Genomic DNA, 224,151 nt, shown 5'->3' on the forward strand with positions numbered 1-224,151 from the left:
TACGGCGATATCGGTACCAGCCCGTTGTATACCCTCAAGGAAGTCTTCACCGGCGGTTACGGGGTGCCGGTCAATCATGATGGTGTGCTGGGGATCCTGTCGCTGATCCTCTGGTCGCTGCTGTGGGTGGTGTCGTTCAAGTACGTGATGTTCATCCTGCGCGCCGACAACCAGGGTGAGGGCGGTACCATGGCCCTGACCGCGCTGGCGCGGCGGGCCACGGCGGCCTACCCGCGCCTGCGCACGCTGATGGTCATCTGTGGCCTGATCGGCGCCTCGCTGTTCTACGGCGACAGCATGATCACCCCGGCGGTGTCGGTGCTGTCGGCAGTAGAGGGCATGGGCCTGGCATTCGACGGTATCGACCATTGGGTGGTGCCGATTTCGCTGGTGGTGCTGGTGGCGCTGTTCCTGGTGCAAAAGCATGGCACCGAGAAGATCGGCAAGCTGTTCGGCCCGATCATGGTCACCTGGTTCGTGGTGCTGGCGGCGCTGGGGGTGCATGGCATCTCGCAGAGCCCCGAGGTGCTCAAGGCGTTCAACCCGGGCTGGGCGGTGAACTTCTTCATTGTGCACCCGGGCATGGGCGTGGCCATTCTCGGTGCTGTGGTGCTGGCCCTGACCGGTGCCGAGGCGCTGTACGCCGACATGGGCCATTTCGGTCGCAAGCCGATTGCCCGTGCCTGGTTCGCCCTGGTGCTGCCAGCATTGGTGCTCAACTATTTCGGCCAGGGCGCGATGCTGCTGCAAAACCCTGACGCTGCGCGCAACCCGTTCTACCTGCTGGCGCCGGCGTGGGCGTTGCTGCCGCTGGTGGGGCTGGCGACCATGGCCACGGTAATTGCTTCGCAGGCGGTGATCTCGGGTGCTTTCTCCCTGACCCGCCAGGCTATCCAGCTGGGTTATATCCCGCGTATGCATATCCAGCACACCTCCAGCGACGAGCAGGGGCAGATCTACATCGCAGCGGTGAACTGGACGCTGATGGCAGGCGTTGTGCTGCTGGTGATCGGCTTCGAATCATCCGGTGCGCTGGCGGCCGCTTACGGCGTGGCGGTGACCGGCACGATGCTGATGACCACCATCCTGGTGTCGGCGGTGATGCTGTTGTTGTGGAAGTGGCCGCCGGTGCTGGCGGTACCGATTCTGATTGGTTTCCTGCTGGTCGACGGGCTGTTCTTCGCCGCCAACGTGCCGAAGATTGTCCAGGGCGGCGCCTTCCCGTTACTGGCCGGGGGTGTGCTGTTCCTGCTGATGAGCACCTGGAAGCGCGGCAAGCAGATTCTGGTCGAGCGAATTGATGAGGGTGGGCTGCCGTTGCCGGTATTCATCAGCAGCATTCGCGTACAGCCACCGCACCGCGTCGAAGGTACTGCCGTGTTCCTCACTGCGCGGCCGGATGCGGTGCCGCATGCGCTGTTGCACAACATGTTGCATAACCAGGTGCTGCACACCCAGGTGGTACTGCTGACGGTTGTGAGTGAAGACCGGCCACGGGTGCCCGAGCAGGAGCGCTTTGAAGTGGAGGCCTATGGTGATGGCTTCTTCCGGGTGCTGTTGCACTTCGGTTTCATGGATGAGCCGGATGTGCCGGCGGCACTGAAGCTATGCCACCTGGACGGCCTGGACTTCAGCCCCATGCGTACGACTTATTTCCTAAGCCGCGAAACGGTGATCGCGTCGCGTCTTGAGGGGATGTCGCGCTGGCGGGGCAACCTGTTTGCGTTTCTGCTCAAGAACGCCAACGGTAACCTGCGTTTCTTCAACCTGCCGCTCAACCGGGTGATCGAGTTGGGTACACAGGTCGAGATCTGATCAAGGCGAGGGGCCGCAACGCGGCCCCTCGCTACGCCTCAGTTCTGTTCTGCCACGCTGGACTTGCCCTGGCGTATTTCAATTTCATCGATCAAGCGCTTGGCCAGTGCCGGATAGTTCTCGTCGAAGTGATGCCCACCGGGCAGCTTAATGCGCTCGCCCACTGCAGTCTTGTCGGTGCAACCGCTTTCATCGGCCTCTTCCACACCGTATATGCATACCACTTTGGGCGCCGGCAGTTTGGCCATCTCCGGCCCGGTAGGCGCCTCCTGACCTTCCTTGCCCAACCAGCCCTCGACCTCGATCTCAAAGCTGCCACTGCGGGCGAAGGCCAGCAGCATCACCGCATCGATACGTTGCTGGTCCTCGGCAGGCAGGCGGTTGTAGATCGCCGGCAGCACGTCGGCACCGAACGAATAGCCGGTCAGCACAAAACGCTTGGTACCCCATTTCTGACGATAGTGCTGCATCAGTTCCGACAGGTCGGCAGCGCTTTGCTCGGGTGTCTTGTGCTGCCAGTAGTAACGCAGGGTGTCTATGCCGACCACCGGGTAACCAAGCTTGGCCATTTCACCGGCCACATCGCGGTCCAGGTCGCGCCAGCCACCATCGCCTGAGAGGAACAGGGTAACGGTGTCGGTGGTTTGCCCGGCAGGCACTTCCACTACCGGGATTGCCAGCGCGTTGCCATCGTGGCCGACCAAGGCCTGGGTCAGTTGCGCCTTGAGTAGTTGTGGCAGGTGGATGTCGTAGTCGCTGATGCTGGTGTCGGCATTGCGCTGTTCGCGCACGAAGGCGGCGCTGGCGTCATCCGGGTTGTCGTTCCAGGCGACGCTCCAGTGACCATGAGGGGCGGACTTGGGCAAGGCTGCAGCGCAGCTGGGCTGTTCCATGTTGAAATTCACGGAGATGGCGCGGGCCTTGTCGTCATTCTGTGTGGCCAGCCAACGCCAGGCCTGGCTTGCACCAGGGCCGATACCGGCTACCAGGGTCGGTTTTTCGGCCAGAAGGGTCATGGCCTTATCCATCGATTGCTGCTGGTTACTGCAGGCCCCCGGCGGCAGGATGACTTGCGCCAGCTGAGCCTCACCGGCCTGGCTCAAGTCAAGCAACTGTTTATCGGTCAGCGCCTGGTCCTGGGGCACGCCGATGGCCACCCAGGCTTTGGCATGCACGCCCGGGATGACGCGGGTGATGCGGGTGTCATTGACGGTCAGTTGCTCAAGGCGTGCTTCTGGGGCCGGTCGGGCCCCCAACCAGAAGGCAGTGGCCCCAGCCAATGCGGCCAAGAGCAGGGGTATCAGTAGGTACAGCCAGTAGCGTCGGATCATCAACGTTTCACCAATCCAGTCAGGCCGCCCGCAATCAGGGCGGCAGTGTCGGCCAGTGCCACCAGCGGGTCGAGCCCGGCCGGCACGGCCATATAGCGGGGTTCCCAGTCCGGTTGGAACTTGTCCTTGAAGCGGCGTAGCCCCTGGAAGTTGTAAAGCTGTTCGCCGCGACGGAACACCATCGAGCCCAGGCGCTGGGCCAACGGGGCGCCGCGCCGTGGCTGCAAGCCGGAAAGCGGTACCATGCCCAGGCTGAAACGGCCGTAACCATGGCTTTTGTAGTGCAGGATCAGGCCGATCATCATGAATTCCATGGTCAGCTTCGGCGCCTGGGGGTGGGCACGCATCAGATCGAGGCTGGCCAGTTCGTTACTGTGAGTTTCAAGCAGGTTGGCAAACGCCACTGGCCGGCCCTGGTAGCGAATCAGGGCGATGCGAAAATGCTGCAGGTACTCAGGGCTGAAGCGCCCGAGCGAGAAGCCTTTTTCGCGCACGTTCTTGCCGCCGAGCCAGGCATCCGAGATCTCTTTGAGTTCAACCATGGGGGCCTGGCCCGGTTCATGGATCTCCAGGCTCAGGCCATCGCGGCCGCCGCGGTTCCAGGTGTAGCGCAGGTCTTTCATTTCCTTGCCTTTGGCTTCGATGTCGAAGCGGCGCAAGTCGACTCGGGCTTCTTCGCCGAGCTTGAGCGCGGTCAGGCCGATGTCCATGTAGAACGGCAGATTCTCGGCACGCACCTGGTAGAACACCGGGCGGGCGTGGTGCAGGTCGCACAGATCGCGGAATTGCCAGATCATCTCGGCACGTTCCTGGGCCGGGCCGATCGGGTCGTACAGGGCCACCAGGCTGCGGCCCCGGCGCGCGTACATCAAGAAAGCGTTGCCATTGGGGTGGAACAGCAGGGCTTTGTCACCGGTCAACGCCAGGCCGCCGTCAGGTTGGTCGGAAACCTGCAGGATACGGTTGGCGCGCTGTATCTCCTCGTCGTCTGGCAGGTGGATGACTGGCCGGGCAGTGCGCAGCAGCCAGGTCAGGGCCACGACCAGCAACAGTACTGCGCTGCCCATGGCGGCGCGCAGGCCGCGTGGGGCATCGGCGTCAAGGGTGAATTGCCACCACAGCTGATGGCTGTAGGGCACGTCTTGATAGGCAAACAGCAGTAACCACACTGAAGCACCGACCACGCAGGCACTCGCTGCCAGGTACACCGGGGAAAACGGCAGCTCCAGCAGCCTGCTTGGGCGGTAGAACGAACGGCGGAACAACGCGAGCAGGGCAGCGGTGAAGGTCAGCAGGCAGGCCTCTTCCCAGTCGAAGCCTTTGAGCAGCGACAGCAGTGCGCCAACCAGGAGCAGTACGGTAGTCAGTAGCCAGGCGGCAGACAGGCGTCGGCGCAAGCCCTGGGCCAGCAACAGGCACAGCACGCCAATCAGGCTGGCACCGAAATGCGAGGCATCGATGAGGCGGTGCGGTACCAGAAAGCCCATGTGTTCCAGGCGGGTGTCGATTTCCGGTGTTGCGCCGGAGAACAACAGCACCACACCGGAGAGAAACACGAGTATCGCCAGCACCGGTGCAGCCAGCCCGGAGGCGGCCTTGAGCGCCTGCTGCGCAAACAGCAGGCGCCTGGCTTCATTGGCCAGCAGCAGCCCACAGGCCAGCAGCAATGGCAGTACCACATAGATCAAGCGGTACAGCAGCAGTGCGGCGGCCAGTGGCGCGGCGCCGAGCTGATTGGCGAAGGCTGCGAGCAGAATCGCCTCGAACACCCCGACGCCGCCAGGCACATGGCTAAGTACACCGGCTGCAAGTGCCAGCAGGTAGACCAGGACGAATGTGCCAAACGGAGGGGCTTGCGGGAGCAGCAGGTAAAGGACGGTCGCGGCGGCGGCTATATCCAGCGCGGTGATTGCCAGTTGCAGTGCAGCCAGCCGTGCGCCGGGCAGGCGCAGCGTCCGGCGCCCCAGTTGCACCAGCAGGCTGTCTGGTAGCGGCTGCTCTGCCAGGCGTCGGCGATACAGGCCAGTCACCAGGACGGCGGTCAGTGCAAGCACGCCGATAGCGACTGTGGCCAGTACAGGGGTGGGCAGGTGCAGGGCGGTAGCCGCAGCTGGCAAGTTGCTCAACGTGGCCAGTGCCGCCAGAGGGGGCAGGGCGCAGCCCAAAGAAAGGCTGGCAAACACTGTCATGCGCGCGACTTCGGCAGCGCCCAGGCCTTCTCGAGCATACAGGCGATAGCGTACCGAACCGCCCGAGAGCATCGACAAGCCAATGGCGTTACCAATGGCAAATGCGCTGAAACCGCCTAACAGAAGCGTACGCCCAGGCAACTTCACGGCGGCATAACGGCAGGCCGACCATTCATATCCCAGCAGGATCAAGAACCCGATAACCGCAGCGAGTAGCGCGCCGGCCAACGAGCGGGTGGGCACGCTGAGCATCGCATCGTGCAGAGCATGGATATCCAGTTCACTGAGCAAGTGGCGGCAGGCTATCAGTGCCATTGCGAACAGCGCCAAGGTAACTGCCAGGGTGATGGGCTGGCGATAGCGGCTCACCCGCTCCAGCCACGGCAAGCGCTGGGCAGCTATGGGCAGGGTTGAGGCTATGGGTGCCTGGTGTTCTGGGTTACGGTCGGTCATGAGTTACCCCGGGCAAGCAGCGCGAGGTAGGGGGAGGGGGCGGCCAAGTGAAAGTCCCTATGGAAACGTATCCAGATATTACTCCGGGCAACGTGACTTTCAGTCCTTTGGCAGGGTTAAAGATAGTTCATCCAGAAAGCGGCCTCACAAGGCCGGGGCTTGGCTGAATGAATCCAGATTTTCAGGCGGGGAAAAACAACAAACCCCGCGCTGCTGTTACACAGGCGGGGTTTGTTCTGACGAATATGGTTGCGGGAGCCGGATTTGAACCGACGACCTTCGGGTTATGAGCCCGACGAGCTACCAGACTGCTCCATCCCGCGTCAGAGGTGCGCATTCTACAGCTTTGAAGGGGGTGGTCAAGCATTACTTTTGATTGACCAGTAATTAACGCGTTGCCCGCTTTTCGAGGGCAAAAGAAAAAGGCCACTGCGTTAACAGTGGCCTTTTCTCGAATCTGGTTGCGGGAGCCGGATTTGAACCGACGACCTTCGGGTTATGAGCCCGACGAGCTACCAGGCTGCTCCATCCCGCGCCTGTGGAAACGAATTCTACAGTGAAAGCGCGGAGTGTCAAGCGTTACTTATTGATTTTCTTGAGTTTTCAATCGCCGACTATTTTTCAGGCAAAAGAAAAAGGCCACTGCGTTAACAGTGGCCTTTTCTCGAATCTGGTTGCGGGAGCCGGATTTGAACCGACGACCTTCGGGTTATGAGCCCGACGAGCTACCAGGCTGCTCCATCCCGCGCCTGTGAGATCGAATTCTACGGATTTAACCGCCCCTGTCAAGCATTTAGTTAAAAAAACCGTTTTCGTTCAAACCCTTAGCCTTTCAATAAGGCAGGCAGCTCAGGAGCACCGGGGCTTTCAGGCCAATTGTCGCGCGCGCTCCTGCGCCGGCTGTCTCGCTGACAGAGCATGCGGTACTATCTGTATGAATTTACAGTGCTGACGGTCATCCATGTCTTTGCGCAAGATCATTCACATCGACTGCGATTGTTTCTACGCCGCGATCGAGATGCGTGATGACCCGCGCCTGGTCGGCCGCCCCATGGCTGTGGGTGGTTCGCCGGATCATCGAGGGGTGATTGCCACCTGCAATTATGAAGCGCGTGCCTATGGGGTGCGCTCGGCCATGTCCTCCCGCCATGCACTGAAGCTTTGCCCTGACTTGCTGATCGTCAAACCGCGTTTCGAGGCCTACCGCGAAGCATCGCGCGAGATCCACGGCATCTTCCGCGACTACACCGAACTGATCGAGCCATTGTCACTGGATGAGGCCTATCTGGATGTGAGCGACAGCCAATGGTTCGCCGGCAGCGCCACGCGCATCGCCGAAGATATTCGCAGGCGTGTTGCGCGCACCCTGCACATTACTGTCTCGGCTGGGGTGGCGCCCAACAAGTTCCTGGCCAAGATCGCCAGTGACTGGCGCAAGCCCAACGGTCTTTTCGTGATTACGCCTGATCAGGTGGAGGCCTTTGTCGCCGCATTGCCTGTCGCCAGGCTGCATGGTGTCGGAAAGGTTACCGCAGACAAGCTTGCCCGGCTGGGTATCGACACCTGCCTGGACATGCGTGACTGGTCGCGGCTGGCGCTGGTGCGTGAATTCGGCAGTTTCGGTGAACGCCTCTGGGGGTTGGCGCGGGGTATCGATGATCGCGCCGTGCACAACGATAGCCGTAGGCAGTCTGTAAGCGTGGAGAATACGTACGATACGGATCTGCCGGATCTGGCCAGTTGTCTGGAGCGCTTGCCTGAACTGCTGAACAGCCTGAATGAGCGGATCGCTCGTATGGACAGTAGCTATCGGCCGGACAAACCTTTCGTCAAGGTCAAATTCCATGACTTCAGCCAGACCACCCTGGAGCAGGCAGGGGCGGGTAGGGATCTGGACAGCTACCGGCAGTTGCTACGGCAAGCATTCGCCCGGGGTGGCAAGCCGGTGAGATTGCTAGGGGTAGGGGTGAGGTTGCGCGACTTGCGTGGGGCTCACGAGCAATTAGAGTTGTTCGCGGACAAATGAAAGAGGGGCTGCATTGCAGCCCCTCTTTCATTAATGTGCGCCTGGGTCAGCCACCAACCGGCCGGTAGCCTTGGTCAGTGCCTGCAGAAACTCCTGCTGCAGCTCCGGATCGTTGCGGGTCAGCTCGATCAGGCTCTGCTCCATCTCGCTGGCTTCCTCTTCCAGGCCTAGCTCCGATAGGCGCTTGACCCGGTGAACCCACTGGCCGACATCGTCGTCTTCCAGGTCATCGAAAATCAACTCATGGGCTTCACGCAGCTTGTTGCGCAGGGTGGCGCTGACCAGCAGGCTGGCGTCGCCCCGCACTGCGTTGTCTTCATCGACCACTTGCAGGTGCAGGGTGCCGACGTGGTTCAGGTGCTGCTCCGAGAATGGGCTGTCCAGCAGGTTCAGGCGTAGCACGCCGTTTCTGTCGGTGGTCAGCGCGTGGGTCATCTTGCCGGCCTTTACCTCGACCAGGCGTTCGCTCCAGGGCAGGCTGGTGAACTCCTCGCGCTTGTCCTTTTGCAGCTCACTGATCCCTGCCAGGTTCTGCTGGGCGCGACCGTTGGACTGCACGTTCATGAACGGGTTGAGCCCGGCCACGCCATAACTGAGCCAGTCGTGCGTGATGCTCTGCGGCAGGTTGCCCAATGCAAACACGTTGACCACGTTGGCGCCTACGCCGGCCACCACCGCCACCGCGCCCAGCGGGATTTCGTAGACTTCCCGCCAGGGTTGGTAGGGCGTATACCGGTCATAGCGGCGGGTAACTTCGAACTCGGTGACCTCGAAGCGCCTCTGTTCATTGACGCGTACACGTCGCTGCGGAAGCTCCATCACCTTGGGCTCGCCGACATCAATCTGCAGTGTGTGTTCGAGCAGCTTGCGCTCGACGCGCTCTTCGTGCTCGCTGCGCTGGGACATCTGGTTGGCGCAGCCGCTGAGGAGCAGGGCGCCGCACAGTGCGGCGCCCCCCAGGGTAAAGGTACTTCGCTTGGACATGATCACTCGTGCATTGATTATCAGCGGCGAACGCGGGCCTGCAGGAAGGTCAGCACTTCATTGAGTGGCAGCGCTTGAGCATCCTGTTCGGTGCGGTGCTTGTATTCCAGGTTGCCGTCGGCCAGGCCGCGGTCGCTGACGACGATGCGGTGCGGAATACCGATCAGCTCCATATCGGCGAACTTGATGCCTGGGCTGGTCTTCTTGTCACGGTCGTCCAGCAGCACTTCGAAGCCTGCGGCCGTCAGTTCGGCGTAGAGCTTGTCGGTGGCCTCGCGAACCACGTCGGTTTCGTAGCGCAGCGGTACCAGGGCGATCTGGAACGGGGCCAGGGCGTCATTCCAGATGATGCCTTTGTCGTCATAACTCTGCTCGATGGCGGCGGCGACCACGCGGGATACGCCAATGCCGTAGCAACCCATGGACAGCACCACTGGCTTGCCGTTCTCGCCCAGTACCTGGCACTTGAGTGCCTCGCTGTACTTGGTGCCGAGCTGGAAGATGTGGCCGACTTCGATGCCGCGCTTGATCACCAGGGTACCTTGGCCATCCGGGCTCGGGTCGCCCTCGACGACGTTACGCAGGTCGGCAACCTGTGGGACCGGCAGGTCGCGTTCCCAGTTGACGCCGAAGTAGTGCTTGTCATCGATGTTCGCACCGATGCCGAAGTCGCTCATCAGGGCAACCGAGCGGTCGATGATGCATTCCAGCGGCAGGTTCAGCGGGCCGAGGGAGCCGGCGCCGGCACCAATGGCTTCGCGCAGCTCGGCATCGGTGGCCATGACCAGCGGGTCGGCGACCTGTTCCAGCTTGGCGGCCTTGATCTCGTTGAGCTCGTGGTCGCCGCGGACGATCAGGGCGACCAGCTTGCCTTCCTCGGCACCGCGCACGATCAGGGTCTTGACGGTCTTTTCGATCGGCAGGCCGAAGTTCTCGACCAGTTGGGCGATGGTCTTGGCGTCCGGGGTATCGACCAGGCGCAGTTCTTCGGTTGGGGCCGGGCGCGCGGTTTCGCGGGGGATGGCTTCGGCCTTCTCGATGTTGGCGGCATAATCGGAGCTGTCGCTGAAGATCACGTCGTCTTCGCCAGACTCGGCCAATACGTGGAATTCATGCGAGTAGCTGCCGCCGATGGAGCCGGTGTCGGCCTGCACTGGGCGGAAGTCCAGGCCCAGGCGGGTGAAGATGTTGCTGTACGCCTGGTGCATGCGGTCGTAGGTTTCCTGCAGGGAAGCCTGGTCGGCATGGAAGGAATAGGCGTCCTTCATGATGAATTCGCGGCCGCGCATCAGGCCGAAACGTGGGCGGATCTCATCACGGAATTTGGTCTGGATCTGGTACATGTTGAGCGGCAGCTGTTTATAGCTGGACAGCTCATTGCGGGCCAGGTCGGTGATGACCTCTTCGTGGGTCGGGCCGACGCAGAAGTCGCGCTGGTGGCGGTCTTTCAGGCGCAGCAGCTCAGGGCCGTACTGTTCCCAGCGGCCGGACTCCTGCCACAGCTCGGCGGGCTGGATGCTGGGCATCAGCACTTCCAGGGCGCCGGCGGCGTTCATTTCCTCGCGCACCACGGCTTCGACCTTGCGCATTACCCGCAAGCCCATCGGCAGCCAGGTGTACAGGCCGGAAGCCAGCTTGCGGATCATGCCGGCACGCAGCATGAGCTGATGGCTGATGACCACTGCGTCGGCAGGGGTTTCTTTCTGGGTGGCGAGCAAATATTGACTGGTGCGCATGGTTAGCCGTGTCGATTGCCTAAGACATTGAAATGACCCCGCATTGTACGGGGGCGAAACGAAGGCGTACAGGATGCCCCAGGGCGTGGCAAATGTCAGCCAAGAAAAAGCCCGGCAAGCGTGCCGGGCTTTTTCAGGTGCGGGGCACTATAAGCGTGGCTTACAGGATGCTCAGCGGGTACTCGACGATCAGGCGCAGTTCGTCCAGCGACGGGGAGCCGTAGTAGACGCCGTCGGAGGAGCGGTAGGTGGCCTGACGGACGCGGAAGCTGAGGTCCTTGGCGGGGCCTTCCTGCATCACGTACTTGATGTCGATGTCGCGTTCCCATTCTTTGCCGTTGGTGGTGCCTTCGACATTGGCGTCGGTACCGCGCACGTAACGGGTCATGAAGGTCAGGCCGGGTACGCCGAACTCAGCGAAGTTCAGGTCGTAGCGTGCTTGCCAGGACTTCTCGTCTTCAGCGTTGAAGTCGGAACGTGCAACGGAGTTACCCAGGAAGACCGTGCCGCCGCCGTCGACGCCATAACCGTAGTCACCATCACCGTGAACGCGCTGATGCACGATGGTGAAGGTATGAGCGCCGATATTCCACGCAGCCGACAGGCTGAAAGCGGTGTTGTCGAGCTTGTCGCCGTCGTACGCTTTGTACAGGGCGCTGCCTTCGCTCTTGGTGTCATAGATGTTGAAGTCGAACACCAGGCCTTGCTTGTCCGAAATCGGCAGTGCCCAGTTGACATTGCCGTAGTACTTGCGCCAGTAGTCTTCGACCTTGGAGTAGTACAGGCTGGTGCTGAGGCTGTCGGTCAGGGCATAGGTACCACCGACGATGTTGGCTTCAGTCAGGCGCAGGCTGTCGCGGTAGGTCTGGGCCTGGGCGTTCATGCCGGTGAAGTGGCCGGCGTGCAGGGTCAGGCCTTCGATCTCGTCGCTGGTGATCAAGGTGCCTTCGGCAACTTCCGGCAGCAGTCGGCTGTCGTCGGTAGCGAATACCGGCAGGGCGGTGAACTGGTTACCGTACTTCAGCACAGTGTTGGAGAAGCGCATTTTCACAGCGCCGCCGGCTTCGGAGTAGTCGTCTTGCGAGCGGCCGTCGGAGCCTTCCGGGAACAGGCCGGTACCGGCACGGCCTTTGCCGCTGTCCAGTTTCAGGCCGAGCATGCCGATGGCATCGACGCCGAAGCCTACAGCGCCTTGGGTGAAGCCCGATTCAAAGGTGCCGAGGAAGCCGAGGCCGGTTTCTTCCGTGCGGCTCTGGCGATCGCCGGTAATAGGATCCCGATCATTGTTGCGAGCGTCACGGCTGAAGTACAGCATGCGAGTCTTGACGTTCAGCTGGCTGTCTTCGATGAAACCCTTGGATTCGTCCTGTGCAGAGGCAAAGGCCAGCTGCGAGGTCCCTGCCGAAACGGCCAGGGCGATCATGCTCCACTTCATCACGCGCATCGTGATTTGCTCCTTTGGTTTTTAGGAAGAGTACCGCTGCGCCCAAGTCTTTTAGTTATATGGGGCAGCTCTTTCTTGTTATGTCGGCGGAAATGTATAGCACGCAGACTGTTGTTGGCGATATGGGCATATACAACGTTTCGAGAAGTTTACGGCCATGTCGCTTTCAGGTAGTTCCATGTCGCAAATCACGCCCCGATTAATCGGTTCGTACAACGCCAGCGCTGTTCCTGTCACCGTAACGATTCTGTAACTATCGATTCCGGTTGGGGAAACTCCCTGGTGGATCCAAAGCGGCTGTTGTTATTTGTTGCGTCCATCGCTTTATGCAGATGTCGTGCCGACTTGGTGTGGGGAGAATGCAACAAGCGTGCTCAAAATTAACAACGGTTCATGAAATTTTCACAAATTCCGCCGGCGCAGCTCGAAAGTGCCCGTAAATACAGGCCGGCCCCCGTCTGGCGGTGTGCCGGGCCGCAGTCCGGTTGCAAACTAAAAAGCTGCCTTGCAAGTCAAGGTGTTACCGCCCACTGTTCAAGTTGAGTCTTTTATGTGTGTCGAAGCGTAGTGGTGTACTCGTTTGCGGCCTCATTTTGGTGCGAAAAGTAGCGATGTGTTACCGCGCCTGTGCAGCCTGGATCAATTACTGAGCTATAAGGGTGCAGCCAGAGGGCGTGCAGCATGCTTGCGCAGACGAAGCAGGGTATCCTTGCGGCATTGACCCGCACGCCGGGGCCCTTTCGTTGGTGGAGGTTTTCAGTGTTTGAGATGGATTCGCGTTTGCAGCAGGACTCTTTGATTCTTGGGGATTTTCCGCTGTGCCGTCTGCTGCTTAGCAAGGATGCCAATTACCCTTGGTTCATCCTGGTGCCCAAGCGTGCCGGCGTGAGCGAACTGTTCGACCTGAGCCAGGACGATCAGGCGCAGCTGTGGAAAGAAACAACCTGCCTGGCCGAAGCGCTCAAGGGCGAGTTCGCGGCGGATAAGATGAACGTTGCCACGCTGGGGAATGTGGTCGGCCAGCTGCACATGCACGTGATTGTCCGTCGCCATGGGGATGCCGCCTGGCCGGCGCCGGTCTGGGGCAAGGTGCCCCCTGTCGAATACGGGCCGGGGCAGGTCGATGCCATTCGCCAGCGCCTGCGCGCCCTGCTCAATGATGCATATGAGGAGGCCTGACATGTCGCCGGAATCGCGCATTGTCGAACTGGAAACCCGTCAGGCGTTTCAGGACGATACCATTCAAGAGTTGAACGACGTGGTGGTCGAGCAGGGGCGGGTGATTCAGCGTCTGCAGTTGCAGATGGCCGAGTTGATCAAGCGTTACGAGGAAATGGTCGGCCAGTATGGCAGTGAGGGTGAGGAAGCGCCGCCACCTCATTACTGATTGGTGCCAGCCCTGGGCTTGCCCCAGGGCTGCAAAGGGTCAGCGGCGGGTTACCGCGACCACATCTTCGGCCTGCAGGCCCTTGTCGCGGTGCATTACCGAAAACTCCACGCGCTGGCCTTCGACCAGGATGCGATGGCCTTCGCCGCGAATGGCGCGAAAGTGGACGAAGATATCGTCACCCGAATCGCGGGAAATGAATCCAAAGCCTTTAGAGGTGTTGAACCACTTCACAGTGCCGGTATCGCGCATGCCGGTCTCCAGCGGCGCGCCCTGGCTTGGCCGGTTTTTTCTGGGGCTGCGGGCCAAGCCTGCGGCCAGGTGCAGAATGACGGCGAGGCCTGCGCAGACCAATGCCGCCAGGTTGCCCATTTCGGGGCGGGCCAGCAAGGTCAGGGTTTGCAGGACCACGGCCACCACCAGCAAGGCGCAGGCCAGGTGCTGCAATTGCTGGCGGGCGCCGCGGTAGTACAGCGGCACGACAGGTGCCAGCAGCAGGTTGAGCAGGCCGAGCAGGGCCAGGTAGACCGCCTCCGGTTGCTGCAGGAAGGGTGTTGCGTCGTATTTCAGGCTGGGTATGAGCGATAGCAGCAAAGCTGCAGCGCCCGTCAACAGATGGACGATCTTGAACATGGGTTGGCTCGCAATTGATAAGGCCGATCACAGGAAGAGCTGGCGACACGGTGCGCATGAGGTGTAGGGCGCGAACACATGTTGGGCCAGCCTATGCACCCGGCAATGACAGCACGCACGGGTGGCACGGTGCCTATTTAACAGCAAACGCGGGGCCTTCTCAAACCGCAGGTGGCTGTCGGCGATGAGTTGCCCTGCGTCATGGGCGCGTGGCGCCAAGTATTGATACAGTGTGTGGGGCCCGCTTGATCATCATCAAGCCATATGAAAAAGGGGAACTTCATGGCAATCGATATCGGTATCAGTGAAGAAGATCGCAAGTCCATCGTCGAAGGGCTGTCCCGCCTGTTGTCGGATACCTACGTGCTGTATCTGAAAACCCACAACTTTCACTGGAACGTCACCGGTCCTTCGTTCCGTACCCTGCACCTGATGTTCGAAGAGCAATACAATGAACTGGCGCTGGCGGTCGATTCCATCGCCGAGCGGATTCGCGCCCTGGGCTTCCCCGCGCCGGGTTCCTATGCTTTTTATGCGCGGCATTCGTCCATCAAGGAAGAGGAAGGGGTGCCCGCAGCGGACGAGATGATCCATCAGCTTGTCCAGGGGCAGGAGGCGGTCGTGCGTACCGCCCGCAGTATTTTTCCGGTAGTGGACAAGGTCAGTGACGAGCCGACTGCAGACCTGCTGACCCAGCGTATGCAGGTACACGAGAAAACTGCCTGGATGCTGCGAGTGCTGCTTGACGGTAAATGATCGGTCGCTTGTATAAATAGCGGCCTGCCAAGCCCGGTCGAGTGACGCTCACCGGGCTTTTCCGTTTGTGCGGGAAGGCTTTGCCGCTGCTTTGCGTCCGGCTGTACGCGCTTCATTGAGCCTCTGGTTCCTGCGCCCGTGCCTGTCTTGCGGTGCAGGGAAAAATACCTGTGGCGAGGATGTGGGCGCATGATGCAAGCGAGCAAGCGTGTAGTAGGCAAAGGGCGCTGCCTGGGCAAGCAGTGCATTGATCCGTTCAAGGCGGATTTCGACATGATGCAGATTCAGCCGGTATCGCGCTCGGTCCGGCTCAACGGTTTTTCCACCTGTTTGCGCCTGGAAGCGGTCTATTGGCGCATCCTCGAGCGCATCGCCGAGGCCAATGAGTGCTCCGTCAGTGCCGTGCTTTCCTATGTGGATCGCGAGGTGCACCTGCGCCAGGGTGGGGTGCGCAACTTCAGCGGCCTGATCCGGGTGATCTGTGTTGCCTGGCTGCAGGAGCCGCCCAGTGTGCGCTGATCGCCAGGCGGGCTGCGCAGTGCCTGTTAACCATATATAATCCCGCTTTTTGCTGCCCCGGGCAGCCTGCGTAATGGTTGACGAGAGACACCCATGCCCCTTTATGACTATCAATGTGCATCCTGCGATCACCGGATGGAAGCGTTGCAGAAGATCAGCGCAGCGCCGCTGACCGACTGTCCGGCCTGCCAGGCGCCGGCATTGAAGAAGCTGTTGTCGGTCCCTGGCTTTCGCCTGAGCGGTAGCGGCTGGTACGAAACCGACTTCAAGACCGGGGCGAAAAAGAATCTGGCAGGCGGCGACAAGGCCGACTGAGTTGAATTGCAGTAGCCGGGTCTTGCAGTATTAGCCCCCTGGGGCGGCCAAGGCCTCCATCGAATACACGAATCACGAGAAGCGAAACCACCATCATGATGCGCAGCCATTATTGCGGCCAACTGAACGAGAGCCTGGACGGCCAGGAAGTCACCCTTTGCGGCTGGGTCCATCGTCGCCGCGACCACGGCGGGGTGATCTTCCTCGACATCCGTGACCGCGAGGGCATGGCCCAGGTCGTCTTCGATCCCGATCGCGCCGAAACCTTCGCAGCGGCCGACCGCGTGCGCAGCGAGTACGTGGTGCAGATCACCGGCAAGGTGCGCAAGCGCCCTGACGGTGCGGTGAATGCCAACATGGCTTCCGGTGCCATCGAAATTCTCGGTTATCAGTTGAACGTGCTCAACGAAGCTGAAACCCCGCCGTTCCCGCTGAACGAGTACTCTGACGTCGGCGAGGAAACCCGCCTGCGCTACCGCTTCATCGACCTGCGTCGCCCGGAAATGGCCGACAAGCTGCGCCTGCGTTCGCGCATCACCAGCAGCATCCGTCGCTTCCTGGACGAGAACGGCTTCCTCGACGTCGAAACGCCGATCCTCACCCGCGCAACGCCGGAAGGCGCGCGCGACTACCTGGTGCCCAGCCGTACCCACGCCGGTAGCTTCTTCGCGCTGCCGCAGTCGCCTCAGCTGTTCAAGCAGCTGCTGATGGTCGCTGGCTTTGACCGTTACTACCAGATCGCCAAATGCTTCCGTGACGAAGACCTGCGCGCTGACCGTCAGCCGGAGTTCACCCAGATCGACATCGAGACCAGCTTCCTCGATGAGTCCGAGATCATGGGCCTGACCGAAAGCATGATCCGCAAGCTGTTCAAGGAAGTCCTGGACCTGGAGTTCGGCGAATTCCCGCACATGACCTTCGAAGAAGCCATGCGCCGCTACGGTTCCGACAAGCCAGACCTGCGTAACCCGCTGGAACTGGTAGACGTTGCCGACCAGCTCAAAGATGTCGACTTCAAGGTCTTCGCAGGCCCGGCTAACGATCCGAAGTGCCGCGTTACCGCGCTGCGCCTGCCAGGTGGCGCCAGCATGCCGCGCAGCAAGATCGACGAGTACACCAAGTTCGTCGGCATCTACGGCGCCCGCGGCCTGGCGTACATCAAGGTCAACGAGCGCGCCAAGGGCGTTGAAGGCCTGCAGTCGCCGATCGTCAAGAACATCCCTGAAGCCAACCTCAACGTGATCCTCGATCGCGTAGGTGCGGTAGACGGCGACATCGTGTTCTTCGGTGCTGACAAGTTCAAAGTCGTCAGCGAGGCCCTGGGCGCGCTGCGTATCCGTCTGGGCCACGACTTCGAGCTGCTGACCTGCGAGTGGGCGCCGATGTGGGTCGTCGACTTCCCGATGTTCGAAGAGAACGAAGACGGCAGCTTCACTGCGTTGCACCACCCGTTCACCGCGCCCAAGTGCACCCCCGAAGAGCTCGAGGCCAACCCGGCCACCGCGCTGTCGCGTGCCTACGACATGGTGCTGAACGGCACCGAACTGGGTGGCGGTTCGATCCGTATCCACCGCAAAGAGATGCAACAGGCGGTGTTCCGCCTGCTGGGTATCGAAGCGGCAGAACAGGAAGAGAAGTTCGGCTTCCTGCTCGACGCCCTGAAGTTCGGCGCACCGCCTCACGGTGGCCTGGCCTTCGGCCTGGACCGCCTGGTCATGCTGATGACCGGCGCCCAGTCGATCCGTGAAGTGATTGCCTTCCCGAAAACCCAGAGCGCCGCGTGCGTCATGACTCAGGCTCCGGGCTTGGTCGATGCCAAGGCCCTGCGCGAGCTGCATATCCGCCTGCGCGAACAGACCAAGGTCGAGTAAGCGGGCCCCGGGCGCATCCAGATGGATGCGCCTTTGCGTTTCGGCGCAGGTATTTGTCGTTTCGCCCCTCTCGGGGCGCAATTGTTTGTGTTTCAAGAGTTTGGAGTCGTTATGGCTGGTCATTCCAAGTGGGCGAACATCAAGCACCGCAAAGAGCGCCAGGATGCCAAGAGAGGCAAGATCTTCACCAAGTGGATCCGTGAGCTGACCGTCGCTGCCAAGCAAGGTGGTGGCGATCCGGCCTCCAATCCGCGCTTGCGCCTGGCGCTGGACAAGGCCCTGGGTGCCAACATGAGCCGCGATATCATCGATCGCGCCGTGGCCCGAGGTGCCGGCACCAACGAAAGCGATAACGTTGAAGAGCTGAGTTACGAGGGCTACGGCCCGGGCGGCGTGGCGATCATGGTCGAGGCCATGACCGACAACCGCAACCGTACCGCAGCCGCCGTGCGGCATGCCTTCACCAAGTGTGGCGGCAACCTCGGTACCGATGGCTCGGTGGCCTACCTGTTCGAGCGCAAGGGGCAGATCAGCTTCGCCCCGGGTGTGGACGAAGATGCCCTGATGGAAGCCGCCATGGAAGCCGACGCCGACGATGTCGTGGCCAACGAAGACGGTTCGTTCGAGGTGTTCACCTCGTTCAACAGCTTCTATGCCGTGCGTAATGCCCTGGAGGAGGCCGGCTTCAAGGCTGCGGATGCGGAAATCGTCATGCAGCCGACCACCAGTGCCGAGCTGGATCAGGAGGGGGCGGAGAAAGTGCTCAAGCTGATCGACATGCTCGAAGACCTGGATGACGTGCAGAACGTCTATTCCAATGCGCAGATTTCCGAAGAGATCATGGAAAAACTCGGCTAAGGTGTCGCCAGCAAGGTTGTAATTGGGGCCGCTGCGCGGCCCATCGCCGGCAAGCCGGCTCCCACAGGTAAGCGCACCCGCCGAGAGTTGCGCTGTGCCTGCGGGAGCCGGCTTGCCGGCGATGGGTTGCGCAGCGGCCCCAATAGCCTTGAATTGAGCTCAGGCTTTCAAGCATCCCCCCTACACGACAGGCGTTATGACTCTGATTCTTGGTATCGACCCCGGCTCGCGCATCACCGGTTATGGCGTTGTGCGCCAGACTGCCCGTGGTTGCGAGTACGTGGCGTCGGGTTGTATCCGTACCGGCAGCGGCGAGCTGCACGAGCGCTTGCAGATCGTTTTTCGCGGTGTCAGTGAAATCATTGCCCAGCATGGCCCTGTGACCATGGGCATCGAGCGCGTGTTCATGGCGCGCAACCCCGACTCGGCGCTCAAGCTCGGCCAGGCTCGCGGCGCGGCCATCGTCGCCGCCGCCGAGGCCGGCCTGGAAATCGCCGAATACAGTGCGACTCAGGTCAAGCAGGCCGTGGCCGGCACCGGTGGGGCTAACAAGGAGCAGGTGATGCTGATGGTCATGCACCTGCTCAAGCTGACCCAGAAGCCACAGATCGATGCCTCTGATGCCCTGGCGATCGCCTTGTGCCATGCCCATACCCGTTCCAGCCTGGTGCCGCACGGCCTAGCCACGGCGCGGCGGCGCGGTGGGCGCTTGCGTCTGTAGCTGCTTCATGAGCTGATACACATTTTGTCCGGGTGGCACGTTCACCCGACGTATTTGCTGATAGGGTTGAGCGGTCTTTGATCGGCTCCCCGAGAGGAAGGATCGAAACGTGATTGGACGTTTGCGCGGCACCCTGGCGGAAAAGCAACCGCCGCACCTGATTATCGACGTCAACGGCGTGGGCTATGAGCTTGAAGTGCCCATGACCACCCTGTACCGCCTGCCGAAAGTTGGCGAAACGGTAATCGTGCATACCCATCTGGTGGTTCGCGAAGATGCCCACCTGCTGTATGGCTTCCATGAGAAGCGCGAGCGCGAGCTGTTCCGCGAGCTTATCCGCCTCAATGGCGTGGGCCCGAAGCTGGCGCTGGCCTTGATGTCGAGCCTTGAGGCCGACGAATTGGTGCGTTGCGTACAGGCGCAGGACACATCGGCGCTGGTGCGTGTGCCTGGCGTCGGCAAGAAGACTGCCGAGCGCCTGCTGGTCGAGCTCAAGGACCGCTTCAAGGCCTGGGAAACCTCGCCCGCCATGTTCACGCTTGTATCGGATGGTCCGGTACCGGTCAGCAGCGCCTCCACAGCCGAGGCCGATGCCGTCAGTGCCTTGATTTCCCTGGGCTACAAGCCGCAGGAAGCCAGCAAGGCAGTATCCGCTATCAAGGACAAGGCGGGCCTTGGCAGTGAGGAGCTGATCCGTCGCAGCCTCAAAGGGATGATTACCAAGTGATCGAAGCCGACCGCCTGATTGCCGCCAGTGGCCGCGACCGCGAAGAAGTCCAGGACCGTGCCATCCGCCCGCTGCGCCTGGACGAATACATCGGCCAGCCGGTGGTGCGCGAGCAGATGGCGCTGTTCATCCAGGCTGCGCGGGGGCGCAATGAATCGCTCGACCACACCCTGATCTTCGGCCCGCCAGGGTTGGGTAAAACCACCCTGGCCAATATCATCGCCCAGGAAATGGGCGTATCGGTCAAGAGTACCTCGGGGCCGATTCTCGAGCGCCCGGGCGACCTGGCAGCCATGCTGACCAACCTCGAACCGCATGACGTGCTGTTCATCGACGAGATTCACCGGTTGTCACCGGTTGTCGAGGAGGTGCTGTACCCGGCCATGGAGGACTTCCAGCTCGACATCATGATTGGCGAAGGCCCGGCTGCCCGCTCGATCAAGCTCGACCTGCCGCCCTTCACCCTGGTGGGGGCCACAACCCGCGCCGGTATGCTCACCAACCCGCTGCGCGACCGCTTCGGTATCGTCCAGCGCCTTGAGTTCTACAGCGACAAGGACCTGGCGACCATCGTCAGCCGGTCGGCCAACATTCTGGGGCTGGTCATCGAGGACCAGGGGGCTTACGAAATCGCCCGCCGTGCCCGCGGCACGCCGCGTATCGCCAACCGCTTGCTGCGCCGCGTGCGTGACTACGCCGAGGTGCGCGGCAAAGGGCAGATCACCAAGGCAGTGGCTGATTTGGCGCTCAACCTGCTGGACGTCGATGAGCGTGGTTTCGACCATTCCGACCGCCGCCTGCTGCTGACCATGATCGAGAAGTTCGATGGTGGCCCGGTGGGGGTGGATAACCTGGCGGCAGCGATCAGCGAGGAGCGTCATACCATCGAGGATGTGCTCGAACCCTACCTGATTCAGCAGGGCTATATCATGCGTACGCCCCGTGGTCGTGTGGTCACTCGGCACGCCTACCTGCACTTTGGCCTAAATGTTCCCGGGCGCCTGGGTGAGGGGGCAGATTTTTCCGAAGCAGGCGATGAATGACAGATCGAAACCCGCTTTTCGTGGTCCTACCGCTGGCATGCCTCAGGTGCGCTGGCAATACGACATTAATGAAGAAAAAACAGTTGCCGCAGCGGATTGGCAAGCTGAGGAGTAAGCACTAGAGTATGCGCGCGCAAAATGGCCTGGAACCTTTCGCACACCGTTGTCGCGTCTATTACGAAGATACCGATGCCGGTGGCGTGGTGTATTACGTCAACTACCTGAAATTCATGGAGCGCGCGCGGACCGAGCGCCTGCGGCACCTGGGGTTTTCCCAGCAGCAACTGGCCGGGGAGAACCTGTTGTTCGTGGTCCACTCGAGCGAAGCGCGCTATCACGCGCCGGCGCGCCTGGACGATGAACTTCGGGTGACCGCGCAAGTACTTGAACTCAATCGCGCCAGCCTGCGTTTCGTGCAGCAGGTCTGGCGGGAAAAGGATGAAACGCTGCTCTGCGAAGGGCAGTTCCTGGTGGCCGCCGTACGCGCCGACACTTTCAAACCCCGAGCCATACCCCCCAAGCTGCGCGACGCCTTTGTGGCGGACGGCTCGGGTACTCAATCGAATGCAGGAGAATAAGCGTGGAAGCTAACGTCGTCGACCATACCTCCATGTGGAGTCTGGTCAGCAATGCCAGCGTGGTGGTACAGCTGGTAATGCTGACCCTGGTGGCCGCCTCGGTCACCTCATGGATCATGATCTTCCAGCGCAGCACCATGCTGCGCGCCGGTCGTCGTGCGCTGGATGCCTTCGAGGAACGCTTCTGGTCGGGTATCGACCTGTCCAAGCTGTACCGTCAGGCAGGCAGCAACCCGGACCCGGATTCGGGCGTGGAGCAGGTCTTCCGGGCCGGTTTCAAGGAGTTCTCGCGTCTGCGCCAGCAGCCGGGTGTGGACCCCGACGCGGTCATGGAAGGCGTTGGCCGGGCCATGCGCGTAGCCATCTCGCGTGAGGAAGAAAAACTCGAGCAGAGCCTGCCGTTCCTCGCCACCGTCGGTTCGACCAGCCCGTACATCGGCCTGTTCGGTACCGTGTGGGGCATCATGAACTCCTTCCGCGGCCTGGCCAGCGCCCAGCAGGCGACCTTGGCCACCGTGGCCCCGGGTATCGCCGAAGCGCTGATCGCCACCGCCATCGGCCTGTTCGCGGCAATCCCGGCGGTTATCGCCTACAACCGTTTCGCCGCGCGCAGCGAAGTGCTGATCGGTCGTTACTACACCTTCGCCGACGAGTTCCAGGCGATCCTGCACCGCAAAGTGCACACCAGCGAAGAGTAATCAGGTACAAACCCATGGCCCGAGTTCGCCACAAACGCAAGCCGGTCGCCGAGATGAACGTGGTGCCCTACATCGACGTGATGCTGGTGCTGCTGGTCATCTTCATGGTGACCGCTCCCATGCTCAATCAGGGCGTGAAGGTCGACCTGCCCAAGGTTTCCAGCGAAGCCTTGCCGCAGGACAACAATGTCCAGATCCTCACCATCTCCATCAAGGCCGACAAGACCTATTACTGGAACCTGGGCAGCGAAGTCGACACCGACAAGCAGATGGACAAGGCCATGACCTTGCCCGAAATGACCGGTGCAGTGACCAAGATCATTGCCGCCGGTCGCGACCAGGGCAAGCAGACCCAGGTCTTCATTCGTGGCGACAAGGCTGTCGACTACGGCGCGGTCATGGGTGCCATGGGCGGGTTGCAGAAGGCCGGTGTCGGTAACGTTGGCCTGATTACCGAGGCGCCCTGATGCAACAGCGAGAGCCATCCGCCTCGGAAAGCTACTTCTGGCCCAGTGTCTGGGCCATCGGCCTGCATGTGCTTGTGTTCGCATTGCTGTTCGTCAGTTTTGCCATGACGCCAGAATTGCCGCCTTCCAAGCCGATCGTTCAGGCTACGCTGTATCAGCTCAAGTCCAAGAGTCAGGCGACCACCCAGACCAATCAGAAGATTGCCGGGGAAGCGAAAAAAACCGCGTCGCGTCAGACCGAAGTCGAGCAGCTGGAACAGAAGAAGGTCGAGCAGGAGGCCGTAAAGGCTGCGGAACAAAAGAAAGCCGATGCCGCTCAAAAGGCCGAGGAGGCTCGCGAAGCCGCCGAGGCGAAGAAGGCAGAAGACGCTGCCAAGGCCGCCGAGGCCAAGAAAGCCGCTGAAGCCAAGAAGGCCGACGAAGCGAAGAAAGCCGCTGAAAAGCAGCAGGCCGACATCGCCAAGAAAAAGGCTGAGGAAGAGGCCAAGAAGCAGGCGGCCGAAGAGGCCAAGAAACAAGCCGCCGAGGATGCCAAGAAGAAGGCAGCCGAGGAGGCCAAGAAGAAAGCGGCCGAGGACGCCAAGAAGAAAGCGGCGGCCGAGGACGCGAAGAAGAAGGCAGCTGAAGAGGCCAAGAAAAAGGCCGCTGCAGATGCCCAGAAGAAAAAGGCACAGGAGGCGGCCCGCAAGGCGGCAGAAGACAAGAAAGCCCAGGCCCTGGCCGAGCTGTTGTCCGATACCACCGAGCGGCAGCAGGCGCTGGCCGACGAGCAGGGTGACCAAGTGGCCGGCGACTTCGACGACCTGATCCGCATGCGCGCGGCCGAAGGCTGGGCGCGTCCACCTTCTGCGCGCAAGGGCATGACGGTAGTCCTGCAGATCAACATGTTGCCCGATGGCACCATCACCAGTGTCAGCGTGTCGCGCTCCAGTGGCGACGGTCCGTTCGACAGTTCTGCGGTGGCAGCAGTGAAGAACATCGGTCGTCTGACCGAAATGCAGGGCTTGAAGCCGAGCGAGTTCAATCCGTACCGTTCGTTCAAGATGACATTTACACCTGAGGATCTAGCGTTGTGATTAAACTCCTTCGAGGACTGCTGGTCATGCTGTGCTGCGTGGCAGGCATGGCCATGGCAGAGGAAAAGAACATCCTGGTCACCAGCGGCAGCGATCGGGCAACGCCCATCGCGGTAGTGCCGTTCGGTCTGCAGGGTGGCAGTGTGCTGCCGGAAGACATGGCCGATATCATCGGCAATGACCTGCGCAACTCTGGCTACTACGCGCCCATCCCACGGCAGAACATGATCAGCCAGCCTACCCAGGCCAGCGAAGTGATCTTCCGTGACTGGAAAGCCCTGGGCGCCCAGTACGTGATGGTCGGCAGCATCGTGCCGTCGGGCGCTCGCCTGCAGGTGCAGTACGCACTGTTCAACGTCGCCACCGAGCAGCAAGTGCTGACCGGCAGCGTTGCCGGCAGCGTCGACCAGTTGCGCGACATGTCGCACTACATCGCCGACCAGTCGTTCGAGAAGCTCACCGGCATCAAGGGTGCGTTTTCCACCCGCATGCTGTACGTGACCGCCGAGCGCTTCTCGACCAACAATACCCGCTACACCCTGCAGCGTTCGGACTACGATGGTGCGCGTGCAGTGACCTTGCTGCAGTCGCGTGAGCCTATCCTGTCGCCGCGTTTCGCGCCGGATGGCAAGCGTATCGCCTATGTCTCGTTCGAGCAGAAGCGGCCGCGCATTTTCATCCAGCACATCGACACCGGCCGCCGCGAACAGGTCACCAACTTCGAAGGCCTCAATGGTGCTCCGGCCTGGTCGCCGGATGGTTCGCGCCTGGCATTCGTGCTGTCCAAGGACGGTAACCCGGACATCTACGTGATGAATGTGGCTTCGCGCCAGATCAGCCGTGTCACTGCCGGCCCGGGTATCAATACCGAGCCGTTCTGGGGCAAGGATGGCAACACCCTGTACTTCACCTCCGACCGTGGCGGCAAGCCGCAGATCTACAAACAGTCGGTCAGTGGTGGTAGCGCCGAGCGTGTGACGTTCGTAGGTAACTACAACGCCAACCCGAAACTTTCGGCGGACGAAAAGACGCTGGTAATGATCCATCGTCAGCAGGGTTTCACCAACTTCAAAGTGGCGGCACAGGACTTGCAAAGAGGAAGTGTAAAGATTCTCTCGGAAACAAGTCTTGATGAGTCTCCCACTGTTGCGCCAAACGGCACCATGCTAATCTACGCCACCCGCCAGCAGGGCCGGGGAGTCTTGATGCTCGTGTCGCTTAATGGCCGCGTGAGGCTCCCACTTCCTACCGCTCAAGGCGAAGTCAGAGAACCGTCCTGGTCCCCTTACCTGAACTGATTGCGGCGTAATACGTTTTGCTTAACACACTGGGGTTTCATTAGGAGTTTCACGATGGAAATGCTGAAGTTTGGTAAATTTGCTGCGCTGGCTCTGGCCATGGCTGTAGCTGTAGGTTGCTCCTCGAAGGGCGGTGACAACGCTGGCGAAGGCGCTGTTGACCCTAACGCTGGCTACGGTGCCAACACTGGCGCTGTTGACGGTTCCCTGAGCGAAGAAGCCGCCCTGCGCGCAATCACCACCTTCTACTTCGAATACGACAGCTCGGACCTGAAGCCAGAAGCCATGCGCGCTCTGGACGTTCACGCCAAGGACCTGAAGTCCAACGGCAGCCGTGTTGTTCTGGAAGGCAACACCGACGAGCGCGGTACTCGCGAGTACAACATGGCTCTGGGCGAGCGTCGTGCCAAAGCCGTTCAGCGCTACCTGGTTCTGCAGGGTGTTTCCCCTGCTCAGCTGGAACTGGTCTCCTACGGCGAAGAGCGTCCAGTTGCCACCGGCAACGACGAGCAGTCCTGGGCTCAGAACCGCCGCGTAGAACTGCGTAAGTAAGTTCTTATGCGTATGTGCCGTCGTGCTGTAACCGTCCTCGCACTCAGCCTTCCGCTTTCGGCGTGGGCTGCGGTTCCTGTAGTAGATGACAACGCAGGTGCTTACCCACCTTCGGGTTATGGCACGAGCGGCGCCTATGCCGGGGCAGGGGCTTCGACCCCTGCCTCAGCACAGGGCCAGCTGTTCATGCAGCTGCAACAGATGCAGGACCAGATATCCCGCCAGCAAGGCATCATCGAAGAGCTGCAAAACGATGTCGCCCGCATGAAGCAGGAAAGCCTGGAGCGTTACCAGGATCTGGATCGCCGCATCAACAGTGGTGGCGCGCCTGCCGCGACCCCCGATAATTCCTCCACCGGTGGTGCACCCGATGCCGCCGCCGGTGCAGCAGCAGGCGCCGCTGGCGCTGCTGCACAGCAACCGGCCGCCAACAGCGAGCCGGCTGATCCTGCGAAAGAGAAGCTCTATTACGATGCGGCTTTCGACCTGATCAAGCAGAAGGACTTCGACAAGGCCAGCCAGGCGTTCGGCGCCTTCCTGCGCAAGTACCCGAACAGCCAGTACGCAGGCAACGCCCAGTACTGGCTGGGTGAGGTGAACCTGGCCAAGGGTGACCTGCAAAGTGCCAGCCAGGCTTTTGCCCAGGTCAGCCAGAAGTACCCCAAGCACAGCAAGGTACCGGACTCCCTGTACAAGCTGGCCGACGTCGAGCGCCGCATGGGCCATACCGACAAGGTCAAGGGCATCCTGCAGCAAGTCATCACCCAGTACCCCGGCACATCCGCCGCTCAGCTGGCGCAGCGTGACCTGCAGAAGCTCTAAGTAGCACCGTTCAAAAGAAACCCGCGCCAGGCGCGGGTTTTTTCGTTAGAATCATTGCCCTTTTTCTTAAACACGCTGCTGCGGATAACGCCATGTCGAGTCCGCGACAGTGCCTGACGGAGGCGGACAGCCTGTTTAGCTGTCACGCCCGTGGCGATCATGCAAGACACATTACGTATCACCGAAGTCTTTTACTCTTTGCAGGGTGAAACACGCACGGCTGGGCTGCCCACGGTATTCGTGCGCCTGACCGGTTGCCCCCTGCGCTGCCAATACTGCGACAGTGCCTACGCCTTCAGTGGCGGTACTGTGCGTAGCCTGGATTCGATCATGGAACAGGTGGCCGGCTTCAAGCCACGCTATGTGTGCGTGACTGGCGGCGAGCCACTGGCCCAGCCGAATGCCTTGCCACTGTTGCAGCGCCTGTGCGATGCCGGCTATGAGGTTTCGCTCGAAACCAGTGGTGCCCTGGATATCTCGGCTACCGATATTCGCGTCAGCCGCGTGGTCGACCTCAAGACCCCGGGCTCTGAAGAGTCCCACCGCAACCTCTACCAGAACATTGAGCACTTGACCGGCAATGATCAGGTCAAGTTCGTCATCTGTTCACGCGAGGACTATGACTGGGCGGTTTCCAAGCTGATTCAGTACAACCTTGCCGAGCGCGCCGGTGAAGTGCTGTTTTCGCCAAGCCATCACCAGGTGAAGGCCAGTGACCTGGCCGACTGGATCGTTGCCGACAACTTGCCTGTGCGTTTCCAGCTGCAGCTGCACAAGCTGCTGTGGAACGACGAGCCCGGACGTTGATTAGGAGCAAAAGTACATGACTGAGAAACGCGCAGTAATCCTGCTGTCCGGCGGCCTCGACTCGGCCACTGTCGTCGCCATGGCCAAGGCCGAAGGCTACAGTTGCTACACCATGAGCTTCGACTATGGCCAGCGCCATCGTGCTGAATTGAACGCTGCTGCGCGGGTCGCTCGTGACCTGGGCGTCGTGGAGCACAAGGTCATCGGCTTGAACCTCGATGGCATCGGGGGGTCGGCACTGACCGACAGCAGCATCGATGTGCCGGAAACCCCGGGCGAGGGTATTCCGGTGACCTATGTGCCGGCACGCAATACCGTATTCCTGTCGTTGGCTCTGGGCTGGGCAGAAGTGCTGCAGGCGCGCGACATCTTCATCGGCGTCAATGCCGTGGACTACTCGGGCTACCCCGATTGCCGCCCTGAGTTCGTCGAAGCGTTCGAACGCATGGCCAACCTCGCGACCAAGGCCGGTGTCGAGGGGCAGGGCTTCCGGATCCAGGCGCCGCTGCAGAACATGAGCAAGGCGCAGATCGTACAGGCCGGTATGGCCCGTGGCGTGGACTACAGCCTGACGGTCTCCTGCTACCAGGCCGACGATGAGGGCCGCGCCTGTGGCAAGTGCGACAGCTGCCGCCTGCGCGCCGACGGCTTCAAGGCCGCCGGGGTAGACGACCCAACCCGTTATTTTTGAAAAAAGTTTTGATGGGGTGTTGATTTCCCGTTAGAAATCAGTATTATACGCGCCATCCAACGGGTCGTTAGCTCAGTTGGTAGAGCAGTTGGCTTTTAACCAATTGGTCGTAGGTTCGAATCCTACACGACCCACCATACGCTGTAAGTCAAAGCCCGCTACCGGAAACGGTGGCGGGCTTTGTCGTTTTTGCCCCTCCTTATTCAGCCCACTCAGGGTCTGCGGTAAACACTACCGTCAACCAGCGATCCGGTCCTTCACCGCCAATCGCATCACCGACTTCGCAGCGCAGCGCATCCCACTCTTCAATGCTTTTGGCTGGAAGGTGCTTGGGCACGATGAAATACAGCTCGATTTCCCGAGAGCGGCCGACCTTGGCCACGTAAGCCCGATAGGATTCCAGTCCGTGGCGTGCCACGAACGCACCGGCCACCTCATCCACGTGCAGCATCAGGTCGCCAGGTGTCACCAAAAAGATATCCGCCATGGCTTGGCGCACCACCGACAGCGGCAAGGGGATGATGACCAGGCACACCAGCGCCAGCACCGCCGGGTCGATGTACGGCGATACCCACTCCCACTGCGTGCCCTGCACGGCAAAGCCAAAGCAGAAGGCGATGAGCAACGCTGCGGTGATGCTGGCCGACATCACCCAGCCCTTGACGTCCATGCGCACGAAATCCGAGTTCAGCTCGCGGTTGGCCCGCGCTTCGACTGCAGCGATGGTCGCGCAGGCGATCACGGTCAGCGCCGCATAAACCATGGCGATGCCGAACTCCAGGTGGCGTCCGCCTTCGAGCAGGCTGCTGACGGCGTTGATCAGGGCGTAGAGCGCCACACCGCTGAGCAGGATGCCATTGAGCGCCAGCACCATCGGCTCCAGGTGCCAGAAGCCCATGGTGAAGCGCTCGCGCAGCTTGCGTGACACGTGCCGGCTGGTGGCGTGCGTAGTGATCAGCTTGACCACCACCAGCGACAGGCCGCTCATGCCGGCGTCGGCCAGCGAGTAGACACCGTCGAAAATGATCGAGAACGAGCCGGACGCCAGGCCGAAGGCAATGCCGATGGTGGCGATGAACAGGGTGACGGCGATCGAAGTGCGTAGCAGGCCCTGTTCGCTGGCAAGGTCGAAGAAGGGGGATTTGTTGGGTGTTTCCATGGGTAAAACTCTTTCAAAAGGTGGGTGCCTGTACGGGCCCAATCGCCGGTAGCCGGTAATTGGGCCCGTACGGGCTAAACGCGAAACTGCTCCATCAAAGCCTGCTGCTGATTGGCCAGGCGGTTCAGCGCTTGGCTGATGCGCGCCGACTCATCAGCCTGGCCCGATAGCGATTCAGTCACATCGCGGATACCGGCCACGTTACGGTTCACTTCCTCGGCCACAGCGCTCTGTTCTTCAGCGGCCGAAGCGATCTGCAGGTTCATGTCGCTGATCACCGCCACCGCTTCACCGATCCGCTGCAGCGTCGGCAGTGCCTGTTCCATCTGCAAGGCGCTGGCCTGCGCCTGTTTCTGCCCAACATGCATGGCGCCGACCACATCCTGGGTGCCTTGCTGCAGGCCCTCGATGACCTGGCGGATTTCTTCCACCGACACCTGGGTGCGCTGCGCCAGGCTGCGTACCTCGTCAGCCACCACGGCAAAACCCCGCCCGGCCTCGCCAGCGCGGGCCGCTTCGATGGCGGCGTTTAGGGCCAATAGGTTGGTCTGCTCGGCAATGGCGCGGATCACCTCCAGTACCGAGCCGATCTGCTCGCTGCGCTGCTCCAGTGCGCGGGCCTCGTCCATGGCGGCATCCATCCCGACTGCCAGGTTGTCAATCGCCTGGCGGGTGCTGGCGATCAGTTGCAGGCCTTCGCGGCTCGCCTGATCGGCGCCACGTGCTGCCTGGGCGGCTTGCGCCGCGTTGTGGGCGACATCCTGGGCAGTTGCGCTCATCTCGTTGGCGGCGGTGGCCACCTGCTCGATCTCGCGCTGTTGCTGCTGCATGCCGCTGCTGGTCTGGCTGGCGATGGCAGCGGACTGATCGGCGGTACCGCGGGCTTCGAGCAGCGAGCCTTTGACCTGGGCAATCACCGGTTGCAGCTTGTCGAGGAAGCGGTTGAACCAGCCGCTCAACTGGCCCAGTTCGTCCTGGCGCGCGTAGTCCAGGCGCCGGGTCAGGTCGCCCTCACCGCTGGCGATATCCTCGAGGCGTGCGGCTACGGCCAGAATCGGCCGGGTCACGCCACGTGCGGTCAGCCAAACCAGCAGCAGGCCGACGATCGCGGCACCCAGGCCGATCAGCAGGCTGGTCAGATTGGCGCTTTGGTTGTGTTCGCTCAGCCTCTGATTGAGAGCGACGGCGGGTGCTTGAAGCACAGCTTCGGGCAGCTCCAGCAGTACCTGCCAGGGAGCGGCGCCGGGGATCGGGGCGAACGGGCGGCCGACGCGCAACAGGCCCTGCGCCACGTCGTTGTCCAGGACAGTGCCCAGCTTGCTGGCGTCGCGGCTGTGCCCGGCCAGCAAGCCGGTAGTGCTGACGATGCTCACCTGGCCCTGGCCATCGAACAGCTCCTGGCGGCCGTCCAGGCTCAACTGCTGCAGGTTGTCTAGGCCGATGTCCAGGCCCACTACGCCTACTACCTTGCCGCCCTCCAGCAGGGGCAGGGCGATGCTCGTCATCAGTACCTGGCGGCCATTGACCTCGTCGAGGTAGGGCTCGACCACACAGGCCTTGGCCGTTTCCTGAGGGCAGGTCAACCAGCGGTTCTGTGCCGCCCCGTTGGCGCCAACCGTGCTGTCGGCCAGCATCGCTTCAGGCATGGCCTCCCGCTCAAGGTTGCCCGGGCTGGGCTGCGACCAGTACAGCGAAAAGCGCCCGCTGTCGTTGCTGCCGACTGCCTCCTGGGCGACGAACTGGCTGTCCTGGTGGTCCAGGGCGTTGGGCTGGAACACCACATAAAGCCCGATCAGGTCCGGGTTGCCCGCCAGGCTGGCGCGTGCCTGGTGGGTCAGTTCGGCGCGCAGGTCGCTGCCACCGTGGGCTTTGAGTACCTGAACCAGGCGTGTAAAACCGTTCGCGTACTGGTAGGCGTCCATGAAGTAGCGCTGAATGCGCAGGGTCTGGGTTTCGGCGAGGGCCTGCAGGCGCAGGCGCGCGCTGTGGTCGAGCATTTCACTGTTGGCCTGGCTGACCAAGGCTGCACTGCGCTGTGCCTGGGTCAGCGAGGTGGCCACCAGTAGCGCGACGATGGCCAGCAGGCACAGGCCGGCGAGCAAGGTGATCTTCCACTGGATAGAAAGGCGACGCAGCGGCATGAGAGCTTTCCTTTTCGTGCAAGGACAACGCCCGCGTTCAGGCGCGGGCGGTGTAGAGGGCAAGTGTCATTCGGCAACGTAGTTCGGGGGGGCGGCAGTGAAGGCCTTGGTCAGCCAGGCCAGGTACACCAGGCCAAGTAGCGCCCATACCCCGCCGAACATCAGCGAGTGTTCGTTAAGGTCTAGCCACAGCGACACGATGATGCAGAAACCGATGGTCGGCAGTACCAGGTACATGAGCTTGTTCGCCAGCCCTTGGCGATTGCCTTCACGCACATAGCAGTGGTTGATCACCGACAGGTTGACGAAGCTGAACGCCACCAGTGCTCCGAAGTTGATGATTGAGGTGGCGGTAACCAGATCGAAGAAGATCGCCGACAGGGAAATCAGCCCGACCACTGCGATGTTCAGCACCGGTGTTTTGTAGCGTGGGTGCAGGCGAGCAAAGATGCCGGCCGGGATCACCTTGTCACGCCCCATCACATACAACAGGCGCGAGACGCTGGTCTGCGAGGCCAGGCCCGAAGCGATGGTGTTGATCACCGTGCAGGCGATGAAGATCGACTGGAACAGCTTGCCACCCACGTACAGGGCAATTTCCGGCAGGGCCGCTTCCTGGTCATGGAAGCGTGCCATGGTCGGGAAGTAGGCCTGGATGAAGTACGACACGGTTATGAACACCAGGCCGCCGATCAGTGCGGTCAGGAAGATCGCCCGTGGGATGGTCTTGGCAGGGTCGCGGGTTTCCTCGGACAGGCACGTCACGGCGTCGAAGCCCAGGAACGAGAAGCACAGGATGGTCGCACCGGCCGCCAGGGCGCTGAACTGGGTCTGGCTGTCGGCGAACGGCAGCAGGCTCCACGCGGTACCCAGGCCTTCACCCTGGTCCAGGCCACGCACGCACAGGTAGATGAACACAGCGATGATCGCCACCTGCACGGCCACGAACAGCAGGTTGAAGTGTGCCACCAGGTTGACGCTGCGCATGTTGATCAGGCTGATCAGGGTGACGAAGCCCGCTACCCAGATCCACTCCGGCACCTCGGGGAACATGGCCGACAGGTAGAGCTTGGCCAACAAGGCATTGACCATCGGCAGCAGCAGGTAATCGAGCAGCGACGACCAGCCGACCAGAAAGCCCACATGCGGGTTGATGGCGCGCTGTGTGTAGGTGTAGGCCGAACCCGATTGAGGGAAGCGGCGCACCAGGGTGCCGTAGCTCACGGCAGTGAACAGGATGCCGGTCAGCGCCAGGATGTAGGCGCTGGGCACATGCCCTGCGGTAATCCCCGAGACAATGCCGAAAGTGTCGAACACGGTCATCGGCGTCAGGTAAGCCAGGCCGATGATGATCACGTGCCAGAGGCGCAGGGTTTTGCGGAGTTGACCGTTGCCGGTGGCGCTGTGGTCAGGCTGCATGCTGGCGTGGCTCCTGCGGCTGGGCGTGAACGGCTGGCGGGTTGTATTGCGCATGCGGCAATGGCGAGCGGGTGGGCTCCATGTTGTTCACCTTTATTGTCGGAGCAGAGGTAGGCGCAGGCGATGCGCCGGGGGCGAGCTGGCAGAGCCTGGGCTAGGAAGGTGGGGCGTGCGGGCAGGGGCGGTGAGGCATCATGACGGCGCGTCTGTTCTTCTTCGTGGGTGGCGCTGGGCAAGGCGGTGAAAATAAAAAACGATGGGTAGGTGGCTGTCAAGTTAAACATGACAAGATGTTACTAAATTGAAATATTTATCGATTTATTAGCCGAAATGTTCGGTTTTTGCGCGCTTTTTTGCGGTTTTGATCGATGCGGATGTTCGTAAAATTTAACGAGTGGGAAGTTTCCCACGCTAGCGTCAGGTAGGTCTCGATTGCCCATTTCGTCCGCGTGTCGACCGTCGTCCAAGGGGTGGGAGTGATACTATTCTGCTCCCCCCGCAGCTCATGGCTGCGAACACGCCAATATGGACATCAATCGGTTCTATTCATGAAGAAATCAGTAGGCATCCTTTCCGGCCTGGCCATCGCCATTGCCGTCGTAACCACCGCTGGCGCCTGGTACACCGGCAAGCAGTTGCCTGCGCAGCTGGAGCAAGCCGTCAATCAGGGCAATGCCCAGTTGAAGAAGGCCCTTGTCGGGGTTGGCGGCAGCATGACCATCGAAGTGGCCTCGCTGGAGCAGCACTTCTTCACCAGTACCGCACGCTATCGCCTCAAGGTCCGTGACATTCGCCTGTCTGACGGTGAGCCGATCAGTTTCGATGTGGGTGTAACCGATCAGATCGAGCACGGCCCGTTCCCTTGGTCGCGGGTCAAGGCCTTCAGGCTGATGCCGGTGCTGGCAGCCAGCAACAGTGCGCTGGACAAGGACGACTTCACCGCGCCCTGGTTCGCCGCCGCCGGCGACAAGGTCCCGGTCAGCTCGCAAACCAGCCTGGGCTTTGACGGCAGTGTCGATGGCAGCATCTTCCTGGCGCCGGTCAAGCTGGCCGAAGACAACGGCACGACCCTCGATTTTTCGGGTATGCAGCTGCAGATCAGTGGCGACAGTGAAGGCAAGGCGTCGAAATTCCATGGTGCTGCCGATCGCTTCGAAATGAAGCTGGTCGGGGATGATCACCCGCCGGCCACGTTCGAGCTCAAGGGCCTGAAAATCGGCGGTAACCTGGCCGCTACCCAGCATGACGCGATCTATGTCGGTAACGTCGATGTGCTGCTGGCCGAAGCCAAGGCGACGCTGGGGCCCAAGCAACAGGTACTGTTGCTCAAAGGCCTGGAGCAGCACGTCCTGCAAACCCTCGATGGCCCCGATACCGTCGGTGGCCGCGTGGATTACAAGGTCGCGGACATCAGCTGGGATGGCCGCGCAGTCGGCAGCGGGCAGATGGCGGTCAGCATCAAGTCGCTCAACGCCCCGGCCTTGCAGTCGCTCTCGCAGTGGTACCAGGCCCATCTGCCGGAGTTCGAGCAGGCCGCCGCGGCAGGCCAGCCGATGCCGCAAATCCAGATGGGTGAACAGGAGAAGGCCAAGTTCCAGGGCGACCTGAAGCAACTGTTGGCATCCAAGCCGCAGGTGGCGGTGGAGAACCTTTCGTTCAAGACGGCCAACGGCGAGAGCCGGTTCAACCTGTCGATGGACTTCGCCAGCCCCACCTCCTTCGACCTGCCGCCTGACCAGTTGAGCAAGCAGCTGATCACTCAGGTGAAGAGCAAGCTGTCGCTGTCCAAACCGATGATGGGTGACCTGGCGACCTTGCAGGCGTTGCTGGAAGGGCAGACCGATGCCCAGGCGATTGCCATGCAATCCAGTCAGGCGGGTGAGATGGTCGGGATGATGGCGCTGCAGAGTGGCATGGCCACCGTGCAGGGCAATGACGTGGTGGCTAGCCTGCACTACGTCGATGGCATGGTCGACTTCAATGGCAAGAAGATGACCGTTGAAGAGTTCGCCATGATCCTCGCGGCGCACTTTGCGGCGATGCAGCCGCAGGGCTGATTGATTGAGCCTGTACCGGCCTCATCGCCGGCAAGCCGGCTTCTGCAGGATGGCTACAGCCTCATGGCCTGTGTACACCTGTGGGGGCAACTGTCTTGCCGGCGATGAGGCCAGTACTGGCCACACAAAAACCGCTTTAGAAATCCCTTGATTGTCTGTAGCCTTCGGCGTCCGATAATAATCCGCGCCCGCAGAGGGCCGTGGCGGCTTGCCTGCCGTCCGGCGCCCTTAGCCGATCTGTCAGGGCCGGGTGATACACTCGATTTGACGCGCATGCGCGCCTGCAGGTCCAGCGATCATGACCCAGATATCCGAACGCCTGTTGGTTCAGGCCCACCTCGACGCCAAGCAGCCCAACCCGCTGACAGCCGAGCAGGAGGCCGAATACCGTGCGGCCATTGCTGCCGAGCTCCAGGCGCAGAATGCCGTGCTGGTTGCCCATTACTACTGTGACCCGGTTATCCAGGCGCTTGCCGAAGAGACCGGCGGTTGCGTGTCCGACTCGCTGGAAATGGCCCGTTTCGGCAAGAACCACCCTGCCCAGACGGTGATCGTCGCCGGTGTGCGCTTCATGGGCGAGACCGCGAAGATCCTCACCCCGGAAAAGCGCGTGCTGATGCCGACCCTGGAGGCTACCTGCTCGCTCGACCTCGGTTGCCCGGTCGAAGAGTTCTCGGCCTTCTGCGACCAGCACCCCGAGCGTACCGTGGTGGTGTATGCCAATACCTCTGCCGCCGTTAAAGCGCGTGCCGACTGGGTCGTGACCTCGAGCTGCGCGCTGGAGATCGTCGAAAGCCTGATGGACAACGGCGAGACCATCATCTGGGGCCCGGACCAGCACCTGGGCCGTTACATCCAGAAGCAGACCGGTGCCGACATGCTGCTGTGGGACGGTGCCTGCATCGTCCACGAAGAGTTCAAATCGCGCCAGCTGGCGGACATGAAGGCGCTGTATCCGGATGCGGCGATCCTGGTGCACCCGGAGTCGCCAGAGGCAGTGATCGACCTGGCCGATGCGGTGGGTTCCACCAGCCAACTGATCAAGGCCGCGCAGACACTGCCCAACAAAACCTTCATCGTCGCCACAGACCGCGGCATCTTCTACAAGATGCAGCAGCTGTGCCCGGACAAGGAATTCGTCGAAGCCCCCACCGCCGGTAACGGCGCGGCCTGCCGCAGCTGCGCGCACTGCCCGTGGATGGCCATGAACACCCTGGAGCGGGTGCTGGATTGCTTGCGCAAAGGCAGCAACGAGATTTTCGTTGACCCGGCGCTGGTGCCGAAGGCGATCAAGCCTTTGAACCGCATGCTGGACTTCACCCAGGCTGCTCGGCTCAAGCTGTCGGGTAACGCCTGAGGGCCAATCGCCGGCAAGCCGGCTCCCACAATATCTGCAGCGCTGCAGAACCTGTGAGAGCCGGCTTGCCGGCGATTGGGCCGCAAAGCAGCCCCCTTAACGCCCCATCATCTCCTGCACCATGCGCCGTTGCTCCATGATCTCGCGCTGGCGCTGGTCGATCTGTGACGCCAGCGGGAAGTTGCTACCGGCACGACGCTTGGCGTAATCCAGCTGCTGGATCGCCTGGTCGAAGTCACCCACCAGGGTAAAGTACTCTGCCCGAGCCCGGTGCAGGCCTATGGTGTTGCCCGACAAACCACGCACTTCGGCCATGTCGTACCACACATCCGGATCATCCGGGCGGTTCTTGAGCAGGTCGTTCAGTACCTTTTCGGCCTCGGCGGGCTTGTTCTGCTTGATCAGCAGGTCGGCACGCACCTGCTTGAGCGGGTAGTTGCCCGGATACAAACCTTGCATGCGCTCCGCCCGCTGCTGCGCATCGGCCAAGCGGTTGTTGGTGATGTCCAGGTCGATCTGCGCCAGGTTGTAGGTGATGTCGTTGGGCGCCTTGGCCAGCAACGGCTTCAGGTTCTCACGCGCTTCGTTGAGCTGGCCGCCTTTGATCTGTGCCAGGGCAAGACCATAGCGGGCGGCGTCCAGCTTGGGGTCTTCGTCCAACTGCGCACGGAAGCGTTTGGCCGCCAGGCCCGGCGTGCCTTCGTAGATGAGGGCCACGCGGGCGCGGATCAACTGATAACGCTGGCTGTCCTCGACGCCGCCCGGGGGGGCCTGTTCGGCCCGGTTGCGGGTGTCGGCGATACGCGATTCGGTCACCGGGTGAGTCAGCAGGAATTCTGGTGGTTTGGCGTCGTAGCGGTATTGGCGCGCCAGGCGCTCGAACATGGTCGGCATGTTGCGCGGGTCGTAACCGGCCTTTTCCAGGTTCTGGATACCGACGCGGTCGGCTTCCTGCTCGTTCTGCCGCGAGAAGCGCCGCTGCTCCTGGATCGCCGCCGCCTGGGTGCCGGCAATCATGCCGATGCCGGCATCGCCGGCGCCCCCTGCCGCCAGTACGATACCGGCCAGCAGCGCCGCCATCATTGGCAGTTGCATGCGTTGCTGGGCCTCGACGCCACGGGCGAAGTGGCGCTGCGACAAGTGCGCCAGTTCGTGGGCCAGTACCGAGGCGTATTCGCCTTCGGTCTGGGCGTTGAGGAACAGGCCGCCGTTGACGCCGACGATGCCGCCGGGGGCGGCGAAGGCGTTCAGCTCTCGGCTGTCGATGAGGATGAATTCCAGGCGCCGGTCCTGCAGCTGGCTGGTTTCGGCCAGGCGGTACACGGTGGTTTCGACGTAGTCCTTGAGCTGCGGGTCGTTCAGCTGGTTGACCTGGCCGCGCAGCAGGCTGAGCCAGGCGCGCCCGAGCTGGTGCTCCTGCTGCGGCGAGACGATCGCGGAACTGGCGTCGCCCAGTGAAGGCAGGTCGCTAGCATGGCCGGGTAGGGCCATCAGGCAGGCCAGCGTCAACAGGGTAGGGCGCAGTAGATTCATGCACGAAGCTCGCGTCGGGTCAAAGCCCCTACTGTAGCCCGCTCACACGTTGGCGACCAGTGGCGGTATGCTAGCCAGCCTGTTACCAAAGACGTCTGCCCCACGTTTGGAGACCCCTGATGACTAGCACCCCGACCTGCGACGCCGAACTCGACGCCAGCGGGCTGAACTGCCCCCTGCCTCTGCTCAAGGCGAAGATGGAGCTCAACCGTCTGGCCAGTGGCGCGGTGCTGAAGGTGATTGCGACCGACGCAGGCTCACAGCGCGACTTCCGCACTTTTGCCCAGCTGGCCGGTCATACGCTGCTGCATGAAATGGCCGAGGCCGGCACCTATACCTACTGGCTGCGCAAGGCCTGAGCCCCAATCAAGGATCGTCAATGTTCAAAGTGCTTCGCGACTGGATAGAGCGCTACTTCTCCGATGAGGAAGCGGTGGTGCTGGCGGTCCTGCTGTTTCTGGCCTTTACCGCGGTCCTTACCTTGGGCGGCATGCTCGCGCCGGTGCTGGCGGGCATGGTGCTGGCTTTTCTGATGCAGGGGCTGGTCAATGCCCTGGAGCGCCTTCGGGTGCCGACGCGGCTGGCGGTGATGGTGGTGTTCGCCCTGTTCATGGGCGCGCTGGCGGTGTTCCTGCTGGTGCTGGTGCCGTTGCTGTGGCACCAGTTGATCACCTTGTTCAACGAGTTGCCGGGCATGCTCGGCAAATGGCAGTCGCTGCTGTTGCTGCTGCCCGAGCGCTACCCGCATCTGGTGTCTGATGAGCAGGTGCTGCATGCCATCGAGTCGGTGCGCGGCGAGATCGGCAAGTTCGGCCAATGGGCACTGACCTTCTCGCTGTCGAGCCTGCCGCTGCTGGTCAGTGCCATGATCTATCTGGTGCTGGTGCCGATTCTGGTGTTCTTCTTTCTCAAGGACCGTGAGCAGATCGGCCGCTGGGTCAGTGGCTACCTGCCGCGCCAGCGGACCTTGCTGAACCGGGTAGGCACTGAAATGAACCGGCAGATCGCCAACTACATCCGCGGCAAGGGCATCGAGATCCTGATCTGCGGTATTGCCACTTACATCGCGTTCATCAGCCTGGGGCTCAATTACGCCGCGCTGCTGGCGCTGCTGGTAGGCCTGTCGGTGGTGGTGCCGTATGTAGGGGCGGTGGTGGTGACTGTGCCGGTGACGCTGATCGCGCTGTTCCAATGGGGCTGGGGTGATCAGTTCATCTACCTGATGACGGTGTACGCCATCATTCAGGCGCTCGATGGCAACGTGCTGGTGCCGCTGCTGTTCTCAGAGGCGGTGAGCCTGCACCCGGTGGCGATCATCTGCGCGGTGTTGCTGTTTGGCGGGTTGTGGGGCTTTTGGGGGATCTTCTTCGCGATCCCGCTGGCGACGCTGATCAAGGCAGTGCTCGATGCCTGGCCGCGGCAGGAACCTGCTGTGGCGCCGATGTTGTGATGCATGGGGCCGCTTTGCGGCCCTTTCCCGGCACAAGGCCGCTCCTACAGACGAACGCAACCCCCTGTAGCGGGCTTGTGCCGCGAAAGGGCTGCGCAGCAGCCCCAGTCAATCTCAAGCCTTGTTCAGCGCCTGGGCCGCCGCGAGTACGGCATCCACATGGCCCGGCACCTTCACGCCACGCCATTCCTGGCGCAGCACACCGTCCTTGTCGATCAGGAAGGTGCTGCGGTCTACGCCCATGTACTCCTTGCCATACAGCTTCTTCAGCTTGATCACATCGAACAGCTGGCACAGGGCCTCGTCCTTGTCGCTGATCAGCTCGAACGGAAAGCCCTGCTTGGCCTTGAAGTTCTCATGCGACTTGATGCCGTCGCGCGACACGCCGAACACCACGGTGTTGGCCGCTTCGAACGCTGCATGCTGGTCGCGGAAGCCCTGGCCTTCGGTGGTGCAGCCTGGGGTGCTGTCCTTGGGGTAGAAGTACACCACTACCTGACGGCCCTTGAGCTCGGCCAGGCTGACGGTCTGGCCGCCGGTGGCCTGGGCCTGGAAATCGGCGACGGGTTGGTCGAGTGCTACTGCCATGGATGCATTCCTTAAACGGGGTTCTGTGGGCGCCAAGGCTCGATCAGCGCGTCCAGGTTGAGGGCGTCGGCAAAGTCGAGGAACTGGTCGCGCAACCAGCTGATCTGGGTGCCGGCCGGCAGGATCACGGTGAACTGGGCGTTGAGCATGCTGCTGCCAGTCTGCGGCGCCAGGTAGGTGTCGCAGGTCATGGCTTCGAGCTCGACACGGTGGTCGAGGAAGAACTGGCACAGCTCGTTGATGATGTCCGGGCGGTAGGCCGCACTGACATAGGCCACATAAGGCAGGGCCTGCGGGCGCACTTCCTGGTCGGCGCTGCGCACCACGTCGAGGGTCAGGCCGTGCTTCTTGCCCAGGCCGGGGAGGGTGGACTCCAGGCGCGCCAGGGCGTCCCAGCTGCCACCGACCTGCAATACCAGGGCGCTGGTCTCGCCATGGCGGCTCAGGCGCGAGGTGACGACCGCGCAGCGGTTCTCGAAGGCAGCGCGGCTGAGGACGTTGGCCAGCTCCATGGGATTGGGGCCCAGGGCACTGATGACAAGGAATTGTTCGCGGACGGTGGGGGTGGACATGCAGCATTCCTAAAGCGATGAGCGGTCGGCACAGGACGGGCGAAAGCCTCCTGTCGGCAGGGCCCGGGGCTCGCATGCGAGGACGTGGACGCTGGCCGGGGAGCAAGGTCGACGGCCCGGCGGGCCGCGCTGCACCGATCAAAGGATCAAGGGTAGCGAAATAAGGCGCCGAGGGGAATGCTCCACCCGCCTGCTTCGCTTGTGCAAGGCCGATGCCCCCAGTACCATTACCGCTCTCTTTTTCCGGCAGGAGCAGTTACATGATTGCGGGCAGTATGGTGGCATTGGTCACACCCATGGATGCACAAGGGCGTCTTGATTGGGGCAGCCTCGGCAAACTTGTAGACTTCCACCTGGAAAACGGCACCCATGCGATCGTCGCCGTCGGCACCACCGGCGAGTCGGCCACCCTGAGCGTCGAAGAACACATCGAGGTCATCGAATTCGTGGTCAAGCGGGTCGCTGGCCGCATTCCGGTCATCGCCGGCACCGGTGCCAACTCCACGTCCGAAGCCGTGCACCTGACCCAGAACGCCAAGGACGCCGGCGCCGACGCCTGCCTGCTGGTGGTGCCGTACTACAACAAGCCGACCCAGGAAGGCCTGTACCTGCACTTCAAACACATCGCCGAAGCCGTCGACATCCCGCAGATCCTCTACAACGTACCCGGCCGCACCTCCTGCGACATGCAGGCCGAGACCGTGATCCGCCTGTCGACCGTGCCCAACATCATCGGCATCAAGGAAGCCACCGGCGACCTGGTCCGTGCCAAGGCCATCCTCGATGGCGTCAGCAAGGACTTCATCGTCATGTCCGGCGACGACCCGACTGCCGTCGAGCTGATCCTGCTGGGTGGCAAAGGCAACATTTCGGTCACCGCCAACGTCGCCCCGCGCGAAATGGCCGACCTGTGCGAGGCCGCCCTTGAGGGCAACGCCGAGAAGGCCCGCGCAATCAACGAAAAACTCATGCCGCTGCACAAAGACCTGTTCTGCGAAGCCAACCCGATTCCGGTGAAATACGCGCTCGTCGAAATGGGCCTGATGCAAAAAGGCATTCGCCTGCCACTGACCTGGCTGAGCGAAGGCTGTCACGAAAAAGTCCGTACTGCCTTGCGCCAGTCCGGCGTACTGGTTTAATCGAGGAAGTACACCGCATGAAGCGACTGGCTGGTCTTTCCGCGCTCGCCCTGATCATTTCCAGCACCAGTGGGTGTGGCTGGCTGTGGGGCGAGGATGGCTATTTCCGCGACCGCGGCAGCGATTACCTGCAGGCGCACCCGACCGCACCGATGCAGCTCCCGCAGGACGCCAGCAACGTCAAGCGCCTTGACCCGCTGCTGCCGATCCCGCGCAACGTCGCCGACGATACCGCCAAGGGCGAGTTCGAAGTGCCGCGTCCGCAACCGCTGTCGGCTGGCGCCGACGTCAGCGATTTCAGCCTGCAGCGCAGCGGCAGCAGCCGTTGGGTGCTGGCCCAGCGTTCGCCGGCCGAAGTCTGGCCGGTAGCGCATCAGTTCTTCGAAGACAACGGCTTCCGTATTGCCGAAGAGCGCCCGCAGACGGGCGAGTTCACCACCACCTGGCAGCGTTTTGACGAGCTGTCGGCATCGCTCGGCCAGCGCCTGGCGAGCACCGCCAGCAATGGTGACAGCGAAGTGCGCGTGCGTGTGCGCATGGAGCCTGGCGTACAACGCAACACCTCCGAGGTGTATGTGGTCAGTGTCGAGCGCCCGGCTGGCAGCACCGCCGAGCCTGCATTCCCGTCCGCGTCCAGCAACACCGCCGCCGATGCGCTGCTGGTCGACGAAATGCTCGCCAGCATGAACCGCAGCGCCGAGAAGGGCGGTTCGGTGTCCTTGCTGGCTGCGCGCGACTTCGATGCGCCGAGCCGCGTCAGCCTGAGCGAAGACGGCAGCGGTAACCCCGTGCTGTTCCTCGGCGCCGACCTGGACCGTGCCTGGTCCGGCGTGGGCCGTGCCCTGGAGCAGGGTGGCGAATGGCGTGTGGAAGACATCAACCGCAGCCTGGGCCTGTACTACATCAACCTGTCTGAGAAGCCTGACGACAAGCAGAACCAGCCTGGCTTCTTCAGCCGCATGTTTGGCAGCGAGCCAACCAAGGAAGAGCTTGAAGCCCGCGCCGAGCGTTACCAGGTGCGCCTGAGCAAGGTTGGCGAAAGCGTGCAGGTTACCGTCGAGAAGAACATCAACACCGTGGCCCCGGCCGATGTCGCTCGCCGCGTGCTGAGCGCCATTCAGGACCACCTGGGTTAAGTGCGCTTCGCGGTACTGGGAAGCGGCAGCCAGGGAAATGGCACGCTGATCGCCAGTGGTGACACGTTCATCCTGGTCGATTGCGGTTTTTCCCTGCGTGAAACCGAGCGGCGCCTGGCGCTGCTCGGGGTGCAGGCTGCACAACTGAGCGCCGTGCTGGTTACCCACGAACATGCCGACCATGTGCATGGGGTGGGGTTACTGTCGCGGCGCTACAATGTACCGGTCTACCTCAGCCAGGGCACATTGCGCGGCATGCGCAAGCCGGTGGAGGCGGCCGGTTTTCTTGCCTGTGGCGACAGCCTGAGTATCGGCTGCCTGCAAGTGAGTGCGGCGCGGGTCGAGCACGACGCCTACGAGCCGCTGCAGTACGTCATCAGCGACGGTCGCCGGCGCTTTGGCATGCTCACTGACCTGGGTTCGTACGACGCGCTGTTGCTTGAGCGCTATCAGGGCCTGGATGCACTGCTGATCGAGGCCAATCATTGCCGTGACATGCTGGCCCGCGGGCACTACCCGTACTTCCTCAAGCAGCGGGTCGGCGGCATGCAAGGACATTTGAACAACCACCAGGCCGCGCGCCTGGTGGACGAGTTGGGGTGGAGCAACCTGCAGCACCTGGTGCTGGCCCACCTCAGCAGCAAGAACAACCTGCCACATCTGGCCCGCCAGTGCTTCGTCGACACCCTTGGGTGCGACCCGGACTGGCTCCAGGTGGCGAATCAGGAACACGGGCTCGACTGGCGCGAAATCGCCTAGCCCAACCACTCAAGCAAGCGGAGCCCAATCATGGAAAAACGCGAAGAACTCTACCGCGGCAAGGCCAAATCGGTTTACAAGACCGACGACGCCGACCGCTTGATCCTGCTGTTCCGCAACGACACCTCGGCGTTCGACGGCAAGCGCATCGAACAACTGGACCGCAAAGGCATGGTGAACAACAAGTTCAATGCCTTCATCATGCAGAAGCTCGAAGAGGCCGGCGTGCCGACCCAGTTCGACAAGCTGCTGGGCGACAACGAGTGCCTGGTCAAGAAGCTGGACATGATCCCGGTCGAGTGCGTGGTGCGTAACTATGCCGCCGGCAGCCTGGTCAAGCGCCTGGGCGTGGAGGAGGGCATCAAGCTCGAGCCGTCCACCTTCGAACTGTTCCTGAAGAACGACGAGAAGGGCGACCCGTTCATCAACGAATCCCACGTTGTCGCTTTCGGCTGGGGCACCGCCGAGCAGCTGGCAGAGATGAAGAAGCTGTCGCTGAAGGTCAACGAGGTGCTGAACAAGCTGTTCGATGACGCCGGCCTGCTGCTGGTCGACTTCAAGCTGGAGTTCGGTGTATTCCACGGCCAGATCGTCCTGGGTGACGAGTTCAGCCCGGACGGCTGCCGCCTGTGGGACAAAGAAACCCGCAAGAAGATGGACAAGGACCGCTTCCGCCAGGGCCTGGGCGACGTGATCGAAGCCTACGAAGAAGTTGCCAAGCGCCTGGGCGTGCCGCTGTAAGCGGCGCATTCACGCAAGCGCCTGATACCACGCGCTTTTTTTGAAAATAAAGGTTTGCGTTTTCAGAATTCGCTGGTATGATGCGCGGCATTGGAGAGATGCCGGAGTGGTCGAACGGGACGGATTCGAAATCCGTTGTACTGGCAACAGTACCTAGGGTTCAAATCCCTATCTCTCCGCCATACATGTGGTAGATAAAGCCCCTGAAAACGATAAGTTTTCAGGGGCTTTTTCGTTGTGCCCGAGTTAAACCTCAAAGCATCGCCGTGCGCATGGCCGGGCCCTTTCGCCGCTAGCGACGGGGCCTGCCGGATCGGATCAGAGCGCCAGGCCGACCTTTGCGGCACTCCCGGATTTTTCGTAGCTCGGCCCTAGTGCACGGTCTGTGGCTCCGTGGGCGAATCCGCTTGCCTGTGCAGCTGCATCAGCGCTGATTCCAGCAGCGCATGCGCAACTTCCATTTCATGGATGACCGCCCGCATCACGATCGAGTTGTGCGAGGTCGGTGTCAGTCGCACGGACTGGCGGGCTACGGACAAGGCGCAGATCACGTATTCCGAGGTCTGAACCAGGGTGTCCTGCAGCATGTACGAGGGATCGAGGGGGGAAGGTGGATCGGGGACTATCTTGCGCATGAATGCTCCTTGAGTCAGGTGGAGCTACCTTTAAACGCTGTCAAACGAATGGAGGCAGCTATACACGGGTTGACAGACCGGTGACCCAAGGAACCCGGCGCACACGAAGGTGCCCCATGTACAGCTGCCATGAAGCGCTGCAAAGGACCCTTGAATCGGTCAGCCTGTCAAAGCCGGTCGCTGAGGTGTCAACGACGAACCGAGACTAGGCCGCAATCCGAGCACTCGCAATGGGTTGGCAGCGCCGGCAATATAATTCGGAAATGGACTACAGGGAATGGGAAAAATCGGAGTTAAATCTGTAGGACCTTAGGCGCACCAGGCGTGAATATTCTTCCCAGGCACGAATGCAATAAAGCCCCTGAAAGCGATGAGCTGTCAGAGGCCTTATCGTTATGCGTTTCCCCTCCCGATGGGGCGTGCTCAAGCCCACAAACGTTGTGCGATAAGCGCCTCCAGTTTGCTCTGGTCCGCCGCAAACCCTCGAATCCCTTCGGCCAGCTGCGCGGTTGCCATTGCGTCCTCGTTCATCTGCCAGCGAAAATCGGCCTCGCTCAGTGGCGGTGGCGGCGCCTGATGGTCGGCGGGGGCGGCGAGCGCGGCCTGCAGGCTGCCCTCGGTCACTGCCAGCTCTTCCAGCAGTGCGGGGCTGATCGTCAGCCGATCGCAACCTGCCAAAGCAACGATTTCACCGACGTTGCGAAAGCTAGCCCCCATCACCGAAGTCGCGTAACCGTGGCGTCGCATGAAGCGGTAGCTGGCCGCCACCAATTGAACCCCAGGCTCCGACGCCGGCGCGTACTCCTTGTTCGGGTAAGCGCGGCGATGCCAGTCCAGCACCCGGCCAACAAAAGGCGAGATCAGGAATGCGCCGGCTTCGGCGCAGGCGAGTGCCTGGGCGAGGTTGAAGATCAACGTCAAGTTGCACTGGATGCCCTCACGCTCCAGTTCGCTGGCCGCGCGAATGCCCTCCCAGGTGGCGGCGAGCTTGATGAGGAAGCGCTCACGTGGAACGCCCGCCGCCTCGTACAGTGCGACCAGGCGCCTGGCCTTGGCCAGGCTTGCCTGCTTATCGAAGGACAGCCGCGCATCGACCTCGCTCGATACCCTGCCGGGCACGTGCTGCAACAGGTCGCAGCCCAAAGCAACGATCAGTTGGTCGGACAGTTGATCGATTGCCTGCGCATGCGGCAGGCCGGCAGCTTTCGCCAGGGCGCAGAGGTCATCGAGCAATGTGTCGTAGTGGCCCGACACCACGGCCTTGAGCACCAGTGAGGGGTTGGTGGTTGCATCATGAGGGGCGAAGCGGCGAACGGCCTGAAGGTCGCCGGTGTCGGCGACCACTGTGCTGTACTGCTCCAACTGGCTGAGCAAAGTTGGCATGCTGGAACCCTCTGGTGGTTGATGTCAGACGGCCATGGGCTGTGCGGGGTGCGATGGCTCGGGCAGGGGCGTGGCCTGGTCTGCCAGCCCATGCATGATGGGTTTCAGGGCGTGGTAGGCCGCGCAGTAATGAACGAACATCTGGTCATACAGGGCTTTGTTCGCGGGGTTGGGATCGGCCCGTCGGCGCAGGGTGCGCCAGTTGCGGATAGCTTCGACGTCCTCGATGGCGCCGATTGCCAGTGCCGCGAGCATGGCGCCACCCAGCGGCGCTTCGACCTGCTGCTCGATGGTGAACACGGCGTGGCCGGTGATGTCGGCGATGATCTGCATCCACAGGTTCGACGCCGTGCCACCGCCTACCACGATCAAGTGCGGATCGAGCTGCAGGCCTGCCTGGTTGCCCATTTGCATGTTGTGACGCAAGGCAAACGCCAGCCCCTCCAGTACTGCGCGGTACAGATGAGCCTTGTGGTGGAACAGCGACAGCCCTATATAGGCCCCCGATGCCTTGGCATCCCAGATGGGGCTGCGCTCGCCCATCAGGTAGGGCAGGAACAACAGGCCGTCTGCACCGGCGGGCGTCTTGGCAGCGTCCTGCTCCATCAGTTGGTGCACCTCGGCGCCGGGTGACAGGGCAGCGGCCTGCTTTTCCTGTGCACAGAACTGCTCACGGAACCAGCTGATTGCGGCACCGGCGGTAATGGCGCCGCCGAAGCTGTAGGTGTTGGCGCCAGCGTCGTAGACGTAAGGCATGTTGATCAGCCCTTTGCAGGCAGCGCTGCGCTGCTTGATGAAGCCCCAGCACATGCTGGTGCCCAGCATCGCGACATGGTTGCCTGGCGCAATGACCCCTGCGGCCAGTGTGGCCATCGCTGCATCGACTCCGCCTGCAACTACCTTGGTGCCTGGCTGTAGCCCTAGCCGCTGCGCCGCAGCCGGTAGCAGGCTGCCAATGACCTGCCCGGGCGCAATCAGGCGTTGCGGCATCAGGTGGGCGTCGATGCCCAGGGCATCGAGCATCAGAGGCGACCAGCCACGCGTTGCGAGGTCGTAGATGCCGCCGATATTGCCCGCTGAACTGTGGTCCACGGCCAGCTCGCCGGTCAGGTGGTACTGCACAAAGCTGTTGGGCGGCAGCAGGTAGCGTGCCTTGGCCCAGACCTCTGGCTGGTTGCGCTTGATCCACAGCATCTTGGTATAGCCGTAGTAGCTGTCGACACCGTTGCCCGTTATGCGCTGCAACTGTTCCACATCCACATTTTCGCGCACCCATTCGGCCTCGGCGATGGCCCGGCGGTCCATCCAGATGAGGCAGGGGTGAAGGGGGTTGATGTCGGCGTCCACCGGGATGCCCGAGCCCCCGTAGAGGCTGCTGATGCAGATGGCTTTGATCTGGGCGGCTGGTACTTGGCTGCGGCGGATGCTGGTCGCGACCGTTTCGTAGACAGCGTCCAGCCACACCTGCGGCCATTGCTGCGCCCACAACGGCCGAGGTTGCTCGACCTGGTAGCTGACGCAGGCCTGGGCCAGCATTCCACCCTCGGTTGACATCAAGAGAGCCTTGGTACTTTGCGTGCCGATGTCGACACCAATCACGTAGTCCATTGTTGTCCCTTTTATTATTGGCGTGGTGGTTTATGTAGACGTGAACATTTTTTTGGCGATTTTATCCGACGGCAGTTTCAAGTCGCGGCTGATCAATCCATGGTTGCAAATGTTAACGTCAACATTTCGGGACGCTAGCACAACACGATTGTCACCACAATACGCATGCACGGTTGTGGCCTGGCGTACAATCGCTGAAAATCACGGCGCCCGCAGCCAGCCACCATCGAGCGTTCATGACCAGACCAGGCAAAGCCACCATCACCGACATCGCCAAACGCGTGAACATGACTACCGTCACGGTGTCGCGGGCGCTCAACCAGCCAGAGAAGGTCAAGAAGCAGACGCTGGAGCTCATCCTCAAGGTGGCCAAAGAGCTCAACTACGTGCCCAATGCCTTTGCCCGCAACCTCAAGAATCGCGAGAGCCGGCTGCTGGGCCTGGTCACGGCAAGCCTGGAAAACCCGTTCTACGGCGAGATCATCAAGGCGATAACGCGCGAGGCGAAGAAGCGCGACTACACCTTGATGCTGTTCGATACCGATGGCTCGCCAGAGCTGGAGGCGCGGGCGATCGATACGCTGCTCAGCTATCAGGTCGCAGGGGTGATCCTCTCGGTGATCAGCGACGACGACCAATACCAGCCGAGCTATCTGGCCAAGCTGGAGATGGCCGCCATCCCGGTCGTCCAGATCGACCGCCAGCTCACAGGTGCGCCGTTTGCCGGCGTCTACCTGGACAACGAGCAGAGCGGCTATCAGGGCGCGCGCGCCTTGTTGGCACAGGGGCGGCGCCGGCTGCTGGTCGTGGCGGGGCCGCAACGCTCGAAGATTTCCCTGGCGCGGCTGGCAGGCATTCGACGCGCATTGGAGCAGTGGCCAGAGCCTACCGTGCTGGAGGTCGTGCATGGGGACTACACCCAGGCGCCGGCACGTGATGTGGTGCGTAGTTACCTGCAAAGTGGCAAGTGGCCCGATGTCATCTTTGGCCTCAATGCGCTCATGACCTTGGGTGCGCTGCAGGCCATGCGCGAGGTTGGCTTGAGCCGCAATGACATAGCGCTGTTCAGCATCGACCAGGTGCACTATGCCGAGATCTATGGCCAGCCCATCCCTTGCATCAGCCATAGCAGCGTCGAGTTGGGTGTTGGCGCGATCAACCTGTTGCTTGGCCAGATCGACGATCCTTCGCAACCCCTGCGCGATCAAGTCATTGAAGGGCAGCTACTGCTCTGACCTGCCAACCATTGGCGGGTACGTACATATCTGGTTAAAAATGTAGACGTTGACATTCAATGCTGAGCTGGCGTCAGATTGGGACCGCACACGAGTTAAGCGATATGTAAACGTCTACATAAAAATAATCAAAGTGCCCTTTGTTCGTCAGGGGGCCAGGGAGGTGGCGAATGGCAACGCAACTCGAAGGTAAAGTGGCAGCGGTCACAGGTGCTGCGTCGGGAATAGGTCTGGCATCGGCCGAGGCGATGGTGGCAGCCGGTGCCAGGGTGGTCATGATCGACTGGGATGAAGCCGCCTTGGCCAGCGCGTGTGAACGCCTGGGGGAGGCGGCCATGCCGTTGGTGATCGACCTGCTGGTGCCTGAGCGCTGTGCAACGCTGCTGCCGGGTGTGCTGGCGAAGGCCGGCCAGCTCGACATTCTGTATGCCAACGCCGGTTGCTACGTGGGCGGTGATCTGGTTGATGCGGATGTGGCGGCGATCGACCGCATGCTGAACCTCAACGTCAATGCCGTGATCAAGAATGTGCATGATGTGTTGCCGCACATGATCGAGAGGGGGACGGGCGACATACTGGTCACCGGCTCGGTGGCCGGGCATTTTCCGGTTCCCTGGGAGCCGGTGTACTCGGCCTCCAAGTGGGCGGTCAACTGCTTCGTGCAGACGGTGCGCCGCCAGGTCAAGGCTCACGGTATCCGTGTCGGCGCCGTGTCGCCTGGCCCGGTCAGCAGTGCACTGCTGGCCGATTGGCCGGAAGAAAACCTGAAAAAGGCCAAGGCGAGCGGTAGCCTGATCGAACCATCCGACATAGCCGATGCGGTCATGTACATGCTCACGCGCCCGCGTAACGTGACGATTCGGGACATGATCGTGCTGCCTTCGGCATTTGATATGTAACGGATGCACTCAACATCAACCGCTGCAGGCGTGACCTTGTCGAGGCAGCCTGCAGCGTAAGTTGGTCTGCGGTGGTGTCTTATTTCAAAGCACTACCGAAACCCGCTGCTGGATTGGATGGCGGCCTATCTTCGAATGCGACTTGGATCCAATACTCCGGTTCTGTATCATCCGGCCGCCATCAGAATGATGGCCGATGATTATTTAAAGGACTGAAGTAATGAAAAAGCTGTTCAAGGCCACCGTAGCCGTTGCTGTCGTTTCGGGCGTTGCCCTGCTGTCCGGTTGCACTGGCCAAGTTTACAACCAGCAGAAAAACTGCTCGTACGACTACCTGTTCCACCCATCGGTTTCCATCTCCAAGGTCATCGGTGGCTGCGGCCCGATCGATAAACTGCCTCAGCCGCAGTAAGCTTGGCGATACCCTGATCGCGTCACCTGTGACCTGATCCAAAGCCCCCAGTCATGCATATGGCTGGGGGCTTTTGTTTGTCTGGCGTGACAACCTGCCGCTGGGACAACCTGCCGCCTTGCTTGTACGCCCGCAATTTGTTTGTGCTGGCATTTCAGATACAATCAGCGAAACGATTCAGCCCTGTCGGTCAATACGACAAAAGCCTGGGTCGTTTTCTGGTTCTTTAAGCCGCTGAACAATGATCACAAAAAGCCTGCGCACAAGAACACGAAGCACCTGGGCCAGCCACAGGCCCGTCCTCCGTTCTACAGACTGGAATTGATCAATGTTCAAGAAAGCTGGCAAGACCTTGCTGGGTCTGGCTGTCGCTGCGAGCTTCATGCAAGCGCACGCCGCAGAAACCAAGAAAGTCGATGTGCTGCTGGTCGGCGGCGGCATCATGAGCTCCACCCTGGCCGTGTGGCTGCACGAGCTGGAGCCAAGCTGGTCGATGGAAATGGTCGAGCGCCTGGATGGCGTCGCCGAAGAAAGCTCCAACGGCTGGAACAACGCCGGCACCGGCCACTCCGCGCTGGCTGAGCTGAACTACACCCCGGAAGACAAAGACGGCAACGTCAACATCACCAAGGCCATCGAAATCAACGAAGCCTTCCAGATCTCCCGCCAGTTCTGGTCGTGGCAGGTCCGTCAGGGCGTGCTGAAGAATCCGCATTCGTTCATCAACACCACCCCGCACATGAGCTTCGTGTGGGGCGATGACAACATCAAGTTCCTCAAGAAGCGTTATGACGCGCTGCAGGCAAGCCCGCTGTTCCGCTCGATGCAGTACTCCGAGGACCACGCGCAGATCGCCAAGTGGGTCCCGCTGATGATGGAAGGCCGCGACCCGAACCAGAAGCTGGCGGTGACCTGGACGCCACTGGGCACTGACGTGAACTTCGGCGAGATCACCCGCCAGTTCGTCGGCCACCTGAAGACCCAGGACAACTTCACCCTGAAGCTGTCCAGCGAAGTCCAGGACATCACCCGCAACGAGGACGGCTCCTGGCACGTCGAGTACAAGAACCTGAAGGACGGGACCGAGTCGGCCACCGACGCCAAGTTCCTGTTCATCGGTGCCGGCGGCGGCGCGCTGAAGCTGCTGCAGAAGTCGGGCATTCCTGAAGCCAAGGAATACGCAGGCTTCCCGGTCGGCGGTTCGTTCCTGGTGACAGAGAACCCGACCATCGCCATGCAGCACATGGCCAAGGCCTATGGCATCGCCTCGACCGGCGCGCCACCCATGTCGGTACCGCACCTGGACACCCGTGTGCTGGACGGCAAGCGCGTGATCCTGTTCGGGCCATTCGCCACCTTCTCGACCAAGTTCCTGAAGAACGGTTCGTACCTGGACCTGCTCAGCAGCACCACCATGCACAACGTGTGGCCAATGACCAAGGTCGGCATCGAGCAGTACCCGCTGGTCGAGTACCTCGCTGGCCAGCTGATGCTGTCGGACGACGACCGCTTCGAAGCGCTGCGCACCTACTTCCCGAACGCCAAGAAGGAAGACTGGAAGCTGTGGCAGGCCGGTCAGCGCGTGCAGATCATCAAGCGTGACGCAGACAAGGGCGGCGTGCTGAAGCTGGGTACCGAAGTGGTGGCCTCGCAAGACCGCACCATCGCCGGCCTGCTGGGCGCATCGCCAGGCGCCTCGACCGCCGCGCCGATCATGCTGAACGTGCTGGAAACCGTGTTCAAGGACAAGGTCGCCACCCCGCAATGGCAAGCCAAGATCAAAGAGATCGTGCCTAGCTACGGCACCAAGCTCAACGATTCGGCAGCGGCCACGCAGAAAGAGTGGAACTACACCGCTGAAGTCCTGCAGCTGGAGAAGCCGCCGGTCATCGACCAGAGCGTCGGTACCAGCACGGGTGCTAGCCAGCCGGTTGAAAGCAAGCCAGAGAACGACATGGCGCTGTAAGCGTCAGCGTTGTGATCGAAAGCCACGGGGGTGACCTCGTGGTTTTTTTTTGCCTGTTCCGGCCCCACCGCCAACCTTGGCTCACCGCTGACGCAAAATGCACTCCAGCAAACCGGGGAAGCGTGCATCGAGCATTTCGCTGCGCAGTGAGTTCATATGGGTAGTGCCCACATTGCGCGTTTGCACCAGCCCCGCATCGCGCAACACGCGAAAATGATGGGACATGCTGGACTTCGGCCGGCCGCCGTCCAGCTCGCCACAGCTGGCTTCCGCCACGCCCGCCAGGTGGCGCACGATTTCCATGCGTACAGGGTCGCTCAGCGCATACAGCAGGCGCTCGAGGATCAGGTCTTCAGGGGTGGGATGTTTGTAGGCTCGCATGGGCGTCATGATAACGGGGGTTTCATTAATTGCCATAGTTCGATTATGATCGAACTATCGTATTCAGATGAACCCGGAGTTCTCCATGTCCGCACTGTTCGAACCCTATACCCTCAAAGACGTCACCTTGCGCAACCGCATCGCCATTCCGCCGATGTGCCAGTACATGGCCGAGGACGGCATGATCAACGATTGGCACCAGGTGCATTACGCCGGCCTGGCCCGTGGTGGCGCCGGCCTGCTGGTGGTCGAAGCCACTGCGGTGGCGCCGCAAGGGCGTATCACCCCCGGTTGCGCCGGTATCTGGAGCGACGCCCATGCCCAGGCCTTTGTGCCGGTGGTGCAGGCGATCAAGGCTGCAGGCTCGGTGCCGGGCATCCAGATCGCCCACGCGGGGCGCAAGGCCAGTGCCAACCGCCCGTGGGAAGGTGACGACCATATCGCCGCGGATGACGCGCGAGGCTGGGACACCATCGCCCCGTCGGCCATCGCCTTCGGCGCCCACTTGCCGAAAGTGCCCCGTGAAATGACCCTGGACGACATTGCCCGGGTCAAGCAGGACTTCGTCGATGCCGCACGTCGGGCGCGTGATGCGGGCTTTGAATGGATCGAACTGCACTTCGCTCACGGCTACCTGGGGCAGAGCTTCTTCTCCGAGCATTCCAACCAGCGCACCGATGCCTACGGTGGCAGCTTCGAGAACCGCAGCCGCTTCCTGCTGGAAACCCTGGCAGCCGTGCGCGAGGTGTGGCCGGAAAACCTGCCGCTGACCGCCCGCTTTGGCGTGCTGGAATACGACGGCCGTGATGAGCAGACGCTGGAAGAGTCCATCGAGTTGGCCCGCCTGTTCAAGGCGGGTGGCCTGGACCTGCTCAGTGTCAGCGTCGGCTTCACCATCCCGGACACCAACATTCCATGGGGCCCTGCCTTCATGGGGCCGATCGCTGAGCGTGTGCGTCGTGAGGCAGGTTTGCCAGTGACTTCGGCGTGGGGCTTCGGTACGCCGCAGTTGGCGGAAGGGGCGTTGAAGGCCAATCAGCTCGACCTGGTGTCGGTGGGGCGTGCGCACCTGGCCGACCCGCACTGGGCGTATTTTGCGGCCAAGGAACTGGGCGTCGATAAAGCCTCGTGGACTTTGCCTGCGCCTTACGCGCACTGGCTTGAGCGTTATCGCTGATTCCTGGAGGGGCCGCACAGCGGCCCCGGCTCAAAACCGATCCAACCGGTAACCCTTCAACTCGGCACGAAGCTCCCGTTCAGCCAACCCAGCCACCCACTCCGCTGTCACCGCCGCCTGGGTCAACCCCAGGTGCTGATGCCCAAACGCTAGCAGCACGCGCCCATCACACACCCGGTCGATCACCGGCAGCGAGTCCGGCAGCGAAGGCCGCAAGCCCATCCACGGCGTCGCCCCTTCGGCATTCAGTTCACGTTGGAACAAACCCTTGCTCAACCGGTGCAACTGCCACGCCCGCTGCATGCTCGGCGGTGCATCGAGACCGGCGAACTCCACCGTGCCAGCCAGGCGCAAGCCCTCGGCCATCGGCGTCATGATGAACTTGCGCTCCAGCGAGGTGACGGCGAATGGCAAGCGCTGCTGCTCGCCAGGCAGCATCAGGTGATAGCCACGCTCGGTGTCCAGAGGGACTCGTTTGCCGGTCAGAGCCGTGGTCAGTTGCGCTGAGTGCGCGCCGCAACTGATTAGCACCTGGCGCGCATGGAACGTACCTTGGCCGGTGTTGAGCTGCACGCCATTGCTATTCAGTTGTCCGCCATCGACCTGCGCCTGGACGAAGCGCACGCCACAGGCCTTGGCGGCTTCGAACAACTCGATTACCACGCGGTAAGGGTCGATGAAATGCCCGGTACGGGGGAAAAACAAGCCGCCCAAGATCGACGAGGTCAACTCTGGCGCAGCGGCGCGCACCGTGTCGGCCGACCAGAATTCAGCCGGCACCGCCTGCTGTTGCATGCGTGCCTGCAACGCCTCCAGTGCCGGGCGCGACTCGGCGCGCTCGAACACCAGCAACGAGCCGTCCTCCTTGAACAGCTCGCTGCGCCCGATGGAGCCGAGCAAACGCTGCCAGGCGCCCAGGCTGCCTTCGTTCAGTGCACGGATGCCGGCCACGCTGCGCTGGAACGGCTCCGGGCGCAGGTTGAGCAGCAGCCGGGTGAACCAGGGCAACGCCTTGGGCAGGTACTTCCAGTCCAGCCGCAGGGGCCCCATCGGGTCCAGCAGCATGCGCGGCAGGCGCTTGAGGATCGACAGGTCGGCAATCGGGAACACCTGCTCGGTAGCCAGGTGTCCGGCATTGCCGTAGGAGGCGCCGTGGCCCGGCGGTTGGCGGTCGATCAGCAGCACGCGACGGCCCTGGCGGGCCAGTTGCAGGGCGCAGGCGACACCGACAATGCCGGCGCCGACCACAGCGATATCGGTCTGGGAGGGGGCGTGGGCCATGATTCAGTGTTCCCGCTTGCCGTCGAGCAAGCGCCGCACCTGCAGCGGGTTTGCGTGCTTCAGCGCCTGCGGCAGCAAGGCATCGGGGAAGTCCTGATAGCACACCGGCCGCAGAAAACGCAGGATCGCAGCAGTGCCCACCGAGGTGCTGCGCGCATCGGACGTTGCCGGGAACGGCCCGCCGTGGACCATCGCATCGCATACCTCAACCCCGGTCGGCCAGCCATTGACCAGCAGGCGCCCGGCCTTGCGTTCGAGGGTCGGCAGCAGGCTGCGGGCGCTGTCGAGGTCGGCATCGTCCAGGTGCAGGGTCGCGGTCAGTTGGCCCTCCAGGTGCTCGGCCACCTGGCGCACTTGTTCATCGCTGTCGCAGGCCACCACCAACGAAGCGGCGCCAAACACCTCGGCCTGCAAGCCCGGGTCGGCGAGAAACGCGCTGGCCTGGGTGACGAACAGCTGAGCCTGGCACTGGTTCGGGCCTTGCGGGGGTTGGCCGCAGGCCGCGACCTTGGCATTGCTGTTTTCGGTCATGGCGCCCACACCCGCTGCGTAGGCATTGAAAATGCCCGGGGTCAGCATGGTCTGCGCCGCTGCATGGCGTACTTGCTCGCTGGCGGCGGCGATAAAACGCTGCAGTGCCGGGCCTTGGCGGGCGACTATCAGGCCGGGGTTGGTGCAGAACTGCCCGGCGCCCTGGGTCAACGAGGCAACGAAACCTTGGGCCAGTACCTCACCACGCGCCTGCAAGGCTGCGTCGAACAGGAACACCGGGTTGATCGAGCTCATCTCGGCATACACCGGGATCGGTTCCGGGCGCGCCTGAGCCGCGTGGCACAGGGCCAAACCGCCGCTGCGCGAACCGGTGAAGCCAACGGCCTTGATCCGCGGGTCGCTGACCAGGGCGATGCCCACTTCACGCCCAGCACCATACAACAGCGAGAAGACGCCCTCTGGCAGGCCACACAGTTGGACGGCGCGAGCGACGGCCTGGCCGACCAGCTCACTGGTGCCCGGGTGCGCGCCGTGTGCCTTGACCACCACCGGGCAGCCGGCGGCCAGGGCCGAGGCGGTGTCGCCACCGGCCACCGAGAAGGCCAGGGGGAAGTTGCTGGCGCCAAACACCGCTACCGGCCCCAAGGCCACCTGGCGCTGGCGCAGGTCGGCGCGCGGCAGGGGCTGGCGCTGTGGTTGGGCGGCATCGACGCGCACATCCAGCCATTCACCACTGCGCACCACGCGGGCGAAGGTGCGCAGTTGGCCACAGGTACGGCCCCGTTCGCCCAGGATACGTGCCTTGGGCAGGCCACTTTCGGCCACGGCACGGCCGATCAAGGCATCGCCCAGCGCTTCTATCTGCTGGGCGATGGTTTCGAGAAAGATTGCGCGTTGCTCCAGTGAGGTTTCGCGGTAGGCGTCGAACGCAGCCCAGGCCAGTTCGCAGGCGTGGGCCACGTGTTCCCCGGTACCGCCGGCATAGGCGGGTTCCAGGGGCTGGTTGGTAGCCGGGTCGATGGCGCGGATCGCTTCGCGGCTGCCGGGTACGGGGCGTTGGCCGATCAGCAGTTTGCCTGTCAGGGGCATGGAGCCTCCTTCATAGTCGGGTTCTGGGTCGGGGCTGCCAAGCAGCCCCAGGGTTCAGGCCAGGTTCTGCTCGGCCGACCAGCTGGAGTACCACGTGCGGAACAGCGCGTACTGCTGTTCGGCGTAGTTGCGCTGGGCGTCGGTGAGCGCATCGGTTTCGTTGAAGTGCAGGCTGTATTCGCGGTCGCCGTTGAGCACCATCAGGTGTTTGTAATACAGCACCAGGTCGCAGCCCTCATCGAACGACGACAGCACCGCCAATGCCGACTCCAGCTCGCGTGCCAGGCGGCGGGCCCTGGCGTCACCCTTGGCCGCTTGCTTGCTCAGGCTCACCAGTTGCAGCACTTCACGCGGCAGGGCATTGCCGATGCCGGTAATGGCGCCGGTGGCGTTGCAGTTGACGAAACCATGGACTACCTGGGTATCCACGCCGACCATCAGGGTCACATCGTCGTCTTTGGAGGTGATGTGCTCGGCGGCGTAGCGCAGGTCGGCACCACCACCGAACTCCTTGAAACCGATCAGGTTCGGGTAGTCGCGGCGCAGTTCGAAGAACAGGTCGGCACGGGTGGCAAAGCCGTAGTAGGGGCTGTTGTAGATGACTGCAGGCAGCTTCGGCGCCGCTTGCAGGATCGCGGCGAAGTGGTGCTTTTGGGCGATCAGGGAGGCGCCACGCGACAGCACGCGGGGGATGACCATCAGGCCGGCGGCGCCGACCTTGGCGGCATGGGCTGCATGGGCCACGGCTTCACGGGTGTTCACCGCGCCGGTGCCGACGATGGTCGGGATGCCGGCGGCAACCAGGCGCGCCACGCCCTCCTGGCGCTCGGCTTCGGTCAGCAGCGGCCAGTCGCCCATCGAGCCGCAGTAGACCACGGCGCTCATGCCGGCCTCGATCAGCTCGCGCCCTTTGCGCACAAGGGCGTCGAAGTCTGGTTTGCGCTCGGCGGTGCAGGGTGTCATCAGGGCAGGCATGCAGCCGGTGAAAATATTGTCGCTCATGGGTATCACTCCTTGCAGTATTCAGTCTGGGTTGCGAAGAAAATGGCCTGGGCAGTCAGATGCCCCAGGCGAAAGGGTCTTGTTCGTCGATCAGCAGGGTACTGTCGGCGGTCATGTAGGCGCGGCCGGTGATGAACGGGCGAATATGCTCACCTTCGCGCTCGTAGCGGCCGTGGAACTGGCTGCCGGTAATGCTGGCCTGGACCCAGGTCTGGCCTTCGGCGAGCTTGCCGTCGGCGGCCAGGCAGGCCAGCTTGGCGCTGGTGCCGGTGCCGCAGGGCGAGCGGTCATAGGCCTTGCCGGGGCACATGACGAAGTTGCGGCTGTCGGCATCAGGGTCGGCGGCAAACAGCTCGATATGGTCGATGGGGGCGCCGTGCTCGCCGGTGATGCCTTGGGCCTCCAGGGCCTTGAGCATCGCCCAGGTGAACGCGGTGAGAGCTTCGCGGTTGTCCAGCTCGATGCGCTGGCCGTGCTCTGAAACCAGGAAGAACCAGTTGCCGCCCCAGGCGATGTCGCCGTGCACCACGCCATGGCCTGGCACGTCTACCGACACCTGCCGGCGGTAGCGATAGGACGGCACGTTGCCGACGGTGACCGCGCCGTCCTCGTGCAGGGTGGCGCTGACCTGGCCGACCGGCGTGTCGATTTTGTGCACGCCCGGCTGGATCAGCCCCAGGTGCCGTAGCGAGGCGACCAGCCCGATGGTGCCGTGGCCACACATGTTCAGGTACCCGGCATTGTTGAAAAAGATCACCCCACAAGTGGCGTCTTCCGACACCGGGGCGCAGTACAGCGCACCGACCAGCACATCGTTGCCGCGTGGCTCCAGCAGGCAGGCGCGGCGCCAGTGGTCGTGCAGCTCGCGCAACTCATCGCGCTGCTCGGCCATGCTGCGGCCATTGAGTTGCGGGAAGCCATTCATTACCAGGCGGGTCGGTTCGCCGCCGGTGTGCGAGTCGATGACGTGAACGTGTTTCATGGGCATGTCCATTCTCTAGTGAGCCTGCTTTTGTGCTGGTTGTGCCGGCGACAGGGCCAGTAGCCTTCAGGAGGCCAGTGCAGCCGGGCGAGTGGCGGCCTGGGCCTCGTGGCTTGTTTCGCTTTCGTCTTCGCCTTCCAGGCGCACCAGGTGGGCCGGCACGCCGGTGGCAGCACCCCAGTAGTAGATGCCCAGCGCGCAGGCCGCGACGACCACGGTATCGAACGGGTGGCCGATCACGCCCAGGCCGCCGAAACTGCCCAGCCAGGAAAGCAGGATGGTCACCGCGTAAAAGCCGATCAGCCAGGCGCTGGAGCGCACTTGCTGGGCCAGCGACAGGTGCTGGGTCGGCACGAAGCGGCCGCACAGCAGGTACAGCACGAACATCACGATCTGCAGGGCCAGTAGCCACGACACGGTGTTCCAGCCGGACCAGTAGACGATCAGCGCGGCGATGATGAACGACAGCGGGCCCAGCACGCCCATGCCCTTGACCCGGAACGGGCGTGGCATATCTGGCGCATTGCAGCGCAGGGCGGCGACGGTGACCGGCGCTACCGCATAGCTCAGCACCAGGGCTGCGGACACCACGTTGATCAGCGCTTCCCAGGACGGAAAGGGCAGGGTCCAGAACACTGACAGGCCGAAGGTCAGCCACAGCGCCGGGCGTGGGATGCCCGATTGCTCGTCGATGCGGGTGAAATACTTGAAGAAGGTGCCGGTCTGGGCCCAGCCATAGATCACCCGCGGGGTGGCGTTCATGTAGATGTTGCCGCAGCCGCTGGGGGAGATCACCGCATCGGCCACCACCAGGTAGGCCAGCCAGCCTACGCCCAGGGCCAAGGCGATGTCACGGTAGGGCAGGGCCAGTTCCTTTGTCACCGAAGCCCAGCCGTTGGTCAGCATTTCGGTTGGCACGCTGCCAAGGAAGGCCAGTTGCAGCAGGGCATAGATCGCGGTGGACAGCAGCACGGAGAGGATCAGCGCGATGGGTATGGTGCGCTGTGGGTTCTTGACCTCGCTTGCCACCGAGATAATTGGTGTCAGGCCCAGGTAAGCGAAGATGATGCCGCCAGCCGAGACGGCCATTTCCACACCGGACATGCCGAAGGGGGCGAAGCCCTGGACCTCGAAGTTCTCTGGCTTGAAGAAGGTGAACAGCACACCGATCACCAGCAGCGGCACGATGAACTTGAACACGCTGACCAGGTTGTTGGCCTTGGCGAAGGTCTTGACGCTGCGGTAGTTGAGCAGGAAGAACAGCCCCAGCAGCGCAAACTGCACTAACCAGCCGAGCACGGTGGGGTCGCTGGAGCCGGCCTTGGTCAGGCCAGGGAACCAGGCCGCGGCGTACTGGCGTGATGCGACCACTTCGATGGCGATCAGGCTGGAGAAGGCGATCAGGGTGATGAAGCCCATCAGGTAGCCGAGCAGTGGGCCGTGCGAGTACACCGGGTAGCGCACCACACCCCCGGCGCGTGGCAGCGCGGCGCCGAGCTCGCAGTAAACGATGCCCAGTAGCAGTACGGCGAAGCCGCCGAGAAACCAGGAGAGGATGCCGGCCGGCCCGGCAATGGCCGAGACGTGGCTGGCGGCGAACAGCCAGCCGGAGCCGAAGATGGCGCCGAGGCCGATGAAGGTGAGGTCCAGCAATGACAGCTGTTTCTTGAATTTGCCTGACATGGGGTCGCCTTTTTGTAGGTTTTGGATAGGCAGGTCTGATGTCACCAGGTGCGGCTTTTGGGGCCGCGCTCTTGTAGGTTTTGGGCGGCTTGCTTGGGAACTAGAGTGGACCGAACGGGGCCACGGTTCTTGATGGTTTTCTGCAGGGCAGATGACGAAATCGGCACAATTGCAGAAAAGACTGGCGCGCCGGTCGCCAGGCTGGATAGGCTGGAGGCCTTGCTGTGCAAGGGTTTGAGAGTTTTGCCGGTGATGGCGCCGGTGCAGACACTAGAGAATTGACTGATGGCCGACGCCACCTTGGCAGCCCTGTACCAGAACTTGGACCAGCACCGCCCCGCCAGCCTTGAGGCACTGCTCGCCGGGGTATCCCTGCTGTTGCCGATCCTCGATGCCATCCCCAACGCCGCGATCTTCATCAAGGATCCGGATGCCCGCTATGTGCTGGCCAACAACACCCTGGTTCAGCGCTGCGGCCTCAAGCGCCTGCAACCACTGTTGGGCAAGACCAGCGCCGAAGTCTTCCCGGCGCAACTGGGCCCCGGTTATACCGAGCAGGACCGTCGTGTGCTCAAGGATGGCCTGGTGCTGGAAGACCAGCTCGAGCTGCACCTGTACGGCAGCCGTGAACCGGGCTGGTGCCTGACGCACAAGCGCCCGCTGTACAACCAGGCGGGCGAGATCCTCGGCTTGGTCGGCATTTCGGTCGACCTGCAATCAGCCGCCGACAGCCACCCCGCCTATCAACGCCTGGCCGCGGTGGATGAGCACATTCGCAAGCACTTTCACCAGCCGATCAGCATGGGCGAGCTCACCCGCATCGCCGGTATTTCCGTGGCCCAGCTGGAGCGCTACTGCAAGCGGGTGTTCCACCTCACGCCCCGGCAGATGATCCACAAGGCACGCCTGGAGCACGCCCGTCGTCTGTTGCATTCGGAGCTGCCCATCACCGACGTGGCGATGTGCTGCGGCTACACTGACCACAGCGCCTTCAGCCGCCAGTTCAAGCAACTGACCGGCTTTACGCCGCGCCAATATCGGTTGGTTCGGTGTAATGAAACACAGGGAAGAGATGCCGGCGCTAAACTACGTTGGGTAGGAAGGTAGGTATTATTCTCAAGTATTTTATTGTTGGAAGCGACGGTGCGGAGGATAACTGATGGTCAATAATAGAGTGTCTAGCAGTCGGGTGCACAATACCAAACGAGACGCGCTGTTTGTGAGTTTCGCGCGATCTTATTGTCCGTACGGTTATCTCAGAGTTGCGCAGCCTAGCACTGGGTTTGTGGCGTTTAATGGTGAATGGTGTGGTCTTGTTGCGGGCGGATACTTGCTCGGTAATGGTCATCGATTGCTGAATACGCAGATAATGAGGTTTGGCAGCCCAGACTTGCTAAGCCCTTTCGGACGAGGAGGCATCAATGCTTATAGTTTTTGTTCCGGAGATCCTATAAATAATACAGACCCGAGTGGGCGCTTCGCCCTGTCCATGATAAAACCCCTGAAGCGTCTCCAGCATGGAATCAAGGCCATCCCGCGAATAGCAGCTAGTGAACGTCTTAATTTCAAGAGTCAGCAAAAAACGAAGGTCAGTGTTTTTAGTCAGTATCCCAAATTGAGTAATCGGAAATTATCCAAGTTTGGAACGGAGTTCGAGCAATTTCAAGAAGCCTCTGCAGATCAAGGTTTCAAGCCGATTGTTATTAACAGTAAAAGCGATCTTAAATATGTGTCGGGCTATCACTCAAGGCGATTTGTATTAACAGATCGAGGGGAGCTTCTGGTCGATGGATCGGCTGATTTGAACCGACATGGTATGAATCATGCCATACTGGCAACGTACGGTTCCAAAGGGGGCGGCGTGATTGCAGCAGGTATGATTGCAGCCCCAAAGAGTGGTCACGTTATGCTTTGGAATGATTCAGGGCATTACCATCCCAACTTCTCTACACTCTTCCCTGTGGAGTTCAAGCTGACTGGCATGGGGGTTGAGGTAGAAAGGATCAGAGTATTGGCGAGTCTCGGCTAACTTAATGATAAACAAATCGGTTTTAGCTATGGATTATGCATAACTATTCGGGCCTCTGCGAAGCACTGTTCGGCTATTGACGAGCGCGGCTCGCTGCGGCGCAGCAGCAGGCCGACCGGGCTGTGGATGGCGGCGTCGGCCACCGGTACGATGCGCAGGTGCTCGCTGAGGTCTTCCAAGCCACAGTCCAGCGGCATGATCGCGCAGCACATGCCGGTGTTGATGGCCTGGATCAGCTGGAAGGTTGAGTCGCTTTCCAGCACCGCATGCTGCTCCAGGCCACGGCTGCGGAAGCTCAGGTCCAACGATTGGCGGTAGTGCATGCCTTTGCTTAGCAAGCCCAGCGGTATATCGCTGAGTGAATCCCAGCGCAGCGGGTCGCCGGCAAACTGGAAGTGCCGGGTGTCGTGCAGCAGGCCCATGGTGGTCGTGCCCAGTTCGATCACTTCGAAAAAGCTGGTGTTGACCTGGTCCATGTAGCAGATACCCAGGTCGAGTTGGTTGCGGCTGAGCCCGTCGATGACTTGCTCCGAGCTCAGCGAGCTGAGCTGAAACTGCAGCTCGGGGTATTTTTCGCGCAGCGGCAGCAGCAGCTGCATGGGGTTGAAGCTGGCCAGCGGCACGGTGCCCAGGCGCAAGCTACCAACCACTTGGCCGCGGCAGCTGGCTGCCTCGGCCTGCAGGCCATCATGGGCGGCGAGCAGGGTGCGGGCCCAGGCCAGGATGCGCTCGCCGGCTTCGGTGAAGCCCTCGAAGCGCTGGCCGCGTTTGACCAGCACCAGTTCCAGTTCGTCTTCCAGGTTGCGCAGGCGCATGGACAGGGTCGGCTGGGTGATATGGCACAGCGCCGCAGCCTGGCCGAAGTGGCGGGTCTGGTCGAGGGCGATGAGGAACTTGAGCTGCTTGATGTCCATGGGAGTGCCTGGGGTCTGGTTGTGCTGACCTTAACCAAGTCAGCGATAGATGTCATTGATCGGGCGGTACGGCATATCGATTGGACGCGCTCTGGTCATGTCTCTAGCGTAACGACCATGCCATACAAGGAGCTTCACTGTGCGCGTTCAATCCGACGCGGTCTTCGTACCGCTCAATATCGCCGTACTGACGGTCAGCGACACCCGCACCTACGACAACGACACTTCGGGTGAGCTGCTCGCCAGCCGCCCGGTGCAGATCGGCCATCGCCTGGTCTCGCGTGCGCTGCTCAAGGACGACCTGTACAAGATCCGCGCCCAGGTGGCCACCTGGATTGCCGATGAGCAGGTGCAGGTGGTGCTGATCACCGGCGGCACCGGTTTCACCGGGCGGGATAGCACACCGGAAGCGGTGGAGTGCCTGTTCGATCGGCGTATCGACGGTTTCGGCGAGCTGTTCCGGGCGTTGTCCATTCTTGATGTCGGTACCTCGACCGTGCAGAGCCGGGCGTTGGCCGGCATGGCCAATGGCACTCTGGTGTGCTGCCTGCCAGGTTCTACCGGTGCCTGCCGCACGGCGTGGGAAGGCATCCTGGTGGAGCAGCTGGATGCGCGGCACCAGCCTTGTAATTTTGTGAAGCACCTTAAGCCCATCGCGCCCTGCGACACACGCGGTTGATCAGTTCCGGCCCTATCGCCAGCTTGCCGGCGATAGGGCCAGTCAGCTCAACACATGCTCCACCGGCTGCAGCGCCGGTGGCAGCGGCTCCACGCCCAAGGCTCCCAGCACATCCCGTTCAACGGTGCGGACCATGGCATCGGTCGGCAGGTCGTTCTCGTCTCGCCCGAACGGGTCTTCCAGTTCATTGCCGATCGCATCCAGCCCAAAGAAGGTGTACCCCACAATGGTGGTAAACAGCGGTGCCAGCCAGCCCAGGGGCTCGGCCAGCGCGAACGGCAGCAACAGGCAGAAGATGTAGATGGTCCGGTGCAGCAGCAGGGTATAGGGGAAGGGCAGCGGTGTGCCCTTGATCCGCTCGCAGGTGGCCTGTACCTCTGACAACCCGACCAGGCGTTGTTCCAACAGGCTGTAGCGCCAGTCGCTGATCTGCTGCTGCTCGGCCAGGCGTGAGCAGCGGGCGCCAACTTCCTGCAAGATACCGTCGCAGACATTGTGCGGGCGGATCGCAGCGGGGTTGGCCAGCCACGGCCGGGCGGCGGCCACATCATCCTCATTGCGCAACCGGGCATTGAGCGCATGGGCAAAGCCGCACAGGCTGCGCAGCACCTCGGCGCGCAGCTTTTCATCGGCGATCACCACGCTCTCACGTATGAACGAGCGGGTCTCGATGATCATCCTCCCCCAGGCCTTGCGCCCCTCCCACCAACGGTCGTAACAGGCATTGTTGCGAAAGCTCATGAAGATCGACAGCGACAGGCCAAGCAGCGTGAAGGGGGTGGCGCTGACGGGGTAGAAAAACGCCGGGAAGTGGCGTTCGACCAGCACGATCAAGGCGGCGAGCAAGGTGACCATCAGGCAGCGCAAGGCAATGCGCTTGACGATCGAACCCTTGAGGGTGAACAGCACGCGCAACACATCGGGGCGAGAGTGAACGATCATGGAAGTCCAGAGACGGCCGGTCAGCCGCCGGTCATGTTCATGAAGCGCAGGATCTGCACATCGCCACCGACCTCGAAATGATGGCGGTAGGGCTTGAGGTGCAGTGAATCGCGGATGGCTTTTTCCAGCCGCTCGGCATCACCCGGGTGGGCACGCAGCACCTGTTTGAGGTCCATCGAATGTTCATTGCCCAGGCACAGCAGCAGCCGGCCTTCGACAGTCAGGCGCACACGGTTGCAGGTGGCGCAGAAGTTGTGGCTGTGCGGCGAGATGAACCCGACACGGGTGCTCGCCGCTTCTGCCAGGCGCCAGTAACGCGCCGGGCCCTGGGACGACTCGGTCGATTCGATCAGGGTGAATTGCTCGGCCAGCCGCGCGCGCACTTCGTCGCTGGAGCAGAACGACTCGCCGCGTTCATGCTCGTTGATCACGCCCAGCGGCATTTCTTCGATGAAGGTGATGTCCAGTTCGCGGTCGATGGCAAAGCGCACCAGGTCGACCAGCTCATCGTCGTTGCGCCCCTTGAGCACCACGCAGTTGAGTTTGATGCGCTGAAAACCCGCGCGGCGGGCCGCGTCGATGCCGGCAATCACCTGGGCCAGGTCGCCGGTGCGGGTCAGTTGCTTGAAACGTTCTGCATCGAGGCTGTCGAGGCTGATGTTCAGGCGCGACAGGCCGGCGTCGAACAGCGGCTGAGCCAGGCGGTGGAGCTGCGAGCCGTTGCTGGTCATGCACAGTTCACGCAGGCCGGGCAGGGCGGCAATGCGCCCGCACAGGTCGACGATGCCCTGGCGGACCAGCGGCTCGCCGCCGGTGAGGCGAATCTTGCGGGTACCCAAGGCGACGAAGCGTTCGGCCACCTGGAACAATTCCTCAAGGCTGAGGATCTGCTGGCGCGGCAGGAACTGCATGTCTTCAGCCATGCAGTAGACGCAACGGAAGTCGCAGCGGTCCGTGACCGACATCCGCAGGTAGTCGATTTTCCGGTTGAAGCCGTCGATCAGGGCCCGGCTGTTCTGTTCCACGTTCGCGCTCGGCAGGGGAGGAGTACTGGTTCCACGCTATAACCTGCGGTGTTCGCCGTCAAATTGCTTTGCCCGACTGCTTGATCAATCTCATCTATCACGGCTGCAGGGCCAGTACTCCAAGGCCTTGATCGGATGGTCGCGTTTGCGTGATTACCCGCGGAGGGAACGCTGCCAACACCAGCCCATCATCGAAACGGCCTATCACCCCGTAAGACATTTCGATTGGACGGCCCCCTGTCGGCCTCCATAGGCTGGAAAACAAGCACCGGACGACACGATCCGCTGCACTTTTCGATGCCCGCGTGAGGATTGACCGCATGAGCCAGGACGACCATATCAGGGACTACAAGGGGCCGGCCGCCGGCTGGGGCGCGCTCAAGAGCGTGACCAAGAGCTGGCTGGGCAGTGACAACGCCTTCAAGAACCTGCGGGCCATGCTCAAGACCAACCAGAACGGCGGTTTCGACTGCCCCGGCTGCGCCTGGGGCGAGTCGCCGGAAAGCGACATGGTCAAGTTCTGCGAGAACGGCGCCAAGGCGGTCAACTGGGAGGCCACCGGCCGTTCGGTCGACCCCGCGTTTTTTGCCAGGTACAGCGTCAGCGCGCTGGCCGAGCAGACCGACTACTGGCTCGAATACCAGGGCCGCCTGACCCACCCGATGCGCTACGATGCGGCTACCGACCATTACGTCGAAACCACTTGGGAAGAGGCCTTTGCCCTGGTCGCCCGGCACTTGCAGGCGCTGGATTCGCCCGATGAAGCCGAGTTCTACACCTCCGGCCGGGCCAGCAACGAGGCGGCATTCCTGTATCAGCTGTTCGTCCGCGCCTATGGCACCAACAACTTCCCTGACTGCTCGAACATGTGCCACGAGGCCAGCGGCGTGGGCATGTCGGAAACCCTCGGCGTAGGCAAGGGCACCGTGGTGTTTCACGACCTGGAGCTGGCCGACGCGATCTTCGTCATCGGCCAGAACCCCGGCACCAATCACCCGCGCATGCTCGAGCCGCTGCGTGAAGCGGTCAAGCGCGGCGCCCAGGTGGTGTGCTTCAACCCGCTCAAAGAGCGTGGCCTGGAGCGCTTCCAGCACCCGCAGCACCCGTTCGAAATGCTCAGCAACGGCTCCGAGCCGACCAACACCGCCTACTTCCGCCCAGCCCTGGGCGGCGACATGGCGGCCATGCGCGGCATTGCCAAGTACCTGCTGCAGTGGGAGCGCGAAGCCCAGGCCAAGGGTGAACCAGCGGTATTCGACCATGACTTCATCGCCGCGCACACCAGCGGTGTGGACGCCTACCTGGCGGCAGTGGATGCCACCTCGTGGGACCATATCGTCGAGCAGTCCGGCCTGACCCTGGCCGAGATCGAGCTGGCCGCGCGCATGTACCGCAAGGCCGAGCGGGTGATCATGTGCTGGGCGATGGGCATCACCCAGCACCGTCACTCGGTGCCGACCGTGCAGGAGATTGTCAACCTGCAACTGTTGCGCGGCAACGTCGGCAAGCCCGGGGCGGGCCTGTCGCCGGTGCGTGGCCACAGCAACGTGCAAGGCGACCGCACCATGGGCATCGACGAGAAACCCAGGGCGGCGTTGCTCGATGCCTTGGAAAAACGCTTCCAGTTCCGCGTACCTCGCGCCCATGGGCACAACGCGGTGCTGGCGATCCAGGCCATGGAGCAACAGCGTGCCAAGGTGTTCATCGCGCTGGGTGGCAACTTCGCCCAGGCGACGCCGGACACCCCCCGCACCCACGCGGCCCTGCGCAACTGTGCGCTGACGGTGCAGATCTCCACCAAGCTCAACCGTTCGCACCTGGTCACTGGCCGCGATGCGCTGATCCTGCCCTGCCTGGGGCGCACCGAGATCGACCTGCAAGCCGGCGGGCCGCAGGGCGTGACCGTGGAAGACACCTTCAGCATGGTGCATATCTCCCATGGCCAACTGCGCCCGCGTTCCCCCCACATGCGGTCGGAACCCTGGATCATTGCCGGCATGGCCAAGGCCACGCTGGGCAACAAGCCCATCGATTGGGAATACGCCGTTGCCGACTATGGCCGTATTCGCAGCATGATCGCCGATGTCATCCCCGGCTTTGCCAACTTCAACCAGCGCCTGCAGCAGCCAGGCGGTTTCCACCTGGGCAACAGTGCCGCCCAGCGCAGCTGGCGCACGGCGACCGGCAAGGCGCGTTTCAGTGCCAGCCCGTTGCCAGAGCATCTGGTCAATGCCCAGGTGCTCGCCCGTGGCGACAAGCCTGACCTGATCCTGCAGACGATGCGCTCGCATGACCAGTACAACACCACGCTTTATGGGCTAGATGATCGTTATCGGGGCGTGTTTGGCCTGCGAGAAGTGGTGTTCGTCAGCGAGGCGGACATCCGCCGCCTGGGCTTTGAGCCGGGTGAGCACGTAGACCTGGTGTCACTGTGGGAGGACGGTGTGGAGCGCCGGGTATCGGGCTTCCGCCTGGTGCCCTACGACATTCCCGATGGGCAGGCAGCGGCCTACTACCCGGAAACCAACCCGCTGGTGCCGTTGGAAAGTTACGGCGAGGGCACCTATACGCCGACGTCGAAATTCGTGGCGATTCGGCTTGAGAAGGCCAAGGCCGGGAACCGGATCGAAGCGGTGGCGGCGCAGTGATGGGGCGCTAAGGCAGGCACCGATCAGGGCCTGTGTACCGGGAAAGCCGTGGTGTATTTCATCTGCTCCATGGCAAAGCTGGACGTGATGTTGGAGAGCCCATCGGTGCTGGTAATCAGCTTTTTGTAGAACCGGTCGTAGGCGGCGATATCCCCCACCACCACCCGCAGCATGTAATCCCAGTCCCCTGACATGCGATAGAACTCCATCACCTCCTCGAAGCCTTTCACCGTCTCGGCAAACTGCTCAAGCCAGGCGCTGTCGTGGCGCTGGGTCTTGAGCTGGACGAATACCGTCAGGCCCAGGCCCAGGCGTTCGGGGTCGAGCAGGGCGACGCGGCCGAGGATGTAGCCATCCTCTTCCAGGCGTTTGACCCGCTTCCAGCAGGGGGTGGTGGACAGGTTGACGGCTTCGGCCAGGTCCTTGAGCGAGAGCGAGGCGTCGCGCTGGAGCAGGGTGAGGATGTGCTGGTCGAAACTGTCCATGAGGATCCGCTGGCGGTCAGGAAAATATTCCCCAGATTACCCCAACGATAGAAAAAATTCCCGCAACCGCCGGCGTTGTGGCGGCAGGTGATTGTGCGATAGTTGCGCACTTACATCTGCCAATGGGCCCGACCATGTCCGACAAGCCGCGCAATTTCGCCACCCGTACCATCCACGCCGGTGAGCAGTTCAGTGTCGCCGACAACGCGATCTTCCCGCCTATCTACACCGCCAGCTCGTATATCAAACGCAGCCTCGATGACAACCCCGAGTACGCCTACAGCCGCGTCGGCAACCCGACCCGGCATGCCTATGAAAGCTGTGTCGCGGCGCTTGAAGAGGGTGTTGGCGCGGTGGCCTGTGCCTCGGGTGTAAACGCCACCGCCACGGTGCTGGAGCTGCTCCCCAAGGACGCTCATGTGGTGGTGATGAACGGTGTCTACGGCGGTACCTTCCGCATTCTTGAAGACTACCGCGCACGCACGTCGGGCCTTACCACCACCTATGTCGACCTCAACGATGTCGCGGCCGTAGCGGCGGCGATCAAACCCGAAACCCAGTTGATCTGGATCGAGTCGCCGACCAACCCGTTGCTGCACCTGGTCGACATCAAGGCGGTCTGCGACCTGGCGCGGGCGCGTGGCATTCTCACCTGCATCGACAACACCTTCTGCTCGCCGTGGAACCAGCGGCCGATCACCCTCGGTGTGGACCTGGTGATGCATTCGGCCAGCAAATACATTGGCGGCCACTCCGACCTGACCGGCGGCGTGGTGGTGGCTGCCAATGACGCCTTGCTGGGGCGCCTGCGCAAGATCAGCATGGCCGTGGGGGCAATCCAGGGTCCGTTCGACTGTTACCTGGCCCTGCGTGGCCTGAAAACCCTCGACGTGCGCATGGAGCGCCAGTGTGCCAATGCCCTGCAGGTGGCACGCTTTCTGGAAAGCCATCCGCAGATCGAGCAGGTGTATTACCCGGGCCTGGAGAGCCACCCGCAGCACGCGCTGTGCAAACGCCAGATGCGCGCTGGCGGGGCGGTGGTGGCAATGAAGGTCAAGAACGGTGACCGGGCGGCGCTCAACCGCCTGGTGGAGGCATTGCAGATCTTTGTCCTGGCCGATTCGCTGGGCGGCGTGGAGAGCATGATCAACCACTCCTGGAGCATGTCGCACAACTCACTGAGCCCCGAGCAGAAGGGGGTGATGGGCATCAGTGAAAGCCTGTTGCGGCTGTCGATCGGGATCGAGGATTACCGGGACCTGATCGAAGACCTGGACGGGGCTTTGAACGCATCGGCTGCTGTGTAACGGGTGTTGGGCCTGTCGCCGGCAAGCGGGCTTGCCGGCGACAGGCCGATTGATTCAGCAGAGAGCCATCAGGATTTCGGCGGATGAATGATTCGCTCGATCTTGTCCTTGATCAGCAGGCGCTCCTTGCGCAGGCGGTTGACGGTATCGTCGTTGGTCCCATTGCCTTCGGCGGCCACCACCTCCTTGTCTTTGGCGTTGTATTCCTTGTGCAGGGCATGCAGCGTCTGGTCCTTGTCTATCAGTGCCTGGAATGCATCGGCGGTAACGTGCAAGTCAGCGAGCAGATCATGCGGAACTGGCATTTCTTCACCTCTGTCAGGGTTGTCAGTAAGGTCCTGACCTTTGAGGATAGCCGCCTTTGCGCGGGTAGGGGACTGGGGTAGGCTGTCGCTTCCCCCAACGCCTGGAACCTGTGCCATGCCTCACCTGAACCTGGAATACAGCGACAACTTGCGCGAGCTGAATGTCGAGGTACTGCTGTTGCGCCTGAATCACGCCCTGGTCGGCAGCGGCCAGTTTGCCGATGAGGCGGACATCAAAAGCCGCGCCCAGGCGTTCGCCCATTACCGGGTGGGCACAGCACCGGCCGAGCGGGCATTTGCCCATGTGCGCCTGGCCATCCTCAGCGGGCGCCCGGCGGAGGTAAAGAAGCAATTGTCCGCCAGCTTGCTGGAGGTACTGCGTGAGGCCATACCTGAGCATGCGGGCGTAGACCTGCAATTGTGCGTGGAAGTGCTGGATATCGACCGCGAGCCTTACGCCAAGCTTCGCTTGCCAGGCTGAGCGGTAGCGCAAGCTTCCCGGTAGTCGGCGCAGATGTTCGTCAGGTTTCACCCGCAGGGCCCGCGCCGTATATACTGCGCGCCAATGTTTGTGGGAGAGCCTCGTGGCCATCGAAATACACTGGATCCGTGACGACCAGACCCTGGCCGAACTCTGCCAGAGGTGGCGCACATTGCCCTTTGTGGCGCTCGACACCGAATTCATGCGGGTCGACACCTTTTACCCGAAAGCCGGCCTGATCCAGATCGGTGACGGCGAGCGGGCTTATCTCATCGACCCGTTGCTGATCGGCGACTGGCAGCCGCTGGGCGAACTGCTAGAGGATGCCGGCGTGGTCAAGGTGCTGCACGCCTGCAGCGAAGACCTCGAAGTGCTGCTGCGCCTGACCGGCAAGCTGCCCCAGCCGCTGTTCGACACGCAGTTGGCCGCGGGCTACCTGAACCTGGGCTTCTCCATGGGCTATTCGCGCCTGGTCCAGGAAGTGCTGGGCCTTGAGCTGCCCAAGGGTGAAACCCGCTCGGACTGGCTGCAGCGCCCGCTGTCGGACACCCAGGTCAGCTACGCCGCCGAGGATGCCGTGCACCTGGCCGAACTGTTTGCGGCCTTGCGCCCCCGGCTGTCCGACGACAAGTACGCGTGGGTGCTGGAAGACGGTGCCGAACTGGTGGCGGCGTTGCGCCGTGAGGTCGAGCCCGAGACCCTGTACCGCGATGTCAAGCTGGCCTGGAAGCTGGGCCGCCAGCAACTGGCGGTGCTCCGCGAGCTGTGCGCCTGGCGCGAGCGTGAAGCACGCAGCCGCGATGTGCCGCGCAACCGTATCCTCAAGGAACACTCGCTGTGGCCAATGGCCAAGAGCCAGCCGGACAACCTGTCGGCCCTGGCCAAGATCGATGAAATGCACCCACGCACCATCCGCCAGGATGGCCCCTTCCTGATCGAGCTGATCAAGCGTGCCGCCAGCCTGCCGCCTGAGCAATGGCCGGCCTCGTTGCCCGAACCGCTGCCGATCGAAGCGGCCGGCATCCTCAAGCGCCTGCGCGCCATCGGCCAGGCCGAAGGCGAGCGTTTGGGCATTGCCCCGGAGCTGATGCTGCGCAAAAAGGCCCTGGAAGCCCTGCTCAAGAGCGGCTACCCCAATGGCCCCTATCAACTGCCCGATTCGCTGCGCGGCTGGCGCCGTGAGCGGATGGGCCAGGCCCTGCTGGACGACCTGGCGGGCGCCGGAGAAACCCGATGAAACGTATCTGCTCGATCTACAAGAGCCCCCGCAAGAACGAAATGTACCTCTACGTACTCAAGGCCGAGGGCCTGGAGCGCGTGCCCGAGGCGCTGCTGCCGTTCTTCGGCACGCCCGTGCATGCCTTCGACCTGGTGCTGAGCCCCGAGCGCAAGCTGGCCCGCGAGGACATCGTCAAGGTGCTGGACAACCTCGAAAACCAGGGTTACCACCTGCAGATGCCGCCGGCCGAGGACGAGTACATCGAGCATTTGCCGGAAGAACTTCTGCGCCGAAACGACCCGGTCTGACCCGGCCACTCTCCCTTCACTCCCCAAGGTGGCCCGCATGCCGGGCCGCCTTCGTTGTCTGCCAAGGTTGTCACTTTGATGCGCGTTCTGATCGCTGAGCAGGATCATGCCAACTACGCCCGCCTGCTGGCTGAAGCGGCCCCGGACCTGGAAATCCTGACCAGCGGCGATTCCGCCGAATTGGCCTTGCAGGCACCCCAGTGCCCGGTCTGGCTGGGCCAGCCAGACCTGCTTGCCAGTCTGCTGCGCCAGGGCCACAAGCCGGCCTGGATGCAATCGACCTGGGCCGGCATCACGCCCTTGCTGGCCGATGGCTTGCCGCGTGATTACCGCCTGACCCGTGCGGTCGGCATCTTTGGCCAGGTGATGGCCGAGTACATGCTCACCTATATGCTGGGGCACGAGCGCGAAGTGCTGTCTCGGCTGGTGAGCCAGGTGGAGCGCCGTTGGGACGACCGCCCGGGGCGCACGCTTGAAGGGCGCAAGGTGTTGATCGTGGGTACTGGCGATATCGGCCAACGCGTGGCCGAATTTCTCTTGCCGTTTGGCGTGACCCTCTATGGCATCGCCAGCACGCCCCGCGAGCAGGCGCCGTTCGTCGAGGTCGCCGGGTTGGCTGATTTGCCACGGATGGTCGGGCAGGCCGATTACGTGCTCAACCTGTTGCCGGATACCCCGGCAACCCATGACCTTTATGACGCCGCGCTGTTCAAGTGCTTCCGGCCCAGTGCGCTGTTCCTCAATGCCGGGCGTGGGGTGGCGGTGGTCGATGCTGACCTGGTCGAGGCGCTGAAGCAGGGGGATCTGGCGGGCGCGGTGATCGATGTGTGCCGGCAGGAGCCGTTGCCGCAGCGTCACCCGTTCTGGACAGCGTGGGGGTTGTTGCTGACCGGGCACAGCTCGGCACCGACTTCGCCGGCGGCGATGGTACGGCTGTTTGTCGAGAACGTGCGGCAATACCAGGCAGGGCAAGGGTTGCGTGGCGAAGTGGATTTCGCGCGGGGCTATTGAGCTGCAGCCGGTCGGTACTGACAAGCGGTCTGGCATTGCCGAAGGCCAGGCTCTAGACTGGCGCCGCCATGGCGCCCAGCTACAAACACTCAAGCTGCAAGCCACCAGAAAAAAGCCATACGCGCCGCAATTGCCTGGAGCTTCCAGCATGAAGCCTGGCGCAGGCCCAATGCAGGAAACCCGTGTGATGATCGCTGAAAGCGCGCCGTTTTGGCGGCGCAAGACCCTCGAACAACTCGACCCGCAAGAGTGGGAGTCGCTGTGTGACGGCTGTGGCCTGTGCTGCCTGCAAAAGCTCGAGGACGAGGACGACAACAGCGTCTATTACACCCGTATTGCCTGCAAGCTGCTGGACATGAACACCTGCCAGTGCAGCGACTACCCCAACCGTTTCGCCCAGGTGCCCGATTGCATCCAGCTCACCCCTGGCAAGGCTGACCAGTTCAAGTGGCTGCCGAGCACCTGCGGGTATCGTCTGGTCAGCGAGGGCAAGGACCTGCCGGCTTGGCACCACTTGGTTTGCGGCGACCGCAGCCAGGTGCATGAACAGCGCATTTCCCAGTCGGGGCGTATGCTCAGGGAGCAGGATGTGGACGAAGACGACTGGGAAGACCACCTGATTTTTCGCGCCAGCTGAGCGGCATCCTCCGTCGCCTCTGGGAAACAAGGAGTTTCTGTATGCGTTGCCAGCTGTTGCTCCTGCTGGGCCTTGTGGCCAGCTCGCCTGCCTGGGCGAAGAAAGTCGACCTCGACTACCAGGTGCGGCTGTTGCCTGCCAGTGGCCAGGCCGAAGTGCGCCTGACCCTGGCAGACGGCAATGCCGTGCGTAGCCTCGACTTCGACCTGGGCAAGCAGGGGGCTTACAGCGGTTTCCAGGCGGACGGCCAGTGGCAGGTGCAGGGGGAGCGCGGTGTGTGGCACCCGGCGGCGGGCAAGACCAGCCTCAGCTACCGGGTCAAGCTGGACGAGAAAGTACGCAGCGGTGCCTATTCCTCGCGCATTACCCCTCACTGGGCGTTGTTCCTGGGTGACCAGCTGGTACCACCGGCACGCCTTGACCAGCAAGACGGCACCGAACTGGTGGCGCGCTTGTCGGTCGACCTGCCTGAGGGCTGGAAAAGCATCGAAACCTCCTGGCCGCGCATCGGCAAGGACAAATTCCGTATCGACAATGTATCGCGCCTGTTCGATCGCCCGACTGGCTGGATGCTGGCCGGCGACCTTGGCAGCCGACGTGCGCGTCTGGGCGAGACCGAGGTGACGGTGGCGGCCCCGGTGGGGCAGGGCATGCGCCGCATGGACAATCTCACCCTGCTGACCTTCGTCTGGCCACACCTGCAGGCGGTATTCCCACGCAATCCGGCAAAGCTGCTGTTGGTGGGGGCACGTGATGGCATGTGGCGCGGAGCAATGGCAGCGCGGGGCTCGATGTACCTGCACAGCGCCCGGCCCATGGTCAGCGAGAGCGGTAACAGCCCTTTGCTGCGTGAACTGGTGCAGCTGTTTGCGCAGGTTCATGTGAGTGCTGACAGCGACTGGCTTGGCCAGAGCCTCACCGATTATTACGCCAACGAGTTGCTGCGCCGGGCCGGGGGTGTGAGCGATGACCGCTACCAGGTGTGGCAGGCGCGTTTGCAGAAGCAGGGTGCCAAGGTCACCCAGTTGCGCGGCGAGCGGGCAAGCCCGGCCCAGGTTGCCCGCGGGGTTTTGCTGTTGCAGGCGCTGGACAAGGAGATCCGCATCCACACCCAGGCCAAGCGCTCACTGGATGATGTGACGCAGGCGCTGATGCGCTTGCCGAAGGTGAGCACCGAGGAGTTCGTGCAGATCAGTGAGAACGTGCTGGGGCGGCGATCCGAGGTCTTGCAGAGCAAGGCGTTGCGTTAGCTTGCAGGCTGGCCCTGCTGGCGACAGGGCCATTAAAAACAACTGATCAACTACCCGTGAGCGGGTCTTTCCCCGTTACCGTCACCCCGCGCGTCGCCGCCTCGGCACTGCGTTTGAGCGCCTCCAGCTCCGTCGCACTGCGTTCGATGTCCGAGCGCAAACGGTGGTATTCCTGGCGATGTTTCTGCCACCAGGCCTTGGTCGAGCAATGGCCGCTGACTCCGCGAGCCACCGCAAGGCCACCGACCGCCATCTGCAGCAGCCCGACCAGCCCGCCGTGGCGCATACCCTTGGTGAACATCAGCGCACCACCGGCCAGTGAACCGACCCGTTCCAGGCCCTGTACGTTATGGTCCTGTGACGCCGTAGTGGAATGAATATCGAGCATGGCAAGCCCTCCATCTGAAGTGTAAGCAGCTGACCAGATGCTTGCTGCACACGTTCAGTCGGGTTGCCAAGTGGTCGCAATTGCCAGTGTTGGGAGGGCGCTGCGCGTTGCCCGGCTACTTGAACTTGGGGCCCGAGCGGGTATTGAGCCCCTTGGCCAAACGGTCGTATAGCACCACATTCACCGTCGCGGCGAGGTTCATGCAGCCTTCGGTAGGGATGTAGATGGTTTCTTCACACCATGCGCGCACGCTGGCATCGAGACTGCCGTCTTCCGGCCCGAAGATATAGATGGCGCGATCAGGGTGGGTGTATTCAGGCAGGGGCCGTGCACCTTCCACCAACTCCACTGCAACGGGTGTGCAACCCAGCGGGATGATGCGCTGCAGGTCGTCGATGCCGATCAGCGGAATATCGTAGTGCACGCGCTTGGTGTCAGTGACGAAGTCGCGGGCGCGCTCGTAGCGCTTGCCGGTGTAGAACACCGAGTTGACGCCGTAGCAACCCGCTGCGCGCATCACCGAACCTACGTTCTCTGCAGATTTTGGGTTGAACAGGCCGATGCAGCTGTACCGTTTGTTTGCCACGTGCCGGGGCCCTTCGCAAAAAAAGCGCGATTATACGGGCTCGCCGGCAGCAGCGGGGGGCTGTGTCGACAGTCAGTCTTTCTTCAGCAAGCCAGCCAGCCCGGCGAACGGGTTGTGCGTAGCCTTGGCGATGCTCGGGGTGCTGGTGGAGCCTTCGCTGAAGTACTGCTGGTCGGTATAGCGCGAGTGCTCGTTGTCGTGGCAGTACAGGCACAGCAGCTCCCAGTTGGAGCCGTCCTGGGGGTTGTTGTCGTGGTTGTGGTCACGGTGATGCACGGTCAGCTCGCTCAGGCGCTTGCCGGCGAACTCACGGGCGCAACGGCCGCACACGTGCGGGTACATTCTCAAGGCTTTGTCGCGGTAGCCCATCTCTTTGTCGCGCTTGGCGTCGGCGAGGATGCGGTCGAGGCGGGCGGTGGCGGCGGACGTGGATGCCGAACTCATGGTGTTTCCTTTGTTCTGATCAGGCAGGTAACGGTTATGCCAACGAGTCTAGCGCGCTTGCAGGGCAAGCGGACAGGCGGAAACGTGTATTAAGGCGTAGCCTGTAGGAATGTTCAGACAGGAGGTTGCTGATGTTTCATGCGATCCTCGCCGCGCTGCTGTTAGCCGGCCTGCCCTTGGCGCATGCCGCCGGCACGCCGCCGCGTATCACTACACCGGTGCCCGGGGCGCCTGGCACGGCAACGCCCACGCCGTACCCTCAGATTACCCCGAGCACTGTACCCAAGGCCTACGACAGCCAGCCCGGCGCGCCGCTGCTGCCGCCCATGCCGGTGCCCGGGCCGCCGAAGGATCAGCCATTGCCTGGTTTGCGTACGGAGCCGGCCAAACCGCCGGCGAATGATGACTAAAGCGCCAGGCGCTGCCCGTCCTGCATCCGCAGGCGTTTCGACAAGGCTACGGCCAGTGCGCGGATGATCCGCGCGGCGATGCGTGGGGCTTCGTTGAGCATCTTTTCCAGCGAATCCTTGCCCAAGGTCAGCAGTAGGCAGTCGCTGGCGGCCAGGCAGCTGGCCGAGCGGCGCTCGCCGTCGAGCACGGCCATTTCGCCGAAGGCGCGGCCACTGCGCAGCGTGGCGATTTCTACCTGGGCGCCGTGGGCGTCGGTCTTGCGCACTGAAACCACACCGTGGTGCAGGATGCACATGAAGGTGCCGGCGTCGCCTTCGTTGAAGATGGTTTCGCCTTCGACCAGGGTGGCGAGGCTGAAGTAGCCTGCGGCGGTATGGAAGTCAGCGGGCTGCAAGGTATCGAACAGGTCGCAGTCCATGAGCATGTCGCGGATTTCGGCGCTGAGATGGGTCTGGTCGGGCATGTGTCGTTCTTCTTGGCGGGTGTTGTCCGAAAGTTTCTGGGCGGCCCCGATCGTCGGCTTGCCGGCAATCAGGGCCATTGGCCCTGCGAACCTATGACAACGAAAAGCGCGTTTTACACCACGCCCAGCTCATTGAAGACGAACGCATATTCAAGTGCCACGTCTCGCAACCCCTGGTAGCGCCCACTCATACCGCCGTGGCCGGCCCCCATTTCGGTCTTGAGCAGCAGCAGGTTGCTGTCGGTCTTGCGCGTACGCAGGCGCGCCACCCACTTGGCCGCCTCCCAGTACTGCACGCGGCTGTCGTTGTAGCCAGCGACCACCAGCATGGCCGGGTAGGCCTGGGCGCTGACGTTCTCGTAGGGGGCGTAGGCCTTGATCCGCTCATACACCTGCGGCTCTTGCGGGTTGCCCCATTCGTCGTACTCGGTGACGGTCAATGGCAGCTCGGGGTCGAGCATGGTGTTGAGCACATCGACGAACGGCACTTCGGCGATGGCGCAGCGGAACAGATCCGGGCGCAGGTTGAGCACCGCGCCCATCAGCAGGCCACCGGCGCTGCCACCACTGATGGCCAAGCGGTCGGAGGCTGTCACGCCTTTAGCGATCAGGTGCTCGGCGCAGGCGATGAAGTCGCTGAAGCTGTTGTGCTTGTGCTCCTGCTTGCCGGCGCGGTACCAGGCTTCCCCCAGCTCGCCGCCACCGCGCACATGGGCGATGGCAAAGGCCACACCGCGTTGCAGCAGGCTCAGGCGGGCGTGCGAGAACCACGGGTCGAGGCTCTCACCGTAGGCACCGTAACCGTACAGGTAGAGGGGGACCGTCTTGCCCTGGTCTTGTTTGCGGCGCACCAGGCTGATCGGCACCTGGGTGCCGTCGGCGGCGGTGGCCCACAGGCGTTCGCTGACGTAGTCGTCGGCATCGAACTCGCCCAGCACCGGGGTTTGCTTGAGCACTGTCTGCGCGCCCGTGGCCAGGTCCAGCTGACGCACCTGGGCCGGGCGGTTGAGTGCCTCGTAGCGCAGGCGGATGCGCGTGCTGGCGAACTCCAGGCTGTCCTGTACGTACAGGCTATAGGCCGCGTCAGGCAACTCGACGCGGTAGGCCGGCGTGCCTTGCGGGCGCACTTCGATGATCGGCAGGCCGCCTTCACGCAGGCTCAAGGTGAGGGCGCTGGCGTTGAGGCTAAGGCCTTCGAGCATGATGTCGTCGCGGTGCGGCACCAGCACCTGCCATTGCTCGCGGGTGGGCACCTGGTCTGCCGCTGCCTGGTACAGGGCGAAATTGATGCCGTCCTGGTTGCTGCGGATGAACCAGCGCCACTGGCCATCGAGCTGGCCGTGGTCGGGGAAATACTCGTGGCCCTCGGCGCGCGGTGCCAGGCAGGTAAATGCCGCCCGTGGCGTTTCAGCGTCCAGCACCCAGGCTTCGCTGGTGGTCTTGCTGTTGAGCAGCAGGACCAGCTGGCGCTCGGAGCTGGCGCGGTAGCAATGCAGGAAAAAACGCCCGTCCGGCTCTTCGAAAACGGCCTGCGCGCCGGTTTCGCCCAACGTGTGACGGCGCAGCCGCCACGGGCGGTGGGTGTCGTCCAGTTCGGCAAAGAACAGCGTCTGGCTGTCATTGGCCCAGGTCAGGCTGCCGTCGCAGTCGTCGAAGGGCAGGGCGGTCAGGTTGCCGCTGGCCAGGTCCTTGACGTACAGGGTGTAGACCTCGTCGCCGCTGGTGTCGAGGCTGTAGGCCAGCAGGCGGTGATCGGGGCTGACGCTGAAGCCGCCAAGGGCCAGAAAGCCGCCGTTGGCCAAGGCGTTGGGGTCGAGCAGCAGCTGTTCCTGGCTTTCGTCCACCGTGTTGGCGTCATCCGCAGGCCGTGGGCAGCGATAGTGGCGCGGGTATTCATCGCCTGCCGTGGTGCGGGTGTAATAGAGGTACGGGCCCCAGGGGGAGGGCAGCGACAGGTCGGTTTCCAGGATACGGCCCTTGATCTCTTCGAACAGCTGTTCGCGCAGGGGCGCCTGGTCGGCCAGGCAGGCTTGCTGGTAGGCGTTTTCGGCCTGCAGGTACTCGAGCACCTCAGGGGTGTCGCGCTGTTGCAACCAGGCGTAAGGGTCGGTGGCCTGGTCTTGGCGGGCGATGGGGGGCTGGAGCGCGTTGGGCATCGGGGATCTCTTGGCTGGGGGGCGCCTGCGCCCGGAAAAGTGTTTATCATAGGCAACTCTTTGCCTGGCTTGCACGATCACCATGACCGAGAACGACTATACCCTCGCCTGGGGCCTTTACGCTGTTGCTGCCCTGGGTTGTCTCTGGGTGGGTTTCAAACTCACTGGCTGGATGTGGCGCTGGCTGCGTGAGCCGCTGCGGGTGATCCTCGCGGTCCTGTTGTTGACGCCGACCGTCGTCGACCCGGGCAAGGATGCCATGGCCCCGGCCATCGCCATCACTGCCCTGGACGTTGCCTTCAAGGTGGGCAACAACGCCTGGCGCGCGGTATCGGACTTTGCCATGTACGGCCTGATCGCCTTTGGCCTGTACCTGGCCTTCGTGCTGCTGCGCTGGCCGCTGGAAAAGCGTGCCCGCGAGCGTCGCGAGCAGCAGGAGGCCGCCGCCAAACGCCTGGCTGCCGAGGATGACCAAGTGGGCGTCGGGGCGCCGCTGGCCGCCGAACGCGGTGACCGTTACCGCAATGACCCACCGCCTGCCGCACCTTCTGGTGGCCGGGTCGAGCCACGTCTGTAAGCGGAGGCATCACCATGTGCGAACTGCTGGGCATGAGCGCCAACGTCCCCACCGACATCGTCTTCAGCTTCACCGGCCTGATGCAGCGCGGCGGCCGTACCGGCCCGCACCGTGACGGCTGGGGCATCGGTTTCTACGAGGGCCGCGGCCTGCGGCTGTTCCAGGACCCGGCAGCGAGCAGCGAGTCGGAAGTCGCCAACCTGGTGCAGCGTTATCCGATCAAGAGCGAAGTGGTCATTGGCCACATCCGCCAGGCCAATGTCGGCCAGGTGTGCCTGTCCAATACGCACCCGTTCGTGCGCGAAATGTGGGGCCGTAACTGGTGCTTCGCCCACAACGGCCAGCTGGGGGCGTTCAAGGGCGAGGCGACCTTTTACCGGCCGGTGGGCGACACCGACAGCGAAGCAGCCTTTTGCGACTTGCTCAACCGCATCCGCGCGGCTTTCCCTGAGCCGGTCGCAGTGGAACAGCTGCTGCCGGTGCTGGTCGAAGCCTGTGCCGAGTATCGCGGCAAGGGCGTGTTCAACTGCCTGCTCAGCAATGGTGACTGGCTGTTCTGCTTCTGTTCGACCAAGCTGGTACACATTACCCGTCGCGCCCCCTTTGGCGCGGCGCGTTTGAAGGATGTCGACCTGATCGTCGACTTTCACACCCAAACCACCCCCAATGACGTGGTCACGGTGATTGCCACCGAGGCCTTGACCGAGAACGAGACCTGGCGGCGCTACGAACCCGGCCAATGGGGCCTGTGGCGGCACGGAGAGTGCGTTTCGCAAGGCCAGAGCTAAGGACGCTGCATGTTCAGAAGTTACCTGCGGTTGCTGCTGTTCACCTTCGGCCTGCTGGCCGGTATCCAGGTGCCTGGGCTGGTCAAGGATTACAGCCAGCGGGTCGAGGCGCACCTGTTCGAATCGCGCCAGGCACTCGATGGCTTCAAACAGACCGCCGAACGCTTCTTCAAGGGCGATTTGCAGGCGCTGGTGCGGCATTACCGCAGCAGTGACGATGTGGTGTTCAACAGCGATGCCAACAGCATAGAAAGCCTGCTGATCCGCAATCAGGTGCTCGAGAACGAGTGGCAGGCGCTGCAAGGCTCGTGGGTCAGCCGCACCTGGCATGTGCTGGTGCAGCCCGACCCGCAAATGCGTGAAGAGACGCTCAAGGGGTACAGCTATCAGATTCTGCTGGTGCCGGAGGCGATTGGCTGGGGCGTCGGTGCAGGGTTTGTGCTGGCGTTTGTCGTCGAAAGCCTGTTGCTGGGAATTGCCTGGGTCATTCTCGGTGGGCGGCGCAAGGCGGTGAAAGAGAGCTGGCGTTGATCCCTGCTGGGTCAGGCCCGGCTCTACCGCCGGCAAGCCGGCTGCCACAAATAAATCACTGTCCGTGAGAGCTGTGAGAGCCGGTACAGATACTAGCGTTTGTCAAACCAACACAATCCGCTGCCCTCCCACATCCCGCGCATAGCGCTCCAGCACCTGCCGGCACACCCCGACCACCTCATCCACCAGCGCCACCCCGGTCTGCCAGGCCACCACCAGTTCCAGGCTCGGCGGCGGCTGCAAGCCTTCGAGCAGCACCAGTTCGCCCCGGCTCAGTTCGGCGTCCACCAGCGCGGGCGGCAGCGCACCAATGCCGAAGCCGTCGCGCAACAGCCGTGTGATCGCCGCCACCGAGTTCACGCAGTTGAGCCGTGGGGTTTCGGCCCCTGCGGCCTGCAACAGGCTGAGCACTTCCTGGTGCGGCCGTGAGTTCTTCGAGAACGTGACGATCCGCTCACGCCCAAGCTCGGCCAGCGAGGCGTAGTCGCGGTGTTGGGCTGAGCCGGCCGCCACCACCCAGCCCATCGGGTAGCGCGCCAGGTCCAGGCTGCGGATCGACTGTTCGCGCAGCAGGTCGGTTTGCAGGATCACGTCGAGAAAGCCTTTTTGCAGCTGTTCGCGCAAGTTCAGTGCAGTATCGGCCACCAGCTCGATTTCCACCTGGGGGTAGCGTTCGCTCAACTCGGCCACCAGCGCACTCATCCAGGTGTGGATCACGGTGTCCATCACGCCAAGGCGGATGCGCCCGACCTTGGCCCGGTCGCTGTCCAGCGACTGTTTCATGGCCTTGGCGGTGTCGAGCATGCGCTCGGCATACTCCAGCACCTTGCTGCCCTCCGGGGTCAGGCTGACGCCGCGTGAATCGCGCAGCAGCAGCTTGACGCCCAGGTCGGCTTCCAGTGCCGCGATGCGGCTGGAGACCGACGCCTGGGTGGTGAAAAGTTTCTCGGCGGTGAGGCGGAAGCTCTTGAGCCGGGCGACCCAGACGAAAGTTTCGAGGAAGCGTAGGTTCATGATCAGTTTTTCTTGTTCCAGACCGGCGGTTTTTCTCGTTGGACTCGGGCGCTGCGGGCTCTGAACATGACGCACAGGCCGCGACGCCAGACGTCGCCCATAAAACAATACCAACAAGCCGAGGCAAGCATGAACCCAAGCGGCGTGCAGCAACAGGTGCAATCCCCACCTTCGACCGGGCCGTTCGCCTGGTACCGCGACATCGACTCCCAGCAACGGCGCACGTTCTGGAGCTGCAAGATCGGCTATGGCCTGGATGGCATGGACACCCAAATGCTCAGCTTCGTCATCCCTACGCTGATCATGCTGTGGGGCATCACCACGACCGAAGCCGGGCTGATCCACACCAGCACCCTGATTGCCTCGGCCATCGGCGGCTGGGTCGCCGGCATCCTCTCCGACCGCATCGGCCGCGTGCGCACCTTGCAACTGACGGTGCTGTGGTTCGCCTTTTTCACCTTCCTCTGCGGCTTCGCCCAGAACTACGAACAGTTGCTGATCGCCCGGACTCTTATGGGCTTTGGCTTTGGCGGCGAATGGACCGCCGGCGCGGTGCTGATCGGTGAGGTGATCCGCGCCCAGGACCGTGGCAAGGCGGTGGGCATGGTGCAGTCCGGCTGGGCCATCGGCTGGGGCCTGACGGCGATCCTTTATGCGCTGCTGTTCTCCTGGCTACCGGCGGAGCAGGCGTGGCGCGCGCTGTTCCTGCTGGGGCTGGTACCGGCCATTTTCGTGATTTTCGTCCGGCGCCTGGTCAAAGACCCTGAGGTGTATCGCCAGGCCAAGGCAGTGGAGAGCGCCGAGGCGCCCTCGCAGTTCTACGAGATCTTCGCCCCCGGCATGCTCTGGACCACAATACGTGCGTCGCTGCTGACCACCGGTGCGCTGGGGGGCTACTACGCCATCACCTCGTGGCTGCCGACCTTCCTCAAGAACGAGCGCGGCTTGAGCGTGCTGGGTACCGGTGGCTACCTGGCGATGGTGATCGTCGGCTCCTACATCGGCTATGTGGTCAGCGCTTACCTGTCTGACATTCTGGGGCGCAAGAAGAACTTCATCCTGTTCGCCGTGGGCTCGTTCATCATCGTGCTGCTGTACACCCAGATGCCGGTCAGCGATGGCGTGATGCTGTGGCTGGGTTTCCCGCTGGGCTTTTTTGCCTCGGGCATCTTCAGCGGCATGGGGGCCTTCCTCACCGAGCTGTTCCCCACCCGCATTCGTGGCTCGGGGCAGGGCTTCTGCTACAACATCGGCAAGGTCATCGCCGCGATGTTCCCCTTGCTGATCGGCCTGCTTGGCCAGAAGGTGCCGCTCGGGCTGGGCATTGGCGGGTTCGCCGCGGTGTCGTACGGTGTGGTGATTCTGGCGGCCTTGAGCCTGCCGGAAACCCGCGGCAAACACCTCCAGGCGCGTTAAGGTAGGCACATGAACATCGACACGGGAGCACGCCAGGTGAAACGCCTGCTACTCAATTGCGACATGGGTGAAAGCTTCGGCAGCTGGCGCATGGGCCTGGACGCCGAGGTAATGCCCTACATCGACTGCGCCAACATTGCCTGCGGCTACCATGCCGGCGACCCCGGCACCATGCGCCGTACCGTGGCCCTGGCCCTGCAGCATGGCGTGACCATCGGCGCCCACCCGGCGTACCCGGACCTGGTCGGCTTCGGCCGACGCTCCATGGCCTGCAGTGCCGAGGAAATTCGCGATCTGCTGCACTACCAGATCGGCGCTCTTGACGGTATCTGCAAGGTCCAGGGTGGCCGGGTGGCCTACATCAAGCCCCACGGCGCGCTGTACAACGACATGATGGCCGACCCGCTCAAGCTGCGAGCCGTGCTCGAAGCCGTGGCGGCGTATGACGCTGGCTTGCCCTTGATGCTCATGGCCACTGCCGACGACAGCGGCGCACAAGCCTTGGGTGACGAGGTTGGCGTGCCGCTGTGGTTCGAAGCGTTCGCCGACCGCGCCTATACCGCCAGCGGCCATTTGCTGTCGCGGCGCCTGCCGGGTGCGGTTCATCACGATTCGGCCGTGGTGGTCGAGCAGGCCTTGCGCCTGGCCCGTGGTGAAACGCTGGTGGCCGACGATGGCAGCGCCTTGCGCCTGCACGCCAGTACCCTGTGCGTGCACGGTGACAATGACAGCTCGGTGGCGGCGGTGCGGCAGATCCGCCAGGCCCTCGATGCGCTGGGGCCGGCATGAAGCTGCGAATCGAAGTGGTTGCGATCGACTGCCTGATGGTGCGCCTGTTCGACCGGATCGACGAGGCCAACATGCCGTGGCTGCTCGCCGCGAGCCACCGTTTGAGTGCCGCCTTCGGTGAGCACCTGGTGGACCTGGTGCCGTCCTACACCACGCTGATGGTGCAGTTCGATATGCCGCCAAGGCAGGCGAGTGCGTTGATCGACCAGGCGCTGGAGGGGCTGCAGCCAGACGCGGGCACCAGCGGTCGCCGGCACGAGATTGCTGTGTGGTACGACGCCAGTGTCGGCCCTGAGCTGCCGCTGCTGGCCGCACGCAGCGGCTTGAGCGAGCAAGAGGTGATCCGCCTGCACAGCGAGCGCGAGTACCCGGTGTTCGCCCTTGGCTTCGCTCCGGGGTTCGGTTTCATGGGGCTGGTGGACGAACGCCTGGCATCCCCGCGGCTGAGCACTCCGCGCAAGCGCGTGGCGGCCGGCAGTGTCGGCATTGCCGAGCGCCAGACAGCCGCCTATCCCGCCGTGTCACCTGGCGGCTGGAACCTCATAGGGCGTACCCCGGTTCGCCTGTTCGACCGCGAGCGTGAAGGCTACAGCCTGCTGCAGCCGGGCGATCGGGTGCGCTTCGTGGCGGTGTCCCATGCCGAGTTCCTGGCATTGGGTGGTGACGACAGCCCGTTGGAGGCACAGGCATGACGCAATTGAAGATCGAAGCCAGCACCGCCTTGTGCCAGTTGCAGGATGCCGGGCGCTTTGGTGTGCGGCACCTGGGGGTGACCCAGGGCGGTGCGCTGGATTGGGTGGCGATGAATTGGGCCAACTGGCTGCTGGGCAACCCGTTGGGCGCGCCGGTGGTCGAGGTGGCGCTGGGCGGCTTCACGGTAGTGGCCGAGCAGGATTGCATACTCGCCCTGGCCGGTGCCGACCTGGATGCTCGTGTCGATGACCAGCCGCTGGCCCCCTGGCGCAGCTTTGCCTTGGCCAAGGGCCAACGGCTGACCTTGAAGCAACCGAAGCAGGGCGTGCGTGCTTATCTTGCGGCGCCGGGCGGGTTTGAAGGTGAAGCCGTGCTGGGTAGCTGCGCCACTGTTGTGCGTGAAGAGCTGGGTGGCACCGATGGGCGAGGGGCCGCGCTAGGCAAAGGGCAATTGTTGGTGTTTGCCGGCACGCAGCCGGCCCTGCGCGAAGTGCCAGAGGTGCTGCGCCCCCATTATCGGCAAAAGCCCGTGCTCGATCTGGTGATGGGCGCGCAGATCGGTGATTTCAGCGGTATGAGCCTGTTCGAGGCGTTCAACCGTGACTGGACGCTGGACAGCCGTGGCGACCGCATGGGCATTCGTTTGCTCGGGCCGCAGCTTGTTTATCAGGGCGCGCCGATGATTTCGGAGGGTATTGCGTTAGGGGCGGTGCAGGTGCCCCCGGACGGGCAGCCGATCGTGCTGCTCAATGACCGGCAGACCATCGGTGGCTATCCGCGGCTGGGGGCGTTGACGCCGTTGGCGTTGGCGCAGTTGGCCCAGTGCATGCCGGGGGCGGCGGTGCGGTTCAGGGCGGTGGTGCAGGAAGAGGCCTGGCGGGAGCAGCAGGCTTGCCTGAACGGTTGGCGGTGACGCTACCGGCGCTACCGCCGGTAAGCCGGCTCCCGCGGGTACCCCACAAGGCTCAAATGCTGAGGTGTATCTGTGGGGCCCGCCGGCGATAGGGCCGGTACAGGCGAAACTACTTGGACAGATACCGCATGCCATCCTCCAACCCTTGCAAGGTCAGCGGATACATCTTGTCCTCGATCAGGTCACGCACCAGGTGTGTCGATGCCGTGTAATCCCAGGCCTGTTTCGGATACGGGTTGATCCAGATGATCTTCTTGAATTTCTCCATGAAGCGCTGCATCCACACATACCCGGCCTCTTCGTTCCAGTGCTCCACACTGCCACCGGGCTGGGTGATCTCGTAGGGCGCCATGGCCGCGTCGCCGACGAACACCACCTTGTAGTCATCGCCGTATTTGTGCAGCAGATCGAAGGTGGAGAAGCGCTCCGAAGTACGCCGCAGGTTGTTCTTCCACACCGATTCATAAACGAAGTTGTGGAAGTAGTAGTACTCCAGGTGCTTGAACTCGGTCTTGCAGGCCGAGAACAGCTCTTCGCAGACTTTGACGTGGGCATCCATCGAGCCGCCGATGTCGAACAGCAACAGCAGCTTGACCGTGTTGCGCCGTTCGGGGCGCATCTGGATGTTCAGCAGCCCGGCGTCACGTGCGGTATGGTCGATGGTGCCGTCGATGTCCAGCTCCTCGGCGGCACCTTCGCGGGCGAACTTGCGCAGCCGGCGCAGGGCCAGCTTGATGTTGCGCGTGCCCAGCTCGACCTGGTCGTCGAGGTTCTTGTACTCGCGCTGGTCCCAGACCTTCACCGCCTTGCCCTGACGTTTGCCGGCGTTGCCCACGCGGATGCCTTCAGGGTTGAAACCGCCAGAGCCGAACGGGCTGGTGCCGCCGGTGCCGATCCACTTGTTGCCACCGGCGTGGCGTTCCTTCTGCTCTTCCAGGCGTTTCTTGAACTCCTCGATCAGTTTGTCCAGGCCGCCCAGTGACTGGATCTGTGCACGTTCCTCATCCGTCAGCGAGCGCTCGAACTCCTTGCGCAGCCAGTCTTCAGGGATCAGTGCTTCGAGGTGCCGGTCGAGGTTTTCCAGGCCTTTGAAGTAGGCCGAGAAAGCCCGGTCGAACTTGTCGAAATGGCGCTCGTCCTTCACCAGGATGGCCCGTGCCAGGTAGTAGAACTCGTCCATGTCGGCGAACACCACGCGCTGTTGCAAGGCGTTGAGCAGGTCGAGCAGTTCGCGAACCGATACCGGCACCTTGGCCGCACGCATTTCGTTGAACAGGTTGAGCAGCATGGCCAGCTCCTGTCAGCGGTTGCCGCGCCGGCTCATGAAGGCCAGGCGTTCGAGCAGTTGAACGTCCTGCTCATTCTTCACCAGGGCGCCGGCCAGCGGCGGAATCGCCTTGGTCGGGTCGCGTTCGCGCAATACCGCTTCGCCGATGTTGTCGGCCATCAACAGCTTGAGCCAGTCGACCAGCTCGCTGGTGGAGGGCTTTTTCTTCAGGCCCGGCACCTTGCGCACGTCGAAGAACACGTCAAGCGCTTCGCTGACCAGCGATTGCTTGATGTTGGGGTAGTGCACATCGACGATCTGCTGCAGGGTGTCGCGGTCCGGGAAGGCGATGTAGTGGAAGAAGCAGCGGCGCAGGAACGCGTCGGGCAGTTCTTTTTCATTGTTCGAGGTGATGATGATGATCGGGCGTTGCTTGGCCTTGATGGTCTCGTCGATTTCGTAGACGTAGAACTCCATCTTGTCGAGTTCCTGCAACAGGTCGTTGGGGAACTCGATGTCGGCCTTGTCGATTTCGTCGATCAGCAGGATCACCCGCTCCTCGGCCTCGAAGGCTTCCCAGAGCTTGCCCTTTTTCAGGTAGTTGCGCACATCGTGGACTTTTTCAGTGCCCAGCTGGGAGTCGCGCAGGCGGCTGACCGCGTCGTACTCGTAGAGGCCCTGGTGGGCCTTGGTGGTGGATTTGATGTGCCAGGTGATCAGGCGGGCGCCGAAGGAGGCGGCCAGCTGTTCGGCAAGCATGGTCTTGCCGGTGCCTGGCTCGCCCTTGACCAGCAGTGGGCGTTCGAGGGTGATGGCCGCGTTGACCGCCAGTTTCAGGTCGTCTGTGGCGACGTAGTCGCGGGTGCCTTCGAACTTCATCGGGAGTGTCCTCTGCGGGGGCCAGTACAGGTACGGCATGTCTTCATTTGTTGTCAGCGACTATACCCCGGCCCCAGGCGGCTGCAAACGCAGACCGGATATTCAGTCCCTGAATGGCTCGTCACGCCTGTTCAGTCGGAATCGGGCGCAGGTTGCTCATAGCGTGCATTGAACGCCTGGACAAACCCGTTGCGCAAAATCTGCAAAAACGCCTCGAAGGCGCTGATGTTCTGTTGGTGCACACTGCCGCTGAGTTCCACACGGGTGGCGAACTGGTTTTTCGGCTGGTTCTTCAGCACCGTTTCGCTGGCCCCTACCAGCGCTTCCCACACCGAGCGGAAAAAACCCTTGTTCTTGTCCTCGATGTCCTGCTGCCAGTTGAACACGTCCACGTCGCGCAGCAACGGCTTGATGTAGCCATTGAGCCGGCCGTTTTCCGCCTGGGCCTCGATCACCACATCGCCGTGCCCGGCATTGAAATCGAACTTGCCATAGGCACTGGCGAAGTCGTTCAGCCTGCGCAGCTCCATGCCGGTTGCGCGCAGCCGGAACTCGAAATCATCGAAGTCGCTGAACGGGTCGAAGGTCGCGCGGCTCTGCACCCTGGCATCGCCCAACAGCAGGGCTTTAGCCTCGAAGCTGGCGTCGCGCCGGCCTTTGTCGTCCCGTACGTTGGTCAGGTTGCGGATATTGGCGTCGAGCCGGGTGGCCTTGAGGTCGACCGGCGGCTTGGAGTTGAAGTTGTGGAAGGTCAGCGTGCCGTCATCGATGCGCACATCGTTGAGGGTGATCGGCAGCAGTTTTTCCAGCTGCTGGCGCCAGTCTGTACCCTGACCGGTCTGCGAGGCCTGTTTGTTGCCGCCGTCGACGAAGTTGAGCACCGGTCGTAAAAAGGTGACTTCGGCCACCACAGCATGGTCATACCACAGCGCTTGCCAGCTCACCGAGAGGTCGATCAGTGGCGCATCGAGCAGCGGCACCGGAACCTTGCCGCTGGTCTTGACGATCTTCAGCCCATCGATCTGGTAGGCCCCGCGCCACCAGGCCAGTTCCACGTCCGTGACCTGGCCACGGTACTCCCCCATGTCCGCCAGCTTGTCGTTGAGGTAGTCGCGCACCAGGTAAGGCAGCGCCAGGTGCAGGGCCACCAACAGCACGACCAGGCTGGCCAGGCCGACCAGTGGCCAGCGATAACGGGCTTTCATCGCAGTGATCTCCAAGGCGGGTTGTGCGGTTGACCGCAGGCCGCCCGGGCGAGTTCGAACGGGCTTTACGGGCCAACGGGGCAGGCTTACCCTTTAAGCCTTTCCCCGCCACTTCATGCCAAGGACCCTGCCATGAGCCGTATCTACGCAGACAACGCCCATTCCATCGGCAATACGCCGCTGGTGCAGATCAACCGCATCGCCCCGCGCGGTGTGACCATCCTGGCCAAGATCGAAGGGCGCAACCCTGGGTACTCGGTCAAGTGCCGTATCGGCGCGAGCATGGTCTGGGACGCCGAGGGCAGCGGCAAGCTCAAGCCCGGCATGACCATCGTCGAGCCCACCTCGGGCAACACCGGCATTGGCCTGGCCTTCGTCGCCGCCGCCCGTGGCTACAAACTGATCCTGACCATGCCGGCCTCGATGAGCCTGGAGCGTCGCAAGGTGCTGAAGGCCCTGGGCGCCGAGCTGGTGTTGACCGAGCCGGCCAAGGGCATGAAAGGCGCGATCGAGAAGGCCAACGAGATCGTTGCCTCGGACCCGGCGCAGTACTTCCTGCCAGGCCAGTTCGACAATCCGGCCAACCCGGCCATTCATGAAAAGACCACCGGCCCGGAGATCTGGAACGACACCGACGGTGCAGTCGACGTGCTGGTGGCCGGTGTCGGCACCGGTGGCACCATTACCGGCGTGTCGCGCTATATCAAGCACACCCAGGGCAAGTCGATCCTCTCGGTGGCGGTCGAGCCTGTGGCCTCGCCGCTGATCAGCCAGACCCTGGCCGGTGAGGAGCTCAAGCCCAGCCCGCACAAGATCCAGGGTATCGGCGCCGGCTTTGTGCCGAAGAACCTTGACCTGTCGATCGTCGACCAGGTCGAGACCGTGACCGATGAAGAGGCCAAGGCGATGGCCATCCGCCTGATGCAGGAGGAGGGCATCCTTTGCGGCATTTCCTGCGGCGCGGCGATGGCTGCTGCGGTGCGGCTGGCGGAAAAGCCGGAGATGCAGGGCAAGACCATCGTCGTAATCCTGCCCGACTCCGGCGAGCGCTACCTGTCGAGCATGCTGTTCGCCGACATGTTCAGCGAGCAGGAGAACCAGCAGTAAGCGGCAAGCGGCAAGCTGCCCCTGCGCTCGGGTTTATTGCAAAATCTTCATGAGTGAGTTCCCGCCCGGGTTGTTTTTACCTGGGCGTGATGGGTTTATGATGGCAGGATGATTTTTAATGGGGGCAGGCAGCGCTGGCCTGCTCCCTTTCCAAGGAGTGTTGCATGACCTTTTCCTTCGTCGCCAAGGCAGGTGTCCTGCTGGTTTTTTTTGGCAGCGTGCTGTTCGTCCACCTGCGCGGCAAGGCGCGATTGCCAGTCCTGCGCCAGTTCGTCAACCATTCTGCGCTGTTCGCACCCTATAACAGCCTGATGTACTTTTTCTCCGGGGTGCCGTCCAAGCCGTACCTGGACCGCCAGCGTTTCCCTGAGCTGGACGTGCTCAAGGACAACTGGCAGCAGATCCGTGAGGAGGCCATGCGCCTGTTCGATGAGGGCTACATCCGCGCCGCCGAAAAAGACAATGACGCAGGCTTCGGGTCGTTCTTCAAGAAGGGCTGGAAGCGTTTCTACCTGAAGTGGTACGACAAACCGCTGCCGTCGGCCGAGGCGCTTTGCCCGAAGACCGTCGAGCTGGTCAGCGCCATCCCCAACGTCAAGGGCGCGATGTTTGCCCTGCTGCCCGGCGGCAGCCACCTCAACCCGCACCGCGACCCCTTCGCCGGCTCGCTGCGCTATCACTTGGGCTTGTCCACGCCGAACTCCGACGATTGCCGCATCTACGTCGACGGCCAGGCCTACGCCTGGCGTGATGGCGAGGACGTGATGTTCGACGAGACCTACGTGCACTGGGTCAAGAACGAAACCGACGTCACCCGGGTGATCCTGTTCTGCGACATCGAACGCCCGCTCAGCAACCCGCTGATGGCCCGCATCAACCGCAAGGTCAGCGCCTTCCTGGGCCGCGCCACTGCACCGCAGAACACCGATGACGAGCGGGTGGGCGGGATCAACCAGGCGTATGCCTGGAGCAAGCGCTTCAGCAACAGGATCAGCACCCGCGTGAAGCAGTTCAAGCGTGCCAACCCCAAGGCCTACCGCATCCTGCGGCCGGTGCTGGCGGTGGCTGTGGCGTACCTGCTGTATCGCTGGTTGTTCTGAAGTTTCGGTGCCTGCAGGGCCCTATCGCCGGCGACAGGGCCCAACAGGCATCACAGAAGCCAGCTATTGTCCTGGCCCTGATTCACCGCTATATTCCAGAGCATTCACCTCCCCGAAGACCTGCTCATGCCTGCCATCCTGTCCACCGCAAGCTTTGCCATCGCGCCAGTCGCGGGCGGGGCCGTGCGTGGCAGCCAGCAGCCGGCCATGATCAGTCATTACCCACCACCTGTCAGTGGCGTTGTAGGCGGCGTAGCTCCGCCTCGCTGCGTGGTTGTGCCGGGCTGACCGGCCTTTGGCCGCATCCCGTCACACGCGCAACCTACTGAACACGGTCGGCGGCTTCCCTAACTGAAGTTCACGCCCACCGTTCGGCTTATCTGCCCGAATACAGGTGCATGCATGTCTGTCTTTTCCAAAGCATCCGTGGCCTCGGCGGCCACTACCAGCCTGTTCGTCCTGCTGTGGAGCAGTGGCGCCATCGTCTCCAAACTTGGCCTGGCCCATGCCAGCCCGTTTGCTTTCCTGCTGCTGCGCTCAGCGCTGGCACTCGCCGGGTTGCTGCTGATCGGCCCGTTGCTGGGCCTGCGCTGGCCGCGCACACGTGGGGCGATGTTCCGAGCCCTTGGCACCGGCTGCGTGTTGCTCGGTGCCTACCAGATCTTCTACCTGCTGGCGCTCAATACCCACGTGACCCCCGGCGTGATGGCCACGGTGATGGGAGTACAACCGATCCTCACTGTGGTGCTGATGGAGCGCCAGCGCTCCTGGCGCCGGCTGTTCGGTCTGGGCCTGGGGCTCGGCGGGCTGGTGATGGTGGTCTATCAGGGTATCAACCTCGGCGGAGTGTCGCTGGCCGGGATGCTGTTTGCCTTGCTGGCGCTGGGCAGCATGACCTTTGGCTCGATCCTGCAAAAACGCATCACCGACAACCCCATGGGCACGCTGGGCCTGCAGTATCTGGCGGGGTTTGCCATGTGTGCTGTGTTCGCGCCGCTGCAGCCGCTGCACGTTGCATGGAGCGGCAGTTTCATTGGTGCGCTGCTGTGGATGGGGCTGGTGGTTTCGCTGCTGGCGACCATGCTGCTGTACCGCCTGATCGCCAAAGGTAATCTGGTCAACGTCACCAGCCTGTTCTACCTGGTGCCGGCGGTGACTGCGGTGATGGACTTCCTGATCTTCGGTAATCGCCTGGCACCGCTCAGCCTGCTGGGAATGGGGCTGATTGTGGTCGGTTTGCTGTTCGTGTTCAGCAAGCCTGCCAGTCGCATGGCCCAAGCATAGGCCGTCAGCGAAACTCTTCGGGGATGGCGTGGCGCAGCACGCCTTCCTCGAAGTCCAGGGTGCCGGCTTCGCGCTGCGTCAGCAGGTAGTAGAGCAGGGTGTCGAGTGAGCGCGAAGGCGGGACTTCGACGGCCAGCATCCTGACCGCTTTTTCGACTTCGCTGGGGCAGCCGAAATCTTCGAGTGCCGCACGAACCTGCTCCAGATCACCGCCTGCCTTCACAAGAACGCGAAATACCGAAGCGCCGCCACTGTGCAGCAAGCCTTCGAACCAGGATTGCTCGCCCTCTTCGCTGATGCTGATGGTGTCGCCAGGTGCGATGCCGTAGGCATAGAAGGGGATGCTGTCGACCTGGTAGCCAGCCGCGGTACGTTTTGCCCAGAGGCCTTCGACCGATGCGGGTGGGTAGCCTTGGGCATCCTGCTCCAGGCGCCAGAGCACGATCTTGTAGGCTGCGGTTTGCTCGGGGGGCATGGGGCGTTACGTGTCGTGAGGGCTGCTTATCGTAATGCCCTTTGGCGTTGTTGTCTGTACTGGCCCTATCGCCGGCAAGCCGGCTCCCATCGGTAGTGCGCTGCGCAGCTCCTGTAGGAGCCGGCTTGCCGGCGATAGGGCCGGTGCAGGCCACCCAGGCTGCTAGAAGTAATACCCAATGTTTATATTGGTCCGGTAATACCAGTCATTGCTGCCCACCGAGCTGGTGCTGGTCCAGCCTGTGCCATTTTCCGCCCCACCAAACGGGTTGGCATTGCGCGCCCAGGTCAGGTCGACCCAGGCCATGATCGGCATGGCCAGGAACTGCGCGCCAACGGTGAACATCTGCGAATCGTCCCAGCTCTGCTCATCTTTCATCATCCGGCTGTAGTCGGTATAGAGCTTGATCTTTTTCAGTTGCCCAAGCTTCGGGGTCAGCACGTCATAGCCGACGTTGACCGCTGCGATGGTGGCCTTGGAGGCGATCAGGTATGCAGGGGTCAGGCCGTTGCCGCCCATCAGCACTGCGTCGTTGCTGACGCCTGCCGGGTTCTTCGGATCGTACTCATAGCGGATGGCCTGGCCCGTCACCGTCCAGGGGCCTCTGTTGAGCAGCGCGTGGACTCCGCCTGCCCAGTAATCGCCGTCGTCATGGGTGGTGGCGTTGTACAGCTCGGCAGCTGCCAGCGAGGCACCCAGCTCGGTCTTCCAGCCATCGCCGCTGAAGGTACGGGCGACACGGGCGTTGACCTGGTTGTGTTTCTCGTTGTCTTGGCGCGATTGGGTAAACGGCACGGCGTTGTCGTCGAGGTCGGCATAACGCCCGACTTCCGGTGAGTAGCGCAGGCTTGAAGGCAGCATGCGCGGGAAGTAACCCAATTGCAGGTCCCACTGCGCATCCTTGTAGCTGTATTTGAGGCCTTTGCCTGCGCTGACGCCGTAGCCCATGAAGAACGGTATGTGATAGCTCCAGCCAAACTGTGGATACGGCTCCAGGCCGAACGGTTTGAACGGCGCCCCGATTTGCAGGTTGGCTTGGGGGCTGAAGCGGTAGCCAATGTAGCCACGGTCGATCGAGCGCTTGCCGTCGTCCTGGAACCAATAGCCGACATCGCTGAACAGCTGGCGATGGTTGGCCTGCACGTCGAGGCGGAAGGTATCGAAGAGGAAGCGGCCGTTGTTTTCGGTGGTGTCCCAGTGTTCGTCGCGGTAATTGACGCGCAGGGCGCCGCCGATATCCAGGCTGCTCTGGCCGTCGTCGCTGCGCCAGGCAATATGCGGGAAGGGCTTTTTCGCGGTGGGTGGCTGGTCGGGGGCGGCGGGGCCGGGTTCGAAAGCGAAACTTGCGCAACTGCCGAGAATCAGACCGAGGCTTATCACATATCTTTTCATGCCATGCCCTGCAAGGTTGGGAGGTTTTCCGCAGGCAAAGGGGGAGCGTCGCCCGTACTGCGGGTTTTTTGTTTTATGGGTGAGATGTTGTTTGACAAAGGAAATGGAGCAGGTTTTGTGCCAGGTTCTTTTGTTTAATAAAAACTGATTTAAAACAATTATTTATATTTGAAACGGCTTGGTTTGTACCGTATCTGGAACAGGCTGAAAGTTTGGTTACTGTTATGCCCAGGCATTGTGCGTCGATGCACTACTTTGTCTTGGGTTGTATCAGTACATGCCTTATCGCTGGCAAGTGGGCGATAAGGCAGGAATGAACAGTACAAAACCAGGTCAAAAAAAACCGGCCCATGAGGGGCCGGTCAAATTTACGCGTGAGCGAATGTTCAATTCACAGATCAAGCACCAACCGCCGGCTCTTGCACCCGGACACACAGACCATCATCGATTTGTTCGCCGCCCGCTCAGCCTTGGTCAGTACCCCGTCGCGGTGGTCCACATCCCCCTCCAGCACTCGGGTCTCGCAAGAGCCACACACACCCTCACGGCAGCTGTACTCGATATCGCAGCCGGCTTCGAGCAGCACATCCAGCAGGTTCAACCCGGGTTCGACGCTGACCGTCCTGCCTGACCGGCTCAGCTCGACGCTGTAGCTGGCCTGGGCATCGTCCGATGCCGCCACTTCGGCTGCGGTAAACCGCTCGATATGCGCATGGGGGTAACCCAGGCGTTCGCAGGTCTGCTCGAAGGCATCGAGCATCGGCGTCGGCCCGCAGCAGTAGAAGTGCGTGTCCGCAGGCCGCCCGGCCAGGTAGCCGGCCAGGTCCGGCAGTCCGCCTTTCTCGTCGTTGAAGTGGTAGACCACCTTTGCCCCAAGCCCGCTGATCTCCTCCAGCAGTGCGGCTTCGGCACGCGAGCGTGCACAGTAGATCAGCTCGGCCGAGCGCCCCAGCGTCAGCAACTGGCGGAACATGCAGTAGATCGGCGTAATGCCGATGCCGCCCGCCACCAGTACGCTGTGGCTGGCGCGGGTGTCGAGGGCAAAGTTGTTGCGTGGCTGGGAGATCTGCAGTTGCGTGCCCACGCGCAGTTGCTCGTGCACATAGCGCGACCCCCCGCGGCTGGCTCGGTCACGCAGGATGCCGACCACATAACGGCCCTGGTCGCTTGGCGCGTTCAGCAGCGAATAGCTGCGCACCAGGCCATTGGGCAGGTGCAGGTCGATGTGCGAACCGGCGTCGAAGGGCGCGAACACAGTGTCACCCCAGGGGCGCAGCTCGACGCTGATGATGCCTTCGGCTTCATGGCGCAGGGTGTGCACCCGTGCACTGATGGTGGAGGAGTTGGACATCGGTCACCTCAGGCCAGTTGCTTGGTTTCGATCAGGGCCAGCTGTTCCTTGGCCTTGCCCTTGAGGTAGCGGCGCAGGCGCACCACGCCCAGGTCGTGCTGGTAGAGGTTTTCACGTTGGTTGGCGTCGAACTCCATGAATTCCAGCAGCACCCGGTCCTGCTCCAGTACCGCCCAGTGGCGCGCCTCCAGGCGGTTCTTGTAGAGGAAGCGCCAGGTGTCGCGTTGCCAGCCGGTCAGCGGCCGGGCGCGCCAGTGGAACACGGCCGACAACGCTCGGCTGCTGGGCGTGTAGCTGCCGATGATGGTGAAGTTGCCGCCCGGGCCACCGGTCTTGGGGTAGGGAATCTCCAGGCGCAGCCAGTGGCAGCCGTTGTCGAGGAATTCGGTCCAGTCGAAGTTGACCCCGCGCTGGCCTTCTTTCTCGAAGAAGAAGCCTTGTTCGGTATCGCGGGTGACGAACCTGGCGGTGGCTTCGCCCTCGCTCATGGAATGCGACATCTTGTGCAGGTAGGTGCCGTGCATCGGGTCCATGACGTTGTCGAGCACGTAGCGGTAGTCGCCTTTCCATTCGGTGTAGCAAAGGAAGCTGCTCCACTGGGGCGAGGTCAGCTGCTCGGGCAGTACCAGCTCCGGTGGTGTGTCCAGGTGCGGGTCGGTGGCGTTGAACAGAAAGATCGCCCCCGCAGCCTCGCGGGTATGGAACATCCGCGTCGGGCGGCTGCCTTCGAGCTTGCAGCCAGGGCTGCCGGGCACTTTGGTGACAGTGCCGTCGCAGCGTACTTCAACGCCGTGGTACGGGCACTGCAGGCGGTCACCCAGCACCGGCCCTTGGGACAGCGGCGCGCCGCGGTGCGGGCAGTGGTCCTCAAGCGCGTGCACGCTGCCATCGTTGTCGCGCCACAGGGCGATCTTGTAGCCCAGGCGACGGATGGAAACCGGTTTGTCGCTCAACAGTTCCGACGGCAGAACCGGGAACCAGAGGTCTTTCAGGCCATTGGCCAGGTGTTGTTCAACAGGGTCGACGGTTACATGCATGTTCATCTTGTTCTTCTCCGCAGGGTCATTCGCCCAGCCGTGCCATCAGGGTTACAAAGGCGTCTTCAGTCCACGCTCCGCTGGTCAGCGGGCAGGGCGGGCCGGCCAGGTTGAGGTGGGCGAGCAATTCCCCCAATTCGCTCACGCCGTTGCCGTAGGCGCGTTCGATGGAATCGCCGAGCAGGTCCTCGAACGGTGTGTTGGGGCGTTTGCGTGCCTGGTGCGGCTGCAGGTAAACCTCGGGTGTGTTCATGGGATCGACCTCAGTTGTGCTTGGGCTTGTCGGTGAGGAATTTGCCTTGGGGTGCTTCTGCGTGCTGCTGGCGCCGGGTGTTGCCATCGATGCCGCCGGCAATCGCCCATTCGGCGAATACGGTCGGGCCGGGTTCGAACGCGCGTGGCTGCCATTCGGCGGTCAGTTGGTCCTCGTCGGCGTAGTACTCGACCAGCGCGCCGGCCGGGTTCTTGAAGTACCAGAAGAACGCCGATGACACCGGGTGGCGGCCCGGGCCGATTTCGGTGGCCCAGCCGCAGCGGGAGATATGCATGCCGCCGCCGAACACCTCGTGCAGGTCACGTACGGTGAACGCCACGTGGTTGAGGCCGGCGCGCGGGGCCGGCAGCTGGAGCATGAACAGGTCGTGGTGGCCGCCTTCCTCGGCGGTGCGCAGGAAGGCGCCGCGGTTGGGGTAACGGTCCGATGCCTGGAAGCCGAAACGTTCGTGGTAGAAGGCCTCGCAGGCGTTCACGTCCTTGACGAAGAACACCACGTGGCCCACTTCGATGGGCGTGGCACGGTCGTAGATCGGCGCCGGCTTGTTGATCCGGCCCTTGGTCTGCCAGGTGTTGTGGCCGCTGCACTCGATGTCCAGCGTGCGTTTGCGGGTGACCTGCAAGCGGATCGCCAGGCCGTTAGGGTCGGTGCAACCGATGCGGCCATTGCCTTCGACAAAGCCCGGGTCGTTGGCGATGCGCTGGCTGTACAGGGCAAGGTCCGCCTGGCTTGCGACACCCCACACCACTTCACGCACGGTCGAACCGGGCTCGATGGCCGGCGGCAGGCCGGGTTTGTCGAGGGCGGCCAGCACCACGCGGCAGCCATTGAGGGTTTCGAAGATCACCTCGTCAGGCTGTTCGCTGACTTTGCTCAAGCCCCAGTCGGTGAAGAAGCGGACGCAGGTGGCGAGGTCTTCCACGCCATAGGTGACTTCGTCGATGCCCAGTACGCTCATTGCCCTGCCTCCACGCCGGCCCAGGCCAGCGGCTGTTGGTTCATGCCCCAGTAGAGGCTTTTCTGTTCCATGTACTGCAGAATGCCCAGGCGGCCTTTTTCACGGCCCAGGCCGCTGTCACGCCAGCCGCCGAACGGCGTCGAGATGGAGAACTGCTTGTAGGTGTTGATCCACACCGTACCGGCCTGAAGCTTGCGGCCAAGCGCCCAGGCACGCTTGTAGTCACGGCTCCAGATACCGGCGGCAAGGGCGTACAGGCTGTCGTTGGCCTGGGCCAGCAGGTCTTCTTCGTTGTCGAACGGTAGGGCCACCAGCACCGGGCCAAAGATCTCTTCCTGACAAACCTGCTGGTGGTTGCCCAGCCCTTCGAGGATGGTCGGCGGGTAAAAGTAACCCTGCTCGTACAGGCCGCCGCTCGGGCGCTCACCGCCCAGGCGCAGGCGGCCACCTTCGGCCAGGCCCAGGGCCACGTAGCGCTCCACCGACGCGCGGTGGCCAGCACTGATCAGCGGGCCCATCTGCGTGCGCTCGTCGGCCGGGTCACCCAGGCGCAGTTGCGCGGCGGCAGCGGTCAGCCGGGCCATGAACGGCTCGTACAGGGCACGGGCGACGAACAGCCGGGAGCCGGCGATGCATGCCTCACCCGAGGAGCTGAAGATGCCGTACAGCACACCGGCCACGGCGTGGTCGAGGTCGGCGTCGTCAAGGACGATGGTCGGCGACTTGCCGCCCAGCTCCAGCGACACCGGCATCATCTTGTCGGCGGCGATATGGGCGATGTGTTTGCCGGTACGGGTGCCGCCGGTGAACGACACACGTTTGACCAGCGGGTGGCGGGTCAAGGCGTCACCCAGCAGTGAACCCTTGCCTGGCAGCACGCTGACCAGGCCTTTGGGCAGCCCGGCGTCCTCACAGATGCGGGCCAGTTGCAGGGCCAGCAGGGGGGTGATTTCCGCCGGTTTGATCACCACCGCATTGCCACCGGCCAGGGCCGGGGCTAGCTTCTGCGCCTCGCTGGCGATGGGCGAGTTCCATGGCGTGATCGCCGCGACCACACCCATCGGCTCGTACACGCTCATGCTGACGAAATCGCCGCGCGACGGGGTGATGGTTTCCTCCAGCGTTTCGCAGGCAGCGGCGAAAAACTGGAACGTCCCTGCCGCGCTGGCGACCAGGGCGCGGGTTTCGTTGATCGGCTTGCCGTTGTCCTGGCGTTGCAGTTGCGCCAGCTCTTCAGCGCGCTCGCGGATCAGCCCGGCGATGCGGTACAGCACAGCGGCACGTTCGTGCGGTTTGCGCTGGGCCCAGCCGCTGTGCAGGAAGGCCTGATGGGCCCCCTGCACGGCGGCTTCGACATCTTCAAGGCTGGCCGCATTGAGCCAGGCGACCGGCTCACCGGTCGCCGGGTAGCACGAGGCGTAACGCTCGCCGCCGCCCAGGCGCCAAGTGCCGGCGATGCACAGCGGTAAGGTCTGTTCCAGAGTCATTGGCAGTCCCCTAGATGGAAATGGCATGGGCGTGGTTGCCAAGGGCGCGAACCACGCTGTAGACGGTCAGTGCCGAGGTCTTCGGGTTGGCCGGCAGCGGTTTGCCGCGCAGGCTCATTTCGAAGCGGCCGAAGGCGCCGCGGGCCTCGACCTGGTGCACGTTTTCTTCGCTGAGCGGGTCAGCGATCAGGGTCACGCGGGTGCGGTCAAGGCCCAGCCCGGCCAGTGACAGCGTGGCCGCGACGTTGGCGTTTTTCGGGTACAGCCGCGCTGCCTCACGGGCGCTGCCGTCGAAGATCACGGTCGCTTCTGTAAGGGCGTCCAGCGTACACACCTGCTCGGCGGGGGTGCTTTGCCAGGCGCGCGCCGGTTTGCGGCCGGTGTAGCTGACCGCGTCGAGGCCGCCGACCTTGGCTGCTGACAGTGCGTCGATGCCGCCAATGGCGCCGGGCAGCAGTTCGATACGCGTGTTGCCGTGTGCCGCTGCCGCTTCCAGGCGCTCGACCAGGCCAGGCTCGGACAGCGCACCAACCGAGACGATCAGGCAGGCAACCCCGCGCTCCAGCGCTGGCAGCACGTGCTCTTCGATTGCCTTGTGGCCGGCGCATTCGACCAGCAGGTCGGGGCGCGCGTCGGCCGGCAGGGCGGTGAGTACCTGCGGCGGCCGGCGCAAGCTCGCCAGGCGCTGACGTACCAGCGCTTCAGAGCCGGCCGAGGCAATCACCGCATCGACGCACAGCAGCGGGTCTTTCTCCAGCAGCTCGAGCACGCCGACGCCAATGGCACCGCAGCCGATCATGGTGATATGCAACATGGCGTGGTCCTCAGGCCGTGGCCTTCTGCGCCTTGGTTTCGCTGTTGGGCGGGCCGGCGAACTGGGTAGCGAAGCCGCCAACGCTGAGCATGTCCACTTCCAGCAGGAACGGGCCTTGCGCGCCCAGGGCGCCTTCGAGCACCTCGCCGAAGTGTTTCAGGTCGCTGACCAGGCCATGGCGCAGGCCGAGCGATTCGGCCAGCTTGCTGTAGTTCGGCGTGTGCAGTTCGACGTAAGCGTGGCGGGCGCCGTAGATGGCGTCCTGGATGTTGCGGATAACGCCATAGCGCTGGTCGTTCATCAGCAGGATGACCACGTTGGCGTTCTCCTGCACCAGGGTCGCCAGCTCACCCAGGTTGAGAATGAAGCCACCATCGCCTGCCAGGGCGAACACTTTGCGCTCCGGCGCTGTCTGCGCCGCTGCCACGGCAGCGCCGATGCCCATCGCCAGGCCCTGGCCGATGCCACCGCCGAGTGCGTGCACGCCGGACAGGGGGTGATAGAGATTGAGCAGGCGGTTGCCCCAGATGCTGTTGGACAGCGTCACGTCGCGCACCCAGGTGAAGTTGCGCCCGGTCTGCGTTTGCAACTGCTCGACCAGCGACGCATACGGGCCCAGGTCGGCGACCAGCTGTTTGCGTGCCTGCTCGCGCACATTCTTGAGTTCGGGCAGAAAGTTCGGGTCGATGTTCAGGCGGCCCTGCAGGCGGTCGGCCAGGCCCTCCAGGGCCAGTGCCGCATCGCCACAGATGAACAGGTCGCTGGGGTAGCTGCGGCCTTCGATGGCCGGGTTGACGTCGATGCGCAGGGTAGTGCGCGGCAGCTTCAGGGCGTACTTGAAGGTCTCGTTGCTGCGCAGGCGGGAACCGGCCACCACCAGCGCATCGCAGGTCTGCATGAAGCCTTCGACCAGCTTGTTCTGCGAGAAGGCCCCCAGGCAGCGCTCATCGTCTTCGTTGACCACGCCGCGGCCTTGGGTCGAGGTGATCACCCCGACGCCCATGTCCAGCAGGCGCTTGACCTGCGCGCCGGCATGCCGGGCGCCGCCGCCCAGCCATAGCAGTGGGCGGGTGGCGCTGGCCAGGCGTTCGGCAACCAGGTCGAGGGCTTCGGCGGCCGGTGCGGCGACCGGGATAGGCAGTGGCGACAGGTCGGTCGGCATGGCGATGAAGGCCGACTGGATATCGATCGGGATCTCCACGCTGACCGGGCCGGTGGGGGCGGTGAGGGCGGTCTGCACGGCCAGCTTCAAGGTGCTCAGCGCGGTTTCGACGCTGCGCACGCGAAACGCTGCCTTGGACACGGCCTTGAGCATGGTCAGCTGGTCGCGTGCCTCGTGAATGTAGGCCAGCTCCTGGTCCAGGTACGGGGTTTCGATCTGCCCGGTGATGTGCAGCAGGGGGGTGCCGGCGGTCAGCGCTTCGACCATGGCCCCGGCGGCGTTGCCGGCGGCAGTACCGGTGGAGGTCAGGCATACGCCCAGGCCACCGATGCTGCGGGCATAGGCATCGGCCATGTTGGTGGCCCCGGCTTCACCGCGGGCCATGACGAAGCGGATGTTGCCGCGCACAGCGAAGGCATCGAGGATCGGCATGTTGTGGATCGAGATCACGCCGAACGCCGCCCTGACGTCGCATTGCTCGAGGAACGCGGTGATGACGGCACCGACGGTGACAGTGTTTTCGTTACGCATGGCGGGACAGGCCTCCGGATACATCGATATGACTGCCAGTGGTGTAGGCCGACAGAGGCGAAGCCAGGAACAGGATCGCCTGCGCCGCTTCCTTCGGCAGGCCAAGGCGGCCCAAGGGAATGTGTTTGCGTTGCGCCAGCTGTGCGGTCCATTGCGACCAGTCCAGCTCGCGCTCTTCGCGGGCCTCGAAGCGGCGGCGCCATTGCCCCGACTCGACCAGGCCGATGAGGATGCCGTTGACCCGGATGCCGTGTTCGGCGAATTCGAAGGCCATTGAGCGCACCAGGTTCTTCAGCCCGGCACGGGCGGCCGAGGTGGCGACCATATGCGGTTCGGGCTGGCTGGCCAGCAGCGAGTTGACGCACACGATCGAGGCGTTAGGCTGGCCCTGCAGTTGTGCCATGAACGCGCGTACCGGGTGGATGACCGAGAAGAATTTGAGCTGCAGTTCTTCGTTCCAGGCCTGGTCGGTGGTGTCGGCAAACGTCGACACGCGGCCCTGGCCCGCATTGTTGACCAGCGCCTGGGCCGGGCCCAGTGCGGCCAGGCTGGCGGCGGCAAAGGCCCGCACGGACTCGGCGTCGAGCACGTCGCACACCTGGGCCAGCAGGCCCGCCTCTGGGAAGCGTTCGCGCAGCCGGGTTTCGGCACTGCGCAGGCGGTCTTCGTCGCGCCCGCAGAAGGCTACGCGGGCGCCGGCTTCGAGCAGCAGTTCGACACAGGCGTAGCCGATGCCGGACGAGCCGCCGGTGACGATCACCGTGCTGTCTTGAAGTTGGTAGGGGTTCATCTCAGTCCCTCATCAGCGCGGTGACGCGGCCGTGACCGGTGTTGGGCGTGTAGTTGAGCAAGCGCGACAACTCATCGGCACTGCCCCGCACCTGGCCCAGCAGGTTGTCGAAATTGACGTGGCCGATCTGCACGGTCGGGATGGTCAGGCCGAGCGCTGCGACTACTTGGCCGCTGTCATCACGCACGGGTGCAGCCACCGTGGAGATGGTCGACTCGAAGAAGCCTTCGCCGCTGACATAGCCGCGCAGGCGATCGGCCTGGACCAGGTCGAACAGCTCCAGCACGGTCTTGGGCGTGCACGGCGAAAACTGCTCCAGATGCTCTTCGGGATACAGCTCGCGCAACTCGCTCAGGCTCAGGTCGGCCAGCAGGATGCGCCCCAGCACCGTGGCGTGGGCCGGCAGGCGCGTGCCGACGGTAACTGCGCTGGAGAACACCGAGGGTGGTGAAACCTTGGCCACGTAGACGATCGAGCGACCGTCGCGTACCACCAGGTTGCTCGGGTAGTTCAGGCGATCGCACAGCCGTGCCAGCAGTGGCTGGCCCAGTTCGGTCAGCTCCAGCGAGGCCAGGTATTCGAAGCCCAGGCGCAGTACCGACATGCCCAGGCGGTATTCGTTGCCGCTGCGGGTGACGAAGCCCATGGTTTCCAGGGTGGTCAGCAGGCGGAAGATGGTCGAGCGGGGCAGTGACAGGCGCCGGGCCAGTTCGGGGGCGGTCAGGGTACGGTTCTGCCGGCTGAATTCGCACAGCAGCAGCAGGCCGCGTTCCAGGCCCGGGACAATGTACTTGTCCTGGTTTTCCTTCAACGGATCCATTTCGTTCATAGCGCGCTACCTGTGAGAGAGGCGTCCAGGGCGCGGGCCAGCAGGCCCGTCACCGTGTCAGGTCGTTCGATGGCGCAGGCATGGCCAGCGCCGGGTATCAGTTTGAAAGGGGCGCCCAGAGCATCGGCCAAGGCCTGGCAGTCGTCCGCGCGGGTGATGCCGTCGGCGCTGCCGCAGTGCACTTCGCAGGGCACTGCCTGCGGCGCGTGGCGCAACAGGTGGTCGCCGCACAGCAGCTCGATGGCTTGGCGGTAGCCGTGCGGCTGTAGCCGCGCCATGTTCCACTGCACCCAGGCCAGCGCCTGGGCACCGGCGTCTGGCGACAGCAAATGTGCACTGCGCTCGCGGGCCATTTGCCCGATGCCCATGTGGGCCAGGCTGTGCAGGCGTTTGCTGCGCACGGCAAGACCTTGCTCGGGTTGCGCCCCGTAACCGCGTGCCGGGCTGAGCAGTACCAGGCGGTTGACCCGCTGCGGGTGGGCCTGGGCGAACGCGGCGGCAGTCAGCGCCCCCAGGGAATGGCCCACCAGCACACAGCGCTCGATGCCCAATGCGTCGAGTGTCTGCAGCAAGCGCCCGGCATAGTCGCGGGCGCCCGGCACAGGCCTCGGCAGTGGCGCGGACTGGCCGTAGCCGGGGGCATCCCAGGCGATCACCCGTGCCCGCTCGCTCAAGCCCAAGGCCACTTGCAACCAGCTGGCCGCGCCCGAGCCGATGCCATGCAGCAGCACGATGGCCTCGCCGCTACCGGCCTCACGTACCGCCTGCAGCCCTTGGTCAAGGCGTAGCAGGCGTTCGGCAAAGCGCTGGTCGAGCTGGCTTAACAAGGGGGCGATGAGGGTGATCGGCATCATCGGCTTACCCGCGCTTGATCGATGCCAGCGGGTGCGCTGGTGGGTAGGTCGGGGTCACCGGCTTCTTGGCACCGAGCATCACGCACATCAGTGCGTCCTCGTCACCCACATTGATCTCTTCGCGGTACACCCCTGGCGGCACCGAGATCAGGTCGCGGTCGGTGAGGATGGTTTCGAAGCGCTCGCCGTCTTTTTCGATGACCACCTTGAGCTTGCCGCGCAGCACGAAGAACACTTCCTCGACGTCGGTGTGCAGGTGCGGCGGGCCTTCGTGGCCGGCCGGGATGACCATGGTGGAAAAGGTGAAGTGCTCGGACGCGATGGTGTTCATGTCACTGCCAACCCCCGTGCCGCCGGTGCCCACGTAGCGCATCTGCGCGCGGCGGAACTTGGGGTCGTAGTCGGCCTGGAACTTCAGCGCATCCCAGTCGTAGCGGCGCGTCTGGTAGCGCGCGATGCGCGTCTGCATCCAGCTGGCCAGGTCGGCGTCGGCGGGGCGGTCCCAGGATTTCGGGGCGTCGTGTTGCACAGAGAGGTCAGTCATGGAGGTCTCCTTTGCTCAGGGCATGACGAACCCGCCGTTGACCGGCAGGGTTTGTCCAGTGATGAAGCGCGACAGGTCGGACAGGGCGAACAGCACCGCGCCACTGACGTCGTCGGGCAGTTGCGGGCGCTGGATGGCCCGTTGTTCGGTGTACAGCCGGTGGCGGGCCTCGGGCACATAGGCGGTGGCTTCGACCAGCACCAGGCCGGGGGCGATGGCGTTGACGGTGATGTTGGCGTTGCCCAGCTCGCGGGCCAGGCTGCGGGTCATGGCGATCACCGCGCCTTTGCTGGCGACATAGGCCAGCAGGTTCGGCGCCCCCCACAGCGGGGTGTCGGAGGCCAGGTTGATGACCGCGCCACGGCCGCTTTCGCGCAATGCGGGTAGGGCGGCGCGGGTCATCAGCCAGGTGCCGCGCACATTCACCTGCATGACCTGGTCCCAGGTCTCGATGTCCAGTTCCTCGCAGCTCTTGCCGCCGGAGTTGGTGATCGAGGCGTTGTTGACCAGGCCGTCCAGGCCGCCCAGGCGCTTGACCGTGCGCTCGATGCAGGCCTCGATGGACTCGGGGCTGGCAAGGTCCAGGCTGACGCCGCTGACATCCAGGCCCATACCGCTCAGCTCACAGGCAGCCTGCTGCACGCGCCCGGCGAGCACATCGGCTATGACCACCCGGGCGCCGGCCTGGGCAATGGCCTGGGCAAAGGCATAGCCCAGCCCGCGGGCACCACCGGTGACCAGCACGCGGCGGCCCTGGAGAAGGTTGTGGAAGCTGCTCATCATTGGCTACTCAGCATGGCTTTGGGGAGGTAGTGCAGGACGCGCTTTTCGGCCCACATCACGGCGCCGTAGGCGAGCACGCCGATCAGCGTGAGCATGACGATGGCGACGAACACGCCCGCGGTGTTGCCCTGGCCTTCGGCATCCACCAGCAGAAAACCCAGGCCCTGGTTACCGCCCACCAGCTCGCCGACGGTGACGCCGATGACGGCCAGGGTCGAGGCGATGCGCAGGCCGGAAAACAGCGCGGCCATGGCCGAAGGGAACTCCACCAGGCGGAAGATCTGCCAGCGGCTGGCATTCATGGTGCGCACCAGGTTGATCATGTCCGGGTCGACGGTGCGGATGGCCGAGAGCACGTTGATCATCACCGGGAAGAACACGATCAGGATGGCGATGAGGATCTTCGGGTAGATGGTGTAGCCCAGCCACATCACGAACAGCGGGGCGAAGGCCACCTTGGGTGCGATCTGCAGCGCCAGGATGTAAGGCGAAAGCATCGCTTCGGCCGAGGGCGACAGCCCCAGCGAGACGCCGATGGCCACCCCCAGCAGAGCACCAAGGGCGAAGCCGACGATGATTTCGAAGGCAGTGATCAGGGTATGTTCCAGCAGGCCGCCGGAGTGCCACATCAGCACGCTTTCCTGAGCCACCCGGCTCAGTTGCGGCATGACGAACTCGGGCATGCCGACCAGTCCCGGGCCCCATTGCCAGAGCGCCAGGAACAAGACCAGCAGGGCGATGCTGCCGGCCACGGAAGGATTGATATTTCTCATCGGGTGCTTACCTTGTCATTGCCGGGCCGTCACTGGGCCGCGGTACGGGTTTCGATGAACTGGTTGCTGTAGAGCTCGTCGAGCTTGGGTTCGCGGTTGACGATGCCCTCGCTGACGTAGAACTTGCGCACGGTGTCCAGGCGCTCAGGGTCGATGCGGCCGAGTACCGGCTGGCCGGCGTAGACGTATTCCACGTACAGGCGCAGGGTCTTTTCCAGCGAGGCCTCTTTGCCGGCGTAAGCCGGGACTGCACGGGCGAAGGTGGCGGCGGCGGCCTTGGGGTCATCGATGATGTCCTGCAGGCCGCGCAGGGTGGCCTGAACCACACCGCGGACGATCTGCGGGTGATGTTCGATGGCGTCGTCTGAAGCGAGGATCGCCTGGGCCATGCTTTCAAATACCTGCTCGCGCGGGATCAGCGCGTACTTGAGCCCGGCGTCTTCGGCGTTGACCACCCAGTCCGGCACCCCGGCCATGGCCTGGGCCTTGCTGGCCGAGAACAGTTGCCACACGCCCGAGGGGCCGGCTGCCTGGATATCCACATCGTCCTTGCTCAGGCCAGCCTTGCGCAGCGAAGCGAGCAGGGCGTAGTAGGTGGTGTCGGAGTAGGACATCACTGTCAGGGTCTTGCCCTTGAGCTGGCTGACCGAATGGATGTTTTCGCTGGCGTTGGTAGCGATCATGGTGACCCCGCCGCCACCGAGCACCGCCACTGCACGTACCGGGATACCGTTGGGGCGCACGATGATCGGCGTGTCGCCGATGGCGCCGCCAACCAGGGCGTTGCCCGCACCGATCTGCTTGGCCACGTCGACTCCGCCTTTGGCGGCGATGAAGGTCAGGTCCAGGTCCTGGGCCTGGTAGTAGCCTTTTTCCTTGGCGATGATCCAGGGCGCGAACGCTGGCAGGCTGGGTGGAGCAGGCAGCAGGTAGGTGACCTTGGTGGGCTCGGCCTGGGCCTGGGCTGCCAGGCTCAGGGCCAGGGTTGCCAGGGCGGTATGAGCCATGCGCTTGAGGTGTGTGGTGAACATGCTAACTCCCGAGTGGTGAGTGGGGCGTCGGTCAGTGCAGGTCGAGGTCTTCGCCGACCTTCAGCAGATCCATCAGGCGGCCGGCCAGCGGGCCGATTTCCGGCAGCTTTCGGCGTTCCAGCGGGTTGTTGCGATAGGGCAGGTCGATCTCGATTTCTTCGATGATCGTGCCAGGGCGGGCGCTCATCACCAGCAGGCGGTCGGACAGCGCAATGGCCTCGACCAGGTCGTGGGTGATGAACAGAGCGGTCTTCTTTTCCTCGAACAGCATCTGCGCCAGGTCCTGTTGCAGGATCATCTTGGTTTGCGCATCAAGGGCCGAGAACGGTTCGTCGAGAAACAGCACCTGCGGGTCGATCGCCAGGGTGCGGGCCAGCGCAGCGCGCTGGCGCATGCCGCCGGACAGCTGGAACGGGTAGTGGTCGGCGAAGCCTTGCAGGTGGCAGCGCTTGAGCAGATCCTCGGCGATGACCTTGCGCTGGCTGGCAGGCATTCCCTGGATTTCCAGGCCCAGTTCGACGTTGCGGCGGATGCTGCGCCATGGCATCAGCAGGTCTTTCTGCAGCATGAAGGCAACTTTGGGGACGGGGCCGTTGACGGCTTCACCGCCGACCAGCACTTCGCCTTCCGTGGGCCGGTACAGGCCTGAGCCCATGTTGAGGATGGTGCTTTTGCCACAACCGGAAGGACCGATGATCGACACCACTTCGCCGCGACGGATCTGGAAGTTCACGCCTCGGATGGCGAATGGTGCATCCGTGTTGCCCTTGGCGGGGAAGGCCTTGCCGACATTACGGAATTCGATTTCCGTGGGGGCCGGGTCTTCGTTGCGCTGCGGTTCATGCCATTGCGGGGCGATTGCGTACATCTCTTTCACAGCCATGGGCGCGGTCTCTGGTCTGTTTTATAGGTGATACGCCGTTTAGTGCATGAACAATGCCAGGTGAGTAATTTCCAAAATTAAATATGAAAGTGCTTAGTTATTAAGAGTTTGCGAAGTTATGACCCGTTTTGCTTTGTTTTATATATGAAACGTAGTTTTCTATGTGGCACAAAAATGCCCAGCAACCGCGCATGAATTTGGCTTCGTGCGTAGTTGCCGGGCATTTGGGGTAACGTCAAAGTGTGTGGTTTTACTGGTGAAACGGTGTTGGATTGATCGCCGACAAGCCGGCGCCTACAGGGTTGCTGTATCAGGCCTGAGCGCGGCGCGCGGGCTTGAGCACGAGCCACAGCGCGGCAGCGATCAGCAGGCCGCCATACAGGTGGCCCATCGACAGCGATTCGTCCAGCAGCCACGCGCCCCACAGCACACCGAAGACCGGAATCAAGAAGGTCACGGTACTGGCCTTGACCGGGCCAATCTCGGCCAGCAGGCGGAAGTACAGGATGTAGGCGAAGGCCGTGCACACAAGGCCCAGGCCCAGCAGCGACAGCCACACCTGCCAGCCGCCCCAGCTGGCAGGCGGCTGGGTCAGCGCACTCCAGGCGAACAGTGGCGTCATCATCAGCGTGGCGCCGAGCATGCTGCCCAGCGCCGAGAGGCGGCTGTCCAGGCCGCTGATCCAGCGCCGCGCCAGAAAGCCTGCGAAGCCATAGCAGGTGGTTGCCGCCAGGCAGGCCAGGGCGCCTTGCAGCAGTGCCATGTCCAGTGCCACCGGGCCCGCGCCACTGAGAATGCCGACACCGAACAGGCCAAGGAAGATGCCGCACAATTTGGGCAGGGTCATGGCCTCGCGGAAGAACAGTGCGCCGATCAGCACCCCCATCAGTGGCGTGGTGGCGTTGAAGATCGCCGAATACCCCGCCGGCAGTACCTGGGCTGCCACCGAATAGAAGGTGGCGGGGATGCCTGAGTTGATCATGCCCAGGACCAGGCAAGCGCCGAGTTTGCCCTCGAAGTTCCAGCGTACGCGGGCTGCGGCGAGTATGGCGATCAGGCCGAGGCAGGCGATGGACACGCGAAAGAAGGCGGTAGGCACGGTGCCCAGCTCGGGGGCGATGATGCGCATGAACAGAAAGCTCGCCCCCCAGACGGCGGCAAGGGTCAGCAGGCGGGTCAGGGCGATGGGGCTCACGGTGGTCTCCGGGTACAGGGCAGGGCGCGAGTGTACGCGATGGCGCACGGGCGGTTCTTGTCCTTTCTTGCGGTGTAAGCCGGTAGAGGCTCCGCAAAGTTGCACAGGCGACTAAGCTGTCTAACTCACCCCGCACCGAGGTGTCCTGCATGACCCAGCACTGGCCGGCCGGCGAAATCGCCCGGATGATCCTCGATGGCTTCGACGACTACCGCGAACACTTTCGCCGCATCACCCTGGGCGCCCGCGAGCGCTTCGAGCAGGCGCGCTGGCAGGACATCCAGCGGGCAGCGGCGGCGCGGATCAACCTCTATGAGCAGAAGGTCGGTGAGGTCAACGGCTGGCTGCGTGACGGGTTCGATGAGGAAGTGCTGCTGGAGGCCGAACAGTGGCCCTTGGTGAAAAGTGCCTATATACGCCTGATCGACCCGCGGCTGGACGATGAGTTGTCGGAGACCTGGTACAACTCTTTGTTCTGCAGCCTGTTCAGCCATGACCAGATCAGCGATGGCTGCATGTTCATCCACACCACCCGGCCGTCGATACGCAGCCACGAGCGCGCTGCCCAGACCCGCACCTATATGCCCGATGGCAGCCTCAAGAGCGTGTTGCGGGCTATCTTGCGCGACTATGCATTCGACTACGGTGACCTCGAGAGCGACCTGTCGCGCCTTGAAGAGCAACTGCGCGACTGCCTGCCAGACTGGGTGTGCAAGGACCCGGCCCTGGCCGTTGAACTGTTCGTGCCGGTGCTGTACCGCAACAAGGGCGCCTACCTGGTGGGCCGGCTGTACAACAGCGATGAACAGTGGCCCCTGGTGATCCCGCTGCTGCACCGCGAGGGCCATGGTATCGAGGCGGATGCGCTGATCACCGACGAGGCCGAGGTATCGATCATCTTCTCCTTCACCCGTTCGTACTTTATGGTCGACGTGCCAGTACCGGCGGAGTTCGTCAATTTCCTCAAGCGCATACTGCCAGGCAAGCACATTGCCGAGTTGTACACCTCGATCGGCTTCTACAAGCACGGCAAGTCGGAGTTCTATCGCGCGCTGATCAACCACTTGGCCAGTACCGACGACCGTTTCATCATGGCGCCCGGTGTGCGCGGCATGGTCATGAGTGTGTTCACCCTGCCGGGCTTCAATACCGTATTCAAGATCATCAAGGACCGCTTTTCGCCGTCCAAGACGGTCGACCGTGCCACGGTGATCGACAAGTATCGCCTGGTGAAGAGTGTCGACCGGGTTGGGCGAATGGCCGATACCCAGGAGTTCGCCGACTTTCGTTTCCCCCGGAGCAAGTTCGAGCCTGAGTGCCTGGCCGAGCTGCTGGAGGTGGCGCCGTCCACCGTGGCTGTGGAAGGCGATACGGTGCTGGTCCGCCATTGCTGGACCGAACGGCGCATGATCCCGCTCAATCTGTACCTGGAGCAGGCCAGCGAAGGCCAGGTGCTCGAAGCGCTGGAGGATTATGGCCTGGCCATCAAGCAGTTGGCCGCAGCGAACATCTTTCCAGGCGACATGCTGCTGAAGAACTTCGGGGTTACCCGCCATGGTCGTGTGGTGTTCTACGACTATGACGAGATCAGCTACCTGACCGAGGTGAATTTCCGCCATATCCCACCGCCGCGCTACCCGGAGGACGAGATGTCGGGGGAGCCGTGGTATTCGATCGGGCCGCACGATGTATTCCCGGAGGAGTTCCCGCCGTTTCTGTTTGCCGATATGGGCCAGCGGCGTTTATTCAGCAGGTTGCATGGGGAGCTGTATGACGCGGATTACTGGAAGGGGCTGCAGGCATCTATCCGCGAAGGCAAGGTGATCGATGTGTTCCCGTATCGGCGCAAAGGGCGCTGAGGCGGGTTATCGGGCGGACACCGATTGACCTGCCTATCCCTTAAGGCACTTGAGCTCACTGAAGTCGGTACGCACCTTGGCCAGCCGCCCCTGAAGATACTGCCGCTGGGCCGGGCTGCTCTGTTGCAGCAGGTCGATCAACAGGCTGCGTGTCTGTTGCTCGCTGTTCTCGAAGGCAGCGCGGTATTGCGCAGTCCACAGGCTTTCCTTGCGCTGCAGCAATTGCGCCAGGCGCGGTTCGAAGCTTTCGTCGCTGCGCTGGTTCATGGCCATCATCAGCTGTTGTTGCCAGTGCGCACGGTTGGCGATCCACTGGCGGTTCTGGTCGCCCAGCGCCTGTGCCCAGGTTTGCACGCGCTGGCGTTGTGCTGCGGTGAGTTCGCCGAACCAGGGTGTCAGGCGTTTTTCCATGCGCTCGGCGCGGCGGGCGACCTGTTTGGATAGGGGTGTATCGACGTATTTCTCTTGCCGTTCACTGATGTCTTCACGCAAAGCTTCGCCCAGCTGCGCGACCTGGGCATCGCTCATGCCGCGCAGCAGCTCGGCGGCCGACGGGGTGATGGCTTCTGCAACGCGACCGATCGCCTGCCGGGCTTCGTTCATGCGCTGTTGCAGCGCCTGGTCGGTCACTTGCCCATCGGCGACCATGCTGCGTACGCGGTCGAGCCAGTCGAGGTACCCGGGCAGTTCGGTCGTGCAATGCCAGGCCAGGTGCTGCTTGAGCCGTTCGTCGAGCAACGACCTCTGGTCACGGTTCATGGCAAGGTAGTCGTCCAGCGACCACGGGACCAGCCGGTCGAGGTTGCGGTAGGCCAGGTCTATACGGCTGCAGGCCACCAGTGCCAGCGCAAATGCCGTGGCGATGATCAGGGCTTTGGACAGGCGTAGAAACATGTGCTGATCCCTTGCAGATGGCTGGCCACACGGTAGACGCGAGTACTCCACGACGGTTCCGCCGAATCAGCGGTCGGGCGGCGCGCTGGCTTCAGGTGTAGAATAGCTGCCTTGTCTTGAGGAACATCGGAAATGGCTCTGCTTGGGCGTTACAACAGTTTGCAAATCGTGAAACACGTGGACTTCGGCCTCTACCTGGACGGCGGCCCCGACGGCGAGATCCTGCTGCCCGGGCGCTACATCCCGAAGAACGCCGAAACCGAGGTCGATGACTGGCTCAACGTGTTCCTCTACCTGGACAGCGAAGACCAGCTGATCGCCACCACCGAGAAGCCCAAGGTGCAGGTTGGCGAATTCGCCAGCCTCAAGGTCAAGGACATCAACGGTGCGGGCATCTTCCTCGACTGGGGCCTGTCCAAGGACCTGCTGATGCCGTACTCGGAAGAGGCGCGGCCGCTGAAGATCGGCGACTACTGCGTGGTGCATGTCTACCTCGACAAGCGCACCCGGCGCATCACCGCCACTTCACGCCTGGACCGCTATCTGGACCGCACCCCGGCCGATTACCAGGTCGGTCAGCCGGTCGAGCTGCTGGTGGCGGGCGAGACGCCGATGGGCTTCAAGGCCATCATCAACAACCGCCATTGGGGCCTGATCCACAAGAATGAGATCTTCAAGTTCATGCGTTCGGGCATGCATGAGAAGGGTTTCATCAAGGAAGTGCGCCATGACGGCAAGATCGCGTTGAGCCTGCAACCGGTTGGCCAGGCGCTGGCGGACGGCTTGCATGAGCAGATCATGCAGCGCCTGGAGGCCGAAGGGGGCGTGTTGCCGGTGTGCGACAAGAGCGACCCAGAGGTGATCAGCCGCATGTTCAACGTCAGCAAGGGCAACTTCAAGAAGGCCATCGGCGCGTTGTTCAAACAGGGCCGGATCGTCATCCATGACGATCGCATCGAGCGGGCCTGAGGTCAGGCCTGCACGAATGTGCTGAAGTCGAGCTGCTCGCCGCCTGGGCGGGTGTCGCGCAGCAGCGAATCACGGTCGGCGCTCAGCGCCAGGCTGATGGTTGAGCGGCGCTTGCCGGCATTGCGCACTTCCATCTGCTCCTGATGCGCCTTGAGGAAGTTGGTCGGGACCTTCAGGTGCTGCAGTTCGTCGCTTTCTGGGGTGTGCAGCAGCAGGTTGACCCAGTCGGGCTGGCCCTTGCGCAGCAGCGCCACCGGCACTTCGAACCACCACAGGTTGCGTTTGGGGTCGAGGATGGCGAACAGCGTGTTGGCACTGGTGAGCACCGGCTTGGCCAATGCTTCGTTGCGCCGGGCGATGGCGGCGGGTTTGTCGAGTTTCATGCAGGTTCCTGCGGTGTGACGCTATGAAGGGCTGCATTGTGAGGGGTGGCGGGTAGCGGAGCAAGGTTTGATGGCCCCATCGTCGGCGTGCCGGCGATGGGGCCAGCTACCCTAGCGGCGAAGTGGCTGGCTCAACTCGGAGGTCGCGCCATCGGCCGTGGTCACGGTGGCGGTAAAGCTGCGCAGTCCATCGGCATTCTCCAGCACCTGGGCAAACTGCGCCTGCCCCTTGGCATCGCTGTTCACCAGCACTTCCCCCAGGTACTGCTCAGCCTCCGTGCCTTGTGCCTGGGCATTGCCGAACAGCTCGACCCGCAGCAGGCTCGATGCCGGCCCCTGCACTTCGCCGCGCAGCACATTGTCGTTCAGGGCCAACAGCCGTGGTGCCTGCTGGTTATGGTTGGGCAGCGGCTGGCAGGGCTTGGGCTGGCCCTTGGCATCGCAGATCACGGCCTGGTCCTTTTTCGGCAGGTCGGCACCGACCCCGCGAGAGCCTACGTACAGTGCATGGGCCTGGGCTGGCACGCCAAAAACGATGGCGCCCGTGCGCTGATCCGGTACGCAAGAGCCGCCAGCTTCGCAGCGGCGGATATCCAGGCTGTTGCCCCAGATCCGGTTACCGGTCAGGCGCGTGGTGGTGACTTCCGGCTCCGGGCGCAGCGCCACGCCGATGCGGTTGCCGTGGATCAGGTTGCCGTCGAGGATATTGCCTTGGCCGGTGACGCTGACGCCGATCGAGTTGCCGCTGAAGGTATTGGCGCCCAGGTAGTTGCGCTTGCCCCAGTTGATCTGCAGGCCGTCGGAGTAGTTCTCGAAGCGGTTGCGTACCACGCTGTTGTCGTTGCCCAGCAGAATCTCGATGCCCTGGGACGGCTCCGGGTTGGCTGCAGTCGAACGGAACAGGTTGTCGGCCACCAGGTTGAACGCCGCGCCGCGGGTCAGCTCCAGGCCATCGCCATTGTCGATCAGCTGGTTGCGCAGCACCTTGTTGTTGACCGTGGTGGTGGCCGTGGGGTTACCGGCACCGTCATCGCCGGTCAGCATGATACCGGCACCGCCCTTGTTGGCGACGATGCGGTTGTCTTCGATGACGTTGTGGCTGGCGCGGTTGACCAGGATGCCGATGCAGAAGTTGCGCACTTCCAGGCCACTGAGGTGCACGCCCTGGGTGTCGCGCAGCACCAGCCCGGGGTTGGTCGTGGTGCGCACGTTGGTGCCGAACTGGCCGGGCAGGGCGCCGGGGCAGGTGCGTACTCCCTGGTCCTTGATATAGCCGGCGCCGTCGATGGCGACGTATTGGCCGTCGCGCGCCCAAGGCAGGCCGGTGATCTGCACCGGGCCTTTGATTTCAGGCAGGGCGCGGGTCGGCCGGATGACAAACGGGGCTTGGCCGACTGCGGCGATGTCGATGCGGTAGTGGCCGGGCTTTTGGTTGCTGGTTTCGATCGCCCAGCGCAGGGTGCCTGGCTGGCTGTCGTCGGTGTAGCGGTCGACCCGCAGGGTTTCGGTGGCCGGTGCGCCAGCGATCGCGGGCAGGGGCAGCAGCGGCAGCAAGGCTGCCAGCAGGGGCATCAAACGCATGGGTGCAGGTTCCGTAAGCTGTTGTTTTTATAAGCATGCAACCTCTATAGGGCTGCCGTTTGCCCGCGATTCTAGGGCAGCAGGCCGGCATTGCGCAGACGTAGGTAGCCGATTCAGTGCGGTATTCGCCCGCAGATTTACCGCTCGGCTTGAGATTGCAAAAATGTTTGAAACTCCTGAACTGGCCGCTGGGTCCACCTTTTGTCGACACGGATCACGTGTCTCCATTTGCAGGAGATTTGCCATGAGCGGCACTAAAGACAAAGTCAAAGGTATGGCCAACGAAGCAGTGGGCAACATCAAGCAAGGTGTTGGCAAAGTCACCGACAATGACAAGCTGCGCGCAGAAGGCAAGGCCCAGGAAATCAAGGGCGAAGGGCAGCAGGTCAAGGGCGACGTCAAGGATGCTGTGAAAAAGCCTTGATCACGGTATGACTACAGCCCCGTCGCCAGCAGACGGGGATGGGGCTGTTGATCAAGACGGCGAATTTTTCTTCAAGTCCAGCAGGGAGCAGCACACCAGTCGCGTGGTCTATTAGACTTCCCTGATGTACTGATCAAGCGGCGAAAGGAGACGCTATGATTTTTCCCGACCTGGGTGGCTTGCCCCTTCACCGCATCCTGGTGCGCACCGTCAAGGAATTCCTTGACGACGAGATGTCCACCTACGCCTCTGCGCTTGCTTACCAGATGCTGTTTTCGTTGTTCCCGTTCCTGCTGTTCCTGATCGCACTGATCGGTTTTCTGCACCTGCCGGATTTCTTCTCGTGGCTGCGCATGCAATCGGAGCTGGTACTGCCGCCCCAGGCGTTGGAACAGGTCAACCCCGTCATCGATCAGTTGCAGCAGTCCAAAGGTGGCCTGCTGTCGGTGGGTATCGTCATCGCGCTGTGGACCGCCTCTGCAGGCGTACGGCTGATGATGAGTGCCATGAATGCCGCCTATGACGTGCCCGAAGGGCGCCCGGTGTGGAAGCGCATACCATTGTCGATTGTCTATACCGTCGGCATTGCCGGTATGCTGCTGGCGGCGGCAGCGTTGATGGTGCTGGGGCCTCAGGTGATGGAGTGGATCGCGGCTCAGATCGGCATGCAGGAAGTGATCGTCACGGTGTGGACGATCTTGCGGTGGCCGGCGATCATCATCCTGATGATGGTGGCGGTGGCGGTGATCTACTACGTGATGCCCGACGTGAAACAGAAGTTTCGCTTCATCACTCCAGGCTCAGTGCTGGCGGTGGTGGTCTGGATCATCGCTTCGCTGGCATTCGCTTACTATGTGAAGACTTTCGCCGACTACAACGCCATGTATGGCAGTATCGGTGCGATCATTGTATTGCTGTTGTATTTCTACATTTCTGCCGCCGTATTGTTGCTGGGCGCGGAGATGAACGCTGTGATCGAACATATGTCCGCTGAGGGCAAAGACCCTGGCGAAAAGGATTTCGAGGGCGATAAAGCCAAGGAAACCCTGACCGTGCTCGGCCATGAACATCCCGTCGAGCCCCAGCCTACCGAGCAGAACCCGCGATGATCCGTGACATCCTGAAGATGGGCGACGAGCGCTTGCTGCGCGTCGCAGCCCCGGTGCCAGAACACCTGATCGGCAGCGCCGAACTGCAGCAGTTGATCGACGACATGTTCGAAACCATGCGCCATGTCGGCGGCGTGGGGCTGGCCGCACCGCAGGTCGGCATCGACCTGCAACTGGTCATTTTCGGTTTCGAGCGCAGTGAGCGTTATCCCGATGCCGAGGCGGTGCCACAGACCATTCTCCTCAACCCGGTGATCACTCCGCTGTCCACCGAGATCGAGGAGGGGTGGGAAGGCTGCTTGTCTGTGCCTGGCCTGCGCGGGGTGGTGCCTCGCTACAAGCACATCAGCTATGAGGGCATCGACCCGCAGGGCAACCCGGTCAACCGGGTTGCCGACGGGTTTCATGCGCGCGTGGTACAGCATGAATGCGACCACCTGATCGGGCGGCTGTATCCTTCGCGGATTCAGGATTTCGCCAAGTTCGGTTACACCGAGGTACTGTTCCCTGGGCTGGACGCCAGCGACGACTGACCATGCACCATCGCCATCAGGCGTTTGCTGCGTTGATAGCGGGCCAGGCGTGCCCCCAGCGCTTCAGGCAACCTGCTCGCCGGGGAGAAACCCAGACGTTGGTAAAAGGCTTCGAGGTCCGGGTGGCAGAACAGCCACGTTGGGCCGCGACCTTCGGCCAGTGCTGCGTTGACCAGGTGCGCGGCCACACCCTGGTTTCGCCACTCTGGGGCTACCAGCAGGCCGGTGAGCCACCGGCCACTGGCAACAGCGCTCAAGCTCAAGCCCGCAACGATTGCGCCGCTGCGCGCCACCCACAACTCACCCTCGCTGGCTGCACGCATGCGCGAGCCCTGCTGGCGATAGAAGTGGTCTAGCAGCCGCCGCTCAAGGTCGGTCAGTGGGGTGCAGAGAAGTGGCGTCATGGTATTCCGCTGGCAAACAGCTCTAGCCCAATGATTTCGGGCCATCAATCCGTTTCGCTTTGTCGCAGATTGTTGCAAAAGCTGCAAGGGTGAATGTCCGAGTTCGGGGTTCAACTATTCCAGGCCGGGAGTAGAATTTCACGTATCCCCCCTGGCAGTACGACAAAGCGGGATCGGTACTTCGTGTCATCTTCGCAGTTGATGACAACTTCTCCGCGCCATTGACGGCATATGAAGTCAATCGATCAGCTTGATTGATTTAAAGGCCAAACATCCATGAAACCATTACTGATTCTTGCATTGGTCGGTATGTCCTCGTTCGCCCTTGCCGATGAGGCCAAAGCCGTCTCCACCGAGCCTGTGGCCCAGCAGTACGACTACTCCATGAACCTTGACATCAAACGGGTGATCAACCTGTCGACCATCCCCAATGTCTGCGAAGTGGTGCCTGCGACCATGACCTATGAAGACCATCAGGGCCAGGTGCACACCATTCAGTACCGCGCCATGGGCGAAGGTTGCCAGCAGGGTTGATGCTCCTGCGTTAGCGGCCTTTTCGCACCGGGCAGTAGCGAAGAGGCTGCTTTCGTCACCCTGGGTTCATTGAGCAGACAGTACCTGCCGTATTACCTCCAGGCCGCGTTTCAGTTCAGCCCGGCTGCCTGCCGCGGACAGGCTGATGCGCACGGCCTGCACCTCACTTGCGCCAATGGCGAAGACACTCGCCGGGACGACTTCCACACCTTGTTCCCGACATTGCTTTACAACCGCCTCAGCCCCCTGCGGCGTGCCCAGCCACGCGTGGGGTGAAGGCTGGCCTGTGTTGTGCAGCCCACCAGCCAGCAGCCTGCGTGCCAGGCGCCAGCGCTCGCAAATTTCTGCTCTCTGCCAGGCCAGCCGCCGGGCGGCGGTACCGTCATCGATCCATTGGCAAGCGACATGCAAGCCCAATGGCGACACCGGCCAGTGGCTGGCCTGGGCATGCGGGTCGACCTGTGACAGCAACTTCGCGCTGGCCACGATCCACCCCAACCTCAAGCCTGCAGCCACCGTCTTGGACAGGCTGCTGATGTAGATCCCTTGATCGCCCAATAGCGGGTAGAGCGGCGGCCGGTCGCTGAGTGCACCATACACATCATCTTCGATCACCAATAACCCCAGGCGTTTGACTACCCCAGCGATTGCCTCGCGGCGAGCATCATCCATGCAGGCGCCCGTGGGGTTGTGCAGGGTAGGTGTGGTCACCAGCACGCGGGCACCGCTGGCGCGCGCCACCCGGTCCAGGTCATCGGGCCGCAGGCCTTGGTTGTCCAGTGCGACGCCATGCACGGGCAGACGCAGTTGCCGGCAGGCGGCCTTGATGCCCGGAGCGGTCAGGGCTTCAAGCATGACGGGCTCACCCGCCTGGCAGAATGACTGCAGCACCAGTGCCAGCGCCTGCTGGGCTCCGCCGCACAGCAACAGTTGGTCCGCCGACAGGGCCAGGCCGCGATTGCCCAGCCAGTGGGCGCCGCGGATGCGCCCCAGCAGCAACTGTTCGGGGCCCAGGTAATGGTCGAGCAAGCCGTGGTTCTGACCTTCCAGCAGCCTGCGCAAGCTGTCGTGCAGATCATGATTGTGCGGATCGGCAACCGGTACATTGGTCGACAGGTCGATCAGCCGCGTTTGCCCTTCGCAGTGTTTCAGGCGAAACAAGGTCGCTTCCTTGCTCCCCGCCAGCACATAGGTACCGCGGCCCACTTCACCCGCCACCAGGTGGCGAGCGGCGGCTTCACGGTAGGCCTGTTGGGTGGTGCTGGGGTTCAGGCCCAGTTTCCAGGCCAGGCGCCGTTGCGGCGGCAGGCGGTCACCGACCTTGAGCACGCCGCTCTCGATGGCGTTGCCTATAGCGTCGACCAGTGCCAGATACCGGGGTTGGTCATCCTCGACGAGCTGCGGGATCCACACGAAATTGCTACCCATGCAATATAAGGTTGTACCCATACAATGCCCGGCGCTTAGGATCGGATCAACCACCTACCGAAAAGGGATTATCGCCATGTTCGACCTTGCCGCCCTGCGCGAAGCCGCCGCTTTCGTTCACCAACATGTACCCGCCACGCCCCAGCACGCCTGGCCGTTGCTGGCTGAGCGGCTGGGCTGCGAGGTGTGGGTGAAGCACGAAAATCACGCACCCACCGGGGCTTTCAAAGTCCGGGGCGGTCTGGTCTATGTGCGCTCGCTGCTGGCGGGCGGCAATCCACCCCGCGGGCTGGTCACCGCAACCCGTGGCAACCACGGCCAAAGCATGGCCCTGGCGGCACGGCAGGCAGGCATTGCGTTGGTCATCGTAGTCCCTGAGGGCAATTCCACAGAGAAGAACGCCGCCATGCGCGCACTGGGGGCCGAGTTGGTCGAGCACGGTGCGGATTTCGATGTGGCCCGTGAAGAAGCCGCGCGGCTGGCCGAGGTGCTGGGGTATGCCATGGTGCCTTCGTTCCACCCGGAGTTGGTGCGGGGCGTGGCCACTTATGCCCTGGAGTTGTTCGAGGCTGTGCGTGACCTGGACTGCGTTTACGTGCCGATCGGCATGGGGTCAGGCATTTGCGGGCTGATCCAGGCGCGTAACCTGCTGGGTTTGAAAACCCAGATCGTCGGTGTGGTGTCCAGCGCCGCTGATGCCTATGCCCAGAGCTTCGAGCAGGGCCATATCGTCACCACTGCCACTGCCGAAACCTTCGCCGATGGCATGGCTTGCCGGGTACCCCATCCGCAAGCCTTTGCCCTGGTGCGCGAGCATGCTGCGCGGATCGTGCGGGTCACCGACAGTGAAGTCGCCGAAGCCATGCGGGTTTACCACGAGGCCACGCACAACACTGCCGAAGGTGCAGGTGCCGCAGCCCTGGCGGCGTTGATGCAAGAGCGCGAACAGCAGGCCGGCAAGCGCGTGGCTGTGGTGTTGAGCGGAGCGAACGTGGACCGGGCGCGGTATGCGCGGATTCTGGCGGGCAATGAAAGATCCTGAATGAATATCTTGGAATAAGTGCTATCTTATTTTGATAGCATTTTTCCATGAATACTCGATACCGAAAAATTCTCGACGCTATCCTGAGGACGCCAACCACGTCGTCACTAGCCTTTTCCGAGATTGAAACGCTGGTGCTGCACCTCGGGGGGCAGGTGCTGGAGCGGCAAGGCTCCCGGGTCAAACTGGTGCTTGGCGGCCAGTGCTGGAGGTGCCATCGTCCCCATCCAGGCAAGGAGGCCAGGCGGTATCAGATTGAAGAGGCCCGCGAATTCTTGCTGCGGGCAGGAGTGAAATGATGAGTTGCATGCGCTACAAGGGCTATGCCGCCCGTATTGAATATGATGAGCGTGATGATATTTTCGTCGGCCGCGTGCTGGGGATTCGCGACATCATCAGTTTCCACGCAAGTTCTGTCCCGGAACTGCATGAGGCCTTCCGTCATGCGTTGGAGGACTACCTGGCCGATTGCGCGGAACAGGGCATCACTCCCGAAAAGCCGGCATCGGGGAAGGTCATGCTGCGTATTCGGCCCGAAATCCATGCCGCTGCCAGCGTTGCTGCCCGTGCGGCAGGCAAAAGCCTGAACCAGTGGGCCGACGAGGTGTTTGAACAGGCGGCGCTGGCCTGATCGAACACTTGTTCTTCCAATCCCGCAATCACTCATGGCAGGCTCTACGGCGCTCATTTACCCGTCATCGAGTATTCAATGCCTTTCTCCAACGGTTTTCTCCTCAGCCTGTCCCTGTGTCTTGATATCGGTGTGGCCAATATCGCCATGATCACCCTGGCCATGCAGCGCGGTTTCCTGCAAGGGTTCTGGCTCGGCCTGGGCACGTGTGTCGGTGACCTGGTGTATGCGATCGCAGCGCTGGCCGGCATGACCGTGTTGCTGCAGTTCGAGAGCGTGCGCTGGGCCTTGTGGCTGGGTGGTTCGGCGCTGCTGGTGTGGTTCGCGCTGAAGATGCTGCTGGCGGCCTGGCGCGGCGGGCATATGGAAGCGCGCAGCGAGGTGGTGGCGGAATCGGCCTGGCGCGAATTCATGCGCGGTATCTTCCTGGCCATGTCGTCGCCCACCGCCATTTTGTGGTTCGCCGCTGTCGGTGGCGTGCTGATTTCCCGTTCCGGTGGCGGTAGCCTGCTGGAGGCCGGGTTGTTTCTCGGCGGCTTTTTCGCTGCAGGGCTGGTCTGGTGCCTGAGCCTGTGCGGCATCGCCAGCCATGGTGGGCGTTTGCTCGGTGACCGTCTGCTGACGTGGTCATACCTGCTCTCGGCAGCGATTTTCTGCTATTTCGCGGTGTACGTGATCGTTTCGGGCTATCGCGAATTCATACTGGCCAGCCCGGGCGTGTAGGCAGTTACAGGGGGCCGCCGCGCCTGTCAGCCTTTTTCCTCCCTGTTGTCGATTTCCCGCTCTCTCGTTCGACCAGTGTTGAAGGCGCCGAGTACCGGCGCCACCCGCACTTCGGAGAGCCCCTCATGAATACCCAGGCCGAAAGCGAAATCCGTGAACTGATCGAACGCTGGATGCAAGCGGTGCGCGATCGTGACATCCCAGGTATCACCGCCCCCTATGCCGACGACATCGTCGCCTTCGATGCGATCAAGGAACTGCAGTTCAAGGGCAAGGCCGTGTACCAGGCACATTGGGAAATGTGCATGGGTTTTTGCACCGGCCCGATGACGTTCGAGTTGGCCGAACTCACGGTGTACGCCGATGGCGAGCTGGGCCTGGCCCATTGGCTCAACCGCTGCGGCCCGTCGGATGACGAAAGCCAGTGCGGTTTCATGCGCGTCACCGTGGGCTATCGCAAGACCGCCGGCCAGTGGCGGGTCATCCACGAGCACTGGTCGGCGCCTTTCGATGTGGAAACCCAGAAAGCGCTGTTTGATCTCAAACCCTGATCAGCTATCGCCAAACGCACTTTGCCAATGCCGTGGAGATCACCATGAAATACCTGTGCCTGGTCTATTGTGACGAGGGGCTGCTGCACAGCCTGCCCGACAGCCCCGAAGATGCCGAATGCATGGCTTACGCCGAGTCGCTGCAGCGCTGTGGGCGCATGCTCGCGGCCGAGGCGCTGAAACCGGTGCAGACCGCCACCACGGTACGCATGCGCGGTGGCCACATGAGCCTGACCGATGGCCCGTTCGCCGAGACCAAAGAGCAGCTTGCGGGTTTTTACCTGGTCGATGCCCGCGATCTCAACGAGGCATTGAACATTGCCAAAGGCATCCCGGCCGCACGGGTCGGCAGCGTTGAAGTAAGGCCCGTGCGCGAACTGCAACCCTGACCGCAACGGAGAACAACAAGAATGAGCCTTGCCCAACCTGCGCAAGTGCAACACGAGTTGGCCATCAGCCGCCTGATCGACGCCCCGCCCGCCAAGGTGTTCCGTGCCTGGACCGAACCCCAGTGGCTGATGCAGTGGTGGGGGCCGCATGGCATGACCACGCCTGAATGTGAAATGCAGCTCTGGGTCGGTGGCCTGTTTCGTACCTTGATGCGCGCCCCCGACGGTACCGACTACCCCACCCAGGGTGTGTTCCTGGAGATCGCCGCGCCACGTCGGCTGGTGTTCACCGATGCGTTCGGGCCAGGCTGGGTGCCGTCTGCCAAGGCCTTCATGACCGCAGTGGTGACCTTTGACGAGGAACACGGCAAGACCCGTTATACCGCCCGCGCTTGGCACTGGAGCGCTGCCGACTGCACGGCCCATGAAGAAATGGGTTTTCACCAGGGGTGGGGAGAAAGCCTGGACCGCCTGGTGGAGGTGGTGACCCAGCGGATGCCGGACTGATGGCAACGCTGGTGCAGGTACGCGCCGAGATCGAGGGGGTTTACCGGCGGGACTCGCGGCGTATCCTGGCGACGCTGATCCGCCTGCTGGGGGATTTCGACCTGGCAGAGGAGGCCATGCATGATGCCTTCTTCATTGCCGTCGAGCGCTGGCAGCGTGACGGTATCCCCCAAAACCCACGTGCATGGCTGGTGTCGACCGGCCGTTTCAAGGCCATTGACGCGGTGCGGCGGCGTGCGCGTTTCGACCGTTCGCAGGCTGACCTGATCATGCTCATCGAGGGCCAGGGGCAAGACCCCAGTGATGAGGCATTGCTCGCCGACGATCGCCTGCGGCTGATCTTCACGTGCTGCCACCCGGCTCTGGCTGCCGATGCGCAGGTGCCTTTGACGTTGCGCGAAGTCTGTGACCTGACCACTGAGCAGATCGCCCGTGCCTTCCTGCAGAGCCCAGCGACCATTGCCCAACGCATCGTGCGCGCCAAGGCCAAGATCCGCGACGCACGCATTCCTTACCAGGTGCCGGAGCTGCACGAATTGCCTGAGCGCCTGGAAAGCGTGTTGCGGGTGATTTACCTGGTGTTCAACGAGGGCTATTCGGCGTCTTCGGGTGAGGCGTTGGTGCAACAGGCGTTGAGTGACGAAGCCATTCGCCTCGGTCGCTTGCTGGTGCAGTTGTTACCGGACCCGGAGGCGGTCGGTTTGCTGGCGCTGATGTTGCTGCAGGCGTCACGCCAGCACGCGCGTAGCGATGCCCAAGGCAATCTGGTGCTGCTCGAGCAGCAGGATCGCAGCCTGTGGGACGGTGCGCAAATCAGCGAAGGCTGTGAATTGGTGCAGCTGGCGTTGCGCAGCCGGGCGTTCGGTGCCTACACGGTGCAGGCGGCGATTGCAGCGGTGCATGCGGAGGCTGCGAGCGCAAGTGAAACGGACTGGGCGCAGATTGTCGGCCTTTACGATGTGCTGCAGCGGCATTGGCCGTCCGCAGTGGTGGCGCTCAACCGAGCGGTGGCATTGGCCAAGCGGGATGGGCCGCGGGTGGGGTTGGCGGAGATTGAAACAATTCTGGCGACTGGCGAGTTGCGCGACTATCACCTGGCGCATGCGGCAAGGGCGGAGCTGCATTACCAGTTGGGTGAGGCAGAACAGGCCCGTGCGGCCTGGCGGCAGGCGCTGGAGTTGACGCATCAGGCGCCGGAACGGCGGCATATCGAGGGAAAGCTGCAGGCGTTGGAATGACCCGGCAGCACCGGCCCTGTCGCCGGTACTGCCTGAAGCCATCAGCTGGCGACAAAATTGGGCGGCGATACCAGCTCTACCGTCTGCTGCTTGCGCGGCGCCAGGATCTCTGCCTCGCCCTCTACAACCAGCTCATCGTTCTGGTTGTACACGTTGGTGGCGATGCGCACTTTGAACTTTGGCAGCTTCTCGAGGATTTCCAGGCGCACGGTCAGGGTGTCGCCGATTTTCACCGGCTTCTGGAAGCTCATCTTCTGGCCCAGGTAGATGGTGCCGGGGCCGGGCAGGGTGCAGGCTACTGCCGCGCTGATCAGCGCGCCGCTGAACATGCCATGGGCAATGCGCTCACGGAACATGCTCTTGGCGGCGAATTCGGCATCCAGGTGCACCGGGTTGTGGTCACCGGACATCGCGGCGAACAGCTGGATGTCGCGTTCTTCCACAGACTTTTCGTAACTGGCCTTCTGGCCGACTTCTAGAGCTTCGTAAGGCGTGTTGGTGACCTGGGTCATTGGCGCTTCCTTGATGGGCGGACAAGGCCGTTATCATTCGCTGCGGGCAGGGCGGCCAAGGGCCAGCGCCTGCTCCAGCCACGCGAGGATATCGGCGGTGACCTCGTCCCGATTGAGTTCATTGAGCACTTCGTGCCGCGCCTTGGGGTAGACGCGCAGTTGTACATGTCGATTGCCGGTCGCGCGCAGGGCGTCGGCCAGATGGGTGAGACGCTTGCCGGCACTCACCGGATCACATTCACCGCCAATCACCAGCAACGGCAGGTTCGGATCGATCTGCGCGAGGTTCTTCGCCTGGCTGATCTGCGCCAGGCCGTGCAGCAAGTCTAGCCACAACTGGTTGCTGCAGCGAAAACCGCACAGCGGGTCGCTGACGTACCTGTTTACCTCTTCAGGGTCGCGGCTTAGCCAGTCGAAGGCGGTACGGGTGGGTTTAAAGGCTTTGTTGAACGAGCCGAACGACAGCCACTCGATCAGCGCACTCTTGCCTTGCGGGCCTTGGCGCAACGCCTCCAGCCGGGCGATCAGGCGCGCCATGCGGTACAGCGCCGGCGGCTGGAAATTGGAGCCGCTGAGGATCGCCCCGTGCACGCTGCCACTGTGGTGCATCAGGTAAGCCTGGGCGATGTAGCTGCCCATGCTGTGGCCGAACAGGAACAGCGGTGTGCAGGGGAACTGCTGGCCGATGTGCTGTGTGAGCAGGGCCAGGTCGTTGACCACGGCATTCCAGCCATGTTGCCGGGCGAACAGGCCGAGGCTACCCCGTTCGGCGGTACGGCCGTGGCCGCGCAGGTCCGCAGCCAGCAGCGCATAGCCGGCAGCGCTCAGCGCCTGGCCCAGGCGCTGGTAGCGCCCGGCATGTTCGGCCATGCCGTGCGCCAGCAGCACCACGGCCTTGACCGGCGTGGCCGGCAGCCATTGGTGCACGTACAGGCTGCAATGCTCGCTGGCCGGCAGCCAGAAGGCGTCGTAAGGCATGGCGGATCCTTTGCGCTGGGGTACGAGCACAGTGTATGCGCAAGCGGCCGGATTGCAGGAAGGGCACAAATAAGATTCACAATGTTAATGGCGGCACTTGGCATATATGCCACCTCAGGCTTACCTGCTAACGTCGGTTGAACGCCTTTTTGCCATCAGGCAAAGGGATTACAGGCTAAGAGCGGGTTCAGGCAGAGGAACAATAATAAATGCAAGCCGACTTCTGGAATGACAAGCGCCCGGCGGGCGTGCCTTCCACCATCGATATCCATGCGTACACCTCGGTCGTCGAAGTTTTCGAGCGATCCTGCAAGCGCTTCGCCGACCGCCCGGCGTTCAGCAACCTGGGCAAGACCCTGACCTATGGCGAACTCGACCGCCTTTCGGCGGCCTTTGCTGCCTGGCTGCAGCAGCATACCGACCTGGTGCCGGGTGACCGCATCGCCGTACAGATGCCCAACGTGCTGCAGTATCCCATTGCGGTGTTCGGCGCCCTGCGCGCCGGGCTGATCGTGGTCAACACCAACCCGCTGTACACCGAGCGTGAAATGCGCCACCAGTTCAAAGACGCCGGTGCCCGCGCCCTGGTGTACCTGAACATGTTCGGCAAGCGGGTCCAGGAGGTGCTGCCCGATACCGGCATCGAATACCTGATCGAGGCGAAGATGGGCGACCTGTTGCCCATGGCCAAGGGGTGGTTGATCAACACCGTGGTCGACAAGGTCAAGAAAATGGTCCCGGCCTATCATCTGCCCCAGGCCATCTCGTTCAAGCAGGCACTGCGCGAGGGCGCGGCGCTGAGCCACAAGCCGGTAACGCTGAGCTTGGACGACATCGCCGTGCTGCAGTACACCGGCGGCACCACGGGCCTGGCCAAGGGCGCCATGCTCACCCACGGCAACCTGGTGGCCAACATGCTGCAGGTGCTGGCGTGCTTTTCGCAGCATGGCCCGGACGGGCAGAAGCTGATCAAGGAAGGCCAGGAGGTGATGATCGCGCCGCTGCCGCTGTACCACATCTATGCCTTTACCGCGAACTGCATGTGCATGATGGTCACCGGCAACCATAACGTGTTGATCACCAACCCGCGCGATATCCCTGGCTTCATCAAGGAACTGGGCAAGTGGCGGTTCACCGCACTGTTGGGGTTGAACACCCTGTTCGTGGCGCTGATGGATCACCCGGGCTTCCGGCAGCTGGATTTCTCGGCGCTCAAGGTGACCAACTCTGGCGGTACGGCACTGGTCAAGGCCACCGCCGAACGTTGGGAGAGCCTGACCGGCTGCCGCATTGTCGAGGGCTACGGCCTGACAGAGACTTCGCCAGTGGCCAGCACCAACCCTTATGGCGAGCTGGCACGCCTGGGTACCGTGGGCATACCGGTGGCAGACACAGCATTCAAGGTCATCGATGATGAGGGCAATGAACTGCCGCTCGGTGAGCGGGGCGAGTTGTGCATCAAGGGCCCGCAGGTGATGAAGGGGTACTGGCAGCAACCCGAGGCTACGGCGCAGACCCTGGATGCTGATGGCTGGCTGAAAACCGGCGACATTGCAGTGATCGACCCGGACGGCTTTACGCGTATCGTCGACCGCAAGAAGGACATGATCATCGTCTCGGGCTTCAACGTGTACCCCAACGAAATCGAAGACGTGATCATGGGCCACCCGAAGGTGGCCAACTGCGCCGCCATCGGCGTGCCTGACGAGCGTTCGGGCGAGGCCGTCAAACTGTTCGTGGTGGCCCGTGAGGGCGGGCTCAGCGTCGATGAACTCAAGGCCTACTGCAAGGCCAACTTCACAGGTTACAAAGTGCCCAAGCACATCGTGCTGCGCGAGTCGTTGCCGATGACCCCGGTGGGCAAGATCCTGCGTCGCGAGCTGCGCGACATCGCGTAAGGGGGGCGAGCTTCAAACTTCAAGTTTCAAGCTGCAAGAGGGGGCGTGCGCCGCTCTAGCTTGCAGCTTGCCGCTTGAAACTTGGCGCTCTAAGTCAAATACTCTAAAAATGACTTGTATCCTTCATTGAGTCATTTTTGTGACCGTAAGGCCCGTTTTGGCCTCTAGGCGACCCTTTGCAAAGCTGTTACTCTCGGCCCGCTTTCAGATGATTCGGTTTGCAACGAACCGCCATCTCATATCAATAATAAACGCATCGACGCGTAAATCGAACTTCGCTGTTGCTGAAGGAGTGGGCTTCCATGATCGACCATTTTTGGAAGGATAAATACCCAGCCGGGATTACGGCGGAAATCAATCCTGACGAATTCCCCAATATCCAGGCGGTACTCAAGCAATCCTGCCAACGCTTTGCCGACAAACCGGCCTTTAGCAACCTGGGCAAGACCATCACCTACGGCGAGTTGTATGCCCTGTCGGGCGCTTTTGCGGCCTGGCTGCAGCAGCACACCGACCTCAAGCCGGGTGATCGCATTGCCGTACAGCTGCCGAATGTCCTGCAGTACCCGGTAGCGGTGTTCGGTGCCATGCGCGCCGGCCTGATCGTGGTCAACACCAACCCGCTGTATACCGCACGGGAAATGGAACATCAGTTCAACGACTCCGGTGCCAAGGCGCTGGTGTGCCTGGCCAACATGGCGCACCTGGCCGAGAAAGTGGTGCCCAAGACCCAGGTCAGGCACGTCATCGTCACTGAAGTGGCCGACCTGTTGCCACCGCTCAAGCGCCTGCTGATCAACAGCGTGATCAAGTACGTGAAGAAGATGGTGCCGGCCTATAACCTGCCGAACGCCGTGCGCTTCAACGATACCCTGGCGCTGGGCAAGGGCCAGCCGGTGGCCGAGGCCAACCCGCAAGCCAATGATGTTGCCGTGCTGCAGTACACCGGCGGCACCACAGGTGTGGCCAAGGGCGCAATGCTGACGCACCGCAACCTGGTGGCCAACATGCTGCAGTGCCGGGCGCTGATGGGTTCGAACCTGCATGAAGGTTGCGAGATCCTCATCACGCCGCTGCCGCTGTACCACATCTATGCCTTTACCTTCCATTGCATGGCGATGATGCTGATCGGCAACCATAACGTGCTGATCAGCAACCCGCGTGACTTGCCGGCAATGGTCAAGGAGCTGGGCAAGTGGAAGTTCAGCGGCTTCGTCGGCCTCAACACCCTGTTCGTTGCCCTGTGCAACAACGAGGCGTTCCGTGCGTTGGACTTCTCGGCGTTGAAGATCACCTTGTCCGGTGGTATGGCGCTGCAACTGAGCGTGGCCGAGCGCTGGAAAGCCGTCACCGGTTGCGCCATTTGCGAAGGCTATGGCATGACCGAGACCAGCCCGGTTGCGGCGGTCAATCCGGCCGAAGCCAACCAGGTCGGCACCATCGGTATCCCGGTGCCCTCGACCTTGTGCAAGGTCATCGATGACAGTGGCACCGAACTGCCGCTGGGCGAGGTGGGCGAGCTGTGCGTCAAGGGGCCGCAAGTGATGAAGGGCTACTGGCAGCGTGAAGATGCCACCGCCGAGATCCTCGACAGTGACGGTTGGCTGAAGACCGGGGACATTGCCCTGATCCAGCCGGACGGCTACATGCGCATCGTTGACCGCAAGAAGGACATGATCCTGGTCTCGGGCTTCAACGTGTATCCCAACGAGCTGGAGGACGTACTGGCAGCCCTGCCGGGTGTGCTGCAGTGCGCTGCGATCGGCGTGCCGGATGAAAAGTCGGGCGAACTGATCAAGGTGTTCATCGTGGTCAAGCCGGGCATGACCGTCACCAAGGAGCAGGTGATGGAGCACATGCGTGCCAACGTCACCGGCTACAAGGTGCCGCGTTACATCGAGTTCCGCGACGCGCTGCCAACGACCAACGTGGGCAAGATCCTGCGCCGCGAGTTGCGTGATGAAGAGCTGAAGAAGCAGGGTTTGAAGAAGATCGCCTGATCGCTGACCATTGCCTGGCTATATCTGCATCATGCTGAAAATCTGGGGCCGCTTTGCGGCCCTTTCGCGACACGAGGCCGCTCCTACAGGGGGAGCGCAATCAACGCAGTTTTTCCAGCATCTGGTAGTACCACATCCCTGCCGCCAACAGCGGATTGCCCAGCAGATCCCCCATCGGCACCTTGATGTGCTTGCACCCGGCAAAGGTATCGAACTTCTCCAGCGTTCCAGTCAGCGCCTCGGCCATGATTTCGCCCATGATGTGGCTGGTGGCGATGCCGTGCCCCGAATAGCCCTGGCAATACCAGACGTTGTCCGAAAGCTTGCCCAGCTGCGGTATGCGATTGACCACGATACCCATCGCGCAGCTCCACTGGAACTCGATCGGCACCCCTTTGAGGGCCGGGAAGGTGCGCTCGATGCACGGGCGCAGTTCACCTGCGATATCACGGGAATCCTTGCCCGAATAGTTGGCGCCGCCGCCGAACAGCAGGCGTTTGTCGGCAGTGAGGCGGTAGTAGTCGAGCACGAAACGGCAGTCGTACACCGCCAGGTCCTGGGGGTTGATCTGTTCGGCCAGTTCGCCCAGCGGCGCGGTGGTGACGATGCCACCCATGGCGGGGAAGATCTTGCCCTTTAGCTGGCGCTTTTCCAGTTTGTGGTAAACGTCGCCGGCCAGCATCACCTGGCGTGCTTCGATTCGGCCTTGGGCAGTGACCACTGCAGGGCGCGGGCCGTGCACGATGTCCAGTACCTCGGAGTTCTCGAAGATCAGCGCGCCCAGTGCATGGGCGGCACGCGCCTCGCCCAGGCACAGGTTGAGCGGGTGCAGGTGCAGGTTGCGCAGGTTTTTCAGCGCGCCCAGGTACAACGGGCTTTGCAGGTGTTCGGCAACCGAGTTGCGGTCGAGCATGTGCACCTGATCACCCATGCCGCGGCGCTGCGCTTCGGCCTCGAAGGCGCGCAGCTCGTTGAGGTGTGACGGTTTCATCGCTGCATGCAGGTGGCCGCGCTTGAGGTCACAGTCGATGCCATAGCGCTCGACCCGCTGCTCGATGATCTGGTGCCCGCGCCAGCGCAGGTGCCAGATGAAGTCATCCACTTCACTGCCCAGGCGGTCGCGCATCTGCGTGCGCATGGCTTCGTCGCCCGAGAGGCTGCCGGTGACCTGGCCGCCGTTGCGGCCGCTGGCGCCCCAGCCGATGCGGTTGGTTTCCACCACCGCCACTTTCAGGCCGCGCTCGGCCAGCTCCACGGCGGTGGCTACGCCGGTGAAACCGCCGCCGATAATGGCTACGTCGACCTGCACGGTGCCCTTGAGCTGCGGGTACTGCGTGTGGTCGTTGAGGGAGGCACTGTAGTAGGACGGCGCGCGCTGGGCCGGGCCGTTGTTCACTGCTGCGTTCATGGGTGTTCCTTATTCTGAATAGGGTGAGGCTCAGGCCTGGTGCAGGTACCAGCGCCAGTCCTGTTCGCTGACTTCGGCCATGAACTGGCGATACTCGGCGCGTTTGACCTTCAGGTACACCCCGAGGAAGTCCGCGCCGAGTGCTTCGCGTGCCCACGCCGAACGCTCCAGTGCGTCGAGGGCGGTCAGCCAGTCGGTGGGCAGGTGCTCGGTGGCCTGGGCGTAGCCGTTGCCTTCGACCGGTGCGCCCGGGTCGAGTTGTTCGCGGATGCCGCGGTGGCTGGCAGCGAGAATCGCCGCAGCGGCCAGGTACGGGTTGGCGTCGGCGCCACAGATGCGGTGTTCGACATGGCGGCTGTTGGCTGGCCCGCCGGGCACGCGCAAGCTGACCGTGCGGTTGTCGACACCCCAGGTTGGCGCCAGCGGTGCATAGCTGTTGGCCTGGAAGCGACGGAACGAGTTGGCGTTGGGGCAGAACAGCAGCAGCGAGTCGCGCAGGTGGCGTAGCATGCCGGCAACCGCTTGGCGCAGAAGGGGAGTGCCGGCCTTGTCGTCGCTGGCGAACAGGTTGTTGCCGGCGCTGTCGGCCAGGCTCAGGTGCATGTGCATGCCGGTGCCGGCCAGTTGCGCGAAGGGTTTGGCCATGAAGCACGCCTGCATGCCGTGGGCGTGCGCCACGCCTTTGACCAGGCGCTTGTAGCGCACGGCCTGGTCCATCGCTTCCAGGGCATCGCCATGCTCCAGGGTGATTTCCACCTGGCCTGGGGCGTACTCCGAAATCGCCGTGCGGGCCGGGATGCCCTGGGCTTTGCAGGCCGCGTAAAGGTCGGCGAGAAACGGCTCTATCTGCTCCAGTTCACGCAGGCCATAGACCTGGGTGCTGCGCGGGCGGCCGCCATCGTTGTCCAGGGCCGGTTGCGGCCGGCCCTGGGCATCACGCTGCTGGTCGAGCAAGAAAAACTCCAGTTCGCACGCCATCACCGGGTGGTAGCCGTCGGCCTTGAGCGCTTCGATGGTGCGCAACAGCACATGGCGCGGGTCGGCGACGCTGGCCGGTAGGCCTTCGCTGGGGTGCATGCTGACTTGCACGGCGGCGGTCGGCACGCGGCGCCATGGCAGGCGTACCAGGCTGCCCTCCAAGGGGTAGGCGCGGCAGTCGATGTCGCCGACGTCCCAGACCAGCCCGGAGTTTTCCACGTCATCGCCATTGAGGGTCAGGCCCAGGATGGTACTGGGCAGCGGGCGGCCGCTCTGGTAAACCGCCAGCAGCTCGTCGCGGTGCAGCAGCTTGCCGCGCGGCACGCCGTTGGCGTCGAGGATGAACAGTTCGAACAGCTCGATATCGGGGTTTTCGGCAAGGAAACGTCGGGCGTGTTCAACGGGGGCAAAGTGCATGAGGGATTCGCTCGTGTGCATACAGGACCGCCGCTTGGCGGCGGTCCGGCTGAGTCAATCGGCCGAAAGGTGGCCGGGCTTTGTCAGATGCGCGAGTGAAGTGTCCGGTGGGCGGGCGTGGCGGCAATGCCAGAGGGCCCAGAAGGCCAGAATCACATGGACCAGCGGATTTTCACCGGCGCAGGTTCGGGCCTTCGGTAGCGAAGGGCGCGAAAGCGGCGGGGCGATGGGCTGGACGGGGATCATGCATTGGATACTCACATGCGACGTCACGTTGATTAAAGCAGTGAATGGCAACCTTCACTCTGGTAACGGCTAAACATTGGCGGGGGCCGGTACAGACAGCAAAAAGCCGGCAAATCTGCGACAATCGCGCATCCTTCGAATGCCGATCATGCAAAAGCAGGCTCACCTGCATCACTAAAAAGCCCCATGACTGACCACGCCATCGACAAACTGCTGCAAAACCTCGACCACGCCATGATCGCCGACCGCCATCGCCTGCGCCGGCAACTGCATGAGCTGCGCAAGCGCCCCGACGAGGCCAAGCTCGCGCAGTGGGTGGAGAAGGTCCAGGCGTCTTGCGCCCAGGTGACCGCGCGTCAGCACAGTGTGCCGCGCATCCGCTACGACGACAGCTTGCCGATTGCCGCCAAGCGTGACGAAATCAAAAAGGCATTGGCCGAAAACCAGGTCCTGGTGATTGCCGGTGAGACCGGTTCGGGCAAGACCACCCAGCTACCCAAGATCTGCCTGGAGCTGGGCCGCGGCAGCCACGGCCTGATCGCCCACACCCAGCCACGGCGGATTGCGGCGCGCAGCGTTGCTGCCCGTGTGGCTGAAGAGCTGGGTACACCGCTGGGCGCCCTGGTCGGTTACCAGGTGCGGTTCGAGGACCAGAGCGACGCCAACACCTTGGTCAAGCTGATGACCGACGGCATCTTGCTGGCCGAAACCCAGCATGACCGCTTCCTCGAGCGCTACGACACGATCATCGTCGACGAGGCGCACGAGCGCAGCCTGAACATCGATTTCCTGCTCGGCTACCTCAAGACCCTGCTGCATCGCCGCCCGGACCTGAAGCTGATCATCACTTCGGCGACCATCGACTTGGAGCGCTTCTCCAAGCATTTCGACGGTGCGCCGATCATCGAGGTATCCGGCCGTACCTACCCGGTGGACACCTGGTATCGCCCGCTGACCAGTGAACAGGACGAAGAAGGCAACCAGGTCGAGGACGACCTCACCGTCGACCAGGCGATCCTCGCCACCCTCGATGAGATCGCCCACCACGAGCGCAGCGAGGGCAAGGGCCCCGGCGACGTGCTGGTGTTCCTGCCGGGCGAGCGCGAGATTCGCGATGCCGCCGAGATCCTGCGCAAGGCCCAGTTGCGTCATACCGAGATCCTGCCGCTGTATGCGCGCCTGTCTCCGGCCGAGCAGCAGCGTATCTTCCAGTCGCACACTGGCCGCCGTGTGGTGCTGGCCACCAACGTGGCGGAAACCTCGCTGACCGTGCCGGGCATCCGCTATGTGATCGACACCGGTACCGCCCGCATCAGCCGCTACAGCTACCGGGCCAAGGTCCAGCGCTTGCCGATCGAAGCGGTATCCCAGGCCAGCGCCAACCAGCGCAAAGGCCGTTGCGGCCGTGTCGAGCCGGGCATTTGCATACGCCTTTACAGCGAAGAAGACTTCAACGGCCGGCCAGCCTTCACCGACCCCGAGATCCTGCGCACCAACCTGGCGGCGGTGATCCTGCAGATGCTGCACCTGCGTCTGGGCGCCATCGATGCCTTCCCGTTCATCGAGCCGCCGGATGGCAAGGCCATCAGCGACGGTTTCAACCTGCTGCAGGAGCTGTCGGCGGTCAACCGCGAGAACCAGCTGACGCCCCTGGGCCGTCAGCTGGCGCGCTTGCCGATCGATCCCCGGCTGGGCCGGATGCTGCTCGAAGGCGCACGTCAGGGCAGCCTGCAGGAAGTGCTGATCGTCACCAGTGCATTGTCGGTGCAGGACCCGCGCGAGCGCCCGCCGGAGCGTCAGCAGGCAGCTGACCAGGCGCATGCGCAGTGGAAGGATGTGGATTCCGATTTTGCCGCACTGGTCAACCTGTGGCGAGGCTTCGAGGAGCAGCGCCAGGCGCTGACGGCCAACCCGCTACGCAACTGGTGTCGCAAGAATTTTCTCAACTATTTGCGCCTTCGCGAATGGCGTGACGCCCATCGTCAGTTGGCGCTGATCTGCCGTGACCTGCAACTGACGGTGAACAAGGACCCGTCCGACTACCAGAAGATGCACAAAGCCATCCTCAGCGGGCTGCTCAGCCAGATCGGCCACAAGACCGAAGACGGCGACTACCAGGGCGCGCGTCAGCGGCGCTTCTGGGTGCACCCGTCCTCGGGCATTGGCCGCAAGCGCCCGCAGTGGGTCATGGCCGCCGAGCTGGTGGAGACCACCAAGCTGTATGCGCGCATGGTGGCCAAGATCGAGCCCGACTGGATCGAGCCGCTGGCGACTCACCTGGTCAAGAAAAACCACTTCGAACCGCACTGGGAGAAGAAGCGCGGGCAGGTGGTGGCCTACGAGCAGATCACCCTCTACGGGCTGATCCTGGTCGGCCGCCGCCCAGTGCATTACGGTCCGATCGACCCGGTTACCTCGCGTGAGCTGTTCATACGCGAAGGGCTGGTTGGGGGCGAAATCCAGTCGCGGGCCAAGTGCCTGGCCGCCAACAAGCGCCTGCTTGAAGAGCTCGACGAGCTGGAAGCCAAGGCGCGTCGGCGCGACATTCTTGCCGATGAAGAAACCCTCTACGCCTTCTATGAGGCGCGCCTGCCAGCGGAGATCCACCAGACCGCGACCTTCGACAGCTGGTACCGCATGGGCAGCCAGAAGGATGCCAGCCTGCTGATCATGCGTGAGGAAGACGTGTTGGCCCGTGAGGCCAGCGAAGTCACTGCGGCGCAATACCCGGACAGCCTGCAGGTCGGCGAGCTGCGCCTGCCGCTGAGCTACCACTTCGAACCGGGCCACCCACGTGACGGCGTGACGGTAAGGGTGCCCGCGCCGCTGTTGCCAAGCCTGCCGGGCGAGCGCCTGGAGTGGCTGGTGCCGGGCTTGCTCGAAGCCAAGTGCGTGGCGCTGGTACGCAACCTGCCCAAGGCCCTGCGCAAGAACTTCGTGCCGGTACCGGACTTCGTCAAGGCGTCGCTGGCACGCATGACGTTCGGCCAGGGGGCCTTGCCTCAGGCCTTGGGGCAGGAGCTGTTGCGCATGACCGGTGCCCGTGTGTCCGATGAGGCCTGGGCAGAGTCGGTAGGCCTGGTCGAAGGGCATCTGCGTATGAATATCGAGGTGGTCGATGGCCAAGGCAAGTTCCTCGGCGAGGGCCGCGACCTGGCCGAGTTGACCGCACGCTTTGCCGCCGCCAGCCAGGCAGCGCTGGCTATGCCGCGCGACGACAAGGGCGCGCAGCCGGTGCAGGCCAAGGCCTTCAGTGAAGTGAAACAGACCGCCCAGCAGAAGATCGCCGGGCTGTCGATGACGGTGTACCCGGCATTGGTGGAAGAGAGCGGCAGCGTGCGCGAGGGGCGTTTCTCGACCCAGGCCGAAGCCGAGTTCCAGCATCGCCGTGCCTTGCAGCGCCTGTTGCTGCAGCAGTTGGCAGAGCCTGCCAAGTTCCTGCGCGGCAAGCTCCCGGGGCTGACCGAACTGGGCTTGCTGTACCGCGAACTGGGCCGTGTCGAGGCGCTGGTGGAGGATATCCTGCTGGCCAGCCTCGACAGTTGCATCCTCGAAGGGGAGGCCACGCTACCGCGCGATGGCGCAGCATTGGCCGGGCTTGCCGAGCGCAAGCGCGGCAGCTGGGCCGAGCATGCCGAGCGCCTGGCCCGCCAGACGCTGGAAGTGCTCAAGCTGTGGCACGGCCTGCAGAAGCGTTTCAAAGGCAAGATCGACCTGAGCCAGGCGGTGGCGCTGAACGACATCAAGCAGCAGTTGGCCAACCTGGTGTATCCGGGCTTCGTGCGCGAGACGCCTTCGGCCTGGTTCAAGGAGCTGCCGCGCTACCTCAGGGCGGTGGAGTTGCGCCTGGAGAAGCTTGGCAGCCAGGTGCAGAAGGACCGGGTGTGGAGTGGCGAGCTGACCAACCTCTGGGCCCAGTACAAGGCCCGTGCCGACAAGCACGCCCAGGAAGGCAAGCGCGACGAGCAACTGACCTTGTACCGCTGGTTGCTGGAAGAATATCGGGTGTCGCTGTTTGCCCAGCAATTGGGCACGAAAGTACCGATTTCTGACAAACGTCTCAGCAAACAGTGGTCTCAGGTGGAAGCCTAAACCCCGCAAGTTGTGGCAATATTGAGGCAATTTGGGGCCGCATTGCGGCCCCTTGCGGGTTCAACCTGCGCCTTGAACTTGGTACTAAAGTGCTATTACTCCAGCCAGCGCCCTGTGGCGATGGCCTTTGACCAGAGGAACGATCGTGCATAACGTCGTGATCAGCGGCACCGGCCTGTATACCCCGGCCCAGAGCATTTCCAACGAAGAACTGGTGGAATCCTTCAACACCTGGTCGCAACAGTTCAACCGCGACAACGCTGCCGCCATCGAGCGCGGCGAGGTCGAAGCTGCGCCGCTCTCCGACGCCGCCTTCATCGAGAAGGCCTCGGGCATCAAGAGCCGCTTCGTCATGGACAAGGCCGGCATTCTCGACCCGCAGCGCATGAAGCCGCGCCTGCCGGAGCGTTCCAACGACGAGCAGTCGATCCTTTGCGAGATGGGCGTGGCCGCTGCCCGTCAGGCACTCGAGCGCGCAGGCCGCACCCCTGCCGATGTCGACGGGGTGATCGTCGCCTGCTCCAACCTGCAGCGCCCGTACCCGGCCATCGCCATCGAAGTGCAACAGGCGCTGGGCATCCAGGGCTTCGCCTTCGACATGAACGTGGCTTGCTCCTCGGCCACCTTCGGCATCCAGACCGCAGCCAACAGCGTGCAACTGGGCCAGGCCCGTGCGTTGTTGGTGGTCAGCCCGGAAATCTGCACCGGGCACCTGAACTTCCGTGACCGCGACAGCCATTTCATTTTTGGTGACGCTGCCACTGCCGTGCTGGTCGAGCGTGCCGACCAGGCCACCTCGGCACACCAGTTCGATATCCTCGGTACCAAGTTGCAGACCTCGTTCTCCAACAATATCCGCAACAATTTCGGCTTCCTCAACCGTGCTGCGGAAGAGGGCGTCGGTACGCGGGACAAGTTGTTCGTGCAGGAAGGCCGCAAGGTATTCAAGGAAGTCTGCCCGATGGTCGCCGAGCTGATCGGCAAGCACCTGGGCGAGAACGATCTGCAGCCCTCCGACGTCAAGCGCTTCTGGCTGCACCAGGCCAACCTGAGCATGAACCAGCTGATCGTCAAGAAGCTGCTGGGGCGTGAAGTGGCCGAGGAAGATGCACCAGTCATTCTCGACCGTTATGCCAACACCAGTTCGGCGGGGTCGGTGATTGCCTTCCACCTGTACCAGGATGACCTGGCCAAGGGTTCGCTGGGCGTGCTGAGCTCGTTTGGTGCGGGCTACTCGATTGGTAGTGTGATTCTGCGTAAACGCTGACAGTCAGCCCTGCGCCGGCTTGCCGGCCGCAGGGCCAGTGCGTTTCTCGCAGGCAAAAAAAGGCAGGAAATGCCGGATGGGGTCGGCATTTCCCGCCTTGAGTGAAGCTCAGGCGTTGCAGCTTAGAACTTGGCTTCCAGGTCCACCTGCAGCGTGTCGACATCGGCATCGCTGTTCGGCAACTGCGACAGGTCGGTCTTGGCCATCAGGTAGGCAGCGCCCAGCGAGAAGTTCTTGTCAATTTCATAACCGACCTTGAACTTGTGGCCGCGCGAGCCGGTGTAACCGTTGCCGAAGTCGGAGTCGGTGAACAGGCTGACCACGGCGTTGCGCTGAACATCGCGGTAGTTGTAATCCAGGCTCCAGGCGCCGACTTTGGTCTTCAGGCCAGCCAGCCAGGCCTGGTCTTCGCCATCGGTGCTTTCGGTGTTCTTCACGTACTGGCCATACGCCGACAGCGGGATGGCCAAGCCGGTGAAGTCCACCTGGCCGAAGCCTTCCACCAGGTTGAACTCGTTGGTGGTATTGCCGAACGACTGCAGGATGGTCGCTTCCTTGTCGTTGTCGTAGCCATAGATGCTCGCGCCGACGGTGAGCTTGAGCACATCGGCCGGGGCGAACTTGGCGCCCAACTGGCCGTGGTAGACCTGGGCGTCGTGCTTGTACTGCACGCCGTCGCCGTCCACGTTGTCCTTGAGCGTGTACTGGCCCGCGCTGGCGAAGACTTCGGCGCCGCCGAGGTCGGCTTTGTAGGTGGCGGCAACGCCTTCCGGGTTGATGTCGCCGTCCCAGATGATGTCACCCATGCTCACCCAAGGCTGTGCCATCTTGCCGCCGATCAGGTGCAGGTTCGGTACTGCGCTCGGGTGCCAGTCGAGGTAGGCCTGGTCGACCCACAGCGATTTTTTGTCGAAGTAGTTATCGAAACTCTGGTTGGTCGAACGGCGGTCTGCGCTGCTGCCGGTGGCGATGCGGATGCCTGCGTCGACTTGCGGGTTGATCTCGCTGTAGAAACCGACGCGGGCGCGAACGCGCTGGCGGTCCTGGTTGCCGCTGCTGCTGTTCGGGTCGTCGACGTTGACGTCCTCGTAGCGCAGGCGGATATCGCCTTTGACCTGGGTCTTGGCGGCCCAAGCCACTTTCTGTTCGAAGGAGCTCATGCGTTCTGACTGAGCTTTCTGGTCGGCCTTTTCCTTGGTTTCTTTTGCCAGGTCACCTTGCAGTTCGTTGTACTGCGCCTGGTTGATCGAGCCGTTGGCGCGGAGCATTTCGAGCAGCTTGGCGTCGACAGCCGCACTGGCCGGAGTACTCAGAGCCAGCATCATGCCGGTGAGGCTCACTCCGGTAAGTGTAGAAACAAGACGCATAAGGTTCTCCCTACTGAAAAATATTGGGGAGGCTCAGCGTCCACCCCCATGTTGGCATGTCTTCGGAAAGGGCCTGAATAGACAGGTTCTAGGGTTCCGGAAAACAGGCGCAAGTATTGCGGGGGCGAATGACAGAATAATGTCTATTTGGTGGCACTGCCGTTAAGTAATTGAGAATGAAAGGATCGGGCCGGCATTCGGCATTTGAGTGAGAGGCCGGTATTCCCTGATACTGATGCCCTCACTCCGCGAGTCGACATCGTGACCAGCCTCTATAGCCTTGCCCATCTGCGTGACCTGCCTGCCGCGACCTGGGACGCCTTGGTACCTGCCGGCCAACCCTTCCTGCGCCATGCGTTCCTGAGCGCCCTGGAGGACAGCGGCAGTGTTGCGCCAGCCACCGGCTGGGCGGCGGAACACCTGGTGCTGGAGCGTGACGGGCAAGTGCGTGCGCTGTTGCCGGCGTACCGCAAGTGGCATTCGTACGGCGAGTACGTGTTCGATCATGGCTGGGCCGACGCCTGCGAGCGTGCTGGTATTGCCTATTACCCCAAACTGCTCGGCGCCGTGCCGTTCAGCCCGGTCAGCGGGCCGCGCCTGCTCAGCGTTGACCCGGCCGATGGCCTGCTCATGCTCCAGGCATTGCCTGAGTATCTGGGCAAAGGCGGGCTATCCGGGGCTCACATCAACTTCACCGACCCTGGCCTGGATGCACAGATGGCCGGCCTGCCGGGCTGGATGGAGCGCCTGGGATGTCAGTTCCACTGGCGCAACCATGGCTACCGCGACTTTCAGGACTTTCTCGACAGCTTGAGTTCGCGCAAGCGCAAACAGATGCGCAAGGAACGTGAGCAGGTTGCAGGGCAGGGCATCGACTTTCGTTGGTACCGTGGCGATGAACTTGATGAGGCCCAATGGGATTTCGTCTACCTCTGCTACGCCAACACCTACGCAGTGCGCAGGCGTACGCCCTATCTGACCCGCGAATTCTTTAGCCTGCTGGCGCAGCGCATGCCCGAGGCCCTAAGGGTCGTGATGGCGCGTCAAGGCGGTCGCGATGTCGCCATGGCCCTGAGCCTGGTGGGTGGCGACAGCCTGTTTGGGAGGTACTGGGGCTGCCTGGATGAGTTCGACCGGCTGCACTTCGAAACCTGCTTCTACCAGGGCATGGACTTTGCGATTGCCGAAGGCTTGCAGCGCTTCGATGCCGGCGCGCAGGGCGAGCACAAGCTGATTCGTGGCTTCGAGCCGGTGCTGACCCGCTCCTGGCATTATCTGCTTCACCCAGGCCTGCGCCGGGCGGTGGACGATTTCCTGCAGCAGGAGCGGGCAGGGGTTATGGGCTATGCCGAAGAGGCACGGGGGATGTTGCCTTACCGCCGGGATTGAAACCCGACAGGCCTCAATCCACCCCGACGAACCCGCCCGTCTGGTGATGCCACAGCCTGGCATACAAGCCTTGTTGCGCCAGTAGTTCACTGTGGCTGCCACTTTCGACGATATGCCCCTTGTCCAGCACCACCAGGCGGTCCATCCGCGCAATGGTCGAGAGGCGGTGGGCGATGGCGATCACCGTCTTGCCTTGCATGAGGGTTTCCAGGCTTTCCTGGATCGCCGCTTCGACCTCCGAGTCCAGTGCTGACGTGGCCTCGTCCATGATCAGGATGGGCGCGTTCTTGAGCAGCACCCGGGCTATAGCGATGCGCTGGCGCTGGCCACCGGACAGCTTGACCCCGCGCTCGCCCACATGCGCGTCGAAGCCCGTGCGGCCCTGGGCATCCGACAACTGAGGAATGAATTCGTCGGCACGGGCCCGGCGCACCGCCTCGTGCAGCGCTTGCTCGCTGGCATCCGGGCGGCCGTACAACAGGTTGTCGCGGATCGAACGATGCAGCAGTGAGGTGTCCTGGGTGATCATGCCGATCTGCGCCCGCAGGCTGGCCTGGCTCACCTCGGCGATGTCCTGCCCGTCGATCAGGATACGCCCGCCCTGCACGTCGTAAAGGCGCAGCAGCAGGTTGACCAGGGTCGACTTGCCGGCGCCGGAGGGGCCGATCAGGCCGATCTTTTCGCCCGGGCGGATGTCCAGGTTCAGCCCGTCGATGACGTTGCGGGCCTTGCCGTAGTGGAAGTCGACGTTATCGAAACGCACCGCGCCACGGCTCACGTCCAGCGGCGCTGCCTTGGGCTTGTCGGTGACGGTGACCGGCTGGGCGATGGTCTGCAGGCCGTCCTGCACCATGCCGATGTTCTCGAAGATGCCGTTGACCACCCACATGATCCAGCCCGACATGTTGACGATACGGATCACCAGCCCGGTGGCCAGGGCGATGGCGCCGACGGTGATCAGCGACTGGCTCCACAGCCACAGGGCCAGGCCGGTGGTGGCGACCACCAGCAAGCCGTTGAGGCTGGTGATGACCACGTCCATGCTGGTGATCACCCGCGACGCCAGCTGGGTCTTTTCGGTCTGCTCGCGGATCGCTTCGCGGGCGTACTGCTGCTCGTGGTCGGTGTGGGCGAACAGCTTGAGGGTGGCGATGTTGGTGTAGCCGTCGACGATGCGCCCCATCAGCCTGGAGCGGGCATCGGAGGAGATCACCGAGCGCTCTTTGACCCGTGGCACGAAATAAAACAGTGCGGCGACATAGCTGGCAATCCAGACCAGTAACGGCAGCATCAGGCGCCAGTCGGCCTCGGCGAACAGCACCAGCGAGGTGATCGCATAGATCAGCACGTGCCACAACGCGTCCACCGCCTGCACGGCCGAGTCGCGCAGCGAGTTGCCAGTCTGCATGATGCGCTGGGCGATACGCCCGGCAAAATCGCTCTGGAAGAAGTTGAGGCTCTGCTTGAGCACATAGGTGTGGTTTTGCCAGCGGATCAGGCTGGTCATGCCCGGGTTGATGGTCTGGTGCACCAGCAGGTCATGCAGGCCAAAGAAGATCGGCCGCAGCAGCAGGACCACCACCAGCATCCAGATCAGCTCGCCGCTGTGCTCGCTGAAGAAATTGGCATTGGGCGTGCCCTGGGCCAGGTCGATGATGCGGCTCAGGTAGCTGAACATCGCCACCTCGATCAGCGAGGCAACCAGGCCGACCACCAGCAGGGCGAGAAAACTCGGCCACACCTGGCGCAGATAATAGAGGTAGAAGGGCCACACCTGGGTTGGCGGCGACTCGCTGGGCGCGTCGCGGAAGATGTCGATCAGTTGCTCGAAACGGCGGTACAGCATGGGTGACAACACTCCTGTTCAACCCGACCCTCAGGCGGTTTCACGTCCTTGTGAAGCCTGCAGTCAGTCGATGCGTTTGGCGGACTTGATGAACACCGGATCGGCCGGCACATCGCTCATGCCTTTCTTGACGGTAGTGCGCGAGTTGACGATCTGGTCGACCACCTCCATACCCTTGGTCACTTTGCCGAACACTGCATAGCCACGGTCACGGCCCGGGTTCAGGAAATCGTTGTCGGCCACGTTGATGAAGAACTGGCTGGTGGCCGAGTTCGGGTCGGAGGTGCGTGCCATCGACAGGGTGCCGCGGGTGTTCTGCAGACCGTTGCCGGCTTCGTTGCGGATCGGGTCACGCGTCGGCTTTTGCACCATCTGCTCGGTGAACCCACCGCCCTGGACCATGAAGCCCGGGATCACACGGTGAAAAATGGTGTTGTTGTAGAAACCGCTGTCGACGTATTCGAGGAAGTTCTTGGTACTGACCGGCGCCTTCTCGGCATCGAGCTCGATTTCGACCTGGCCGAAGCTGGTGTCGAGCACTACGTGAGGGGTCTTGTCGGAGGCCATGACGGTGGTGGCAAAGGCGACCGAGCAGGCGGTGAGCAGAAGTTTTTTCAGCATGGGCTCAAAGATCCTTGAGAGGTGGAAGCGGCTGCGAGGAACCGCAGCAAAGTCTGGTTGAAGACTTCGGGTTGATCGAGGGGTGTAGCGTGCCGGGAATCATCGATGACTACCAGCCTTGCCTGCGGCATCAGGGCAACGTAGCGCTCTTTGAGTTGTACCGGGGTGTAATCGTGGTCGGCAGCGACCACCAGCGTGGGGCAGTGTATCTGGCCGATGCGTTCCTGCACGCCCCAGTCCACGATGGCGTCAAAACTCTTGAGGTAGGCGCGTTTGTCGTTGCGCGCCCAGCGTTGCGCCATCTTCTGGCGCAAGTCGGCTTGCTCCGGTTTGGGGAACAGGCGCTGGGCCAGGCCCTTGCCGACCGTCTCGACACTCAGGATGCGCGCAAGGCCCCAGCGCTTGGCCCACCAGACCCAGTCGTTGCGCGTACGGCGCTTGACCTCGGGGGCGCTGTTGACGACGCACAGGCTGCGCAGCCACTGCGGATGGTCGACGGCGAATTGAAACCCGACCATGGCGCCCATCGACAGCCCCACGAAGTGCACCGGGCCGGTCTGCAGGTGTTCGAGCAGGGCCAGCAGGTCTTCGCTGAATGTGGCGATCTGGTAGCCATCATTGGGCTTGTCGGAGCGGCCGTGGCCCCGGATGTCCATGAGGATCACCCGGTAATGGCGGCTGAGCGCGGGTACCTGCAGCTCCCAATCCTGGCTGCTCGAGCCCAGGCCGTGCAGCAGTACCAGGGGTTCACCCTGGCCGTATTCCTGATAATGCAGCGAGCATCCTTCATGTTCGAAATAGGCCATGGGCGCGGTTCTCTCAGGCTTGCGGGGGGGCTGCGAAGGGCACGTCCAGTGGCGCGGTGTCGAAATTGCGCAGCAGGTCGATGAGAATCTGCGTGGCCGGGCCCAAGGTCTTCTCTTTGCTCGAATAAAGGTAGAACAGTGGATGACGGCTGCCACCCTGGTCCAGTGGCAGCGGCTTGAGCACGCCTTCGCGCAGTTCGCGATCGATCATGTGCCGCGGCAGCCAGGCAAAGCCCAGCCCGCTGCTGACGAAGGTCGTGGCGGTACCCAGGCTGCCGACGGTCCAGCGCTGTTCTGCGCCGAGCCAGCCGACATCGCGGGGTTGGGCGCGGCCGGAGTCGCGAATCACCACTTGCAACTGGCTTTCCAGGTCCTGGAACGTGATCTCCCGGCCCAGGCGGTGCAGGCTGTGCTCGGGGTGGGCGACAGCCACGAACTCCACGGCACTGAGCTCGGTGCCCAGATAGCCGCCAATGCTGTAGCTGCTGATGGCAAGGTCGGCGATACCTTCATGCATCACCTCCTCGACGCCGGACAGCACTTCCTCGCGCAGGCGCACCCGGCAACCGCGGCTCTGCGGCATGAACGCGGCCAGGGCACGTACCAGGCGGGCACTGGGGTAGGCGGCATCGACCACTACACGTACCTCGGCTTCCCAGCCTTGCTCCATGTGGTGAGCCAGGTCTTCAAGCTGGCTGGCCTGCTTGACCAGGTGCCGTGAGCGGCGCAGCAGCACGTTGCCCGCCTCGGTCAGCACGGCTTTGCGGCCATCGATGCGCAGCAGTGGTACGCCGAGCTGCTCTTGCATGCGCGCCACCGTGTAACTGACCGATGACTGCGAGCGGTGCAGGGCTTCGGCTGCCTGGGCAAACCCACCGTGATCGACCACTGCCTGCAAGGTTCGCCACTGATCCAGGGTTACGCGCGGCGCTTTCATCTTTGGCTCCTGTTGACCTAAGCTGCGCTCTTTCAAGGAGAGCGCCCCATGAAGAAATGTTGTGCGGCAATACTGATGTGCCTGCCCCTCGGGGCCATGGCTTACCCCATCGACGTGGAGAAGGAACTGGCCGGAGTCAAGCTGGACTACACCGCCTACGACACCGCGTACGACATCGGAGCCATCACCCTGAACAACTATGGGCAAGTGCCGGCGGCCTGCAAGGTGACGTTCCGCAACGGCCCGGAAGCGCCACGGGTACGCCGGGTGAATGTACCGGCGGGCAAAAGTGTGGACGTCACGGCCAAGTTCAACCGGCAGATCATCAAGCTGCGCATCGCAGTGAACTGCAAAGCGGAATAAAACTGATTAATCGATAGATTGCACCCACTTTTTACGCTTTTTTATCGATAGGTCAAGCCTTAATCTCACCTCCATCGAATCGCAACCCATTTTGCCGTTGGAGGCACCCATGTCCCGCGTACTGATCGTCGAAAGCAGCGCCCGCCAGCAGGATTCCGTTTCCCGTCAACTGACCCGTGACTTCATCGAACACTGGCAAGCAGCGCACCCGGCCGACGAGATCACCGTTCGCGATCTGGCGGTGACCCCGGTGCCGCACCTGGACGCCAACCTGCTCGGTGGCTGGATGAAGCCTGAAGAGCAGCGCAATGCCGCTGAACTGGAGGCCCTGGCCCGTTCCAATGAGCTGACAGATGAGCTGCTGGCGGCCGACGTGCTGGTGATGGCTGCACCGATGTACAACTTCACCATCCCCAGCACGCTCAAGGCCTGGCTTGACCACGTATTGCGTGCCGGCATCACCTTCAAGTACACCCCGACCGGCCCGCAAGGCCTGCTGACCGGCAAGCGCGCCATTGTCCTGACAGCCCGTGGCGGCATCCACGCCGGCGCCACCAGCGACCATCAGGAGCCGTACCTGCGCCAGGTGATGGCATTCATCGGCGTTCACGATGTGAACTTCATCCATGCCGAAGGCCTGAACATGAGCGGTGACTTCCACGAGAAAGGCATCAACCAGGCCAAGGCCAAGTTGGCTGCGGTGGCCTGAGCGTCAACCAATTCCCAACCCTGACACCTTGTTTGCTCCTTTGGGTGTACCTGCCCGGCCTCGATGGCCGGGTTTTTTTTTGTGTGTGAATCACTCACGCCCATGAAATGCGCAACCCCCACATTGCGCATGGTTGAACACATCGGTCGCAACCCGCTAAGGTCGCGGCCTTGATTTACGAGAGGCAACCATGGGCTACCTGATAATCGTCGCGCTGATCCAGGCGTTTTCCTTCAGCCTGATCGGCGAGTACCTGGCCGGGCACGTCGACAGCTACTTTGCCGTGCTCGCACGCGTGGTGCTGGCGGGCCTGGTTTTCCTGCCGCTGACCCGCTGGCGCCAGGTCGAGCCGCGCTTCATGCGCTCGATGCTGCTGATCGGTGCGCTGCAGTACGGCATCACCTATGTCTGCCTGTACCTGAGTTTCCGCGTGCTGACCGTACCTGAGGTGCTGCTGTTCACGATCCTCACGCCACTGCACGTGACCCTGATCGAGGATGCGCTGAACCGCCGCTTCAACCCATGGGCCTTGCTCGCGGCCTTGGTCGCGGTCGCAGGGGCGGCGGTGATCCGCTTCGACAGCATCAGTGGCGACTTCTTCATCGGCTTTTTGCTGCTGCAGTTGGCCAACTTCACCTACGCTGCTGGCCAGGTGTTGTACCGCCATCTGGTTGCCCGCCACCCCAGCGACCTGCCGCATTACAAGCGTTTCGGCTACTTCTACCTGGGGGCGTTGATCGTCGTGCTGCCGGCTTTCCTGCTGTTTGGCAACACCCAGCATTTGCCGAGCACCGACGTGCAATGGCTGGTGCTGCTGTTCCTCGGGCTGTGCCCGACAGCGCTGGGCTTGTACTGGTGGAACAAGGGGGCCTGCATGGTGTCCGGCGCTACGCTGGCGGTGATGAACAACCTGCACGTGCCGGTGGGGCTGCTGCTCAACCTGCTGATCTGGAACCAGCACGAGCCATTGGGGCGCTTGCTCATCGGTGGCGCGATCATCCTGGCCTCCGTGTGGCTGAGCCGCCTGGGCAGCCGCACGGATGCACCGCTGGTGCGCAGGGCCTGACATGCACACCATCCTGGTCATCGTCGCGCCGATCTTTGCGTTGATCCTGGTCGGTTATCTTTGCCGCCGGACCAACAAGCTTGGCGACAAGGCTGCGGCCGAGATCAACAAGATGGTGGTCTGGCTGTGCCTGCCGGCCCTGCTGTTCAAGGTCACAGCCACCGCAACCTGGAGCGAGGTATGGCACCCAGGGTTCATCGTGGCCTTTGGCGCAGGGGCGCTGGCGATGTTCGTGGCCACGCTGGCCTGGCGGCTGTTCAGCGGCCACGGGCTGGTCGCGGCCAGCATCGACGGGCTCAGCGCGGGGTATGCCAACACCGGCTATATCGGCATCCCGCTGTGTTTGCTGCTTTTCGGTCAGCCCGGGCTGCAGCCTGCGTTGATTTCTTCGTTGATCGTGGTCTGCCTGGTGTTCGCGATATCGCTGACGCTGATCGAAATTGGCCTACAGGAAGAGAAGCGGATCGGCCGCGCCATGTGGGTAGTGGGCAAGGCGCTGGCGAAGAACCCCCTGGTGATTTCGCCCGTGGCTGGGGCCGCTTGGGCAATGTCCGGGTTGGGGTTGGCGGAGCCGGTGATGCATTTTCTCGACATGCTGGCCTTGGCCACCACGCCCTGTGCATTGATTTCGCTGGGGGCGTTTCTGGCAGAGAAACGCAGCGGCGCTCAGGCCAGCCCATGGCCACTGGTTGCGATGAAGCTGGTAGGGCAGCCAGCGCTGACTTGGGTGTTGGCGTTCAAGGTATTCAGCCTGCCGAACATGTGGGCTGTTTCAGCGGTACTGCTGGCGGCGCTGCCGACGGGGACCGGGCCCTTCATGCTGGCGGAGTATTACAACCGGGAAGCGGGGCTGATATCGCGGACGATCTTGTTGTCGACGGTAGCTTCTTTAGTCACCTTGACCGGGTTGTTGTACCTGCTGGGTTATGCGGGGTGATTTGGGGCTGCTGCGCAGCCCTTTCGCGACACAAGGCCGCTCCTACGGAGAACGCAAATCCCCGGTAGGAGCGGCCTTGTGTCGCGAAAGGGCCGCAAAGCGGCCCCAACAATCTCAAGCCTCGCTCATTTCTTCCAGGCGACGCGGCACTGGCTCTACCGAAGCGCGCCCCGCCAGCCCCACGCGCATGTCATTGCCGCTCGGCTGCTGATACAAGCTCAGCCCAAACTCCGGCAACACCGCCAGCAGGTAATCGAAGATATCCCCCTGGATCCGTTCGTACTCGGCCCACACGGTCGTGGTGGTGAAGCAGTAGATCTCCAGCGGCACCCCCTCGGCGCCGGTCTGCATCTGCCGGACCATGCAGGTCATGCCCTGGTGCACGTTGGGGTGGTTCTTCAGGTAGGCCAGGGCAAAGGCGCGGAAGGTGCCGATGTTGGTCAGCTGGCGTCGGTTGGCCGACAGCTCGGCCACCGGCCCCAGGGCTTCGTTCCATTCATGGAGCTCCTGGCGCTTGCCGGCCAGGTAGTCAGCGAGCAGGCGCACTCCGCTCAGGCGCTGTTCTTCTTCTCGGGTGAGAAAACGCACGCCCGCCGCATCGATGAACAGGCTGCGTTTGATCCGCCTGCCGCCCGATTGCTGCATGCCGCGGTAGTTGCGGAACGACTCGCTCATCAGCCGCCAGGTGGGGATCGAGACAATGGTCTTGTCGAAGTTCTGCACCTTCACCGTGTGCAGGGTGATATCGACCACATCGCCATCGGCGCCGACCTGGGGCATTTCGATCCAGTCGCCGACGTGCAGCATGTCGTTACTGGTGAGCTGCACGCTGGCGACGAACGACAACAGGGTGTCCTTGTACACCAACAGCAATACTGCCGACATCGCACCCAGGCCTGACAGCAGCAACAGGGGTGAACGGTCGATCAGGGTGGCGACGATGACGATGGAGGCGAAAATCCACAGCATCATCTTCGCCAGTTGCACATAGCCCTTGATCGAGCGGGTGCGGGCATGTTCGGTGCGGGCATAGATGTCGAGCAGGCCATCGAGCAGGCACGACAGCGCCAGGGTCATGAACAGCAGGGTAAACGCCAGCGCCATATTGCCAAGGAAGTGCTGGGCGGTATCGGACAGCTCCGGTACCAGTTTCAGCCCGAACTGGATGACCAGCGACGGTGTGGTCTGCGCCAGGCGGTGAAACACCTTGTTGTGGCGCAGGTCGTCGAGCCATTTGAGCGCAGGCTGGCGGGCCAGCAGGCGCGTGCCGTGCAGGATCAGAAAGCGCGCCAGGCGGCCGATTACCAGGGAAACCAGCAGCAGCACGGCCAGGCCGATGGCGGCGTGGAGCATCGGGTGTTGGTCGAGGGTGCCCCACAGGTCGAGGCTGTCGCGCCAGAGTTTTTGCATATCCATGAGCTTGAGTACGGTCTTTGCTTGCGAAACGAAGCGCCATTAGAGCGCGGATGGCGACAAAGTTGCCAAAAGAAATTCGGCTCCGGCTGCAGAAAACGTTACCCTATGCAACTGAATTTCCCGCACTTGCCTGAGGTTACCTCCGTGTTCTCCCAATTCGCCCTGCATGAACGCCTGCTTAAAGCCGTGGCCGAGCTTAAATTTGTCGAGCCAACCCCGGTGCAGGCCGCGGCCATCCCCTTGGCCCTGCAAGGGCGTGATCTGCGTGTGACCGCGCAGACCGGCAGCGGCAAGACCGCGGCCTTCGTCCTGCCGCTGCTCAACCGCCTGGTCGACCTGAAAGGCGCGCGCGTCGAGATCCGCGCGCTGATCCTGCTGCCGACCCGCGAGCTGGCCCAGCAGACCCTCAAGCAAGTGCAGCTGTTCTCGCAGTTCACCTACATCAAGGCGGGCCTGGTCACCGGCGGTGAGGACTTCAAGGAACAGGCCGCCATGCTGCGCAAGGTGCCGGACGTGCTGATCGGCACCCCGGGCCGCCTGCTCGAGCAGCTCAATGCCGGCAACCTCGACCTGTCCCACGTGCAGGTGATGATCCTCGACGAAGCCGACCGCATGCTCGACATGGGCTTCGCCGAAGACATGGAGCGCCTGTGCAAGGAGTGTGAGAACCGCGAGCAAACCCTGCTGTTCTCGGCCACCACCGGCGGCGCGGCCCTGCGCGACATCATCGGCAAAGTGCTGAAAGACCCTGAGCACCTGATGCTCAACAGTGTTTCGCAGCTGGCGGAAGGCACCCGCCAGCAGGTCATCACCGCTGACCACGACCAGCACAAAGAGGCGATCGTGCAGTGGCTGCTGGCCAACGAAAAATTCGACAAGGCGATCATCTTCACCAACACCCGCGTGCTTGCCGACCGTATCTACGGCCACTTGGTCGCCAAGGACGTAAAAGCGTTCGTGTTGCACGGTGAAAAGGACCAGAAGGACCGCAAGCTGGCCATCGAGCGCTTCAAGCAGGGCAGCTCCAAGGTGCTGGTAGCCACCGACGTGGCGGCCCGTGGCCTGGACATCGACGGCCTGGACCTGGTGATCAACTTCGACATGCCGCGCAGCGGCGACGAGTATGTGCACCGCATTGGCCGTACCGGCCGTGCCGGCGGCGAAGGTCTGGCGATCTCGTTGATCACCCACAATGACTGGAACCTGATGTCCAGCATCGAACGCTACCTCAAGCAGCAGTTCGAGCGCCGTGTGATCAAGGAAGTGAAAGGCACCTACAACGGGCCCAAGAAGGTCAAGGCGTCGGGCAAGGCTGCCGGCACCAAGAAGAAAAAGACCGAGAAGAAAACTGGCGACAAGAAGGCCGTGAAGCGCAAGCCTACCGCCAAGCCGAAGGCCAATGCACCGCTGACCAGCTCCGATGGCCTGGCACCGCTGAAAAAGCGCAAGCCTGCTGCTGAGTAATCAGTCAATGCTGGCCCTATCGCCGGCAAGCCGGCTCCCACAGGTACTCCATCAGCCTCAAGGGCGATGCGATCACTGTGGGAGCTGGCTTGCCGGCGATTGGGTCTTGATGTAATAGATCAATCCGCCTTCTTCTCCGCCTCCTTCAGCTCCTTGATCCGCTTGTCGATCAGCTGACACTTGTCGGGCAAGTCCTTGCTCGCCGTCCCCAGCTCCATCCCCTGGAGCTCATCGTTAATTTCCTTGGCTTTCTGCGGGTTCTGTTCGGTCAGCTGGCTCACCAGCCCGGCCAGTTCTTCACGTTTCTGGGTGGCCTCTTCCGGCGTGCAGGCCCAGGCGGGCAGGGCGCAGAACAGGGCGGTCGCACAGGCGATGCGCAGCAGCGGTTTCATCCTTTATACCTCCGGCGGTGGGGATGCCCGGTGGAGGCGCCTGCATGCCGGTAAGTTCCGCCTCCACGACCGGCGGAAGCCCCTGTGCACCTGGCCTATACCCCTGGGTATATGGACCCCGACTGCCCTCGGCTCTAGTTTGGAGCCACAACCAGAACAACCGAGGAGCAGACCCATGGATCGATTGAAAGGCAAGGTGGCACTGATTACCGGCGGGGCAGGGGGATGTGGCCTGGCAGCGTCGGAGCTGTTTGCCGCCGAGGGCGCCAAGGTGGCGATCCTCGACTTGCCCAGCAGCCAAGGTGAAGCCGTAGCGGCGCGCATCAATGCAACGGGCGGACAAGCCCTGTTCGTCGCGGCAGACGTTTCCGTGGCCGATCAGGTGCACCGCGCCGTCAGCCAGGCCCAGGCGCACTTCGGGCCGATCACGGTGCTGATGAATCACGCAGGCATCATCGCTGCCGGGCCCTTTCTGGAGACCAGCGAAGCCGATTGGGACCGTTTGATGAGCGTCAACGTGAAAAGCATGTTCCTGGTGACCAAGGCAGTGCTGCCGGGCATGCTGGCCGCCGGTGGCGGCAGCGTGATCTGCACGTCGTCGATTTCGGCCGTGGTGGGCACGCCGATGGAAGTGCTCTACTGCACCACCAAGGGCGCCTGCCACATGTTCGCGCGCGCACAGGCCGCAGCCATGAACAGCGACCACGCCAACCGCCTGGCCACGGTGATTCGCAGCATCGGCAGCGACGCACTGGGCCCGGCCATCGACACTGCGCTCAAGGGCGTAGTCGATTTCGACATGAGCTGCGCTTACCTGTTTCGCTTCAACCAGCCGGCGCTGTTGGTGCACGATGGCTACAACCAGCGGGTGACCGAGCGTACGCTCAAGGCGTATCTGCGCGGGGGCTATTTGCTCGACCCGTTCTACGTCGCTTGCACCAACAATCACCCCACGGGGCTGTGGCGCATGAGCGAGCTGGCGCCGGACAGCTTCTTCGCCTCGGGCTTTTCCATCTTGCCCGACATCCACCCCTGTGTCTCGTCGCACCACGGCAGCTTGATCGAAGAAATCGGCTTCATCGTCCCTGTGCGGCCACGCACGGCGCTGGTGTTTTCCTTGATGCGCGGCTTGCACAAGGGGGCGTTCGAAACCGATGAAACCCAACGCCTCGCTGCGCTGACGCCGCTGATCGATGCCATTTTCAGCCAGCACCTACACCTTGCTCATGCCGAAGACCTGGCCGACCCGCAGGACTCGGACAGCCAGTTGGAAGACGCCTTCGTCAATATCCTCCAGGGCCAGTTGACCGAAACCCAGCGGCATGTGGCCAAGCTGATTTTGCAGGGGCACAGCAGCCAGTCGATCTCGCGGGCGCTGGGGATTTCGGAAGGGACGGTCAAGGTGCACCGGCACAACATCTGGCAGCGGTTGGGGATTGCCGGGAATGCGGAGTTGTTTCGGTTGTTTATTGGCTATCTCACGAAGCAGCAATGATCTGAAGGCTATGGCCTGTAATGGATCTGTGCGGCTTTTCTATCTTGGCTGTAATCCCTTTCCGAAACTGGCGTTTAACCTCCTGGCCCCATTGATGCGCGAGTGACCTCGTCCTAGTCTCGCGATGAAAGAGGAGGTATCGTATGTACATCTGTAAATACAGGGCGCCCCATGATATTTGAGTGGGACGCAACGAAAAATCAAACCAATATCCGAAAGCACGGCATCGATTTCGCTGATGTGCCCGACATGTTCAACCATCCCATGTTGACCCGACGGGACGACAGCGCACAATACGCTGAGGAGCGCTGGGTAAGCTTGGGATGGCTCAATGCCTTGCTTGGGGTAGTCGTGTACACGGAGAGGCAGGGTGAGGTAATCCGCATCATTTCCGCACGTAAAGCCACCAGATGGGAGGCCAAACACTATGACCAAAGCATCGAAAACTGATTGGAGCCGCCTGGCTCAAATGGACGATAAAGATATTGATACCTCGGATATCCCCGAGTTGGACCAGGCTTTCTTCCAGCAGGCTGAACTGCGTGTCCCGGCGAAGCAGGCAGTAACCATTCGCCTGGACGCTGATGTCCTCACCTGGTTCAAGGATCAGGGGGCGGGTTATCAGACGCGGATTAATCAGTTGCTGCGCCAGTACATGCAAGCCCAGCAGCGCCAGCGCTGAGATCTTTTGGAACGCACCAGACCCGCGACCGGTCCCAAGCTGTGTACCCCATGCGTCCACAGCAAGAGGCCATAGCCATGAGCATTACCTACGACTGGGACCTGATCGAGCGCTTGCTGCACGAAGTGCAGAACGGCGCCGGTCACAGCTTCACACCACGCCCCTATGCCGAGCAGCACGCTGCGGCTCTGGCCGCCGAGGGCCAGCCGGTGGGGGATGTGGACCATCTGAAAACCCGTGCCTGCGAGTACGAGAAGCTGCTATTCGAGCGCGGCTTCGTCGAGAGCCGGCCGCCAGAGGATGGCGGCAATGGAGAGAACTTCGTGCTCACCGAGCGCGGGTCGCGGCTGTTGAGCCTGATCGACAGCAGCATCCCGGGCTTCGAGCACCCGCGCCAGGTACTGGATGACCAGGAAGATGCGCTGGACGAAACCACCTTCGAGCAGGTGTCGGCGAAGGCGCAGATCGCTTGAGGTCGTATTGAGGCTGGCAAGGCCTGCCCGGAAAAACCGATAATCGGTCTTTTCTGAATACTGCCGAGCCTTGCCCATGCCATCGATCACCCAAGAGGGCCGCCCATGAGTGCGGCCCGCAAGAATCCCGATGCCTTTGCCTTCCAGGTCATGCTGGGGCTGTGCCTGATCTGGGGTTGCCAACAGGTACTGATCAAGTCTGCGGCGGTTGATATTGCGCCGGTGATGCAGGCAGCTCTGCGCAACGGCCTTGCGGCGGTGCTGGTCGGCTTGATGATCTGCTGGCGCGGTGGCTGGGGGCAGGTGGGGAGCACCTGGCGTGGCGGGTTGCTGGCCGGCGGTTTGTTTGGCCTGGAGTTCCTGTTCATCGCCGAGGGGCTGAAGCTGACATCGGCGGCGCACATGTCTGTGTTCCTCTATACCGCGCCGGTGTTCACGGCACTTGGGCTACATTTCATGCTGCCCAGCGAGCGGCTGCGCCTGCTGCAGTGGCTGGGCATTCTGTTGGCGTTCGGCGGAATTGCTACTGCGTTTGCCGGGGGCGTGTCGTTCGAAGAAATGGACGGGCGCATGCTGCTCGGCGATGCCTTCGGTGTGCTGGCCGGGTTAGCTTGGGGGGCGACGACCGTGGTGGTACGGGGTTCGCGCTTGTCCGAGGCGCCTGCGACGTTGACCCTCTTCTACCAACTGGCAGTAGGTTTTGTCGGGTTAGTGCTGATCGCCTTGCTCAGCGGGCAGATCGACAAGGTCTCGTGGACGCCCTTGGCGGTCGGCAGCGTGCTGTTCCAGGGCATTGTGGTGTCGTTTGTCAGCTACCTGACGTGGTTCTGGTTGCTGCGTAAGTACTTGGCCTCGAATTTGGCGGTGTTTTCTTTTATTACCCCATTATTTGGGGTGACGTTTGGCGTGCTCTTGCTGGATGAACCGCTTAGCGTGAATTTTGTGCTCGGGGCCGTAATGGTTTTGCTCGGCGTGGTGCTGGTCAGTGCCGAGCCTTGGGTGAAGCAGCAATTGCGCAGGTTTGTGGGATAGGGGTTGCTGTTACTGGCCCTATCGCCGGCAAGCCGGCCCACAGGTACCCCACTAAACCTGAGGGCAGTGGGGCATCTTTGGGAGCCGGCTTGCCGGCGACAGGGCCGGTATTGATCAAGCTTGATCAATCACGCAACCCGCCCTGCAATTTGGCAGTTCTGGTTGTTGCGTGTGCCGGTAAGAACCAATACCCCCGCCAGCCCCAACCCAGCCGCCGCCATTACCAGCGCCGGCTGCAAGCTCCCGCTGTAATGGTTGCTCAACGCCGCCAGCAACGGCCCGCTCAATTGCCCCAGCGCAAAGCACGCAGTCAACAGCCCGGCATTGCGCTGCGTCGCATGCGGCGCGAGCTCCCGCGAGCGTTGCATCACCAACTGCATGCATGCCAGGAACGGCGTACCGCAGAGCACTACGCCCAAGGCGAGGCCAAGGCCACCGCCCATCAGGCAGGCCAGCACGCCAAGGCCTTGCAGCCACAAGGTCGCGCTCAGCCAGGCCGAAGTGCGGCCGGCGCGTCGCACACTCACCAGCACCACGCCCATCGCCGCCGCCACACCAAACGCTGGCCAGAACAGATCGGCCATCCAGTTGCCCTGGAACTGTTGGTTGGCCATTTGCGAGAGGAACGTGGCCGGCAGGATGTAACCCACGCCATACAAGGCATACACCAGGCCAAGGCGGCCAATGCCAACGCTGCGCGTCGCCCCTTGCTGCACCGTGCTCGGTACCACGGCGGGTTCCAGAGCGCGAGGCAGCCAAGGGTACACCGCCAGCAGCATGACCAGCGCGGCAACGGCATACACCAGCCATAACGCTGCCGAGCTCATACCGAGCAAGTGAGCGAGCAATGCCAGCAGGCCGGTGACGGCGATGCCCAGGCCGGGCCCGGCGAACACCAGGGCGCCCAGGCGCGGACGGTTGTTGGCGTTGGCCAGTTGCTGGCTGAGGCTGGTGATCATCACCAGCACCCAGGCACTGGCAACACCCGTGCCGAAGCGCAGCAGCAGGTGGCTCCAGAACCCGTCCGCAGCCCAGGACGCCAGGGTCAGCACTGCGCAAAGCCACAGGCCGCCATGCAGGCGCAGCCTGACCTGGGCGGGGGTGCGGGCGAACATGGCGTCTGCCGCGCCAATGAAATAACCCAGGTAGTTGGCCGCCGCGACCAGGCCGGCGGCGGTCAGGTCGAACTGGCCTTCGGCGATCAGTTGCGGCAGTTGTGGGGTGAGAGCGAAGCGGCCGATGCCCATGGCCATCATCAGGGCTACGGCGCTGGCCAGCAGTTGTACGAACGGCGACATGAGGACACTCCTGCGCGGGTGTAAACGATGGATGGCAGGTTAGGGCGCTTTTGTTTTCAATAAAATTGAATAATGATGATCAAGTTGTTCTGTTTTGGAGAATGTCATGGAGTTCAGCCAGCTGCGTATCTTCCAGGCGGTCGCAGAGGAAGGTTCCATCACACGCGCCGCCGAGCGCCTGCACCGGGTGCCGTCGAACCTGTCCACGCGCTTGCGCCAGCTTGAAGAGCAACTGGGCGTGGAGCTTTTCTTGCGTGAACGCCAGCGCCTGCAGTTGTCCCCCGCTGGCAAGGTGCTGCTGGATTACGCCAACCGCCTGGCGGCGCTGCGTGACGAAGCCATGGCGGCGGTACAGGGCGGGCAGCCGGCCGGCGACTTCGTCCTGGGCACCATGTACAGCACGGCGGCCATTCACCTGCCCGCGCTGTTGGCGCGCTACCATCAGGCCTATCCGGCCGTTAACTTGCAGGTGCAGGCTGCCCCCAGTGGCGAGTTGCTCGAGGGGTTGCTCAGCCACCGCCTGGACGCCGCACTGGTGGACGGGCCTCCGAGCCTGGCGGGGCTCGATGGCGTGCCCTTGTGCGAAGAAGAACTGGTACTGATCACCAGCCCTGAACACCCAACAGTGCACAGCGCCAGGGATGTGGCGGGCAAGGCGGTGTTCACCTTCCGCCAGGGCTGTTCCTACCGGATGCGCCTGGAGGCGTGGTATGCCCATGCACATACGCCCATGGGGCGGGTAATGGAGATCGAGTCTTACCAGAGCATGCTGGCCTGTGTGATAGCCGGCGCGGGCGTGGCGCTGATGGCGCAATCGATGCTCGACAGCCTGCCGGGGCGTGACCGCGTGCGGGTCCATCGCCTGCAGGCGCCGTTCGATCAGGCGGTGACCTGGCTGATGTGGCGGCAGGGGATGCGAGGGGCGAATTTGCAGGCGTGGGTCGATTTGCAACAAAGCGAAACGATTAACCAGCCGTCGGAATCCACCGTTTCCGCTTGATCCGCGTCAAACTTGCCCCTATCTGTAAGTACAAGGGCATGCGTAATACAGGACATCGGGCTATGATCTGTATGAAACATCGCAGGATTGATTGACCGAGAGGCTGACCCGTCAAGGGGGCACTATGAAAAACCAAATGTTCAACTGGCTCCACGACTTGGCTGTCGCCCTGGGGCTGATACCACCACCCTTGCAGCCGGTGCCTATCCCGACTGATGAAGAGCAGCGCAGGCGCCAGCCGCGTCGTCGTTGAAACCAACAAAAGCCGCGATATCAGAGATGATGCCGTGGCTTTTTTGTTGGTTGTTTTCGGGGCGTTGTGCATGCGGTCGAGCGCATGCTTGGATTGCGCCGGCACCTTTGGGATCGAGCGCTGCCTGGGCGACGCTCGATCTCACCCTCAAGCCAGCGTCACCACCCCCACCGGTTTACGCGACAGCAGGCTGACCAGCACGAAGCTCACCAGGCCAACCGCCAGGCTGTAGTAGATCGGCGTATTGGCGTCCAGCCCGTCCTTGAACATGAACAACAGCGCCGTGGCAAAGCCCAGCGACATGCTGGCGATGGCCCCTGCAGTGGTCGCACGTTTCCAGAAGATCGCCCCGATCAGCGGGATCAGCATGCCGCCGACAAGCAGGTTGTAGGCCAGCGTCAGTGCGCTGATCACATCGTTCACCGCCAGGGCGATGCCCAGCACCACCAAACCGGTGAGCAGGGTGAACAGGCGGCTGACACCCAGGCTCGACTGCTTGCCGCCACGCAGTTTTGGCAACAGGTCTTCGGTAATGGTGGTCGAGGCAGCCAGCAGGCCGGCGCTGGCGGTCGACATCATCGCTGCCAGGGCAGCGGCCATCAGCAGGCCACGGATACCATCAGGCAACTGGCTCTTGATCATCTCGGCGAACGCGTTGTTCGGGTTGGCCAAGTCCGGCATCAGCACATGCGCGGCCATGCCGATCAGGGCGCAGGCCAGGCCATATAGCACGCAGTACAGGCCTGCAGTCGTGCCGGCACGTTGGCAGACCTTCTCGTCACGGGCGGTGAACACCCGCTGCCAGATGTCCTGACCGATCAGGATGCCGAAGAAGTAGATCAGGAAGTAGGTGATGATGGTGTCCCAGCCGATGGTGGTCCAGGCGAAGCTGGCCGCCGGCAGCTTGGCTACCAGGGTGTCCCAGCCACCGGCGTTGTACAGGCACACCGGCAGCAGGATGAACATCAGGCCCACGGTCTTGATCACGAACTGGACGATGTCGGTCAGGGTCAACGACCACATGCCGCCGATGGTCGAATAGACCACCACCACGCCGCCGCCGAGCAGCAGCGACATCCAGAACGGCAAGTCCAGCAACACCTGCAGGACAGTCGCCATGGCCAGGGTCGAGGTGACGCCGATCATCAGCGCATAGGCCAGCATGATTGCCGCACTGGCCTGGCGCGCCATGGGGTTGTAGCGACGTTCCAGTACCTGGGTCACGGTGAAGATCTTCAGGCGCAGCAGCGGTTTGGCGAGGAACAGGTTGAGGGCGATGATGCCCAGGCCCAGGGCTGCGCACAGCCAGAAACCGGAGATGCCATGCACATAGCCAAGGCGTACGGTGCCGACGGTGGAGGCGCCGCCGAGCACGGTTGTGGCCATGGTGCCCATGTACAAGGTCGGGCCCAGGTTGCGCCCTGCCACCAAGTAGTCTTCGTGGGTTTTTGCGCGCCGCATGCCATACCAGCCCAGCCCGAGCATGCCGGCGGTATAGATCATTACAACAATGATGTCCAAGGCCATTGGGGGTCTCCCGATTATCTTTATTATGGCGAGATCGACCGCTCAGGCGGCTTCACGGCGCCTGGCGGTCTTGTCTTGTGTTGGCGGGCCTCTGTGGCCCTCCCTCATGGCTCCTGCCGGGGTGCAGCAAGTTTCAGCGGCGCACGACGCCGGGCAGCACGCAGAGCATTTCGAACAGCAGGTTGGCACCGAGCAGCGAGGTGTTGCCGGTGGTGTCGTAAGGCGGGGAGACTTCGACAAGGTCACAGCCGATCAGGTCCAGGCCGTGGCAGCCGCGAATGATCTCCATCGCCTGGATGGTGGTCAAGCCGCCGATTTCCGGGGTGCCGGTGCCCGGGGCCCAGGCCGGGTCGATACCGTCGATGTCGAACGACAGGTACACCGGGCCGCCGCCGACTTTTTCGCGCACTTCGGCCATCAGCGGTTCCAGTGACTTGTGCCAGCACTCTTCGGCCTGCACCACGCGAAAGCCCTGGCGGCGGCTCCAGTTGAAGTCGTCGGCGGTGTAGCCCTGGGCGCGCAGGCCGATCTGGACCACGCGGTCGCAATCGAGCAGGCCCTCTTCCACCGCGCGGCGGAAGGTGGTGCCGTGGGCGATTTTCTCACCGAACATGTGATCGTTGACGTCGGCGTGGGCGTCGATGTGCACCAGGCCGATCTTGCCGTGCTTCTTGTGCAGGGCGCGCAGGATCGGCAGGGTGATGGTGTGGTCGCCACCCAGCGTCATCGGGATGACATTGTGCTCGACAATCTCGTCGTAGGCTTCTTCGATGATGCGCACGGCGTCGAGCAGGTTGAAGGTGTTGATCGCCACGTCACCGATGTCGGCCACCGACAGCGAGTCGAACGGGGCGGCACCGGTGGCCATGTTGTACGGGCGGATCATCACCGATTCGGCGCGGATCTGCCGTGGGCCGAAGCGGGTGCCGGAGCGCAGCGAGGTGCCGATGTCCAGCGGCACGCCGATGAACGCGGCGTCCAGGCCTTCGGCGCTTTGCAGGTGGGGGAGACGGAGCATGGTGGCGATGCCGCCGAAACGCGGCATTTCGTTGCCGCCCAGTGGTTGATGGAGAACTTTGTCCACGGTGGGCCTCATCAGTCGGTCGATTGTTTTGTTTGTTCGAACCTGTGCCGCCGCGCGCCTTGAAATGTGGTTATGCCGGCGGGCAGGGACATTTCGGCCAAGTCTGCTCAAGGTAGTGCGTGGGAAAAATCGCTACCGGCAAATACTTACTTCAGGAATTTCTGAACTAAACGCCATCGCAGCGGTTAGACTGCGCGCAAATGACACAGCGGAACCGTTGCACCATGGCCTCGACCTTGCCCGACCTGAAACTGCTGCGCATCTTTGTCAGCGTGGTGCGCCACCAAGGCTTCGCCAATGCCCAGCGCGATCTCAACCTGTCGACCTCGGCCATCAGTACCTACATGAGCCAGCTCGAAGGCGCCTTGGGCATCGTGCTGTGCCACCGCGGGCGTGGCGGTTTCAGCCTGACCAGCAAGGGCGAGCTGTTCCATCAGGAGACCTTGCGCCTGCTGGCGGAGCTCGATGGCTTCGAGCAATACGCCGCAGCGCTCAAGGGTGAGCTGCGCGGTACGCTCAACCTCGGGGTAATCGACTCGACCGTGGGCGACCGCGCGCTGCCGTTGGCTGAAGCGATCGGAGCCTACAGCCAGGAGCACCCGGCGGTGCACCTGCACCTTTCGGTATCCAGCCCCTATGAGCTGCAGCTTGGCGTGCAGGACAACCGCCTGGACCTGGCCATCGGGGCGTTCTCCTCGCGCATGAGTGGCCTGGTTTACCAGCCGCTGTACCGCGAGCAGCACTGGTTGTACTGCAGCAGCCGCCACCCGTTGTTCGCCGAGCGGCGTATCCCCGAACCGGTGGTGACCCAGCAGCGCATGGTCGGGCGCGGTTACTGGAGCCAGGCGGAGTTGGCCCGGCATGGCTTCAAACACAGCGCGGCGACCGTCGAAAGCATGGAGGCGCAGCTCATTCTGATCCTGTCAGGTGCCTATATCGGCTACCTGCCCGAGCACTATGCCCAGGCTTGGGTCGACAAGGGCGACCTGCGCGTATTATCTCCGGCCACTTTCGGCTATCAGGCGCCATTTTCGCTGATCGTCCGCCGCGGTCGCAGCCGTGAACCCTTGATTCAGACCTTCCGTGACCTGCTCAAAAGCCAGCTCAATGTTGGCTGATGAACAGGACGTTTTGGTCATTCCGTCGGCATGAATAAATTTCCTACAAACCTGACTACTAGGCTGATGGCGTTCTGCTAAACCTCTACTTGCTTTGATGATTTTCCCCTTCATCTATACAAGCAAGGACCGCCCAGATGCGCATGAATTTGCCCGTCACTGAGCATGAAAGAACGTTTTCCAGCGACCAGCGGCTGATCTCTACCACCGACCTGAACAGCCGCATCACTTACTGCAACGACGCGTTCGTGGCCATCAGCGGGTTCACCTACGACGAGCTGGTGGGCCAGACCCACAACCTGGTGCGTCACCCCGACATGCCACCGGCGGTTTTCGGGCATATGTGGGACACCATCAAACAAGGCAAACCCTGGATGGGCGTGGTGAAGAATCGCGCCAAGAACGGTGATTTCTACTGGGTGAGTGCTTATGTCACCGCCATTTATGAAAACGGCCGCATCAGCGGCTACGAGTCGGTGCGTTCGGTGCCCAGCCGTGAGCAGATCCGCCGCGCAGAACGGCTGTATGCGCGTCTGCGCGCCGGTCGCCCGGCTGTAGCCTGGGCCGCGCGGCTGGGGCGTGCCGTTGGCGATGGCTGGCCGCTGATCGGCGCAGGCCTGTTGTCGGCCGCCGGCTACCTCTGGTTACCGCCCTATGCAGCGCTGGGCGTGCTGATGGCCAGTATGCTGTTGGCCTGGTACCTGATTGAACAACGGCATAACCAGGCGATCCGCCGCACACTGGCCGAACATCCCAAAGCCTTCACCAGCCCGCTGGTAGCGCTGACGTACAGTGACAACCCGGGCCTGCACGGCCAGCTCGACCTGGCGATCATCAGCGAGGAAGCGAGGCTGCAAACCGCCCTGACACGCCTGGTGGACGCCGGCGTCGGCGTGAAGTCGCGGGCAGCCCAGTCAGCCGACCTGTCCGATGCCCAGGCGCAGATGCTCGATCGCCAGCGCAGTGAGACCGATCAGTCGGCCACCGCCATTGCGCAGATGGCGGCGACCATTCAGGAAGTGACGCATAACGTGCAAAGCACCGCGCATGCTGCGGGCGATGCCGATCAGTTGGCGCAGCAGGGCAGCGAACTGGCCCGGCAGAGCCTCAAGGCGATGGGCAGCATGAGTGAGGCGGTCAGCGACATCGGCCAGGCGGTCAATGCCCTGGCTGAGCAGACCCAGTCGATCGGCAGCGTGGTCGACACCATCACCTCGATTGCCGAACAGACCAATTTGCTGGCGCTCAATGCCGCGATCGAGGCGGCGCGGGCGGGTGAGCAGGGCAGGGGCTTTGCCGTGGTGGCCGATGAGGTGCGCTCGCTGGCGCAGCGCACGCGCACCTCGACCGAGGAAATCCACCAGATCATTGCCTCCCTGCGCACGGGCGCCGAGCGGGCGGTAAGCACTGCCAGCCGCGGTGAGCAGATCTCGCGGGATAGCGTGCACAGTGTCGAGGCGGTGCAGTCGGCGCTGGCCGGGATTGCCCAGGCGGTCAGCCGCATCACCGGCATGAGCCAGCAGATGGCGACGGCGTCGGAGCAGCAGAGCCACGTGGCCGAAGACATCAACCAGCAGATCGTGCGCATCGCCCAGCTGTGTGACCAGACGGCAGGGCAGGCCAAGCAGGGGGCTGAAATCAGCCAGGACCTGGAGCGAATGGCCGAGTATCTGCACAGCCTGGCAGAGCGCTTCAACCGCTGATTTATCGCCTCTCCCACAAGGATGTGGGGCTTTTCCTCAGGGCTGTGGCACACTGCGCCCGGTAAGGAGAAACCGATGTCCAGACCCCGCTGCGAGCGTTGCCTGCGCCCGCTCGACCACTGCCTTTGCCCACTGATCCCCTCGCTCGACAGCCGCACCCGCGTGGTCCTGCTGCAGCACCCCAGTGAAACCTCGCACGCCCTGAATACCGCACGCCTGGCTGCCCTTGGCCTGGTCAATGCCGAGTTGCGCGTCGGCGAGGTGTTTGAAGACCTGGGTGATTTGCTGGATGCACCTGAGTATCGGCCGGTGCTGTTGTTCCCAGGTGAGCAGGCCCAAGTGCTTGCAGCCTACGGCGATACAGACGACAGGCCGCTCATGCTGATTGTCCCTGATGGCACCTGGCGCAAGGCTCGCAAGCTTTTGTACCTCAATCCGCTGCTCGAAGCGTTGCCCAGGGTGACGCTGGCGCAGGTGGCGCCCTCGCGCTACCGCGTGCGCAAGGCGCCGGAGCCGGGAGCGGTGTCGACCATAGAGGCGGTGGTGCAGGCATTGAATGTGCTGGAGCAGCCGGCCTGTTTCGATGAGTTGCTGCGCCCGTTCGAAGTGTTGATCGAGGGGCAGATCAGGGCAATGGGGCCTGAGACGTTCCAAAGAAATCACGGTGAAGGCTGACACCTGCACTGTCAGTGCCGTTCTCTCCTCACGATTGCAGGCGCTTTGTGTGTGCCCGCAGCTTCGTGCCATTGCGGCTGTGCGTGGGAGGACTTCGGGTCTGCCGGGTTCCAAGGTCCCGGTTCGCCGATCTGCGTACAGCAGTGTCCCGAATGGGGTGGTTCGTTAATCGCTAAGCCGAAGAACCATTGGTGAGGCAAATCGAGTGGATAAACGAATCAAGCGTCCGGGACACTAGGCATTTAAAATGGCCGTCTACTTTTTCAAGGCCAGGCTGATGCCTTCATCCCCACTCTCGTAGCGGCAAATCACCGACGTTTTTGTATCTTTCTTGTTCTTCAGTTCAAATGCGCTGAGATCCGACTCCGACGCGTTAGGGGTGAAGCCAGCCCATTGACCGTCGTTATTTTTTACGCTGTAAGCGATGCCTTCCATACCGTCTTGTTCATCGGCAGATTGAGTGATGCTTGTAACTTTCGGGCAATCTGCTGCAAATGCATTACCCATTGCCAGCACTGTTGCGATACCTACTGCGGCGATAATGCGCATGTGACCTACTCCTTCAGGTGATTGAGCGTTCAGCATGGTGGCTCTCGTTACATATCGCTACTGGCAAAAATGCCGGGTTGACGTGGCAACAGTCGTTGGCTGTACCGGCCTTCGTCGCCTGCAAGCTTGGCCTTGAGCCGCTTGAAGATGCGCCTACCGGCGAAATTACGGTGGCGCGGTTGCGTCCGTTCGAGGTGTTGATCGAGAGGCAGGTCAGGGCGATGGGGACTGAGGCGTTCCAGAGAAATCATGGTGAGGGCTGACACCGGCACTCGGAATTTAACTGATAATTTTGCTAGTTTGCGCGGCGATCGGGTTCGGTGATGCTGGGAGGCATTCTTACTTGGCATCCGAGCAACCATCATGATCAGAATCTGGTATCAGAATCAGGGTGTAGCCTTTACGGTTAAGGCCGGCAAGCACGTCTACTCCCTGATGCGGGGGCAGGGTTTCGTTGTGGGGCAGGTGAGTGGGAGTTCCACCGGTGTCGCCAACGCGCGCTTGATCGGCACCGATGGCATGGGGTCACCTTTATTGATTCTGGACCCGCTGTGCAAAGAGCGTCACAGCTATACAGCGTATGGGTACGATGCATTGCTGACTGAAAGTACCGTACTGGGATTCAACGGCCAGCTGTCTTGTATGTTGAAGCATGCCTATTTGTTGGGGAATGGTTACAGGGTCTACAGTACCGCGCTGATGAGGTTCTTTTCTGCGGACCGATTGAGTCCCTTTGCGGCGGGCGGTTTGAACGCATACGCCTACGTGCAGGGGGACCCGGTCAATCGAGATGATCCTACCGGCCGAATGTTCAGATGGGTCAAAAAACTTATACCGGGCAAGTCGGTAGCCATTGACGTACAAAACTCTGACGTAGAAAACCCTGCCATCACGCTCCCGGCAATGAGCTCAAATCCACCGGCCTCGGTCAGTTTTGTTAATGAAATCTCGTCTACGCCACCTCGTATGGCGCCTTTACTGGTCATTCTGAAACAAAATAGTCCTGCTACTGACCTGTTGCTGGGGCACGTGGGGAACAAGGGTCTGATGCAACTAGGGCGTGTATCACGCGACGCGTCGAATGCAGTGAGCCTTCATTTGTCCAGAACTCACGCCGGGCCGCAACAGGTTGCCATGGCAAACCAGTTCGCGCTGACCGAGCGGGCACGCATCTTTGCTGGTTTGGCCGCACAAAAGCTGATGAATAGAGAGGTGCCGCTTGCGCCCATGACTCCAGCTCAAGCGATGGAGCACGTCCGACTCAACATTGTGTGAGCGTTTGCGCAAGGCGCCGAAACAAACGCAGCATCGCGATGCGCCGGGGCCTATCAGTTCTTTTTTTGTGTGCGGGCCGGTAACGGCCTGCCTTTCACCGCTCCCGCAACGCCTCGGTCCGTGCCTTGAGCACCGGCTTGAGCAGATAATCCAGCACACTCTTCTGCCCGGTGATGATATCCACCGTGGCCACCATCCCGGGGATGATCAGCAGCGGCTTGTTATCGCCGCCCAAGTGGTTCTTCTCGGTGCGCACCTGAATCAGGTAAAACGCATTGCCCTTGTCATCGGTCACGGTATCGGCACCGATCAACTCAAGCTTGGCCTTCATGCCGCCATAAATGGTGTAGTCATACGCACTGAACTTCACCATCGCCGGCTGCCCCGGGTGCAGGAATGCCACGTCCTGTGGCCGCACCTTGGCTTCGATCAGCAGGTTGTCCTCGATCGGCACGATCTCCACCAGGTCGCTGCCTGGCTGCACCACCCCGCCAATTGTGTTGACTTTGAGCATCTTGACGATGCCATGCACCGGCGAAACCACGGTAGTGCGGTTGACCCGGTCGTCGATGGCGATGCTGGTGGCGGTGATCTTCGATAGCTCCGTGCGTTTGTCGTTGAGCTCCTTGGCGGCCTCGGAGCGGAAGCTGGCGTCCGATTCCTGGATCTTGCTCCTGATCTCGGCCACGGCTGCCTCGGCGCGGGGGATGGCCAGGCTGGTGGCGTTGAGCTGGCCGCGCGCTTCCACGGTACGTTGCTTGAGGCGCAGGATTTCTACCGGTGAAATGGCACCCTTGCTAACCAGAGGCGCGGACATGTCCAGTTCCTGCTGCAGCAGGCCTACCGCCGAACGGTACTGTTCGACCTTGGAACGGAACTCGGCCAATTCCTGGGTCTTTTGTCGCAACTGCTCGTTGAGGGTCTGCTTTTCACTGGCCAGGCGGCGCTGGCGCGAGTCGTACAGCGACAGTTCGTCCTCGGCTACCTGGGGCGCCTTGGCGCGGACCTCCTCGGACAGCACAAAGGGCCGCCCTTCGGCTTCGGCGGACAGCCGCTCGACCTGGGCGGTCAGGGCATAGCGGTCGGCCTCGCTTTCACCTTTGTTGGACTTGAACCGCGTGTCGTCCAGGCGCAGCAGGGTGGCGCCTTTGTCCACCATCTGGCCTTCGCGCACGAAAATCTCAGTGACGATGCCGCCCTCCAGGTTCTGCACCACCTGCACCTTGCTCGAAGGGATCGCCTTGCCTTCGCCGACGGTTACCTCGTCGAGCACTGCCAGGCTCGCCCAGGTCAAGGCCGCGAGCAGTAGCGCCGCTGCCAGCCACACGGTCAGGCGTGACAGGCGCGGGGAATCTTGCAGGGTGGCGCTGGCCAGCTCTGGCATGTAGTCGTGTTCGGTGCGCTTGTCGGCGCTGCTGTGGGAACTGCGCACGCTGTGGCCGATGGGCATGGAAACCTCCTAGAGAGCTGCGCCGATGCGGCCCTTGCGCAGGGCATCGATAACCGCATCCTTTGGCCCGTCGGCGACGATCTTGCCGTTGTCCAGTACCAGCAGCCGGTCCACCAGGCTAAGCATCGAGGTGCGGTGGGTGACCAGCAGCAGGGTCTTGCCGGGCACCCAGTTCAGCAGTCGCTGGCGCAGTTGCTCTTCGCTGCTGTTGTCCATGTGGCTGGTAGGTTCGTCGAGGATCAGGATGGGTGGCTCCAGCAACAGCGCGCGGGCCAGCAGCACGGCCTGGCGCTGCCCGCCGGAAAGCAATTGGCCACGTTCGCCCACCGGGCGGTCGAAACCCTGCGGGTGCTGGCGGGCCAGCTCGCTGACGCCGGTCAGTTCGGCCACTTCGAGCATGCGCGCATCGCTTACGTGGCGGGCACCGAGGGTCAGGTTGTCACGCAGGCTGCCGGCCAGCAGCGGCAGGTCATGGGCGACGTAGCCAAGCTGGCTGCGCAGGTCGGCGATGTCCAGTTGGCGCAGGTCGAGGTTGTCCAGCAATACCTGGCCTTCTTCCGGGTGATGGAAGCCCATCAGCAGGCGGCCCAGGGTGCTTTTGCCCGAGCCGCTGCGGCCGATGATGCCAATCCGCTCACCCGGCTTTATGGCCACGTTCACATCCTGCAGTGCCGGGCTGGTCTGTGCCGGGTAGCGGAAGCTGACATGGCTGAGGGTCAGGCCGCCCTTGAGCGCGGTGTGCTCCAGGGCTTGCTGTTCGGCCTGGCGTTCTTGCGGCAGGGCCATCAGGGCATCGGTGCTGCGCATCGTCAGTTGCGCTTGCTGATAGCGGGTGATCAGCCCTGCAATCTGGCCGAGCGGTGCCAGCACCCGGCTACCGAGCATGTAGCTGGCGACCAGGGCGCCGACACTGAGGTTGCCAGCGATGATGCTGTACACCCCGGCGACGATGGTGGCCATGCCGCAGAACTGCTGGATGAACAGCGTGCCGTTGCTGGCCAGCGACGACAGGTTGCGGGCGTGGGCGTCGAGGCGGGCCATGGCGCCATTGGTGTGTTCCCACTGGTACTGGCGCTCGCTCTCGGCACCGCAGGCCTTGAGGGTTTCCAGGCCGCCGAGGGTTTCGATCAGCAGTGCCTGGCGTACCGCACCGAGGCTGAGGCTTTTTTGCACGGTGTCGCGCAGGCGTGCCTGAATGAACAGGGCAAAGCCCACCGCCAGCGGGAAGGCGATCAGTGGGATCAGTACCAGCCAGCCGCCCAGCAGGCCGATCACCAGTAGCATGAGGGCGACGAAGGGCAGGTCGATGATGCTGGTCAGGGTGACTGCGGTGAGGAATTCGCGCAGGCCCTGGAAGTCATGGATGCTCTGGGCGAAGCCGCCGATGCTGGCAGGTTTGGCTTTCATGGCCATGCCGGTGATGCGTTCGAACAGGGCGGCGGAGAGGATCAGGTCGGTCTTCTTGCCGGCCTGGTCCAGCAGGTGGGCGCGGACCATGCGCAGCACCAGCTCGAAGGCGGTGCCGATGAACAGGCCAGCGACCAGCACCCATAAGGTCGAAAGTGCCTGGTTGGGTACCACGCGATCGTAGGTCTGCATCACGAACAGCGGCACCATCAGGCCCAGCAGGTTGATCAGCAGGCTGGCCAGCAGGGCATCGCCGTACAGCCAGCGGGAATGGCGCAAGGTATCGCGGAACCAGGCCTCCACCCGCGGCAGCAGCGGTGAGCGGACTTCCTCCAGGGTATGACGGGGTCGTGCGAACAAAGCGTGACCTGCGTAGGCCTGTTCCAGCGCCTCGCGCTCTACCCATTGTTCGCCGCCCTCAGCCTCGCAGGGCAGGATCAGCGCCCGGCCATCTTCGCCCCAGCGCTGCAGCACGGCGCTGCGGCCGTCGTTGAGCAACAGCAGCACCGGCAGGTTGAGCGGCGAAATGGCCGCCAGCTCACGCTGCAGCACACGGCCTTGCAAACCGGCACGCGCCGCAGCGCGTGGCAGCAAATCCGCACCCAGGCGTTGCTGGAGCAGTGGCAGCCCACTGCTCAGGCTGGCGCGGCTGGCCGGCCGACCGTGCAGGCGGCACAGAATCAGCAGGCCATCGAGCAGGGGGTCATCGACATCGGGGCGCGGTTGTGCGCTTTGCATACTGGTCACGATGAACTACTCCCGCCACGGTGTAAGGGGGATGAGGCGCGGTGCTGAGTGCCAGTTGCGTGGGGCTGGCTCAACGCATGTCGGGCAACCTGGCCTCGGTGCGTACGTCGTTGTTGGCGATGGCCTCCGGCGGCAGTGAAATACGCTGTTTGCTCAACAGCTCACCCATGGTCGCCAGCACGCGATACATCGAGTACTCCTCGGTGTAACGCACCTCGGTGTAACGGCGGTTGGCGTTGTACAGCTCATTCTCGCTGTCCAGCACATCGAGCAGGGTGCGTTGGCCCAGGCCGAACTGGTCCTGATAGGCGGCGCGCACACGTTGCGTCGTTTCTGCGTACTCGCGGGCGGTAGGGGTCTGTTTACGGGCGTTGTTCATGGCGTTCCAGGCCAGGCTGAGGTTTTCGGTCAGCTCGCGCAGCGCGTTGTTGCGGATGTCCAGTGCCTGGTTGATCTTGTGCGCGTCGGACTGCAGGCGGGCCTTGTCGCTGCCGCCGCGGAACAGGTTGTAGCTGAGTTCGACGCCGGCCTGCCAGTCGTTGTTGCTGTGGCCTTTTTCGCCACCGAGGTTGTTGTTGGCGCCGGTGGCCAGCACCGCGTCCAGCCGTGGGTAGAAAGGCGATTTGGCCACTTCGTACTGCTGCTCGGCGGCATTGACGTCGGCCTGGGCAGATTTCAAGTAGGGGTTGTTCTGGCGCATGCCTTCGCGCGCCTCGTCCAGAGTGCCAGGCATTTCCACCTTGACCGATTGCGGGCCTTCCAGCTCATCCGGCAGGCGGCCGACCACGCTGTAGAAGTTGGCCTCGGCATCGGCCAGGTCGACCTCGGCGGTGTCCAGGTTGTTTTCCGCCAGAGCCCGGCGTGCGCGGGATTGGTCAAGGTCGGCGGTGCTGCCTACGCCCCGCTCGCTACGCAGGCCTATCTGATCGCTGACGCGCAGGTGCGCCTGCAGGTTGTTCTTTGCCAGGGTCACCAACTCTCGGCGCTTCAGCACTTCCAGGTACACCTCGATGGCGCGCAGGGCGACATCTTGTGCGACGGCCTGAGTGTAGTAGGCGCGGGAGGTGGCCACCGCCTCGGTACGGCCCACTTCGTTGGCTGTGTTGAAACCATCGAAGATCATTTGCCGAAGGCGCAACTCCGACTGGGTGTAGTTCAGGGTTTCTTTGTTGTGGTTGCGGGTACCGTCAGCGTTCAGGCCGCGGGTATTGATGTTGTCCGAGCGCTGTCTGCCGTACCCGGCTACCAGGTCCACGGTTGGATAGTACCCACCACGGGCAAATTTCACGTCCTCGTCGGCTGACAACCTGCTGTTGCGGTTGGAGCTTATTTCCGGGTGGTAGTCCACGGCGCTCTGGACAGCCTCGGTGAGCGACATCGCCTGAACGTTGGCGCACGCCATGGCCAACAGAATTGCACTGGTGATGGGGTTGAACCTGCGCATGGGGTACTTCTCCCTGATCTCAAAATGGCCCTGCTTCTTCTCGCCAAAAAAATGACGATTTTTATCGTTCAAACCGTTTCATGTTTGTAACAACAGAGCTAAGAACATTTAGCGCGCGAGCTAAGAAGATTTTTTCATAAGTGATATGCGAAAAAAAACTTATGCGGTCTATCGAAACCAAGACATTGTTTCATTCAAGTGATTTCGGAAGCCGCTGTAGCCTGCGAGTTTCCTGCATCGCAATGAGTTCCAGATTTTTTATGGCTAAGGACGTGGGGTAGGTAGGTAAAAGCGGAATTTGGCGACAAAAATTTGGCATCCGGTGGTGGCAAATTTACATTATGACTATCGCCAAATCAGTGACCTTCGCGCACGATTCTCACGGTTGAGACATTTGGGCGCGAAGCCGTTGACCTCCATCTGCCATGTTGTTGGCTGTGTAGCCAATAGGTTAGGGAGGCGTGCGCTCATGGCTAAGTCAGTCGGTGTGGTCAGCAAGGTGGTGGGGCAAGTATTTGCCGTTGGCAGCGATGGCAGCCGACGCCCTCTGATCGAGGGCGATCGCCTGTACGCGGGCGAGCAGTTGCAAACGGGTACCGCAGGTGCCGTGGCTGTGCGCTTGCATAATGGCGCCGAGCTGACACTCGGCCGCGACAGCAGCCTGGCCATGACTGAAAAGCTCCTGGCTAACCAGGCCGCCCCTGTACAGGCTCAGGACGTTGCGCCGAGCGAGGCGCAGCTGAGCGATGTCGAGCGCATTCAGCGGGCGATTGCCGCCGGCGATGACCCTAGCGTCAACACCGAAGCCCCTGCCGCTGGAAATGGCGGCAACGGCGCGCCAGGCGCACTGGGCGGTGGCCACAGCTTTGTGTTGCTTACCGAAGTGGCGGATCGGGTTGACCCGGTGGTGGGCTTTCCCACGGCTGGCTTCAATGGCATTCCTGAATTGGCCAACCGCTATGTGGGTGGCCTGGATGGCAGCGGGCGCGACTCCTTGGGGGCTGGCAACGGTGGCAATGGTGGCCTGCCGCCTGGTCCGCCCAATCCGCCGGAGCAGCCCAATCCACCCATCACGCCGATCGACGAAGACAGTCCGGTAGCGTTGCGGGGGTTGAATGTCAGCCCTGGCGAGCTGAGTCTGGATGAGGCCAATCTACCCCAGGGGTCGGCCAGCAACCCCGCAACCCTGACCCAGCAAGGCAGTTTTACCGTGCTGGCGCCAGACGGCGTGTACAACCTCAGTGTGGGTGGCATCAACGTGGTGACCGCTGGTGTGGTGACCGGTGTTGGCCAATCGATCACCACGGGCCTGGGCAACACCCTGACCATTACCGGGTACAACCCTGCCACGGGCGTGGTGAGCTACAGCTACACCCTGACCGGTGCCGAGCAGCACGTTGAGGGCGCGGGCAACAACTCACAGGGCGAACAATTGCCGGTACTGGTCAGCGACAGCGACGGCGATGTTGCCCAAGGGTCGCTGGATGTGATCGTCCGTGACGATGCGCCCCAAGCCGTGGATGACAGCAATGCGCTAGCCGCCACCGAACAGCAAACCGAACTGACCGGGAATGTACTGGGCAATGACGTGCAGGGCGCCGACCGCGTGCCCGGTGGCCCGGTAATCGCCGGGACCTTCACCGGTACTTACGGCACCTTGGTCCTGGCCGCAGACGGTTCCTACACCTACACGCTGAACACCAACGACCCGGACTTCACAAGCCTGGGCGGCGGTGGCCAGGGCGTGGAGAGTTTCACCTACACCATCAAGGACGCCGACGGCGACACCAGCAGCGCGACCCTGACGCTGAACGTGACCAACCTGAACGACCCGGTGACGCTGGATGGGCTCGGCGTGCAGGGCGGCGAACTGACGGTATCTGAAAGCAACCTGCAGGACGGCAGTGCACCCGATGCCGGCGCCCTGACCCAACAGGGCACCTTCAAGATCACCGCGCCAGACGGCTTGCAGAGCCTGAGCGTGGGTGGCATCAGCGTGGTCAGTGGTGGCGTGGCGGCGGGCTTCCCGCAATCGATCGTCACGCCTGAAGGCAACACCCTGACCGTGACCGGCTATGACCCGACGACGGGTGTGGTGAGTTACAGCTACACCTTGGTGGACAACGAAAACCACCCTGGCGGGGAGGGCAGCATCAGCGAAGTGTTCCAGGTGGTCGCCACGGATGTCGATGGCAGCACTGCGACCGGCAGCCTGGATGTGACCCTCCGTGACGATGTGCCCCAAGCTGTGGATGACAGCAATGCAGTTGCTGCCACCGAACAGCAAACCGAACTGACCGGCAATGTACTGGGCAATGACGTGCAGGGCGCCGACCGCGTGCCCGGTGGCCCGGTAATCGCCGGGACCTTCACCGGTACTTACGGCACCTTGGTCCTGGCCGCAGACGGTTCCTACACCTACACGCTGAACACCAGCGACCCGGACTTCAAGAGCCTGGGCGGCGGCGGCCAGGGCGTGGAGAATTTCACCTACACCATCAAGGACGCCGACGGCGACACCAGCAGCGCGACCCTGACGCTGAACGTGACCAACCTGAACGACCCGGTGACGCTGGATGGGCTCGGCGTGCAGGGCGGCGAACTGACGGTATCTGAAAGCAACCTGCAGGACGGCAGCGCACCCGATGCCAGCGCACTGACCCAACAGGGCACCTTCAAGATCACCGCGCCAGACGGCTTGCAGAGCCTGAGCGTGGGTGGCATCAGTGTGGTCAGTGGTGGGGTGGCGGCGGGCTTCCCGCAGTCGATCGTCACGCCTGAAGGCAACACCCTGACCGTGACCGGCTATGACCCGACGACGGGTGTGGTGAGTTACAGCTACACCTTGGTGGACAACGAAAACCACCCCGTTGGCGAGGGCAGCATCAGCGAAGTGTTCCAGGTGATCGCCACGGATGTCGATGGCAGCACTGCGACCGGCAGCCTGGACGTGACCCTCCGTGACGATGTGCCCCAAGCTGTGGATGACAGCAATGCGGTAGCCGTCACCGAACAGCAAACCGAACTGACCGGCAATGTACTGGGCAATGACGTGCAGGGCGCCGACCGCGTGCCCGGTGGCCCGGTAATCGCCGGGACCTTCACCGGTACTTACGGCACCTTGGTCCTGGCCGCAGACGGTTCCTACACCTACACGCTGAACACCAACGACCCGGACTTCACAAGCCTGGGCGGCGGTGGCCAGGGCGTGGAGAGTTTCACCTACACCATCAAGGACGCCGACGGCGACACCAGCAGCGCGACCCTGACGCTGAACGTGACCAACCTGAACGACCCGGTGACGCTGGATGGGCTCGGCGTGCAGGGCGGCGAACTGACGGTATCTGAAAGCAACCTGCAGGACGGCAGCGCACCCGATGCCGGCGCCCTGACCCAGCAGGGCACCTTCAAGATCACCGCGCCAGACGGTTTGCAGAGCCTGAGCGTGGGCGGCATCAGCGTGGTCAGTGGTGGCGTGGCGGCGGGCTTCCCGCAGTCGATCGTCACGCCTGAAGGCAACACCCTGACCGTGACCGGCTATGACCCGACGACGGGTGTGGTGAGTTACAGCTACACCTTGGTGGACAACGAAAACCACCCCGGCGGGGAGGGCAGCATCAGCGAAGTGTTCCAGGTGATCGCCACGGATGTCGATGGCAGCACTGCGACTGGCAGCCTGGATGTGAATATCGTCGACGATCTACCTCAGGCTGATGACGATCAGGCCGCCGTGGCTAAAGGCGGTGTGGTGTATGGCAATGTGATGTACAACGACGTGGTGGGCGCTGACGTCCGCGGCGACGGCCAATATGTGGTCGGTGTGCGCGCGGGCAGCGATACCTCCACGTCGGCTATCGGCCAGCTCAACACCCAGGTCAACGGCCAGTACGGCTACCTGACCATCGATGCCCAGGGCAACGCCGAGTATCACTCCAACCCGAACGTCACCTCACCACGGGATGCCGTCGATACCTTCGTCTATACCATTCGCGACGCCGATGGCGACGAAAGCACCACGACCATCACCATCAACGTGCACAATTCGTTGATGGCTTGCGAAGATCGTGACATCACGGTTCACGAGAAAGCCCTGGACCTGCAAAAGGACGGTAACGACCTGGCCGCCGGCAATGTCACGGGGAGCGACCCGGCTTCGAGCCAGGAAACCACATCCGGCACATTGGTCGGCTCAGCCAGTGGCGGGGTCGGTGCGCTCACGTACACACTGGTCGGAAATGCCGTAGGCCAATACGGCCAGATTCAGCTCAATGCTGATGGCTCCTACACCTATACGCTGACCTCGCCAGCGAACTCCCCGACCCATGCCAACGACGGCGCCAATACCGTGACCGAAACCTTCACCTACCAGGTGCAGGACTCGCTGGGCAATTCGACCACCAGCACCATCGTCATAACCATCGTCGACGACGTGCCGACAGCCAGCAGCGATTTCGTCAGCGTGGCCAAGGGCGATGTGGTGTATGGCAACGTGATGTACAACGACGTGGTGGGCGCTGACGTCCGCGGCGACGGCCAATATGTGGTCGGTGTGCGCGCGGGCAGCGATACCTCCACGTCTGCTATCGGCCAGCTCAACACCCAGGTCAACGGCCAGTACGGCTACCTGACCATCGATGCCGAGGGCAACGCCGAGTATCACTCCAACCCGAACGTCACCTCACCACGGGATGCCGTGGACACCTTCGTCTATACCATTCGCGACGCCGATGGCGACGAAAGCACCACGACCATAACGATCAATGTGCATAGTGCGCTGATGACCTGTGCGGACCACGACGTCACGGTCTACGAGAAAGCGCTGGACCTGCATAAGGACGGTGGCGACCTGGCCGCCGGCACCGTGATTGGCAGCGACCCAGCATCGCACCAGGAAACGGCCTCTGGCACCCTGGCCGGCTCGACCAGTGGCGGGGTCGGCGCACTGACCTACACCTTGGTCGGCAATGCTGTCGGCCAGTACGGTCAGATCCTGCTGAACGCTGATGGCTCTTACACCTACACCCTGACCTCACCGGCGAATTCGCCGACCCATGCCAACGACGGCGCCAATACCGTGACTGAAACCTTCACCTACCAGGTGCAGGATTCTCAGGGTAATTCGACCACCAGCACGATCGTCATCAGCATCGTCGACGATGTACCGACGGCCAACGCCGATTTCGTCAGTGTCGCCAAAGGTGATGTGGTCAGCGGCAATGTCATGTACAACGATGTGGTCGGTGCCGACACCTTGAGCGATGGCAAGTACGTGGTAGGCGTGCGCGCTGGCAACGATACCTCTAGCTCTGCGCTCGGCCAGCTCGACAGTCAGGTGCATGGCCAGTACGGCTATCTGATCATCGATGCCCAGGGCAATGCCGAGTACCACTCCAACCCCGATGCCGTCGCGCCGCGGGATGCGCTGGATACTTTCGTCTACACCGTTCGTGATGCCGACGGCGACGAAAGCACCACGACCATCACCATCAATGTGCACAACCCTTCACTGCAGCCATGTGGTGACGGGGGCGTCACGGTGTTCGAAAACGCGCTGGACCTGCACCGCGATGGTCACGACCTGGCTGTTGGAACCGCCACCGGCAGCGACCCAGAGTCGACCCGCGAGACCGCTTCCGGCAGCCTGGTCGGCCAGGTTGCAGGAGGCGTGGGGGCGTTGACCTACACCTTGGTCGGCGATGCCGTTGGCCAATACGGCCAGTTGCTCCTCAATGCTGACGGTTCATACACCTACACCCTGACCTCGCCGGCGAACTCGCCGACCCATGCCAACGACGGCGCCAATACCGTCACCGAATCCTTCAGCTACCGGGTGCAGGACACGGTGGGCAACTGGACCACCAGCAGCGTCAGCATCACCATCGTCGATGACGTCCCGCAAGCCCATTGCGACTTCGTCAGCGTGGGCAAGGGCGACATCGTGCGCGGCAACGTGATGTACAACGATGTGGTGGGTGCCGATACCTCGAATGACGGCGCCTATGTGATTGGCGTGCGCGCCGGGCATGACACCTCCACCGCTGCCAACGGTCAGCTCGACAGCCATGTGTATGGGCAGTACGGCTACCTGACCCTCGATGCCCAGGGCAACGCCGAGTATCACTCCAACCCCAATGCCGTAGCGCCGCGGGATGCGCTCGACACCTTTGTTTACACCATTCGCGATGCCGACGGCGACGAAAGTACCGCTACCGTGACCATCAACGTGCATGACCAGTCGCTTCAGCCCTGTGGCGACGGTGGGGTCACGGTTTACGAAAAAGCGCTTGACCTGACCAAGGATGGCCAGGACCTGGCGGCCGGAAATGTCAACGGCAGTGAGCCTTGCTCGACTGCCGAAACGGCTGCAGGCAGCCTGGTCGGACAAGTCGGTGGCGGCGTCGGTGCATTGACCTACAGCCTGATAGGCAATGGCATAGGCGAGTACGGTCAGATCCACCTGAACGCAGACGGCTCCTACACCTACACCCTGACTTCACCAGCGAATTCGCCGACCCATGCCAACGATGGTGCCAATACCGTCGGGGAGTCATTCACCTACAGGGTGGAGGATACGCAAGGTAACTGGACCACCAGCAGCGTCACCATCACCATCGTGGATGACGTGCCGCAGGCCCATTGCGATTTTGTAAGTGTCAGCAAAGGCGAGGAGGTGCGTGGCAATGTCCTGTCCAACGATGTGATCGGCGCTGACGTGCCGGGCGATTGCGGCTACGTGGTGGGCGTGCGCGCTGGCGATGACACCTGCACCTCGGCTATCGGTCAGCTCGGCAGCCAGGTGGTTGGCCAGTATGGCTACCTCATACTGGACGCCAGGGGGAATGCGATTTACCACTCCGACCCGAGCGTCGTGGCACCGCGGGATGCTACCGACACCTTCGTCTACACCATTCGTGATGCTGACGGTGACGAAAGCACCGCGACCATCACGATCAACGTGCACGACAATTCGATAGCCGAATGTGGCGCCGGGTACGCCAGGGGGCAGGAGCAACGGGTTGTCGATCGCAGCGCGTTCACGCTCGATGCCAGCAGCATGACCGCGGCGCTGGTGGTGCTCGGCTATCTGGGCGCGTCCGGCATGGTCAACGCCCAAGGCAATGCCGAAGAAGTGATCAATGTCACCCTGCGCAAAGGTGAAGCCTTGCAGCTGAATCACACGCCCGATGGCGGCGACCTGGCAATGCAGTGGAAGGATGCCGGTGGCAGCTATCAGTCCATCGCCTCGGGAGACAGCTTCACGGCCAGCCATGACGGGGTGTACAGCATTCACCTCAGCGACCCGTTGGGTGCAGCCAAAGGCGGCGAAGGCTACAAACTGAACATGGTCCTCGACTACGCCAATGTGCAGGACGCGGCCCCGCTCACGGGCGCAGGCAGTGAGCATTTCACTGCTGGAGTTATCGACATTGCTTCGTTTGAAGCCCATGCTGCCGCTGGCCATGGGGTGAGCGCTACGGCTGACTACGCTCAGGCCGAGGGTGCGGTCACCGTCGACCTAAGCCTTGAAGGGGCGCAGGACACTGGAGGTGCGGGGGTTGAAACCTTGAGTGGCATTTACAACCTGGTCGGCTCGGACTATGACGATACCTTGATCGGCAACAGTGCCAACAACGTGCTCAACGGCGGTGCAGGCAATGATGTGCTCAAAGGGGGCGGCGGCAATGACATTTTGATCGGTGGCAATGGCAGCGACACTTTCGTCTGGCAGAAGAACGACAGCGGCCATGACACGCTCAACGATTTCACCCCAGGCAGCGACAAGCTCGACCTGTCGCAGCTGCTGACGGGGGAACACGCCACGGCGGCGTCCCTGGATGAATACCTGCACTTCAAGGTCAGTGGCGCCGGGGCGACAGTGGTCTCGACCATTGAAGTCAGCAGCGTGGCGGGGGCGGCGCCGACGCAGACGATCGACCTGGCCGGCGTTGACCTTGCGCAGCACTACGGCGTGACGGCGGGGGCGGGCGGGGTGATATCGGCGGGGCCGGATACGGCGACCATCATCAACGGGATGATCGATGATCATTCGTTGAAGGTGGACACGGTGTGAGCTGCGCGGCCTGCAAGTTTGCTTGAAGCTTGTGGCGCTATCTCCGGATTGCCGGCGATAGCGCCAGAGCTGGCTGCGCTGTTCAGCCTGGCCGGTGCAATGTCTTCTGCTTGAGAATGTACAGGCTCACAAGCACCGCACTGGTCAGCATGAAGGCCCGTGCCCAGAACAGGGGCACCAGGTAGCAGGACAGGCCGATGCTCGCCCACATCAGGCCGATGGCGTATACCTTGCCCTTCAAGGGGATACCTTCACCGCTCAGGTAGTCGCGGATCCACGGCCCTAGCGTGGGGTGGTTGACCAGCCAGTGATGAAAGCGTGGCGAGCTGCGGGCGAAGCAGGCCGCCGCCAGCAGCAGGAAAGGGGTGGTGGGCAACACCGGCAGGAAGATCCCCAGCACCCCCAGCGCGACGCTGAGCCAGCCGATGGCCAGCAGCAGGTAGCGCACAGCCGACTCAGTGGTGGCGTGGTTTGAGCAGCGCAGGCTTCTCGTCAGGTGCGTGCAGCAGCAGGAACAACGCGCTCAGCGCCTCTGGGATCTGCACGATCATGTCGTCCTGCAGGTTGGCGTTGCTGGCGATGTCGGCGAATTCCGGTTGTTCGTCGAACAGGCCCGAACCGACCATGATCGGCAGCAGCATCTCGCTGACTTCTTCTTCGGCGTTCTCGAACCAGGCCTCTTCACGCAGGAAAACGCCTTCCATGAAGCCGATGCACCAGCCGCGCAGGTCGGAGTCGTCCGGCTCGTCGGTCAGGTCCAGCTCGCACGGCAGGTCGAATTCTTCGTCGCTGGCCAGCTGACGGGCGATATGGCCCTTCAGTGCCACCAAGGTAGCTTCGATCTCGGTGCGCTGGGCATCGCTGGCGTAATGGGGCTCTTCGGCGAACAGCGCGTCGATCCATTCACGTTCGGGGACGTCTTCCGAGCAGATCGACAGCGCGGTCAGGTAGCCGTGGGCGGCGACGTAGTCCAGCGCTTCTTCGTGCAGCTCATCGGCGTCGAGGAAGGCTTGCAGGCGGGTCAGTTGCTCGGCGAAGGACATTACAGGGCTACCTTGGGGAATAAACGATAGTGAATTCTAGCACCTTGCGGCGATGGCGGGGCAAAGGGAACGTCTGTCACCGGGCATCCTGCACAGCCTGGCACTGGGGTATACTTCGCGGTTTTTCACCCAAGGGGCGGGTTTCCCCGGCCTCTGGCAAAAGCCGCTTACGCATTTGGCGTGTGCGGAGCGGGTTTTTCGTCCAGCCTGTGTCCAGGATGGTACGGCGATTTGTGGAGTTGCACATGCTCGAACAGGCTCAGCGCGTTCTCAAGGATATCTTCGGCTACGACAGTTTCCGTGGGCGCCAGGCAGCAATCATCGAATGCGTGGCCAATGGCGGCGATGCCCTGGTGCTGATGCCCACCGGTGGCGGCAAGTCGCTGTGTTTCCAGGTACCTGGGCTGTTGCGCCCGGGCCTGACCGTGGTGGTGTCGCCGCTGATCGCGCTGATGGACGACCAGGTCGCCACCCTCGATGAACTCGGGGTCGCGGCGGCTGCCCTGAACTCCACCCTCAGTGCGGAACAGCAGCGTGACCTCGCCGGGCGCCTGCGTCGCGGTGAAGTGAAGATGCTTTACCTGGCGCCTGAGCGCCTGGTACAGCCGCGGATGCTGGATTTCCTTCGCGGCCTGGACGTTTCCCTGTTCGCCATCGACGAGGCCCACTGCGTTTCGCAATGGGGTCACGATTTCCGCCCGGAATACTTGCAACTGGGCCAGCTGGCCGAGCTGTTCCCGCACGTGCCGCGCATCGCCCTGACCGCTACCGCCGACATGCGCACCCGCGAGGAAATCGTCCAGCGCCTGCACCTGCAGGGCGCCGAACGCTTCCTGTCGAGCTTCGACCGGCCAAATATCTTCTACCGCATCGTGCCCAAGGAGTCGCCGCGCAAGCAGTTGATGGCCTTCCTCGGCGAGCGCCGCGGCAACGCCGGCATCGTCTACTGCCTGTCACGCAAGAAGGTCGATGAGACCGCTGCCTACCTGTGCGACCAAGGCTTCCCGGCGTTGCCGTACCACGCCGGCCTGGCTGCTGAAACCCGTTCGGCCAACCAGCACCGCTTCCTCAACGAGGAAGGGCTGATCATGGTCGCCACCATCGCCTTCGGCATGGGCATCGACAAGCCCAACGTGCGCTTCGTCGCCCACCTCGACCTGCCCAAGTCGCTCGAGGCCTATTACCAGGAGACGGGGCGTGCCGGCCGGGATGGCCTGCCGTCCGATGCCTGGATGGCCTACGGCCTGCAGGACATGGTGATGCTCAAGCAGATGCTGCAGAACTCCGACGGTGACGAGCGCCACAAGCGCGTCGAGCAACACAAGCTCGACGCCATGCTGGCGCTGTGCGAGGAAACCCGTTGTCGCCGCCAGGCGTTGCTGGCCTATTTCGATGAAGTACTCGAACAGCCCTGCGGGCATTGCGACAACTGCGTCGACCAGGTCCAGACCTGGGATGCCACCGAGCCTGCGCGCCAGGCGCTGTCGGCGGTGTTCCGTACCGGCCAGCGTTATGGGGTCGGCCACCTGATCGATGTGCTGCTGGGCAAGGATACCGAGAAAGTGCGCAATTTCGGCCACGAAAAACTCTCGGTGTTCGGTGTTGGCAAGGCGATGGCCGAGGTTGAATGGCGTTCGCTGTTCCGCCAGTTGGTGGCCCGCGGGCTGGTCGACATCGACCTGGAAGGCTACGGCGGCCTGCGCCTGTCCGACAGCTGCAGGCCGCTGCTGCGCGGCGAAGTGACCTTGCAGTTGCGTCGCGACCTCAAGCCGCAGACAGTGGCGAAAACCTCTTCCGGCGGCGGCAGCCCGGCCAGCCAGCTGGTGCGCGCCGAAGAGCGCGAGCTGTGGGAAGCGCTGCGCACGTTGCGCCGCAAACTGGCCGAAGAGCACAGCGTGCCGCCTTATGTCATCTTCCCGGACTCCACGCTGCTGGAGATGCTGCGCAGCCAGCCGGCCAGCCTCAGCGACATGGCCCAGGTCAGCGGTGTGGGTGCGCGCAAGCTGGAGCGCTATGGCCAGGCCTTCCTCGAAGTGCTCAATGACGCCGGTGGCACCACCGAGGCGCCCAAGGTGGTACTCGACCTGCGCCACGAACTGGTCAGCCTTGCCCGTGCCGGCATGACCCCGGCACAGATCGCCGGCCAGCTCAATTGCAGCGAAAAGAACGTCTACAGCTTGCTGGCCGAGGCCATTGGGCGCCAGGAACTGAGCTTGGACCAGGCGCTGGACCTGCCTGAAGACTTGCTGATGGAGGTGCAGGATGCCTTCCTCGATGGCGAAGGCGAGCTGCCACCGGTATCGGCCATTGCTCCGCTGTTCGGCGCACGCATACCCGAGGGTGTGCTGTACTGCGTGCGTGCTGCGCTGGCGGCGGAATTCGAGCTCTGACGATGGAAGACATTTCGGACATCCGCTGATCAATGTCATCCTTTTTGACGATTTTCAGGGCTTTGCGGGTGGGGCAGCCTTGCCTGATGGCCCGGGGCATGGTTAGCTGACTAATAATTAGTTCTAGTCAATGAGTTGTTTATGCCCCTGACCGACAACCAACACCGTTTCGGCATGCAGCTGGCCCAGATGTCCCGTGGCTGGCGTGCCGAACTGGATCGCCGCCTGGCCGGGCTCAACCTGTCCCAGGCGCGCTGGCTGGTGTTGCTGCACCTGGCTCGTTTCGAAGAAGCGCCGACCCAGCGCGAGCTGGCGCAAAGTGTAGGCGTGGAAGGCCCGACCCTGGCGCGTCTGCTAGACAGCCTGGAAAACCAGGGCCTGGTTCGACGCCAGGCGGTGCTTGAGGACCGGCGGGCGAAGAAGATCCAGTTGTGTCCACCGGCCAAGCCCCTGATCGAGCAGATCGAAACCATCGCCAATGCCCTGCGCCTGGAATTGTTCACCGGGGTGGATGAGGCTGACCTGGATGTGTGCATGCGGGTGCATGCGAAGATTCTGGCCAACCTGGAAAAATCCTGAGGCCCGGTTCGGGCTTCAGGCTCAGAACGTATTGCCCAGGTTCAAGTAGATTGCCTGCTCATCCGCGCTGTTGGCCCCATAGCTGAGGCTCAACGGCCCCAGTGGCGTGTCCAGCCCCAGGAAGATACTGGCGGCATTGATGTAGCCACTGTCGAACTCATTGTCGTTGTTCCACGCCCGTCCGCGCTCGAGTGACCCGCCTATGTACAGCGGGAAGTCCAGCGGCAGATAGGAACGCGGTGTGAGGCGGCGGTAATAGACCATGCGCAGCAGGCTCACGTTCTGCCCGGATACCGAGTCCTGGCGGAACCCGGACAGTTGCCGCGCCCCGCCAAGCACAAAGCTCGACGTCACGACTTCAGTGTCGTCGAGCGTGCGTCCATACCCACCACCGAGCACCAGCGTGTTCGGCCCGCTGCTCAAAGCCTTGTCCAGATTGAACATCCACTGGCGATAGTCCGCGTCCGAGTCCAGCGATTTGTCGTATTTGCGCAGGGTCAGGCCTATGTTCTCGCCACTGTGCGGGAAGTACACATTGTCGAGCGTGTCGAACGAGTATTTCAGCTCGTAGAAACCTTCGTTGAAACTGACCTTGGGCAGGTCCTGTTCACCAATGCGCACCTCGGCCTCGCCCCAGGCCTTGCCCGCACCCAGGCGCACTTCGCCATAGGTGCCGATCTGGCGGCCGACGTTGAGACCGAAACCGTAGCGCTCGAGGCGGTATTCGGCTACTGGGTCGCTGTCCAGGGTGGCTTCGATGTTCTGCGAGCCGAAGTCCAGATAGGGGGCGATGAAGTAGCGTGAGCCCACGTCAAGCGGCTGGTAGAACTCGCTGTAGAGCTCCTGCTTGTCACCGATCTGCGCGCGCGTCAGCCACTCGGCGCCCAACTGGTTGATACCATTGACCCGATAGCTGGCGCCCAGGTTGAAGGCGCTGTCGCCGCGCAGGTCGTCCGACAGGTTCAGGCCCAGGCGCAGGTAGTCGGTGCCGCCGCGCTTGCCACGGGCGTTGATCACCAGGGTGTTGTCGTCGCCTTTATGGACCACGCGGTATTGCACGCGGTCGAAGTAGTCCAGGCCATACAGGGTGCCCATGTCGGTTTGCAGGCGGTCGAGCTCCAGCGGTTCGCCGATTGGCTGGCGGATGTAATAGCGGATCACGTCATCGCTGACCTTGGAATCGTTCTCCACCTTGATGGCCGTGATCACCGGGGTGCGCTGGCGCGGTGAGCGTGCCATGGCCAGTTCGGCATCGCCTTCAGGCTGGCGCAGGGTGGCCAGGCGAGGGTCGAGCAGGCGGGTTGCACGGTAGCCGGCCTCGATCATGTCGCGCGCGCGGCCGAAGTCGGTGACGCCGAACGCGGCCAGCTGTGGCTGGATGAGGATGTCATCCCTATGCAAACTGGCCAGTTGTTCTTCGGAATTGCGCCGTGTCATCAGGGTGATCGACTGGTTGAGTACATCCACCACCGTGGCCAGTTGCTTGCGGTCACGCAGCGGGGTGCCGATATCGACGACGATGGCCAGATCAACGCCCATGTCCCGGGCCACATCCACGGGAATGTTGTCGACCATGCCGCCGTCCACCAGCAGGCGCCCATCAAGCTCGACAGGGGCGAACACCGCCGGGATCGACATGCTGGCGCGGATCACCTGGGGCAGGTAGCCGCGGCGGAATACCACCTTCTCGCCGCTGGCGATGTCGGTTGCCACGGCGCGGAACGGTATTGGCAACTTGTCGAAATCGCGGGTATCGGCGGTGTGGGCCAGCTTGCTTTCCAGCAGCAGTGCGAGGTTCTGGCCCTGAATCACCCCAAGTGGCAGGCCAAGGCTGCCGTCGTCTCGAAAACTCAGCTTCTGCTTGACCAGAAAGTCGCGGTCATCCTGCTTGCGCCGGAAGGGCACGTCCTTGCGCGGTGGGGCATCGGACAACGCCTGCTGCCAGTCGAGCGTAGTGGCGAGTTTTTCCAGTTCCTCGACGCTGTAGCCGGACGCATACAGGCCGCCAACCACCGCGCCCATGCTGGTGCCGGCGATGGCGTCGATGCGCACGCCCTGTTCCTCCAGGGCCTTGAGCACGCCGATGTGGGCCAGGCCACGGGCAGCGCCCCCGGAGAGTACCAGGCCGACCTTGGGGCGTGCCGCCTCGGCGAGCACGGTGAAAGAGCTGAGCGTCAGCAAAAGGCAGAACAGCAGGCGGCGCATCGTGAGTCTCAAACAGGGGGTTAAAGACCGCTAGTATAAGCGGCCCCTACCTGGAGAAAGCGCACCATGGCCGACAACAAGCCGGAAATCGTCATAACATATTGCACGCAGTGCCAATGGCTGCTGCGTGCCGCCTGGCTGGCCCAGGAACTGCTCAGCACCTTCGCCGACGACCTGGCCCGGGTGGCGCTGGAGCCCGCTACCGGCGGCACCTTCCGCATCACCTGCAATGGCGTGCAGATCTGGGAACGCAAGGCTGACGGTGGTTTCCCAGAGGCCAAGGCGCTCAAGCAGCGCGTGCGTGACCAGATCGACCCGCAGCGCGACCTTGGGCACAACGATCGCTGATCAGGCGCCCTCGGCCACGGTGCGTGGCTTGGGCGGCTGCTCGGCGCCAAGGCGGCTGGAAAGCACAATGGCGAAGATGATCAGTGCACCGCCCAGCAGCATGCGCAGGGTTGGTGTTTCGGCGAACACCATCCAGGCAACAGCGATGCCGTAGACCGGTTCCATGCCGAAAACCACCGCGGCAGTGCGTGCCTTGATCACTGCCAGGCTGGCGACGAACAGGCTGTGGGCGACGCCCGTGCAGAAAACCCCTAGCAGGGCGATCCACAGCCAGTCCATCGGCTTCACCGCGCCCAGGCCATGCACGGCGAACGGCAACAGGCACAGGCCGACCACGAGGTTTTGCCACAGCGCTGCCTGTACGGCGGGCAAGCGCCCCGAGCCTGCCCGGTTGGTCAGCGACAGCAGCGAGAACAGCAAGCCGGAAAGCAGCGCCCACAGCAGTCCGCCCGTGGCTTCGCTGGCCAGGTCGAAAGACGGCGTCACCAGAACCAGGCCGATGCTCACCAGCAATACCAGCAGTGCTTCGTTGCGGCGGATGCGTTCACGGAACAGCACCCCTTCGAGCATCACGGTAAACGCCGGGAAACTGGCGAAGCCGAGGGTGGCGATAGCCACGCCACCGACTTTGACGGCGATGAAGAAGCTGACCCAGTGGCCGGCCAGCAGCACACCACCCAGCAAGAGGCGCTGTACGTCCTGGCTGCGCAGGCGCTGCCAGCCTGGGCCGGCGAGGCTGGCGAACAGCGCAAGGGCGAGCACGGCGAAGGCGGCACGGCCGAAGACGATGATGGCCGGGCTGGCGCTGGCGGCCAGTTTGCCAAACACGCCGGTCAGGCCGAAGAACAGTGCGCCGATGTGCAGGGCGCCCAGGGCTGTACGGTGGTTCATGGTGGTCCTTTGAAATGCGTTTGTTCAGTCGCGGACTTTTTGTGCGTTTACCCGAAGAGGCCTGCCCCTTGGCGGGCGATCAGCGGATCGTCCACCGGGCTTGCCGCCAGCCAGTCCACCAGTTGCTGCTGGCGAGGGTCCAGGCCCAGCGCGGCAGAGCGGTCCAGCAGGCGCCGGCTGGCGTTGGCATGCTCGCCGAGTTGCTCGTCCAGCCAATCATCGCTCGGTACATCGAGGACCAGGCAGTGGCTGCCGGCATCGCTGCCACAGGTGTGATGGGCGCCGGCCGGCACAACGATCAGGCCTTGACGGTCGATCCGTGCCCCATGCCCTTGCACCTCGAAGTCCAGCCGGCCACGCAGGCCGAACACCAACTGTGGGTGGTCGTGGCTGTGGGCGATCACGTCGTCGCGGTAGTGGCGAAGGGAAAGAATCGGGCCGGCGGTCATGGTGGGTCCTCGCAGGGCAGAGCGCCATTGTGCCGTATTCCTGGCTGGCCAGCACCGATCACATCGCTGCCACCAGCCTGTCATGTGCGGATGCCAGTCTCCAGCAAACAGCGCCGGAGCCCGCCCATGACCCATGCCGAACTCTCTCGCCCGTCACGCAAGCAGCGCGTACGCACCCTGTGGATATCTGACGTGCATCTGGGCACCCGCGACTGTCAGGCCGAACACCTGTCGCGCTTTCTCAAGGGCTACCAGGCCGACCGTATCTATCTGGTCGGTGACATCATCGATGGCTGGAAGCTGCGCGGCGGTATCTACTGGCCGCAGGCCCACACCAACGTGATCCGCCGTTTGTTGACCATGAGCAAACGTGGCACCGAGGTGATCTACGTGACGGGCAACCATGATGAGTTCCTGCGGCGCTACTCCAGGCTGGTCCTGGGCAACATCCAGTTGGTGGACGAGGCCGAGCATCTCACCGCTGATGGTCGTCGGCTGTTAGTGATCCATGGTGACCAGTTCGATGTGATTACCCGTTATCACCGCTGGCTAGCTTTTCTCGGTGACCGTGCCTACGAATTCACGCTGGTCCTCAACCGCTGGCTCAACCACTGGCGGGCCCGCTACGGTTATGGTTATTGGTCGCTTTCGGCCTACCTCAAGCACAAGGTCAAAGGCGCGGTGAACTTCATCAGCGATTTCGAGGATGCCATTGCCCATGAGTGCACCCGTCGCGGCTTTCACGGGGTGGTGTGCGGGCATATCCACCATGCCGAAATCCGCAAGGTCGGGGATGTGGATTACCTCAACTGTGGCGATTGGGTGGAATCCTGCACTGCGCTGATCGAGCATTGGGATGGCAGTATCGAGCTGTACCGGCTGGCCGACGCACAGCTACGGCAGGCAGAGGGCGTTGCGGGGTTGCGCGAACCTGCGTGATAGGCATCCGAGAAACTATAGGCTGATCCTGCCCAGCAGAATGTCGCGGAACATGGCGAAATCGCCAATCAGGCTGTACAGCGGATGCTTGAAGGTTGCCGGCCGGTTTTTCTCGAAAAAGAAGTGCCCGACCCAGGCAAACCCATAGCCGAACAGCGGCACTGCCAGCAGCAGCAGCCATTTGCCGCTGCCGATCGTGTACGCCAGCAGGGCGATCACCAGGCTGGTACCGACAAAGTGCAGGCGCCGGCAGGTGGGGTTGCTGTGCTCCCCCAGGTAATAGGGGTAGAACTCGGCAAAACTGCGAAACTGCGCTGTGCTGTTCATGAGCAGTGCTCCAGGATTGACACTTTTTGACAGGATACACGGCGTGGAGCCTGAATCGAGTCTAGAGTCATTGGCGGAGCCTACCAGTGACAATAGGCGCCAAATGAGTATCCTTGAGGTTAACCGCATGAAGCGGTCAGGATAAGAAGCCTGTCATGAGTGAGAGAACCACGTCAGCCAGCTGGGCATCAGGGATTGTGAAGGCGCTCGAGCTGGAAGGGCTCGACTGCCCGGCCATGTTCGAGCAACTCGGCCTGGATTTCGCTGCCCTCGACGACCCCGATGCGCGGTTCCCTCAGGATTCCATGACCCGCCTTTGGCAACTGGCTGTAGAACTGTCGGGCAATGAAGCGATCGGCCTGAACATGGCGCGGGTGGTCAGGCCGGCTTCGTTCCATGTGGTGGGCTACGCCTTGATGTCCAGCCGCACCCTGGCCGAAGGTTTCGAGCGCCTGGTGCGCTACCAGCGCATCATCGCTGAAAGCTCCGACCTGAGCTTCCGCCTGGGGCCTGAGGGGTATTCGCTGATCCTCACCGTGCACGGTGATCACCTGCCACCGACGCGGCACAGTGCAGAGGCTTCGCTGGCCTGTGCGCTGGCGCTGTGCAAGTGGCTCAGCGGGCGGCCCATCCAGCCGCGGCGGGTGCTGATCCAAGGGCCTCAACCCAAGAACGTCGAGCCCTACAAGGTGGCTTTCCATTCCCCGCTGGTGTTCGGTGCGCCGCACGACGCGCTGGTGTTCGAGCGCGCCGACATGGAAGCTGCGCTACCGACCGCCAATGAGGCCATGGCCATTCTGCACGACCGGTTTGCCGGGGAATATCTGGCACGCTTCTCTGAAAGCCGGGTGACCCACCGGGTGCGCCAGGTGCTTTGCCGCATCCTGCCTCAGGGCGAACCCAAGCGGGAAACCCTGGCCCAGGCGCTGCACCTGTCCCAGCGCACCCTGCAGCGCCGCTTGCAGGAAGAGGGCACCAGCTTTCAGGCATTGCTGGACGACACCCGTCGCGAGCTGGCAGAGCAGTACCTCGCCCAGCCCGGCATGACCTTGCTGGAAACCGCCTACCTGTTGGGGTTCGCTGACCCGAGCAACTTCTACCGGGCCTTCCGCCGCTGGTTCGACGTCACCCCCAGCGAGTATCGCGCCCGTCTGGGCGCGGACCCCGAAGTGGTCAGTGACGCCAGAACGCCGGCATGCACAGCACCAGCACCGTGATGATCTCCAGGCGGCCGAGCAGCATGCCGCCGGCAAGAATCCACTTGGCAGCGTCTGGCAGCATGGCGTAGTTGCCTGCCGGGCCGATCACATCACCCAGGCCCGGGCCAACGCCCGAAACGGTTGCGGCGGCGCCGGTCAGTGCGGTCATCCAGTCCACGCCCAGCAGCGACAGTAGCAACGCCATGACGCAGATGGTGATCGCGAAGAAGAACGAGAAGGTCAGGATCGAGCGCACGATCTCTTCGTCCAGGCGATGGCCGTTGTATTTCTGTTTGATCACGGCGCGTGGGTGAATCAACTGGTTGAGGCTGGCCTTGAGCAGGATGTAGGCCACCTGGAAGCGGAAGATCTTGATACCGCCGGCGGTCGAACCAGAGCAGCCACCGACGAAGCCCAGATAGAAGAACAGCATCAGCGAAAAATTGCCCCACAGGCTGTAGTCGCCCAGGGCGAAACCGGTGGTGGTGATCACCGAGGTCACGTTGAACGCCACGTGGCGCAAGGCATCGAGCCAGTGCAGGTTGGTAGTGGCCCAGTACCAGGTGCCCAGCACCAGCCAGGTGACCACCAGCAAGCCAAGCAGCCCCTGGACCTGCTGGTCGCGAATCAGCGCCTTGCGGTTGCCGCGCAGGGTGGCCACGTACAAGGCGAAGGGCAGGCTGCCAAGGATCATCACTACCACCGCGACCCAGTGCACGGCAGGGATGTCCCATTTGGCGAGGGACTGGTCGGAGGTCGAGAACCCCCCGGTGGAAATGGCCGACATGGCATGGTTGATGGCGTCGAACGGCTTCATGCCGGCCCACCAGAAGGCCAGGGCGCCCAGCACCGAGAAGCAGACGTACACCCCGACGATCGACTTGGCGACCATGTGCGAGCGCGGCATGACCTTCTCCGAGCGGTCGGACGATTCGGTCTGGAACAGGCGCATGCCACCGATGCGCAGCAGCGGCAGGATCGCCACCGCCATGGCGATGAAGCCGATACCGCCGAGCCAGTGCAGCATCGAGCGCCACATCAGGATGCCCGGCGACATGGCGTCCAGCCCGCTGAGCACGGTGGCACCGGTGGCAGTGATGCCGGACATGCTTTCGAAGAAGGCGTCGGTGTAGCTGATGTGCTGGGTCAGCAGGAAGGGCAGGGCGGCGAACACGCCTACCACCAGCCAGCTGCTGACAGTCAGCAGGTACATGTCGCGCGGGCGCAGGTGCACATGCTCCGGGCGGCCCTGGATGATCAGGAGCAAGCCTGCGACGAAGGTGATCAGGCTTGACCAGAGGAACGACGGCATGTCGCCGGTACGTTCGAAGACCACCAGCGTCGCCATGGGTACGACCATGCTGACCGCCAGGGTGATCAGGAAGATGCCGATGATGAAACCAATGATCCTTAAGGTCGGCAACGCCATGTGATCTGCTCTGACTCTGAACGGAAGGGCGCCATTCTACCTATGGGTCTGGCAGCTGCAAGCTGCGAGCTACAAGCTGGAAGAAATGGCCGTGTGCACCGGGCGGCTTCTGCTTGGCGCTTGCAGCTTGCAGCTTGCAGCTTGAGAATGGCCGCACATTCAACTGCCAGGAGGGTAGCCGATGGAGGCTCTCGACGCATTGCTCAACCGTGTATCCGTGCCACGCCTCACTGAACCTGCGCCAAATGCCGCCCAGCGCGAGGCGCTGTTCCAGGCTGCGCTGCGCGCGCCCGATCACGGCCAGCTGCGGCCATGGCGCTTTCTGACCATCGAAGGCCAGGGCCGCGAGAAGCTCGGCGAGCTGTTTGCCGAAGCGGTGCAGAACAAGGGCGATGCTACCCAGGCTGCGCTGGACAAGGCCCGCGCCATGCCGTTGCGTGCGCCGCTGCTGATCGTGGTGATCGCCAGGCTGCAGGACCACTACAAGGTGCCGATGTCGGAGCAGCGCCTGGCGGCAGGCTGTGCGGCGCATGGCATCCTGATAGCCGCACATGCCCAAGGTATCGGTGCAGTGTGGCGTACCGGCGACATGGCCTTCGATGCCCATGTGCACAAGGGCTTGGGGCTGGGCGAGAACGAAGAGTTGATCGGTTACCTGTATGTCGGTACGCCGATGGCCGAGCCGCGTACTGCACCGGTTCTGCAAACCGCCGAGTTCGTCAGCGCCTGGGGCGAATGACGCCAGGGGCCACTGTGCGGCCCAATCGCCGGCAAGCCGGCCCACTGGGTTTGCGCTGAGCTGGAGAGCAGCGAGGTACCTGTGGGAGCCGGCTTGCCGGCGATTGGGCTGCAGCGCAGCCCTCTCGGATTCAACTGCCAATCTCCACTTCCAGCGGCAATTCCAGCCGGGCGACAAAACCGCCCTGTGGGTGGTTCTCCAGTACCAGCCTCCCGCCATGGCGCTCCGCCGCCTTGCGCGCAATCGCCAGCCCCAGGCCATGCCCGGGTGCCTCCTGCCCGGGGGCACGGAAGAACGGCTCACCCAGCTGCGCCAGGTGCTCCGCCGACACCCCCGGCCCATGGTCACGCACACTCACGACGATGCGCCCTTGCTCACGCCCGGCGCGCACCTCGATCGGCTGCCCCTGCGGATTGAAACGCAAGGCATTGCGCAGCAGGTTGTCAACGGCACGCTCGATCAGCGTTGGCCAGCCTTGCAGCGTCAAGCCCGGTTGCGCCTCCAGCCGAACGTCCTGCTCCGGTGCGCTGAGCTGTGCGTCCTTGCGCACGCTGCCCAGCAGGGCGTTGAGGTCGACCGTTTCGGCGTGAGACTGCTCAGCATCGACCCGGGCCAGCGTCAGAATTTCGCTGATCAGGTCTTCCAGCCGGTCACATTCGCGGGTCAGACGCGGCCACAAGGCTTGGCGCTGCTCGGCTTCAGCCCGTTCGGCAAGCGCCAGGGCGATGCGCAGACGCGCCAGCGGTGAGCGCAGTTCGTGGGAAACGTCGCGCAGCAACTGGCGCTGGCTGCCGATCAGGCTCTGCAAGCGGGCACCCATCTTGTTGAAGTCCTTGGCCAGCACGCCGAACTCATCACGCCGTGCAGCCAGGCGCGCCAGGCTGTTTTGCTGGTAGCTGGCCTGGCCAAGGTCGTGCACCGCACTGCGCAGGCGGCTCAGCGGGCGGGTGATGGACAGGGTCACCAGCAGGCTGAACAGGGTCAGCACCACCAGGGCTATGCCCAGGGCGCTCAGGGGCCAGAGCAGGCTCTCGCGGTGCCAGGCGTCCAGTTCCGGGTGCGGAATACGGTAGATCAGCAGGTACGTCTCACCGCTTTCGGGGCTGGTGTATTCCTCGGTCAGACGACGCCAGGGCAGGCGGCGCTCGTCATTGTGCTGGCGCGCCTCGAAGGCTGCGGCGCGGCGCGGGAAGGTACCGGGTACCACGGCCTCGCCACTGTCGTCGAGCACCTGTACATCGATCTTGAAGCGCTGCTTGCGACGTTCGAGGAAATGCTGAGCCGACGCCAGGCCTTCGTGTTCATAGTGCTTGACCCAACGGCTGGCGAGCGTACTGAGACCGGGGTGGCGGCTGAGTATCCAGGCATCCTGGTTGAGCATATGGCCCAGTAGGATCGACAGGCCTGCGACCAGGGTGATAGCCAGCCAGAAACTGGCCAGGATGCGCCAGAACAGAGAACGCAAGAGCACCTCCTAAACGGGAAAAGCCCGGCCCGCTTGTGGGCGGGCCGGGCATTGGTGGGACAGCTTACTGGGCCTTGTCGGCTTTTTCAGCTTTCCAGGCCTGGAATTCCTTCCATTCAGCCTTGCGTGCTTCACGCGCTTTTTGCAGTTCGTCGAACTTCTTCTGCTGCTCTGGCTTGAGCAGGGCGCGGACCTGGCTGTCGGTCTTGTCGTGGTTGGCCTTGAGTTCGTCCTTCATGGCCTTCTGGTCTGCTGCCGGCAGTTTGGCCAGATAGCGTTCGGTGATGTCGTGGCGGTTTTTCATCTGCTCGCCCATCAGCTTGCCAATCTGCTGGCGCTGGTCGCGGCTGAGGTCCAGTTGGGCGAAAGGCGCGTTACCGCGATGATGCGGGCCGTCGTGACGCGGGCCGCCTTCTGGCATGGCCATGGCCACGGTCGGCAAGGCAGCGGCGAACATCAGGGCGATCAAGGTCTTGCGCATGGTGTCTCTCCTGTCATGGGCCGGTGGTTACCGGATGAGCTCAGTCTAGGGAGATCAAGGTCAAGCGCAGTCAGCGAACGGTAAAGGCTGGGTAAAGAAAGCGCTGCGAGCTTCAAGCTGCAAGCTTGCAGCTGCCCCTGCCTACAGGCTGTAGTAGTAGCCGCGGCTACGCAGTGCGACGATGCGCGGGCGGCCGTCGGCGTGCGGGCCGACCTTCTTGCGCAGGTTGCTGACGTGCATGTCCAGGCTGCGATCGTAAAGGGTCAGCTTGCGGCCCAGGCCGATCTGCGCAAGCTCCTGCTTGTCCAGCGGCTCGCCCGGCTGGCGCAGCAGAGCTTCGAGGATACGGCTTTCAGACAGGGTAAGGGTCATCTCGCGGCCATCGATGCTGACCACGCCGCGCACGGGGCTGAAGGCCAGGTCGCCGATCTCCACCTGTGTAGTGGTAGCGGTCGGGTGGCTGCGGCGCAGCACTGCGCGCAAGCGGGCGGTCAGCTCACGCGGGTCGCAGGGCTTGGCCAGGTAATCGTCAGCGCCCAGTTCCAGGCCGAGAATGCGGTCCAGCGGCTCGCCGCGGGCCGACAACATCAGCACCGGCAGCTCTGCATGCTCGCTGCGCAGCTGTTTGAGCAGCTCAAGGCCGCTACCGTCAGGCAGCATCACGTCGAGCACTACCGCTGCCGGTGCATGTTCGGCCAACGCCCGGCGCGCGCTCTGGCCATCATGGCAGGCGCGAACGGCAAAACCTTCCTGGGTCAGCCAGCTGCCGAGCAGCTCGCAGAGTTCCTGGTCATCATCAATCAGTAACAGCTCGCTCATGACTCACTCAATTCAAATCGACGGCGTCTGACGCGCTCGCCAGTGGCAAAGATACCGCAGACGCCGACAATTTATCGATCAGGGCAAGACTTGCTTGAAAGGTTTGACGATGACCTGGTCGTAAACGCCCGCTGCAATGTACGGGTCGGCATCGGCCCAGGCCTGGGCAGCGCTGAGGGAATCGAACTCGGCGACGATCAGGCTGCCGCTGAAACCGGCTTCACCCGGGTCGTTGCTGTCGATGGCCGGGTGCGGGCCCGCCAGTACCACCCGGCCTTCGCTTTGCAGCTGCTTGAGGCGTTCGATGTGCGCCGGGCGTGCGGCCAGGCGTTTTTCCAGGGAATTTGCGACGTCGCTGGCAATGATGGCGTAAAGCATGTCAATCCTTGGGTTTGGAGGTAGACGGAGTGTCGTGCAGGTGGCGCGACAGGTACACGCCCTGCGCCACCAGGAATATCACGGTCATGCCCAGGCTGCCGAAGACTTTGAAGTCGACCCAGAACTCCTGGAAGGTGAAGGCGACGAACAGGTTGGCCGCGCCACAGAACAGGAAAAATGCGATCCAGGCCAGGTTGAGTCGGGTCCAGATGGCATCGGGCAGGGTCAGGGCGTGGCCCATGATGCGCTTGATCAGCACCCGGTCCCCGATGAAGTGGCTGCCGGCAAAGCCCAGGGCGAACAGCCAGTTGACCACCGGCGCCTTCCACTTGAGGAAGGTCTCGCTATGGAAGGTCAGGGTCAGGCCGCCGAATACCAGGCAGGCGACCAGCGTCAGCCATTGGCCTTTCTCCAGCCTGCGCTGGCGCAGGAACAGCGCGCCATACACCACCAGCGAGCTGACGATCAGCATCGCCGTGGCGCTATAGATACCGCCGAATTCGAAGCTGTGCCCTGCCACTTCCATGGGGCGGGGGTCGAGCTTGTAGACGATGAAGAACAGTAGCAGCGGGATGAAATCGATGAATTGTTTCACAATGGCAGCCAGAATCGGGATGTGGCGGCATAATAACAAACATCGAATCCAGCGGTAGCGCTCCTCTATGAATGTTGATCTGCACTGTCACAGCACGGCCTCCGACGGCGCCCTGGCGCCCGCGGTCCTGGTCGCCCGGGCCCAGGAGCACGGGGTGCAGACGTTGGCACTGACCGACCATGACACCCTTGAAGGCCTGTCCGAGGCCCGCCAGGCCTGCGTCGAACGGGGCATGCGCTGGGTCAGCGGGGTGGAGCTTTCGTGCACGTGGGGGGGCGCGACCATCCATGTGCTGGGGTATGACTTCCCGCTTGAAGCCCCGCCGCTGCTCGAAGCGATCGAATCCCTGCACCGTGGCCGCTGGCTGCGCGCCGAGGAAATCGACAAACGGCTGGCGGCCAAGGGCATGCCAGGTACCCTCGAGGGTGCCCGCGCCGTGCAGCAGGAGTTGGGCGACAGCGGTAACGCACCGGCACGGCCGCATTTTGCCGAGCACCTGGTGCGCGCAGGCCACGTCAAAGACCGTGGTGAAGCGTTTCGCAAGTGGTTGGGGGCCGGCAAGCTGGGTGACGTCAAGCTGCATTGGCCGACGCTCGAGGAAACCGTTGCCACATTGCGCCAGTCCAACGCCTGGGTGAGCCTGGCCCATCCGATGCACTACGATCTGACCCGCAGCAAGCGCAGGCGCCTGATTGCCGACTATATTCAGGCAGGTGGGCAGGCGCTTGAAGTGGTCAATGGGATGATGCCTGCCGAGCAGGTGGGCACGATGTCCATCCTCACTCGTGAGTTCGGCCTGCTGGCAAGCGCTGGCAGCGATTTCCACGGCCCCGGCACCTGGGGCGAGATCGGTGCCTACCGGCCATTGCCTGAGGATCTGCCACCTCTGTGGCGCCGATTCAGCCATGAACAACCTATGGCGATATGAACAGGAAGACTTCGTGAGCCAATTTTTCCAGATTCATCCGGAGAACCCCCAGCCGCGGCTGATTCGCCAGGCGGTGGAAATCATCCGCAAGGGCGGTGTGGTCGTCTATCCGACCGACTCGGCCTACGCACTGGGGTGCCAGATCGGTGACAAGGCAGCGATCGAGAGGGTTCGGCGTCTGCGCGGTTTGGACAAGACCCACAATTTCACCCTGATGTGCTGCGACATGTCGCAGTTGGGCCTGTACGCGAAGGTCGACACCGGCACTTTCCGTCTTCTCAAGGCGCATGTGCCCGGCCCCTACACGTTCATCCTCAATGGCACCCGCGAGGTGCCGCGGCTGTTGTTGCACGAGAAGCGTCGCACCATCGGCCTGCGGGTTCCGGACCACGGCATCACCCTGGCACTGCTGGCAGAACTGGGTGAGCCGCTGATGAGCGTGAGCCTGATCCTGCCCGGTGATACCGAGCCGATGACCGACCCCTATGAAATTCGCGAGCGCCTGGAGCATCACGTGGACCTGGTCATCGACGGCGGTTTCGGCGACCTGAAGGCCTCGACCATCATCGACCTGTCTGGCGACGAGCCCGAACTGATCCGTGAAGGCTGCGGCGACCCCACGCCATTTCTGGTCAACGCGTGAGCCAGATGGAGATACCCGAGGCTGCGGCCATCGAAGCCGAACTGCCTCAACAATTGCAGTTGGCCCTGGTTTACGGCGAAGCCCTGACCGAGATGCCGGTGGACCTTTACATTCCACCGGACGCGCTGGAGGTCATCCTCGAGGCCTTCGAAGGCCCGCTCGACCTGCTGCTTTATCTGATCCGCAAGCAGAACATCGACATTCTTGACATCCCCGTGGCGGAGATTACCCGCCAGTACATGGGGTACGTCGAGTTGATGAAAAGCGTGCGCCTGGAGTTGGCCGCCGAATACCTGGTGATGGCAGCAATGCTCGCCGAGATAAAGTCGCGCATGTTGCTGCCACGTTCCGCCGAGGTCGAGGAGGAGGAAGGCGACCCGCGTGCCGAGCTTATCCGCCGCCTGCAGGAGTACGAGCGTTTCAAGGCCGCGGCCGAAGGCATCGACGAACTGCCGCGGGTTGGCCGTGACGTCGTGGTGCCGCGCCTTGAGGCGCCCCAGGCCAAGGTGCGCAAGCTGTTGCCCCAGGTCAGCCTGGAAGAGTTGCTGGTTTCGATGGCGGAGGTCATGCGCCGCAACGACCTGTTCGAAAGCCACCAGATCACCCGTGAGACGCTGTCTACCCGCGAGCGCATGAGCGAAGTGCTCGAACGGCTGAAGGGTGGCGGGTTCGTGCCTTTCGTGGAGCTGTTCACGGCTGAGGAAGGCAAGCTGGGTGTGGTGGTCACCTTCATGGCAATTCTCGAGCTGGTGAAGGAATCGCTGATCGAACTGGTGCAGAATGAGCCTTTCGCCGCGATCCATGTCCGGGTGCGCGCCGAGTCTGTCGAAGAACCTGATGAATCTGAATGAACCCCGCGACCTGGCGTCGCTGATCGAGGCGTTTCTGCTTGCCTCAGGCAAACCGCAATCTCTTGAACGGCTGTACGAGCTGTTCGAGGAGGCCGAGCGCCCTGAGCCGAAGGTATTCAAGAAAGCCTTGGACGTGCTCGGCAAATCCTGCAGTGGCCGGGCCTTCGAGCTCAAGGAAGTGGCCAGCGGCTATCGCCTGCAGATTCGCGACAATTTCGCGCCGTGGGTGGGCCGCCTGTGGGAAGAACGCCCGCAGCGCTATTCCCGTGCGCTGCTCGAAACCATGGCCTTGATCGCTTACCGCCAGCCCATCACCCGTGGCGAGATCGAGGACGTGCGGGGTGTTGCGGTCAACAGCAACATCATCAAGACCCTGATGGAGCGTGAGTGGATCCGGGTAGTTGGCCACCGCGAGGTCCCTGGGCGGCCGGCGATGTTCGCCACCACCAAGGCGTTTCTCGATCATTTCAACCTCAAGAGCCTGGACGAGTTGCCGGCCTTGGCCGAGCTGCGCGAAATGGAGCCGGAGCCGTTGCTAGACCCGGATGATGCACCGGTGCCGGCGCATTTGCAGGCGTTGGCTGATGCCAGCCTGGCCGACGAGGAGGCGGTCGCCGAACCTAAGGAGGAAACGAGCTTCCGTAGCCTGCTGGTGGAACTGGATGCGATGGAGGAGGGGCTCAAGACCGATTTCGATGATTTGCCAGAGGAAGATGCGCCAGAGCCTGAGGTCGCGGTTGAGGATCAAAACAAGGTGCAGCCCTGAGGCTTGGGCGCCGGGATTACAGGTGCTGCGCGGCGTGGTGGGTGCAGGCTGGCCGGCGATGAGGCCGGCCCTTTCATTACAAAACCACTGGGCAGAAAACCACTCCACCCCCTGAAAACCCTCTAAGCTCCAGTGCGTTCCCCTTTGGAACCGCGTATGATGCGCGACCTTTTGGCGCGTTCGTCGCCAGAACCTCTGTTTTCATTCCTACACCGGGAGGTGCCCAGATGAGTGAGCAAGACCTGCAAAATACCGAAATCACCCCGCCAGCCGGCGAAAAGCTGCAGAAAGTGCTGGCGCGCATCGGCGTGGGTTCGCGCCGTGACGTCGAAGCCTGGATCAGCCAGGGCCGCATCAAGGTCAATGGCGTCGCGGCCACCCTCGGCCAGCGCGTCGACCTTCACGATGCCATCGCTGTCGACGGCAAGCTGATCAAGCGCGAAGAGGCCGCTGAGGCCACGCGCCGGGTGATCATGTACAACAAGCCCGATGGTGAGATCTGCACCCGTGACGACCCGGAAGGCCGCCCGACCGTGTTCGACCGCCTGCCGCGGCCGAAGGAAGGCCGCTGGATCAACATTGGCCGACTCGACATCAACACCACCGGTCTGCTGCTGTTCACCACCGACGGTGAACTGGCCAACCGCCTGATGCACCCGTCCTACGAGATGGACCGCGAATACGCGGTGCGTGTGCGTGGCGAGGTCGACGACGAGATGATCGAACGCCTGAAGGCGGGCGTGATGCTTGAAGACGGCCCGGCCAAGTTCACCGACATCCAGAAGGCCCCGGGTGGTGAAGGTTTCAACCACTGGTACCACTGCGTGGTGATGGAAGGCCGCAACCGTGAGGTGCGCCGCCTGTGGGAATCCCAGGGCATGGTGGTCAGCCGCCTCAAGCGCGTGCGTTTTGGCCCGGTGTTCCTCAACTCCGATCTGCCGATGGGCCGCTGGCGTGAAATGACCCAGGGCGAAATCGACATCCTGGCCGCTGAAGTGGGCCTGCAGCCGGTGGCGCTGCCTGCCATGAACCTTAAGGCCAAGGACAAGATGGAGCGCCTGCAGCGCAAGTCGACCCGGCCCATGGGGCGCAGCGAGCGTGTGCGCAGCCTGCGCCCGGCGCAGGAAGCCGCAGCTGCCGAGCGTCCGGCTCGCCAGCCGCGTGAAGAAGCGCCACGCAAAGGCAGCCGCGGCAGTGCGGTGGCTGAGCGTCCAAGCGAGATGCGCAAGCGCCCGGCCAAGCCCGACGGTGACAAGCCGGCAGGGCGTGGTCGCGGCAAACCGCGTGGCTGATCGGCTCAGGCCGTGATCAAAGCGCCAGCTTTCGGGCTAATGCCAGTCAGTTAAGCGATTTGGGGCCGCTGTGCGGCCCATCGCCGGCAAGCCGGCTCCCACAGGTTACAGCGCAAACCAAGAACTGCGCGGTTCCTGTAGGAGCTGGCTTGCCGGCGATGGGCTGCGTAGCAGCCCCAATAACGCTGACTGGCAGGCACTAGCCTTCGGGCTGGCTTTTTTTCGTCTGCAGTTTTGTGTGGGCCTCACCGCGCGCCAAGATGTTGAAGAAAAAGAATTTTTCGGACGACTGGCAAGTTTTCAAACCGCCCTGTAAAGAAAACTGTACGAATTGCCCCGGTTTCTCTTGCTGGGCACCTTCTCTGTAAACAGATCTTGCCGCTCCCGCAGCTCAAGAGCCCCGCCTGCGCCGCCAGCCCTATTGCTCAACCCCCCGTCCCACGCTGATATAGCGACCATTGCCGTGTGCAAAAGCCCGTCCGAAGAGCCGGGCCTATAGAACAACAAATGGAGGCGCCATGTACGCCGATCACTCCGCCTTTCAGGGCTTCCTACCACAGGATCGCTGCGTTTTTTCCGAGGAAACGACGCAACGCGTTGACGCCTGCGCGCTTGCAGGGGTATACAGTGCGCCGCGTTTTACCTGTGACCCTCTTGCGTACCGCGCACTCTTGCTCACACCTGGCTGATCCGCTGCGGCGGCGACTGTGTTCAAGAAACCAAGGTAACCACCTTGCCCATTCCGCTGCGCCACGAGCGCGGTGGGTCCGATTCCGTCACAGATAAAAACAATGCAGGTGACTTCGTTCATGAGTGAACACAACATGCATTCAGGCGAGCTCAAGCGGGGCCTGAAGAACCGCCACATCCAGTTGATCGCCCTTGGCGGCGCGATTGGTACCGGCCTGTTCCTTGGCTCGGCAGGCGTGATGAAATCCGCCGGCCCGTCGATGATCCTGGGCTACGCCATCTGCGGCTTCATCGCCTTCATGATCATGCGCCAGCTTGGTGAGATGATCGTCGAAGAGCCGGTGGCCGGTTCGTTCAGCCACTTTGCCCATAAGTACTGGGGCGGTTTCGCCGGTTTCATGTCGGGCTGGAACTGCTGGGTGCTGTACATCCTGGTGGGCATGTCGGAGCTGACGGCGGTCGGCAAGTACATTCACTACTGGTGGCCGGAGATCCCGACGTGGGTCACGGCAGCGGGCTTCTTCCTGCTGATCAACGTCATCAACCTCATGAACGTGAAGGTGTTCGGCGAAGCCGAGTTCTGGTTCGCCATCATCAAGGTCGCGGCCATCGTCGGCATGATCGGCCTGGGCGCCTACCTGCTGACCAGCGGCAGCGGCGGCCCCGAGGCTTCGGTGACCAACCTGTGGGCGCATGGGGGCTTCTTCCCGCATGGTGTCAGCGGCCTGGTCATGGCGCTGGCGTTCATCATGTTCTCCTTCGGGGGCCTGGAAATGCTCGGCTTCACTGCAGCCGAAGCCGACAAGCCGAGAACCGTGATCCCCAAGGCCATCAACCAGGTCATCTACCGCATCCTGATCTTCTACATCGGTGCGCTGGTCGTTCTGCTGTCGCTGACCCCGTGGGACAGCCTGGTCGCCAGCATCGATGCTTCTGGCGGCAGCTACGGTAGCAGCCCGTTCGTTCAGGTGTTCTCGCTGCTGGGCAGCGATGTGGCCGCCCACCTGTTGAACTTCGTGGTCCTGACGGCGGCACTGTCGGTGTACAACAGTGGTACCTACTGCAATGCCCGCATGCTGCTGGGCATGGCCGAGCAAGGTGATGCCCCCGCAGCCCTGGCCAAGGTCGACAAGCGCGGCGTGCCGGTGCGTTCGATCCTGGTGTCGGCAGCCGTTACCCTGATTGCCGTGCTGCTCAACTACTTCATGCCGCATGATGCGCTGGAGCTGCTGATGTCGCTGGTCGTGGCGACCCTGGTGATCAACTGGGCCATGATCAGTTACTCGCACCTGAAGTTCCGCCAGCACTTGGACCGCACCGGCCAGAAGCCGCTGTTCAAGGCCCTGTGGTACCCCTATGGCAACTACATCTGCCTGGCATTCGTGGTACTGATCCTGGGCATCATGCTGCAAATCCCGGGCATCCAGGTTTCGGTGTATGCCATTCCGGTGTGGGTGCTGGTGATGTTCGTCTTCTACATCATCAAGTCCAAGCGTCGTGAGCTGGGCAATGGCGCAGCAGCCGGCACCGCTACCAAGTAAGCGCAGCGGGCGGTGAACGACACCCGATGTCAGGTGGCTGGCATCGGGTTTTTTATGCGCCGCCTCGCCGGCGACAGGGTCTGTGAACGCAGGAAAGCACTCAGATCTGCTCGAGCAACCAGCCACGAAACGCCCGCAGCGAGGGCAACGCTTCGTTCCTTGGCGGATAGATCAGGTAATAGCTGCGCTGGCTGGCGAACGCCGTACCAGGGCTGAACAGCTCGCCTTTGGCCAGCTCCTCGTCCACCAGTATCCGCGGCACCAAGCCGATGCCGATCCCTGCACGTACCGCCTGGATCAGGTGTGACGTCAGCTCGAAACTCGGCCCCAGGCGCATCGCTCGGTGCGGCAGACCATGGTGTGAAAACCACTCGCCCCAGGCATGTGGATTGTTGGCAACGTTGAGCAGCACCTCGGCGCTGATACGTGCCGGGTCCCAACCCTGGTCGTCGACGTTGGCTTGCGGTGGCAGGATCACCACCAGTTCCTCGGCATGCAGCCGATGGCAGATCAGCCCCGGCAGGTCATGGCTGGCCACGCCGATGGCGGCATCGATCTCGCTGGTGTCGAAGTTGATCGCTTCGATCCGCGAATGAATATGCACCAGCATGCCCGGGTGGGCGCTGTAGAAGGCATGCAGGCGCGGCAGCAGCCACTTGGAGCCGAAGGTGGGCAAGGTCGCCAGGCGCAGCGTGCCGACCCCGGACTGGTAAGCCAGGGCCTGCAAGGTGGCGCTGCGGATGCGGCCCAAGGCTTCGCTGAGCTCGCGCTGGTACAGCCGGCCCACGTCGGTGAGCTGTACCTGGCGGCCTTCGCGGCGGAACAGGGTCAGCCCGAGTTGCTGTTCCAGCGCCTGCACCTGGCGGCTGACCGCGCTCTGGGTCAGGGACAGTTCGGCAGCTGCGCGGGTGTAGCTTTCATGCCGGGCGGCAGCCTCGAAAGCCAGCAGCAATGACATGGAGGGTGTGAGGTGGCGGTAATTCATTCATAAAAGTCATTGATAGCGGCAGGATTATCCGTTTGCCCCTGGGGCGAAACTACAGGAACATTGGCCTATTCGTCATCCTGGCATGGCTCAACCCATGCCAGGGCGACAGGATTCCCGTGAATTAGCCCATATCAAGAGGCCATCCTTCGATGATCGCCCAGCTGCCGACCACTGCGCCGACCGCCGCCTACCCAGAATTCCTCGAAGCCCTGCGCAGCAGCGGCTTCCGTGGCCAGATCAGCGCCGATTACGGTACCCGTACCGTGCTGGCTACCGACAACTCCATCTACCAGCGCCTGCCCCAGGCGGCGGTGTTCCCGCTGGACGCCGACGATGTGGCGCGGGTGGCCGCGCTGATGGGCGAAGAACGCTTCCAGCAGGTCAAACTGACCCCGCGCGGTGGCGGCACCGGCACCAATGGCCAATCGCTGACCGACGGTATCGTGGTCGACCTGTCGCGGCACATGAACACCATCCTCGAAATCAATGTCCAGGAGCGTTGGGTGCGGGTGCAGGCTGGCGTGGTCAAAGACCAGCTCAATGCCGCGCTCAAGCCGCACGGGCTGTTCTTTGCGCCTGAACTGTCCACCTCCAACCGCGCTACCGTTGGCGGCATGATCAACACCGACGCCAGCGGCCAGGGCAGTTGCACCTACGGCAAGACTCGCGATCACGTGCTGGAACTGCACAGCGTGCTGCTCGGTGGCGAGCGCCTGCACAGCCTGCCGATCGACGACGCTGCACTGGAGCAGGCTTGTGCTGCGCCCGGTCGGGTGGGTGAGGTCTATCGGACTGCCCGCGAAATTCAGGAAACCCAGGCCGAGCTGATCGAAACCACCTTCCCCAAGCTCAACCGCTGCCTGACCGGCTACGACCTGGCGCACCTGCGCGACGAACAGGGCCGCTTCAACCTCAACAGTGTGCTGTGCGGCGCCGAGGGTTCGTTGGGTTATGTGGTCGAAGCCAAGCTCAACGTGCTGCCGATTCCCAAGTATGCGGTGCTGGTCAACGTCCGCTACACCAGCTTCATGGACGCGCTGCGCGATGCCAATGCGCTGATGGCGCACAAGCCGTTGTCGATCGAGACGGTGGACTCCAAGGTGCTGATGCTGGCGATGAAAGACATCGTCTGGCACAGCGTTGCCGAGTACTTCCCGGCCGACCCGGAGCGCCCCACCTTGGGTATCAACCTGGTGGAGTTCTGTGGCGATGAGCCGGCCGAGGTCAATGCTCGGGTTGAAGCCTTCATCGACCACCTGCAGCGCGACACCAGTGTCGAGCGCCTGGGCCATACCCTGGCCGAAGGGGCCGAGGCCGTGACTCGGGTCTACACCATGCGCAAGCGTTCGGTGGGCCTGTTGGGCAACGTCGAGGGCGAGGTGCGCCCGCAACCTTTCGTTGAAGATACCGCAGTGCCGCCGGAGCAACTGGCCGACTACATTGCCGATTTCCGCGCGCTGCTGGACGGCTATGGCCTGGCCTACGGCATGTTTGGCCACGTCGACGCCGGCGTGCTGCACGTACGCCCGGCACTGGACATGAAAGACCCCGCCCAGGCGGCACTGGTCAAGCCGATTTCCGACGCCGTGGCGGCGTTGACCAAGCGCTATGGCGGCTTGCTATGGGGCGAGCACGGCAAGGGGCTGCGTTCGGAATATGTGCCGGAGTACTTCGGTGAGCTGTATCCGGCGTTGCAGCGGCTCAAAGGTGCCTTCGACCCGCGCAATCAGCTCAACCCCGGCAAGATCTGTACCCCGCCAGGCAGCGCCGAAGGGTTGACCAGGGTCGATGGCGTAACCTTGCGTGGCGACCTCGACCGCACCATCGACGAGCGTGTATGGCAGGACTTCGGCAGTGCCGTGCACTGCAACGGCAATGGTGCTTGCTACAACTATGACCCCAATGACGCCATGTGCCCCTCGTGGAAGGCTACCCGTGAGCGCCAGCATTCGCCCAAGGGGCGCGCCTCGTTGATGCGCGAATGGCTGCGCCTGCAGGGTGAGGCGAACATCGATGTGCTGGCTGCGGCGCGCAACAAGGTGTCCTGGCTCAAGGGACTGCCGGCACGGCTGCGCAACAACCGTGCACGCAACCAGGGCCAGGAAGACTTTTCCCATGAGGTCTACGACGCCATGGCCGGCTGCCTGGCGTGCAAGTCATGTGCAGGCCAGTGCCCGATCAAGGTCAACGTGCCGGACTTCCGCTCCCGTTTCCTCGAGCTGTACCACGGCCGCTACCAGCGCCCGCTGCGTGATTACCTGATCGGTTCGCTGGAGTTCAGCATCCCCTACCTGGCCCATGCACCAGGGCTGTACAACGCGGTGATGGGGTCGAAGTGGGTCAGCAGTTTGTTGGCGGACAAGGTCGGCATGGTCGACAGCCCGCTGATCAGCCGCTTCAACTTCCAGTCCACCCTCACGCGCTGCCGGGTTGGCGTGGCCAGTGTGCCGGCGCTGCGTGAACTGACCCCGGCCCAGCGCGAGCGCAGCATCGTGCTGGTGCAGGATGCCTTCACCCGTTACTTCGAGACACCACTGCTGGCCGCCTTCATCGAGCTGGCCCATCGCCTGGGCCACCGCGTGTTCCTGGCGCCTTACAGTGCCAATGGCAAGCCGCTGCACGTGCAGGGCTTTTTGGGGGCCTTTGCCAAGGCGGCAATCCGTAATGCCACCCAGCTCAAGGCCCTGGCCGACTGTGGTGTACCGCTGGTGGGCCTTGACCCTGCCATGACCCTGGTCTACCGCCAGGAGTACCAGAAGGTGCCGGGCCTGGAGGGCTGCCCGAAGGTGTTGCTGCCCCAGGAATGGCTGATGGATGTGCTGCCCGAGCAGGCGCACGCCGCGCCCGGCAACTTCCGCCTGATGGCGCACTGCACCGAGAAGACCAACGTGCCGGCCAGTACCCGGCAATGGGAGCAGGTGTTCGCGCGCCTGGGCCTGAAGTTGGTGACCGAGGCCACGGGGTGCTGCGGCATGTCCGGTACCTACGGGCATGAGGCACGTAACCAGGAGACGTCGCGGACCATCTTCGAACAGTCCTGGGCGACCAAGCTGGACAAGGAGGGCGAGGCCCTGGCAACCGGTTATTCGTGCCGTAGCCAGGTCAAGCGCATGACCGAGCGGCAGATGCGCCATCCGCTGGAAGTGGTGTTGCAGTACGCCCGCTGAAACAAGGCCGCTCCTGCAGAGGTACGCGGTTACCCGTAGGAGCGGCCTCGTGTCGCGAAAGGGGGGCGTAGCGCCCCCCACATGCGCTCAAATATGCCTGAAACGCCGCGCCTGACGGTACAGGTACAGGCTCAACACCAGCCCGCAGCACGCCGCCGCTGCCGCAAACAGAAACATCGAAGCAAACCCGAACCCCGACGCCACCGCGCCCACCAGTGGCCCGGTAATGCCCAGTGACAGGTCGATGAACAGCGAGTATGCCCCCACCGCCGCCCCGCGGTTGGCTGCCGAAACCTGATTCACCGCTTCCACGCCCAGCGCCGGGAAAACCAGCGAGAAGCCGAAGCCACTGAGCGCCGCTCCGGTCAAGGCGAGCTCTGCGCTGGGTGCCAGCCACAGCATCAGCAGGCCCAGTGTCTCGACCGACAAGCACACGATCGCCACCCTGAACCCGCCAATCCTGTTGATGAGATTGCCGAACAGCAGCCGCGCACAGATGAAGCTGGCACCGAACAGGCTCAGGGTCAGTGCTGCATTCGCCCAGCCACGGCTGGCGTAGTACAGGGTGATGAAGGTGGCGATGGTGCCAAAGCCGATCGAGCCCAAAGCCAGCCCCGAACCATGCGGGAACACTTTGCCCAGCACCCGCAGAAACGGCATACGCACGCCGCTGACAATCGGCGCAGCGCGTTTTGGCCATGCCAGCAGCAGGCCTATCGCGCATAGCAGGATGATGCTCACCCCCATGCTCCACAGTCCCAGGTGCTTTACCATCAGTACGCCCAGTGGGGCACCGATGGCCAGCGCACCATAGCTGGCGATCCCGTTCCAGGAGATGACTTTAGCGGTGTTTTCAGCGCCGACCCTGCCAATCCCCCAGCCTATCGAACCCGAGCCCACCAGGCTTTCTGCACTGCCCAATACCAGGCGGCCGACCAACAGGCAGGCCAGGCTCAGCCAAGGCAGGTGGGTGAGGAAGGCGCAGGCGAGCATGAAAACACCACTCAGGCCGCAACCGGCGAGGCCATACATGACGGCTTTCTTGCTGCCCAGGTTGTCGATGATGCGGCTGGCTGTGGGGCGGCTGAGCAGGGTGGCGAGGTATTGCACACTGATCACCAGGCCGGCGACGACGGTGCTGAAGCCCAGGTCGTTGTGCACGTAGCCAGGCAGCACGGCGAGGGGTATGCCGATGTTCAGGTAGCCGATAAAGGTGAACAGGACGATGGAGACGACTTGCAGGGTGACCGCAAGGGGGCGCGGTGAGTCGGGCATGGGGGCCTACGTGGCAGAAGTTCTGGACGGTGTGAAAACGTGATGACAGCGGTAGTCCGAAAGTCAGCCGTTTTCACACAGTCGGGGGGATGCGCGGTTATTCCTGGTCAGCGCTGGATTGATCGTCGCCATCCTCGACGGCAGGCGCCGGTTCGGAATGAGCGGCAACGGTTTGCTCTTCGGGGTTCAGGCTTGGGAAGGGAAGATTCGGGATTTCGTGCATCTCGTCGTTCCTCGCAAGTGTGAGTCAAAAGGCTGCGCCAGGCGCGTTTGGAGCTTCGCAAAGCTGAGGCAGGATACACAAGTCTGGATGACAGTTTGTAATTTTTCCCGGTCGCTTGTCGGTTTTGCGGGCGGATACCGGACATTTTCCTGACACAACAAGGCCGCTGCGCGCCCCGCGAACAGGGCGCGCAGCGGCCTTTTGCAACGTGTTACTTGCGCCCTTCAGCGGTATCGGCAACCTTGTCGGTCCGCGCGCACATGATGAAGTCGTTGCGGTGCAGGCCCTTGATGGAGTGGCTCCACCAAGTCACGGTGACCTTGCCCCATTCGGTCAGCAGGCCTGGGTGATGACCTTCGGCTTCAGCGATTTCGCCTACTGCGTTGGTAAATGCCAGGGCGTGCTTGAAGTTCTTGAACAGGAACACACGCTCCAGCTCCATATGACCGTCACGTACTTCGATGTTCCAGTCCGGAATCTCGCGGATGAGTTCGGCCAGTTCCTCGTCGGTGACTTTCGGCGCATCGGCGCGGCAGGCTTCGCAGTGGGCTTGGTTCAAGGCATTCATGAGGTGTTTTCCGATTCGAGTTGTTGTCGGCAAGGTCGCTCAGGCGGCGACCTTGGGTGGAAACTTCGGCGCATGCAGCCCCAGCTGCATGGCTTGCTGGACCATGCCCATGATGTCTTCGTGGGCCAGGTCGAACAGGCGCTTGAGGTTCGGCAGCACGAAGTACAGGGGCTGCAGGATGTCGATGCGGTAGGGGGTGCGCATGGCCTCGATCGGGTCGAAGGCCTGGTGCTCCGGCTCACCGGACAGACTGTAGACGGTTTCTTTTGGCGAAGAGAGGATGCCGCCGCCATAGATCTTGCAGCCTTGTGCGGTCTCCATCAGGCCGAACTCAATGGTCATCCAGTACAGGCGCGCCAGGTACACGCGCTGTTCCTTGGTCGCGGCCAGGCCCAGCTTGCCATAGGTGTGGGTGAACTCGGCGAACCAGGGGTTGGTCAGCAGCGGGCAGTGGCCGAAGATCTCGTGGAAGATGTCCGGTTCCTGCAGGTAATCCAGCTCTTGTGGGGTGCGGATGAACGTGGCGACCGGGAAGCGTTTGCTGGCCAGCAGCTCGAAGAAGGTCTGGAAGGGGATCAGTGCCGGCACACGGGCAACCTGCCAACCGGTGGTGGCGCCCAGCACTTTGTTGATCTCGCCCAGTTGCGGAATGCGGTCATGGGGCAGCTTGAGCTGATCGATGCCATCCAGGTACTCCTGGCATGCCCGGCCTTCGATGACTTTCAGCTGGCGGGTGATCAGCGTGTTCCATACCGCATGCTCTTGCTGCGGGTAGTCGATGAAGCCTTGCGCATCGGGCTCGCGCGCCACGTATTGCGTCTGTTTCATGTGGCTCTCCTGGTGAGGGCTTTTATTGTTATGTCCACGACATACCTAAGAAATATCCCTTCATCTGCCCGATTGCACCCGGTGTCAGAACGCCTGAACTGCAGTTTCAAGGCGTTTTTCGTAACGATAATTTTACAAACATGGCGGCATCGCGGAAAATTCGGTGTGTCGAGCTGGCCCTTGCTGTGTTTTTGTCAGCTTTTCTTTACGAATATTATGCGGCCGATTTAAAAACTTCGCCGCTTCGAGAGCTTTCATGCGTATCAAAGTGCATTGCCAGAACCGCATCGGCATCCTTCGCGACATCCTCAACCTGTTGGTGGAGTACGGTATCAACGTGCTCCGTGGTGAGGTCGGTGGCGACCATGGCAATGCCATCTACCTGCATTGCCCGAACCTGATAAACCTGCAGTTCCAGGCTCTACGCCCGAAATTCGAGTCCATCGCCGGGGTCTTCGGGGTCAAGCGTGTCGGCCTGATGCCCAGCGAGCGACGGCACATGGAGCTCAACGCGCTGCTGGGGGCGCTGGATTTCCCGGTGCTGTCGGTCGACATGGGCGGCAGTATCGTCGCCGCCAACCGCACCGCCGCGCAGTTGCTGGGCGTGAGGGTCGACGAGGTGCCGGGCATCCCATTGGCGCGCTATGTCGAGGACTTCGACCTGCCGGAACTGGTGCGGGCCAACAAATCGCGAATCAATGGCCTGCGGGTCAAGGTCAAAGGTGACATTTTTCTGGCCGACATCGCACCTTTGCAGTCCGAGCATGACGACAGCGAGGCATTGGCTGGCGCGGTGTTGACCCTGCACCGTGCCGACCGCATCGGCGAGCGCATCTATAACGTGCGCAAGCAGGAGCTGCGCGGTTTCGACAGCATCTTCCAAAGCTCGCGTGTGATGGCGGCGGTGGTGCGTGAGGCGCGGCGCATGGCGCCGCTGGATGCACCGTTGCTGATCGAAGGCGAGACAGGTACCGGCAAGGAACTGCTGGCGCGTGCCTGCCACCTGGCTAGCCCGCGGGGGCAGGCGCCTTTGATGGCCCTCAATTGTGCCGGCCTGCCAGAGTCCATGGCGGAAACCGAGCTGTTCGGTTATGGCCCCGGTGCGTTCGAGGGCGCGCGCGCCGAAGGCAAACTGGGCCTGCTGGAGTTGACCGCTGGTGGGACACTGTTCCTCGATGGGGTGGGGGAGATGAGCCCTCGCCTGCAGGTGAAGCTGCTGCGCTTTCTGCAGGACGGCTGCTTCCGTCGTGTAGGCAGTGATGAGGAGGTGTACCTGGATGTACGGGTGATCTGCGCAACCCAGGTGGACCTTTCCGAATTGTGCGCTCGGGGCGAATTCCGCCAGGACCTGTACCATCGCCTCAATGTGTTGTCGTTGCACATACCGCCGTTGCGCGAGTGCATGGACGGCCTGGAGGGGTTGGTGCAGCACTTTCTCGATCAGGCCAGCCGGCAGATTGGTTGTGCCATGCCGCGCCTGGCGCCTGCGGCGATGGACAAACTGGCGCACTACCATTGGCCGGGCAATGTCCGGCAACTGGAAAACGTATTGTTCCAGGCGGTATCGCTGTGCGAAGGCGGAATAGTGAAAGGCGAGCATATCCGCCTGCCGGATTACGGCGTGCGGCAACCCTTGGGTGAATTTACCCTTGAAGGTGATCTTTCGCAGATTGTCGGGCGCTTTGAAAAGGCTGTACTGGAAAGTCTGATCGGGGAATATCCAAGTAGCCGGGCGCTGGGCAAGCGACTGGGTGTTTCACATACAACCATTGCCAACAAGTTGCGGGATTATTCGTTGGGCAAGTCGAATGAGTGACGGAGTGGCGGGTGGATTAAACTCAACACTGTTCATCGTGGGGTTGTTGACGAATGGGCCCCGCAGGGCCCAAATCATTCATCAGCCGTTGGAGCAGCCGTTACCCATGACGCGGTATTCGAGAATGTGCTTCTGACCCTTGGAATCCTCGTAGGTCATGCGGGCCGGCACGACTTCGCACACGTTTGGCACTTCGCTCATGGAGATGACGCGGGCGATATCCAGGTGCTGCGAATAACTGTACTGTTCAACCGGAATCTGCTCGGCATCCTTTGCTTCATCGGCCATTGCCGCGCTGCAAAGACTACCAAGTACCAATACCAGTAACGCTTTCATTTTCTATTTACCTGTCTAAGGTCGTGAGGGGGCACGCGGCGCTTGTGGCACCGCGAATACAGCCAAGTTTTCAACTATCGGATTAGCGCGCGATTAACGAGTTGCCTTCGTGGGGGCTGTGACTGTTACCAGTTGTTAATCGCCTTTGCCGTTGCTGGCGTAGTGAATCTTATGCTTCGGTAATTAAGGGAAACAGTGGGCGTTTTGATAAAGTTTTTTCGCCTTTTGACAGAAACTGTAACAATCCCCCGGGAAAATCTTTTGCTTTCCCCTCTCGCCGGGTTGCCAGCTGCGGCCTAGAGCCTTTCCGGCCGTCCACAAGGTGCGCAACCTGTCGCGTTACTACCATCGTCGTATGGCTTTTGCCGCTCTGGTACAGTTACAAACGGTTCCATACAAAAACAACTATTACACCGAGGTAACACAGATGAGTGCGGCTCCACTGTATCCCGTTCGTCCCGAGGTTGCGGCCACTACCCTGACCGACGAGGCCACCTACAAGGCCATGTACCAGCAATCGGTGATCAACCCGGACGGCTTCTGGCGTGAGCAGGCCCAGCGCATTGACTGGATCAAGCCTTTCACCAAGGTCAAGCAGACTTCCTTCGACGATCACCATGTCGATATCAAGTGGTTTGCCGACGGCACTCTCAACGTCTCCTCCAACTGCCTGGACCGCCACCTCGAAGAGCGCGGCGACCAACTGGCAATCATCTGGGAAGGTGACGACCCTTCCGAGCACCGCAACATTACCTATCGCGAACTGCACGAGCAGGTCTGCAAATTCGCCAACGCCCTGCGCGGGCAGGACGTGCACCGTGGGGATGTAGTGACCATCTACATGCCGATGATCCCTGAGGCCGTGGTTGCCATGCTGGCCTGTGCCCGCATCGGTGCGATTCACTCGGTGGTGTTTGGCGGCTTCTCGCCTGAAGCGCTGGCCGGGCGCATCATCGATTGCAAGTCCAAGGTGGTGATCACCGCCGACGAAGGTTTGCGCGGTGGCCGCCGTACTCCGCTCAAGGCCAACGTGGACCTGGCGCTGACCAACCCTGAAACCAACAGCGTGCAGAAAATCATCGTGTGCAAGCGCACCGGTGGTGACATTGCCTGGCACCAGCACCGAGATATCTGGTACGAAGACCTGATGAAGGTGGCCTCCAGCCATTGCGCGCCTAAGGAAATGGGTGCCGAGGAGGCGCTGTTCATTCTTTATACCTCCGGCTCAACCGGCAAGCCCAAGGGCGTGCTGCACACCACCGGTGGTTACCTGGTGTACGCCGCGCTGACCCACGAACGCGTATTCGACTACCGCCCCGGCGAGGTCTACTGGTGCACCGCTGACGTCGGTTGGGTCACCGGCCACAGCTACATCGTCTACGGGCCGCTGGCCAACGGTGCGACCACGCTACTGTTCGAGGGCGTACCTAACTACCCGGACATTACCCGGGTGTCGAAGATCGTCGACAAGCACAAGGTCAACATCCTCTACACCGCACCTACAGCGATTCGCGCCATGATGGCCGAAGGGCAGGCGGCCGTTGAGGGTGCCGACGGCTCGAGCCTGCGCCTGCTGGGTTCGGTCGGTGAGCCGATCAACCCTGAGGCCTGGAACTGGTACTACAAGACCGTCGGCAAGGAGCGTTGCCCGATCGTCGACACCTGGTGGCAGACCGAGACCGGCGGCATCCTGATCAGCCCGCTGCCGGGCGCCACGGGCCTCAAGCCGGGTTCTGCGACCCGTCCGTTCTTTGGTGTGGTGCCGGCGCTGGTGGACAACCTGGGCAACCTGATCGATGGTGCCGCCGAGGGCAACCTGGTGATCCTCGATTCCTGGCCGGGCCAGTCTCGCTCGCTGTATGGCGATCATGACCGCTTCGTCGATACCTACTTCAAGACGTTCCGCGGCATGTACTTCACCGGTGACGGCGCGCGCCGTGACGAGGATGGCTACTACTGGATCACGGGCCGGGTGGATGACGTGCTCAACGTTTCCGGCCACCGTATGGGTACCGCAGAGATCGAAAGCGCCATGGTCGCCCATGCCAAAGTGGCCGAGGCTGCGGTGGTGGGGGTGCCGCACGATATCAAAGGGCAGGGCATCTATGTGTACGTGACCCTCAATGCCGGCGTGGAGCCTACCGAGCAGTTGCGCATGGAGCTGAAGAACTGGGTGCGCAAGGAGATCGGCCCGATTGCCTCGCCGGATGTTATCCAGTGGGCACCAGGGCTGCCGAAGACGCGCTCGGGCAAGATCATGCGACGTATCCTTCGCAAGATCGCCACGGCGGAATACGGCTCGCTAGGTGATATCTCCACCCTGGCCGACCCGGGCGTGGTGCAGCATTTGATTGATACCCACAAGGCAATGAACCTGGCGTCGGCCTGATGAAATGAGCGGGACTGCAGGGCAGTCCTGCTTCGCACGAAAACCCCGCACGGGCAACCGGCGGGGTTTTTGCTTTACTGTTACCCGACATTCATCGGTAACTCTTCTGTCACCGATTACGCACAGCTGCGGGGCGAGCGGGAACACTCATGACCCGTTTCGGTGCGTTCGCGGCGCCATTTCTTGCAGTGCAGCACGCTACACTTGCCGTCGTACAAGGCTTTGCCAATAATAGGCCCAGTAATTGCTAGTTCTATAGGTTATTTTCCTTGCGCTCTTGCATATCTTGCAAAGGCTGTCAACCTCGCCCGCTGCCGTTTCAAGCGCTTCTGTAAGTAGTTGTCGCTTTGAAGAAATATCGACTACCGGGCTGTCGTTAAAATGCCACTCACTCGCTCGTGGTCTGCGACCTTGGTCGAACCCTGCGCGGCTCGCGTTGTACCCATTCGCATATCGGGCAGTTGTTACTCCTGCCTTGTAATGCCCCGTACCGATGGAGTTACCTGATGAAGAAGCTCGCACTGCTTGGCGCCCTGGCGCTTTCCGTGTTTTCCCTGGTGTCGCAGGCTGATGAAAAACCGTTGAAAATCGGTATCGAAGCGGCCTACCCACCCTTCGCCTTCAAGCAGCCCGACGGCAGCATCGCCGGTTTCGACTACGACATCGGCAACGCCCTGTGTGAAGAGATGAAAGCCAAGTGCACCTGGGTCGAGCAGGAGTTCGACGGCCTGATCCCGGCGCTGAAGGTGCGCAAGATCGACGCCATCCTGTCGTCCATGTCGATTACCGATGACCGCAAGAAATCGGTCGATTTCACCAAGCGCTACTACCTGACCCCAGCGCGCCTGGTGATGAAGGACGGCGCTACCGTCAGCGACAGCCTGGATGAACTCAAAGGCAAGAAGATCGGCGTGCAGCGCGGCTCGATCCACGACCGCTTCGCCAAGGAAGTGCTGGGCGCCAAAGGTGCCACCGTGGTTCCGTACGGCACCCAGAACGAAATCTACCTCGACGTGGCCGCTGGCCGCCTCGACGGCACCGTGGCTGATGCCACCCTGCTGGAAGACGGTTTCCTGAAAACCGACGCCGGCAAGGGCTTTGCCTTCGTTGGTCCTTCGTTCACCGACGCGAAATACTTCGGTGACGGCATCGGCATCGCCGTGCGCAAAGGTGACGATGCCAACCGCGAGCGTATCAACAAGGCCATCGACGCGATCCGTGCAAACGGCAAGTACAAGCAGATCCAGGACAAGTACTTCAACTTTGACATCTACGGTCCAGACTCGAAGTAACACGTCGAGTTTCACCTGTGCAATGGTGCAAACAGCAGAGGCTCTGAGGTTTGCACCATTTTTCATTCTTTAGGTCGAGGACCTCATCATGTTGAAAGGCTACGGGGCAGTCATCCTCGACGGGGCGTGGCTGACGCTGCAGCTCGCCCTGTCGTCGATGGCCCTGGCCATTGTGCTCGGCCTGATTGGCGTGGCGCTGCGCTTGTCGCCGGTGCGCTGGCTGGCCTGGTTGGGCGATATGTATTCCACCGTGATCCGGGGTATTCCGGACCTGGTGCTGATCCTGCTGATCTTCTACGGCGGGCAGGACATCATCAACCGTTTGGGGCCGCTGGTGGGCTATGACGACTACATCGACCTGAACCCGCTGGTCGCAGGCATCGGTACCCTGGGCTTCATCTTTGGCGCCTACCTGTCAGAAACCTTCCGAGGTGCGTTCCTGGGTATTCCCAAGGGCCAAGCCGAAGCTGGCGCGGCCTATGGCATGAGCAACCGGCAGGTATTCTTCCGTATTCAGGTACCGCAGATGATTCGCCTGGCGATCCCGGGCTTCACCAACAACTGGTTGGTACTGACCAAGGCGACGGCACTGATTTCGGTGGTCGGCCTGCAGGACATGATGTTCAAGGCCAAGCAGGCGGCAGACGCCACCCGCGAACCCTTCACCTTCTTCCTGGCGGTGGCGGCGTTGTACCTGGTGCTGACCAGTGTCTCGCTGCTGGCACTGAAGTATCTCGAGAAGCGCTACTCGGTGGGCGTCAAGGTGGCTGAGCTATGATTTTCGATTACAACGTCATCTGGGAGGCCATGCCGCTGTACCTCGGCGGCCTGCTGACCACCCTCAAGCTGCTGGCGATATCGCTGTTCTTCGGCCTGCTGGCGGCTGTGCCGCTGGGCTTGATGCGGGTGTCCAAGCAGCCGGTGGTCAACCTCACGGCCTGGCTCTACACCTATGTGATCCGCGGCACGCCGATGCTGGTGCAGCTGTTCCTGATCTACTACGGCCTGGCTCAGTTCGAGGCAGTGCGCGAAAGCATCTTCTGGCCATTGCTATCGAGCGCCACGTTTTGTGCGTGCCTGGCATTTGCCGTCAACACCAGTGCCTACACCGCCGAAATCATCGCCGGCAGCCTCAAGGCTACCCCGCACGGCGAGATCGAGGCGGCCAAGGCCATGGGTATGTCCCGCATGAAGATGTACCGTCGCATCCTGCTGCCGTCGGCCCTGCGCCGGGCGTTGCCGCAGTACAGCAACGAAGTGATCATGATGCTGCAGACCACCAGCCTGGCGTCGATCGTGACCCTGATCGACATCACCGGTGCCGCACGTACGGTCAATGCCCAGTACTACCTGCCTTTCGAGGCCTACATCACGGCGGGCGTGTTCTATCTGTGCCTGACCTTCATCCTGGTGCGCCTGTTCAAGATGGCCGAACGCCGCTGGCTCGGCTACCTGGCGCCGCGCAAGCACTGAACGCTCTGTGAGAACCGACAGCATGTACAAACTAGAAGTCCAAGACCTGCACAAGCGCTACGGCAGCCATGAAGTGCTCAAGGGTGTGTCCCTGGCGGCCAAGGCAGGCGATGTGATCAGCATTATCGGCTCCAGCGGTTCGGGCAAGTCGACCTTCCTGCGCTGCATCAACCTGCTCGAGCAGCCGCACGCCGGCAAGATACTGCTCAACAACGAAGAGCTGAAGCTGGTCGCCGGCAAGGACGGCGCGCTCAAGGCTGCCGACCCGCGCCAGCTGCAGCGCATGCGCTCGCGGCTGTCGATGGTGTTCCAGCATTTCAACCTGTGGTCGCACATGACCGCGCTGGAAAACGTCATCGAGGCGCCGGTGCACGTGCTTGGCGTAAACAAGAAAGAAGCCCTGGAAAAAGCCGAACATTATCTGGCCAAGGTGGGCGTCGCCCATCGCAAGGATGCTTTCCCGGGGCATATGTCCGGCGGTGAGCAGCAGCGTGTGGCGATTGCCCGAGCGCTGGCGATGGAGCCTGAAGTGATGCTGTTCGACGAGCCGACTTCGGCGCTCGACCCCGAACTGGTCGGCGATGTGCTAAAGGTCATGCAGGCCCTGGCCCAGGAAGGCCGGACCATGGTGGTGGTGACCCATGAGATGGGCTTTGCCCGCGAAGTGTCCAACCAGTTGGTGTTCCTGCACAAAGGCCTGGTCGAAGAGACCGGCTGCCCGCGCGAAGTGCTGGCCAACCCGCAATCGGAGCGGCTCAAGCAGTTTCTCTCTGGCAGCCTGAAGTAAAGGCTGCACCTTCGCACCAGAATAGGGCATGCTGCGCAGCAGTGCGCAGTCTGCCTTGGCGCCACAGACTCGAACGACTTCAGGTTTCGGACCTTACCCTATGACCACCCAGCGAATCGGTTTTCTCATCTGGCCAAGCACCAAGCCCTTGACGTTGGCGCTGGCGGAGGAAGTATTGCTGGTGGCCCAGCGGGTACATCCTGATGTGGTTTACGAGCTGGCCTTTCTGCAGGCCGAACCTGCGCAGGATGGCGCCTGGCGCCTGCCCGGCGAGCCCTGGAACGGGCGCCTGGAGGGTTGTCACAAGCTGTTCCTGCTCGCTGACGAGCTGCCCCAGGCGCTGGGGTCGGCGCTGTCCTCGGCCCTCAAGCAATTGGCCCGTAGCGGCTGCATTATTGGCGGGCTGTCTGCGGGTGTGTATCCGTTGGCCATGCTCGGCCTGCTCGATGGTTACCGCGCTGCGGTGCATTGGCGCTGGCAAGACGATTTTGCCGAGCGCTTTCCCAAGGTCATCGCCACCAGCCATCTGTTCGATTGGGACCGTGATCGCCTGACCGCTTGCGGCGGTATGGCGGTGACCGACTTGCTGCTGGCGGTGCTGGCGCGTGATCACGGGGCTGAGCTGGCTGGTGCGGTTTCCGAGGAGCTGGTGGTCGAGCGCATTCGTGAGGGGGGGGAGCGCCAGCGCATTCCGCTGCAGAACCGCCTCGGCTCCAGCCATCCGAAGCTGACCCAGGCGGTGCTGTTGATGGAAGCCAACATCGAAGAGCCGCTGACCACTGACGAAATCGCTCAGCATGTATGCGTGTCGCGCAGGCAACTGGAGCGTATCTTCAAGCAGTACCTCAATCGGGTGCCCAGCCAGTATTACCTGGAGTTGCGGCTGAACAAGGCGCGGCAGATGCTGATGCAGACCAGCAAATCGATCATCCAGATCGGCCTTTCCTGTGGTTTCTCCTCCGGCCCGCATTTCTCCAGCGCCTACCGCAATTTCTTTGGCGCCACGCCACGGGAAGACCGCAACCAGCGGCGTAACAGCAGCCCCTTCGAATTGAGTTCGGCGCCTGCCGAAAAGGGCTGAAAGCTTCCCTGCGCAATGCGCTTCCATCGCCGGCAGGCCGGCTCTCATACTGATCGGGTTGCCGCCGGTACAGCCGGCATGTCTTCTTATGTGAACACCCGTTCACCCAGTCCCGCTCTGCCGTTACACTGCGCGATTGCGACAGTGTTTGTCGCATTGCCGAAAGCCTGGGTAAAACTGGGTTTTGCGCTGTAACAAGTTGTCGCTTGGCCGCAAGGACAGGCGCAGATCAGTCCTTACAATCCCCCCATCGCTCGCCACTTCCAGGCCAGCGTTCCTCTTCAGGAGACTCAGATGTCCGTTGAGCAAGCCCCGGTGCAACGTGCCGATTTCGACCAGGTCATGGTCCCCAACTATTCTCCGGCGGCCTTCATTCCTGTGCGAGGCGAGGGTTCCCGCGTATGGGACCAGTCGGGTCGCGAGCTCATCGACTTTGCCGGTGGCATTGCGGTAAACGCCCTGGGCCACTGCCACCCGGCACTGGTCAAGGCCCTGACCGACCAGGCCAATACCCTCTGGCACGTTTCCAACGTCTTCACCAACGAACCGGCACTGCGCCTGGCACATAAACTGGTCGATGCCACCTTTGCCGACCGTGCTTTTTTCTGCAACTCCGGCGCTGAGTCCAACGAGGCCGCCTTCAAGCTGGCCCGTCGTGTGGCCCATGACCGCTTCGGTCCCGACAAGCACGAAATCATCTCCGCCGTGAACAGCTTCCACGGTCGCACCCTGTTCACCGTCAGTGTCGGCGGCCAGCCGAAGTACTCGGACGGTTTCGGCCCGAAGATCACCGGCATCAGCCATGTGCCCTACAACGACCTGGAAGCGCTGAAGGCACAGATTTCCGACAAGACCTGCGCCGTGGTGATCGAGCCGATCCAGGGCGAGAGTGGTGTGGTCCCGGCCGACAAGGCGTACCTGGAAGGCGCCCGCAAGCTGTGTGACGAACACAACGCCCTGCTGATCTTCGATGAAGTGCAGACCGGTGTGGGCCGTACCGGCTCGCTGTACGCCTATCAGCACTACGGCGTGACGCCGGACATCCTGACCAGCGCCAAGAGCCTGGGTGGTGGTTTCCCGATCGGCGCCATGCTCACCACCAGTGAGCTTGCCAAGCATCTGGCGGTCGGCACCCACGGCACTACCTATGGCGGTAACCCGTTGGGTTGTGCCGTTGCCTGCGCGGTGCTGGATGTGATCAACACCCCAGAAACCCTGGCCGGTATCAAAGCCAAGCACGAGCGCTTCAAGGTGCGTCTGGAGAAGATCGGCCAGCAGGCCGGCCTGTTCTCTCAGGTGCGTGGTGTCGGCCTGTTGATCGGCTGCGTGCTGACCGAAGCCTGGCAGGGCAAGGCCAAGGACATCCTCAATGCCGCCGAGAAGGAAGGCGTGATGGTACTGCAGGCCGGCCCGGACGTGGTGCGCTTCGCGCCGAGCCTGGTGATCGAAGATGCCGATATCGATGAAGGCCTGGACCGCTTCGAGCGGGCTGTGGCCAAACTGACCCAGGCCTGATTCGCCGGCGGTCCTTTCGCCGGCCCCGAGCGGGCCGGTGATAGCAGAATTCCAGTGCGGGCGCGTGCTTGCAGACTCAACACGCGCCCGCCGTTTTTCCGTGCCGCGAAAGCGGCCAGTTTTTCCAAAGGAGTGACACCATGCTGGTGATGCGCCCCGCGCAAATGGCTGATCTGAACGAAGTGCAGCGCATGGCTGCCGACAGCCCCGTTGGTGTCACTTCGCTGCCGGACGACGCTGCCCGTCTGGGCGACAAGATCGCCGCCTCGGAAACGTCGTTCGCTGCCGAAGTCAGTTTCAATGGCGAAGAAAGCTACTTCTTCGTGCTCGAGGACAGTGTCACCGGCAAGCTGGCCGGTTGCTCGGCAATCGTCGCCTCGGCGGGCTACTCCGAGCCGTTCTACAGCTTTCGCAACGAAACCTTCGTGCATGCCTCCCGCGAACTGAAGATCCACAACAAGATCCACGTCTTGTCGCTGTGCCATGACCTCACTGGCAACAGCCTGCTGACCAGCTTCTATGTCCTGCCTGAACTGGTGAACAGTGGCTGGGCCGAGCTGAATTCGCGTGGCCGCTTGCTGTTCATGGCCTCGCACCCGGAGCGCTTTGCCGACTCGGTGGTCACCGAAATCGTCGGTTACAGCGACGAGCAAGGCGAGTCGCCGTTCTGGGATGCCATCGGGCGCAACTTCTTCGACCTCAACTATGCCCACGCCGAGCGTCTGTGCGGCCTGAAAAGCCGTACCTTCCTCGCCGAACTGATGCCGCACTACCCGATCTATGTGCCCCTGCTGCCGGACGCTGCCCAGGAAGCCATGGGCCAGGTGCATCCGCGCGCGCAGATCACTTTCGACATCCTCATGCGTGAGGGCTTCGAGACCGAGCACTATATCGACATCTTCGATGGAGGCCCGACCTTGCATGCGCGTGCCTCGGGCATCCGCTCGATCGCCCAGAGCAGGGTGGTGCCGGTCAAGCTCGAGGAAGGGCCGGTCAAGGGCGGGCGCCCGTACCTGGTGTGCAACGGCCAACTGCAGGATTACCGCGCGGTGCTGGTCGAACTGGACTGGGTGCCGGGCAAGCCGGTCAGCCTCAGTGCAGAGGCTGCCGAGGCGCTGGGTGTGGGCGAGGGCGCCAGCGTGCGCCTGGTCGCGGTCTGAGGTCTGGGAACAGAGAGTTTTGCGGTAGCTACAGTTGCCGCACAAGGAGATAGCATGATCGTTCGTCCTGTACGCAGCAGCGATTTACCTGCGCTGATCGAATTGGCACGCAGCACCGGTACCACCGGGCTGACCACCTTGCCGGCCAACGAGGAGCGCCTCGGGCATCGTGTCGGCTGGGCCGAGAAGAGCTTCCGTGGTGAAGCCGAGCGCGGTGACACCGACTACCTGTTCGTGCTGGAGAACGACGAAGGCCTGGTGGTCGGCATCAGTGCCATCGCCGGGGCCGTCGGCCTGCGCGAGCCCTGGTACAACTACCGGGTCGGCCTGACCGTCAGCGCCTCGCAGGAGCTGAACATCTATCGCGAAATCCCCACCCTGTTCCTGGCCAACGACCTGACCGGCAACTCCGAACTGTGTTCACTGTTCCTGCGTAGCGACCACCGCTCCGGGCTCAATGGCCGCTTGCTGTCGCGGGCGCGCATGCTGTTCATCGCCGAGTTCCCGGAACTGTTCGGCAACAAGATCATCGCCGAAATGCGTGGCATGTCTGACGAGCAGGGCCGTTCGCCGTTCTGGGAGAGCCTTGGGCGGCACTTTTTCAAGATGGAGTTCAGCCAGGCCGACTACCTCACTGGCGTGGGCAACAAGTCGTTCATTGCCGAGCTGATGCCCAAGTTCCCGTTGTACACCTGCTTCCTGTCGGAGGCTGCGCGCAGCGTCATCGGCCGTGTGCACACCGACACCGAGCCTGCCCTGGCCATGCTCAAGCAGGAAGGCTTCAGCTACCAGGGGTATGTCGACATCTTCGACGCAGGCCCGGCCATCGAGTGCGAAACCTCGAAGATCCGTGCCGTACGCGAGAGCCAGACCCTGGTGCTGGCCGTCGGTACGCCTGGCGATGACGCAACCCCTTACATCATCCATAACCGCAAGCGCGATGACTGCCGTATCACTGCCGCGCCCGCACGTCTGGCTGCGGGCACCCTGGTGGTCGACCCGCAAACCGCCAAGCGCCTGCGCATGGGCGCTGGCGACAATGTGCGCGCCGTGCCGCTGTCGGCAAGCCGGGAGGCCCAGTAAATGACCACGCATTACATCGCCGGCAGCTGGCAGGCCGGCCAGGGTGAAGCCCTGCAGTCGCTCAACCCGGTCACGCAAGCCGTTGTCTGGCAAGGGCAGGGCGCCGATGCCGGCCAGGTCGACGCTGCCGTGCAGGCCGCGCGTCAGGCTTTTCCGGCCTGGGCGCAACTGAGCCTGGAGGCGCGCATCGACGTGCTGGAAAAGTTCGCCGAACAGCTCAAGCAGCATTCCGAGGCACTGGCCTACTGTATTGGCGAGGAAACCGGCAAGCCGCTGTGGGAGTCGGCTACCGAAGTCACCAGCATGGTCAACAAAGTCGCGATCTCGATACAGAGCTACCGCGAGCGCACGGGTGAGAAAAGCGGCCCGCTGGCCGATGCTACCGCCGTACTGCGGCACAAGCCCCACGGAGTGGTGGCGGTGTTCGGCCCCTACAATTTCCCCGGCCACTTGCCCAATGGCCACATTGTACCGGCGCTGCTGGCCGGTAACTGTGTGGTGTTCAAGCCCAGCGAGCTGACCCCCAAGGTCGCCGAACTGACAGTCAATTGCTGGATCGCCGCGGGCCTGCCTGCCGGCGTGCTCAACCTGGTGCAGGGCGCACGTGAAACGGGCGTGGCGCTGGCTGCCAACCCAGGTATCGATGGCTTGTTCTTCACTGGCTCCAGCCGTACCGGCAACCTGCTTCACCAGCAGTTCGCCGGCCGTCCGGACAAGATCCTCGCCCTGGAAATGGGCGGCAACAACCCGTTGGTGGTGGATGAGGTCAAGGACCTCGACGCGGCGGTATACACGATCATCCAGTCGGCGTTCATCTCCGCTGGGCAGCGCTGCACCTGTGCTCGCCGCCTGCTGGTGCCGCAGGGCGCATGGGGCGATGCGCTGGTCATACGGTTGGTCGAGGTGTGCAAAAGCATCACGGTCGGCGCTTTTGATCAGCAGCCGGCACCCTTCATGGGTTCGGTGATTTCGCTGCAGGCTGCGCGGGCGCTGGTCGCGGCGCAGGCTGAGCTGCTCGCCAAGGGCGCTACCCAGTTGCTGGAGATGACCCAGCCCCAGGCCGATGCCGCACTGCTGACCCCGGGCATCATCGATGTCACCGCCG

General features: G+C 62.6%; 209 protein-coding genes, 5 tRNA genes and 4 pseudogenes (2 of these 218 cut by a window edge). 120 read left to right on the forward strand and 98 right to left on the reverse strand.

All coding sequences use genetic code 11. The features are described 5' to 3' along the window. A protein-coding gene (locus IWW33_RS17280) for a potassium transporter Kup (RefSeq protein WP_174142336.1) crosses the window boundary here: on the forward strand, window positions 1-1,815 show its 3' portion. The gene continues 84 nt to the left of window position 1, outside the view; only the last 1,815 of its 1,899 coding nucleotides appear in the window; its start codon lies beyond the left edge, outside the window; the stop codon is at window positions 1,813-1,815. A 38-nt stretch (window positions 1,816-1,853) separates the two neighbouring features. Here IWW33_RS17280 and IWW33_RS17285 read toward each other — a convergent pair whose 3' ends face one another. The 5 genes from IWW33_RS17285 to IWW33_RS17305 form a co-directional block, all read right to left on the reverse strand. Further along, window positions 1,854-3,146: a virulence factor family protein gene (locus IWW33_RS17285; RefSeq protein ID WP_174142335.1), complete on the reverse strand. Its 1,293-nt coding sequence runs from the start codon at window positions 3,144-3,146 to the stop codon at window positions 1,854-1,856. Then, entirely contained in the window at window positions 3,146-5,788 is a 2,643-nt protein-coding gene (mprF, locus tag IWW33_RS17290) for a bifunctional lysylphosphatidylglycerol flippase/synthetase MprF (protein ID WP_174142334.1), read from the reverse strand. Before mprF ends, IWW33_RS17285 begins: the two co-directional genes overlap by 1 nt. 246 nt (window positions 5,789-6,034) lie before the next feature. After that, window positions 6,035-6,111, reverse strand: a tRNA-Met gene (locus IWW33_RS17295). Between the two features lie 135 nt (window positions 6,112-6,246). Beyond that, a tRNA-Met gene (locus tag IWW33_RS17300) sits at window positions 6,247-6,323 on the reverse strand. 136 nt (window positions 6,324-6,459) lie between these two features. Beyond that, a tRNA-Met gene (locus IWW33_RS17305) sits at window positions 6,460-6,536 on the reverse strand. 219 nt (window positions 6,537-6,755) lie between these two features. On the opposite strand from IWW33_RS17305, the gene dinB reads away from it, so the two are divergent. Further along, on the forward strand, window positions 6,756-7,814 hold the full coding sequence (gene dinB / locus IWW33_RS17310) for a DNA polymerase IV (protein WP_174142345.1): 1,059 nt from the start codon (window positions 6,756-6,758) through the stop codon (window positions 7,812-7,814). 30 nt (window positions 7,815-7,844) lie between these two features. Here the strand turns inward: dinB and IWW33_RS17315 are convergent, their stop codons facing one another. From IWW33_RS17315 to IWW33_RS17325, 3 genes are all read right to left on the reverse strand, one after another. Then, window positions 7,845-8,798: a hypothetical protein gene (locus IWW33_RS17315; RefSeq protein ID WP_115274059.1), complete on the reverse strand. Its 954-nt coding sequence runs from the start codon at window positions 8,796-8,798 to the stop codon at window positions 7,845-7,847. 20 nt (window positions 8,799-8,818) lie between these two features. Beyond that, window positions 8,819-10,534, reverse strand: a complete 1,716-nt coding sequence (locus IWW33_RS17320; protein ID WP_046787972.1) for a proline--tRNA ligase — start codon at window positions 10,532-10,534, stop codon at window positions 8,819-8,821. Window positions 10,535-10,694: 160 nt separating this feature from the next. Then, window positions 10,695-11,978 (reverse strand): OprD family porin, encoded by a 1,284-nt coding sequence (locus IWW33_RS17325; protein WP_174142332.1) that lies wholly within the window; start codon window positions 11,976-11,978, stop codon window positions 10,695-10,697. A 759-nt stretch (window positions 11,979-12,737) separates the two neighbouring features. Here IWW33_RS17325 and IWW33_RS17330 point away from each other — a divergent pair. Both IWW33_RS17330 and IWW33_RS17335 read left to right on the forward strand, forming a co-directional pair. Beyond that, window positions 12,738-13,157: an HIT domain-containing protein gene (locus tag IWW33_RS17330; protein ID WP_046787973.1), complete on the forward strand. Its 420-nt coding sequence runs from the start codon at window positions 12,738-12,740 to the stop codon at window positions 13,155-13,157. Window position 13,158: 1 nt separating this feature from the next. Beyond that, window positions 13,159-13,365, forward strand: coding sequence for a SlyX family protein (locus tag IWW33_RS17335; protein WP_039602955.1), 207 nt, complete (start codon window positions 13,159-13,161; stop codon window positions 13,363-13,365). Between the two features lie 39 nt (window positions 13,366-13,404). On the opposite strand, the gene IWW33_RS26860 is transcribed toward IWW33_RS17335, so the two are convergent. Further along, window positions 13,405-13,998, reverse strand: a complete 594-nt coding sequence (locus tag IWW33_RS26860; RefSeq protein ID WP_012315826.1) for a cold-shock protein — start codon at window positions 13,996-13,998, stop codon at window positions 13,405-13,407. Window positions 13,999-14,280: 282 nt separating this feature from the next. On the opposite strand from IWW33_RS26860, the gene IWW33_RS17345 reads away from it, so the two are divergent. The 18 genes from IWW33_RS17345 (at window position 14,281) to IWW33_RS17430 (ending at window position 27,934) form a co-directional block, all read left to right on the forward strand. Further along, window positions 14,281-14,754 carry a Dps family protein gene (locus IWW33_RS17345; RefSeq protein ID WP_012315825.1) on the forward strand — a complete coding sequence of 158 codons (474 nt, stop codon included), beginning with the start codon at window positions 14,281-14,283 and terminating at the stop codon, window positions 14,752-14,754. A 189-nt stretch (window positions 14,755-14,943) separates the two neighbouring features. After that, complete coding sequence (locus IWW33_RS17350; protein WP_046787974.1) at window positions 14,944-15,273, forward strand: ribbon-helix-helix domain-containing protein; 330 nt, start codon at window positions 14,944-14,946, stop codon at window positions 15,271-15,273. A 93-nt stretch (window positions 15,274-15,366) separates the two neighbouring features. After that, on the forward strand, window positions 15,367-15,588 hold the full coding sequence (locus IWW33_RS17355) for a zinc ribbon domain-containing protein (RefSeq protein WP_046787975.1): 222 nt from the start codon (window positions 15,367-15,369) through the stop codon (window positions 15,586-15,588). A gap of 95 nt (window positions 15,589-15,683) precedes the next feature. Further along, window positions 15,684-17,459: an aspartate--tRNA ligase gene (gene aspS / locus IWW33_RS17360; RefSeq protein WP_012315822.1), complete on the forward strand. Its 1,776-nt coding sequence runs from the start codon at window positions 15,684-15,686 to the stop codon at window positions 17,457-17,459. A gap of 111 nt (window positions 17,460-17,570) precedes the next feature. Further along, entirely contained in the window at window positions 17,571-18,317 is a 747-nt protein-coding gene (locus IWW33_RS17365) for a YebC/PmpR family DNA-binding transcriptional regulator (RefSeq protein ID WP_174142331.1), read from the forward strand. A 196-nt stretch (window positions 18,318-18,513) separates the two neighbouring features. Continuing rightward, window positions 18,514-19,038, forward strand: coding sequence for a crossover junction endodeoxyribonuclease RuvC (gene ruvC, locus IWW33_RS17370; protein ID WP_012315820.1), 525 nt, complete (start codon window positions 18,514-18,516; stop codon window positions 19,036-19,038). Between the two features lie 109 nt (window positions 19,039-19,147). Continuing rightward, complete coding sequence (ruvA, locus tag IWW33_RS17375) at window positions 19,148-19,765, forward strand: Holliday junction branch migration protein RuvA (RefSeq protein ID WP_115274061.1); 618 nt, start codon at window positions 19,148-19,150, stop codon at window positions 19,763-19,765. Continuing rightward, window positions 19,762-20,808 carry a Holliday junction branch migration DNA helicase RuvB gene (gene ruvB / locus IWW33_RS17380; RefSeq protein ID WP_012315818.1) on the forward strand — a complete coding sequence of 349 codons (1,047 nt, stop codon included), beginning with the start codon at window positions 19,762-19,764 and terminating at the stop codon, window positions 20,806-20,808. The genes ruvA and ruvB overlap by 4 nt, the downstream gene beginning before the upstream one ends. Before the next feature lie 125 nt (window positions 20,809-20,933). Further along, a complete protein-coding gene (gene ybgC, locus IWW33_RS17385; protein ID WP_012315817.1) occupies window positions 20,934-21,386 on the forward strand; it encodes a tol-pal system-associated acyl-CoA thioesterase in 453 nt (150 codons plus the stop codon). Window positions 21,387-21,388: 2 nt separating this feature from the next. Then, on the forward strand, window positions 21,389-22,084 hold the full coding sequence (gene tolQ, locus IWW33_RS17390; protein WP_010952367.1) for a protein TolQ: 696 nt from the start codon (window positions 21,389-21,391) through the stop codon (window positions 22,082-22,084). A gap of 14 nt (window positions 22,085-22,098) precedes the next feature. After that, complete coding sequence (gene tolR, locus IWW33_RS17395; protein WP_039603824.1) at window positions 22,099-22,551, forward strand: protein TolR; 453 nt, start codon at window positions 22,099-22,101, stop codon at window positions 22,549-22,551. Then, window positions 22,551-23,627 (forward strand): cell envelope integrity protein TolA, encoded by a 1,077-nt coding sequence (gene tolA / locus IWW33_RS17400; RefSeq protein ID WP_174142330.1) that lies wholly within the window; start codon window positions 22,551-22,553, stop codon window positions 23,625-23,627. The genes tolR and tolA overlap by 1 nt, the downstream gene beginning before the upstream one ends. Window positions 23,628-23,653: 26 nt before the next feature. Next, window positions 23,654-24,925 carry a Tol-Pal system beta propeller repeat protein TolB gene (tolB, locus tag IWW33_RS17405; protein ID WP_046787978.1) on the forward strand — a complete coding sequence of 424 codons (1,272 nt, stop codon included), beginning with the start codon at window positions 23,654-23,656 and terminating at the stop codon, window positions 24,923-24,925. 54 nt (window positions 24,926-24,979) lie between these two features. Then, a complete protein-coding gene (gene pal, locus IWW33_RS17410) occupies window positions 24,980-25,477 on the forward strand; it encodes a peptidoglycan-associated lipoprotein Pal (RefSeq protein WP_115274062.1) in 498 nt (165 codons plus the stop codon). A gap of 6 nt (window positions 25,478-25,483) precedes the next feature. Next, window positions 25,484-26,299: a tol-pal system protein YbgF gene (gene ybgF / locus IWW33_RS17415; protein ID WP_046787979.1), complete on the forward strand. Its 816-nt coding sequence runs from the start codon at window positions 25,484-25,486 to the stop codon at window positions 26,297-26,299. A gap of 159 nt (window positions 26,300-26,458) precedes the next feature. Continuing rightward, a complete protein-coding gene (gene queE / locus IWW33_RS17420) occupies window positions 26,459-27,106 on the forward strand; it encodes a 7-carboxy-7-deazaguanine synthase QueE (RefSeq protein WP_174142329.1) in 648 nt (215 codons plus the stop codon). 16 nt (window positions 27,107-27,122) lie between these two features. Then, window positions 27,123-27,797: a 7-cyano-7-deazaguanine synthase QueC gene (gene queC, locus IWW33_RS17425; RefSeq protein ID WP_046787980.1), complete on the forward strand. Its 675-nt coding sequence runs from the start codon at window positions 27,123-27,125 to the stop codon at window positions 27,795-27,797. A gap of 61 nt (window positions 27,798-27,858) precedes the next feature. Then, window positions 27,859-27,934: transfer RNA gene (locus IWW33_RS17430), tRNA-Lys, on the forward strand. Between the two features lie 62 nt (window positions 27,935-27,996). Here the strand turns inward: IWW33_RS17430 and IWW33_RS17435 are convergent. The 3 genes from IWW33_RS17435 to IWW33_RS17445 all read right to left on the reverse strand — a co-directional run bounded on the left by IWW33_RS17435 (window position 27,997) and on the right by IWW33_RS17445 (window position 32,516). Then, on the reverse strand, window positions 27,997-28,956 hold the full coding sequence (locus IWW33_RS17435) for a cation transporter (RefSeq protein ID WP_046787981.1): 960 nt from the start codon (window positions 28,954-28,956) through the stop codon (window positions 27,997-27,999). A 74-nt stretch (window positions 28,957-29,030) separates the two neighbouring features. Beyond that, complete coding sequence (locus IWW33_RS17440; RefSeq protein ID WP_174142328.1) at window positions 29,031-31,097, reverse strand: methyl-accepting chemotaxis protein; 2,067 nt, start codon at window positions 31,095-31,097, stop codon at window positions 29,031-29,033. Window positions 31,098-31,163: 66 nt separating this feature from the next. Next, on the reverse strand, window positions 31,164-32,516 hold the full coding sequence (locus tag IWW33_RS17445) for an APC family permease (RefSeq protein ID WP_046787983.1): 1,353 nt from the start codon (window positions 32,514-32,516) through the stop codon (window positions 31,164-31,166). A gap of 548 nt (window positions 32,517-33,064) precedes the next feature. On the opposite strand from IWW33_RS17445, the gene IWW33_RS17450 reads away from it, so the two are divergent. Together IWW33_RS17450 and nadA are read left to right on the forward strand one after the other, a co-directional pair. Continuing rightward, entirely contained in the window at window positions 33,065-34,573 is a 1,509-nt protein-coding gene (locus IWW33_RS17450) for a YdgA family protein (protein WP_174142327.1), read from the forward strand. Between the two features lie 298 nt (window positions 34,574-34,871). Then, window positions 34,872-35,930, forward strand: a complete 1,059-nt coding sequence (gene nadA, locus IWW33_RS17455) for a quinolinate synthase NadA (protein ID WP_119687636.1) — start codon at window positions 34,872-34,874, stop codon at window positions 35,928-35,930. Between the two features lie 96 nt (window positions 35,931-36,026). Here nadA and IWW33_RS17460 read toward each other — a convergent pair whose 3' ends face one another. Next, window positions 36,027-37,463 (reverse strand): M48 family metalloprotease, encoded by a 1,437-nt coding sequence (locus IWW33_RS17460; protein ID WP_012315802.1) that lies wholly within the window; start codon window positions 37,461-37,463, stop codon window positions 36,027-36,029. Window positions 37,464-37,582: 119 nt separating this feature from the next. On the opposite strand from IWW33_RS17460, the gene IWW33_RS17465 reads away from it, so the two are divergent. Next, on the forward strand, window positions 37,583-37,822 hold the full coding sequence (locus IWW33_RS17465; RefSeq protein ID WP_012315801.1) for a sulfurtransferase TusA family protein: 240 nt from the start codon (window positions 37,583-37,585) through the stop codon (window positions 37,820-37,822). Window positions 37,823-37,842: 20 nt separating this feature from the next. Then, window positions 37,843-38,913, forward strand: a complete 1,071-nt coding sequence (locus IWW33_RS17470; RefSeq protein ID WP_046787985.1) for an AI-2E family transporter — start codon at window positions 37,843-37,845, stop codon at window positions 38,911-38,913. A 114-nt stretch (window positions 38,914-39,027) separates the two neighbouring features. Here IWW33_RS17470 and IWW33_RS17475 read toward each other — a convergent pair whose 3' ends face one another. After that, a complete protein-coding gene (locus tag IWW33_RS17475) occupies window positions 39,028-39,501 on the reverse strand; it encodes a peroxiredoxin (protein WP_039605383.1) in 474 nt (157 codons plus the stop codon). An 11-nt stretch (window positions 39,502-39,512) separates the two neighbouring features. Beyond that, window positions 39,513-40,073 carry a glycine cleavage system protein R gene (locus IWW33_RS17480; RefSeq protein WP_008097509.1) on the reverse strand — a complete coding sequence of 187 codons (561 nt, stop codon included), beginning with the start codon at window positions 40,071-40,073 and terminating at the stop codon, window positions 39,513-39,515. A gap of 260 nt (window positions 40,074-40,333) precedes the next feature. On the opposite strand from IWW33_RS17480, the gene dapA reads away from it, so the two are divergent. The 5 genes from dapA to IWW33_RS17505 all read left to right on the forward strand — a co-directional run bounded on the left by dapA (window position 40,334) and on the right by IWW33_RS17505 (window position 44,030). Then, window positions 40,334-41,212 (forward strand): 4-hydroxy-tetrahydrodipicolinate synthase, encoded by an 879-nt coding sequence (gene dapA, locus IWW33_RS17485; RefSeq protein ID WP_119687635.1) that lies wholly within the window; start codon window positions 40,334-40,336, stop codon window positions 41,210-41,212. A 17-nt stretch (window positions 41,213-41,229) separates the two neighbouring features. Beyond that, window positions 41,230-42,348 (forward strand): outer membrane protein assembly factor BamC, encoded by a 1,119-nt coding sequence (gene bamC / locus IWW33_RS17490; RefSeq protein ID WP_046787987.1) that lies wholly within the window; start codon window positions 41,230-41,232, stop codon window positions 42,346-42,348. Beyond that, complete coding sequence (locus IWW33_RS17495) at window positions 42,349-43,107, forward strand: MBL fold metallo-hydrolase (RefSeq protein ID WP_161872647.1); 759 nt, start codon at window positions 42,349-42,351, stop codon at window positions 43,105-43,107. It abuts the gene before it with no gap. A 30-nt stretch (window positions 43,108-43,137) separates the two neighbouring features. Further along, complete coding sequence (gene purC / locus IWW33_RS17500; protein WP_012315794.1) at window positions 43,138-43,848, forward strand: phosphoribosylaminoimidazolesuccinocarboxamide synthase; 711 nt, start codon at window positions 43,138-43,140, stop codon at window positions 43,846-43,848. Between the two features lie 92 nt (window positions 43,849-43,940). Continuing rightward, window positions 43,941-44,030: transfer RNA gene (locus tag IWW33_RS17505), tRNA-Ser, on the forward strand. Between the two features lie 189 nt (window positions 44,031-44,219). On the opposite strand, the gene IWW33_RS17510 is transcribed toward IWW33_RS17505, so the two are convergent. The 3 genes from IWW33_RS17510 to IWW33_RS17520 form a co-directional block, all read right to left on the reverse strand. Then, window positions 44,220-44,483, reverse strand: a complete 264-nt coding sequence (locus IWW33_RS17510) for a hypothetical protein (protein WP_115274073.1) — start codon at window positions 44,481-44,483, stop codon at window positions 44,220-44,222. A 423-nt stretch (window positions 44,484-44,906) separates the two neighbouring features. Continuing rightward, on the reverse strand, window positions 44,907-45,866 hold the full coding sequence (tal, locus tag IWW33_RS17515) for a transaldolase (protein ID WP_125925101.1): 960 nt from the start codon (window positions 45,864-45,866) through the stop codon (window positions 44,907-44,909). Between the two features lie 24 nt (window positions 45,867-45,890). After that, window positions 45,891-47,474, reverse strand: coding sequence for an FGGY-family carbohydrate kinase (locus tag IWW33_RS17520; protein ID WP_174142326.1), 1,584 nt, complete (start codon window positions 47,472-47,474; stop codon window positions 45,891-45,893). Window positions 47,475-47,710: 236 nt separating this feature from the next. On the opposite strand from IWW33_RS17520, the gene IWW33_RS17525 reads away from it, so the two are divergent. The 4 genes from IWW33_RS17525 (at window position 47,711) to mqo (ending at window position 51,986) form a co-directional block, all read left to right on the forward strand. Beyond that, window positions 47,711-48,709, forward strand: coding sequence for a LacI family DNA-binding transcriptional regulator (locus tag IWW33_RS17525; protein ID WP_046787999.1), 999 nt, complete (start codon window positions 47,711-47,713; stop codon window positions 48,707-48,709). A gap of 170 nt (window positions 48,710-48,879) precedes the next feature. After that, window positions 48,880-49,608: an SDR family oxidoreductase gene (locus IWW33_RS17530; RefSeq protein ID WP_174142325.1), complete on the forward strand. Its 729-nt coding sequence runs from the start codon at window positions 48,880-48,882 to the stop codon at window positions 49,606-49,608. Window positions 49,609-49,828: 220 nt separating this feature from the next. Next, window positions 49,829-50,020: a DUF4223 family protein gene (locus tag IWW33_RS17535; protein WP_008097338.1), complete on the forward strand. Its 192-nt coding sequence runs from the start codon at window positions 49,829-49,831 to the stop codon at window positions 50,018-50,020. Between the two features lie 328 nt (window positions 50,021-50,348). Next, window positions 50,349-51,986: a malate dehydrogenase (quinone) gene (gene mqo, locus IWW33_RS17540; RefSeq protein ID WP_046788001.1), complete on the forward strand. Its 1,638-nt coding sequence runs from the start codon at window positions 50,349-50,351 to the stop codon at window positions 51,984-51,986. An 81-nt stretch (window positions 51,987-52,067) separates the two neighbouring features. On the opposite strand, the gene IWW33_RS17545 is transcribed toward mqo, so the two are convergent. Then, window positions 52,068-52,403, reverse strand: coding sequence for a helix-turn-helix domain-containing protein (locus tag IWW33_RS17545; protein WP_012315737.1), 336 nt, complete (start codon window positions 52,401-52,403; stop codon window positions 52,068-52,070). 49 nt (window positions 52,404-52,452) lie between these two features. On the opposite strand from IWW33_RS17545, the gene xenA reads away from it, so the two are divergent. Then, window positions 52,453-53,544, forward strand: coding sequence for a xenobiotic reductase XenA (gene xenA / locus IWW33_RS17550; RefSeq protein WP_046788002.1), 1,092 nt, complete (start codon window positions 52,453-52,455; stop codon window positions 53,542-53,544). Between the two features lie 30 nt (window positions 53,545-53,574). On the opposite strand, the gene IWW33_RS17555 is transcribed toward xenA, so the two are convergent. The 5 genes from IWW33_RS17555 to IWW33_RS17575 form a co-directional block, all read right to left on the reverse strand. Beyond that, the gene (locus IWW33_RS17555; RefSeq protein ID WP_174142324.1) at window positions 53,575-54,825 is read right to left on the reverse strand and encodes an FAD-dependent oxidoreductase; all 1,251 of its coding nucleotides are present in this window, start codon (window positions 54,823-54,825) and stop codon (window positions 53,575-53,577) included. Window positions 54,826-54,828: 3 nt separating this feature from the next. Continuing rightward, window positions 54,829-56,406: an aldehyde dehydrogenase (NADP(+)) gene (locus IWW33_RS17560; RefSeq protein WP_174142323.1), complete on the reverse strand. Its 1,578-nt coding sequence runs from the start codon at window positions 56,404-56,406 to the stop codon at window positions 54,829-54,831. A 54-nt stretch (window positions 56,407-56,460) separates the two neighbouring features. Then, window positions 56,461-57,408 (reverse strand): dihydrodipicolinate synthase family protein, encoded by a 948-nt coding sequence (locus IWW33_RS17565; protein WP_174142322.1) that lies wholly within the window; start codon window positions 57,406-57,408, stop codon window positions 56,461-56,463. A 55-nt stretch (window positions 57,409-57,463) separates the two neighbouring features. Next, the gene (locus tag IWW33_RS17570) at window positions 57,464-58,390 is read right to left on the reverse strand and encodes a 4-hydroxyproline epimerase (protein WP_046788006.1); all 927 of its coding nucleotides are present in this window, start codon (window positions 58,388-58,390) and stop codon (window positions 57,464-57,466) included. A 66-nt stretch (window positions 58,391-58,456) separates the two neighbouring features. Next, a complete protein-coding gene (locus IWW33_RS17575; protein ID WP_174142321.1) occupies window positions 58,457-60,073 on the reverse strand; it encodes an APC family permease in 1,617 nt (538 codons plus the stop codon). 285 nt (window positions 60,074-60,358) lie between these two features. On the opposite strand from IWW33_RS17575, the gene IWW33_RS17580 reads away from it, so the two are divergent. After that, window positions 60,359-61,180 carry an AraC family transcriptional regulator gene (locus IWW33_RS17580; protein WP_231386165.1) on the forward strand — a complete coding sequence of 274 codons (822 nt, stop codon included), beginning with the start codon at window positions 60,359-60,361 and terminating at the stop codon, window positions 61,178-61,180. Between the two features lie 115 nt (window positions 61,181-61,295). After that, a pseudogene (locus IWW33_RS17585) lies at window positions 61,296-62,102 on the forward strand (RHS repeat-associated core domain-containing protein); the annotation flags it as partial. A gap of 26 nt (window positions 62,103-62,128) precedes the next feature. On the opposite strand, the gene IWW33_RS17590 reads toward IWW33_RS17585, so the two are convergent. Continuing rightward, a complete protein-coding gene (locus IWW33_RS17590; RefSeq protein ID WP_125925093.1) occupies window positions 62,129-63,016 on the reverse strand; it encodes a LysR family transcriptional regulator in 888 nt (295 codons plus the stop codon). Window positions 63,017-63,155: 139 nt separating this feature from the next. Here IWW33_RS17590 and moaB point away from each other — a divergent pair, with 139 nt between their 5' ends. Further along, entirely contained in the window at window positions 63,156-63,695 is a 540-nt protein-coding gene (gene moaB / locus IWW33_RS17595) for a molybdenum cofactor biosynthesis protein B (protein ID WP_115274082.1), read from the forward strand. 42 nt (window positions 63,696-63,737) lie between these two features. Here moaB and IWW33_RS17600 read toward each other — a convergent pair whose 3' ends face one another. Together IWW33_RS17600 and moaA are read right to left on the reverse strand one after the other, a co-directional pair. Further along, the gene (locus IWW33_RS17600; protein ID WP_174142319.1) at window positions 63,738-64,637 is read right to left on the reverse strand and encodes a bestrophin family protein; all 900 of its coding nucleotides are present in this window, start codon (window positions 64,635-64,637) and stop codon (window positions 63,738-63,740) included. 20 nt (window positions 64,638-64,657) lie between these two features. Beyond that, entirely contained in the window at window positions 64,658-65,662 is a 1,005-nt protein-coding gene (gene moaA / locus IWW33_RS17605; RefSeq protein ID WP_174142318.1) for a GTP 3',8-cyclase MoaA, read from the reverse strand. A gap of 320 nt (window positions 65,663-65,982) precedes the next feature. Here moaA and IWW33_RS17610 point away from each other — a divergent pair, with 320 nt between their 5' ends. Next, a complete protein-coding gene (locus IWW33_RS17610) occupies window positions 65,983-68,310 on the forward strand; it encodes an FdhF/YdeP family oxidoreductase (RefSeq protein WP_174142317.1) in 2,328 nt (775 codons plus the stop codon). A 23-nt stretch (window positions 68,311-68,333) separates the two neighbouring features. Here IWW33_RS17610 and IWW33_RS17615 read toward each other — a convergent pair whose 3' ends face one another. Further along, the gene (locus IWW33_RS17615) at window positions 68,334-68,795 is read right to left on the reverse strand and encodes an Lrp/AsnC family transcriptional regulator (RefSeq protein WP_012315727.1); all 462 of its coding nucleotides are present in this window, start codon (window positions 68,793-68,795) and stop codon (window positions 68,334-68,336) included. Between the two features lie 122 nt (window positions 68,796-68,917). Here IWW33_RS17615 and IWW33_RS17620 point away from each other — a divergent pair, with 122 nt between their 5' ends. Then, window positions 68,918-70,102 carry an aminotransferase class I/II-fold pyridoxal phosphate-dependent enzyme gene (locus IWW33_RS17620; protein WP_115274086.1) on the forward strand — a complete coding sequence of 395 codons (1,185 nt, stop codon included), beginning with the start codon at window positions 68,918-68,920 and terminating at the stop codon, window positions 70,100-70,102. Window positions 70,103-70,170: 68 nt separating this feature from the next. Here the strand turns inward: IWW33_RS17620 and IWW33_RS17625 are convergent, their stop codons facing one another. Further along, a complete protein-coding gene (locus tag IWW33_RS17625; protein WP_012315725.1) occupies window positions 70,171-70,407 on the reverse strand; it encodes a YdcH family protein in 237 nt (78 codons plus the stop codon). A gap of 115 nt (window positions 70,408-70,522) precedes the next feature. On the opposite strand from IWW33_RS17625, the gene IWW33_RS17630 reads away from it, so the two are divergent. From IWW33_RS17630 to IWW33_RS17655, 6 genes are all read left to right on the forward strand, one after another. Then, window positions 70,523-70,888, forward strand: a complete 366-nt coding sequence (locus IWW33_RS17630) for a 5-carboxymethyl-2-hydroxymuconate Delta-isomerase (protein WP_119687624.1) — start codon at window positions 70,523-70,525, stop codon at window positions 70,886-70,888. A 103-nt stretch (window positions 70,889-70,991) separates the two neighbouring features. Further along, window positions 70,992-72,125: a ribonuclease D gene (rnd, locus tag IWW33_RS17635; RefSeq protein ID WP_174142316.1), complete on the forward strand. Its 1,134-nt coding sequence runs from the start codon at window positions 70,992-70,994 to the stop codon at window positions 72,123-72,125. After that, a complete protein-coding gene (locus tag IWW33_RS17640; protein WP_012315722.1) occupies window positions 72,122-72,415 on the forward strand; it encodes a YcgL domain-containing protein in 294 nt (97 codons plus the stop codon). Before rnd ends, IWW33_RS17640 begins: the two co-directional genes overlap by 4 nt. 78 nt (window positions 72,416-72,493) lie before the next feature. Continuing rightward, window positions 72,494-73,426 (forward strand): D-2-hydroxyacid dehydrogenase, encoded by a 933-nt coding sequence (locus IWW33_RS17645; RefSeq protein ID WP_174142315.1) that lies wholly within the window; start codon window positions 72,494-72,496, stop codon window positions 73,424-73,426. 187 nt (window positions 73,427-73,613) lie between these two features. After that, the gene (locus IWW33_RS17650) at window positions 73,614-74,063 is read left to right on the forward strand and encodes a YcgN family cysteine cluster protein (protein WP_042112095.1); all 450 of its coding nucleotides are present in this window, start codon (window positions 73,614-73,616) and stop codon (window positions 74,061-74,063) included. A gap of 41 nt (window positions 74,064-74,104) precedes the next feature. After that, window positions 74,105-75,313 carry a hypothetical protein gene (locus tag IWW33_RS17655; RefSeq protein ID WP_174142314.1) on the forward strand — a complete coding sequence of 403 codons (1,209 nt, stop codon included), beginning with the start codon at window positions 74,105-74,107 and terminating at the stop codon, window positions 75,311-75,313. A gap of 46 nt (window positions 75,314-75,359) precedes the next feature. On the opposite strand, the gene IWW33_RS17660 is transcribed toward IWW33_RS17655, so the two are convergent. The 3 genes from IWW33_RS17660 to IWW33_RS17670 all read right to left on the reverse strand — a co-directional run bounded on the left by IWW33_RS17660 (window position 75,360) and on the right by IWW33_RS17670 (window position 76,731). Then, complete coding sequence (locus tag IWW33_RS17660; protein WP_115274090.1) at window positions 75,360-75,701, reverse strand: DUF2892 domain-containing protein; 342 nt, start codon at window positions 75,699-75,701, stop codon at window positions 75,360-75,362. Window positions 75,702-75,816: 115 nt separating this feature from the next. After that, window positions 75,817-76,287 carry an RNA methyltransferase gene (locus IWW33_RS17665; protein ID WP_033699757.1) on the reverse strand — a complete coding sequence of 157 codons (471 nt, stop codon included), beginning with the start codon at window positions 76,285-76,287 and terminating at the stop codon, window positions 75,817-75,819. 72 nt (window positions 76,288-76,359) lie between these two features. Continuing rightward, window positions 76,360-76,731, reverse strand: a complete 372-nt coding sequence (locus IWW33_RS17670) for a YajD family HNH nuclease (RefSeq protein WP_012315716.1) — start codon at window positions 76,729-76,731, stop codon at window positions 76,360-76,362. A 131-nt stretch (window positions 76,732-76,862) separates the two neighbouring features. Here IWW33_RS17670 and IWW33_RS17675 point away from each other — a divergent pair, with 131 nt between their 5' ends. Further along, window positions 76,863-77,141 (forward strand): hypothetical protein, encoded by a 279-nt coding sequence (locus tag IWW33_RS17675; RefSeq protein ID WP_046788019.1) that lies wholly within the window; start codon window positions 76,863-76,865, stop codon window positions 77,139-77,141. On the opposite strand, the gene IWW33_RS17680 is transcribed toward IWW33_RS17675, so the two are convergent. Both IWW33_RS17680 and IWW33_RS17685 read right to left on the reverse strand, forming a co-directional pair. Then, complete coding sequence (locus IWW33_RS17680; RefSeq protein ID WP_115275498.1) at window positions 77,138-77,605, reverse strand: cyclic nucleotide-binding domain-containing protein; 468 nt, start codon at window positions 77,603-77,605, stop codon at window positions 77,138-77,140. The two genes, IWW33_RS17675 and IWW33_RS17680, sit on opposite strands and share 4 nt — an antisense overlap. A 113-nt stretch (window positions 77,606-77,718) precedes the next feature. Continuing rightward, window positions 77,719-79,761, reverse strand: coding sequence for a S9 family peptidase (locus IWW33_RS17685; RefSeq protein ID WP_174142313.1), 2,043 nt, complete (start codon window positions 79,759-79,761; stop codon window positions 77,719-77,721). 82 nt (window positions 79,762-79,843) lie between these two features. On the opposite strand from IWW33_RS17685, the gene IWW33_RS17690 reads away from it, so the two are divergent. The 3 genes from IWW33_RS17690 to IWW33_RS17700 are packed head-to-tail and all read left to right on the forward strand — an operon-like array spanning window position 79,844 to window position 81,657. After that, the gene (locus tag IWW33_RS17690) at window positions 79,844-80,338 is read left to right on the forward strand and encodes a hypothetical protein (RefSeq protein ID WP_012315712.1); all 495 of its coding nucleotides are present in this window, start codon (window positions 79,844-79,846) and stop codon (window positions 80,336-80,338) included. Window positions 80,339-80,352: 14 nt separating this feature from the next. After that, window positions 80,353-81,126, forward strand: coding sequence for a class II glutamine amidotransferase (locus IWW33_RS17695; protein WP_012315711.1), 774 nt, complete (start codon window positions 80,353-80,355; stop codon window positions 81,124-81,126). A 9-nt stretch (window positions 81,127-81,135) separates the two neighbouring features. Continuing rightward, a complete protein-coding gene (locus IWW33_RS17700; protein ID WP_125925085.1) occupies window positions 81,136-81,657 on the forward strand; it encodes a DUF2937 family protein in 522 nt (173 codons plus the stop codon). A 102-nt stretch (window positions 81,658-81,759) separates the two neighbouring features. Here IWW33_RS17700 and IWW33_RS17705 read toward each other — a convergent pair whose 3' ends face one another. Beyond that, window positions 81,760-82,671 carry a LysR family transcriptional regulator gene (locus IWW33_RS17705; RefSeq protein WP_046788027.1) on the reverse strand — a complete coding sequence of 304 codons (912 nt, stop codon included), beginning with the start codon at window positions 82,669-82,671 and terminating at the stop codon, window positions 81,760-81,762. 129 nt (window positions 82,672-82,800) lie between these two features. On the opposite strand from IWW33_RS17705, the gene IWW33_RS17710 reads away from it, so the two are divergent. From IWW33_RS17710 to IWW33_RS17725, 4 genes are read left to right on the forward strand one after another with little or no spacing between them, the layout of a single operon-like run. After that, window positions 82,801-84,087 (forward strand): MFS transporter, encoded by a 1,287-nt coding sequence (locus IWW33_RS17710; protein WP_039603254.1) that lies wholly within the window; start codon window positions 82,801-82,803, stop codon window positions 84,085-84,087. Between the two features lie 9 nt (window positions 84,088-84,096). After that, window positions 84,097-84,876: a 5-oxoprolinase subunit PxpA gene (locus IWW33_RS17715; RefSeq protein WP_115274094.1), complete on the forward strand. Its 780-nt coding sequence runs from the start codon at window positions 84,097-84,099 to the stop codon at window positions 84,874-84,876. Continuing rightward, window positions 84,873-85,568, forward strand: a complete 696-nt coding sequence (pxpB, locus tag IWW33_RS17720) for a 5-oxoprolinase subunit PxpB (RefSeq protein WP_174142312.1) — start codon at window positions 84,873-84,875, stop codon at window positions 85,566-85,568. Before IWW33_RS17715 ends, pxpB begins: the two co-directional genes overlap by 4 nt. Further along, window positions 85,565-86,482 (forward strand): biotin-dependent carboxyltransferase family protein, encoded by a 918-nt coding sequence (locus IWW33_RS17725; protein ID WP_174142311.1) that lies wholly within the window; start codon window positions 85,565-85,567, stop codon window positions 86,480-86,482. The genes pxpB and IWW33_RS17725 overlap by 4 nt, the downstream gene beginning before the upstream one ends. Window positions 86,483-86,591: 109 nt before the next feature. On the opposite strand, the gene IWW33_RS17730 is transcribed toward IWW33_RS17725, so the two are convergent. The 3 genes from IWW33_RS17730 to IWW33_RS17740 all read right to left on the reverse strand — a co-directional run bounded on the left by IWW33_RS17730 (window position 86,592) and on the right by IWW33_RS17740 (window position 89,833). Beyond that, window positions 86,592-87,770 (reverse strand): VWA domain-containing protein, encoded by a 1,179-nt coding sequence (locus tag IWW33_RS17730; protein ID WP_119687615.1) that lies wholly within the window; start codon window positions 87,768-87,770, stop codon window positions 86,592-86,594. A 12-nt stretch (window positions 87,771-87,782) separates the two neighbouring features. After that, on the reverse strand, window positions 87,783-88,628 hold the full coding sequence (locus IWW33_RS17735; protein WP_012315697.1) for a MoxR family ATPase: 846 nt from the start codon (window positions 88,626-88,628) through the stop codon (window positions 87,783-87,785). Window positions 88,629-88,759: 131 nt separating this feature from the next. Beyond that, a complete protein-coding gene (locus IWW33_RS17740; protein WP_115274098.1) occupies window positions 88,760-89,833 on the reverse strand; it encodes a DUF748 domain-containing protein in 1,074 nt (357 codons plus the stop codon). Window positions 89,834-89,965: 132 nt separating this feature from the next. Between IWW33_RS17740 and cysK the strand changes: the two genes are divergently transcribed. From cysK to IWW33_RS17760, 4 genes are all read left to right on the forward strand, one after another. After that, window positions 89,966-90,940, forward strand: coding sequence for a cysteine synthase A (cysK, locus tag IWW33_RS17745; protein WP_115274099.1), 975 nt, complete (start codon window positions 89,966-89,968; stop codon window positions 90,938-90,940). Between the two features lie 164 nt (window positions 90,941-91,104). Then, window positions 91,105-92,040: an aspartyl/asparaginyl beta-hydroxylase domain-containing protein gene (locus tag IWW33_RS17750; RefSeq protein WP_174142310.1), complete on the forward strand. Its 936-nt coding sequence runs from the start codon at window positions 91,105-91,107 to the stop codon at window positions 92,038-92,040. Between the two features lie 126 nt (window positions 92,041-92,166). Beyond that, window positions 92,167-92,328: a hypothetical protein gene (locus tag IWW33_RS17755; RefSeq protein WP_174142309.1), complete on the forward strand. Its 162-nt coding sequence runs from the start codon at window positions 92,167-92,169 to the stop codon at window positions 92,326-92,328. 114 nt (window positions 92,329-92,442) lie between these two features. Beyond that, window positions 92,443-93,324 (forward strand): DMT family transporter, encoded by an 882-nt coding sequence (locus IWW33_RS17760; protein WP_174142308.1) that lies wholly within the window; start codon window positions 92,443-92,445, stop codon window positions 93,322-93,324. A gap of 4 nt (window positions 93,325-93,328) precedes the next feature. On the opposite strand, the gene IWW33_RS17765 is transcribed toward IWW33_RS17760, so the two are convergent. The 18 genes from IWW33_RS17765 to IWW33_RS17850 all read right to left on the reverse strand — a co-directional run bounded on the left by IWW33_RS17765 (window position 93,329) and on the right by IWW33_RS17850 (window position 110,487). Then, complete coding sequence (locus tag IWW33_RS17765) at window positions 93,329-93,799, reverse strand: DUF4265 domain-containing protein (protein ID WP_174142307.1); 471 nt, start codon at window positions 93,797-93,799, stop codon at window positions 93,329-93,331. Between the two features lie 162 nt (window positions 93,800-93,961). After that, window positions 93,962-95,191, reverse strand: a complete 1,230-nt coding sequence (locus IWW33_RS17770; RefSeq protein ID WP_196914300.1) for a hypothetical protein — start codon at window positions 95,189-95,191, stop codon at window positions 93,962-93,964. Between the two features lie 391 nt (window positions 95,192-95,582). Next, a complete protein-coding gene (locus IWW33_RS17775) occupies window positions 95,583-96,542 on the reverse strand; it encodes a PDR/VanB family oxidoreductase (RefSeq protein ID WP_119687613.1) in 960 nt (319 codons plus the stop codon). An 8-nt stretch (window positions 96,543-96,550) separates the two neighbouring features. Further along, window positions 96,551-97,585, reverse strand: a complete 1,035-nt coding sequence (locus IWW33_RS17780) for an aromatic ring-hydroxylating dioxygenase subunit alpha (protein WP_115274104.1) — start codon at window positions 97,583-97,585, stop codon at window positions 96,551-96,553. A 19-nt stretch (window positions 97,586-97,604) separates the two neighbouring features. After that, window positions 97,605-97,832: a recombinase-like helix-turn-helix domain-containing protein gene (locus tag IWW33_RS17785; protein ID WP_161872257.1), complete on the reverse strand. Its 228-nt coding sequence runs from the start codon at window positions 97,830-97,832 to the stop codon at window positions 97,605-97,607. 10 nt (window positions 97,833-97,842) lie between these two features. Next, complete coding sequence (locus IWW33_RS17790; RefSeq protein WP_115274106.1) at window positions 97,843-98,811, reverse strand: VOC family protein; 969 nt, start codon at window positions 98,809-98,811, stop codon at window positions 97,843-97,845. After that, on the reverse strand, window positions 98,808-100,298 hold the full coding sequence (locus IWW33_RS17795; RefSeq protein WP_115274107.1) for an aldehyde dehydrogenase: 1,491 nt from the start codon (window positions 100,296-100,298) through the stop codon (window positions 98,808-98,810). The genes IWW33_RS17790 and IWW33_RS17795 overlap by 4 nt, the downstream gene beginning before the upstream one ends. A 10-nt stretch (window positions 100,299-100,308) precedes the next feature. Beyond that, complete coding sequence (locus IWW33_RS17800) at window positions 100,309-101,112, reverse strand: aspartate dehydrogenase (protein ID WP_115274108.1); 804 nt, start codon at window positions 101,110-101,112, stop codon at window positions 100,309-100,311. Window positions 101,113-101,122: 10 nt separating this feature from the next. After that, window positions 101,123-102,805, reverse strand: coding sequence for a thiamine pyrophosphate-binding protein (locus IWW33_RS17805; RefSeq protein ID WP_115274109.1), 1,683 nt, complete (start codon window positions 102,803-102,805; stop codon window positions 101,123-101,125). Continuing rightward, window positions 102,798-103,595 (reverse strand): SDR family oxidoreductase, encoded by a 798-nt coding sequence (locus IWW33_RS17810; RefSeq protein WP_115274110.1) that lies wholly within the window; start codon window positions 103,593-103,595, stop codon window positions 102,798-102,800. The genes IWW33_RS17805 and IWW33_RS17810 overlap by 8 nt, the downstream gene beginning before the upstream one ends. A 1-nt stretch (window position 103,596) precedes the next feature. After that, window positions 103,597-104,415, reverse strand: coding sequence for an IclR family transcriptional regulator (locus tag IWW33_RS17815; protein ID WP_115275499.1), 819 nt, complete (start codon window positions 104,413-104,415; stop codon window positions 103,597-103,599). Window positions 104,416-104,420: 5 nt separating this feature from the next. Further along, window positions 104,421-105,278, reverse strand: coding sequence for an alpha/beta fold hydrolase (locus tag IWW33_RS17820; RefSeq protein WP_174142404.1), 858 nt, complete (start codon window positions 105,276-105,278; stop codon window positions 104,421-104,423). A 4-nt stretch (window positions 105,279-105,282) separates the two neighbouring features. Further along, window positions 105,283-105,822, reverse strand: coding sequence for a cupin domain-containing protein (locus IWW33_RS17825; protein WP_174142406.1), 540 nt, complete (start codon window positions 105,820-105,822; stop codon window positions 105,283-105,285). A 15-nt stretch (window positions 105,823-105,837) separates the two neighbouring features. Next, entirely contained in the window at window positions 105,838-106,605 is a 768-nt protein-coding gene (locus IWW33_RS17830) for an SDR family oxidoreductase (RefSeq protein ID WP_115274113.1), read from the reverse strand. Then, window positions 106,602-107,378 carry an ABC transporter permease gene (locus IWW33_RS17835; protein WP_174142408.1) on the reverse strand — a complete coding sequence of 259 codons (777 nt, stop codon included), beginning with the start codon at window positions 107,376-107,378 and terminating at the stop codon, window positions 106,602-106,604. The genes IWW33_RS17830 and IWW33_RS17835 overlap by 4 nt, the downstream gene beginning before the upstream one ends. Before the next feature lie 29 nt (window positions 107,379-107,407). After that, window positions 107,408-108,385 carry an ABC transporter substrate-binding protein gene (locus tag IWW33_RS17840; protein WP_231386453.1) on the reverse strand — a complete coding sequence of 326 codons (978 nt, stop codon included), beginning with the start codon at window positions 108,383-108,385 and terminating at the stop codon, window positions 107,408-107,410. A gap of 55 nt (window positions 108,386-108,440) precedes the next feature. Beyond that, a complete protein-coding gene (locus IWW33_RS17845; protein ID WP_174142438.1) occupies window positions 108,441-109,277 on the reverse strand; it encodes an ABC transporter ATP-binding protein in 837 nt (278 codons plus the stop codon). Between the two features lie 325 nt (window positions 109,278-109,602). Then, window positions 109,603-110,487, reverse strand: coding sequence for a DMT family transporter (locus IWW33_RS17850; RefSeq protein WP_046788086.1), 885 nt, complete (start codon window positions 110,485-110,487; stop codon window positions 109,603-109,605). Window positions 110,488-110,636: 149 nt separating this feature from the next. Here IWW33_RS17850 and aceK point away from each other — a divergent pair, with 149 nt between their 5' ends. Then, window positions 110,637-112,346 (forward strand): bifunctional isocitrate dehydrogenase kinase/phosphatase, encoded by a 1,710-nt coding sequence (gene aceK / locus IWW33_RS17855; RefSeq protein ID WP_174142411.1) that lies wholly within the window; start codon window positions 110,637-110,639, stop codon window positions 112,344-112,346. 33 nt (window positions 112,347-112,379) lie between these two features. Here the strand turns inward: aceK and IWW33_RS17860 are convergent, their stop codons facing one another. Then, complete coding sequence (locus IWW33_RS17860) at window positions 112,380-113,240, reverse strand: DUF6279 family lipoprotein (RefSeq protein WP_115274118.1); 861 nt, start codon at window positions 113,238-113,240, stop codon at window positions 112,380-112,382. 132 nt (window positions 113,241-113,372) lie between these two features. Here IWW33_RS17860 and IWW33_RS17865 point away from each other — a divergent pair, with 132 nt between their 5' ends. After that, entirely contained in the window at window positions 113,373-114,209 is an 837-nt protein-coding gene (locus tag IWW33_RS17865; protein ID WP_012315688.1) for a S1-like domain-containing RNA-binding protein, read from the forward strand. A 2-nt stretch (window positions 114,210-114,211) separates the two neighbouring features. Here IWW33_RS17865 and IWW33_RS17870 read toward each other — a convergent pair whose 3' ends face one another. Both IWW33_RS17870 and IWW33_RS17875 read right to left on the reverse strand, forming a co-directional pair. Then, entirely contained in the window at window positions 114,212-114,592 is a 381-nt protein-coding gene (locus tag IWW33_RS17870; RefSeq protein WP_012315687.1) for a hypothetical protein, read from the reverse strand. 111 nt (window positions 114,593-114,703) lie between these two features. Next, window positions 114,704-116,173 carry a right-handed parallel beta-helix repeat-containing protein gene (locus IWW33_RS17875; RefSeq protein WP_174142413.1) on the reverse strand — a complete coding sequence of 490 codons (1,470 nt, stop codon included), beginning with the start codon at window positions 116,171-116,173 and terminating at the stop codon, window positions 114,704-114,706. 244 nt (window positions 116,174-116,417) lie between these two features. Here IWW33_RS17875 and IWW33_RS17880 point away from each other — a divergent pair, with 244 nt between their 5' ends. The 3 genes from IWW33_RS17880 (at window position 116,418) to def (ending at window position 118,239) form a co-directional block, all read left to right on the forward strand. Continuing rightward, window positions 116,418-116,597: a CsbD family protein gene (locus IWW33_RS17880; protein WP_046788039.1), complete on the forward strand. Its 180-nt coding sequence runs from the start codon at window positions 116,418-116,420 to the stop codon at window positions 116,595-116,597. A 155-nt stretch (window positions 116,598-116,752) separates the two neighbouring features. After that, window positions 116,753-117,706, forward strand: a complete 954-nt coding sequence (locus tag IWW33_RS17885) for a YihY/virulence factor BrkB family protein (protein WP_046788040.1) — start codon at window positions 116,753-116,755, stop codon at window positions 117,704-117,706. Next, the gene (gene def / locus IWW33_RS17890; protein ID WP_012315683.1) at window positions 117,703-118,239 is read left to right on the forward strand and encodes a peptide deformylase; all 537 of its coding nucleotides are present in this window, start codon (window positions 117,703-117,705) and stop codon (window positions 118,237-118,239) included. The genes IWW33_RS17885 and def overlap by 4 nt, the downstream gene beginning before the upstream one ends. Here the strand turns inward: def and IWW33_RS17895 are convergent. Then, on the reverse strand, window positions 118,194-118,643 hold the full coding sequence (locus IWW33_RS17895) for a GNAT family N-acetyltransferase (protein WP_174142415.1): 450 nt from the start codon (window positions 118,641-118,643) through the stop codon (window positions 118,194-118,196). The genes def and IWW33_RS17895 overlap by 46 nt on opposite strands. A 276-nt stretch (window positions 118,644-118,919) precedes the next feature. On the opposite strand from IWW33_RS17895, the gene IWW33_RS17900 reads away from it, so the two are divergent. Beyond that, window positions 118,920-119,177, forward strand: a complete 258-nt coding sequence (locus IWW33_RS17900) for a DUF2790 domain-containing protein (RefSeq protein ID WP_046788041.1) — start codon at window positions 118,920-118,922, stop codon at window positions 119,175-119,177. A gap of 66 nt (window positions 119,178-119,243) precedes the next feature. On the opposite strand, the gene IWW33_RS17905 is transcribed toward IWW33_RS17900, so the two are convergent. After that, window positions 119,244-120,605 (reverse strand): PLP-dependent aminotransferase family protein, encoded by a 1,362-nt coding sequence (locus IWW33_RS17905; protein ID WP_174142417.1) that lies wholly within the window; start codon window positions 120,603-120,605, stop codon window positions 119,244-119,246. A 76-nt stretch (window positions 120,606-120,681) separates the two neighbouring features. Between IWW33_RS17905 and IWW33_RS17910 the strand changes: the two genes are divergently transcribed. The 7 genes from IWW33_RS17910 to IWW33_RS17940 all read left to right on the forward strand — a co-directional run bounded on the left by IWW33_RS17910 (window position 120,682) and on the right by IWW33_RS17940 (window position 125,686). Continuing rightward, window positions 120,682-121,647 (forward strand): threonine dehydratase, encoded by a 966-nt coding sequence (locus tag IWW33_RS17910; RefSeq protein ID WP_174142419.1) that lies wholly within the window; start codon window positions 120,682-120,684, stop codon window positions 121,645-121,647. Window positions 121,648-121,945: 298 nt separating this feature from the next. Continuing rightward, window positions 121,946-122,278, forward strand: a complete 333-nt coding sequence (locus tag IWW33_RS17915; protein ID WP_039603657.1) for a type II toxin-antitoxin system HicB family antitoxin — start codon at window positions 121,946-121,948, stop codon at window positions 122,276-122,278. Window positions 122,279-122,356: 78 nt separating this feature from the next. Beyond that, window positions 122,357-123,001 carry a LysE family translocator gene (locus IWW33_RS17920; protein WP_046788043.1) on the forward strand — a complete coding sequence of 215 codons (645 nt, stop codon included), beginning with the start codon at window positions 122,357-122,359 and terminating at the stop codon, window positions 122,999-123,001. 125 nt (window positions 123,002-123,126) lie between these two features. Next, window positions 123,127-123,552: a nuclear transport factor 2 family protein gene (locus IWW33_RS17925; protein ID WP_039603658.1), complete on the forward strand. Its 426-nt coding sequence runs from the start codon at window positions 123,127-123,129 to the stop codon at window positions 123,550-123,552. A 44-nt stretch (window positions 123,553-123,596) separates the two neighbouring features. Further along, on the forward strand, window positions 123,597-123,941 hold the full coding sequence (locus tag IWW33_RS17930) for a YciI family protein (RefSeq protein WP_039603659.1): 345 nt from the start codon (window positions 123,597-123,599) through the stop codon (window positions 123,939-123,941). A gap of 21 nt (window positions 123,942-123,962) precedes the next feature. After that, window positions 123,963-124,448 (forward strand): SRPBCC family protein, encoded by a 486-nt coding sequence (locus IWW33_RS17935; RefSeq protein ID WP_174142421.1) that lies wholly within the window; start codon window positions 123,963-123,965, stop codon window positions 124,446-124,448. Continuing rightward, window positions 124,448-125,686, forward strand: coding sequence for an RNA polymerase sigma factor (locus IWW33_RS17940; protein ID WP_119687599.1), 1,239 nt, complete (start codon window positions 124,448-124,450; stop codon window positions 125,684-125,686). Before IWW33_RS17935 ends, IWW33_RS17940 begins: the two co-directional genes overlap by 1 nt. A 41-nt stretch (window positions 125,687-125,727) precedes the next feature. On the opposite strand, the gene IWW33_RS17945 is transcribed toward IWW33_RS17940, so the two are convergent. After that, on the reverse strand, window positions 125,728-126,198 hold the full coding sequence (locus IWW33_RS17945) for a MaoC family dehydratase (RefSeq protein ID WP_012315672.1): 471 nt from the start codon (window positions 126,196-126,198) through the stop codon (window positions 125,728-125,730). A gap of 33 nt (window positions 126,199-126,231) precedes the next feature. Beyond that, a complete protein-coding gene (locus IWW33_RS17950) occupies window positions 126,232-127,176 on the reverse strand; it encodes an alpha/beta hydrolase (protein ID WP_115274125.1) in 945 nt (314 codons plus the stop codon). Between the two features lie 209 nt (window positions 127,177-127,385). Here IWW33_RS17950 and fadD2 point away from each other — a divergent pair, with 209 nt between their 5' ends. Both fadD2 and fadD1 read left to right on the forward strand, forming a co-directional pair. Further along, window positions 127,386-129,074 (forward strand): long-chain-fatty-acid--CoA ligase FadD2, encoded by a 1,689-nt coding sequence (gene fadD2 / locus IWW33_RS17955; RefSeq protein WP_046788048.1) that lies wholly within the window; start codon window positions 127,386-127,388, stop codon window positions 129,072-129,074. Between the two features lie 302 nt (window positions 129,075-129,376). Next, window positions 129,377-131,074, forward strand: a complete 1,698-nt coding sequence (gene fadD1 / locus IWW33_RS17960) for a long-chain-fatty-acid--CoA ligase FadD1 (protein ID WP_046788049.1) — start codon at window positions 129,377-129,379, stop codon at window positions 131,072-131,074. Window positions 131,075-131,174: 100 nt separating this feature from the next. Here the strand turns inward: fadD1 and IWW33_RS17965 are convergent, their stop codons facing one another. From IWW33_RS17965 to IWW33_RS26675, 3 genes are read right to left on the reverse strand one after another with little or no spacing between them, the layout of a single operon-like run. Further along, on the reverse strand, window positions 131,175-132,482 hold the full coding sequence (locus tag IWW33_RS17965; RefSeq protein ID WP_046788050.1) for an FAD-binding oxidoreductase: 1,308 nt from the start codon (window positions 132,480-132,482) through the stop codon (window positions 131,175-131,177). A 30-nt stretch (window positions 132,483-132,512) separates the two neighbouring features. Next, entirely contained in the window at window positions 132,513-133,877 is a 1,365-nt protein-coding gene (locus IWW33_RS17970; protein WP_174142422.1) for a glutamine synthetase family protein, read from the reverse strand. Between the two features lie 54 nt (window positions 133,878-133,931). Beyond that, a complete protein-coding gene (locus IWW33_RS26675; RefSeq protein ID WP_080952208.1) occupies window positions 133,932-134,123 on the reverse strand; it encodes a hypothetical protein in 192 nt (63 codons plus the stop codon). A 186-nt stretch (window positions 134,124-134,309) separates the two neighbouring features. Here IWW33_RS26675 and hrpA point away from each other — a divergent pair, with 186 nt between their 5' ends. Beyond that, window positions 134,310-138,215 (forward strand): ATP-dependent RNA helicase HrpA, encoded by a 3,906-nt coding sequence (hrpA, locus tag IWW33_RS17975; RefSeq protein ID WP_196914302.1) that lies wholly within the window; start codon window positions 134,310-134,312, stop codon window positions 138,213-138,215. A 145-nt stretch (window positions 138,216-138,360) separates the two neighbouring features. Beyond that, entirely contained in the window at window positions 138,361-139,482 is a 1,122-nt protein-coding gene (locus tag IWW33_RS17980) for a beta-ketoacyl-ACP synthase III (protein WP_046788054.1), read from the forward strand. 122 nt (window positions 139,483-139,604) lie between these two features. Here IWW33_RS17980 and IWW33_RS17985 read toward each other — a convergent pair whose 3' ends face one another. Further along, entirely contained in the window at window positions 139,605-140,849 is a 1,245-nt protein-coding gene (locus tag IWW33_RS17985; protein WP_125924532.1) for a putative porin, read from the reverse strand. 261 nt (window positions 140,850-141,110) lie between these two features. Here IWW33_RS17985 and IWW33_RS17990 point away from each other — a divergent pair, with 261 nt between their 5' ends. Continuing rightward, window positions 141,111-142,238, forward strand: coding sequence for a GNAT family N-acetyltransferase (locus IWW33_RS17990; protein WP_174142425.1), 1,128 nt, complete (start codon window positions 141,111-141,113; stop codon window positions 142,236-142,238). Between the two features lie 13 nt (window positions 142,239-142,251). Here the strand turns inward: IWW33_RS17990 and IWW33_RS17995 are convergent, their stop codons facing one another. The 4 genes from IWW33_RS17995 to IWW33_RS18010 form a co-directional block, all read right to left on the reverse strand. Then, a complete protein-coding gene (locus IWW33_RS17995; RefSeq protein WP_119687596.1) occupies window positions 142,252-144,084 on the reverse strand; it encodes an ABC transporter ATP-binding protein in 1,833 nt (610 codons plus the stop codon). Between the two features lie 63 nt (window positions 144,085-144,147). Then, complete coding sequence (locus IWW33_RS18000; protein ID WP_115274128.1) at window positions 144,148-144,705, reverse strand: peptidylprolyl isomerase; 558 nt, start codon at window positions 144,703-144,705, stop codon at window positions 144,148-144,150. Then, window positions 144,699-145,511 carry an alpha/beta hydrolase gene (locus IWW33_RS18005; protein ID WP_174142427.1) on the reverse strand — a complete coding sequence of 271 codons (813 nt, stop codon included), beginning with the start codon at window positions 145,509-145,511 and terminating at the stop codon, window positions 144,699-144,701. Before IWW33_RS18005 ends, IWW33_RS18000 begins: the two co-directional genes overlap by 7 nt. Before the next feature lie 13 nt (window positions 145,512-145,524). Next, window positions 145,525-146,448 (reverse strand): LysR family transcriptional regulator, encoded by a 924-nt coding sequence (locus IWW33_RS18010; RefSeq protein ID WP_012315658.1) that lies wholly within the window; start codon window positions 146,446-146,448, stop codon window positions 145,525-145,527. 48 nt (window positions 146,449-146,496) lie between these two features. On the opposite strand from IWW33_RS18010, the gene IWW33_RS18015 reads away from it, so the two are divergent. The 4 genes from IWW33_RS18015 to IWW33_RS18030 all read left to right on the forward strand — a co-directional run bounded on the left by IWW33_RS18015 (window position 146,497) and on the right by IWW33_RS18030 (window position 149,523). Further along, a complete protein-coding gene (locus IWW33_RS18015; protein WP_012315657.1) occupies window positions 146,497-146,811 on the forward strand; it encodes a hypothetical protein in 315 nt (104 codons plus the stop codon). Window positions 146,812-146,920: 109 nt separating this feature from the next. After that, a complete protein-coding gene (locus IWW33_RS18020) occupies window positions 146,921-147,520 on the forward strand; it encodes an FMN-dependent NADH-azoreductase (protein WP_174142428.1) in 600 nt (199 codons plus the stop codon). Window positions 147,521-147,710: 190 nt separating this feature from the next. Continuing rightward, window positions 147,711-148,586 (forward strand): carboxylate/amino acid/amine transporter, encoded by an 876-nt coding sequence (locus IWW33_RS18025; protein ID WP_039603958.1) that lies wholly within the window; start codon window positions 147,711-147,713, stop codon window positions 148,584-148,586. A gap of 1 nt (window position 148,587) precedes the next feature. Beyond that, window positions 148,588-149,523 (forward strand): AEC family transporter, encoded by a 936-nt coding sequence (locus IWW33_RS18030; protein ID WP_174142430.1) that lies wholly within the window; start codon window positions 148,588-148,590, stop codon window positions 149,521-149,523. Between the two features lie 114 nt (window positions 149,524-149,637). Here the strand turns inward: IWW33_RS18030 and IWW33_RS18035 are convergent, their stop codons facing one another. After that, window positions 149,638-150,939, reverse strand: coding sequence for a mechanosensitive ion channel family protein (locus tag IWW33_RS18035; RefSeq protein ID WP_046788064.1), 1,302 nt, complete (start codon window positions 150,937-150,939; stop codon window positions 149,638-149,640). A gap of 105 nt (window positions 150,940-151,044) precedes the next feature. On the opposite strand from IWW33_RS18035, the gene IWW33_RS18040 reads away from it, so the two are divergent. Further along, window positions 151,045-152,403 carry a DEAD/DEAH box helicase gene (locus IWW33_RS18040; RefSeq protein ID WP_012315652.1) on the forward strand — a complete coding sequence of 453 codons (1,359 nt, stop codon included), beginning with the start codon at window positions 151,045-151,047 and terminating at the stop codon, window positions 152,401-152,403. Window positions 152,404-152,522: 119 nt separating this feature from the next. Here IWW33_RS18040 and IWW33_RS18045 read toward each other — a convergent pair whose 3' ends face one another. Beyond that, a complete protein-coding gene (locus IWW33_RS18045) occupies window positions 152,523-152,795 on the reverse strand; it encodes a hypothetical protein (RefSeq protein WP_046788065.1) in 273 nt (90 codons plus the stop codon). 175 nt (window positions 152,796-152,970) lie between these two features. On the opposite strand from IWW33_RS18045, the pseudogene IWW33_RS26680 reads away from it, so the two are divergent. The 6 genes and pseudogenes from IWW33_RS26680 to IWW33_RS18070 form a co-directional block, all read left to right on the forward strand. Continuing rightward, window positions 152,971-153,567: pseudogene (locus tag IWW33_RS26680) on the forward strand (SDR family NAD(P)-dependent oxidoreductase); the annotation flags it as partial. Next, entirely contained in the window at window positions 153,559-154,290 is a 732-nt protein-coding gene (locus tag IWW33_RS26685; protein WP_261981985.1) for a LuxR family transcriptional regulator, read from the forward strand. The pseudogene IWW33_RS26680 and the gene IWW33_RS26685, both read left to right, overlap by 9 nt. A 171-nt stretch (window positions 154,291-154,461) precedes the next feature. Continuing rightward, entirely contained in the window at window positions 154,462-154,740 is a 279-nt protein-coding gene (locus tag IWW33_RS18055) for a BrnT family toxin (protein WP_046788068.1), read from the forward strand. After that, a complete protein-coding gene (locus IWW33_RS18060; protein ID WP_012315648.1) occupies window positions 154,718-154,972 on the forward strand; it encodes a BrnA antitoxin family protein in 255 nt (84 codons plus the stop codon). The genes IWW33_RS18055 and IWW33_RS18060 overlap by 23 nt, the downstream gene beginning before the upstream one ends. A gap of 77 nt (window positions 154,973-155,049) precedes the next feature. After that, entirely contained in the window at window positions 155,050-155,445 is a 396-nt protein-coding gene (locus IWW33_RS18065) for a transcriptional regulator (protein WP_115274130.1), read from the forward strand. 105 nt (window positions 155,446-155,550) lie between these two features. Next, window positions 155,551-156,477, forward strand: a complete 927-nt coding sequence (locus tag IWW33_RS18070; protein WP_125924526.1) for a DMT family transporter — start codon at window positions 155,551-155,553, stop codon at window positions 156,475-156,477. A 128-nt stretch (window positions 156,478-156,605) separates the two neighbouring features. On the opposite strand, the gene IWW33_RS18075 is transcribed toward IWW33_RS18070, so the two are convergent. Continuing rightward, window positions 156,606-157,775, reverse strand: coding sequence for an MFS transporter (locus IWW33_RS18075; protein WP_174142431.1), 1,170 nt, complete (start codon window positions 157,773-157,775; stop codon window positions 156,606-156,608). Window positions 157,776-157,881: 106 nt separating this feature from the next. On the opposite strand from IWW33_RS18075, the gene IWW33_RS18080 reads away from it, so the two are divergent. Beyond that, a complete protein-coding gene (locus IWW33_RS18080) occupies window positions 157,882-158,775 on the forward strand; it encodes a LysR family transcriptional regulator (protein WP_115274133.1) in 894 nt (297 codons plus the stop codon). Window positions 158,776-158,899: 124 nt separating this feature from the next. Further along, window positions 158,900-159,028: a PA1414 family protein gene (locus tag IWW33_RS26925; protein WP_008090807.1), complete on the forward strand. Its 129-nt coding sequence runs from the start codon at window positions 158,900-158,902 to the stop codon at window positions 159,026-159,028. A 147-nt stretch (window positions 159,029-159,175) separates the two neighbouring features. Here the strand turns inward: IWW33_RS26925 and IWW33_RS18085 are convergent, their stop codons facing one another. Both IWW33_RS18085 and speB read right to left on the reverse strand, forming a co-directional pair. Beyond that, window positions 159,176-160,555 carry a sodium:solute symporter gene (locus IWW33_RS18085; RefSeq protein ID WP_174142433.1) on the reverse strand — a complete coding sequence of 460 codons (1,380 nt, stop codon included), beginning with the start codon at window positions 160,553-160,555 and terminating at the stop codon, window positions 159,176-159,178. Window positions 160,556-160,688: 133 nt separating this feature from the next. Next, complete coding sequence (gene speB / locus IWW33_RS18090; RefSeq protein ID WP_012315641.1) at window positions 160,689-161,639, reverse strand: agmatinase; 951 nt, start codon at window positions 161,637-161,639, stop codon at window positions 160,689-160,691. A 224-nt stretch (window positions 161,640-161,863) separates the two neighbouring features. Here speB and IWW33_RS18095 point away from each other — a divergent pair, with 224 nt between their 5' ends. The 3 genes from IWW33_RS18095 to IWW33_RS18105 all read left to right on the forward strand — a co-directional run bounded on the left by IWW33_RS18095 (window position 161,864) and on the right by IWW33_RS18105 (window position 165,135). After that, on the forward strand, window positions 161,864-162,757 hold the full coding sequence (locus IWW33_RS18095; RefSeq protein ID WP_115274135.1) for a LysR family transcriptional regulator: 894 nt from the start codon (window positions 161,864-161,866) through the stop codon (window positions 162,755-162,757). A gap of 137 nt (window positions 162,758-162,894) precedes the next feature. Further along, window positions 162,895-164,460, forward strand: coding sequence for a PAS domain-containing methyl-accepting chemotaxis protein (locus IWW33_RS18100; protein ID WP_115274136.1), 1,566 nt, complete (start codon window positions 162,895-162,897; stop codon window positions 164,458-164,460). Between the two features lie 75 nt (window positions 164,461-164,535). After that, window positions 164,536-165,135 carry a DTW domain-containing protein gene (locus IWW33_RS18105; RefSeq protein ID WP_115274137.1) on the forward strand — a complete coding sequence of 200 codons (600 nt, stop codon included), beginning with the start codon at window positions 164,536-164,538 and terminating at the stop codon, window positions 165,133-165,135. Window positions 165,136-165,390: 255 nt separating this feature from the next. Here the strand turns inward: IWW33_RS18105 and IWW33_RS18110 are convergent, their stop codons facing one another. Then, window positions 165,391-165,684, reverse strand: coding sequence for a hypothetical protein (locus IWW33_RS18110; protein WP_115274139.1), 294 nt, complete (start codon window positions 165,682-165,684; stop codon window positions 165,391-165,393). Between the two features lie 173 nt (window positions 165,685-165,857). Here IWW33_RS18110 and IWW33_RS26690 point away from each other — a divergent pair. Then, window positions 165,858-165,947: pseudogene (locus IWW33_RS26690) on the forward strand (DTW domain-containing protein); the annotation flags it as partial. 100 nt (window positions 165,948-166,047) lie between these two features. Continuing rightward, window positions 166,048-166,959 (forward strand): RHS repeat-associated core domain-containing protein, encoded by a 912-nt coding sequence (locus IWW33_RS18115; RefSeq protein ID WP_115274140.1) that lies wholly within the window; start codon window positions 166,048-166,050, stop codon window positions 166,957-166,959. A gap of 94 nt (window positions 166,960-167,053) precedes the next feature. On the opposite strand, the gene IWW33_RS18120 is transcribed toward IWW33_RS18115, so the two are convergent. The 3 genes from IWW33_RS18120 to IWW33_RS18130 form a co-directional block, all read right to left on the reverse strand. Continuing rightward, window positions 167,054-168,409 (reverse strand): HlyD family type I secretion periplasmic adaptor subunit, encoded by a 1,356-nt coding sequence (locus IWW33_RS18120; RefSeq protein WP_174142435.1) that lies wholly within the window; start codon window positions 168,407-168,409, stop codon window positions 167,054-167,056. A 9-nt stretch (window positions 168,410-168,418) separates the two neighbouring features. After that, the gene (locus tag IWW33_RS18125; RefSeq protein WP_115274142.1) at window positions 168,419-170,554 is read right to left on the reverse strand and encodes a type I secretion system permease/ATPase; all 2,136 of its coding nucleotides are present in this window, start codon (window positions 170,552-170,554) and stop codon (window positions 168,419-168,421) included. Window positions 170,555-170,633: 79 nt separating this feature from the next. After that, a complete protein-coding gene (locus tag IWW33_RS18130; protein ID WP_046788077.1) occupies window positions 170,634-172,007 on the reverse strand; it encodes a TolC family outer membrane protein in 1,374 nt (457 codons plus the stop codon). Between the two features lie 469 nt (window positions 172,008-172,476). On the opposite strand from IWW33_RS18130, the gene IWW33_RS18135 reads away from it, so the two are divergent. Next, window positions 172,477-180,078 carry a retention module-containing protein gene (locus tag IWW33_RS18135; RefSeq protein ID WP_196914303.1) on the forward strand — a complete coding sequence of 2,534 codons (7,602 nt, stop codon included), beginning with the start codon at window positions 172,477-172,479 and terminating at the stop codon, window positions 180,076-180,078. A gap of 82 nt (window positions 180,079-180,160) precedes the next feature. Here the strand turns inward: IWW33_RS18135 and IWW33_RS18140 are convergent, their stop codons facing one another. Together IWW33_RS18140 and IWW33_RS18145 are read right to left on the reverse strand one after the other, a co-directional pair. Beyond that, window positions 180,161-180,526 carry a YbaN family protein gene (locus IWW33_RS18140; protein WP_012315633.1) on the reverse strand — a complete coding sequence of 122 codons (366 nt, stop codon included), beginning with the start codon at window positions 180,524-180,526 and terminating at the stop codon, window positions 180,161-180,163. A 7-nt stretch (window positions 180,527-180,533) separates the two neighbouring features. Further along, the gene (locus IWW33_RS18145) at window positions 180,534-181,121 is read right to left on the reverse strand and encodes a YecA family protein (protein WP_039602166.1); all 588 of its coding nucleotides are present in this window, start codon (window positions 181,119-181,121) and stop codon (window positions 180,534-180,536) included. Window positions 181,122-181,366: 245 nt separating this feature from the next. On the opposite strand from IWW33_RS18145, the gene recQ reads away from it, so the two are divergent. Both recQ and IWW33_RS18155 read left to right on the forward strand, forming a co-directional pair. Continuing rightward, window positions 181,367-183,511, forward strand: coding sequence for a DNA helicase RecQ (gene recQ, locus IWW33_RS18150; RefSeq protein ID WP_046785417.1), 2,145 nt, complete (start codon window positions 181,367-181,369; stop codon window positions 183,509-183,511). 141 nt (window positions 183,512-183,652) lie between these two features. Next, window positions 183,653-184,090 (forward strand): MarR family transcriptional regulator, encoded by a 438-nt coding sequence (locus IWW33_RS18155; protein ID WP_046785416.1) that lies wholly within the window; start codon window positions 183,653-183,655, stop codon window positions 184,088-184,090. Window positions 184,091-184,111: 21 nt separating this feature from the next. On the opposite strand, the gene IWW33_RS18160 is transcribed toward IWW33_RS18155, so the two are convergent. Continuing rightward, on the reverse strand, window positions 184,112-186,295 hold the full coding sequence (locus IWW33_RS18160; protein ID WP_174142119.1) for a patatin-like phospholipase family protein: 2,184 nt from the start codon (window positions 186,293-186,295) through the stop codon (window positions 184,112-184,114). Between the two features lie 66 nt (window positions 186,296-186,361). Between IWW33_RS18160 and IWW33_RS18165 the strand changes: the two genes are divergently transcribed. After that, a complete protein-coding gene (locus tag IWW33_RS18165) occupies window positions 186,362-186,643 on the forward strand; it encodes a SelT/SelW/SelH family protein (RefSeq protein WP_046785414.1) in 282 nt (93 codons plus the stop codon). Here IWW33_RS18165 and IWW33_RS18170 read toward each other — a convergent pair whose 3' ends face one another. Together IWW33_RS18170 and IWW33_RS18175 are read right to left on the reverse strand one after the other, a co-directional pair. Beyond that, on the reverse strand, window positions 186,644-187,534 hold the full coding sequence (locus IWW33_RS18170) for an EamA family transporter (RefSeq protein ID WP_115274145.1): 891 nt from the start codon (window positions 187,532-187,534) through the stop codon (window positions 186,644-186,646). A 56-nt stretch (window positions 187,535-187,590) separates the two neighbouring features. After that, a pseudogene (locus tag IWW33_RS18175) lies at window positions 187,591-187,983 on the reverse strand (AraC family transcriptional regulator); the annotation flags it as partial. A 126-nt stretch (window positions 187,984-188,109) separates the two neighbouring features. Here IWW33_RS18175 and IWW33_RS18180 point away from each other — a divergent pair. Then, the gene (locus IWW33_RS18180; protein WP_046785412.1) at window positions 188,110-188,922 is read left to right on the forward strand and encodes a UDP-2,3-diacylglucosamine diphosphatase; all 813 of its coding nucleotides are present in this window, start codon (window positions 188,110-188,112) and stop codon (window positions 188,920-188,922) included. A 15-nt stretch (window positions 188,923-188,937) separates the two neighbouring features. Here the strand turns inward: IWW33_RS18180 and IWW33_RS18185 are convergent, their stop codons facing one another. Next, the gene (locus IWW33_RS18185) at window positions 188,938-189,249 is read right to left on the reverse strand and encodes a DUF962 domain-containing protein (RefSeq protein WP_008091834.1); all 312 of its coding nucleotides are present in this window, start codon (window positions 189,247-189,249) and stop codon (window positions 188,938-188,940) included. 155 nt (window positions 189,250-189,404) lie between these two features. Here IWW33_RS18185 and IWW33_RS18190 point away from each other — a divergent pair, with 155 nt between their 5' ends. Then, window positions 189,405-190,466, forward strand: coding sequence for an AraC family transcriptional regulator (locus IWW33_RS18190; protein WP_012315624.1), 1,062 nt, complete (start codon window positions 189,405-189,407; stop codon window positions 190,464-190,466). On the opposite strand, the gene IWW33_RS18195 is transcribed toward IWW33_RS18190, so the two are convergent. Continuing rightward, the gene (locus IWW33_RS18195) at window positions 190,423-191,877 is read right to left on the reverse strand and encodes a TrkH family potassium uptake protein (RefSeq protein ID WP_174142118.1); all 1,455 of its coding nucleotides are present in this window, start codon (window positions 191,875-191,877) and stop codon (window positions 190,423-190,425) included. The genes IWW33_RS18190 and IWW33_RS18195 overlap by 44 nt on opposite strands. A gap of 181 nt (window positions 191,878-192,058) precedes the next feature. Between IWW33_RS18195 and IWW33_RS18200 the strand changes: the two genes are divergently transcribed. Then, on the forward strand, window positions 192,059-192,616 hold the full coding sequence (locus IWW33_RS18200; protein WP_046785411.1) for an NAD(P)H nitroreductase: 558 nt from the start codon (window positions 192,059-192,061) through the stop codon (window positions 192,614-192,616). Window positions 192,617-192,746: 130 nt separating this feature from the next. Here the strand turns inward: IWW33_RS18200 and IWW33_RS18205 are convergent, their stop codons facing one another. From IWW33_RS18205 to IWW33_RS18225, 5 genes are all read right to left on the reverse strand, one after another. Continuing rightward, window positions 192,747-194,087, reverse strand: a complete 1,341-nt coding sequence (locus IWW33_RS18205; RefSeq protein WP_046785410.1) for a HAMP domain-containing sensor histidine kinase — start codon at window positions 194,085-194,087, stop codon at window positions 192,747-192,749. A gap of 58 nt (window positions 194,088-194,145) precedes the next feature. Continuing rightward, the gene (locus IWW33_RS18210) at window positions 194,146-194,562 is read right to left on the reverse strand and encodes a Spy/CpxP family protein refolding chaperone (protein ID WP_174142117.1); all 417 of its coding nucleotides are present in this window, start codon (window positions 194,560-194,562) and stop codon (window positions 194,146-194,148) included. Between the two features lie 141 nt (window positions 194,563-194,703). After that, window positions 194,704-195,381, reverse strand: a complete 678-nt coding sequence (locus tag IWW33_RS18215; protein WP_174142116.1) for a response regulator transcription factor — start codon at window positions 195,379-195,381, stop codon at window positions 194,704-194,706. Between the two features lie 78 nt (window positions 195,382-195,459). Continuing rightward, entirely contained in the window at window positions 195,460-195,759 is a 300-nt protein-coding gene (locus IWW33_RS18220) for a YciI family protein (RefSeq protein WP_039604111.1), read from the reverse strand. Window position 195,760: 1 nt separating this feature from the next. Next, window positions 195,761-196,354 (reverse strand): septation protein A, encoded by a 594-nt coding sequence (locus IWW33_RS18225; protein WP_196914304.1) that lies wholly within the window; start codon window positions 196,352-196,354, stop codon window positions 195,761-195,763. A 67-nt stretch (window positions 196,355-196,421) separates the two neighbouring features. On the opposite strand from IWW33_RS18225, the gene IWW33_RS18230 reads away from it, so the two are divergent. From IWW33_RS18230 to IWW33_RS18255, 6 genes are all read left to right on the forward strand, one after another. Next, a complete protein-coding gene (locus IWW33_RS18230) occupies window positions 196,422-197,282 on the forward strand; it encodes a PHP domain-containing protein (RefSeq protein ID WP_174142114.1) in 861 nt (286 codons plus the stop codon). A gap of 13 nt (window positions 197,283-197,295) precedes the next feature. Further along, complete coding sequence (locus IWW33_RS18235) at window positions 197,296-197,925, forward strand: L-threonylcarbamoyladenylate synthase (protein ID WP_039604644.1); 630 nt, start codon at window positions 197,296-197,298, stop codon at window positions 197,923-197,925. Between the two features lie 125 nt (window positions 197,926-198,050). Continuing rightward, window positions 198,051-198,776 carry a ScpA family protein gene (locus tag IWW33_RS18240; RefSeq protein ID WP_161871245.1) on the forward strand — a complete coding sequence of 242 codons (726 nt, stop codon included), beginning with the start codon at window positions 198,051-198,053 and terminating at the stop codon, window positions 198,774-198,776. Beyond that, entirely contained in the window at window positions 198,763-199,542 is a 780-nt protein-coding gene (scpB, locus tag IWW33_RS18245) for an SMC-Scp complex subunit ScpB (protein ID WP_119687585.1), read from the forward strand. Before IWW33_RS18240 ends, scpB begins: the two co-directional genes overlap by 14 nt. Window positions 199,543-199,769: 227 nt before the next feature. Further along, entirely contained in the window at window positions 199,770-200,834 is a 1,065-nt protein-coding gene (gene rluB / locus IWW33_RS18250; RefSeq protein ID WP_046785403.1) for a 23S rRNA pseudouridine(2605) synthase RluB, read from the forward strand. Between the two features lie 809 nt (window positions 200,835-201,643). Continuing rightward, window positions 201,644-203,065 carry an amino acid permease gene (locus IWW33_RS18255; protein ID WP_161871241.1) on the forward strand — a complete coding sequence of 474 codons (1,422 nt, stop codon included), beginning with the start codon at window positions 201,644-201,646 and terminating at the stop codon, window positions 203,063-203,065. A 100-nt stretch (window positions 203,066-203,165) separates the two neighbouring features. On the opposite strand, the gene IWW33_RS18260 is transcribed toward IWW33_RS18255, so the two are convergent. Next, entirely contained in the window at window positions 203,166-204,050 is an 885-nt protein-coding gene (locus tag IWW33_RS18260) for a LysR substrate-binding domain-containing protein (RefSeq protein ID WP_174142113.1), read from the reverse strand. Between the two features lie 152 nt (window positions 204,051-204,202). Here IWW33_RS18260 and IWW33_RS18265 point away from each other — a divergent pair, with 152 nt between their 5' ends. Further along, window positions 204,203-207,220: an FAD-binding and (Fe-S)-binding domain-containing protein gene (locus tag IWW33_RS18265; RefSeq protein WP_119687583.1), complete on the forward strand. Its 3,018-nt coding sequence runs from the start codon at window positions 204,203-204,205 to the stop codon at window positions 207,218-207,220. 87 nt (window positions 207,221-207,307) lie between these two features. Here IWW33_RS18265 and IWW33_RS18270 read toward each other — a convergent pair whose 3' ends face one another. The 4 genes from IWW33_RS18270 to phhA all read right to left on the reverse strand — a co-directional run bounded on the left by IWW33_RS18270 (window position 207,308) and on the right by phhA (window position 210,114). After that, window positions 207,308-208,495 carry an MFS transporter gene (locus IWW33_RS18270; RefSeq protein WP_115274154.1) on the reverse strand — a complete coding sequence of 396 codons (1,188 nt, stop codon included), beginning with the start codon at window positions 208,493-208,495 and terminating at the stop codon, window positions 207,308-207,310. A gap of 97 nt (window positions 208,496-208,592) precedes the next feature. Further along, window positions 208,593-208,718 (reverse strand): hypothetical protein, encoded by a 126-nt coding sequence (locus IWW33_RS26865; RefSeq protein WP_256345817.1) that lies wholly within the window; start codon window positions 208,716-208,718, stop codon window positions 208,593-208,595. Window positions 208,719-208,929: 211 nt separating this feature from the next. Beyond that, a complete protein-coding gene (locus IWW33_RS18275; protein WP_039604830.1) occupies window positions 208,930-209,286 on the reverse strand; it encodes a 4a-hydroxytetrahydrobiopterin dehydratase in 357 nt (118 codons plus the stop codon). A 39-nt stretch (window positions 209,287-209,325) separates the two neighbouring features. After that, on the reverse strand, window positions 209,326-210,114 hold the full coding sequence (phhA, locus tag IWW33_RS18280) for a phenylalanine 4-monooxygenase (RefSeq protein WP_012315607.1): 789 nt from the start codon (window positions 210,112-210,114) through the stop codon (window positions 209,326-209,328). A gap of 256 nt (window positions 210,115-210,370) precedes the next feature. On the opposite strand from phhA, the gene IWW33_RS18285 reads away from it, so the two are divergent. Then, complete coding sequence (locus tag IWW33_RS18285) at window positions 210,371-211,930, forward strand: sigma-54-dependent transcriptional regulator (protein ID WP_174142112.1); 1,560 nt, start codon at window positions 210,371-210,373, stop codon at window positions 211,928-211,930. Between the two features lie 81 nt (window positions 211,931-212,011). Here IWW33_RS18285 and IWW33_RS18290 read toward each other — a convergent pair whose 3' ends face one another. Continuing rightward, complete coding sequence (locus IWW33_RS18290; RefSeq protein ID WP_012315605.1) at window positions 212,012-212,266, reverse strand: DUF2790 domain-containing protein; 255 nt, start codon at window positions 212,264-212,266, stop codon at window positions 212,012-212,014. Between the two features lie 427 nt (window positions 212,267-212,693). Between IWW33_RS18290 and acs the strand changes: the two genes are divergently transcribed. The 10 genes from acs to astD all read left to right on the forward strand — a co-directional run. Next, a complete protein-coding gene (gene acs, locus IWW33_RS18295; protein WP_174142111.1) occupies window positions 212,694-214,655 on the forward strand; it encodes an acetate--CoA ligase in 1,962 nt (653 codons plus the stop codon). A gap of 506 nt (window positions 214,656-215,161) precedes the next feature. After that, window positions 215,162-215,947: an ABC transporter substrate-binding protein gene (locus tag IWW33_RS18300; RefSeq protein ID WP_115274155.1), complete on the forward strand. Its 786-nt coding sequence runs from the start codon at window positions 215,162-215,164 to the stop codon at window positions 215,945-215,947. A gap of 88 nt (window positions 215,948-216,035) precedes the next feature. Continuing rightward, a complete protein-coding gene (locus tag IWW33_RS18305) occupies window positions 216,036-216,725 on the forward strand; it encodes an ABC transporter permease (protein ID WP_012315602.1) in 690 nt (229 codons plus the stop codon). Then, window positions 216,722-217,420 carry an ABC transporter permease gene (locus IWW33_RS18310; RefSeq protein WP_115274156.1) on the forward strand — a complete coding sequence of 233 codons (699 nt, stop codon included), beginning with the start codon at window positions 216,722-216,724 and terminating at the stop codon, window positions 217,418-217,420. Before IWW33_RS18305 ends, IWW33_RS18310 begins: the two co-directional genes overlap by 4 nt. A gap of 22 nt (window positions 217,421-217,442) precedes the next feature. Then, on the forward strand, window positions 217,443-218,207 hold the full coding sequence (gene aotP / locus IWW33_RS18315) for an arginine/ornithine transport ATP-binding protein AotP (RefSeq protein ID WP_012315600.1): 765 nt from the start codon (window positions 217,443-217,445) through the stop codon (window positions 218,205-218,207). 100 nt (window positions 218,208-218,307) lie between these two features. Then, window positions 218,308-219,288, forward strand: coding sequence for a transcriptional regulator ArgR (argR, locus tag IWW33_RS18320; RefSeq protein WP_115274157.1), 981 nt, complete (start codon window positions 218,308-218,310; stop codon window positions 219,286-219,288). A 294-nt stretch (window positions 219,289-219,582) separates the two neighbouring features. Next, entirely contained in the window at window positions 219,583-220,803 is a 1,221-nt protein-coding gene (locus IWW33_RS18325; protein ID WP_119687581.1) for an aspartate aminotransferase family protein, read from the forward strand. A 140-nt stretch (window positions 220,804-220,943) separates the two neighbouring features. Beyond that, window positions 220,944-221,963: an arginine/ornithine succinyltransferase subunit alpha gene (aruF, locus tag IWW33_RS18330; RefSeq protein ID WP_046785392.1), complete on the forward strand. Its 1,020-nt coding sequence runs from the start codon at window positions 220,944-220,946 to the stop codon at window positions 221,961-221,963. A 54-nt stretch (window positions 221,964-222,017) separates the two neighbouring features. Then, on the forward strand, window positions 222,018-223,046 hold the full coding sequence (gene astA, locus IWW33_RS18335) for an arginine N-succinyltransferase (RefSeq protein WP_012315596.1): 1,029 nt from the start codon (window positions 222,018-222,020) through the stop codon (window positions 223,044-223,046). Then, window positions 223,047-224,151: the 5' portion of a succinylglutamate-semialdehyde dehydrogenase gene (astD, locus tag IWW33_RS18340; protein ID WP_119687580.1), read on the forward strand. 359 nt of this gene lie beyond the right edge of the window; the window shows 1,105 of its 1,464 coding nt (coding positions 1-1,105); its start codon is at window positions 223,047-223,049; its stop codon lies beyond the right edge, outside the window.

The organism is Pseudomonas sp. M2 (genome assembly GCF_015751845.1).
Classification (GTDB): Bacteria; Pseudomonadota; Gammaproteobacteria; order Pseudomonadales; family Pseudomonadaceae; genus Aquipseudomonas; species Aquipseudomonas putida_E.

Bases quoted from the DNA above. Each gene is read 5' to 3' on its own strand.
- IWW33_RS17285 (WP_174142335.1), bottom strand. From the start codon at position 3,146: ATGATCCGACGCTACTGGCTGTACCTACTGATACCCCTGCTCTTGGCC.
- mprF (WP_174142334.1), bottom strand. From the start codon at position 5,788: ATGACCGACCGTAACCCAGAACACCAGGCACCCATAGCCTCAACCCTG.
- IWW33_RS17315 (WP_115274059.1), bottom strand. From the start codon at position 8,798: ATGTCCAAGCGAAGTACCTTTACCCTGGGGGGCGCCGCACTGTGCGGC.
- IWW33_RS17320 (WP_046787972.1), bottom strand. From the start codon at position 10,534: ATGCGCACCAGTCAATATTTGCTCGCCACCCAGAAAGAAACCCCTGCC.
- IWW33_RS17325 (WP_174142332.1), bottom strand. From the start codon at position 11,978: ATGCGCGTGATGAAGTGGAGCATGATCGCCCTGGCCGTTTCGGCAGGG.
- IWW33_RS17335 (WP_039602955.1), top strand. From the start codon at position 13,159: ATGTCGCCGGAATCGCGCATTGTCGAACTGGAAACCCGTCAGGCGTTT.
- IWW33_RS26860 (WP_012315826.1), bottom strand. From the start codon at position 13,998: ATGTTCAAGATCGTCCATCTGTTGACGGGCGCTGCAGCTTTGCTGCTA.
- IWW33_RS17345 (WP_012315825.1), top strand. From the start codon at position 14,281: ATGGCAATCGATATCGGTATCAGTGAAGAAGATCGCAAGTCCATCGTC.
- IWW33_RS17350 (WP_046787974.1), top strand. From the start codon at position 14,944: ATGATGCAAGCGAGCAAGCGTGTAGTAGGCAAAGGGCGCTGCCTGGGC.
- IWW33_RS17355 (WP_046787975.1), top strand. From the start codon at position 15,367: ATGCCCCTTTATGACTATCAATGTGCATCCTGCGATCACCGGATGGAA.
- aspS (WP_012315822.1), top strand. From the start codon at position 15,684: ATGATGCGCAGCCATTATTGCGGCCAACTGAACGAGAGCCTGGACGGC.
- IWW33_RS17365 (WP_174142331.1), top strand. From the start codon at position 17,571: ATGGCTGGTCATTCCAAGTGGGCGAACATCAAGCACCGCAAAGAGCGC.
- ruvC (WP_012315820.1), top strand. From the start codon at position 18,514: ATGACTCTGATTCTTGGTATCGACCCCGGCTCGCGCATCACCGGTTAT.
- ybgC (WP_012315817.1), top strand. From the start codon at position 20,934: ATGCGCGCGCAAAATGGCCTGGAACCTTTCGCACACCGTTGTCGCGTC.
- tolR (WP_039603824.1), top strand. From the start codon at position 22,099: ATGGCCCGAGTTCGCCACAAACGCAAGCCGGTCGCCGAGATGAACGTG.
- tolA (WP_174142330.1), top strand. From the start codon at position 22,551: ATGCAACAGCGAGAGCCATCCGCCTCGGAAAGCTACTTCTGGCCCAGT.
- tolB (WP_046787978.1), top strand. From the start codon at position 23,654: ATGCTGTGCTGCGTGGCAGGCATGGCCATGGCAGAGGAAAAGAACATC.
- pal (WP_115274062.1), top strand. From the start codon at position 24,980: ATGGAAATGCTGAAGTTTGGTAAATTTGCTGCGCTGGCTCTGGCCATG.
- ybgF (WP_046787979.1), top strand. From the start codon at position 25,484: ATGCGTATGTGCCGTCGTGCTGTAACCGTCCTCGCACTCAGCCTTCCG.
- queE (WP_174142329.1), top strand. From the start codon at position 26,459: ATGCAAGACACATTACGTATCACCGAAGTCTTTTACTCTTTGCAGGGT.
- queC (WP_046787980.1), top strand. From the start codon at position 27,123: ATGACTGAGAAACGCGCAGTAATCCTGCTGTCCGGCGGCCTCGACTCG.
- IWW33_RS17435 (WP_046787981.1), bottom strand. From the start codon at position 28,956: ATGGAAACACCCAACAAATCCCCCTTCTTCGACCTTGCCAGCGAACAG.
- IWW33_RS17440 (WP_174142328.1), bottom strand. From the start codon at position 31,097: ATGCCGCTGCGTCGCCTTTCTATCCAGTGGAAGATCACCTTGCTCGCC.
- IWW33_RS17445 (WP_046787983.1), bottom strand. From the start codon at position 32,516: ATGCAGCCTGACCACAGCGCCACCGGCAACGGTCAACTCCGCAAAACC.
- IWW33_RS17450 (WP_174142327.1), top strand. From the start codon at position 33,065: ATGAAGAAATCAGTAGGCATCCTTTCCGGCCTGGCCATCGCCATTGCC.
- nadA (WP_119687636.1), top strand. From the start codon at position 34,872: ATGACCCAGATATCCGAACGCCTGTTGGTTCAGGCCCACCTCGACGCC.
- IWW33_RS17460 (WP_012315802.1), bottom strand. From the start codon at position 37,463: ATGAATCTACTGCGCCCTACCCTGTTGACGCTGGCCTGCCTGATGGCC.
- IWW33_RS17465 (WP_012315801.1), top strand. From the start codon at position 37,583: ATGACTAGCACCCCGACCTGCGACGCCGAACTCGACGCCAGCGGGCTG.
- IWW33_RS17470 (WP_046787985.1), top strand. From the start codon at position 37,843: ATGTTCAAAGTGCTTCGCGACTGGATAGAGCGCTACTTCTCCGATGAG.
- IWW33_RS17475 (WP_039605383.1), bottom strand. From the start codon at position 39,501: ATGGCAGTAGCACTCGACCAACCCGTCGCCGATTTCCAGGCCCAGGCC.
- IWW33_RS17480 (WP_008097509.1), bottom strand. From the start codon at position 40,073: ATGTCCACCCCCACCGTCCGCGAACAATTCCTTGTCATCAGTGCCCTG.
- dapA (WP_119687635.1), top strand. From the start codon at position 40,334: ATGATTGCGGGCAGTATGGTGGCATTGGTCACACCCATGGATGCACAA.
- bamC (WP_046787987.1), top strand. From the start codon at position 41,230: ATGAAGCGACTGGCTGGTCTTTCCGCGCTCGCCCTGATCATTTCCAGC.
- purC (WP_012315794.1), top strand. From the start codon at position 43,138: ATGGAAAAACGCGAAGAACTCTACCGCGGCAAGGCCAAATCGGTTTAC.
- IWW33_RS17510 (WP_115274073.1), bottom strand. From the start codon at position 44,483: ATGCGCAAGATAGTCCCCGATCCACCTTCCCCCCTCGATCCCTCGTAC.
- tal (WP_125925101.1), bottom strand. From the start codon at position 45,866: ATGCCAACTTTGCTCAGCCAGTTGGAGCAGTACAGCACAGTGGTCGCC.
- IWW33_RS17520 (WP_174142326.1), bottom strand. From the start codon at position 47,474: ATGGACTACGTGATTGGTGTCGACATCGGCACGCAAAGTACCAAGGCT.
- IWW33_RS17525 (WP_046787999.1), top strand. From the start codon at position 47,711: ATGACCAGACCAGGCAAAGCCACCATCACCGACATCGCCAAACGCGTG.
- IWW33_RS17530 (WP_174142325.1), top strand. From the start codon at position 48,880: ATGGCAACGCAACTCGAAGGTAAAGTGGCAGCGGTCACAGGTGCTGCG.
- IWW33_RS17535 (WP_008097338.1), top strand. From the start codon at position 49,829: ATGAAAAAGCTGTTCAAGGCCACCGTAGCCGTTGCTGTCGTTTCGGGC.
- mqo (WP_046788001.1), top strand. From the start codon at position 50,349: ATGTTCAAGAAAGCTGGCAAGACCTTGCTGGGTCTGGCTGTCGCTGCG.
- IWW33_RS17545 (WP_012315737.1), bottom strand. From the start codon at position 52,403: ATGGCAATTAATGAAACCCCCGTTATCATGACGCCCATGCGAGCCTAC.
- xenA (WP_046788002.1), top strand. From the start codon at position 52,453: ATGTCCGCACTGTTCGAACCCTATACCCTCAAAGACGTCACCTTGCGC.
- IWW33_RS17555 (WP_174142324.1), bottom strand. From the start codon at position 54,825: ATGGCCCACGCCCCCTCCCAGACCGATATCGCTGTGGTCGGCGCCGGC.
- IWW33_RS17560 (WP_174142323.1), bottom strand. From the start codon at position 56,406: ATGCCCCTGACAGGCAAACTGCTGATCGGCCAACGCCCCGTACCCGGC.
- IWW33_RS17565 (WP_174142322.1), bottom strand. From the start codon at position 57,408: ATGAGCGACAATATTTTCACCGGCTGCATGCCTGCCCTGATGACACCC.
- IWW33_RS17570 (WP_046788006.1), bottom strand. From the start codon at position 58,390: ATGAAACACGTTCACGTCATCGACTCGCACACCGGCGGCGAACCGACC.
- IWW33_RS17575 (WP_174142321.1), bottom strand. From the start codon at position 60,073: ATGTCAGGCAAATTCAAGAAACAGCTGTCATTGCTGGACCTCACCTTC.
- IWW33_RS17580 (WP_231386165.1), top strand. From the start codon at position 60,359: ATGGCCGACGCCACCTTGGCAGCCCTGTACCAGAACTTGGACCAGCAC.
- IWW33_RS17590 (WP_125925093.1), bottom strand. From the start codon at position 63,016: ATGGACATCAAGCAGCTCAAGTTCCTCATCGCCCTCGACCAGACCCGC.
- IWW33_RS17600 (WP_174142319.1), bottom strand. From the start codon at position 64,637: ATGATCGTTCACTCTCGCCCCGATGTGTTGCGCGTGCTGTTCACCCTC.
- IWW33_RS17610 (WP_174142317.1), top strand. From the start codon at position 65,983: ATGAGCCAGGACGACCATATCAGGGACTACAAGGGGCCGGCCGCCGGC.
- IWW33_RS17615 (WP_012315727.1), bottom strand. From the start codon at position 68,795: ATGGACAGTTTCGACCAGCACATCCTCACCCTGCTCCAGCGCGACGCC.
- IWW33_RS17620 (WP_115274086.1), top strand. From the start codon at position 68,918: ATGGGCCCGACCATGTCCGACAAGCCGCGCAATTTCGCCACCCGTACC.
- IWW33_RS17625 (WP_012315725.1), bottom strand. From the start codon at position 70,407: ATGCCAGTTCCGCATGATCTGCTCGCTGACTTGCACGTTACCGCCGAT.
- IWW33_RS17630 (WP_119687624.1), top strand. From the start codon at position 70,523: ATGCCTCACCTGAACCTGGAATACAGCGACAACTTGCGCGAGCTGAAT.
- IWW33_RS17640 (WP_012315722.1), top strand. From the start codon at position 72,122: ATGAAACGTATCTGCTCGATCTACAAGAGCCCCCGCAAGAACGAAATG.
- IWW33_RS17645 (WP_174142315.1), top strand. From the start codon at position 72,494: ATGCGCGTTCTGATCGCTGAGCAGGATCATGCCAACTACGCCCGCCTG.
- IWW33_RS17650 (WP_042112095.1), top strand. From the start codon at position 73,614: ATGATCGCTGAAAGCGCGCCGTTTTGGCGGCGCAAGACCCTCGAACAA.
- IWW33_RS17655 (WP_174142314.1), top strand. From the start codon at position 74,105: ATGCGTTGCCAGCTGTTGCTCCTGCTGGGCCTTGTGGCCAGCTCGCCT.
- IWW33_RS17660 (WP_115274090.1), bottom strand. From the start codon at position 75,701: ATGCTCGATATTCATTCCACTACGGCGTCACAGGACCATAACGTACAG.
- IWW33_RS17670 (WP_012315716.1), bottom strand. From the start codon at position 76,731: ATGAGTTCGGCATCCACGTCCGCCGCCACCGCCCGCCTCGACCGCATC.
- IWW33_RS17675 (WP_046788019.1), top strand. From the start codon at position 76,863: ATGTTTCATGCGATCCTCGCCGCGCTGCTGTTAGCCGGCCTGCCCTTG.
- IWW33_RS17680 (WP_115275498.1), bottom strand. From the start codon at position 77,605: ATGCCCGACCAGACCCATCTCAGCGCCGAAATCCGCGACATGCTCATG.
- IWW33_RS17685 (WP_174142313.1), bottom strand. From the start codon at position 79,761: ATGCCCAACGCGCTCCAGCCCCCCATCGCCCGCCAAGACCAGGCCACC.
- IWW33_RS17690 (WP_012315712.1), top strand. From the start codon at position 79,844: ATGACCGAGAACGACTATACCCTCGCCTGGGGCCTTTACGCTGTTGCT.
- IWW33_RS17695 (WP_012315711.1), top strand. From the start codon at position 80,353: ATGTGCGAACTGCTGGGCATGAGCGCCAACGTCCCCACCGACATCGTC.
- IWW33_RS17700 (WP_125925085.1), top strand. From the start codon at position 81,136: ATGTTCAGAAGTTACCTGCGGTTGCTGCTGTTCACCTTCGGCCTGCTG.
- IWW33_RS17705 (WP_046788027.1), bottom strand. From the start codon at position 82,671: ATGAACCTACGCTTCCTCGAAACTTTCGTCTGGGTCGCCCGGCTCAAG.
- IWW33_RS17710 (WP_039603254.1), top strand. From the start codon at position 82,801: ATGAACCCAAGCGGCGTGCAGCAACAGGTGCAATCCCCACCTTCGACC.
- IWW33_RS17715 (WP_115274094.1), top strand. From the start codon at position 84,097: ATGAACATCGACACGGGAGCACGCCAGGTGAAACGCCTGCTACTCAAT.
- pxpB (WP_174142312.1), top strand. From the start codon at position 84,873: ATGAAGCTGCGAATCGAAGTGGTTGCGATCGACTGCCTGATGGTGCGC.
- IWW33_RS17725 (WP_174142311.1), top strand. From the start codon at position 85,565: ATGACGCAATTGAAGATCGAAGCCAGCACCGCCTTGTGCCAGTTGCAG.
- IWW33_RS17730 (WP_119687615.1), bottom strand. From the start codon at position 87,770: ATGCTGCTCAACCTGTTCAACGAAATGCGTGCGGCCAAGGTGCCGGTA.
- IWW33_RS17735 (WP_012315697.1), bottom strand. From the start codon at position 88,628: ATGAAGTTCGAAGGCACCCGCGACTACGTCGCCACAGACGACCTGAAA.
- IWW33_RS17740 (WP_115274098.1), bottom strand. From the start codon at position 89,833: ATGAAAGCCCGTTATCGCTGGCCACTGGTCGGCCTGGCCAGCCTGGTC.
- cysK (WP_115274099.1), top strand. From the start codon at position 89,966: ATGAGCCGTATCTACGCAGACAACGCCCATTCCATCGGCAATACGCCG.
- IWW33_RS17750 (WP_174142310.1), top strand. From the start codon at position 91,105: ATGACCTTTTCCTTCGTCGCCAAGGCAGGTGTCCTGCTGGTTTTTTTT.
- IWW33_RS17755 (WP_174142309.1), top strand. From the start codon at position 92,167: ATGCCTGCCATCCTGTCCACCGCAAGCTTTGCCATCGCGCCAGTCGCG.
- IWW33_RS17760 (WP_174142308.1), top strand. From the start codon at position 92,443: ATGTCTGTCTTTTCCAAAGCATCCGTGGCCTCGGCGGCCACTACCAGC.
- IWW33_RS17765 (WP_174142307.1), bottom strand. From the start codon at position 93,799: ATGCCCCCCGAGCAAACCGCAGCCTACAAGATCGTGCTCTGGCGCCTG.
- IWW33_RS17770 (WP_196914300.1), bottom strand. From the start codon at position 95,191: ATGAAAAGATATGTGATAAGCCTCGGTCTGATTCTCGGCAGTTGCGCA.
- IWW33_RS17775 (WP_119687613.1), bottom strand. From the start codon at position 96,542: ATGTCCAACTCCTCCACCATCAGTGCACGGGTGCACACCCTGCGCCAT.
- IWW33_RS17780 (WP_115274104.1), bottom strand. From the start codon at position 97,585: ATGAACATGCATGTAACCGTCGACCCTGTTGAACAACACCTGGCCAAT.
- IWW33_RS17785 (WP_161872257.1), bottom strand. From the start codon at position 97,832: ATGAACACACCCGAGGTTTACCTGCAGCCGCACCAGGCACGCAAACGC.
- IWW33_RS17790 (WP_115274106.1), bottom strand. From the start codon at position 98,811: ATGAGCGTACTGGGCATCGACGAAGTCACCTATGGCGTGGAAGACCTC.
- IWW33_RS17795 (WP_115274107.1), bottom strand. From the start codon at position 100,298: ATGACTCTGGAACAGACCTTACCGCTGTGCATCGCCGGCACTTGGCGC.
- IWW33_RS17800 (WP_115274108.1), bottom strand. From the start codon at position 101,112: ATGTTGCATATCACCATGATCGGCTGCGGTGCCATTGGCGTCGGCGTG.
- IWW33_RS17805 (WP_115274109.1), bottom strand. From the start codon at position 102,805: ATGCGTAACGAAAACACTGTCACCGTCGGTGCCGTCATCACCGCGTTC.
- IWW33_RS17810 (WP_115274110.1), bottom strand. From the start codon at position 103,595: ATGAACCCCTACCAACTTCAAGACAGCACGGTGATCGTCACCGGCGGC.
- IWW33_RS17815 (WP_115275499.1), bottom strand. From the start codon at position 104,415: ATGGATCCGTTGAAGGAAAACCAGGACAAGTACATTGTCCCGGGCCTG.
- IWW33_RS17820 (WP_174142404.1), bottom strand. From the start codon at position 105,278: ATGATGCCGATCACCCTCATCGCCCCCTTGTTAAGCCAGCTCGACCAG.
- IWW33_RS17825 (WP_174142406.1), bottom strand. From the start codon at position 105,822: ATGACTGACCTCTCTGTGCAACACGACGCCCCGAAATCCTGGGACCGC.
- IWW33_RS17830 (WP_115274113.1), bottom strand. From the start codon at position 106,605: ATGATGAGCAGCTTCCACAACCTTCTCCAGGGCCGCCGCGTGCTGGTC.
- IWW33_RS17835 (WP_174142408.1), bottom strand. From the start codon at position 107,378: ATGAGAAATATCAATCCTTCCGTGGCCGGCAGCATCGCCCTGCTGGTC.
- IWW33_RS17840 (WP_231386453.1), bottom strand. From the start codon at position 108,385: ATGGCTCATACCGCCCTGGCAACCCTGGCCCTGAGCCTGGCAGCCCAG.
- IWW33_RS17845 (WP_174142438.1), bottom strand. From the start codon at position 109,277: ATGTACGCAATCGCCCCGCAATGGCATGAACCGCAGCGCAACGAAGAC.
- aceK (WP_174142411.1), top strand. From the start codon at position 110,637: ATGACCCAGCACTGGCCGGCCGGCGAAATCGCCCGGATGATCCTCGAT.
- IWW33_RS17860 (WP_115274118.1), bottom strand. From the start codon at position 113,240: ATGTTTCTACGCCTGTCCAAAGCCCTGATCATCGCCACGGCATTTGCG.
- IWW33_RS17865 (WP_012315688.1), top strand. From the start codon at position 113,373: ATGGCTCTGCTTGGGCGTTACAACAGTTTGCAAATCGTGAAACACGTG.
- IWW33_RS17870 (WP_012315687.1), bottom strand. From the start codon at position 114,592: ATGAAACTCGACAAACCCGCCGCCATCGCCCGGCGCAACGAAGCATTG.
- IWW33_RS17875 (WP_174142413.1), bottom strand. From the start codon at position 116,173: ATGCGTTTGATGCCCCTGCTGGCAGCCTTGCTGCCGCTGCTGCCCCTG.
- IWW33_RS17880 (WP_046788039.1), top strand. From the start codon at position 116,418: ATGAGCGGCACTAAAGACAAAGTCAAAGGTATGGCCAACGAAGCAGTG.
- IWW33_RS17885 (WP_046788040.1), top strand. From the start codon at position 116,753: ATGATTTTTCCCGACCTGGGTGGCTTGCCCCTTCACCGCATCCTGGTG.
- def (WP_012315683.1), top strand. From the start codon at position 117,703: ATGATCCGTGACATCCTGAAGATGGGCGACGAGCGCTTGCTGCGCGTC.
- IWW33_RS17895 (WP_174142415.1), bottom strand. From the start codon at position 118,643: ATGACGCCACTTCTCTGCACCCCACTGACCGACCTTGAGCGGCGGCTG.
- IWW33_RS17900 (WP_046788041.1), top strand. From the start codon at position 118,920: ATGAAACCATTACTGATTCTTGCATTGGTCGGTATGTCCTCGTTCGCC.
- IWW33_RS17905 (WP_174142417.1), bottom strand. From the start codon at position 120,605: ATGGGTAGCAATTTCGTGTGGATCCCGCAGCTCGTCGAGGATGACCAA.
- IWW33_RS17910 (WP_174142419.1), top strand. From the start codon at position 120,682: ATGTTCGACCTTGCCGCCCTGCGCGAAGCCGCCGCTTTCGTTCACCAA.
- IWW33_RS17915 (WP_039603657.1), top strand. From the start codon at position 121,946: ATGAGTTGCATGCGCTACAAGGGCTATGCCGCCCGTATTGAATATGAT.
- IWW33_RS17920 (WP_046788043.1), top strand. From the start codon at position 122,357: ATGCCTTTCTCCAACGGTTTTCTCCTCAGCCTGTCCCTGTGTCTTGAT.
- IWW33_RS17925 (WP_039603658.1), top strand. From the start codon at position 123,127: ATGAATACCCAGGCCGAAAGCGAAATCCGTGAACTGATCGAACGCTGG.
- IWW33_RS17930 (WP_039603659.1), top strand. From the start codon at position 123,597: ATGAAATACCTGTGCCTGGTCTATTGTGACGAGGGGCTGCTGCACAGC.
- IWW33_RS17935 (WP_174142421.1), top strand. From the start codon at position 123,963: ATGAGCCTTGCCCAACCTGCGCAAGTGCAACACGAGTTGGCCATCAGC.
- IWW33_RS17940 (WP_119687599.1), top strand. From the start codon at position 124,448: ATGGCAACGCTGGTGCAGGTACGCGCCGAGATCGAGGGGGTTTACCGG.
- IWW33_RS17945 (WP_012315672.1), bottom strand. From the start codon at position 126,198: ATGACCCAGGTCACCAACACGCCTTACGAAGCTCTAGAAGTCGGCCAG.
- IWW33_RS17950 (WP_115274125.1), bottom strand. From the start codon at position 127,176: ATGCCTTACGACGCCTTCTGGCTGCCGGCCAGCGAGCATTGCAGCCTG.
- fadD2 (WP_046788048.1), top strand. From the start codon at position 127,386: ATGCAAGCCGACTTCTGGAATGACAAGCGCCCGGCGGGCGTGCCTTCC.
- fadD1 (WP_046788049.1), top strand. From the start codon at position 129,377: ATGATCGACCATTTTTGGAAGGATAAATACCCAGCCGGGATTACGGCG.
- IWW33_RS17965 (WP_046788050.1), bottom strand. From the start codon at position 132,482: ATGAACGCAGCAGTGAACAACGGCCCGGCCCAGCGCGCGCCGTCCTAC.
- IWW33_RS17970 (WP_174142422.1), bottom strand. From the start codon at position 133,877: ATGCACTTTGCCCCCGTTGAACACGCCCGACGTTTCCTTGCCGAAAAC.
- IWW33_RS26675 (WP_080952208.1), bottom strand. From the start codon at position 134,123: ATGATCCCCGTCCAGCCCATCGCCCCGCCGCTTTCGCGCCCTTCGCTA.
- hrpA (WP_196914302.1), top strand. From the start codon at position 134,310: ATGACTGACCACGCCATCGACAAACTGCTGCAAAACCTCGACCACGCC.
- IWW33_RS17985 (WP_125924532.1), bottom strand. From the start codon at position 140,849: ATGCGTCTTGTTTCTACACTTACCGGAGTGAGCCTCACCGGCATGATG.
- IWW33_RS17995 (WP_119687596.1), bottom strand. From the start codon at position 144,084: ATGCTGTACCGCCGTTTCGAGCAACTGATCGACATCTTCCGCGACGCG.
- IWW33_RS18000 (WP_115274128.1), bottom strand. From the start codon at position 144,705: ATGCTGAAAAAACTTCTGCTCACCGCCTGCTCGGTCGCCTTTGCCACC.
- IWW33_RS18005 (WP_174142427.1), bottom strand. From the start codon at position 145,511: ATGGCCTATTTCGAACATGAAGGATGCTCGCTGCATTATCAGGAATAC.
- IWW33_RS18010 (WP_012315658.1), bottom strand. From the start codon at position 146,448: ATGAAAGCGCCGCGCGTAACCCTGGATCAGTGGCGAACCTTGCAGGCA.
- IWW33_RS18015 (WP_012315657.1), top strand. From the start codon at position 146,497: ATGAAGAAATGTTGTGCGGCAATACTGATGTGCCTGCCCCTCGGGGCC.
- IWW33_RS18020 (WP_174142428.1), top strand. From the start codon at position 146,921: ATGTCCCGCGTACTGATCGTCGAAAGCAGCGCCCGCCAGCAGGATTCC.
- IWW33_RS18025 (WP_039603958.1), top strand. From the start codon at position 147,711: ATGGGCTACCTGATAATCGTCGCGCTGATCCAGGCGTTTTCCTTCAGC.
- IWW33_RS18030 (WP_174142430.1), top strand. From the start codon at position 148,588: ATGCACACCATCCTGGTCATCGTCGCGCCGATCTTTGCGTTGATCCTG.
- IWW33_RS18035 (WP_046788064.1), bottom strand. From the start codon at position 150,939: ATGGATATGCAAAAACTCTGGCGCGACAGCCTCGACCTGTGGGGCACC.
- IWW33_RS18040 (WP_012315652.1), top strand. From the start codon at position 151,045: ATGCAACTGAATTTCCCGCACTTGCCTGAGGTTACCTCCGTGTTCTCC.
- IWW33_RS18045 (WP_046788065.1), bottom strand. From the start codon at position 152,795: ATGAAACCGCTGCTGCGCATCGCCTGTGCGACCGCCCTGTTCTGCGCC.
- IWW33_RS18055 (WP_046788068.1), top strand. From the start codon at position 154,462: ATGATATTTGAGTGGGACGCAACGAAAAATCAAACCAATATCCGAAAG.
- IWW33_RS18060 (WP_012315648.1), top strand. From the start codon at position 154,718: ATGACCAAAGCATCGAAAACTGATTGGAGCCGCCTGGCTCAAATGGAC.
- IWW33_RS18065 (WP_115274130.1), top strand. From the start codon at position 155,050: ATGAGCATTACCTACGACTGGGACCTGATCGAGCGCTTGCTGCACGAA.
- IWW33_RS18070 (WP_125924526.1), top strand. From the start codon at position 155,551: ATGAGTGCGGCCCGCAAGAATCCCGATGCCTTTGCCTTCCAGGTCATG.
- IWW33_RS18075 (WP_174142431.1), bottom strand. From the start codon at position 157,775: ATGTCGCCGTTCGTACAACTGCTGGCCAGCGCCGTAGCCCTGATGATG.
- IWW33_RS18080 (WP_115274133.1), top strand. From the start codon at position 157,882: ATGGAGTTCAGCCAGCTGCGTATCTTCCAGGCGGTCGCAGAGGAAGGT.
- IWW33_RS26925 (WP_008090807.1), top strand. From the start codon at position 158,900: ATGAAAAACCAAATGTTCAACTGGCTCCACGACTTGGCTGTCGCCCTG.
- IWW33_RS18085 (WP_174142433.1), bottom strand. From the start codon at position 160,555: ATGGCCTTGGACATCATTGTTGTAATGATCTATACCGCCGGCATGCTC.
- IWW33_RS18095 (WP_115274135.1), top strand. From the start codon at position 161,864: ATGGCCTCGACCTTGCCCGACCTGAAACTGCTGCGCATCTTTGTCAGC.
- IWW33_RS18100 (WP_115274136.1), top strand. From the start codon at position 162,895: ATGCGCATGAATTTGCCCGTCACTGAGCATGAAAGAACGTTTTCCAGC.
- IWW33_RS18105 (WP_115274137.1), top strand. From the start codon at position 164,536: ATGTCCAGACCCCGCTGCGAGCGTTGCCTGCGCCCGCTCGACCACTGC.
- IWW33_RS18110 (WP_115274139.1), bottom strand. From the start codon at position 165,684: ATGCGCATTATCGCCGCAGTAGGTATCGCAACAGTGCTGGCAATGGGT.
- IWW33_RS18115 (WP_115274140.1), top strand. From the start codon at position 166,048: ATGATCAGAATCTGGTATCAGAATCAGGGTGTAGCCTTTACGGTTAAG.
- IWW33_RS18120 (WP_174142435.1), bottom strand. From the start codon at position 168,409: ATGCCCATCGGCCACAGCGTGCGCAGTTCCCACAGCAGCGCCGACAAG.
- IWW33_RS18125 (WP_115274142.1), bottom strand. From the start codon at position 170,554: ATGCAAAGCGCACAACCGCGCCCCGATGTCGATGACCCCCTGCTCGAT.
- IWW33_RS18130 (WP_046788077.1), bottom strand. From the start codon at position 172,007: ATGCGCAGGTTCAACCCCATCACCAGTGCAATTCTGTTGGCCATGGCG.
- IWW33_RS18135 (WP_196914303.1), top strand. From the start codon at position 172,477: ATGGCTAAGTCAGTCGGTGTGGTCAGCAAGGTGGTGGGGCAAGTATTT.
- IWW33_RS18145 (WP_039602166.1), bottom strand. From the start codon at position 181,121: ATGTCCTTCGCCGAGCAACTGACCCGCCTGCAAGCCTTCCTCGACGCC.
- recQ (WP_046785417.1), top strand. From the start codon at position 181,367: ATGCTCGAACAGGCTCAGCGCGTTCTCAAGGATATCTTCGGCTACGAC.
- IWW33_RS18155 (WP_046785416.1), top strand. From the start codon at position 183,653: ATGCCCCTGACCGACAACCAACACCGTTTCGGCATGCAGCTGGCCCAG.
- IWW33_RS18160 (WP_174142119.1), bottom strand. From the start codon at position 186,295: ATGCGCCGCCTGCTGTTCTGCCTTTTGCTGACGCTCAGCTCTTTCACC.
- IWW33_RS18165 (WP_046785414.1), top strand. From the start codon at position 186,362: ATGGCCGACAACAAGCCGGAAATCGTCATAACATATTGCACGCAGTGC.
- IWW33_RS18170 (WP_115274145.1), bottom strand. From the start codon at position 187,534: ATGAACCACCGTACAGCCCTGGGCGCCCTGCACATCGGCGCACTGTTC.
- IWW33_RS18180 (WP_046785412.1), top strand. From the start codon at position 188,110: ATGACCCATGCCGAACTCTCTCGCCCGTCACGCAAGCAGCGCGTACGC.
- IWW33_RS18185 (WP_008091834.1), bottom strand. From the start codon at position 189,249: ATGAACAGCACAGCGCAGTTTCGCAGTTTTGCCGAGTTCTACCCCTAT.
- IWW33_RS18190 (WP_012315624.1), top strand. From the start codon at position 189,405: ATGAGTGAGAGAACCACGTCAGCCAGCTGGGCATCAGGGATTGTGAAG.
- IWW33_RS18195 (WP_174142118.1), bottom strand. From the start codon at position 191,877: ATGGCGTTGCCGACCTTAAGGATCATTGGTTTCATCATCGGCATCTTC.
- IWW33_RS18200 (WP_046785411.1), top strand. From the start codon at position 192,059: ATGGAGGCTCTCGACGCATTGCTCAACCGTGTATCCGTGCCACGCCTC.
- IWW33_RS18210 (WP_174142117.1), bottom strand. From the start codon at position 194,562: ATGCGCAAGACCTTGATCGCCCTGATGTTCGCCGCTGCCTTGCCGACC.
- IWW33_RS18215 (WP_174142116.1), bottom strand. From the start codon at position 195,381: ATGAGCGAGCTGTTACTGATTGATGATGACCAGGAACTCTGCGAGCTG.
- IWW33_RS18220 (WP_039604111.1), bottom strand. From the start codon at position 195,759: ATGCTTTACGCCATCATTGCCAGCGACGTCGCAAATTCCCTGGAAAAA.
- IWW33_RS18230 (WP_174142114.1), top strand. From the start codon at position 196,422: ATGAATGTTGATCTGCACTGTCACAGCACGGCCTCCGACGGCGCCCTG.
- scpB (WP_119687585.1), top strand. From the start codon at position 198,763: ATGAATCTGAATGAACCCCGCGACCTGGCGTCGCTGATCGAGGCGTTT.
- rluB (WP_046785403.1), top strand. From the start codon at position 199,770: ATGAGTGAGCAAGACCTGCAAAATACCGAAATCACCCCGCCAGCCGGC.
- IWW33_RS18255 (WP_161871241.1), top strand. From the start codon at position 201,644: ATGAGTGAACACAACATGCATTCAGGCGAGCTCAAGCGGGGCCTGAAG.
- IWW33_RS18260 (WP_174142113.1), bottom strand. From the start codon at position 204,050: ATGAATTACCGCCACCTCACACCCTCCATGTCATTGCTGCTGGCTTTC.
- IWW33_RS18265 (WP_119687583.1), top strand. From the start codon at position 204,203: ATGATCGCCCAGCTGCCGACCACTGCGCCGACCGCCGCCTACCCAGAA.
- IWW33_RS18270 (WP_115274154.1), bottom strand. From the start codon at position 208,495: ATGCCCGACTCACCGCGCCCCCTTGCGGTCACCCTGCAAGTCGTCTCC.
- IWW33_RS26865 (WP_256345817.1), bottom strand. From the start codon at position 208,718: ATGCACGAAATCCCGAATCTTCCCTTCCCAAGCCTGAACCCCGAAGAG.
- IWW33_RS18275 (WP_039604830.1), bottom strand. From the start codon at position 209,286: ATGAATGCCTTGAACCAAGCCCACTGCGAAGCCTGCCGCGCCGATGCG.
- phhA (WP_012315607.1), bottom strand. From the start codon at position 210,114: ATGAAACAGACGCAATACGTGGCGCGCGAGCCCGATGCGCAAGGCTTC.
- IWW33_RS18285 (WP_174142112.1), top strand. From the start codon at position 210,371: ATGCGTATCAAAGTGCATTGCCAGAACCGCATCGGCATCCTTCGCGAC.
- IWW33_RS18290 (WP_012315605.1), bottom strand. From the start codon at position 212,266: ATGAAAGCGTTACTGGTATTGGTACTTGGTAGTCTTTGCAGCGCGGCA.
- acs (WP_174142111.1), top strand. From the start codon at position 212,694: ATGAGTGCGGCTCCACTGTATCCCGTTCGTCCCGAGGTTGCGGCCACT.
- IWW33_RS18300 (WP_115274155.1), top strand. From the start codon at position 215,162: ATGAAGAAGCTCGCACTGCTTGGCGCCCTGGCGCTTTCCGTGTTTTCC.
- IWW33_RS18305 (WP_012315602.1), top strand. From the start codon at position 216,036: ATGTTGAAAGGCTACGGGGCAGTCATCCTCGACGGGGCGTGGCTGACG.
- IWW33_RS18310 (WP_115274156.1), top strand. From the start codon at position 216,722: ATGATTTTCGATTACAACGTCATCTGGGAGGCCATGCCGCTGTACCTC.
- aotP (WP_012315600.1), top strand. From the start codon at position 217,443: ATGTACAAACTAGAAGTCCAAGACCTGCACAAGCGCTACGGCAGCCAT.
- argR (WP_115274157.1), top strand. From the start codon at position 218,308: ATGACCACCCAGCGAATCGGTTTTCTCATCTGGCCAAGCACCAAGCCC.
- IWW33_RS18325 (WP_119687581.1), top strand. From the start codon at position 219,583: ATGTCCGTTGAGCAAGCCCCGGTGCAACGTGCCGATTTCGACCAGGTC.
- aruF (WP_046785392.1), top strand. From the start codon at position 220,944: ATGCTGGTGATGCGCCCCGCGCAAATGGCTGATCTGAACGAAGTGCAG.
- astA (WP_012315596.1), top strand. From the start codon at position 222,018: ATGATCGTTCGTCCTGTACGCAGCAGCGATTTACCTGCGCTGATCGAA.